This is a genomic window from Vibrio sp. B1FIG11 (assembly GCF_905175335.1).
GTDB classification, from domain to species: Bacteria; Pseudomonadota; Gammaproteobacteria; order Enterobacterales; family Vibrionaceae; genus Vibrio; species Vibrio campbellii.
In genome coordinates this window covers 1-230,686 of sequence record NZ_HG992752.1, presented here as the reverse complement: position 1 = coordinate 230,686, position 230,686 = coordinate 1, and the positions used below count along the sequence as shown (strand labels likewise).

The 230,686-nt window shown below is 45.3% G+C and carries 210 protein-coding genes, 5 tRNA genes, 3 rRNA genes, 4 pseudogenes and 1 riboswitch (1 of these 223 cut by a window edge); of the genes and pseudogenes, 84 read left to right on the top strand and 138 right to left on the bottom strand.

Going from position 1 to position 230,686, the window contains the following annotated elements:
* The 8 genes from KHO06_RS17915 to KHO06_RS17880 form a co-directional block, all read right to left on the bottom strand.
* A protein-coding gene (locus KHO06_RS17915; protein ID WP_045375080.1) for an energy transducer TonB crosses the window boundary here: on the bottom strand, positions 1 to 77 show its beginning. 544 nt of this gene lie to the left of the window's left edge; 77 of the gene's 621 nt are visible here — the first part of the coding sequence; the start codon lies at positions 75 to 77; its stop codon lies beyond the left edge, outside the window.
* Positions 77 to 481: a biopolymer transporter ExbD gene (locus tag KHO06_RS17910; RefSeq protein WP_005432634.1), complete on the bottom strand. Its 405-nt coding sequence runs from the start codon at positions 479 to 481 to the stop codon at positions 77 to 79. The genes KHO06_RS17915 and KHO06_RS17910 overlap by 1 nt, the downstream gene beginning before the upstream one ends.
* Complete coding sequence (locus KHO06_RS17905) at positions 478 to 1,032, bottom strand: MotA/TolQ/ExbB proton channel family protein (RefSeq protein ID WP_005432635.1); 555 nt, start codon at positions 1,030 to 1,032, stop codon at positions 478 to 480. The genes KHO06_RS17910 and KHO06_RS17905 overlap by 4 nt, the downstream gene beginning before the upstream one ends.
* Positions 1,032 to 2,399: a MotA/TolQ/ExbB proton channel family protein gene (locus KHO06_RS17900; protein ID WP_212583043.1), complete on the bottom strand. Its 1,368-nt coding sequence runs from the start codon at positions 2,397 to 2,399 to the stop codon at positions 1,032 to 1,034. Before KHO06_RS17900 ends, KHO06_RS17905 begins: the two co-directional genes overlap by 1 nt.
* Positions 2,400 to 3,167 (bottom strand): DUF3450 domain-containing protein, encoded by a 768-nt coding sequence (locus tag KHO06_RS17895; RefSeq protein ID WP_029388703.1) that lies wholly within the window; start codon positions 3,165 to 3,167, stop codon positions 2,400 to 2,402. It abuts the gene before it with no gap.
* Between the two features lie 74 nt (positions 3,168 to 3,241).
* Entirely contained in the window at positions 3,242 to 5,332 is a 2,091-nt protein-coding gene (locus tag KHO06_RS17890; protein ID WP_005432640.1) for a TonB-dependent siderophore receptor, read from the bottom strand.
* A gap of 196 nt (positions 5,333 to 5,528) precedes the next feature.
* Positions 5,529 to 6,902 carry a sensor histidine kinase gene (locus tag KHO06_RS17885; protein ID WP_212583042.1) on the bottom strand — a complete coding sequence of 458 codons (1,374 nt, stop codon included), beginning with the start codon at positions 6,900 to 6,902 and terminating at the stop codon, positions 5,529 to 5,531.
* Positions 6,902 to 7,567, bottom strand: coding sequence for a response regulator transcription factor (locus KHO06_RS17880; RefSeq protein ID WP_012130146.1), 666 nt, complete (start codon positions 7,565 to 7,567; stop codon positions 6,902 to 6,904). Before KHO06_RS17880 ends, KHO06_RS17885 begins: the two co-directional genes overlap by 1 nt.
* A 408-nt stretch (positions 7,568 to 7,975) precedes the next feature.
* Between KHO06_RS17880 and KHO06_RS17875 the strand changes: the two are divergent.
* Positions 7,976 to 8,687, top strand: a pseudogene (locus KHO06_RS17875) (glycerophosphodiester phosphodiesterase family protein).
* Between the two features lie 25 nt (positions 8,688 to 8,712).
* Here KHO06_RS17875 and KHO06_RS17870 read toward each other — a convergent pair.
* Positions 8,713 to 9,195, bottom strand: coding sequence for a L,D-transpeptidase family protein (locus tag KHO06_RS17870; RefSeq protein ID WP_005432644.1), 483 nt, complete (start codon positions 9,193 to 9,195; stop codon positions 8,713 to 8,715).
* Between the two features lie 176 nt (positions 9,196 to 9,371).
* Here KHO06_RS17870 and KHO06_RS17865 point away from each other — a divergent pair, with 176 nt between their 5' ends.
* A complete protein-coding gene (locus KHO06_RS17865) occupies positions 9,372 to 10,367 on the top strand; it encodes a 2-hydroxyacid dehydrogenase (protein WP_212583041.1) in 996 nt (331 codons plus the stop codon).
* Between the two features lie 84 nt (positions 10,368 to 10,451).
* Positions 10,452 to 10,808: a YibL family ribosome-associated protein gene (locus KHO06_RS17860; RefSeq protein WP_005530256.1), complete on the top strand. Its 357-nt coding sequence runs from the start codon at positions 10,452 to 10,454 to the stop codon at positions 10,806 to 10,808.
* Positions 10,809 to 11,154: 346 nt separating this feature from the next.
* Here KHO06_RS17860 and KHO06_RS17855 read toward each other — a convergent pair.
* The 9 genes from KHO06_RS17855 to KHO06_RS17815 form a co-directional block, all read right to left on the bottom strand.
* Positions 11,155 to 11,245 (bottom strand) — tRNA-Ser (locus tag KHO06_RS17855).
* A gap of 84 nt (positions 11,246 to 11,329) precedes the next feature.
* A 5S ribosomal RNA gene (gene rrf, locus KHO06_RS17850) occupies positions 11,330 to 11,446 on the bottom strand.
* A gap of 87 nt (positions 11,447 to 11,533) precedes the next feature.
* Positions 11,534 to 14,415: ribosomal RNA gene (locus KHO06_RS17845) — 23S ribosomal RNA — on the bottom strand.
* 282 nt (positions 14,416 to 14,697) lie between these two features.
* Positions 14,698 to 14,773: transfer RNA gene (locus tag KHO06_RS17840), tRNA-Val, on the bottom strand.
* A gap of 71 nt (positions 14,774 to 14,844) precedes the next feature.
* Positions 14,845 to 14,920, bottom strand: a tRNA-Ala gene (locus KHO06_RS17835).
* A 9-nt stretch (positions 14,921 to 14,929) separates the two neighbouring features.
* Positions 14,930 to 15,005, bottom strand: a tRNA-Lys gene (locus KHO06_RS17830).
* Between the two features lie 2 nt (positions 15,006 to 15,007).
* Positions 15,008 to 15,083, bottom strand: a tRNA-Glu gene (locus KHO06_RS17825).
* Between the two features lie 128 nt (positions 15,084 to 15,211).
* Positions 15,212 to 16,761 (bottom strand): 16S ribosomal RNA (locus KHO06_RS17820).
* The 16S, 23S and 5S rRNA genes sit together here with 5 tRNA genes alongside, the layout of an rRNA operon.
* A 486-nt stretch (positions 16,762 to 17,247) precedes the next feature.
* Positions 17,248 to 17,772: a DUF3087 domain-containing protein gene (locus KHO06_RS17815; protein ID WP_203507427.1), complete on the bottom strand. Its 525-nt coding sequence runs from the start codon at positions 17,770 to 17,772 to the stop codon at positions 17,248 to 17,250.
* Between the two features lie 158 nt (positions 17,773 to 17,930).
* On the opposite strand from KHO06_RS17815, the gene trmY reads away from it, so the two are divergent.
* Positions 17,931 to 18,530: a tRNA (pseudouridine(54)-N(1))-methyltransferase TrmY gene (trmY, locus tag KHO06_RS17810; protein WP_038890998.1), complete on the top strand. Its 600-nt coding sequence runs from the start codon at positions 17,931 to 17,933 to the stop codon at positions 18,528 to 18,530.
* 78 nt (positions 18,531 to 18,608) lie between these two features.
* Here trmY and KHO06_RS17805 read toward each other — a convergent pair whose 3' ends face one another.
* Both KHO06_RS17805 and KHO06_RS17800 read right to left on the bottom strand, forming a co-directional pair.
* Entirely contained in the window at positions 18,609 to 19,952 is a 1,344-nt protein-coding gene (locus KHO06_RS17805; RefSeq protein ID WP_212583040.1) for a TldD/PmbA family protein, read from the bottom strand.
* Entirely contained in the window at positions 19,952 to 21,337 is a 1,386-nt protein-coding gene (locus KHO06_RS17800; RefSeq protein WP_045416658.1) for a TldD/PmbA family protein, read from the bottom strand. Before KHO06_RS17800 ends, KHO06_RS17805 begins: the two co-directional genes overlap by 1 nt.
* Before the next feature lie 482 nt (positions 21,338 to 21,819).
* Positions 21,820 to 21,930: riboswitch (TPP riboswitch) on the top strand.
* Positions 21,931 to 22,034: 104 nt separating this feature from the next.
* On the opposite strand from KHO06_RS17800, the gene thiD reads away from it, so the two are divergent.
* From thiD to KHO06_RS17760, 8 genes are all read left to right on the top strand, one after another.
* A complete protein-coding gene (gene thiD / locus KHO06_RS17795; protein ID WP_212583039.1) occupies positions 22,035 to 22,922 on the top strand; it encodes a bifunctional hydroxymethylpyrimidine kinase/phosphomethylpyrimidine kinase in 888 nt (295 codons plus the stop codon).
* A complete protein-coding gene (locus KHO06_RS17790) occupies positions 22,912 to 23,667 on the top strand; it encodes an ABC transporter ATP-binding protein (protein ID WP_212583038.1) in 756 nt (251 codons plus the stop codon). The genes thiD and KHO06_RS17790 overlap by 11 nt, the downstream gene beginning before the upstream one ends.
* Positions 23,660 to 24,460, top strand: coding sequence for an ABC transporter permease (locus tag KHO06_RS17785; protein WP_212583037.1), 801 nt, complete (start codon positions 23,660 to 23,662; stop codon positions 24,458 to 24,460). The genes KHO06_RS17790 and KHO06_RS17785 overlap by 8 nt, the downstream gene beginning before the upstream one ends.
* A gap of 47 nt (positions 24,461 to 24,507) precedes the next feature.
* A complete protein-coding gene (locus KHO06_RS17780; protein ID WP_212583036.1) occupies positions 24,508 to 25,458 on the top strand; it encodes an ABC transporter substrate-binding protein in 951 nt (316 codons plus the stop codon).
* Positions 25,459 to 25,512: 54 nt separating this feature from the next.
* Entirely contained in the window at positions 25,513 to 26,181 is a 669-nt protein-coding gene (gene tenA / locus KHO06_RS17775) for a thiaminase II (RefSeq protein ID WP_045383249.1), read from the top strand.
* Positions 26,182 to 26,193: 12 nt separating this feature from the next.
* Positions 26,194 to 26,985, top strand: a complete 792-nt coding sequence (gene thiM / locus KHO06_RS17770) for a hydroxyethylthiazole kinase (protein WP_212583035.1) — start codon at positions 26,194 to 26,196, stop codon at positions 26,983 to 26,985.
* 61 nt (positions 26,986 to 27,046) lie between these two features.
* Positions 27,047 to 27,661 (top strand): thiamine phosphate synthase, encoded by a 615-nt coding sequence (gene thiE, locus KHO06_RS17765; protein WP_212583034.1) that lies wholly within the window; start codon positions 27,047 to 27,049, stop codon positions 27,659 to 27,661.
* Between the two features lie 188 nt (positions 27,662 to 27,849).
* A complete protein-coding gene (locus KHO06_RS17760; protein ID WP_212583033.1) occupies positions 27,850 to 28,575 on the top strand; it encodes a phosphatase PAP2 family protein in 726 nt (241 codons plus the stop codon).
* Between the two features lie 79 nt (positions 28,576 to 28,654).
* Here the strand turns inward: KHO06_RS17760 and KHO06_RS17755 are convergent, their stop codons facing one another.
* Entirely contained in the window at positions 28,655 to 31,102 is a 2,448-nt protein-coding gene (locus tag KHO06_RS17755) for a molybdopterin guanine dinucleotide-containing S/N-oxide reductase (RefSeq protein WP_005435330.1), read from the bottom strand.
* 23 nt (positions 31,103 to 31,125) lie between these two features.
* On the bottom strand, positions 31,126 to 32,220 hold the full coding sequence (locus KHO06_RS17750; RefSeq protein ID WP_047476988.1) for a NapC/NirT family cytochrome c: 1,095 nt from the start codon (positions 32,218 to 32,220) through the stop codon (positions 31,126 to 31,128).
* A 230-nt stretch (positions 32,221 to 32,450) separates the two neighbouring features.
* Here KHO06_RS17750 and KHO06_RS17745 point away from each other — a divergent pair, with 230 nt between their 5' ends.
* The 6 genes from KHO06_RS17745 (at position 32,451) to KHO06_RS17720 (ending at position 36,174) form a co-directional block, all read left to right on the top strand.
* Positions 32,451 to 33,002, top strand: a complete 552-nt coding sequence (locus KHO06_RS17745; RefSeq protein WP_212583032.1) for a GNAT family N-acetyltransferase — start codon at positions 32,451 to 32,453, stop codon at positions 33,000 to 33,002.
* A gap of 27 nt (positions 33,003 to 33,029) precedes the next feature.
* On the top strand, positions 33,030 to 33,761 hold the full coding sequence (locus KHO06_RS17740; RefSeq protein ID WP_045399286.1) for an SDR family oxidoreductase: 732 nt from the start codon (positions 33,030 to 33,032) through the stop codon (positions 33,759 to 33,761).
* Positions 33,762 to 33,770: 9 nt separating this feature from the next.
* Positions 33,771 to 34,235: a GNAT family N-acetyltransferase gene (locus KHO06_RS17735; protein ID WP_038891019.1), complete on the top strand. Its 465-nt coding sequence runs from the start codon at positions 33,771 to 33,773 to the stop codon at positions 34,233 to 34,235.
* 383 nt (positions 34,236 to 34,618) lie between these two features.
* The gene (locus KHO06_RS17730; RefSeq protein WP_212583031.1) at positions 34,619 to 35,089 is read left to right on the top strand and encodes an HAD family hydrolase; all 471 of its coding nucleotides are present in this window, start codon (positions 34,619 to 34,621) and stop codon (positions 35,087 to 35,089) included.
* A 60-nt stretch (positions 35,090 to 35,149) separates the two neighbouring features.
* Positions 35,150 to 35,650 (top strand): GNAT family N-acetyltransferase, encoded by a 501-nt coding sequence (locus KHO06_RS17725; protein ID WP_010453363.1) that lies wholly within the window; start codon positions 35,150 to 35,152, stop codon positions 35,648 to 35,650.
* A 74-nt stretch (positions 35,651 to 35,724) separates the two neighbouring features.
* A complete protein-coding gene (locus tag KHO06_RS17720; protein WP_212583030.1) occupies positions 35,725 to 36,174 on the top strand; it encodes a GNAT family N-acetyltransferase in 450 nt (149 codons plus the stop codon).
* Between the two features lie 14 nt (positions 36,175 to 36,188).
* On the opposite strand, the pseudogene KHO06_RS17715 reads toward KHO06_RS17720, so the two are convergent.
* Both KHO06_RS17715 and KHO06_RS17710 read right to left on the bottom strand, forming a co-directional pair.
* Positions 36,189 to 36,847 (bottom strand): annotated as a pseudogene (locus KHO06_RS17715) (hypothetical protein).
* A gap of 68 nt (positions 36,848 to 36,915) precedes the next feature.
* Positions 36,916 to 37,359, bottom strand: coding sequence for a cytochrome c (locus tag KHO06_RS17710; RefSeq protein WP_212583029.1), 444 nt, complete (start codon positions 37,357 to 37,359; stop codon positions 36,916 to 36,918).
* A gap of 132 nt (positions 37,360 to 37,491) precedes the next feature.
* Between KHO06_RS17710 and KHO06_RS17705 the strand changes: the two genes are divergently transcribed.
* Both KHO06_RS17705 and KHO06_RS17700 read left to right on the top strand, forming a co-directional pair.
* Positions 37,492 to 38,133: a cytochrome b/b6 domain-containing protein gene (locus KHO06_RS17705; RefSeq protein WP_005428408.1), complete on the top strand. Its 642-nt coding sequence runs from the start codon at positions 37,492 to 37,494 to the stop codon at positions 38,131 to 38,133.
* Positions 38,134 to 38,143: 10 nt separating this feature from the next.
* Positions 38,144 to 38,572 carry a MarR family transcriptional regulator gene (locus tag KHO06_RS17700; protein WP_212583028.1) on the top strand — a complete coding sequence of 143 codons (429 nt, stop codon included), beginning with the start codon at positions 38,144 to 38,146 and terminating at the stop codon, positions 38,570 to 38,572.
* A gap of 96 nt (positions 38,573 to 38,668) precedes the next feature.
* Here the strand turns inward: KHO06_RS17700 and KHO06_RS17695 are convergent, their stop codons facing one another.
* The 3 genes from KHO06_RS17695 to KHO06_RS17685 form a co-directional block, all read right to left on the bottom strand.
* A complete protein-coding gene (locus KHO06_RS17695; RefSeq protein ID WP_162093634.1) occupies positions 38,669 to 39,196 on the bottom strand; it encodes a hypothetical protein in 528 nt (175 codons plus the stop codon).
* A 339-nt stretch (positions 39,197 to 39,535) separates the two neighbouring features.
* A complete protein-coding gene (locus KHO06_RS17690; protein WP_005428383.1) occupies positions 39,536 to 39,823 on the bottom strand; it encodes a hypothetical protein in 288 nt (95 codons plus the stop codon).
* A 62-nt stretch (positions 39,824 to 39,885) separates the two neighbouring features.
* Positions 39,886 to 40,803 (bottom strand): DMT family transporter, encoded by a 918-nt coding sequence (locus tag KHO06_RS17685; RefSeq protein ID WP_212583027.1) that lies wholly within the window; start codon positions 40,801 to 40,803, stop codon positions 39,886 to 39,888.
* A gap of 109 nt (positions 40,804 to 40,912) precedes the next feature.
* Between KHO06_RS17685 and KHO06_RS17680 the strand changes: the two genes are divergently transcribed.
* Positions 40,913 to 42,349, top strand: coding sequence for a PLP-dependent aminotransferase family protein (locus KHO06_RS17680; RefSeq protein ID WP_212583026.1), 1,437 nt, complete (start codon positions 40,913 to 40,915; stop codon positions 42,347 to 42,349).
* A 126-nt stretch (positions 42,350 to 42,475) separates the two neighbouring features.
* On the opposite strand, the gene KHO06_RS17675 is transcribed toward KHO06_RS17680, so the two are convergent.
* Both KHO06_RS17675 and KHO06_RS17670 read right to left on the bottom strand, forming a co-directional pair.
* Entirely contained in the window at positions 42,476 to 43,609 is a 1,134-nt protein-coding gene (locus KHO06_RS17675) for a glycerate kinase (protein WP_212583025.1), read from the bottom strand.
* Positions 43,610 to 43,757: 148 nt separating this feature from the next.
* Complete coding sequence (locus tag KHO06_RS17670) at positions 43,758 to 44,888, bottom strand: sugar diacid recognition domain-containing protein (protein ID WP_212583024.1); 1,131 nt, start codon at positions 44,886 to 44,888, stop codon at positions 43,758 to 43,760.
* 236 nt (positions 44,889 to 45,124) lie between these two features.
* Here KHO06_RS17670 and KHO06_RS17665 point away from each other — a divergent pair, with 236 nt between their 5' ends.
* Both KHO06_RS17665 and KHO06_RS17660 read left to right on the top strand, forming a co-directional pair.
* Positions 45,125 to 45,298, top strand: coding sequence for a hypothetical protein (locus KHO06_RS17665; RefSeq protein ID WP_005428284.1), 174 nt, complete (start codon positions 45,125 to 45,127; stop codon positions 45,296 to 45,298).
* A gap of 189 nt (positions 45,299 to 45,487) precedes the next feature.
* Positions 45,488 to 46,012, top strand: coding sequence for a hypothetical protein (locus KHO06_RS17660; protein WP_212583023.1), 525 nt, complete (start codon positions 45,488 to 45,490; stop codon positions 46,010 to 46,012).
* 152 nt (positions 46,013 to 46,164) lie between these two features.
* On the opposite strand, the pseudogene KHO06_RS17655 reads toward KHO06_RS17660, so the two are convergent.
* Positions 46,165 to 46,531: pseudogene (locus tag KHO06_RS17655) on the bottom strand (hypothetical protein).
* Between the two features lie 242 nt (positions 46,532 to 46,773).
* Here KHO06_RS17655 and KHO06_RS17650 point away from each other — a divergent pair.
* The 6 genes from KHO06_RS17650 to KHO06_RS17625 all read left to right on the top strand — a co-directional run bounded on the left by KHO06_RS17650 (position 46,774) and on the right by KHO06_RS17625 (position 53,018).
* Positions 46,774 to 48,621 (top strand): M3 family metallopeptidase, encoded by a 1,848-nt coding sequence (locus tag KHO06_RS17650; protein WP_212583022.1) that lies wholly within the window; start codon positions 46,774 to 46,776, stop codon positions 48,619 to 48,621.
* Between the two features lie 321 nt (positions 48,622 to 48,942).
* The gene (locus KHO06_RS17645; protein WP_212583021.1) at positions 48,943 to 49,479 is read left to right on the top strand and encodes a DUF924 family protein; all 537 of its coding nucleotides are present in this window, start codon (positions 48,943 to 48,945) and stop codon (positions 49,477 to 49,479) included.
* Positions 49,480 to 49,629: 150 nt separating this feature from the next.
* Positions 49,630 to 49,947 carry a DUF4144 domain-containing protein gene (locus KHO06_RS17640; RefSeq protein ID WP_212583020.1) on the top strand — a complete coding sequence of 106 codons (318 nt, stop codon included), beginning with the start codon at positions 49,630 to 49,632 and terminating at the stop codon, positions 49,945 to 49,947.
* Between the two features lie 140 nt (positions 49,948 to 50,087).
* Entirely contained in the window at positions 50,088 to 51,338 is a 1,251-nt protein-coding gene (locus KHO06_RS17635; protein WP_212583019.1) for a hypothetical protein, read from the top strand.
* A 99-nt stretch (positions 51,339 to 51,437) separates the two neighbouring features.
* Entirely contained in the window at positions 51,438 to 52,376 is a 939-nt protein-coding gene (locus tag KHO06_RS17630; protein WP_212583018.1) for a LysR family transcriptional regulator, read from the top strand.
* Positions 52,377 to 52,526: 150 nt separating this feature from the next.
* Positions 52,527 to 53,018, top strand: coding sequence for a VOC family protein (locus KHO06_RS17625; RefSeq protein ID WP_005428296.1), 492 nt, complete (start codon positions 52,527 to 52,529; stop codon positions 53,016 to 53,018).
* 143 nt (positions 53,019 to 53,161) lie between these two features.
* Here KHO06_RS17625 and KHO06_RS17620 read toward each other — a convergent pair whose 3' ends face one another.
* From KHO06_RS17620 to KHO06_RS17600, 5 genes are all read right to left on the bottom strand, one after another.
* Positions 53,162 to 53,953 carry a hypothetical protein gene (locus KHO06_RS17620; protein WP_038891041.1) on the bottom strand — a complete coding sequence of 264 codons (792 nt, stop codon included), beginning with the start codon at positions 53,951 to 53,953 and terminating at the stop codon, positions 53,162 to 53,164.
* The gene (locus KHO06_RS17615; RefSeq protein WP_045371042.1) at positions 53,950 to 55,512 is read right to left on the bottom strand and encodes an NAD(P)-binding protein; all 1,563 of its coding nucleotides are present in this window, start codon (positions 55,510 to 55,512) and stop codon (positions 53,950 to 53,952) included. The genes KHO06_RS17620 and KHO06_RS17615 overlap by 4 nt, the downstream gene beginning before the upstream one ends.
* Before the next feature lie 14 nt (positions 55,513 to 55,526).
* Positions 55,527 to 55,931, bottom strand: coding sequence for a hypothetical protein (locus tag KHO06_RS17610; RefSeq protein WP_038891043.1), 405 nt, complete (start codon positions 55,929 to 55,931; stop codon positions 55,527 to 55,529).
* 572 nt (positions 55,932 to 56,503) lie between these two features.
* A complete protein-coding gene (locus KHO06_RS17605) occupies positions 56,504 to 56,812 on the bottom strand; it encodes an MliC family protein (protein ID WP_043883155.1) in 309 nt (102 codons plus the stop codon).
* Complete coding sequence (locus KHO06_RS17600; protein WP_038891045.1) at positions 56,809 to 57,270, bottom strand: ecotin family protein; 462 nt, start codon at positions 57,268 to 57,270, stop codon at positions 56,809 to 56,811. The genes KHO06_RS17605 and KHO06_RS17600 overlap by 4 nt, the downstream gene beginning before the upstream one ends.
* Before the next feature lie 200 nt (positions 57,271 to 57,470).
* Here KHO06_RS17600 and KHO06_RS17595 point away from each other — a divergent pair, with 200 nt between their 5' ends.
* A complete protein-coding gene (locus tag KHO06_RS17595) occupies positions 57,471 to 57,890 on the top strand; it encodes a VOC family protein (RefSeq protein WP_005428272.1) in 420 nt (139 codons plus the stop codon).
* 129 nt (positions 57,891 to 58,019) lie between these two features.
* Positions 58,020 to 58,271: a TIGR03643 family protein gene (locus tag KHO06_RS17590; protein WP_005428362.1), complete on the top strand. Its 252-nt coding sequence runs from the start codon at positions 58,020 to 58,022 to the stop codon at positions 58,269 to 58,271.
* Positions 58,272 to 58,308: 37 nt separating this feature from the next.
* Here KHO06_RS17590 and KHO06_RS17585 read toward each other — a convergent pair whose 3' ends face one another.
* From KHO06_RS17585 to KHO06_RS17570, 4 genes are all read right to left on the bottom strand, one after another.
* Positions 58,309 to 59,028, bottom strand: a complete 720-nt coding sequence (locus KHO06_RS17585; protein WP_212583017.1) for a GTPase — start codon at positions 59,026 to 59,028, stop codon at positions 58,309 to 58,311.
* A 524-nt stretch (positions 59,029 to 59,552) separates the two neighbouring features.
* Complete coding sequence (gene ygjK / locus KHO06_RS17580; RefSeq protein WP_212583016.1) at positions 59,553 to 62,243, bottom strand: alpha-glucosidase; 2,691 nt, start codon at positions 62,241 to 62,243, stop codon at positions 59,553 to 59,555.
* Between the two features lie 260 nt (positions 62,244 to 62,503).
* Positions 62,504 to 63,271 carry a transcriptional regulator gene (locus tag KHO06_RS17575; protein ID WP_032802841.1) on the bottom strand — a complete coding sequence of 256 codons (768 nt, stop codon included), beginning with the start codon at positions 63,269 to 63,271 and terminating at the stop codon, positions 62,504 to 62,506.
* Positions 63,272 to 63,727: 456 nt separating this feature from the next.
* Positions 63,728 to 64,861, bottom strand: a complete 1,134-nt coding sequence (locus KHO06_RS17570) for an MBL fold metallo-hydrolase (RefSeq protein WP_212583015.1) — start codon at positions 64,859 to 64,861, stop codon at positions 63,728 to 63,730.
* Positions 64,862 to 65,016: 155 nt separating this feature from the next.
* Between KHO06_RS17570 and KHO06_RS17565 the strand changes: the two genes are divergently transcribed.
* Positions 65,017 to 65,262, top strand: a complete 246-nt coding sequence (locus KHO06_RS17565) for a Rho-binding antiterminator (protein WP_005434844.1) — start codon at positions 65,017 to 65,019, stop codon at positions 65,260 to 65,262.
* 86 nt (positions 65,263 to 65,348) lie between these two features.
* On the opposite strand, the gene KHO06_RS17560 is transcribed toward KHO06_RS17565, so the two are convergent.
* The 3 genes from KHO06_RS17560 to ompW all read right to left on the bottom strand — a co-directional run bounded on the left by KHO06_RS17560 (position 65,349) and on the right by ompW (position 68,794).
* Complete coding sequence (locus KHO06_RS17560; protein ID WP_005434843.1) at positions 65,349 to 66,836, bottom strand: MDR family MFS transporter; 1,488 nt, start codon at positions 66,834 to 66,836, stop codon at positions 65,349 to 65,351.
* A complete protein-coding gene (locus KHO06_RS17555) occupies positions 66,833 to 67,858 on the bottom strand; it encodes an HlyD family secretion protein (RefSeq protein WP_045371054.1) in 1,026 nt (341 codons plus the stop codon). Before KHO06_RS17555 ends, KHO06_RS17560 begins: the two co-directional genes overlap by 4 nt.
* A gap of 294 nt (positions 67,859 to 68,152) precedes the next feature.
* Positions 68,153 to 68,794, bottom strand: coding sequence for an outer membrane protein OmpW (ompW, locus tag KHO06_RS17550; protein ID WP_212583014.1), 642 nt, complete (start codon positions 68,792 to 68,794; stop codon positions 68,153 to 68,155).
* Between the two features lie 432 nt (positions 68,795 to 69,226).
* On the opposite strand from ompW, the gene KHO06_RS17545 reads away from it, so the two are divergent.
* Together KHO06_RS17545 and KHO06_RS17540 are read left to right on the top strand one after the other, a co-directional pair.
* The gene (locus tag KHO06_RS17545; RefSeq protein WP_212583013.1) at positions 69,227 to 69,877 is read left to right on the top strand and encodes a Qnr family pentapeptide repeat protein; all 651 of its coding nucleotides are present in this window, start codon (positions 69,227 to 69,229) and stop codon (positions 69,875 to 69,877) included.
* A gap of 8 nt (positions 69,878 to 69,885) precedes the next feature.
* A complete protein-coding gene (locus KHO06_RS17540; protein WP_047476941.1) occupies positions 69,886 to 70,197 on the top strand; it encodes a cupin domain-containing protein in 312 nt (103 codons plus the stop codon).
* 206 nt (positions 70,198 to 70,403) lie between these two features.
* On the opposite strand, the gene KHO06_RS17535 is transcribed toward KHO06_RS17540, so the two are convergent.
* Complete coding sequence (locus tag KHO06_RS17535; RefSeq protein WP_045455831.1) at positions 70,404 to 71,150, bottom strand: hypothetical protein; 747 nt, start codon at positions 71,148 to 71,150, stop codon at positions 70,404 to 70,406.
* A 193-nt stretch (positions 71,151 to 71,343) separates the two neighbouring features.
* On the opposite strand from KHO06_RS17535, the gene KHO06_RS17530 reads away from it, so the two are divergent.
* Both KHO06_RS17530 and KHO06_RS17525 read left to right on the top strand, forming a co-directional pair.
* Positions 71,344 to 71,673 (top strand): multidrug efflux SMR transporter, encoded by a 330-nt coding sequence (locus KHO06_RS17530; RefSeq protein ID WP_005428450.1) that lies wholly within the window; start codon positions 71,344 to 71,346, stop codon positions 71,671 to 71,673.
* A gap of 16 nt (positions 71,674 to 71,689) precedes the next feature.
* A complete protein-coding gene (locus KHO06_RS17525) occupies positions 71,690 to 72,304 on the top strand; it encodes an HAD family hydrolase (RefSeq protein WP_212583012.1) in 615 nt (204 codons plus the stop codon).
* A gap of 78 nt (positions 72,305 to 72,382) precedes the next feature.
* Here the strand turns inward: KHO06_RS17525 and KHO06_RS17520 are convergent, their stop codons facing one another.
* Positions 72,383 to 73,561: a lytic polysaccharide monooxygenase gene (locus KHO06_RS17520; protein WP_045416553.1), complete on the bottom strand. Its 1,179-nt coding sequence runs from the start codon at positions 73,559 to 73,561 to the stop codon at positions 72,383 to 72,385.
* A gap of 211 nt (positions 73,562 to 73,772) precedes the next feature.
* Entirely contained in the window at positions 73,773 to 74,213 is a 441-nt protein-coding gene (locus tag KHO06_RS17515) for an Lrp/AsnC family transcriptional regulator (RefSeq protein ID WP_010645422.1), read from the bottom strand.
* 148 nt (positions 74,214 to 74,361) lie between these two features.
* Between KHO06_RS17515 and KHO06_RS17510 the strand changes: the two genes are divergently transcribed.
* Complete coding sequence (locus KHO06_RS17510; RefSeq protein WP_021018071.1) at positions 74,362 to 74,946, top strand: LysE family translocator; 585 nt, start codon at positions 74,362 to 74,364, stop codon at positions 74,944 to 74,946.
* A gap of 271 nt (positions 74,947 to 75,217) precedes the next feature.
* A complete protein-coding gene (locus KHO06_RS17505) occupies positions 75,218 to 77,149 on the top strand; it encodes a S9 family peptidase (protein WP_212583011.1) in 1,932 nt (643 codons plus the stop codon).
* A gap of 77 nt (positions 77,150 to 77,226) precedes the next feature.
* On the opposite strand, the gene KHO06_RS17500 is transcribed toward KHO06_RS17505, so the two are convergent.
* Together KHO06_RS17500 and KHO06_RS17495 are read right to left on the bottom strand one after the other, a co-directional pair.
* Positions 77,227 to 78,396, bottom strand: coding sequence for an ATP-grasp domain-containing protein (locus KHO06_RS17500; protein WP_212583010.1), 1,170 nt, complete (start codon positions 78,394 to 78,396; stop codon positions 77,227 to 77,229).
* Positions 78,377 to 79,516: an MFS transporter gene (locus KHO06_RS17495; RefSeq protein ID WP_244858443.1), complete on the bottom strand. Its 1,140-nt coding sequence runs from the start codon at positions 79,514 to 79,516 to the stop codon at positions 78,377 to 78,379. Before KHO06_RS17495 ends, KHO06_RS17500 begins: the two co-directional genes overlap by 20 nt.
* 740 nt (positions 79,517 to 80,256) lie before the next feature.
* On the opposite strand from KHO06_RS17495, the gene KHO06_RS17490 reads away from it, so the two are divergent.
* A complete protein-coding gene (locus tag KHO06_RS17490) occupies positions 80,257 to 81,030 on the top strand; it encodes a siderophore-interacting protein (RefSeq protein WP_212583008.1) in 774 nt (257 codons plus the stop codon).
* A gap of 74 nt (positions 81,031 to 81,104) precedes the next feature.
* Here KHO06_RS17490 and KHO06_RS17485 read toward each other — a convergent pair whose 3' ends face one another.
* The 4 genes from KHO06_RS17485 to KHO06_RS17470 all read right to left on the bottom strand — a co-directional run bounded on the left by KHO06_RS17485 (position 81,105) and on the right by KHO06_RS17470 (position 85,885).
* Positions 81,105 to 81,974 carry a LysR family transcriptional regulator gene (locus KHO06_RS17485; protein ID WP_005428403.1) on the bottom strand — a complete coding sequence of 290 codons (870 nt, stop codon included), beginning with the start codon at positions 81,972 to 81,974 and terminating at the stop codon, positions 81,105 to 81,107.
* A 68-nt stretch (positions 81,975 to 82,042) separates the two neighbouring features.
* Entirely contained in the window at positions 82,043 to 82,555 is a 513-nt protein-coding gene (locus KHO06_RS17480) for a GNAT family N-acetyltransferase (protein ID WP_045371077.1), read from the bottom strand.
* 118 nt (positions 82,556 to 82,673) lie between these two features.
* Positions 82,674 to 84,833 carry a metallophosphoesterase gene (locus KHO06_RS17475; RefSeq protein ID WP_212583007.1) on the bottom strand — a complete coding sequence of 720 codons (2,160 nt, stop codon included), beginning with the start codon at positions 84,831 to 84,833 and terminating at the stop codon, positions 82,674 to 82,676.
* Positions 84,834 to 85,066: 233 nt separating this feature from the next.
* Positions 85,067 to 85,885, bottom strand: coding sequence for an arylamine N-acetyltransferase (locus KHO06_RS17470; protein WP_212583006.1), 819 nt, complete (start codon positions 85,883 to 85,885; stop codon positions 85,067 to 85,069).
* Positions 85,886 to 86,179: 294 nt separating this feature from the next.
* Here KHO06_RS17470 and KHO06_RS17465 point away from each other — a divergent pair, with 294 nt between their 5' ends.
* The 3 genes from KHO06_RS17465 to KHO06_RS17455 all read left to right on the top strand — a co-directional run bounded on the left by KHO06_RS17465 (position 86,180) and on the right by KHO06_RS17455 (position 89,753).
* The gene (locus tag KHO06_RS17465) at positions 86,180 to 87,328 is read left to right on the top strand and encodes an S-(hydroxymethyl)glutathione dehydrogenase/class III alcohol dehydrogenase (protein WP_045371086.1); all 1,149 of its coding nucleotides are present in this window, start codon (positions 86,180 to 86,182) and stop codon (positions 87,326 to 87,328) included.
* Positions 87,329 to 87,531: 203 nt separating this feature from the next.
* The gene (gene fghA / locus KHO06_RS17460; RefSeq protein ID WP_212583005.1) at positions 87,532 to 88,371 is read left to right on the top strand and encodes an S-formylglutathione hydrolase; all 840 of its coding nucleotides are present in this window, start codon (positions 87,532 to 87,534) and stop codon (positions 88,369 to 88,371) included.
* Between the two features lie 302 nt (positions 88,372 to 88,673).
* Positions 88,674 to 89,753: a BamA/TamA family outer membrane protein gene (locus KHO06_RS17455; RefSeq protein ID WP_244858442.1), complete on the top strand. Its 1,080-nt coding sequence runs from the start codon at positions 88,674 to 88,676 to the stop codon at positions 89,751 to 89,753.
* Between the two features lie 49 nt (positions 89,754 to 89,802).
* On the opposite strand, the gene KHO06_RS17450 is transcribed toward KHO06_RS17455, so the two are convergent.
* Complete coding sequence (locus tag KHO06_RS17450) at positions 89,803 to 90,174, bottom strand: DUF805 domain-containing protein (protein ID WP_005428270.1); 372 nt, start codon at positions 90,172 to 90,174, stop codon at positions 89,803 to 89,805.
* Between the two features lie 281 nt (positions 90,175 to 90,455).
* Here KHO06_RS17450 and KHO06_RS17445 point away from each other — a divergent pair, with 281 nt between their 5' ends.
* The 3 genes from KHO06_RS17445 to KHO06_RS17435 are packed head-to-tail and all read left to right on the top strand — an operon-like array spanning position 90,456 to position 92,423.
* Positions 90,456 to 90,920, top strand: coding sequence for an oxidoreductase (locus KHO06_RS17445; protein WP_212583004.1), 465 nt, complete (start codon positions 90,456 to 90,458; stop codon positions 90,918 to 90,920).
* On the top strand, positions 90,917 to 92,008 hold the full coding sequence (locus KHO06_RS17440) for a GGDEF domain-containing protein (protein WP_077262554.1): 1,092 nt from the start codon (positions 90,917 to 90,919) through the stop codon (positions 92,006 to 92,008). The genes KHO06_RS17445 and KHO06_RS17440 overlap by 4 nt, the downstream gene beginning before the upstream one ends.
* A 10-nt stretch (positions 92,009 to 92,018) precedes the next feature.
* Entirely contained in the window at positions 92,019 to 92,423 is a 405-nt protein-coding gene (locus KHO06_RS17435; protein ID WP_182052980.1) for a hypothetical protein, read from the top strand.
* 87 nt (positions 92,424 to 92,510) lie between these two features.
* On the opposite strand, the gene KHO06_RS17430 is transcribed toward KHO06_RS17435, so the two are convergent.
* Positions 92,511 to 93,308 (bottom strand): Cof-type HAD-IIB family hydrolase, encoded by a 798-nt coding sequence (locus tag KHO06_RS17430; RefSeq protein ID WP_212583003.1) that lies wholly within the window; start codon positions 93,306 to 93,308, stop codon positions 92,511 to 92,513.
* Positions 93,309 to 93,502: 194 nt separating this feature from the next.
* Between KHO06_RS17430 and KHO06_RS17425 the strand changes: the two genes are divergently transcribed.
* Positions 93,503 to 95,182 carry an RluA family pseudouridine synthase gene (locus tag KHO06_RS17425; RefSeq protein WP_212583002.1) on the top strand — a complete coding sequence of 560 codons (1,680 nt, stop codon included), beginning with the start codon at positions 93,503 to 93,505 and terminating at the stop codon, positions 95,180 to 95,182.
* Positions 95,183 to 95,396: 214 nt separating this feature from the next.
* On the opposite strand, the gene KHO06_RS17420 is transcribed toward KHO06_RS17425, so the two are convergent.
* Positions 95,397 to 96,737 carry an MATE family efflux transporter gene (locus tag KHO06_RS17420; RefSeq protein WP_212583001.1) on the bottom strand — a complete coding sequence of 447 codons (1,341 nt, stop codon included), beginning with the start codon at positions 96,735 to 96,737 and terminating at the stop codon, positions 95,397 to 95,399.
* Positions 96,738 to 96,934: 197 nt separating this feature from the next.
* A complete protein-coding gene (locus KHO06_RS17415) occupies positions 96,935 to 99,709 on the bottom strand; it encodes a glycoside hydrolase family 3 protein (protein ID WP_212583000.1) in 2,775 nt (924 codons plus the stop codon).
* Between the two features lie 260 nt (positions 99,710 to 99,969).
* Between KHO06_RS17415 and KHO06_RS17410 the strand changes: the two genes are divergently transcribed.
* Entirely contained in the window at positions 99,970 to 100,848 is an 879-nt protein-coding gene (locus KHO06_RS17410) for an AraC family transcriptional regulator (RefSeq protein ID WP_081233072.1), read from the top strand.
* Positions 100,849 to 101,047: 199 nt separating this feature from the next.
* On the opposite strand, the gene KHO06_RS17405 is transcribed toward KHO06_RS17410, so the two are convergent.
* Complete coding sequence (locus tag KHO06_RS17405; protein WP_045399415.1) at positions 101,048 to 102,346, bottom strand: carbohydrate porin; 1,299 nt, start codon at positions 102,344 to 102,346, stop codon at positions 101,048 to 101,050.
* Positions 102,347 to 103,298: 952 nt separating this feature from the next.
* On the opposite strand from KHO06_RS17405, the gene KHO06_RS17400 reads away from it, so the two are divergent.
* Positions 103,299 to 104,303 carry a LacI family DNA-binding transcriptional regulator gene (locus KHO06_RS17400; protein WP_162092157.1) on the top strand — a complete coding sequence of 335 codons (1,005 nt, stop codon included), beginning with the start codon at positions 103,299 to 103,301 and terminating at the stop codon, positions 104,301 to 104,303.
* 89 nt (positions 104,304 to 104,392) lie between these two features.
* Here KHO06_RS17400 and KHO06_RS17395 read toward each other — a convergent pair whose 3' ends face one another.
* The 6 genes from KHO06_RS17395 to KHO06_RS17370 form a co-directional block, all read right to left on the bottom strand.
* Positions 104,393 to 107,842 carry a hypothetical protein gene (locus tag KHO06_RS17395; protein WP_212582999.1) on the bottom strand — a complete coding sequence of 1,150 codons (3,450 nt, stop codon included), beginning with the start codon at positions 107,840 to 107,842 and terminating at the stop codon, positions 104,393 to 104,395.
* Between the two features lie 65 nt (positions 107,843 to 107,907).
* The gene (locus KHO06_RS17390; RefSeq protein WP_212582998.1) at positions 107,908 to 108,891 is read right to left on the bottom strand and encodes an ABC transporter ATP-binding protein; all 984 of its coding nucleotides are present in this window, start codon (positions 108,889 to 108,891) and stop codon (positions 107,908 to 107,910) included.
* 13 nt (positions 108,892 to 108,904) lie between these two features.
* Positions 108,905 to 109,858, bottom strand: a complete 954-nt coding sequence (locus KHO06_RS17385) for an ABC transporter ATP-binding protein (RefSeq protein WP_038887923.1) — start codon at positions 109,856 to 109,858, stop codon at positions 108,905 to 108,907.
* Complete coding sequence (locus KHO06_RS17380; protein ID WP_009706761.1) at positions 109,855 to 110,847, bottom strand: ABC transporter permease; 993 nt, start codon at positions 110,845 to 110,847, stop codon at positions 109,855 to 109,857. The genes KHO06_RS17385 and KHO06_RS17380 overlap by 4 nt, the downstream gene beginning before the upstream one ends.
* An 8-nt stretch (positions 110,848 to 110,855) precedes the next feature.
* Entirely contained in the window at positions 110,856 to 111,830 is a 975-nt protein-coding gene (locus KHO06_RS17375; RefSeq protein WP_005428401.1) for an ABC transporter permease, read from the bottom strand.
* 103 nt (positions 111,831 to 111,933) lie between these two features.
* Positions 111,934 to 113,568, bottom strand: coding sequence for an ABC transporter substrate-binding protein (locus KHO06_RS17370; RefSeq protein WP_212582997.1), 1,635 nt, complete (start codon positions 113,566 to 113,568; stop codon positions 111,934 to 111,936).
* A gap of 525 nt (positions 113,569 to 114,093) precedes the next feature.
* Here KHO06_RS17370 and KHO06_RS17365 point away from each other — a divergent pair.
* A complete protein-coding gene (locus KHO06_RS17365; protein ID WP_081233069.1) occupies positions 114,094 to 114,873 on the top strand; it encodes a transporter substrate-binding domain-containing protein in 780 nt (259 codons plus the stop codon).
* Between the two features lie 55 nt (positions 114,874 to 114,928).
* On the opposite strand, the gene KHO06_RS17360 is transcribed toward KHO06_RS17365, so the two are convergent.
* The 7 genes from KHO06_RS17360 to KHO06_RS17330 all read right to left on the bottom strand — a co-directional run bounded on the left by KHO06_RS17360 (position 114,929) and on the right by KHO06_RS17330 (position 122,760).
* Positions 114,929 to 115,948, bottom strand: a complete 1,020-nt coding sequence (locus KHO06_RS17360; RefSeq protein ID WP_212582996.1) for a substrate-binding domain-containing protein — start codon at positions 115,946 to 115,948, stop codon at positions 114,929 to 114,931.
* A gap of 130 nt (positions 115,949 to 116,078) precedes the next feature.
* Complete coding sequence (ugpC, locus tag KHO06_RS17355) at positions 116,079 to 117,173, bottom strand: sn-glycerol-3-phosphate ABC transporter ATP-binding protein UgpC (RefSeq protein ID WP_010453536.1); 1,095 nt, start codon at positions 117,171 to 117,173, stop codon at positions 116,079 to 116,081.
* On the bottom strand, positions 117,173 to 118,522 hold the full coding sequence (locus tag KHO06_RS17350) for a GH1 family beta-glucosidase (protein ID WP_212582995.1): 1,350 nt from the start codon (positions 118,520 to 118,522) through the stop codon (positions 117,173 to 117,175). The genes ugpC and KHO06_RS17350 overlap by 1 nt, the downstream gene beginning before the upstream one ends.
* 25 nt (positions 118,523 to 118,547) lie before the next feature.
* Positions 118,548 to 119,432, bottom strand: coding sequence for a carbohydrate ABC transporter permease (locus KHO06_RS17345; RefSeq protein WP_212582994.1), 885 nt, complete (start codon positions 119,430 to 119,432; stop codon positions 118,548 to 118,550).
* Between the two features lies 1 nt (position 119,433).
* Positions 119,434 to 120,423, bottom strand: a complete 990-nt coding sequence (locus tag KHO06_RS17340) for a sugar ABC transporter permease (protein ID WP_010453544.1) — start codon at positions 120,421 to 120,423, stop codon at positions 119,434 to 119,436.
* A gap of 62 nt (positions 120,424 to 120,485) precedes the next feature.
* The gene (locus KHO06_RS17335; protein WP_212582993.1) at positions 120,486 to 121,733 is read right to left on the bottom strand and encodes an extracellular solute-binding protein; all 1,248 of its coding nucleotides are present in this window, start codon (positions 121,731 to 121,733) and stop codon (positions 120,486 to 120,488) included.
* Positions 121,734 to 121,755: 22 nt separating this feature from the next.
* The gene (locus tag KHO06_RS17330; RefSeq protein ID WP_012130281.1) at positions 121,756 to 122,760 is read right to left on the bottom strand and encodes a LacI family DNA-binding transcriptional regulator; all 1,005 of its coding nucleotides are present in this window, start codon (positions 122,758 to 122,760) and stop codon (positions 121,756 to 121,758) included.
* Positions 122,761 to 123,207: 447 nt separating this feature from the next.
* On the opposite strand from KHO06_RS17330, the gene KHO06_RS26760 reads away from it, so the two are divergent.
* Positions 123,208 to 123,744, top strand: a complete 537-nt coding sequence (locus KHO06_RS26760; protein WP_077262564.1) for a type II secretion system protein — start codon at positions 123,208 to 123,210, stop codon at positions 123,742 to 123,744.
* Positions 123,745 to 123,885: 141 nt separating this feature from the next.
* On the opposite strand, the gene KHO06_RS17320 is transcribed toward KHO06_RS26760, so the two are convergent.
* Positions 123,886 to 125,184 carry a carbohydrate porin gene (locus tag KHO06_RS17320; RefSeq protein WP_038888546.1) on the bottom strand — a complete coding sequence of 433 codons (1,299 nt, stop codon included), beginning with the start codon at positions 125,182 to 125,184 and terminating at the stop codon, positions 123,886 to 123,888.
* A gap of 444 nt (positions 125,185 to 125,628) precedes the next feature.
* Between KHO06_RS17320 and KHO06_RS17315 the strand changes: the two genes are divergently transcribed.
* Positions 125,629 to 126,813 carry a GGDEF domain-containing protein gene (locus tag KHO06_RS17315; protein WP_005428331.1) on the top strand — a complete coding sequence of 395 codons (1,185 nt, stop codon included), beginning with the start codon at positions 125,629 to 125,631 and terminating at the stop codon, positions 126,811 to 126,813.
* 22 nt (positions 126,814 to 126,835) lie between these two features.
* Here KHO06_RS17315 and KHO06_RS17310 read toward each other — a convergent pair whose 3' ends face one another.
* The 8 genes from KHO06_RS17310 to KHO06_RS17275 form a co-directional block, all read right to left on the bottom strand.
* On the bottom strand, positions 126,836 to 127,117 hold the full coding sequence (locus tag KHO06_RS17310; protein WP_005428352.1) for a hypothetical protein: 282 nt from the start codon (positions 127,115 to 127,117) through the stop codon (positions 126,836 to 126,838).
* A gap of 112 nt (positions 127,118 to 127,229) precedes the next feature.
* The gene (locus KHO06_RS17305) at positions 127,230 to 127,703 is read right to left on the bottom strand and encodes a prepilin-type N-terminal cleavage/methylation domain-containing protein (RefSeq protein ID WP_212582992.1); all 474 of its coding nucleotides are present in this window, start codon (positions 127,701 to 127,703) and stop codon (positions 127,230 to 127,232) included.
* 223 nt (positions 127,704 to 127,926) lie between these two features.
* A complete protein-coding gene (locus KHO06_RS17300) occupies positions 127,927 to 128,229 on the bottom strand; it encodes a hypothetical protein (protein WP_212582991.1) in 303 nt (100 codons plus the stop codon).
* 128 nt (positions 128,230 to 128,357) lie between these two features.
* Entirely contained in the window at positions 128,358 to 129,629 is a 1,272-nt protein-coding gene (locus tag KHO06_RS17295) for a HAMP domain-containing sensor histidine kinase (RefSeq protein ID WP_212582990.1), read from the bottom strand.
* 215 nt (positions 129,630 to 129,844) lie between these two features.
* Positions 129,845 to 130,747: a hypothetical protein gene (locus KHO06_RS17290; RefSeq protein WP_212582989.1), complete on the bottom strand. Its 903-nt coding sequence runs from the start codon at positions 130,745 to 130,747 to the stop codon at positions 129,845 to 129,847.
* A gap of 193 nt (positions 130,748 to 130,940) precedes the next feature.
* Complete coding sequence (locus tag KHO06_RS17285) at positions 130,941 to 133,493, bottom strand: putative Ig domain-containing protein (protein WP_212582988.1); 2,553 nt, start codon at positions 133,491 to 133,493, stop codon at positions 130,941 to 130,943.
* A 147-nt stretch (positions 133,494 to 133,640) separates the two neighbouring features.
* A complete protein-coding gene (locus KHO06_RS17280) occupies positions 133,641 to 134,165 on the bottom strand; it encodes a hypothetical protein (protein WP_212582987.1) in 525 nt (174 codons plus the stop codon).
* Positions 134,166 to 134,499: 334 nt separating this feature from the next.
* Entirely contained in the window at positions 134,500 to 135,186 is a 687-nt protein-coding gene (locus KHO06_RS17275; RefSeq protein WP_212582986.1) for a response regulator transcription factor, read from the bottom strand.
* A gap of 520 nt (positions 135,187 to 135,706) precedes the next feature.
* Here KHO06_RS17275 and KHO06_RS17270 point away from each other — a divergent pair.
* Positions 135,707 to 136,555: a cytochrome c peroxidase gene (locus KHO06_RS17270; RefSeq protein ID WP_212582985.1), complete on the top strand. Its 849-nt coding sequence runs from the start codon at positions 135,707 to 135,709 to the stop codon at positions 136,553 to 136,555.
* Complete coding sequence (locus tag KHO06_RS17265) at positions 136,524 to 137,075, top strand: c-type cytochrome (RefSeq protein ID WP_212582984.1); 552 nt, start codon at positions 136,524 to 136,526, stop codon at positions 137,073 to 137,075. The genes KHO06_RS17270 and KHO06_RS17265 overlap by 32 nt, the downstream gene beginning before the upstream one ends.
* A 106-nt stretch (positions 137,076 to 137,181) precedes the next feature.
* Here the strand turns inward: KHO06_RS17265 and KHO06_RS17260 are convergent, their stop codons facing one another.
* The 9 genes from KHO06_RS17260 to KHO06_RS17220 all read right to left on the bottom strand — a co-directional run bounded on the left by KHO06_RS17260 (position 137,182) and on the right by KHO06_RS17220 (position 145,801).
* The gene (locus tag KHO06_RS17260; RefSeq protein WP_212582983.1) at positions 137,182 to 138,258 is read right to left on the bottom strand and encodes an OmpA family protein; all 1,077 of its coding nucleotides are present in this window, start codon (positions 138,256 to 138,258) and stop codon (positions 137,182 to 137,184) included.
* Complete coding sequence (locus KHO06_RS17255) at positions 138,212 to 139,237, bottom strand: hypothetical protein (protein ID WP_212582982.1); 1,026 nt, start codon at positions 139,235 to 139,237, stop codon at positions 138,212 to 138,214. The genes KHO06_RS17260 and KHO06_RS17255 overlap by 47 nt, the downstream gene beginning before the upstream one ends.
* A 7-nt stretch (positions 139,238 to 139,244) precedes the next feature.
* Positions 139,245 to 139,985 carry a hypothetical protein gene (locus tag KHO06_RS17250; protein WP_005428488.1) on the bottom strand — a complete coding sequence of 247 codons (741 nt, stop codon included), beginning with the start codon at positions 139,983 to 139,985 and terminating at the stop codon, positions 139,245 to 139,247.
* A 2-nt stretch (positions 139,986 to 139,987) separates the two neighbouring features.
* Positions 139,988 to 142,681, bottom strand: a complete 2,694-nt coding sequence (locus KHO06_RS17245) for a TcfC E-set like domain-containing protein (protein WP_244858468.1) — start codon at positions 142,679 to 142,681, stop codon at positions 139,988 to 139,990.
* Positions 142,681 to 143,175, bottom strand: coding sequence for a hypothetical protein (locus KHO06_RS17240; protein WP_005428493.1), 495 nt, complete (start codon positions 143,173 to 143,175; stop codon positions 142,681 to 142,683). The genes KHO06_RS17245 and KHO06_RS17240 overlap by 1 nt, the downstream gene beginning before the upstream one ends.
* A gap of 72 nt (positions 143,176 to 143,247) precedes the next feature.
* On the bottom strand, positions 143,248 to 143,778 hold the full coding sequence (locus KHO06_RS17235) for a hypothetical protein (protein WP_212582980.1): 531 nt from the start codon (positions 143,776 to 143,778) through the stop codon (positions 143,248 to 143,250).
* Positions 143,779 to 143,851: 73 nt separating this feature from the next.
* Positions 143,852 to 144,328 (bottom strand): hypothetical protein, encoded by a 477-nt coding sequence (locus KHO06_RS17230; protein WP_212582979.1) that lies wholly within the window; start codon positions 144,326 to 144,328, stop codon positions 143,852 to 143,854.
* Between the two features lie 301 nt (positions 144,329 to 144,629).
* A complete protein-coding gene (locus tag KHO06_RS17225; RefSeq protein WP_212582978.1) occupies positions 144,630 to 145,313 on the bottom strand; it encodes an EAL domain-containing protein in 684 nt (227 codons plus the stop codon).
* 203 nt (positions 145,314 to 145,516) lie between these two features.
* Positions 145,517 to 145,801 carry a pyrimidine/purine nucleoside phosphorylase gene (locus KHO06_RS17220; protein ID WP_005428471.1) on the bottom strand — a complete coding sequence of 95 codons (285 nt, stop codon included), beginning with the start codon at positions 145,799 to 145,801 and terminating at the stop codon, positions 145,517 to 145,519.
* Positions 145,802 to 146,021: 220 nt separating this feature from the next.
* Between KHO06_RS17220 and KHO06_RS17215 the strand changes: the two genes are divergently transcribed.
* Both KHO06_RS17215 and KHO06_RS17210 read left to right on the top strand, forming a co-directional pair.
* The gene (locus KHO06_RS17215) at positions 146,022 to 146,525 is read left to right on the top strand and encodes a DUF2850 domain-containing protein (protein ID WP_045399441.1); all 504 of its coding nucleotides are present in this window, start codon (positions 146,022 to 146,024) and stop codon (positions 146,523 to 146,525) included.
* A 370-nt stretch (positions 146,526 to 146,895) separates the two neighbouring features.
* A complete protein-coding gene (locus tag KHO06_RS17210) occupies positions 146,896 to 149,430 on the top strand; it encodes a glycosyl hydrolase family 18 protein (protein WP_212582977.1) in 2,535 nt (844 codons plus the stop codon).
* A 117-nt stretch (positions 149,431 to 149,547) separates the two neighbouring features.
* On the opposite strand, the gene KHO06_RS17205 is transcribed toward KHO06_RS17210, so the two are convergent.
* Positions 149,548 to 150,402, bottom strand: a complete 855-nt coding sequence (locus tag KHO06_RS17205) for an alpha/beta hydrolase (RefSeq protein WP_212582976.1) — start codon at positions 150,400 to 150,402, stop codon at positions 149,548 to 149,550.
* Between the two features lie 122 nt (positions 150,403 to 150,524).
* A complete protein-coding gene (locus tag KHO06_RS17200; protein ID WP_212582975.1) occupies positions 150,525 to 151,115 on the bottom strand; it encodes a TetR/AcrR family transcriptional regulator in 591 nt (196 codons plus the stop codon).
* Positions 151,116 to 151,368: 253 nt separating this feature from the next.
* Between KHO06_RS17200 and KHO06_RS17195 the strand changes: the two genes are divergently transcribed.
* Both KHO06_RS17195 and nhaD read left to right on the top strand, forming a co-directional pair.
* Positions 151,369 to 152,394, top strand: coding sequence for an acyltransferase family protein (locus tag KHO06_RS17195; RefSeq protein WP_212582974.1), 1,026 nt, complete (start codon positions 151,369 to 151,371; stop codon positions 152,392 to 152,394).
* 420 nt (positions 152,395 to 152,814) lie between these two features.
* Entirely contained in the window at positions 152,815 to 154,245 is a 1,431-nt protein-coding gene (gene nhaD / locus KHO06_RS17190; protein WP_212582973.1) for a sodium:proton antiporter NhaD, read from the top strand.
* 26 nt (positions 154,246 to 154,271) lie between these two features.
* On the opposite strand, the gene KHO06_RS17185 is transcribed toward nhaD, so the two are convergent.
* Positions 154,272 to 154,667 (bottom strand): GFA family protein, encoded by a 396-nt coding sequence (locus KHO06_RS17185; protein WP_038888560.1) that lies wholly within the window; start codon positions 154,665 to 154,667, stop codon positions 154,272 to 154,274.
* A gap of 218 nt (positions 154,668 to 154,885) precedes the next feature.
* On the opposite strand from KHO06_RS17185, the gene KHO06_RS17180 reads away from it, so the two are divergent.
* Positions 154,886 to 155,494, top strand: coding sequence for a YitT family protein (locus KHO06_RS17180; protein ID WP_212582972.1), 609 nt, complete (start codon positions 154,886 to 154,888; stop codon positions 155,492 to 155,494).
* Between the two features lie 84 nt (positions 155,495 to 155,578).
* On the opposite strand, the gene KHO06_RS17175 is transcribed toward KHO06_RS17180, so the two are convergent.
* From KHO06_RS17175 to KHO06_RS17165, 3 genes are all read right to left on the bottom strand, one after another.
* Positions 155,579 to 156,400 (bottom strand): hypothetical protein, encoded by an 822-nt coding sequence (locus tag KHO06_RS17175; protein WP_212582971.1) that lies wholly within the window; start codon positions 156,398 to 156,400, stop codon positions 155,579 to 155,581.
* Positions 156,401 to 156,498: 98 nt separating this feature from the next.
* Positions 156,499 to 156,981, bottom strand: coding sequence for a methylated-DNA--[protein]-cysteine S-methyltransferase (locus KHO06_RS17170; RefSeq protein WP_212582970.1), 483 nt, complete (start codon positions 156,979 to 156,981; stop codon positions 156,499 to 156,501).
* On the bottom strand, positions 156,978 to 158,345 hold the full coding sequence (locus KHO06_RS17165; protein WP_212582969.1) for an Ada metal-binding domain-containing protein: 1,368 nt from the start codon (positions 158,343 to 158,345) through the stop codon (positions 156,978 to 156,980). The genes KHO06_RS17170 and KHO06_RS17165 overlap by 4 nt, the downstream gene beginning before the upstream one ends.
* Before the next feature lie 204 nt (positions 158,346 to 158,549).
* Between KHO06_RS17165 and KHO06_RS17160 the strand changes: the two genes are divergently transcribed.
* The gene (locus KHO06_RS17160) at positions 158,550 to 158,753 is read left to right on the top strand and encodes a hypothetical protein (protein ID WP_005428499.1); all 204 of its coding nucleotides are present in this window, start codon (positions 158,550 to 158,552) and stop codon (positions 158,751 to 158,753) included.
* 347 nt (positions 158,754 to 159,100) lie between these two features.
* Positions 159,101 to 159,544, top strand: a complete 444-nt coding sequence (locus tag KHO06_RS17155) for a DoxX family protein (RefSeq protein ID WP_212582968.1) — start codon at positions 159,101 to 159,103, stop codon at positions 159,542 to 159,544.
* Positions 159,545 to 159,703: 159 nt separating this feature from the next.
* Here KHO06_RS17155 and KHO06_RS17150 read toward each other — a convergent pair whose 3' ends face one another.
* On the bottom strand, positions 159,704 to 160,597 hold the full coding sequence (locus tag KHO06_RS17150) for a LysR family transcriptional regulator (RefSeq protein WP_038888568.1): 894 nt from the start codon (positions 160,595 to 160,597) through the stop codon (positions 159,704 to 159,706).
* A 148-nt stretch (positions 160,598 to 160,745) separates the two neighbouring features.
* On the opposite strand from KHO06_RS17150, the gene KHO06_RS17145 reads away from it, so the two are divergent.
* Positions 160,746 to 161,099: a DUF413 domain-containing protein gene (locus tag KHO06_RS17145; protein WP_010453583.1), complete on the top strand. Its 354-nt coding sequence runs from the start codon at positions 160,746 to 160,748 to the stop codon at positions 161,097 to 161,099.
* Positions 161,100 to 161,246: 147 nt separating this feature from the next.
* On the opposite strand, the gene KHO06_RS17140 is transcribed toward KHO06_RS17145, so the two are convergent.
* Positions 161,247 to 161,498, bottom strand: a complete 252-nt coding sequence (locus tag KHO06_RS17140; RefSeq protein ID WP_005428828.1) for a DUF3081 domain-containing protein — start codon at positions 161,496 to 161,498, stop codon at positions 161,247 to 161,249.
* A gap of 375 nt (positions 161,499 to 161,873) precedes the next feature.
* On the opposite strand from KHO06_RS17140, the gene nagB reads away from it, so the two are divergent.
* Entirely contained in the window at positions 161,874 to 162,674 is an 801-nt protein-coding gene (nagB, locus tag KHO06_RS17135; RefSeq protein ID WP_212582967.1) for a glucosamine-6-phosphate deaminase, read from the top strand.
* A 126-nt stretch (positions 162,675 to 162,800) separates the two neighbouring features.
* Here nagB and KHO06_RS17130 read toward each other — a convergent pair whose 3' ends face one another.
* The 3 genes from KHO06_RS17130 to ureG (KHO06_RS17120) all read right to left on the bottom strand — a co-directional run bounded on the left by KHO06_RS17130 (position 162,801) and on the right by ureG (KHO06_RS17120) (position 166,662).
* Positions 162,801 to 163,667, bottom strand: coding sequence for a glycerol kinase (locus KHO06_RS17130; protein ID WP_105065514.1), 867 nt, complete (start codon positions 163,665 to 163,667; stop codon positions 162,801 to 162,803).
* 786 nt (positions 163,668 to 164,453) lie between these two features.
* The gene (locus tag KHO06_RS17125; protein WP_045371162.1) at positions 164,454 to 165,158 is read right to left on the bottom strand and encodes a carbonic anhydrase family protein; all 705 of its coding nucleotides are present in this window, start codon (positions 165,156 to 165,158) and stop codon (positions 164,454 to 164,456) included.
* An 880-nt stretch (positions 165,159 to 166,038) separates the two neighbouring features.
* Positions 166,039 to 166,662, bottom strand: coding sequence for an urease accessory protein UreG (ureG, locus tag KHO06_RS17120; protein WP_167425813.1), 624 nt, complete (start codon positions 166,660 to 166,662; stop codon positions 166,039 to 166,041).
* Between the two features lie 798 nt (positions 166,663 to 167,460).
* Between ureG (KHO06_RS17120) and KHO06_RS17115 the strand changes: the two genes are divergently transcribed.
* Together KHO06_RS17115 and rnk are read left to right on the top strand one after the other, a co-directional pair.
* Complete coding sequence (locus tag KHO06_RS17115) at positions 167,461 to 168,285, top strand: helix-turn-helix domain-containing protein (protein ID WP_052127615.1); 825 nt, start codon at positions 167,461 to 167,463, stop codon at positions 168,283 to 168,285.
* Positions 168,286 to 168,509: 224 nt separating this feature from the next.
* On the top strand, positions 168,510 to 168,902 hold the full coding sequence (gene rnk, locus KHO06_RS17110; RefSeq protein WP_038888578.1) for a nucleoside diphosphate kinase regulator: 393 nt from the start codon (positions 168,510 to 168,512) through the stop codon (positions 168,900 to 168,902).
* Between the two features lie 68 nt (positions 168,903 to 168,970).
* Here rnk and KHO06_RS17105 read toward each other — a convergent pair whose 3' ends face one another.
* Together KHO06_RS17105 and KHO06_RS17100 are read right to left on the bottom strand one after the other, a co-directional pair.
* Positions 168,971 to 170,236 carry a Rid family hydrolase gene (locus KHO06_RS17105; protein ID WP_212582966.1) on the bottom strand — a complete coding sequence of 422 codons (1,266 nt, stop codon included), beginning with the start codon at positions 170,234 to 170,236 and terminating at the stop codon, positions 168,971 to 168,973.
* A gap of 85 nt (positions 170,237 to 170,321) precedes the next feature.
* Positions 170,322 to 170,504: a hypothetical protein gene (locus tag KHO06_RS17100; protein ID WP_038888581.1), complete on the bottom strand. Its 183-nt coding sequence runs from the start codon at positions 170,502 to 170,504 to the stop codon at positions 170,322 to 170,324.
* A 997-nt stretch (positions 170,505 to 171,501) separates the two neighbouring features.
* On the opposite strand from KHO06_RS17100, the gene KHO06_RS17095 reads away from it, so the two are divergent.
* Entirely contained in the window at positions 171,502 to 173,034 is a 1,533-nt protein-coding gene (locus KHO06_RS17095; RefSeq protein ID WP_212582965.1) for a SulP family inorganic anion transporter, read from the top strand.
* 105 nt (positions 173,035 to 173,139) lie between these two features.
* Positions 173,140 to 173,367, top strand: a complete 228-nt coding sequence (locus KHO06_RS17090; protein ID WP_038882818.1) for a PAS factor family protein — start codon at positions 173,140 to 173,142, stop codon at positions 173,365 to 173,367.
* A gap of 121 nt (positions 173,368 to 173,488) precedes the next feature.
* On the opposite strand, the gene KHO06_RS17085 is transcribed toward KHO06_RS17090, so the two are convergent.
* Genes KHO06_RS17085 through KHO06_RS17075 form a run of 3 tightly spaced genes read right to left on the bottom strand, consistent with a single transcriptional unit; the run spans position 173,489 to position 176,246 of the window.
* Complete coding sequence (locus KHO06_RS17085; RefSeq protein WP_244858441.1) at positions 173,489 to 174,493, bottom strand: iron ABC transporter permease; 1,005 nt, start codon at positions 174,491 to 174,493, stop codon at positions 173,489 to 173,491.
* A complete protein-coding gene (locus tag KHO06_RS17080; RefSeq protein WP_212582964.1) occupies positions 174,486 to 175,475 on the bottom strand; it encodes an ABC transporter substrate-binding protein in 990 nt (329 codons plus the stop codon). Before KHO06_RS17080 ends, KHO06_RS17085 begins: the two co-directional genes overlap by 8 nt.
* Before the next feature lie 9 nt (positions 175,476 to 175,484).
* Positions 175,485 to 176,246 carry an ABC transporter ATP-binding protein gene (locus KHO06_RS17075; protein ID WP_079401603.1) on the bottom strand — a complete coding sequence of 254 codons (762 nt, stop codon included), beginning with the start codon at positions 176,244 to 176,246 and terminating at the stop codon, positions 175,485 to 175,487.
* Positions 176,247 to 176,519: 273 nt separating this feature from the next.
* Here KHO06_RS17075 and KHO06_RS17070 point away from each other — a divergent pair, with 273 nt between their 5' ends.
* Complete coding sequence (locus KHO06_RS17070) at positions 176,520 to 177,296, top strand: helix-turn-helix domain-containing protein (RefSeq protein ID WP_228286518.1); 777 nt, start codon at positions 176,520 to 176,522, stop codon at positions 177,294 to 177,296.
* A 113-nt stretch (positions 177,297 to 177,409) separates the two neighbouring features.
* Here the strand turns inward: KHO06_RS17070 and KHO06_RS17065 are convergent, their stop codons facing one another.
* The 13 genes from KHO06_RS17065 to KHO06_RS17010 form a co-directional block, all read right to left on the bottom strand.
* Complete coding sequence (locus KHO06_RS17065; protein WP_038888589.1) at positions 177,410 to 178,462, bottom strand: DMT family transporter; 1,053 nt, start codon at positions 178,460 to 178,462, stop codon at positions 177,410 to 177,412.
* A gap of 199 nt (positions 178,463 to 178,661) precedes the next feature.
* Positions 178,662 to 179,276, bottom strand: coding sequence for an urease accessory protein UreG (gene ureG / locus KHO06_RS17060; RefSeq protein WP_009696564.1), 615 nt, complete (start codon positions 179,274 to 179,276; stop codon positions 178,662 to 178,664).
* A gap of 30 nt (positions 179,277 to 179,306) precedes the next feature.
* A complete protein-coding gene (locus KHO06_RS17055) occupies positions 179,307 to 180,053 on the bottom strand; it encodes an urease accessory UreF family protein (RefSeq protein WP_244858440.1) in 747 nt (248 codons plus the stop codon).
* A complete protein-coding gene (gene ureE / locus KHO06_RS17050; protein WP_212582963.1) occupies positions 180,004 to 180,513 on the bottom strand; it encodes an urease accessory protein UreE in 510 nt (169 codons plus the stop codon). The genes KHO06_RS17055 and ureE overlap by 50 nt, the downstream gene beginning before the upstream one ends.
* A gap of 19 nt (positions 180,514 to 180,532) precedes the next feature.
* Positions 180,533 to 182,236, bottom strand: a complete 1,704-nt coding sequence (gene ureC / locus KHO06_RS17045) for an urease subunit alpha (protein WP_045383082.1) — start codon at positions 182,234 to 182,236, stop codon at positions 180,533 to 180,535.
* A 24-nt stretch (positions 182,237 to 182,260) separates the two neighbouring features.
* The gene (locus tag KHO06_RS17040) at positions 182,261 to 182,572 is read right to left on the bottom strand and encodes an urease subunit beta (protein ID WP_212582962.1); all 312 of its coding nucleotides are present in this window, start codon (positions 182,570 to 182,572) and stop codon (positions 182,261 to 182,263) included.
* A 10-nt stretch (positions 182,573 to 182,582) separates the two neighbouring features.
* Positions 182,583 to 182,885: an urease subunit gamma gene (gene ureA / locus KHO06_RS17035; protein WP_009696559.1), complete on the bottom strand. Its 303-nt coding sequence runs from the start codon at positions 182,883 to 182,885 to the stop codon at positions 182,583 to 182,585.
* Between the two features lie 77 nt (positions 182,886 to 182,962).
* Positions 182,963 to 183,871 carry an urease accessory protein UreD gene (locus tag KHO06_RS17030; RefSeq protein WP_212582961.1) on the bottom strand — a complete coding sequence of 303 codons (909 nt, stop codon included), beginning with the start codon at positions 183,869 to 183,871 and terminating at the stop codon, positions 182,963 to 182,965.
* A 460-nt stretch (positions 183,872 to 184,331) separates the two neighbouring features.
* The gene (locus KHO06_RS26590; RefSeq protein ID WP_244858439.1) at positions 184,332 to 184,757 is read right to left on the bottom strand and encodes an AraC family transcriptional regulator; all 426 of its coding nucleotides are present in this window, start codon (positions 184,755 to 184,757) and stop codon (positions 184,332 to 184,334) included.
* Positions 184,758 to 184,779: 22 nt separating this feature from the next.
* A complete protein-coding gene (locus tag KHO06_RS26585) occupies positions 184,780 to 185,175 on the bottom strand; it encodes a hypothetical protein (protein WP_244858438.1) in 396 nt (131 codons plus the stop codon).
* Positions 185,176 to 185,311: 136 nt separating this feature from the next.
* Positions 185,312 to 186,412, bottom strand: a complete 1,101-nt coding sequence (locus KHO06_RS17020) for a hypothetical protein (protein WP_244858437.1) — start codon at positions 186,410 to 186,412, stop codon at positions 185,312 to 185,314.
* A 72-nt stretch (positions 186,413 to 186,484) separates the two neighbouring features.
* Positions 186,485 to 187,930: a TrkH family potassium uptake protein gene (locus KHO06_RS17015; protein WP_212582960.1), complete on the bottom strand. Its 1,446-nt coding sequence runs from the start codon at positions 187,928 to 187,930 to the stop codon at positions 186,485 to 186,487.
* Positions 187,931 to 188,535: 605 nt separating this feature from the next.
* Positions 188,536 to 189,309 carry a helix-turn-helix domain-containing protein gene (locus KHO06_RS17010; protein ID WP_235284000.1) on the bottom strand — a complete coding sequence of 258 codons (774 nt, stop codon included), beginning with the start codon at positions 189,307 to 189,309 and terminating at the stop codon, positions 188,536 to 188,538.
* A 578-nt stretch (positions 189,310 to 189,887) separates the two neighbouring features.
* On the opposite strand from KHO06_RS17010, the gene KHO06_RS17005 reads away from it, so the two are divergent.
* Positions 189,888 to 190,664 carry a hypothetical protein gene (locus KHO06_RS17005; protein ID WP_047476847.1) on the top strand — a complete coding sequence of 259 codons (777 nt, stop codon included), beginning with the start codon at positions 189,888 to 189,890 and terminating at the stop codon, positions 190,662 to 190,664.
* Positions 190,665 to 190,715: 51 nt separating this feature from the next.
* On the opposite strand, the gene KHO06_RS17000 is transcribed toward KHO06_RS17005, so the two are convergent.
* Together KHO06_RS17000 and gltS (KHO06_RS16995) are read right to left on the bottom strand one after the other, a co-directional pair.
* Complete coding sequence (locus KHO06_RS17000; protein WP_212582959.1) at positions 190,716 to 191,471, bottom strand: hypothetical protein; 756 nt, start codon at positions 191,469 to 191,471, stop codon at positions 190,716 to 190,718.
* 244 nt (positions 191,472 to 191,715) lie between these two features.
* Positions 191,716 to 192,942: a sodium/glutamate symporter gene (gltS, locus tag KHO06_RS16995; protein WP_005428834.1), complete on the bottom strand. Its 1,227-nt coding sequence runs from the start codon at positions 192,940 to 192,942 to the stop codon at positions 191,716 to 191,718.
* A gap of 472 nt (positions 192,943 to 193,414) precedes the next feature.
* Between gltS (KHO06_RS16995) and KHO06_RS16990 the strand changes: the two genes are divergently transcribed.
* From KHO06_RS16990 to KHO06_RS16980, 3 genes are read left to right on the top strand one after another with little or no spacing between them, the layout of a single operon-like run.
* Positions 193,415 to 193,786 (top strand): GntR family transcriptional regulator, encoded by a 372-nt coding sequence (locus tag KHO06_RS16990; RefSeq protein ID WP_005428840.1) that lies wholly within the window; start codon positions 193,415 to 193,417, stop codon positions 193,784 to 193,786.
* Positions 193,783 to 194,640 (top strand): ABC transporter ATP-binding protein, encoded by an 858-nt coding sequence (locus KHO06_RS16985; protein ID WP_105065515.1) that lies wholly within the window; start codon positions 193,783 to 193,785, stop codon positions 194,638 to 194,640. The genes KHO06_RS16990 and KHO06_RS16985 overlap by 4 nt, the downstream gene beginning before the upstream one ends.
* The gene (locus KHO06_RS16980) at positions 194,640 to 195,470 is read left to right on the top strand and encodes a hypothetical protein (protein WP_212582958.1); all 831 of its coding nucleotides are present in this window, start codon (positions 194,640 to 194,642) and stop codon (positions 195,468 to 195,470) included. Before KHO06_RS16985 ends, KHO06_RS16980 begins: the two co-directional genes overlap by 1 nt.
* A 113-nt stretch (positions 195,471 to 195,583) precedes the next feature.
* Here the strand turns inward: KHO06_RS16980 and KHO06_RS16975 are convergent, their stop codons facing one another.
* Together KHO06_RS16975 and KHO06_RS16970 are read right to left on the bottom strand one after the other, a co-directional pair.
* Complete coding sequence (locus tag KHO06_RS16975; RefSeq protein ID WP_134977219.1) at positions 195,584 to 196,945, bottom strand: tetratricopeptide repeat protein; 1,362 nt, start codon at positions 196,943 to 196,945, stop codon at positions 195,584 to 195,586.
* Positions 196,946 to 197,019: 74 nt separating this feature from the next.
* Complete coding sequence (locus KHO06_RS16970) at positions 197,020 to 197,589, bottom strand: TetR/AcrR family transcriptional regulator (protein WP_012130325.1); 570 nt, start codon at positions 197,587 to 197,589, stop codon at positions 197,020 to 197,022.
* Between the two features lie 135 nt (positions 197,590 to 197,724).
* On the opposite strand from KHO06_RS16970, the gene KHO06_RS16965 reads away from it, so the two are divergent.
* Complete coding sequence (locus KHO06_RS16965) at positions 197,725 to 198,822, top strand: FAD-dependent oxidoreductase (RefSeq protein ID WP_212582957.1); 1,098 nt, start codon at positions 197,725 to 197,727, stop codon at positions 198,820 to 198,822.
* 232 nt (positions 198,823 to 199,054) lie between these two features.
* Positions 199,055 to 199,582: an RNA methyltransferase gene (locus KHO06_RS16960; protein ID WP_012130328.1), complete on the top strand. Its 528-nt coding sequence runs from the start codon at positions 199,055 to 199,057 to the stop codon at positions 199,580 to 199,582.
* Between the two features lie 96 nt (positions 199,583 to 199,678).
* Here the strand turns inward: KHO06_RS16960 and KHO06_RS16955 are convergent, their stop codons facing one another.
* The 4 genes from KHO06_RS16955 to KHO06_RS16940 all read right to left on the bottom strand — a co-directional run bounded on the left by KHO06_RS16955 (position 199,679) and on the right by KHO06_RS16940 (position 203,808).
* Positions 199,679 to 200,224, bottom strand: coding sequence for an OsmC family protein (locus KHO06_RS16955; protein WP_038869862.1), 546 nt, complete (start codon positions 200,222 to 200,224; stop codon positions 199,679 to 199,681).
* A 101-nt stretch (positions 200,225 to 200,325) separates the two neighbouring features.
* A complete protein-coding gene (locus tag KHO06_RS16950; protein ID WP_005531275.1) occupies positions 200,326 to 201,096 on the bottom strand; it encodes an SDR family oxidoreductase in 771 nt (256 codons plus the stop codon).
* Positions 201,097 to 201,380: 284 nt separating this feature from the next.
* Positions 201,381 to 202,616, bottom strand: coding sequence for a sodium/glutamate symporter (gene gltS / locus KHO06_RS16945; protein WP_005428854.1), 1,236 nt, complete (start codon positions 202,614 to 202,616; stop codon positions 201,381 to 201,383).
* Positions 202,617 to 203,175: 559 nt separating this feature from the next.
* Positions 203,176 to 203,808, bottom strand: a complete 633-nt coding sequence (locus tag KHO06_RS16940; protein WP_212582956.1) for a CatB-related O-acetyltransferase — start codon at positions 203,806 to 203,808, stop codon at positions 203,176 to 203,178.
* A gap of 198 nt (positions 203,809 to 204,006) precedes the next feature.
* Between KHO06_RS16940 and KHO06_RS16935 the strand changes: the two genes are divergently transcribed.
* The 4 genes from KHO06_RS16935 to KHO06_RS16920 all read left to right on the top strand — a co-directional run bounded on the left by KHO06_RS16935 (position 204,007) and on the right by KHO06_RS16920 (position 207,662).
* Complete coding sequence (locus KHO06_RS16935) at positions 204,007 to 204,780, top strand: DUF4344 domain-containing metallopeptidase (RefSeq protein ID WP_212582955.1); 774 nt, start codon at positions 204,007 to 204,009, stop codon at positions 204,778 to 204,780.
* A gap of 41 nt (positions 204,781 to 204,821) precedes the next feature.
* Positions 204,822 to 205,208 (top strand): DUF393 domain-containing protein, encoded by a 387-nt coding sequence (locus KHO06_RS16930; RefSeq protein ID WP_212582954.1) that lies wholly within the window; start codon positions 204,822 to 204,824, stop codon positions 205,206 to 205,208.
* Positions 205,209 to 205,383: 175 nt separating this feature from the next.
* Positions 205,384 to 207,045 (top strand): methyl-accepting chemotaxis protein, encoded by a 1,662-nt coding sequence (locus tag KHO06_RS16925; RefSeq protein WP_212582953.1) that lies wholly within the window; start codon positions 205,384 to 205,386, stop codon positions 207,043 to 207,045.
* Positions 207,046 to 207,167: 122 nt separating this feature from the next.
* On the top strand, positions 207,168 to 207,662 hold the full coding sequence (locus KHO06_RS16920) for a peptidylprolyl isomerase (protein WP_045371231.1): 495 nt from the start codon (positions 207,168 to 207,170) through the stop codon (positions 207,660 to 207,662).
* A 139-nt stretch (positions 207,663 to 207,801) separates the two neighbouring features.
* Here the strand turns inward: KHO06_RS16920 and KHO06_RS16915 are convergent, their stop codons facing one another.
* The 8 genes from KHO06_RS16915 to KHO06_RS16880 all read right to left on the bottom strand — a co-directional run bounded on the left by KHO06_RS16915 (position 207,802) and on the right by KHO06_RS16880 (position 215,421).
* Complete coding sequence (locus tag KHO06_RS16915) at positions 207,802 to 208,593, bottom strand: LytTR family DNA-binding domain-containing protein (protein ID WP_212582952.1); 792 nt, start codon at positions 208,591 to 208,593, stop codon at positions 207,802 to 207,804.
* A 15-nt stretch (positions 208,594 to 208,608) separates the two neighbouring features.
* Positions 208,609 to 209,631 carry a sensor histidine kinase gene (locus tag KHO06_RS16910; RefSeq protein ID WP_212582951.1) on the bottom strand — a complete coding sequence of 341 codons (1,023 nt, stop codon included), beginning with the start codon at positions 209,629 to 209,631 and terminating at the stop codon, positions 208,609 to 208,611.
* A complete protein-coding gene (locus KHO06_RS16905) occupies positions 209,632 to 210,960 on the bottom strand; it encodes a hypothetical protein (RefSeq protein WP_212582950.1) in 1,329 nt (442 codons plus the stop codon).
* A 45-nt stretch (positions 210,961 to 211,005) separates the two neighbouring features.
* Positions 211,006 to 211,791, bottom strand: coding sequence for an outer membrane lipoprotein-sorting protein (locus KHO06_RS16900; protein ID WP_212582949.1), 786 nt, complete (start codon positions 211,789 to 211,791; stop codon positions 211,006 to 211,008).
* On the bottom strand, positions 211,784 to 213,052 hold the full coding sequence (locus KHO06_RS16895) for an ABC transporter permease (protein WP_212582948.1): 1,269 nt from the start codon (positions 213,050 to 213,052) through the stop codon (positions 211,784 to 211,786). The genes KHO06_RS16900 and KHO06_RS16895 overlap by 8 nt, the downstream gene beginning before the upstream one ends.
* Positions 213,040 to 213,738: an ABC transporter ATP-binding protein gene (locus KHO06_RS16890; RefSeq protein WP_212582947.1), complete on the bottom strand. Its 699-nt coding sequence runs from the start codon at positions 213,736 to 213,738 to the stop codon at positions 213,040 to 213,042. Before KHO06_RS16890 ends, KHO06_RS16895 begins: the two co-directional genes overlap by 13 nt.
* 9 nt (positions 213,739 to 213,747) lie before the next feature.
* On the bottom strand, positions 213,748 to 214,416 hold the full coding sequence (locus KHO06_RS16885) for a hypothetical protein (protein WP_005428879.1): 669 nt from the start codon (positions 214,414 to 214,416) through the stop codon (positions 213,748 to 213,750).
* A gap of 84 nt (positions 214,417 to 214,500) precedes the next feature.
* Positions 214,501 to 215,421, bottom strand: coding sequence for a LysR family transcriptional regulator (locus KHO06_RS16880; protein WP_081233029.1), 921 nt, complete (start codon positions 215,419 to 215,421; stop codon positions 214,501 to 214,503).
* Positions 215,422 to 215,540: 119 nt separating this feature from the next.
* On the opposite strand from KHO06_RS16880, the gene KHO06_RS16875 reads away from it, so the two are divergent.
* The 3 genes from KHO06_RS16875 to rodA all read left to right on the top strand — a co-directional run bounded on the left by KHO06_RS16875 (position 215,541) and on the right by rodA (position 219,277).
* Complete coding sequence (locus tag KHO06_RS16875; RefSeq protein WP_212582946.1) at positions 215,541 to 216,596, top strand: HlyD family secretion protein; 1,056 nt, start codon at positions 215,541 to 215,543, stop codon at positions 216,594 to 216,596.
* A gap of 10 nt (positions 216,597 to 216,606) precedes the next feature.
* Positions 216,607 to 217,617, top strand: a complete 1,011-nt coding sequence (locus KHO06_RS16870; RefSeq protein ID WP_191116725.1) for a DUF2955 domain-containing protein — start codon at positions 216,607 to 216,609, stop codon at positions 217,615 to 217,617.
* Between the two features lie 577 nt (positions 217,618 to 218,194).
* Positions 218,195 to 219,277: a rod shape-determining protein RodA gene (rodA, locus tag KHO06_RS16865; protein WP_005428884.1), complete on the top strand. Its 1,083-nt coding sequence runs from the start codon at positions 218,195 to 218,197 to the stop codon at positions 219,275 to 219,277.
* Between the two features lie 83 nt (positions 219,278 to 219,360).
* Here rodA and KHO06_RS16860 read toward each other — a convergent pair whose 3' ends face one another.
* The 3 genes from KHO06_RS16860 to KHO06_RS16850 all read right to left on the bottom strand — a co-directional run bounded on the left by KHO06_RS16860 (position 219,361) and on the right by KHO06_RS16850 (position 222,442).
* Entirely contained in the window at positions 219,361 to 220,077 is a 717-nt protein-coding gene (locus KHO06_RS16860) for a YebC/PmpR family DNA-binding transcriptional regulator (RefSeq protein WP_005428886.1), read from the bottom strand.
* 135 nt (positions 220,078 to 220,212) lie between these two features.
* Complete coding sequence (locus KHO06_RS16855; protein WP_005428896.1) at positions 220,213 to 220,422, bottom strand: DUF3283 family protein; 210 nt, start codon at positions 220,420 to 220,422, stop codon at positions 220,213 to 220,215.
* A 94-nt stretch (positions 220,423 to 220,516) separates the two neighbouring features.
* Positions 220,517 to 222,442 (bottom strand): ATP-binding protein, encoded by a 1,926-nt coding sequence (locus KHO06_RS16850; RefSeq protein ID WP_212582945.1) that lies wholly within the window; start codon positions 222,440 to 222,442, stop codon positions 220,517 to 220,519.
* A 68-nt stretch (positions 222,443 to 222,510) separates the two neighbouring features.
* On the opposite strand from KHO06_RS16850, the gene KHO06_RS16845 reads away from it, so the two are divergent.
* Positions 222,511 to 223,266 carry a transporter substrate-binding domain-containing protein gene (locus KHO06_RS16845; protein WP_212582944.1) on the top strand — a complete coding sequence of 252 codons (756 nt, stop codon included), beginning with the start codon at positions 222,511 to 222,513 and terminating at the stop codon, positions 223,264 to 223,266.
* 80 nt (positions 223,267 to 223,346) lie between these two features.
* Here the strand turns inward: KHO06_RS16845 and ribA are convergent, their stop codons facing one another.
* Positions 223,347 to 224,405 carry a GTP cyclohydrolase II gene (ribA, locus tag KHO06_RS16840; RefSeq protein WP_080768327.1) on the bottom strand — a complete coding sequence of 353 codons (1,059 nt, stop codon included), beginning with the start codon at positions 224,403 to 224,405 and terminating at the stop codon, positions 223,347 to 223,349.
* Between the two features lie 164 nt (positions 224,406 to 224,569).
* The gene (locus tag KHO06_RS16835) at positions 224,570 to 224,767 is read right to left on the bottom strand and encodes a hypothetical protein (RefSeq protein WP_005428900.1); all 198 of its coding nucleotides are present in this window, start codon (positions 224,765 to 224,767) and stop codon (positions 224,570 to 224,572) included.
* Between the two features lie 361 nt (positions 224,768 to 225,128).
* Between KHO06_RS16835 and KHO06_RS16830 the strand changes: the two are divergent.
* From KHO06_RS16830 to KHO06_RS16820, 3 genes and pseudogenes are all read left to right on the top strand, one after another.
* A pseudogene (locus KHO06_RS16830) lies at positions 225,129 to 225,983 on the top strand (ABC transporter ATP-binding protein).
* Entirely contained in the window at positions 225,980 to 226,876 is an 897-nt protein-coding gene (locus KHO06_RS16825) for an ABC transporter ATP-binding protein (RefSeq protein WP_212582943.1), read from the top strand. The pseudogene KHO06_RS16830 and the gene KHO06_RS16825 overlap by 4 nt, the downstream one beginning before the upstream one ends.
* A complete protein-coding gene (locus KHO06_RS16820; RefSeq protein ID WP_212582942.1) occupies positions 226,876 to 227,343 on the top strand; it encodes a transcriptional regulator in 468 nt (155 codons plus the stop codon). Before KHO06_RS16825 ends, KHO06_RS16820 begins: the two co-directional genes overlap by 1 nt.
* A 324-nt stretch (positions 227,344 to 227,667) precedes the next feature.
* Here the strand turns inward: KHO06_RS16820 and KHO06_RS16815 are convergent, their stop codons facing one another.
* On the bottom strand, positions 227,668 to 229,638 hold the full coding sequence (locus KHO06_RS16815; protein WP_005428910.1) for a replication initiator protein RctB domain-containing protein: 1,971 nt from the start codon (positions 229,636 to 229,638) through the stop codon (positions 227,668 to 227,670).
* Between the last annotated feature and the right edge of the window lie 1,048 nt (positions 229,639 to 230,686).

Sequence of the window (230,686 nt, the reverse complement as noted above, 5' to 3'; positions counted from 1 at the left end):
ACCATCCAAGCCATAAAGCTAAACAGGCTCACCGCAATCATTATTGATGCTGGTAGTGCGAGTAACAGCCTGCCCATTAAGGTTTCTCCGCCGCCAAAGCAATGTTCTTCACGCCAGCACCCTTCGCCGCATCCATCACTTTAACCACCGTACCGTTGTAGGCATGCTCATCAGCTTGAATCACAAGCGATGCGTCTGGCTGCTCAAGCAATAGGTGCTCAATGGTGGCTTCGACACGCTCGATGTCCACCAAACGTTTATCGATGTAAACGTCATTTGCTGCGGTTACCGCAATAAAAATACCCGCATCTTTTTGACTAACGACATTCGATGCTTGAGGGCGATTCACTTCCACACCAGACTCACGCACAAATGAGCTAGTCACAATGAAGAAGATCAACATGATGAAGACAATATCCAGCATCGAGGTTAAGTCGATCTGTGCTTCATCCTGTCGATTGGTTCTACGTCCGAGTCTCACTTCTGACTCCTTAAAGATTGTTCTAACTGGAGGGCTTTGCGTTCACACACTTTGCTTAAGCGCGCATGCACAAACATGCCAGCAAGTGCTGCAACCATTCCTGCCATGGTTGGCAACGTCGCAAGTGAAATACCAGAAGCCATCAATTTTGGATTGCTGCTGCCTTGTGTCGCCATCACATCAAAAACCGTAATCATACCTGTTACCGTTCCTAATAGACCTAGCATTGGACAAATGGCCACAAGAACTTTAATCGTTGATAGGTTTTGACGCAGTTCAATGTGCGCTTTGGCAATCCATCCTTCACGGATTTGATGCGCGTACCAAGAGTGATGATCGGCTCTTGCTGACCACTGCGCACAAAGCTGTTTCTTCACCTTTGGAAATTCCGTTGTTAGGTAAAGTACACGCTCCATAACCAGTAACCAGCACACCGCAACAACGGCTGCCAACCACCATAGGATTTGGCCACCTTGCTGCATAAAACGCATCAAGGTTGAGGCCCAATCCTCACTGATCAAACCCAATGTGTTGAGTAGGATCTGCTCCATTACGCTGCGTTCTCCGCTACAGTATTCGGTGCTTTTTGACCTTTTGGCATATCACGCTCAGCTTGCTCTGCCACAAGGCCAATACCTTGCTTCTCAAGGATATTGCGAATGTTCTCTGCTTGAGAGCTCAATACGTTGTGAGCAAGAAGCAATGGCATTGCCGCAACGAGACCAAGTACAGTGGTAACAAGTGCCATTGAGATACCGCCAGCCATCACTTTCGGGTCACCGTTACCAAACTGAGTGATCACTTGGAAAGTTTCGATCATGCCTGTTACTGTGCCCAGCAGACCTAGCATCGGTGCCAGCGCCGCAAGCAGTTTCAGCATTGATAGACCCTTCTCAAGGTGAGTCTGCTCATCCACGACCGCTTCTAGTAGACGAAGCTCAAGCGCTTCTACACTGCGGTGCTTGTCTTTTTGGTAAACCGCTAAGATACGACCTAGTGGGTTATCTTCTGGTTGAGCTGGGTTCTTAAGCTGTTTGGCGATTTTCTGACGAGCAATCATTAGTGACACACCACGAACCAACGCGATGATCAAACCAATCGCTAGCAAGCCAAGAATGATCTTACCAACCACACCACCTGCGTTCAGGCGGTCTGCCATCGTTGGTGAGTTTGCTAGTTGCTCAAGTAGAATGCCACGAGATGGGTCAATCACTACGGCATCAATTTCACCAGCCTTTACGCTGCTTGCCGTTGGGCCATTTTCTGGTTGGCGCAGGTAATTAATCGCATCACCGCGCTGCCCATTCCACTTCACGTAGCCTGCGTCGTCCAACAGTGCCATTGAGCCAAGGCGGACACCATCAACCGTTTGCTCACGACCTTCACCATCGAGCAATGAGAATGACACGTTCGCCAGCTCACCACTTGCTTTAACTTGCTCTTCCATGCTGCGCCACATCGCTTCAAGCTGCGGCAATGTTGGTAGTGATTTAGCGGCAACGATATCATCGATATTTTGCTGGTATGAGTTTGCGTCTACACCAGTAACAGAATGCTTAAGTTCTGCTTCCAGCTCTTTTGCGTTTTGACGAACAACGCCAAACAACTCACCTAAACTGCCAGTTTCAAGGCGTAGCTTTTCTTCTAGCTGTGCAAGCTCTGCTTCATTTTCACTGAATGTCACACCGAGGGTGTCAGCTTCTGCTTGCAGCGCTGCTCGCTCTGCCACAAGCTTGTTTTTCATTGCTTGCAGCTCTTGTTGGTTTTGCTTAAAGCCAGACTCACGAGCCACATTGTGTGACTGCTGTTGGCGATTTTCTTGTTGTGCTTTTTGCAGTAATGTGTCGCTTGCAAATGTGGTGTGCGATAGAAGCGCAGTACTCGAAATCAATGCGACTGATAGCCATTTCTTCATCATTTATTTGCCCTCCGCAACGTTTAGAGACACAGGCAAAGTAAGCATGCTCGGTGCTATCTGTTTGTTCGCCATAGCAAATGCGTTATCGAGTTCTGCTTTCTGTTCCGTTCCAACGGCTTGCCATGCTTTTTGTTGCTGAGACCAACTCCAGAAATGCTCACCAGACAGGCTACGCGCAATAAGTGACACTCGGCCTAAGTAGAGAATATCGGCTTCCACTTGGTCGTCGCTGTCCAAAGCGATCTTACCTTGGTAAACGCCAATCTTAGTGCCGTAGTCCATTTCAATTTGGTACGCTTCTAGAATTCGACGGAATTTTTCAGCATCCGCGACGTCAGCTCGGGTCATCATGGCATCAAGTTTTTCAATTCGCTCTTCACGCTGTGCTTTGCGGATAGGTTTATCATTCGCCACAATCGTTTTAAGGCCATCAAGCATGTGATACATCAAAGGCACTACGCCTTGACGAGTCTGAGCGATCTGCTCAATCTGCTCGTTCAAACTGGCGACTTCATCATTCTGGCTATCGACAAGATTTGACAGGTGATCGCGATAAATCTTCAAGTTGCTGACTTCTTCTTGCAGCTGCTCAATTTCAGCTTCTAGAGACAAAGATTTCTCTGCACTTGCATCAATGCGCTTTTGGCTCACTGCCGACGCTTGGTTGGTCTTACCCTGCACTGCTTGTGCATCGTTAAGATTTTCCGCTTGAACGGGAATCAAAACCGATGAGATCAACAGAGCGATACTTGATTTCATTAGATTCATACGAGTTATATTTCTGTTTTCCAAAAACGACTAAAGGGGAAGATCACTCTTCCCCTTTAAAAATCAGATTGTTATCAGTACTTGAACTGGATAGTCGCCATGTAGTTTCGGCCTTCGCCAATCACTACGCCACTCGCTCCATCTTGCTTACTGTTGGTGCTACCGCCACCTGCTAGGTAATCAGTATCAAACAGGTTTTCAACATTGAATCGAGTTACGATATCCAAGTTCTCATCATACTTGTGTGTGTACGACACGCCCATATCAATACGTGCATACCCATCTTTCTTAAATGTGTTCGCCGCGTCACCGTAGCGCTCACCTTCATAAATCAAACCTAGGTTAACGTTGGTGTTGTTCTGAACTTTGTAGCTAGACCAAACACTTGCTGAAAACTCAGGAACGTCTGCCGGACGGTTGCCTTTGTAATCTGCACTTTCAGTGATTTCAGCATCTAGGTACATTGCAGAAGCCGTTAGTGAAAGCTCCTCAGTTACAAAGCCCTGCGCTAGGATTTCTGCACCACGGTGCACTTGTTCACCATCTTGCGTCTTCTTGTACATCACATCGCCGCCAGCATTAACACCGTCTTCCACATCTAGCGCGATGTTTTCAAGGGTGATATCGAATAGCGCACCCGTAACGTATAGACGCTCATCAAATAGCTCCCACTTGGTACCCACTTCGTACGAGATACCACGTTCTGCATCTAGCTCTTCACCATCGTTAGTGTAGTCCGTGCTATTTACTGTACCTTGAGGCATAAAGCTCTCAGAGTATTGAACGTAAATCGAGCCGTTACTTGCTGGGTGGAAAATTACACCTAGCTTCGGTGAGACCTGACTTTCTGTCAGTTCATCACTGCGTTTCTCATCATAACGAACACCAGCAAGTACCTGCCAGTAATCGTTAATTGTCATCATGTTTTGCGCGTAAATACCCCAAGTGTCGTATTCACTAGTCGGCCATTTTTTAGAGCTCGTTGGCTGAGGCTTCGCGACCGTTTCACCCGCAGGAACATACTCACCGTCATGGAAAGCCATAAAACGGTCGTAACTGTAATCTAGGTAGTTTGCGCCGACTAAGAAGGTGTTGTCTGTACCAAACAAAGAGAAATCTGTCGTCACATCTACGTAAGCAGTATCAAATACCCAGTGGTCTGAACGCTCGTTACCCTTGTGCTTGATCGTTCCGTCTTCTTCGTACATATCAAATTTCGGGTAAGATTCCACATCAAAGCGCTTAAAGTCTTGACGGTTATAGCCAGCTTTCACATTTACGCTATCTGTCACTTGTGCATTGATATCGATGCCGTAGTTTTCTACATCGTTGTCAATGTTTGACCATTGTGCATCCCAGATGTACTTGTCACCACGGACTGGTTTACCGTCCACAATGTAAGCACCTGAATCAACACTACCGTCATCTTTAGTACGGTCATAATGAGCCGACACCATAATATCTTCCGTGATGTCATATTCCACAACCAGACCACCTACTACGCGGTCAGTCTGTGGCTCAGTGCCATCACCGTATTCACGCCATGAGCCGTAGCTCTCTTTGGCAAGAATCGCACGCGCACGCAGCGTTTCTTCTTCATTCAGGGCACCACTCACATCTAATACTGTGCGTGAGTGATCATTTGAACCAATATCTTGGCTCAAGCTTGCTTGCGTTTCTGTTGTTGGCTTCTTCGAAACCATGTTCACAAGGCCACCCGGCTCAGACTTACCGTAAAGTAGGCCTGAAGGACCTTTAAGAACTTCAACTCGCTCTAAAAGCTCAATTGGTTGACGGTAGTGAGACCAGTGCTGACGGCCATCACGTAGGAAGCCATCCGAGCTGCTTAGTTCAAAACCACGTAGTGAGAAGCGCTCACGGTTACGGCTTGTACCGCCCGCACTAACACTCGCGTCATTTTGTAGAACTTCACCTAGTGTGCTTGCACGTTGCTCATCGATGACTGCTTCATCAATAACAGCAACTTGCCCTGGAGTCTCCAGTTGCGTCATTTCCATACGCATTGCTGTGCTGTTGGTATCCGCTTTGTAACCAAACTCACGGCCTTCTACTACTAGGTGTTCATCTGTTGTTTGAACTTCTGCCACTGCAGGCGCTGCTAGCACCGCACCGATCACTAATGCCAATTGGCTCTTAGTAAACATATCCTTTCACTCCGACTATTTTCGGGTCGCACACTCTATGATGTGATTCCCTTGTATTTATTTCGGCAGTGAATATAAATGACAACTATTACCATTTGCATTAAATTTACATTCTTTGCATTTGTAAAGAGGTCATGTTCAATTTGATTCATGAACTAGATGCGAGTCACATTATTACTCGTGAGCGTGATTTCGCTTACTGCCGAAACAGCAAAGTAACGGCAAGTCCACCTTCAGGTCGATTTGATGCGACAGCCTTGCCCCCCATCATTCTCATCGACTCTTTGACTATCGCTAGCCCTAGACCATAGCCCCCTAACTTCTTGTCACGAGAGGCATCTAAGCGAGTGAATGGGTCGAATATATCTGACAACTTATTTTGTGGAATACCCGGACCGTTGTCAGAAATCGTTACCGCCAAGTAACTCTGTGTATCAGAAACTTTATTCGATAAGCGAACATCTATTTGAGCAGAGTCCCCTGCATACTTAATCGCATTACCAATCAGATTGTTTAAGCATCGCACCACTAGAGTATCATCACATTGAGCCTTAGCCCTTGTCGCGTCTGAAACAAATGAAAGGCTCTGCTGAGCTTTTAAATCTATCTTGCATCGTTCCACTTGAGGAGCAAGCAAGACCTCGAGATCAATGCGCTTTAGCTCTGTGTCGTAACGAGCATTCTCTAATCGGCTGAATTCCAGAATCTCACCAATCAAGTGGTTAAGTTCATTGGCTTCTTCTTCCATTCGATTCACTAAGCTCTGTTCACTGTCACCGACTCGCTTTCGCAATAGATGCAGCACGAGATTTTGTCGAGCAAGAGGCGTACGCAATTCATGGGAAACATCACGAATTAACCGGCGCTGCTTCTCCGCCAATGAATGGATCTCTCTGGTCATGTGGTCAAAATCTCGCGCGAGTTCATTAAATTCTCGCGTATTCGATTTCAACTCGTCTACCACACTGACATTGAAGTCACCATTAGAAAGCTTCTTGCTCGCCTCTCTCAAGCGATCCAAAGGCTGCTGTAGATTACGCGCCATCAGCAATGAGAACAGTGCCAATATCACTCCAGCAATCACAACCTTTAGAATAGAAAAATAAAGAATGAAATCATGTGCCGGGTGTAATTGGTGTGGCAATTGGATCATCAAGCTATTATTGCCAACCAAAGGGATGCTAAATATTGGGCGACTTACTCGGCCTTCCAGTTGCTCGTCCAAGCTTCTTTTGAATTTTAATTTGAACTCAAAGTGAGGGTGCATCATGCGGTGCGTCAACGGATGTTGGTTTTCGTCGAGCACGAATAGATAGAAGTGTTGTGCATTTGCCCAGTCCGCCAGTTCATCCATGTCGCCTTCCTCAATGAGGATATTTGCCTGATGAGCGAGCTCTAGCATTTCAACTTTTACACTTGCTGGCACTTTAAGCATGGCTTTCACCAAAGCTTGTTCTGCAACCGCTTGAACAGCCAAAATGCTAATGACAATAGCCGTCATATAACTAAAGAGCTGAAAGGCAAGACTGTCTCTGCGCTTAGCGATGTAGGATGGGCAAACGAACTTCATTAACTCGTTACCGCTTCAAGGTAGCTGTAGCCTTTCCCACGAAACGTTTTTATATGCTGTTTGGACAAGCCAGCTTCCACTAATTTTCGACGAATATTGCTGATGTGCATATCTAGATTGCGATCAAAAGGACTGAGCTCTTTCTTCAAAACTTGGGTCTGTAGTTCAGCTTTAGAGATGACAACACCTTGGTTTTTCACCAAGTAGCAAAGTAGTTCCGCTTCCGTGCCAGTCAGAGGCAAACTGTTCAACTGGCCGCTGATACTTTGAACCGTATTACACATCGCTTGCCTCTGGCGCTCTAACCCTACGCGGCGAAGAATTGCTTTTATACGCATCAACAGTTCTGCAACGTTAAATGGCTTACCGATGTACTGGTCAGCTCCCGCTTGATAACCATCTAGCATTGAGTTCTCATCATTGAGCGCAGTCAGCATCAAAATCGGCGTGGCAAAACGTTGGCAAATACGACGAGCAACTTGCATCCCGTTTAAGTTTGGTAGCATTACATCAAGGAGAACGAGATCAACTGGTGTTTTTTCCATGTACTGCAGTGCACTCTCACCGCAGTGTACCGATGAGACCGTGTAGCCTTCCTCTTGCAGCACAGTTTCTAACAGTTCGCACAACGGAACGTCATCATCAACGATCAAAACTCGAGACATTACCAACCACCATTAAATAAAAATGGTTCGCATTCTATTACTCATTTGCAAATTAAACAACCATAGTTTTTGTGGTTTTTATTTCGGTAAATGGCTCAAAAAAAGCCCGCCTTTCAGCAAGTTTCTCCGTATCCGATTCGTCCTACATAACGCCTTAAAAAATCAGTACGTCAAACCCGTTACTTTGACAAATCTTTCAACGACTTGAATAACACATAATACGTTTGCAGCAATCTTATAAACGGCATTTTGCCTTCAGCGAACAACCCGTATCTTGCTTGTATGATCGCCTTGATGAATTTATCGGTATCAATACGAACCAATAAAAATCCTCATACATTTGAACGCTTTGATCAGCCGTAAAAAAGAGTACAATTCTCTGCAGTTTCTTATTGAGAATAGACGTATATGAAAACGCTACTGATAGGTCACCGAGGTGTGGCAGGTAAATACCCGGAAAACACAAAAGTCAGCGTTCAAGCTGCTATTGATATGGGACTGACTTGGGTTGAAGTTGACGTGCAGCCAACCAAAGACAACGTACTAGTAGTTTGCCACGATCATACCGTGAATCGTTGCAGTAATGGCAAAGGTCGTATTGATCAAATGACACTTGCTGAGCTCAAGGCGTTAGATTTTGGTCGTTGGTTTAGCAATGAATTTGCCAACGAATCCATCATGACTCTAACAGAGCTACTAGAACTCGCTGCGGCAAATGGCCTAAACCTGAATATCGAAGTGAAAGTCGATCATCATTCAGCGGAAGATGTTGCCAAGATGGTCACTCATACTCTACTAGAAGGCCCACTAGCTAAAGACCACATCCTTTTATCAAGCTTTAGTCACGAGGTTATCAGGGCACTACACAAGCACTGTGAAGGCTATAGGCTAGGTGTTTTGAGCGAGTTTTTTTTCTCGTAAAGACCGATTATTATTAGAGGAAGTTAATGCTTACAGCTGTAATCTCAATATTAACTGGGTGCGTTCTCGTCAAATCAAGAAGCTGCAACAAGCGGGTTATAAGGTGATGTGTTATACCGTGAACAACCCCAACAAGCTAAAACACCTACCTGCATTGGATGGTATCTTTAGTGATCACCCAAGCCGTTTTATGCCTTAAAAATAAACTCGGAAATGGAGCTCCACTACCACTCGATAGTAATCGGAGTTCCCATTTTGACGAGCCTGATAAATTCATCCATCTCTTCATTGGTAATGGCGATACAACCATTGGTCCAGTCAAAGCTCTGAATAAACTGTGGAGCTTGAGTCTCTCCATTTTTTAGGCCGTGAATTTTAATCGCACCACCAGGAGAAACTCCTCTTCGATGCGCCTCCAAACGATCAATTGCATCTGGGTAACTGATATGAACGGAGCGATAGAAAGCGGAGTCGTTAATCACGTAATCTAGCGTGTAATCCCCTTCCGGCGTTCTATTGTCACCCTCTTCTTGCTTGTGTCCTTTCGGATTAGCCCCTAACGCAATCCGATATTCTTTAACCACTTCGCCATTGTCCATCAGATACATTCTGCGTTTTGACTTATCAACTTTGACCAAGTCAACCGCAGCCTGAGCACCGGACACAAACGTACAACACAAGATTAAAGACAACCATTTTACTGACATCGCCAGAACGCCTAACTCACCCACTCATAGGGAAAACAAAAAAGAGAACCCATGCTAGTCAGATGGTGATTCTAAAGCAAACTGAATGTGTGCAAATTTCGCTACTCTTTGTAACGAACTTGGATTACTTTATAAGGATATTACTTTATAAATCCAGCACAAATAGAGAGGGTATTATGCTCAACATCGCTTTTTTCAGTGCAAAATCCTATGACGAAGCGTCTTTTAACAAAATCAAAAATCATCGTGATTTCGAATTCCATTTCCATGATTTTCGATTGACCTCTAAGACTGCCAAAATGGCACAAGGCTGCGAAGTGGTGTGCGCATTTGTAAATGACGATTTGTCAGCTCCAGTACTTAAACATCTTTCTCTCGGTGGCACTAAGTTGATCGCCATGCGTTGTGCAGGCTTTGATAAGGTAGATTTAAAAGCAGCAAAAGAGTTCGGGCTGCAAGTGGTGCGCGTCCCTGCTTATTCGCCAGAGGCGGTCGCAGAGCACACCGTCGGTATGATGATGTGTTTAAACAGACGCCTACATAAAGCATACCAACGTACTCGTGATGCTAACTTCAACTTGGAAGGCTTAGTGGGTTTTAACTTCCATGGCAAAACCGTAGGTGTCGTCGGTACGGGCAAAATTGGTATCGCAACCATGCGCATCTTTAAAGGTTTGGGCATGGAAATACTATGCTACGATCCATATGAAAACCCACTTGCGTTGGAAATGGGCGCACGCTACTGCTCTCTTGAAGAAATCTATGCGCAGGCCGATGTTATTTCTTTGCACTGCCCAATGAGCAAAGAAAACTATCACCTCCTCAACGAGAATTCCTTCTCGCAAATGAAAGATGGCGTAATGATCATCAATACCAGCCGTGGCGAGTTACTAGACTCCGTGGCGGCCATCGAAGCATTGAAACAAGGCAAGATTGGTGCACTTGGTTTGGACGTCTATGACAATGAGAAAGACTTATTCTTCCAAGACAAATCAAATGACGTAATTGTTGATGATGTATTCCGCCGCTTATCTGCATGCCACAACGTATTGTTCACTGGCCACCAAGCATTCTTGACTCATGAAGCTCTGAATAACATCGCGTCCGTGACTCTAAGCAACGTGGATGCTTTCTTTACCGGCAACCCGTCAGGTAATGAACTGATCAACTAAATCAATAGATCGAGCAGTATAGTAGAGCGTTGAATTTCAGCTATGCTATACTCCTCGACCATTAAAAATTTGAGTCCAATTACCATGAGCATAAAAACCGATATTCAAAAGCTGCACAACCGTTTAGATACTTGCCAACGCAAACTGGATGCGGCACGTTCTCGTGGTGATCATGAAATGATTACTAAGTTCACGAATGAAGTTGACGATCTAACCAAGAAACTAAATCAACTTAAGCACAAGCAAACATACGAACTGAACAAAGAGCGTAAGAGCCTGCTTGATATGCCATTCTCTCGTGAAATCACTAAAGCAGAGCAAGCAGATATCGGCAAGCTTAAAAAGCGCGTACGCGGCCTAGTTATCGTTCACCCATTGACTAAAGTGGGTAAAGAACTGCGCCTAGACGTAATGACAGGTTTTGCTCCAAAAGAGTTCTAATAACTCTATTAAGCAACGGATATTGAAAAGCCCAAGCAGCTAGCTTGGGCTTTTTTGTATTTTAAATTCAGTAAGTTGTGTTTTGGTTGAAATCTATTTAAACGGCGAGTGACAGTGCAACCTGTTCCGTTTTAAACCTCCCGTAGTGGTCAAACCTCACTTCACTTCCAGACGCTAAAACGACAAAAGCCCGTAGATTTCTCAACGGGCCTTCTATGTAGTGACTGAGTCCGGGGACGACTAATCCTAAGTCGTGACTGACTTGAGACTTGATGAAAATCTCGTCTAATTCACAAACGTCAGAAATGAAAAAAGCCTCGCTATTTCTAGCGAGGCTTCTTAATAGTGGCGGAGAGATAGGGATTTGAACCCTAGATACGCTATTAACGTATGCCGGTTTTCAAGACCGGTGCTTTCAACCACTCAGCCATCTCTCCACAAATTGTTACTAAAATTTAGTCTTACACTAATGATGCTAATTCTTAGTTTTGCCTTTAGATTTATCTAAAAGCGATATTAAAGCCTGGCGATGTCCTACTCTCACATGGGGAAGCCCCACACTACCATCGGCGCTAATTCGTTTCACTTCTGAGTTCGGAATGGAAGTCAGGTGGGTCCAAATCGCTATGGTCGCCAAGCAAATTCTTTAATTCAGAAAGCTGTTTCAGTTCTTACACATTCAATTCGTTCTTGCTTTGAGTCCATCAAAACCCCTTGGGTGTTGTATGGTTAAGCCTCACGGGCAATTAGTACAGGTTAGCTCAACGCCTCACAACGCTTACACACCCTGCCTATCAACGTTCTAGTCTCGAACAACCCTTTAGGATACTTAAAGTATCAGGGAAGACTCATCTCAGGGCTCGCTTCCCGCTTAGATGCTTTCAGCGGTTATCGATTCCGAACTTAGCTACCGGGCAATGCGTCTGGCGACACAACCCGAACACCAGAGGTTCGTCCACTCCGGTCCTCTCGTACTAGGAGCAGCCCCTTCAATCTTCCAACGCCCACGGCAGATAGGGACCGAACTGTCTCACGACGTTCTAAACCCAGCTCGCGTACCACTTTAAATGGCGAACAGCCATACCCTTGGGACCGACTTCAGCCCCAGGATGTGATGAGCCGACATCGAGGTGCCAAACACCGCCGTCGATATGAACTCTTGGGCGGTATCAGCCTGTTATCCCCGGAGTACCTTTTATCCGTTGAGCGATGGCCCTTCCATTCAGAACCACCGGATCACTATGACCTGCTTTCGCACCTGCTCGAATTGTCATTCTCGCAGTCAAGCGGGCTTATGCCATTGCACTAACCTCACGATGTCCAACCGTGATTAGCCCACCTTCGTGCTCCTCCGTTACGCTTTGGGAGGAGACCGCCCCAGTCAAACTACCCACCAGGCACTGTCCGCAACCCCGATAAGGGGTCAACGTTAGAACATCAACACTACAAGGGTGGTATTTCAAGGACGGCTCCACTAATACTGGCGTACTAGTTTCAAAGCCTCCCACCTATCCTACACATGTAGGGTCAATGTTCAGTGCCAAGCTGTAGTAAAGGTTCACGGGGTCTTTCCGTCTAGCCGCGGGTACACTGCATCTTCACAGCGATTTCAATTTCACTGAGTCTCGGGTGGAGACAGCGTGGCCATCATTACGCCATTCGTGCAGGTCGGAACTTACCCGACAAGGAATTTCGCTACCTTAGGACCGTTATAGTTACGGCCGCCGTTTACCGGGGCTTCGATCAAGAGCTTCGACCGAAGTCTAACCCCATCAATTAACCTTCCGGCACCGGGCAGGCGTCACACCGTATACGTCATCTTACGATTTTGCACAGTGCTGTGTTTTAATAAACAGTTGCAGCCACCTGGTATCTGCGACTCTCAATAGCTCCATCCGCAAGGGACTTCACCGTCGAGAGCGTACCTTCTCCCGAAGTTACGGTACCATTTTGCCTAGTTCCTTCACCCGAGTTCTCTCAAGCGCCTTGGTATTCTCTACCCGACCACCTGTGTCGGTTTGGGGTACGATTCCTTACAATCTGAAGCTTAGAGGCTTTTCCTGGAAGCATGGCATCAATGACTTCACTACCGTAGTAGCTCGACGTCGTGTCTCAGCCTTAAGAAGAGCCGGATTTACCTAACTCTTCAGCCTACGCACTTGAACCTGGACAACCGTCGCCAGGCCCACCTAGCCTTCTCCGTCCCCCATCGCAATTGTAAGAAGTACGGGAATATTAACCCGTTTCCCATCGACTACGCCTTTCGGCCTCGCCTTAGGGGTCGACTTACCCTGCCCCGATTAACGTTGGACAGGAACCCTTGGTCTTCCGGCGAGGAGGTTTTTCACCCCTTTATCGTTACTCATGTCAGCATTCGCACTTCTGATACGTCCAGCATGCGTTACCACACACCTTCAACCGCTTACAGAACGCTCCCCTACCCAATGCACTAAAGTGCATTGCCGCAGCTTCGGTTTACTACTTAGCCCCGTTACATCTTCCGCGCAGGCCGACTCGACCAGTGAGCTATTACGCTTTCTTTAAATGATGGCTGCTTCTAAGCCAACATCCTGGCTGTCTGAGCCTTCCCACATCGTTTCCCACTTAGTAGTAATTTGGGACCTTAGCTGGCGGTCTGGGTTGTTTCCCTCTCCACGACGGACGTTAGCACCCGCCGTGTGTCTCCCGGATAGTACTTACTGGTATTCGGAGTTTGCAAGGGTTGGTAAGTCAGGATGACCCCTAGCCTTAACAGTGCTCTACCCCCAGTAGTATTCGTCCGAGGCGCTACCTAAATAGCTTTCGGGGAGAACCAGCTATCTCCAGGTTTGATTGGCCTTTCACCCTAGCCACAAGTCATCCGCTAATTTTTCAACATTAGTCGGTTCGGTCCTCCAGTTGATGTTACTCAACCTTCAACCTGCCCATGGCTAGATCACCTGGTTTCGGGTCTATATCCAGAGACTGAACGCCCAGTTAAGACTCGGTTTCCCTACGGCTCCCCTAGATGGTTAACCTTGCCACTGAATATAAGTCGCTGACCCATTATACAAAAGGTACGCAGTCACACCACGAAGGTGCTCCTACTGCTTGTACGTACACGGTTTCAGGTTCTATTTCACTCCCCTCACAGGGGTTCTTTTCGCCTTTCCCTCACGGTACTGGTTCACTATCGGTCAGTCAGTAGTATTTAGCCTTGGAGGATGGTCCCCCCATATTCAGACAGGATATCACGTGTCCCGCCCTACTCGATTTTACTTTAAATGCGTTGCCGGTTACGGGGCTATCACCCTGTATCGCACAACTTTCCAGAAGTTTCACCTGACGCATAAAAAGCTTAAGGGCTAATCCAATTTCGCTCGCCGCTACTTTCGGAATCTCGGTTGATTTCTTTTCCTCGGGGTACTTAGATGTTTCAGTTCCCCGGTTCGCCTCGCTGCGCTATGTATTCACGCAGCGATACTAGCTTATGCTAGTGGGTTTCCCCATTCGGAAATCCCAGACTCAAATGGTTTTTACTACCTAATCTGGGCTTATCGCAAGTTAATACGTCCTTCATCGCCTCTGACTGCCAAGGCATCCACCGTGTACGCTTAGTCACTTAACCATACAACCCGAAGGAGTTTCGAATTGAAGTTAAACAACCAAAGTTGCTATCTCATTATTTGAATGAGCGAGATAGCTTTCGATTTTGCCGGACTCAAATATGTTTTGCTTTCGCAAAACCCAAGAACACTTGAATGTGTTGTTTGGAGTATTCAATTAAGAATACTTTGAGAACTTTACAAACAAACTTAAAAGTTTGTTTTGTCAGCTTTCCAAATTGTTAAAGAGCTAGATTTTCTAATGAAAACCATTTTTAAAAGCACTCATCGAATGCGCTTAAAGATGGTGGGCGATACCGGGCTCGAACCAGTGACCCCCTGCTTGTAAGGCAGGTGCTCTCCCAACTGAGCTAATCGCCCACATTAGTTTCTTTTGTCTTCACTTTTTAAAAGTGAAAATAAAAGGCGTCTTGTGGAAGACGTTTCTCGAATGGTGGAGCTATGCGGGATCGAACCGCAGACCTCCTGCGTGCAAGGCAGGCGCTCTCCCAGCTGAGCTATAGCCCCATCGAGAAATGGTGGGTCGTGCAGGATTCGAACCTGCGACCAATTGATTAAAAGTCAACTGCTCTACCAACTGAGCTAACGACCCAATGGTATCCCGTAGGGGAGTCGAACCCCTGTTACCGCCGTGAAAGGGCGGTGTCCTAGGCCTCTAGACGAACGGGACACTAAGTTGAACATCTTGGGAGATGTTCTATCTCTTTTACTTTATAAACCGTATCAATCTGTGTGGACACTCATCGTGACTCATTTGTCTTCACTTTTTAAAAGTGAAAGCAAACTATCCGTATCGTATAAGGAGGTGATCCAGCGCCAGGTTCCCCTAGCGCTACCTTGTTACGACTTCACCCCAGTCATGAACCACAAAGTGGTAAGCGTCCTCCCGAAGGTTAAACTACCTACTTCTTTTGCAGCCCACTCCCATGGTGTGACGGGCGGTGTGTACAGGCCCGGGAACGTATTCACCGTGGCATTCTGATCCACGATTACTAGCGATTCCGACTTCATGGAGTCGAGTTGCAGACTCCAATCCGGACTACGACGCACTTTTTGGGATTCGCTCACTCTCGCAAGTTGGCCGCCCTCTGTATGCGCCATTGTAGCACGTGTGTAGCCCTACTCGTAAGGGCCATGATGACTTGACGTCGTCCCCACCTTCCTCCGGTTTATCACCGGCAGTCTCCCTGGAGTTCCCGACATTACTCGCTGGCAAACAAGGATAAGGGTTGCGCTCGTTGCGGGACTTAACCCAACATTTCACAACACGAGCTGACGACAGCCATGCAGCACCTGTCTCAGAGTTCCCGAAGGCACCAATCCATCTCTGGAAAGTTCTCTGGATGTCAAGAGTAGGTAAGGTTCTTCGCGTTGCATCGAATTAAACCACATGCTCCACCGCTTGTGCGGGCCCCCGTCAATTCATTTGAGTTTTAATCTTGCGACCGTACTCCCCAGGCGGTCTACTTAACGCGTTAGCTCCGAAAGCCACGGCTCAAGGCCACAACCTCCAAGTAGACATCGTTTACGGCGTGGACTACCAGGGTATCTAATCCTGTTTGCTCCCCACGCTTTCGCATCTGAGTGTCAGTATCTGTCCAGGGGCCGCCTTCGCCACCGGTATTCCTTCAGATCTCTACGCATTTCACCGCTACACCTGAAATTCCTACCCCCTCTACAGTACTCTAGTCTGCCAGTTTCAAATGCAATTCCGAGGTTGAGCCCCGGGCTTTCACATCTGACTTAACAAACCACCTGCATGCGCTTTACGCCCAGTAATTCCGATTAACGCTCGCACCCTCCGTATTACCGCGGCTGCTGGCACGGAGTTAGCCGGTGCTTCTTCTGTCGCTAACGTCAAATAATGCAGCTATTAACTACACTACCTTCCTCACGACTGAAAGTGCTTTACAACCCGAAGGCCTTCTTCACACACGCGGCATGGCTGCATCAGGCTTGCGCCCATTGTGCAATATTCCCCACTGCTGCCTCCCGTAGGAGTCTGGACCGTGTCTCAGTTCCAGTGTGGCTGATCATCCTCTCAGACCAGCTAGGGATCGTCGCCTTGGTGAGCCCTTACCTCACCAACTAGCTAATCCCACCTAGGCATATCCTGACGCGAGAGGCCCGAAGGTCCCCCTCTTTGGCCCGTAGGCATTATGCGGTATTAGCCATCGTTTCCAATGGTTATCCCCACATCAGGGCAATTTCCTAGGCATTACTCACCCGTCCGCCGCTCGACGCCGTTATCGTTCCCCGAAGGTTCAGATAACTCGTTTCCGCTCGACTTGCATGTGTTAGGCCTGCCGCCAGCGTTCAATCTGAGCCATGATCAAACTCTTCAATTTAAGATTTTGTCGGCTCAATGAATACTGAACATTCCTTTCGCTAATAAATAGCAGAAGTAATGTTTGAATTGACTGTGCTGAATCTTTCGATTCAATGGTCACTTCGTTTCATTGAAACCTAATTTGATACCGAGGTATCTAATCGGATTATCATCAACGAGTGCCCACACAGATTGATAGGTCTATATTTTTAAAGAGCTTGCTTCGTAAGCTTTGCTATCGAAGCGGAGGCGTATTCTAAGGAATTAATTCTTAGTGTCAAACACTTTTTTAAATTAATTTTTAGAAGCTTTTCTTTCGCCTCATTGCCAACCGCTTTTACGTTTCCGCTTAGCCCTGACAACGGAGGCGCATTATAGGGACATGATTTTTCTTGGCAACCCTTTTTTAGAAAAAAAACTTAAAAAAAAAGCGTCGAGTGATGAAATCTCACTCAAACGCTTATTTTTAGCACTTAGTTGTTAACTTCAAGTAGCAAATAGGCAATCAATATGTGTCTATCCAAGACTCTTCAAAGCACGTGATATCCAGATCCAGTGAATGCGCCGCTTCTATTTGTTCAATTGCCTCTAATTCTTTATTTACACTGCTCATCGTCAATGTGTTGTTGTCTAACTCAAACACCTGACTTTGAGTCGTATAGTAGAACTTAAGTATCGTCAGCGCTTTTACATCGTGCTCAGCTGAAGCGGCTTTAATGCTTTTCAGTTTGCGAAAGATCTTGTTGTGAAGCTGCTTGAGTTTCCAGACATACAACACTTCTTCCATATAAGGGCGTGTTTTGAATTGGTTCAACAAAGACAGTGAAGTGGCCAAGGCGAGCACAACACCAATTAAGTTCCAATGAAAGTTCCCCGTCGATTGTTCAGGTACTACATCTGTATTACCGAACAAGACAATTAATAAAGTACTAAAAGCAAGAGAAGAGATAGCAAGCAAGGCAACAAAGCCACCAATCACTAGGTTGACCTTCTTTCTATAGACTTGTTTGTTTATTTTTTTGATTTCCATATACCGCTCCTAACAGGTTGCCTCTATTCTAACCAGCACACTCCGTACGACAATCGAAGCTTTGTAAGCAAGTTCACATTTGCTATTAAACTCGCATCCATTCCCTGCTTGGGTATATACTTCCGCGCATTCACTCTTCCTATATAGAGGCTAAATTCATGCGCTCTTTTGTTTTACGAGCTCGCGCGGCACCAACCACCAGCAAAGCACTGTTAGAAGGTGTTGGTAATGAAGCGCATACAGAGATTCTTGCTCATACCATGATGAACACTATGTTCGTTGCTCAATCGCACCGCGAAGATGTGGTTGTGCACTTGGTTTTAGAAAGCACAAAAGATTTCTCACGCACCATTACCATTCGCTCCAACGACATCACCAACATTGGCGGCTTCCATGAGTCAACCTTGATTGCAGCAGTGGCTCGCGCTTTAGACGCTTCGGTTGGTATGGGTAAAGAGCAGCTTCGTGAAGTCGAACCTGGTATCACCGTTCGTACCGTCAGCTTTGAACGCCTAGTGCAAGAACTGGCAGAAGATCACCAACTATATATGTTGGATAAAAAAGGCGAATTTGTTCGTGATGCAGAAATCGGTGGAAATCCATGTTTCTTGCTAACTGACCATATTCCGATGCCGAAGAAGTCTTACAACAGCTTGAAGCGCCTTGGCACAGAGAAGATCAGCTTAGGTCCTAAGATGCTTTTCGCTTCTCAGTGTGTGGTATTGATCCACAATGAGTTGGACATCCGCGAATTTTAATTCTCGCGAGTTAATCATTCGATAAAAGAAAGAGGACTCCATTGAGTCCTCTTTTTTGTTTCTATAGGAATGCTAGGGTTATTTACCACCAATGCTCAAACGAGCAAAGCGTACGTCTGGAGCAAAGAAGGTGCGACTATCGCTAATAAGCTGAGTATCACCCACAGCCTCAACTTCTTGCAGCATCTTGTAGAAGTTACCCGCAACCGTAATACCACGAACAGGTTGAACGCGCTCTCCATCACGGCACAAGAAGCCACTCGCACCAAACGAGAAATCACCACTTACTGAATCCGCGCCAGAGTGAACACCCTGCAGTTCAACTAACTCTAGGTACTCACCCGCTTTCACTTCTGACGCACTGCTGTTGCCTGTCGCAATCACTTTGTGATTCGCTGATACGTCTAAGCTCGATTTTGCACCGCGAGCGGCACTTGCTGTCGAGACTGCGCCCAAGTAACTCGCAGTCTGGCTGTTGTGTAGCAAGGTTTTCAATTCACCATTAGCAATCATGACATTGTCTTGAGTAGCAAAACCCTCGCTATCAAAGCCCGAAATTGCCATACCATTTGGCATGTAAGCCGCGTCGGTAAAGGTAATCAAATCACTCGCAACACGTTGGCCAAGCTTGTCACCCAATGGCGTAATGCCTTTCATCGCGCTTACGCCAGAGAAAGCACTGCCAAAAGCACCGAACAAGCTTGCTAACGCATTGATATGGAAGATTGCTGGGTAGTTCCCCGTAGCCACTGGTGCGCCTTCAAGAAGATCGCGTGCAAGGTTGTAACCACCTTCGATACAGTAAGCCGGGTTCAACTCATCAAAACGACGACCAAGTGACATTTGCCCTGCCATCGACTGTTTACCGTCTTTTTCAAACAAGGTGTACGCGTAACAAGTAAACGAGCGTTCGAAGTGTTGACACAATGTGCCTTGAGTATTGGCAATGATTAATTGCGTTTCGCCATCACTATAACCATTGTAAGGTGCGCTAGAAGCGTGAGGCAGAGCGACTACGCCTTGCTCAAGAGCGAGAGACATTTCAATCTTTTCATCAACCGAAGTTGTGTCTTCTTGAGCAATCTCAGCTACGTCAGTCGTAATTTGGCTGTTCACGCAACTAATGGTCTGGTGTTCGTCTTGCTTGGAAAAACGAGCGCTTTGCAGTGCATTAGTCAGCATCAAATCTAAGCTCGGTTGTTCTAATGATTCAGAGTAGCTCGTTGCGACACGCGCATCTTTCACAACACGAACACCCAGAACTTGGCTTGAGCTTACTTTGTACTCATCCAACTGCCCTTGGTTCGCTTTTAGAGAAAAGCTGCTGTTGCGGTTTACAATAACGTCCGCTTCTGCGCCTTGACGCTTTGCTTCTGATAGGACGTAATCAACCGCATTAAGAAGTTGTTTTTCTTGGCTCATTAGTTACCGCCTCCTACCAGAATGTTATCTACTTTCAGCGTTGGCTGACCGACTGTTGTTGGTACTGAACCACTCACGGAACCACACATGCCAGGCGCAAGCGCCATGTCTTTGCCGACCATACTAATTTCTTTCAGTACTTTTGGACCCGTGCTGATCAGCGTTGCTGTTTTCAGAGGCTTGGTGATTTTGCCATTTTCAATGAGGTAAGCTTCACGAACGGCAAAGTTGAACTCGCCCGTTCCCGGTTGAACCGAGCCGCCGCCCATCTTCTTCGCATAGATGCCGCGTTCAATACCTGCCAGCATGTCATCAAGTGAATGCTCGCCTTCTTCGATAAAGGTGTTACGCATACGCGAGGTTGGTGCGAACTTGTAGTTTTGACGACGACCAGAACCCGTAGGTTCGTAACCTGTCTTCATGCCACCCATTTTATCGACCATAAAGCTGGTTAGCTTACCGTCTTTGATCAATTGAGTGCGCTGAGTCTTCATGCCTTCGTCATCAACGTGAATCGAGCCCCATTCGTTGGTCATGGTGCCATCATCGACAGCATTCACTGCGGTGTGAGCAATCATCTCACCCATCTTGTCGTGGAATACGGACGCTTTCTTCGCAACCGAAGTGGTTTCTAGTAAGTGACCACAAGCTTCGTGGAAGATTACGCCGCCAAAACCATTACCAATCACTACTGGCATTTCACCCGAAGGGCACGCATCCGCACCAAGTTTTACTAACGCTTGCTGCGCGATAGTTTGACCTAGCTCTTTGGCATCAAGCTGTTCACTGAACTCCCAACCAGCAAGAGCGCCAGGACCTTCCATACCAGAAGACTGCTCATTACCTTTTTGAGCGACGGTATTACCAGCAACTCGGATGTAATGACGAGTATCGTCAACGTGTAGACCTTCTGAGTTGAAGATAGACACTTGTTGTTCGCGCTGAAGCACGCTGCCGATGAACTGGCTGATATGTTCACTCTCTGCGCGTGCGGCTTGGTCAACTTGCAATAAGAAAGCAATTTTAGAATCTAGGTTAGCGTCTTTGCCAAGTGGCATACGACAACCATGTTGAATTGGGTAGCGGTTCAGATTGAGAGAACCTGCTGACACGATTTGCTCACGCTTGTCTTTTGCTGCAAGCAGTGAGGTTACGCGTTTAAGCTCGGCTTCATCGGTGCTGTTGGTGTAACCGTAAAGCACTTTATGACCGAAGAAGAGACGAATACCGATACCAAAATCGATACCCGAGTTCACCTTGTCCACCTCACCAGATGCGATCTGGACAGTGTTGGTTTGATGGTGTTCAACGAATAGCTCAGCGAAATCAGCCCCTAAAAAGAGGGCATGATCGATCACCGCTTTCGCTGTTACAGAATTAAGCATGAAATCTCCTTGCTCGTTGATCGTCCTAGCCTTCCCCACCTTTGAGTTAGACTCTGTTTATAACAGTCATAACCTAAATTGGATGACTCAAAAGGATATTGGCAACGCGTTAAATATTAACACTTTTTTAACCTTGTTTTATGCTAATCCTTGCTAAATCAAAGAACGAATCGTTACGTATTATGTCGACATCTCACTATTAGATAGTGTCTTGAACTGCCAGTTTCAATGCAGCACGTTATTTACACTAAATTCTGCCACCACATTGCTGTTGGATTCACAAAATAATTAGGGTTCCAGCTAGGCAACAAGCGAAAGAGTCCCATGAGCATAGTTAGCCTATGTGATTGGGCGAGTGAGCGCAGTTAACAACGCTGGGGCTCTAATTACGAAGAGAATCCAGTTCTCATATTTAAATGATGACTCTCTCTAGCCATAAAAAAAACACGTGCACCGTAACTGAGTGAACTGCTATTATCTTGACGAAATAGTCGGGGGGCCCATGCAGTGAATGCATCGGCTGAGATCGAAATTCGAGACCCGTTGAACCTGATTCAGTTAGCACTGACGTAGGGAACTATCATCACTTTGCCACTAGCCTGCTTCAAGTCTGTATCGACGCAGCTAGCCTCAACGGATCCATACACCGATCGTCAATGGCCAAGTCAGTTCCTTTACGTCTGTAATAGGAGCGACCATGGCGCAGCAGTCAAGCCAAGAAAAACCATCAACACAGCCACAAGCAGCAACTTCAACGGACACACCGATTGTGTTAACGATTGCAGGTTCTGATAGCGGTGGCGGCGCAGGCATTCAAGCCGACATAAAAGCGATGTCCGCAACCGGCAGTTTTGCTTGCTCGGTAATCACGGCGATTACTTCGCAAAATACCCAAGGCGTTTCTGCGATTTTCCCAATCCCTCTCGACCATGTAGAGAGCCAACTTGATGCGGTATTTACCGACCTCAACATCGTTGCAGTCAAAGTGGGCATGTTGGCCGATTCCAACATCATTAAGGTCGTTGCCAACAAAATTAAAAAATACCAGCCAAAACACCTCGTGATTGACCCTGTAATGGTGGCCACCAGCGGTGATCTTTTACTGGAACAGTCGGCAATCAGCACTTTAAAAGAAGAATTGATTCCGCTCGCAGACATCATTACCCCTAACCTACCCGAAGGCGCAGCATTAACGGGTAAGCCAGTGCCTCTGTCAGAATCTGAAATGAACGATATGATTGCTGACTTGCGCGCATTAGGGGCAAAAGCGGTGCTGTTAAAAGGCGGTCACCTGGAAAAAGACGAAAACAGTAACGATCTGCTGATCATGCAAGACAATGCCGAGTTAATTAGCGCTAAACGCTTTCCAACCAAAAACACCCATGGCACAGGCTGCACGCTGTCTTCTGCTATCGCGTCTTACCTTGGTCAAGGCAACAATCTGCACAAAGCGGTGCACCTAGGTAAGCAGTACATCAGCCAAGCTATCGCACACGCTGACGAATTGGATGTCGGTAAAGGTCATGGTCCTGTGAACCATTTTTTTGCAGGTCCTAATTTTGGGAAAAGTAAAGATGTGCGCTAATGCACTCGGCATTCAGCTTACCGAAGCAAGTCTGCAATACAAAGACAGCCAAACACCAACATTAGCTGGGTTGGGTATGGCCATCCCTGCCAATCAATGGACGGTGTTACTTGGTCGCAGTGGTTGCGGAAAAACGACGATCCTTCGTTATCTAGCGGGTTTGTTAGACGACAAAGTTGAATGGCATGGCGAGTTAACGACCACGGATGGCATCACCTTACACAAGCGTATTGCCTACATGGCGCAGCAAGACTTGTTGCTGCCGTGGTTAAATGTGTTAGACAACATCTGCCTAAGTTCTCGATTTTCTCAAGACCAAGCACCAGAACAAAATAAACAACGTGCACTGACTTTACTCAGCCAAGTGGGACTCGCCGATTACGCGGATGCTAAGCCAGCTCAGCTCTCTGGCGGCATGAGACAACGTGTTGCTCTTGCTCGCACTCTGATGCAAGACAAGCCTCTGGTTCTGATGGATGAGCCTTTCTCTGCGTTGGACGCGGTTACTCGCCATAAGTTGCAAACCTTGTCTGCCGAATTATTGAAAGATAAGACGGTTGTTCTTATTACCCACGACCCACAAGAAGCGGTGCGATTAGCTCATCAACTCTATGTATTGCAAGGCACGCCTGCACAAGCTCAGCACTTGGTTGTTCCGGGTTCCAAGCCGCCACGAGTTCTCGATGGAGAGTGCGCAGCGCTACAACAAGCGATTTTGGATCAATTGGAAAAAGACTATGAGTGATATGACTCAGTACAACTCCGTTTCGGCACGTATTAATAAAAAAGAACGCGTGACTCATCCGGCTCTGCGCTTGGTCATCAGCACTGCGGTGATCTTGGGATTGTGGCAGTTGGTCGTGGTGGTATTCGACATGCCAAGTTTCATCTTACCTTCACCGATTGAAGTGCTGGATAGATTGGTCACTCGTTACGATGTCTTGCTCAAACATACTTGGGTTACCGCGCAAGAGATTTTACTTGGCTTAGGGCTTGGATTGTCGATGGGTTTGCTGTTCGCATTGCAAATGCTGATGTTTAAGCCGCTGAAGCGTTGGTTACTGCCTATTCTAATTGCTAGCCAAGCGATCCCTGTGTTCGCCATCGCGCCAGTACTCATGCTTTGGCTCGGTTACGGCATAGCTTCAAAAGTTGTTATGGCGGCGATCATCATCTTTTTCCCCGTCACGACATGTTGCTATGACGGCTTGCGCAATACACCAACAGGTTACCTCGATCTTGCCAAGACCATGGGCGCGTCTAAATGGCAGCTACTTCGTCATATTCAATTGCCAGCCGCCCTACCAACTCTAGCCTCAGGTATTCGTGTTGCCGTCGTCATTGCGCCAATTGGAGCAGTGGTCGGTGAGTGGGTAGGTTCAAGTGAAGGCTTGGGTTATCTGATGCTCCAAGCTAACGCTCGCATGATCATTGATGAGATGTTTGCGGCGCTGTTTATCCTCGCCGTGCTGTCTATCTCACTCTACTTCATCACCGATAAATTATTGAAAAAAGCCATCCCTTGGGAAAGCAAGTAATTGCAGAAAATAACCAAAGGAAATTGGGAAAGAAAAGGAAGAACCCCGTGAATAAAAACAAACTTATGAGCGCCGCTGCTCTACTCGCTTCAGTGGTATCAACCAACGTGCTTGCTGCTGAAAAAGAAATGACACTGATGTTGGATTGGTTCGTCAATCCAAACCATGGTCCTATCGTGATTGCCAAAGAGCGTGGTTACTTCAAAGAACAAGGTTTGAAGGTCAACGTTCAAGAGCCGGCAGATCCAAGCACACCACCTAAGTTGGTCGCGGCGGGTAAAGTCGACATGGCGATTTCTTACCAACCAAGCCTAACCATCGATGTCGCGGCGGGTTTGCCATTAATCCGCTCTGCGACTTTGATTGCTACGCCGCTCAATACGCTGATGGTGTTGGACAACGGTAAAAATGAAAACCTTGGCGACTTGAAAGGCAAGAAGATTGGTATTGCGATCGCAGGCAACGAGGAAGCGACAATCGGCACCATGCTAGCTCAAGAGAACGTGAAGTTTTCTGACGTACAAATCATCAACGTAGGTTGGGCGCTGTCTTCGTCTCTTGCGTCTGGCAAGGTGGATGCGATTTGGGGTGGTCTACGTAACTTCGAAACCAACCAACTGGCACTAGAAGGTTATAAAGCTAAAGCCTTCTTCCCTGAAGAACACGGCGTGCCAGCGTATGACGAGTTAGTCTTCGTAGCCAATGCAAAAAGCTACGACAAAGAAGCCATCAAGGCATTCAACAAAGCGCTAGAGCAAGCGACCACTTACATCGTTAACCATCCAAAAGAGTCGTGGAAAGAGTTTGTGGCTTATTCACCAGACACACTCAACAACGAGCTTAACCAACGCGCTTGGAACGACACGCTAACTCGTTTCGCGCTTCGTCCATCCGCAGTAGATCTGAAACGCTACGATGATTATGCCGAATTCATGTATTCACAAAAAATCATCGAAACACTGCCAAAAGCGAAAGATTACGTACCGAGCTTTGACTAATTCTACTGACCTTAGGATCTAAGCCTAGGGTCTTTTGATAACGAGATACTCATAATGAAATACCAAGATTTGATCGACGCTTGCCGCCAAGATTGGCAAGAATACACTGAGCATGCTTTCGTGCAGCAATTGGCGCAAGGCACTCTGGCTCAGCCTTGTTTTCTGCATTACCTAAAACAGGATTTTCTTTTCCTAAAACAGTACGCACGAGCTTACGCATTAGCGATCTACAAAGCGCGTACTTTGGATGACATGCGCCGAGCGCTCCCAAGCGTACATGCATTGCTCGATTCTGAAATCGCCCACCACGTGACTTACTGTGAGCAATGGGGACTGACAGAATCCGACCTAGAAAACGAGCCAGAAGATTTCGGCACTGTGGCTTACACCCGCTACGTATTGGATGCTGGCATGACGGGCGATCTTGTTGATCTTTACGCAGCACTTGCTCCTTGCTCTATCGGTTATGCCGTTATCGGTAAGATGCTGATTGAAGATGAAAAGACAGTACTCGAAGGCAATCCATACGCAAGTTGGATCAACCTCTACGGTGGTGAAGAGTTCCAATCTGGTGTCGCAAAAGGGGCAGAACACTTTAACCAGTTATTGGCGGAAATCGATATCAACAGCCAACGCGGTCAAAACCTGATTCAGGTATTCAAAACCGCAACGCGTATGGAAGTGGCATTCTGGCAACAAGGTCTGAACGCTCAGCAAGATTAATCGGAGAGTCTCATGTTAATTGAACAAATCACCCAAGCATTAACCGCAGTGCGCCAGCAAAAGCCGTTAGTCGTCAACATCACTAACTACGTGGTGATGAACAATACGGCAAACGCGCTATTGGCTATCGGCGCTTCTCCAATCATGGCGCACTCCAAACAAGAGATGGCAGAGATGATGTCGTTCGCTGGCGCCCTGGTTATCAACATCGGTACCTTAGACAGCGTTTGGACACCGCGTATGAGCCATGCCGTAGAGCAAGCCAATGCCAATGATAAAATCGTTGTACTCGACCCTGTTGGTTGCGGAGCAAGCTCACTCCGAACCGAGACATCACGTGAAATCGCAAGCCTTGCAAACAAGCTGATCATCCGTGGTAACGCCTCAGAAATCATTGCACTCGCTGGTGAGCAAGCACAAAGCAAAGGCGTCGATGCGTTAGACAGCAGCGACGCAGCACTTGGCGCAGCCAACTTCTTAGTCGCAGAATATGGTGCAAGTGTGGTGATTTCTGGCGAGACTGATTACATCGTCACGAAAGAGCAAACTGTGCAGCTAAACAACGGTCACGAGATGATGCCATACGTTACCGGAATGGGCTGTACACTATCGGCTCTGACAGGCGCTTTTGCGGCTGTTGGTGATGATACCGGCCTTGCTGCAGCGGCGGTACTGGGCGTTGTTGGCGAGATTGCAGCGGAACAAGCTCGCGGCCCAGGTAGCCTGCAAATGAACCTGTTGGATGAGCTTTACCAGTTGGATGAAGAAACGCTGGCCAAACGCCTAAAACTGCAAGTGAGCTAAGCTTTTCTCTAACAATACCGGCCTCTCATTCCATCTAGATGAGAGGCCCAAAGGAAACAAAATGAACGCCTATCGTTTATATTTGGTCACCGATGACCAACAAGATTTAGCCACACTAAAGCGTGTTGTGAGAAAAGCCGTGGAAGGTGGCGTGACCATGGTACAAGTCCGCGAAAAACACGGTGATGTGCGTGCGTTTATCGAACGAGCTCAAGCAGTGAAAGACATCCTTAAAGATACCGATGTGCCTTTGATCGTCAATGACCGCGTAGATGTCGCACTGGCTGTCGATGCTGATGGGGTCCACCTTGGGCAATCAGACATGCCAACAATCATTGCTCGTGAGTTGATTGGACCAAACAAAATTCTCGGTTTATCTATCGAAAATGAAGAGCAGCTTGCAGAAGCCGACTCTCTGCCGATTGATTACATCGGTTTGAGCGCGATATTCGCGACGCCAACCAAAACCAACACAAAAAAACACTGGGGTATTGATGGTTTGAAGATGGCGTTAGAGACGACTTCACTGCCGATTGTTGCTATTGGCGGCATCAACGAAAGTAACATTCCTCAACTGAGCGCAACTGGTGTTCATGGCTTGGCTTTGGTTTCTGCAATTTGCCACGCGGAAGATCCCAAAGCAGCATCGGAGTATCTATTGGGTTTGATGAGCTAACCTTGCTCACTCCTGAACAAAGCGCTTATGGATGAGCGCGTTTGCCTTTCAGTACTTTCAACAGCCCCTCCTTTCACAACGGAGACCTGCAATGTCACTTTCAAGACCGAATTGACAGAGCGTTGATAAGTTTTTCACATCGATTGTCGTAAGATAGCCGCCTATTTTCGACTGCTGTATGACTTTTCATGAAAACTAAAAAATACGGTTTGATGATGCTCGCCTTGTTCATTCTTGGCATCATCCCACTTTCGCTGTTTGCCTCGTATCACGATCTTACTTCTCACGTTTCTGACGGCACAGGCATTCTCTTTACTCTGCTAACCGATTCTGCGGGCAGTAAAGGCTTTTTGATCACTCTAACGCTGTTGGTGTTATCACTTTACCGCTTCAAGCCAAGCCAGTCTGACTGGATGCAAAAACTCTCCATGCTGGGATTGTTACTGGTGATTGGTTTTGCCAGCAAAACAGGCTTAAAGCTGATGACAGAAAGCCCGCGTCCCTACACCGAATTGCTTGCCGCAGAGCAATTGATTGAGTATCCAGAAGCGTTTTATCAACTAGAAACCGCTCAGCAAGCGAATGTTATTGGGCAAATTTCTGAGAAAGTCAGCGAATGGCGTACTCGCCACTGGCAAGGTGAAAAAGACTATTCCTTCCCATCTGGTCATACGATTTTCGTTTCTATCTGTTTAGCCTTCTTTGGTGGGTTATTTTTGCAGAACAAGTGCTATTTCTCTGCCGCTACCTTATGGGTGTGGGCAATGGGCGTGGCGTACAGTCGCTTGTGGCTCGGCATGCACCGGATTGAGGACTTGATTGGTTCAGTGGTGTTTGTCGCTGTGGTATTTACCTTACTGCCTAGATTTCAAATAACTAAAAGAGCGCCTTTCGTTGCCTTAGCAACCAAGTAAACGCCTTAAAAAATAGAGAAAAAAAGAAGCCAGCAACTTGCTGGCTTCTTTAGTTTTGTATCTTAGGTTCTGACTGTGCTTAACCGTTCTTAGGCGGTGTAAATGCCGTTAGCTCTAACACTGGGCCTTCGTACTTCTCGATACGAACCAATGCAGAGTTCGCCGCACAACCGTTCGCAAGGCGAGAGGTTGGAATATCGAGCGTTAGAACGTTACAACCACCGTTTTTACAGATGCCTGTTTTCGGATCTAGATCTGGCCAGCCACCTTCGTGGATACATACTGAGCCTTGTTTGATGCCATCAGTCACCAATGCACCAACCAGAACTTGACCACGGCCGTTGAAGGCACGAACAAGATCGCCAGTCTTAATACCACGCGCTTTCGCGTCTTCTGGGTGGATAGAAATCGGCTCACGGTCAGCAATCGCGTACTCTTCACGAATCTTCGCGTAGTTAAACTGGCTGTGCAGACGATGCGCCGCGTGCGCTGTCATTAGCTGAAGCTCGCCATCTGTTGCATTACCTGTGTACTCTGTTGGCTCCATCCATGTTGGGTGTGGAGGACAGTCTTCTAGCTGGTAGCCTTCAATCGTCTTAGAGAAGATCTCGAACTTACCACTTGGCGTACCTAGTGGGCTCATGATTGGGTTTTCACGGAATTCAGCGTAACGAACGAACTGCGCGTTCTTCTCGTTCCACTTCATTTCGATCAACTGGTTATCTTCCCAGAACTTGCTGAAGTTTGGCATTGCGATGCGTTGGCCACGACCGCCTTGCTGAGCCGCTTTGTAGAAGCCGTACAACCATTCCATTTCAGTCTTGCCTTCGGTGTAAACGTCACGTCCACCCGGAGCAAGTAGTTCTGCCATGTCCGCGAATACATCGAAGTCGTTACGAGCTTCACCTTGAGGCTCAACCACTTGCTTCATCGGCACTAGGTGTTGGTTACTGTAGTCACCTGTCATGGTCATATCGTTACGCTCGAACGATGTGGTGATAGGTAGAACAATATCCGCGTGCTTCGCTGCCGCTGTCCAGTATGGTTCAGAGATAACGATAAGCTCTGGCTTTTGCCACGCTTTGATCAGACGGTTAGTGTCTTGGTGGTGAGTAAAGTTCGCACCGCCTGCCCACCAAATCATTTTGATCTCAGGGAACGTTAACTCATGACCATTGTGGTGGTAGCTCATGCCTGGGTTTTCTAGTGCTTCAACAATACGTGCCACTGGGAACGCGTTAACCGAACCAGAAACCGCCCAATCGTTACCTGCAGAAGAACCGCCGCCTAGAGACGCAGAAATAGCAGGAAGTACACCCGCATCACGTGAAGGGTTACCGCCGTTTGAGTAGTGGTAAGAGAAACCAAAACCACCACCCGGTAGACCAACTTGGCCCAGCATGGTAGCGAGCGTTACCAGCATCCAGTGACGTTGCTCACCGTATTGCTGACGCTGCATACCCCAGCCCGCCATAAGCATTGTGCGGTTTTTGCTGAAGATGTCTGCAAGCAGCTCAAGTTGCTTAACTGGCACGCCACAAATCTTAGATGCCCATTCTGCAGATTTCTCAACGCCGTCTTCTTTACCCATTAGGTAAGCTTCGAATACGTCGTAACCTGTGGTGTATTTCGCTAGGAATTCTTTATCGTGCTTACCTTGTTTCACAAGCGTATGCGCGATACCCATCATCATCGCCACGTCCGTCATTGGGTGCGGAGCAATCCACTGTGCGTTGTCACCGAAGAACTCGATGGTTTCTGAACGCATTGGGTCGATAGCGATAACCGTCTTACCTGACTTCTTAAGCTGATGGAAGAACTCAAGGCCTGCACAGTCTGTTGAGCTCCAAGCGATTTTTAGTGTGTTGATTGGATTAAGACCCCAAAGCACCACAACGTCACTGTGCTCAAGAACCACTGGGTAAGTCGTTTGCTGTTCGTAAACTTCGATAGAACCTACCACGTGAGGCATGATCACCTGCGCAGCACCCGTAGAGTAGTCACCAAGGTGACCTGAGTAACCGCCCGCCATGCTCATGTAACGTTGTAGAAGCGTTTGTGCTTTGTGCAACACACCACTTGAACGCCAACCGTAAGAACCAGCAAACACAGATTCAGCACCGTGCTCTTTACGAATGCGCATGTGTTGTTCGTGAATCAGTTTGTAAACTTCATCCCAAGACACGCGAACGAATTCATCGCTACCACGCACGCCTTCTGGCGCAGATGGGTTTGCCAAGTAGCCTTTACGTACCATTGGGTACTTAACACGAGCTTTAGTATGAACTTGGTCAGGGCCCGTAGTTTGAAGACTGTTTGGTACCGTTTGTGGCAATGCGTTTGTGGTTGAAACCAGCTTACCGTCTTTTACTTCACATAGCATTGGGCCCATGCGACCCGCTGTAAGCACACCTGAACCACGCTTATCAGACGCTAGCGCGCTCATTGGCGTCAATGAAGTGAAAGCCAGAGCACCAGCAGTTAGACCAGTGCCTTTTAGAAATCCGCGACGAGTTAAATTAGTCATAATCTTATCCTTCTATTTCTCTATTAGTGACCAACCACATCTTTCGCGTGGTGCTGGAAGAACTTAGTCAAAATTTCTAGGTTTTCTGCTGAAATATCAGTGCGATCACCCATACTCTTCGCTACAGGACCCCATGCGTTCACAGTAAAGTGATTTGAAGGAATTTTCGCGTGACAAGTTGCACAGTAAACGTTGTCCAACTCTTCTGCGTATGACCAAACCGGCTCTAGCGTATCAACCACTGGAGAATCGATCGTTGCCGTTAGAGCAACAGGACGCCACTCATTGCCGTATACGTCTGCTTTGAACTCGCCAGCTTCAACTGCTTGTTGGCCTTGTTCGGATAGTGTTGCAACAATCGCGCGTTGACCTTCACCCATGTAAAGCACTTGCTCTGCGCCTTTCATTTGGAATGCATTGATCTTCACAGTGCGGTTGTCACCTTCCGCTTTCACAACGTTCAGTTTGGTTGTTGGGTTCACTGTACCAAAGTCACCCATGCTGATAGACGTCACTGGGTAAACCACTTTCGCGTCGGCTGCTGTCTTGGTAGTAAAGCTCATCAGCGTTTCAAACGCTTTGCTATCAAGTTCCGCTTCTGGAGCGAAGTGCGCTACGCCTTTGTGACAGTCGATACACGTTTGGTCATTCGCTTTGCCGTATGCGTGCATCTTCGCCGCATCACGTGATTGCTCGAACTCTTCCATTGCATCGAAGTCATGACAAGAACGACAGGTTGCGGAATCGTTTTCACGGAACTGCTCCCAAACCATCTCTGCAAGTTCAGTACGGTGTGCTTCGTACTTCTCTGGCGTGTCGATCTTACCTGTTACAAACTCATGGTAGATGTCTTTTGAAGCGCGGATTTTAGTGACCAAGTAATCCATTGGCTCTTTCGGAATGTGACAGTCGGAACATTCTGCGCGAATACCTTTGGCGTTACTGAAGTGCACTGAGCCTTGGTACTCTTTGTAAGGGATTTCCATAGAGTGACAAGAAAGACAGAACTCAGTGTCAGATGTGTAATGCATCACTGCTGCGGTGCCACCTAAAGTTAGCCAGCCCACACCAATACCCACTGCCACCATTGCGGCGATATAACGTTTTTTAATTGACATAATTAGAAATAAATACTCACAAATTCACATGCTTTGTCGCATATCTACCTCTTTAGTAGTATCTGGTAATTGATCTGAGTCATACGTACACCCTAGGTGGTGACTTATTTTTCGTTATTGAGAGACTCCTTGGCATATTCCATTTTTCTGAAAATCCTTCTTGACCGAACCTATTCGCCATAACGATAGATGTTGTTTATCAAAGCACTTTTGATATGTTTGTGTGAGATATGAAAACTCGATCACATGGAGGCGATTCAAACGTGTTATCTCTACCCATTTCTACCCCAAGAACTGAGCTTAAACCGCTAACAAAAAGTGATTGGGATCTGTATCGCCGCTTGAGTAGCGAACCACAAATCATCGCGCTTTGTTTTGACCCACCGACCGATGAGGAAATGCGCCAAAAGTTCGAATCGCGGTTACCTGCATGGACACCGCAAAGCGAGCATTGGTTATGTTTGGTGATTTATGAAAAACAAAGCGCACGACCAATCGGCATCACAGGCTTTGTATTGCAAGATAGCATTGCTGAAGTCGGGTATTTATTGCTGCCAGAATTTTATGGCCAACAGTTTGGTACGGAATCCCTTACCGGTGTGATTGAGTGGGCGTTTGAGCAGCACAAGATTTCTCAGTTTTCCGCCACGGTCACAGAGGGCAATATTGGCTCTGAGCGAGTGCTGGAAAAATGTGCCTTCAAACTCACCGAGACCATCCCCGAAGCCTATGAAATAGGTGGGAGAAAGTACGCAGATAAGCTCTATTCATTACAAAAATAATATTCACGACAAAAATAAGGACGTGTTTTGCAGAAAGTAGTCATCATCACAGGCGCAAGCCGAGGCATCGGAGCCGCAACCGCCAAATTACTCGCCAAACAAGGCTATGCCGTATGCGTTAACTATCGCGCGCAAGCCGAGGCTGCCGCGCAAGTTGTTCGTGAGATTGAGGAGGTTGGCGGTAAAGCCATCGCTATCAAAGCGGATGTTTCCGATGAGCAGCAGGTGCTCGCATTGTTTGAACAAACCGAACAAGCACTCGGAAAAGTCACTCACCTCGTCAACAACGTGGGCATCTTGTTCACCCAATCTCGTCTTGCAGACATGAGCCTTGAGCGATTCCAAACTGTTATGAACGCTAATGTGACGAGCTGTTTTCTTTGTTGTCGAGAAGCAGCAAAACGATTTGAATCTGGCAATGCGATTGTTAATGTTTCTTCTGCCGCATCCCGCTCTGGTGCGCCATTTGAATACGTTGATTACGCCGCCTCTAAAGGCGCAATGGACTCGCTCACCAAGGGATTATCGTTAGAGTTGGCGGAGCAAAACATCCGCGTAAACGGGGTTCGCCCCGGCTGCATTTATACCGACATCCATGCTGATGGCGGCGAGCCGAATCGAGTCAACAGGCTCAGCGAAAAAATCCCTCTCAAACGAGGTGGCACTGTGGACGAAGTTGCCAATGCCATTTCTTGGTTACTGAGTGACGAAGCCTCATATGTCACCGGCTCCTTCATCGATCTTGCTGGCGGAAATTAAGGGACACTAATGAAAATCAGACCAGCGACATCCGACGATCTCAACGCACTTTTTGATTTAAACAAACAGATCAATGAGCTTCACCACCTTCATGCACCACAGGCATTTGTTGCTCCATCAGAAGAAGACCGAACTTTTTTGAGGAATATGTTAGCTGATGAAGAGCGATTGTTTCTCGTCGCAGAGGAAGGCCAACAAGTACTTGGTTTTATAACCGCAACCATCACACAAAATGAAACCATCAGCTTTTTAATCAAAGACCCAATTTGCCGCATTGGCACCATCGTCGTCGATGAAAATCAGAAGTCAAAAGGCGTTGGCCGAGCCTTAATGGCCTCCGTTGAGCAGTGGGCACGCGAGTCAGGTGCAACTCAAGTCCGCTTGGAAGTCATGGAGTTTAACCACAATGCGCAGCAGTTTTACGACAAACTGGGCTTTGTTCCCAACTCCCGCCTTATGATGAAATGTTTGTAACGATCACGACATTTAAGCGAATTTCAGCATTAAAGCTAACGTGAATCGCATTTATCTTTCTTGCTTTTCTTCCCTTTTCGAAAAGACGATATGATGTACGGATATACCCAAGTGACTTCAAGATGCAGGATTCAGAGCGTTGTCATTGATTCGAGGTCAAGGAAAACAACGCAGTGTAATAGCCAGCTCTTTCCAAGTTGTTTGACGCAGCAATCGGGTCAATGACACGCTCCCAAAGGGCGAGTTGCCTTGGCTTGTATACTTTGTTGTCGATTCTTGATTTGGGCCCACCAAACCTTTAAATCGCCGCCGCGTCTACAAACCAAGTCATTCTCGCTGAACCAAGCATCTCGAGGTTACTTGGGTATAAAGGAGATTCGAACATGATTTATCTTTTCGATTGGGGAAACACCTTGATGGTCGATTTTCCTCACGCACAAGGAAAAATGTGCGATTGGGAACACGTTGAAACCGTTCCTCAAGCCAAAGAGACTTTGGCGCAACTCACACAAGATCACCAAGTGTTTATCGCGACCAGCGCATCAGATTCCGCGATGGAAGATGTGCAAAAAGCCTTTCAACGAGTCGGGCTCGACCAATACCTTTCTGGCTACTTTTGCTTTGCAAACCTTGGTATTGCCAAAAATCAGCCTGATTTTTATCTTACGGTCGCAAAACAATTGTGCGTTGAGCCGAGCCAACTCACCATGGTTGGCGACTTGCCTGAAAAAGACATTTACCCAGCAATGGACGCAGGCTTAAACGTCATTTGGTTCAACCCTAAAAACCTCCCTGCGCCAAGCAAACCAATCCCAAATCAAATACGTTGTTTGTCCGAGTTACTACGTACCTGACCGACATACACACAAATACACTTAAGCCGCTAAACTTTATGCACCAATCAAGGAAGATAAATGCAGATAAGACCGATTACACTCAACGATATCGAACACTTTATTGCGCTTTGGAATAGCGTTTATGAGGAAGGCGAATACTTACGTTCTCCAGCGCCAAAAAAAGCGATGTTAAGCAAGGTAATTACTCGTGTAGAAAAAGAATCCATTCCCCAGTTTGTGGCCTTTGATGAAAAACGCTTAGTCGGCAGTATTGAAATTTTCCCAGCTGAAATGTGTGGCTACGAAGGTGGTGAATTTGCCAAAACTGGCTTCCTCGGCATTCATATAGACCAACAATATCGAAACCAAGGGCTAGGAAAGCAGCTACTTGAGACTGCTATTCAAAGCGGCTGGGGATATGGCTATGACACCATCGCGCTTCACGTTTATAAGAGCAATCGGCGAGCGATTACCTTGTATGAAAAATTTGGCTTCGAGCATTGCGGCGAGCTGGGTGAAGTGCTGCTGCCCAACGGCAAATATCTGATGAGTCAGAAAATGGTCTTAAAGCATCCGTAAGTTGATTCTAGTAGCAAGACCACATTGCCTTTGCGATATACTGATCGGAACTCAATATTTACCGCGTACTTGTGATGATTGAATATAAACCCTTATCGCCAAATCAAATCCCGATGGCTTTGCTATTAGAAGCCGATCCAGACCAAGACAATGTTAATCGCTATCTTGCCAATTCATTGGGCTTTGTTGCGGTAGAAGAGAACCAGATCGTTGGAACATGCGTGGTGCTGCCGCTTTCAGAAATGCAGGCTGAAATCATGAACGTCTCAGTCGCACCTACGCATCAACAACGTGGTATTGGTTCAGATCTATTGCGATTTGCCATTGAACAGTTAAAAGGCCAATCTTTTCAAAAGTTGATATTAGGAACGGGGACGTTTGGTTACCAACTGACTTACTATCAACGCTTGGGTTTCAGGGTAGAGAGCGTGGATAAAGATCACTTCTTACTCCACTACCCAGAACCAATTTGGGAGAACGGTATCCAACACAAAGACATGCTGCGTCTGTATCTAGACCTTTAAACATAAAGGCTTAGTTAGCTTTTCATATCTAGCTTCTTACCCAAGTATTCAATTTCAAAAATCGCATACCCAAGCTGTACCGCTTCAAAAGAGTACATCAGGTTTTGCGCCTGTTGGGCATCTTTCGCCAATACGGCGACGGAGTAAATCGGACGCTCAACACCATTCTCCAACACTTGGGTATTGATGTAAGACGACGTGACTAAGCCGGAGTTGTTCAAGCTGATCACTCGCTGCAGATCGACACCCAATACACGGTCCATTTCTAACGCTTCAATGCCCTCTTTCCAACGTAACGTCACACTGTAGTTATCACTTTCTGGCGTGTTGTCTAACCATTTGGCGCCTAGTGGTTGAATGCTCGCGATCTTCACCAAATCTTGCTGGTACATGGGTAAGTCCTGCAATTTAGTGGCGACTTCTGCTTCGTTATCTGCCGACAACACGAAACGCAAAATCTGTACTGGTTTACCATCAATACTGCTTGGTAAAACAAACATGTCTTTCACGTCACCTTGTTCGATCAGTTGGCTAAAGGCGGCTTTCTGCTCTGGCAGTGTTTTGAGAACCTGCTCCGAATCATTGGTGTTCCAAGCCAGCTCCACACGTAATCAGCAGCAAAGCTAGAGAAAGAAGCCACAGTCAGCGTGCTTAATAGAATGAGTTTTTTCATAAGGTTACCTTTCACTTAACGATTTTCTTTTTTGCTTCAATATAAATTCAATGTTGTGGATCGCTTGATTACCAACGACTGCGGTATGCACGATGACAGCTTCGGCAAGTGCTCTGAGCCTGCTTAAGTCCTGCCTCAGCCGATGAAACTTGTTGGTTCTGCGCAGCTTGATACAACTGTGCAAACCCTTCATCCATTTGCAGCATCAAGCGATTGAAGTTATCTGGTTTGCTCCACGCTTCTTTCTTCGCTTTGCTCTCAGCTTGGCTTCCCTCTGGAAACGCTTGTTGCAGTTGTGCGCTGTGGCGAGTGAGCTCAACACCAATCTGCTCTAGCGCGTGCCAATCGGTATTGCTGCCTTTCAATGTTTTATCGGCTTGTTTCGATAGCGACTCTATTTGCTCAAATGCATTCTGACGCGTTTCGATTTGAGCGCTGAAGTCTTGGGCAAACACTGTTGTTGATACAAAGATGGTCGGTAAAAGTGCAATCAGTGCCAATGTCTTTTTCATTTCATTCTCCTGGTTTTTCGTTATTGCTGTGTGGTTGCAAATAAATTTACACAACAACAATTGCGCACACAACTATTGTTGCGTAAATTAACGTAAAGAAGATCATCACACCGAGAAAAGATCGAGGTAATTATGAAAATTTGGGATTTAGCAACGCGACTTTATCACTGGGCTCAAGCCCTACTGTTTATAGCCTTGATGGCATCTGGATTGTCTGGCAATGGCCCCCATGTTCAATTGGGGTTAGCGTTATTCACTTTGTTGTTATGGCGATTGACTTGGGGAGTTATCGGCAGCGAAACCAGTTTGTTTCGACAGTTTCTCCGCTCACCTAAAGGTGTCATTACTTACTTAAAAGGTAAATCGGCGGCGACTGTGGGTCATAATCCTGCAGGCGGCTGGATGGTAGCGGCACTGCTGACGACATTGCTGCTTCAATGTATCTCGGGAATGGCGCTTGGCGGCTTATTCGATACGTGGCCGTATTCCGATGTTTGGCTTAACGACAACGTATTTGTAGGGATTGAGTGGTTACACCTGACCTTGGCCGATCTTTTGCCTTTACTGATCGCCTTACATGTTGGTGCGATCCTTTTCTATAAACTAAGAGGTAAACCCTTGTTGAAAGCGATGATCACAGGTAAACAACCCCAAATGAACAAGCAGGCGCTCATCACGGAACAGAAAATTGTCTATCTCGCGCCGCAAAGCCGTGCTTTAGGGGTGCTAGTTGCTGCAACATTGGTTACCATGGCAATCGTTGCTTTATCATAAGAGTAAGAAAATGAGCGAACAGTTTGACAGACAAGACAGCTTTGGCTGGATGATCAATGTCGTTGCACACGATGCAGCGAAGCGATTTGAAGCCGAGCTCAAAAAGCACGGACTTACCGTGGCACTTTGGCCGACCATGATGTGTTTGTGGGAAGAAGAAGGCGTGACGCAGCGCGATATCGCAGCAAAATCTAAGGTAGAAAACTCGACCACGACTCGTACCTTAGACAAGTTGGAGAAATTAGGTTTGGTAGAGCGCCATCCCGATCCAAACAGCCGCCGCTCGTTCCGTATTTATCTAACGGAAAAGGGACGAAGCCTCAAAGAAACCTTGGTGCCAATCCCACTGGCTGTTAATAAAGAGCTGATGAGTCCGTTAGAGCCAGCAGAGCAAAAAGAGATGCTTCGCTTGCTAAAAAAGTTGGTCGCAGAGATTTAGCACTTCGCTAAGTTTTTCCAGCCCAAGAATAGACAAAGCCCTGAGTTCTGCACTCGGGGCTTTTTACTTTTCTACGCGTATCAGTTTGCTTAATACCTAGCAGCCTTCCGTGACATGGCCTCGTACCACCGAGCGCGTCGACGCTTGATTAACGTAATAGAAATAGCACGCTTCACGTTCCAAGGTGTACCCTTGCGGCCAAATATACACCACACGATCTAAGCCAGAACGATCAGCGAACTGATACTCAGGAATCGCAACAAAATAGGCACTGTTTGGGAATTGATTCCCCATGATGCAAAAGTCGCTGCCTTTACACGGCTTATCAATGGGTGAATTGCCTTTGGCAGGCAGACCAATCTCTAACAATGCTCGTATGCTATTTGCACTGGCTTCTGGCATCCCACTGAGCATGTTCACTTGATGATCTATGTACGTCATTTGTCGGCGTTCCTGCGCATCATCAATCATCACTTTGGCATGGAAGAACTTAAGAGACGTCCCCAGAGAAGACTGCGAACTGTGCAACATTGAAACGTAAGCTTGACGGTGAATATCGAGCAGAATTGGCAAGGCGGCGAGAGCAATGGAACCCAAGGTTGCTAAGACGATGGTGATTTCCATCAACGTAAATCCTTTTGTTTTCAATTTCAGCTCTCAGCGTATAGGCAAATGATAGGATTATCGCTCCCACATCCGTGTGAGAACCGAGCCAATATATCGCTGAAATTACTCAGAGAAACGCGCAAATGATAAGAAAAAACGAGGGAATCAAGAACTTGAGAGTGACCGCCAAATTACATTGAAACAAGCAGTAGAAGCGGCGTAAAAATTCGACTGAATTCAAAGCCTTGACGCAGGCCAAAGCCCTGTAAGCGACTGTTTCTAAAATAAGAATTGATATTAGTTAGTACTTTCGATGTATTTAAAAATATCGTTTACTTCACTTTTATTCCGATTGGATTAGGCGTTGAGCAGCGGCACGTTATTGCGGATTAAGCCTCGGCGTACGCTAGTGCACATTTTGCCGAATCGACGGATTTCATCAAACTGAGGCGTGATACCACGATCCATTGCAGATTCCCAATAGCTCAGTTCAGAATCTACCATTTCCAACAATTTTTTGGGGCAACCAATGCATTGTCCCTCTGGCCCGCAAACAAAGGTCTCGGGTTCATAAATCGGTAATTCTGCTTTGACTTGTTCAATGATATTGCGCATCGCGCTCATTCGATCTGGCTTGACGGTCATCATCCGACTCCACAAACATGTAAGGAGCCGGATTGTACTCTCTGGCACGCAAATGTCCCTACCTAATTTAGGTATATTTTACGTTTCTGCTTTGCAAACTTTGATTTAAACATTGGCAGTTCAGGCTTTTTCACCACTAAGTAGACCGCTGTCGCCGCCAAGACAAAACCAACAATGCCCATCCAATCAAACGACTCACCGAAGGCAAACCAAGCTTGAAGCGCCGTAGTCGGAGGCACAAGGTAGAATACAGAAGCAACACTCGATGCCGCACCATTTTTCACCATGTACAGCAACAACAGAATCGCCACACAGGACAGCACGACCACAAGCCAGACTAGGGTTAGAATGAATTCCGTCGTCCATTGCACCTGCATGGTTTCAAACTGCATCGCGATTGGCAGGAACATGGCCAATGCCGCTAAATACTGCACGGTCGCGCCGCCTACCATATCCACTTGTTGGCAATATTTCTTTTGATACAAAGTGCCAAGCGTAATACCAAACAACGACGACAAGCACACACCAATCGCTAAGGTTTTGTGCAAATCGGATTGCCACTCCATCTTACCCATTAGCACCATAGCAATACCGACAAAACCTAGCGATAAACCAATCCACTGTGATGGTTTGAACTGCTCAGAAGCGAAAGCCACCAGCAAGACGGCCGTTAAAATAGGTTGTATCCCGACGAGTAGCGAACTTAAGCCCGCCGGCATCCCCAAACTGATGGCAAAGTACGTCCCGCCTAGGTAAAAGCCGTGAATCAATATCCCGACAACGCAGCTGTGCCAAAAGTCTTTTCCCGTTGGAATGCGACGGCGCAGAAAAGCCACAATCACCAAAAACAACAGGACATTAAACGCCATGCGAATCGACAACAAGGTCGCAGGTTCGGCATACTGCAAACCAAATCGCGCACCAACAAATCCAGAAGCCCAAAGGATCACGAACACAAAAGGAATGGCTCTGACTAACATGATTTGCCCTCACTCTACTTACTTTTAAATCTTGAATGTTTTTAATCTCGAATGTTGCTAATGTAGTTAGGTACAGTGTTTTCAAAAAGTGACAGATGGAAGTGTTTTTATGGGTACAGATTTAGCAAGTACACTTGATACCAATAAGTATTTGATCGTCGAGAAGCATCTCAAACAAGCGATCAGCAATGGGGTTTATCAGCCAGACGACAAGTTGCCTTCCATCCGTCAATTGAGCACTGAACTCAAGGTAAGCAAGAACACAGTGATCCGCGCTTATCAGGAACTAGAAGCACAAAGCATGGTTTATTCGGTGCCAAAATCCGGTTATCGAGTAAAACCAACTGAGCGACATGAAGCCAAGATCGCTAAGCCTACACGCGTGGATTTGCTCTCGGTGTGCAAACAAATCCTCACCTACCCTGAGTATCAAGAGCAGCTTCCGACTGGCTCAGCACACCCAAACATTGACGCGCCAGCCATCAAAAGCCTGTATGCCGAAATTGGCCGCCAGAGTCGCCAACAAAGCCATATTTCCAGCCATTATCAACTGCCACCGGGTGATGACTTATTGGTCAAACAGCTGGCGAAGATCACCCAAGATCTAGGAACGCCTGCAAACGTGGATGATCTTTTGGTCACCCATGGTGCACAGCAAGCGATCAGTCTTGCCCTCAGAGCAACAACACAGACAGGGGACATTGTGGCAGTGGAATCCCCCTGCTATTTCGGTAACTTGTTGATGCTCGAATCTCTCGGTTTACAAGTGGTCGAGATCCCTAGTTGTCCTCGTGATGGTATGGATCCAGACGCGTTAGAAAAAGCCATGGCAACGTGGGAGATCAAAGTCATTGTTGTCACGCCAAACTTCACCAACCCAACAGGCTCAATGATGCCCCTTGAAAGGCGAGAGCGACTGCTTAAGGTTTCTGGAGATATTCCAATCATTGAAGATGACGTGTTTGGTGCGTTGAGTTACGACCAGCCGTTGCCAAGCTTGCGCAAATTGGACGAGAAACAACGGGTAATTTACGTCAACTCGTTATCGAAAACGCTCGATTCACGCCTTCGTATTGGTTGGATGTTGGCGGGGCGTTATCGCGCTCAAGTCGAGCAATACCTGTTATGTGAAAACATGGGCAGTTTGAACTTGATGCAATCGGCGGTGGGCACTTTCCTAACCTCAGGTAAGTACCGAACTCACACTGCGCGTATGTGCCGTGTTTACCAATCCAACGTGAGACGATATTTGCAGATGCTCAATCAATGTTTGGATGCACACTTTGAGCTAAAGAACCGTTACCAAATCAATGCAGTACAAGGTTCATTCTTGCTTTGGTTACGCTTGCCACCTATGACTGACAGCTATGCACTTTATCAAGCCTGTAACGAACACAAAATCAGTATTCTGCCCGGCTCGGTATTTGGCACTCAGGGACAGTATCAAAACTGCATTCGTCTCAGCGTAGCGAACTTTGGAGCGGAGAAAAACTGGCTCCCTGCGATGGAAACGCTAGCAACGCTGATTGCTCAACACGCTAAATAGTCGCTCCAGATATTTCGTTCCAAACATTCCGTTCCAAACATTCAGCCCCAGAAACAACAAAGCCTCCGCAATTGGGAGGCATTGATATGATTTTTCTGAGCTATCTGCTCAACCAAACACGGAGTGTTAGCGAGGTAATTGCCACAATCTGGCTACATTTTCGGCCAAGTTCGTAAGGTTCACCTCCGCCTCTTCCAAAGCTTCTGGCAAGCTCATTGCGCGTGGTACACATACAAATACTGCGTCAATGCCACACTCGTAGACGGCTTGGAAGTTATCACCTGTGCAACCTGCTAAGGCAATGACAGGCAAACCATATTCTTTCGCCACTTTAGCCACACCCATCGGTGTTTTGCCATGCACGGTTTGATGATCAATACGGCCTTCGCCAGTAAAGACAATATCAGCGTCTGCTACATGCTCTGCGAGTTTTACGGTGTCTAATACAATCTCAATACCCGGCTTCAGTCGTGCTGGTAAGTAACCAAGCAACGCTGCGCCCATACCACCGGCTGCGCCTGCACCTTTTTGAGTCAGCACATGCTTGCCTGTCACTTGCTCCGTCAGTTCGCCGTATTTGCTTAGAGCAGAATCTAGCAGCTCTACATCCGCCGGCGTCGCCCCTTTCTGTGGGCCAAAAATCGCTGATGCACCTTTCTCGCCACATAATGGGTTGTCCACATCGCATGCCACCAGCACTTCGCAGTCCGCTAAGCGAGCGTCGAGACCAGACACATCAATGCTTGCTAGCTCAACTAAGCCGCCACCATTGGGTGTGATTGGCTGACCAGCGCTGTCCAGAAGCTTAACACCTAAAGCCGCTAGCATACCCGTGCCGCCGTCATTGGTTGCGCTGCCACCCAAGCCGATGATCAAGCGTTTAATACCGCGATCAAGGGCGTTTAGAATTAACTGGCCAGTACCAAAGCTGCTGGTGTTTTTCGGGTCACGTTGCTCACTTGGCACGAGGTGCAAACCACTTGCCTCTGCCATCTCGATCACTGCGGTTTCACCGTCACCTAGAATGCCGTAAAACGCCTCAACATCATTGCCAAGTGGGCCTTTTACGGTCACGAAAACCTGCTCGCCCTCAGTCGCATCAATCAAAGATTGAACGGTCCCTTCACCACCATCAGCAACAGGCACCGTAACGAATTCTGCATCGTGCCAAACACGAGACAAACCCGTCTTGATCGCGTCACTCACTTGTTTGGCGGTCAAGCTCTCTTTAAACGAATCTGGGGCTATCACAACTTTCATTTCATTCTCCTGAAAACAACACGCTGCGAGCGACAAGTCGCAGGTCATCAATGTGGCTATTCTCACTTAAAAACTTGGCATATTCTTTAGTCAAAAATCCAAACAATACTGACTATGCTTGAATTATTTTGTGCACTTGCATAATCAACTAATTTAACTTTCTTAACTGGCTTGCGATATACAGCTCGGTCAATCCAGTAAAGTCTTGCGTCGAGATGCCCGTCACTTCACTGATTTTATCCAGACGATATCTCAAGGTATTTCTATGAATATACAAAGCGTTAGCGCAGTCATTGGCGTTACCATTGGCTTGAAAATACGCTTCTAAAGTTTTTACTAACTGTCCAGATTTGTCTGCCGAAACCAAAGTCGCCATCGCTTGAGCGAGTTGTTCACCTTGCCAAGAATCAGCTAAAGGGGCGAGTAACACAGGTAAGCGGTATTCAGAAAAGCTCAGCATGGTTTGTTCTGGATTAGAACGACGACCTACAGTAAGCACCTGCTTGGCACTTAGGTAGGAAAGAGGAAGCTGCTGTGCGCCATCAAAACGTTGTCCAATCGCGAAGCGGACATCATCAATTTGATTGGCCGTTAAGCGGCGCTGAATACTCTCCAGCACACTTTGGTCGCTATTCGAAGAGGAACGTAAAGGCTTTAGAACGACAATTTCATTCATCGACATGATCGCCACCAACGGCTTATCTTCAGATCGATACAGCACGTCAACTAGGTTGCGTACGCTGTTCAAACTAACGGGAGCACTCTCTGCCTTAAGCTCAATTACGACAGCAACTCGTGGTGTTGCTAAATCGATGGAAAGGCGCTGCGCCCAATCGTGCAACTCAGAATCGCCAAGCTGTTGGTTCAACCATGCTGAAACAAACTCTTCTTGATGGCGGCGATCCCATTGCAATTGCTCCACCAGCGAGGCTTGTTCAATCGTCAGTTCTGCTGTCATCTTCACTAACTGAGCGAACGCTCGGATGTGTTCAGGGTTGCCAGTGACACCCACCACGCCCACCACTTCACCTTTAAAGTGCAGCAACATATTGATGCCCGGTTTCACGCCTTGCAATGATTGGCAACTTTGCTCATCCAACTCTAGCGAGTCACCATGATTCAGCGCCAGCACTGCACCATCATGCTTTTGACCAATACGCTCAGCATCGCCGCTACCAATAATGGTGCCTGCAGCGTTCATCACATTGATGTTGTGACCAATGATCGACATGGTGCGATCGACGATTTGCTGCGCGAGTGTGTGGTCGAGAATCACCATTTCCGTTCCTAAAATTCCACGATTGAGGCGTCAATAAATCACACTTTGTCTTCTATCGCCATGATATTGAACTGAAATCAACGCCAAAGTGAAACATAACGCGATTAACCTTAAATTATTTATGGCTATCTGCCCGTAAAGTCGAGCATCACTGCTTATACTTATAGCCGAGCCACCCAAGTTTTTGTACTTGGCGCGACTTGAACCGACAACCAAACAGTGACCGGAGGGAGACTATGGAACTGCGGAACAAGGCGGGCGACATTGCCAAAATTGCTGACAACCTCACCCTGAAAGAAATTACCGAGATGGGCTACACCGTCGATCTATGCGATGAAGCCTTTGACCCAGGCGAGCATTGGAAAGCAGAAGGGCAAACGCAAGGTATGGGCGAATACCCTGAGGAATAATCTCTAGGATACGCGTCAACAAGACCACAACCTTTTAGCCGAGTGAGGCATCGCTCGGCTTTATCGTCACCTGATTACTAGTGCAAAACTTCAAGGGCATCTCTAAAAATTTGATTCAGTTGATTCAACTTTGACCTTCTCAAAAACAATATATAGAATGACATTCCATAAATTAATGAGAGGTGAAAAATGAGTATCGAAAAAACGCTAGATATCGTCCGTAATACCAATGATGACAATAAACTTCGACGAATGCTTTCCAATGCTAAAAAGAGTCTTAACAAAGACGCAAACTTAGTCGTTAATGCAATCGATGCAAAACTCAAGGCCAAAGAACCTCAAACTAAAGAGTTCATTCCACCTAACAGCCCTTATGCCATTGAACTTCAAGCTATTGCTGAAGAAATGCAAAAGAAGTACGTATTAAAATTCAATACATTAGAACACAACAACGTGAAAACGGGTGGTGCCAGATTAAACGGAAATAGAAAACTCGACTTCTATTTACGATACAAGATGGATCATGACCACGCAGTTGGACTTTGTATTGTTCAAGAGCACAACGAAAGCGTCCCCCACATTCGAGTTTATCTCGGTACCGGAGCAAAAAATTCTCCGATATTCGAACGCGAATATAGCGAAAATGCATTGGTTTATGCTGCTCAACGTTATGAACAAGAGCTGCAAAAAGTCTTAGCCAAACAAGGAATTTAGTGATGAGAAAATACGACCAAGGCGATTTATGTCCTCATTGTGGTTTGATCATCATGATGCCAACCGACCTCTCGAACCATGTTTAGGTTGTGGTAAAGAGATCAATCAGCATCAAAAGTTGGATGAAGAAGAGTAAGATGTAGATCTTACTCTTATCTACTCACTTGTGTTTCCTTCACAAATAAGTCCACCTCTTCTAGATAATTGCCATTCGCACAGCCCCAGTCACTTACTTCGATAAATTCTCGGGTTAACTGACCATTCCCATCATGAATGACGTTTTGGCGAAACAAGTCCCAGCTTGTCGACTGTTTTCGATTGTTGGCATCCACATAACGCTCGCCATAGCTTTCGATTAACTGGTTGTAAGCATTCTGACGCTGTTCTGCGTTTGCAGATTCACTCAGTATCACAGCGCAGTTTTTTTTCTATGATCTGCACTTGGTCATTGGTTGGCGGCGTCGTTGAGCATCCTGCTAATGTTAACCCCATTAAGCCCACTGTTATTCTTGTTTTCATTACTATTTTCCTTACTTTCAGCACCACTGCGAAAGACCGAATTTTATAAACTGCACTCCACGATTTCTAATCAAAAACGGAAAGATTTTGTGACTGACGCCTGCACATGTAAAAAGTGCGGTAAATTCCTGTTTACAAGCCATAAACATAACAAATGGATTTCGCATTCCTTTCTGCTGCTTAGGCGTGTAATAATCGACGACGATAAAAACCTCAATAAAGCAAACATTTGAAGGATCAAAATGACTGCAACGGAATACCTAAACGACCTCAACCAACGTTACCTCGCTATCCATCGCACCAAAGAAGATTTCTTTTGGGGGACGTACATGGGCATCAGCGACGACCACGATGGTTCGACAAAAGCACAAACCGCTTGGACCAATTTCTTAAGCAACGCCGAGCAAATCTCTGCTATCAAAGCACAACTTGAAGCGGCTGAAACAATCGCTGATCCACAAGAGAAACAGCAAACGCAAATTGGTCTGCAAGGCTGGTTGGCAACGTTTGAATCGCATGCAATTGAAGGCGAACAAGCTCAAGCGCAAAAGAATGATCTGATTGCATTTGAAGCCGAGTTGTTCGAGAAAAAGCAAAATCACGTTCTGACGTTTACCAATGAAAACGGTGAACAAACCGAGGGCTCGTTGCCAGTATTGTCTTCGACCATTCGCGCTAATAATCACGAAGAAGTGCGTCAATCTGCGCACCAAACGCTGCTCGACCTTGAGCAATGGTTGCTACAAAACGGCTTTATTGAGCTGATCAAACTGCGTAACCAGTTCGCACGCTCTTTGGGCTACGAGACCTTCTTTGACTACTCAGTGAAGAAGACGGAAAAGATGAGCTCAGAGCAACTGTTCAGCATCTTAGATGACTTTGAACAGCGCACGCGCGATGCTCACCTAAGCAGCTTGGCAAACCTTGCTGAGCAAAAAGGTCAAAGCGCACTGACTGGCTACAACTTTATTTACTCGTTCGCGGGTGACGTCATGCGTGACCTAGACCCGTACGTACCGTTCTCAAAATCACTACGTCGCTGGGTAGAATCGTTCGGCCGTCTTAACATCGAATACTCAGGCGCAGAACTGACACTAGACCTGCTTGATCGCAAAGGCAAATACCCGAACGGTTTCTGCCATGGCCCTATCCCATCGTTCTACAACCAAGGTGAATGGGTTGCCGCGCAGGTGAACTTCACCAGTAACGCGAAGCCAGACCAAGTTGGCAGCGGCTACGATGGCATCAATACTCTGTTCCACGAAGGGGGTCACGCTGCACACTTCGCTAACGTGAAGATGAACGCGCCATGTTTCTCTCAAGAGTTCGCACCAACTTCCATGGCATACGCAGAAACACAATCCATGTTCTGTGACAGCCTGTTGACCGATGCCGATTGGCTAAAACAATACGCGTTGGATGCAGAAGGTAACCCAGTACCGGATGAGATCATCCAAGCGATGATCAACAGCCGTCAGCCATTCAAAGCGTACGAAGAGCGCAGCATTTTGGTTGTGCCGTATTTTGAACGTGCGCTTTACCAATTAAGCGATGAAGAGCTGACGCCAGAGCGCATCACTAAGCTGGCACGCGATTGTGAAAAGCAAATTCTTGGTTTGGAATGCAGCCCACGCCCATTGATGGCGATTCCACATCTTCTGTCTGATGAAGCAGCGTGTGCCTACCACGGTTACTTGCTAGCACACATGGCGGTTTACCAGACTCGCGCTTACTTCCTCGACAAGTTTGGCTACCTGACTGACAACCCAGAAATTGGCCCGCTACTGGCGAAACATTACTGGCATGCGGGTAATCACCTATCGCACAACGAGACTATCGTTAGCCTAACGGGTGAAGGCTTTAACGCTAAGTATCTCGCGGACGTATGTAACCTATCGCCAGAACAAGCATGGGAAGTGCAGCAGAAAAAAATTGCCTCGCTGCAAACTCGTGAACGTGCCCCTGTGGCGTCTTTAAATGCCAGCATCAAAGTGGTGGATGGCAGCAAAGAGCTTGCAAGCAACTCAGTCTCAGACGAGCAGATGTGTGAGCAGTTTGAGCACTACATCCAAGAGACTTACGGTCGATAAGCCAAACCAAGAGCTAGGGGGTATACCCAAGTAACCTCGAGATGCTAGGTTCAGCGAGAATGACTTGGTTTGTAGACGCGGCGGCGATTTAAAGGTTTAGTGGGCCTAAATCAAGAATCGGCAACAAAGTATACAAGTCAAGACAACTCGCCCTTTGGGAGCGTGTCATTGACCCGATTACTGCGTCAAACAACTTGGAAAGAGGTGGCTATTACACTGCGTTGTTTTCCTTGTTCTCGAATCAATGACAACGCTCTGAATCCTGCATCTTGAAGTCACTTGGGTATATACTCCTAGCTCTTTTCTATCAGGGAAGCAACCATGTACCAAGATATCCTGACTTTCTGGTTTGAAGAACTGGAACCAAAAGACTGGTTTGTGAGCAACGCCGACATCGATAAACAAATCGAAACGCGCTTTCTCACCACCTTAGAGCAAGCCGCTCAATCTGAATTGTTTGACTGGCGAGAGACAGCGCAAGGTCGACTCGCAGAGATCATTGTGCTCGACCAATTCTCTCGCAATGTTTACCGCAATACACCCAAAGCATTCGCTCAAGATGCCCTCGCGCTTGCCTTGGCACAAGAGGCAATTCGTCTAGGCTTAGACCAAGAATTGACGGACGTTGAACGCAGCTTTTTGTACATGCCATTTATGCACAGTGAATCTAAGCGAATTCATGAAGAGGCAGAGAAGCTGTTCAAAGCTCTTGGGCGAGAATCTAATTACGAGTTCGAGCTAAAGCATAAAGTGATCATCGATCGCTTTGGTCGCTACCCACACCGCAATACGATTTTAGGCCGTGATAGCACCGCAGAAGAAGTGGAATTCTTACAACAGCCGGGGTCCAGTTTTTAAGCAAGCACACCTGCCAACTGAAAACGAACTATTACACCAAGCATAAAGCCTTTTGCTCTCTTAAGGCTTTGTGTATCGTACTTGCCTTACGTAGCTTGTTTAGCTCGAGCTCAACTTCAAATGACTCAATCCAAATATTAAGGTAACGCAATGATCACATGGCCTTGTTTGCTCAAACTCGATGGCGACGACGAACTGGTGTACTTAGCTTCATCAGAGCAGTTAAACGCCGAGTGCCAAGCATTGATTTGGGGTCAGGATGACATTGTGATTGATACGCAAGGCCATTGCTTTGCATTGAGAAATGGTGCTAATAACACAGTGGAATTGGACCTGTTGCCACAAACATTGAGCGTACAGCAAGTGACAGAACTGATTCAAAAACACGAGTTTGCCCAAGCACAGCGCTGCATCATCAAAATCAATTTTACTTCCGTCCAACAAGCGATTGAGGCCTTAGCTGATTAACAATCGCGCACTTTCCTCTGCACATCGAAGTTGCATTTACGAAAACAAAATGTGGGGCTATTGATTGGTAAAAAGTAGCTAGTCTGCCAATAAAATTTGCTAGTCTGTCATGGTGAATTGTGTGGATGGTGAAGTCGCTTATGAACAAGGTCGTATTAGTATTTGGTGGACTAGGGAACGCTAAATCGTCTGTGGTGGGTTTGTATGAAAGCCTTCTGCACACCTTAAGCTCTCGCTTTGATATCGTCGCTATTGACCCTGCAGTTCAACATCCCAAGTCCTTTGTATCGCAGTTCCAATTCCCTTACTCCGCTTGCTACGCCAATCTTAATACGTTTTTACAGGCTCACTCAGACACTGATGTTGCTGCGACGTTCGTTCTCACGCCAGTTGGCACACATCTCTCCATCATTGAACAAGTGAGAAATGCACTCGACACTCAAGGCCTTCTGTTTGTGGTTGAGAAACCGTCTTTCTCATTGGCTGAAATTGACAGAGGCTTTAACCAAGTCATCACTGAGCTTAAACGTCGCGGGGCACTATTTTACTTTATCGATACGGCTTTGGTTGCTCCTTCGCTTGAAGCGCTTTTTGCTGACTCACCTATCACACTGCCTGACGGAGTGCCCAATAAGATCATTGCGATTGCTGCCGATAACCCCATCGACAGTCATGAAGCAATCCAAGGCTTCCGTTTTGAAAACCGAATTGAATTACTCAACGCGAGAAAACTACTTAACTTAACCACCAGCGGCGGCGGAGGTTACGGCTTTGATATGGGCATCCACGCAATTGCAGGGCTGGTGCGTTACCTGCATAAATCCAGCATAGGTGACTCGCTGGTTGAACTAAAACAAATCTGTGCCGAACGGATTAGTGAATCGCAATTGGAGTACACACAAGGCGCTGAAACTCATCTCTATGTCGAAGGCGAACTTGCTTCACTGGAGGGCAACATTGAAGTAGTGATTGAGGCAGGAAAAGCGGGGGATATCTGGGACAGACGGTTAGAGCTGCACTATCCGAAGCGCGTCATCGCCATTGGTTTTGGCACACTCAAACATCCCCTGTATCTGTGGGAGAAAAGCCCAAATGGAATCAAGAGCACCACATTTGATGTCTCAGGCTCAGGTTATGCAATGCACTTTAACGACATCCTCTGCGCGCTTGGTTTTGATGCTAAACCGCGACTCTCACAGCAAGAGAGCGAAGCCTTGATGTCACAATCGATGAACTTGCTAAGCAGCGTCTTTGACGCCATCGGCGATACCCACCAAGCTCGTGAACAAAACATTGTCGTAGTGGATGCACACACGCCTAAATACTTATCACCAGCAGAGTTAGAGATCAGGAAAGAGCTTAGCCAATACCTCGACCTTTTGATTCTTTGATTAAAGACCTTCCCTGTATTTCTGACTTAACTCATTTCAATTAAGTGATATAGTTTCTATTCATAAGCCTCAACTCATAAGTTGACTGATAGGAATATCATGATAAATCTATCCCACTTAATAAAAAATGATATGAACCTGCTGATTTGCTTGTACGTTTTACTGCAAGAGCGCAGCGTGAGCAGAACTGCAGAGAAACTATTCTTATCTCAATCGGCCGTCAGTAAACAGCTGACTAAATTGCGCCAAGAGTTTGATGACCCGTTGTTCGAACGTGAATCCAAAGGTCTACTACCAACACCAAAAGCGCTAGCACTAGAGAGCAAGTTGCAACAGATTCTGATGCAAATTGATCAGCTCCGAGAGCCAGAAGAGTTTGACCCAGAACGCTCGACACGTGTTTTTAGCATCGACCTTATTGAAACCGCCTACTCCACAATTTACCCACGTTTTCTGCCTCAAGCCTTATCCAGTGCGCCAAGGATCACGATAAAAAGTGAGGATTGGAGTAACGGCAGCATTACTCGACTACAGAGAAGAGAGATCGATTTTGGTGTGGGTATCTTTGAGTTTGATGCCCGTTCTAAAACCCATGTCGATACTATCCCCGACACACTGAATTATGCCGAACTCATGCGTGACACTTCTGCTTGTATCATGCGAAAAGGACACCCTGCGTTAGAGGAAAAGTGGAACCTCAATACCTTCTTGAAGTACCGCCATATTCAAGTCATCACTGGTGGTGTATCTAGTTGGCTATTACATGAAGTTTTGGATACGAAACGACTGGGCATTGATAACGCCGTCAACATGTCCGACATTTCCAGCGCAGTGAAACTGTGTGAGAAGAGCGACTTATTACTCACCTATCCTTACAAAAGCATCCGCGAGTTCGAAGGCAAATCGGATATTGTGATTAAGCCGCTCCCAATCGAGATGGAACCAGGCGGGTTCTTTCTACTTTGGAACAAGCAACTAGACAATGACCCAAGCCATAAATGGCTAAGAGAGCTCATCGTCAGTCAGTCCTATGCCTAAATAAAGATGAAATGCTGCCCGACGACACCATAACAAAAAATTATTATCTTAAAAATTATTGATAATTTCATGTAATCAAAATTTCTCCATATACTCACCTCCATCGAAACGAAACACGAATTAAACATCACAGTTTTTTGGAGCAGAATTATGAAAATGAATCACGTAGGCATCATGGTTGGCGATATGGACAAAGCAGTAGAGTTCTACACTAAAGCGCTTGGTCTTCGCATAGTAATGAACAACACAAAAGTTATCGAAGAGCGCGAATCAGCAATCGGTCGTATGTGTATCGCCGTATTCGGTGAAGGCTTCAAAGGCTTCAATATCGCTCACCTAGTGACGTCTGACGGCATCGGTGTTGAACTGTTTGAAATGAAGGAGCGCCAAGAGCGTCACGAAGTCGATTTCTCTCGTCTAGGCATCTTCCACTTCTGTCTACAAGTAGCGAAAGAGCAGTTCCCACAAACGATCAAACGTATTGAAGAGTTTGGTGGTAAAGCTCGCATGGACATCATGCGCTACCACCCAGAAGACGACAGCAAACAAGCTCAAATGATCTACATGGAAGACCCGTTTGGTAACTTATTCGAGCTTTACTCACACACTTACGAAGAAACTTACGCGTCTGATTACGAATAACTCGAAAAGTTGGAGATAAATTCCCTCATCGCGCCAAAGAAAAGCCCTCCCCCTTGGACACTAAATGCAAATGCTGAGCAAACAATGTCAATACAAGGGGGAGTAGGAGGGGGTTGCGAGTGAGAAACACAACCCTAAGCTCGCTATATCAAAAAGATCCCGAGATACGTCATCACAACAATACCAAGCAAGAACTCAGACAACGGCTCTCTAACCATCTTTAATTGAATAAAACGACTGAACCGAGTAGATACGACAAAATCGCCACCTCCCCAATCCAAACTCTTGAGGTTAAAACACAGACTGAGGAATAAAAGATGACTGGCTGTCACGATGCGGGCATGGAAGAAATCCTCCGCGCCAATTGCAATAACAAAGGATGCAATATGGCAAATCGCAAGCGTCAGTTTTGGTAAAACAGAACGATACTCCACCAACAGCAATTGCATTAACCAAAAGCCATAAATCAGTTTTAATTGCCAAGGCACCGCCTCGCCAAACAACAGAATGCTCCCTTCACCTAGCAGAGTGGTTTGCGCACCAATGTGTATCCAATATGCAATCGCCGCCGCCAACACCATCGATATCAGTGCCGATAAGTAAGCCTGCTTTTTGATTTGCACCATGATAAATCCAGCGGACTGCAAGACAAAAAACACGATCAAGCCTTTGTCGACGTATTCCACGCTTACCCATTGGCTCACAGCGAGGAAACATAAAAGATTAAAGCCTGTTTCTAGACAAAGGATACGCTTTATCTCATTGGCATTTTCTACTGGCTTCGTCAGCGGCCAAAACAACACAGGCAACATGAGTGTCAGCACAAATGTCAGCCACACTGAGCTTTGCACAAGCAGATAAAAACCACTGCCATAAACTAAGCAAAGTATCAGAAACAGCCCACATGATAATGGGGAATAGACCAGTGACTTCATTGACTCTCCTCACTCTCAGAGAGGGCTCGCGCAGCCACATCCATCGCACATAGATTGGCGGTTTCAATGCAGCGTTCCAGCGTAACAGGGACTCGCCAAGTTTGCCTTGGATCAGACAAGTACTCGCCGCTTAAGAAGACATTAGAGAAGTTTTTCACGGTAGTCGAGAGCGTACTCTGAGCCGTTGGTTGCGTTAATGCATGTTGTAAGACCCAGCAACGAGGCTGGCCACTTTCATTGATAACGACATCACCATGAAAGTGATCGGCATACAGAGCATCCAGCTCTTGCGGCGTGACCATTTTAGCCCCTAGCCCCACTCTGAAACCTTTGTAGGCCGAGTGATCCAGTAAATCTAGTTGTCCGAAGAGTTGAAACAATAGCTCATCTTTAACTTGCTGCTCTGTACAAGACAGCATCGGTTTTTGATAAAGAAGGCCAAGCGCATTATCAAGGTCGGTTGCCGTCACCGACAAACAGGTCATTTCGCCTCGGGGCGTATTTCGCGTGGTCACGTGATAACTCAACCCCCAAGGAGAATCGAGGACCAAACCAACCGTCCTACTCTTCAATACCGCAGGTACCCGTGAAAAATAGAACTGGAATCCGTGACTCAACACATAGTCATAACTCAGAGCAGGACTTGTCTCAGCGAGAAGAGATTGTGTCACGTGAGCCGGTAGTGCAAACACATAATAATCGGCCAAAACGGTATTATCGGTATGAAGTCGAACGCCTTCAATTCGTGTTCGGGCCTTATTGGGGTATATGGCTTGTGCTTTGTAGCCTAAATGAAATTGAACGCCCTGTTTTTGTAGATGGTGAGTCAGCGGGTTAATCAGCGCATCACTAATTGGTTTGTCCATTCCCAAGCTGTAGGCGTCTGGAGCAAATGGATGCAACTCTCCTTCTTTATTGTTGAGTAAATCCAAAATAGCCAGTGCGGGCGTATCATCGGTTGCACCGATCCATCCAAGCAATACAGATCTCAAGAAGATAGCAAGCTTGGGACGGGTATCGTAGGAGAAGAAATCACGAACAGAAACGCCGAGTAAATCTTCTATCGAGTAAGGAGCTTGTAGCCGTTGCTTAAACCAAAGCGTGTCCTTCACGGGCACTTGAGAATAGAGCATCGAATAAGCTGATTTTGCATCATCCCACAACTTTTCTAGGCGAGTGAAATAGCTACGCTGAAACGGTATCGTCTTATTACTTTGAGCCCAAGAGAATTGAACAACATTCTGAGGATAGAGTGAATCTAAACAACTCCCTGAATCTGAGGGGATTTCTTTAAGAAAATTAATCAGGTTGTAGTTTTTAGCGAAGAACTGTCGATGCGTGAGCTCATGCACCACGCCGCCATCATCTACCGTACCAATGCACTTGCCTCCGGTGTAGAGCTCCTTGTCGTAAACGGCAACATCAAAGCCTTGCTTTATACAATTATGCGCGACGGCTAAGCCTGAAATTCCCGCGCCAAAAATTGCGACTTTCGGGCGAGAACGGCCTGCGCTAGCGCAAGCCTCAACCTCCCCTTCACTAATAGAATGGCAAATCATCTTCTCACCTCGAACTATCGGTGAAAGTTCACATGATTCGCGATTTCTACACGATATAGGTCGTGATTCGGAAGTTGCTCAAGCACGCCACTGATGTCCAGTTCAAACGGGCTATTTGCCAGTGAGCGACACATAATCAGATCATCACCTAAAATCATCACTTTTGGTGTCGCCCCTTCCCACACCAGTTGTGCTGATAAGTTTAAATCACTGATGTTAATGCCACAGTCATAAGTGCGAGAGCGTAAAACACCATTTTCTACTTCGTAACCACCAACCAACACAATGGGATGCTGAACAGTAGGAAAGACGATTGGATCGTTTACCTCTGCAGCGGATTGAGTCGGAAAAGTAATCGCATCTTCAGCGTGAACCAGAGAAGCAGCAAGAAGGGTCACGAAGCCAAGAACGTTTTTCATTATAGTTTTCTCCATTTTTATATTTATTGCGGGAATGTTCCCAAACGAGAATGTATATCAATTGCGAGCTTATCACTATTGGCTTAACTCGTTTAATTCTGTAAGAGATATGCCATTGAACAAACCTTCACCAAAAAAGAGGACAACTATAAATATCAACAACTTAAAAAAACAAAAGAAACAATAAGGAAAGGAGTTATGGGAAAAGTGAAGGAGTAAACATTTACGGGAATAAGAGATTTTTCAAAAAAGAGAGAAAAAAGTGATAAACGCAGCCAATTACATCAACTTTAAGTGATAGAAGACCTAAATAGTTATTACTACTTTGTTACTAGTAACACATTGAACATTAAGATTTTATAAAATAGGCAGATATCTCACCTCAGCTTACGATAAGTCTGCTTGACTTGCCTGTAAACATAGAGCGGAAAACAGGTACAAAATAGAACTGGTGAAGCTCTTTGTAGAGACACAAGTCCTCAATATTCACTAGAATCTCTCACCGAATACAATTCGTTTAGCTTTTGAGTATAAAAAAGGCTCGGTATCAACCAAGCCTTTGAGCGATCGGATTACTTCGTAATGCGACATGTACTCTGCGATATTTCATTGACGATCAAAATCGCTTCGTCACCTTTGGTGTGGAGCACTAACATTTGGTCATCAGATAGATACCTTACACCAGAAGCCGAGCGGACCTGTTTGAGCTCAAGCTCTCTTCCGCCATCAACGGTAATCCGCGCTTTTTCCTGCTCAAAACGGGCAGCAAACTGATGGCCGTCATCACACTGATATTGGTACTCCGGCACATTGGAAGTACAGCCTCCAAGTACAAGCAAACTACCTAGGGTCAAAGTGATTTTAGCCGGAAGAGAAATCATTCTTCAGGCGCCCAAACGCGAATGTTCACGTCCAAATCCGCTGGTGCGTAAACCACAACAGGTAGCTTGCTGTTGTAACGGTAAAGGTCGCGTGTTGGCATTTGAACGAAAGTCTCTACCTTTTCCATGTCTTCAGGACAAGCCATAAGCGTAGAGATGCCGCCTGCTGGTGAAGCGTCAACTTGGTAGTAAGTGTAGCCCCAGCCTTCTAGCGAATGCTCGCTCACACTGCCGCCCAGAGAAACGCGGTTACAGTCTGTTTCCATCATTTTGCCGACCACAAGCTCAACGCGCTTATCTGCTTCGTTGCTTGCTGGGTCTACATAGAAAACGTGCTTCGTCATGTTCTCCATCTCAGGGAACATCTCTGCTGATGGGCGAGATACATCATTTGCCGAGTTCATTGCCGAACATCCGCTCAGTGCCAATGCACCTGCGGCCAACCAAACTGCTTTCATCGTTTTTTCCTTTTTCATATGGATGGGCATATTGTAATGGGGAATTCTGATTTAATGTGAGAGCACGGTAGGATTTGAGGCTGGCTCTCACAATTACGACGCTCTTAGCAAAATAAACGTGCGTAGTTATGCTGGCTCTGGCGATCAGCTTGCTGGTTTAGTGCGTATACTTTTCTCAATGCTCGAAAAAGGAACACGTCATGGCAAACCAGCGAAACCCCATTGAAATCAAAGCCCTCGACCACGTGGTATTGAGAACGGATAATCTCGATGCGATGCTCCGTTTCTATCGAGACCTATTGGGGTGTCCTATCGAGCGGGAGTTGCCCGACTTAGGCCTGACACAGTTACGTGCTGGCACGGCCATCATTGATTTGGTGACGGTTGAGAGTGAACTCGGCAAGTTAGGCGGTAAATCGCCAAGCCAAGATGGCCGCAACCTCGACCATTTCTGCCTACAAATTGCGCCTTTTGAAGAGTCTGAGTTGCTTGAGTATCTTCATCAACATAATGTCCATGTAGAAGAGTTTGCTGAACGATATGGTGCACAGGGCTTTGGTCGCTCTGTGTATTTAGAAGATCCAGAAGGCAATGTAGTCGAGCTTAAACCACAGAAATAACTCTTTGCTATTCCTAACTTTATGTCCTCATTTTATCGACTAGAAACGGCTTCCAATTAAACCGTTTCGCCGTACATTACGTATGTGTGTTCCTAAGTTTAAATAGGCAACCTTGATTAGGAACACACCATGACACTCAGCGACGACGCGCTATCCCGAATCATAGAAATGGCATGGGAGGACAGAACCCCGTTTGAAGCCATTGAGCATCAATTCGGCCTGAACGAAAATGGCGTTATCAGCTTGATGCGTCGCCACCTCAAACCCCGCAGTTTCAAACTTTGGCGACAACGTGTATCTGGGCGTAACACCAAACACTTAAAACTGCGCTCACCAGACGTGAACAGAGGCTATTGCCCAACGCAGTACAAACAACGTTGAGCCTCTCGCCAAGCCTTTAGACTCAAGCACTCTACGCCTAGACCATAAAGTAAGGTGTACTGTCTCGCATGAATTCCGCCATAGAAGCGAGGTAATCCCACGTTTCTCGATAGGTGTGGTTCATGCATTGTGTGAAGGCTTGGCACAGTGACGGATCTTCTGCCAACCACTGGCTGACGTGTTGCGCCGTGTAAGAGACCTGCCTCACCTCATCGTCCAAGATCTGCTGAATGGTCGGTCGCATCTCTTTCAGATACGGAATATCTGATTGGTCGATAAAACTCAGTTGAGAAACCAATAAACACCAAGAGCGAAGCTCGACGGAATGAGCTCGGAAAAGGTGGATTTTAATGTCGTCGTAAAAGTGGCTCACATTGCTGAAATCACTCGACTTCTCTTCTTGATATACCTCGGTTTGGTAACCCGTTAATGGGATCAAACTGGCGTACATGGCCGAGTGGTTTCTGTCATTTTGGCAATGATGCATGATTTGCTGCTTCATTTCCCCTTGCGCATAACGATTGGCAATCATTTTGAGTCGATCTGCGCCCTCTTCTTCGTTGATGGCATTGTGCAGCAAGTAATACGCCATGGTTTGTTTGCTCTGGAATATTTCGCCAGTGAGCTTACCCATCGCTTGAGGTGTGAGTGAGGAATCGGAATGTAGGTAGCTGGCAATAGAGGCTTTGTACTCTTTAGAGGGCACGAAGTCATTGTCTTCTAACAAGTTATAAAGGCTGGTCTGTAAACAGTTCATGTCACCTTCCTTGATGGTGCTGCATCGCAACACGTCATGCTGACGACTAAGAAAGTGAGGTATTTATCAATACGCTCCTTTGAATGAGGAAAACTCAGGCGGCAAAGTAGAGTTTGGAGTTAATTTCGGCTCGGAGCGGCTGAACAGCGGCGAGGTTAGGGCAACTCTGAATGCTTTCGCATGAATATCTAACGACCTCATTGATTTATGAAGCATATAATTTGTTACAAAACAGTTAAACGATCATTTTATAAATGTTATGTATTGAAAATGGGCAGAACGAAATGCGGGACAGTTACTGATTGTTTTTTAACGGGAAGTGGCTTTGTAGCTCAGTTTTTCCAGCATACAGATTTTAGGAATTTGCAGAAAAGTAGTGTGATAACTCTATAAAAACCGGACAATTTTCACCGTCCGGTTTGATCTTACTGAGCCTAATTTGAAGAGGGTTAAGCGATTGCAGATGCTAGGGGGGTCATCTGCAACGCTTAATATTTGACGTGTTAGTGACTCACTAACAGGTGTTATTTGCCCACGAAGCCGTTGTACAACATGTATAGGTGCGCAGCACTCCAAGAGAAGTTGTTTGCGCCCTGCACTGCACCCGTTTCAGGGTTGTAGTTTTCCTGAATTGGCGTCGTTTCAGTTAAGCCTTGTGCGTTCTTGAATAGCTTATCCACCATCTGACGCGCTTCCACACCGTAACCGTAGTTGTCCATACCACGTACACCGAAGTAGAACTGATCCAGCCACACACGACCACGCCAGTAAATGTCAGGGCCGTAAGCCGGGTTATCCATCGACGCCGTGCCAAGTGGGATCATTGGTGAGTTAAACTTGCTGGTATCAAGCATGTTCTTCACTACTTTATCCGCGTGCTCTTGCGTTGCCGCGTTGTTGAATAGTGGAGACCAACCTTCTGGACCCATGCCGCGTTTCACCAACATTGGACCAGCACATTGGTTGCTCAAGCCACCAGGTACCACTTCGATGTCGTAGTAGAATCCAGTTGATTCATCGAACATACATCGGTTGATGTACTCTTTGGTGTCTTCCGCTTTCTCTTTAAACTCAGCCGCTTTATCTGCTTTGCCCAGTACTTCTGCAATTTGAGATAGGAACAGGTTATCCGAGTACCAGTAAGAGGCTTGGTCTACCGACTCTTGCATCAGCGAATAGCCAGACAACTTGTTCGCTTCGTCAGTGTTCTCGTTGAACTTCACTTCCCAGTCTTTCTTCGCTAGAGCCAGTTTGTCCATGTTCTCTGGCGAATCATCACGGTAAGTCACCACCGAGCCATCTTCACCCATGACTATATCGTAGGTGTTGTCGAATCCGTTGGTATCGTGTGCGTAGCGACCCATTTGGTCGATCACTTTAGCTTCATCTTGTGTCGGCAGTTCAGACATACCTTGTAGGTTGTCGATGGTGTCAATAAAGCCAAATACACCCGCGTTGTCACGGCCAGATTCCCAACCCGCAGCGACTTTTGCAGGGATGCTCATTGCCGTGTAGTCACCGGACGTTAGCAACTGGTTGTATTTCTCGATGCCAGTCTCTTTGATCCACTTGTCGCCATTCGCTTCGTCTTTGTACTGGAACTTCATGTCGTCTACTGACGCATCCGATCCCCAAGAACCATCATTCACATCATCTTCAAATACAGTATGAATTGGGTCTTTTGCTGCACCGTATTCAGGGATGCCGTTTTTGTTTGTATCGCGAGCACGTAGCCACCAATCGTGGAATGCCACCAGCTTCGGATACATCTCTTCTAGCCACTGCTTCGCTTCTTCCGGACGGTTATGCTCGTCTTTCAGTGCGGTGTACACTTCCCATACTGCCCATGCAGCTAGAGATGGTTTGGTGTTTCGTTCGTTCCAGTTCAAACCGTCTGTCGCCAGTGGGAACACTTTTTTGTATTCCGCAGACATGCCTTCCCAACGTTCTGCTGGCAAGTTGTAAGTCACCACGTCAAGCAAGTAACCTTCGTCCCATGGGCGCACAGGATCGTCAGACTGAACTTGGTATTGGAATACAGTACGAATGTTTTCCATCGCCACATCTGGGTTGAAGTGAGCCATTGCGTACGCTTGTTTCCATGTATCCCACGGCCAAGTCATGTTGCCAGAGAAGTAAGGCGCAGTTACCGATGGCGTTACTGTGTCGTGGTCAATGGCACCTGCTGCACCACGCCAGTTTGCGCTCAGTGTTTCCATCGCTTTTACTGCAACGAATTCATGTTCTTTTGAAGCAGCATCGTTGGTTAGGCCGTTTTCTAGGTACTCTTCCCAACGCATTGCTGAATCATGCATGTAGCCTTTTGGATCGGCCATCACATCGTCTAACTTGGCAAACTCAGACGCTTGCTCTTCGGTGTTTTGCACGTGTGTGTAAGCCGTGTATAGCGTGATTTCTTCGCCATTACCTAGCTCTGCCGTTTGGACAAAGCCTTTCTTGTCATCGTCGATTGTCGACGTTTCTGGCTTGATAGAGCGTGTTACTTCAAACTTAGAATCGCCTGAAGTCAGCAGAGACCAAGAGTCGCGAACCGCGCCAAAAGACACTTCTACGCCGTTTTCTGTCGCCGCGATTTCACGTGAGTAAGTAGGGTATGCATCTTCAACACTGCGCACTGTGCTGTCGCTGTTTTTGTATAGTTCACCATCGTCAGCGCGGTAATCTTGCATCAACTCGCCGTCCCATTCGCCTTTAATAGCCAGCTTGTTCGGGTTCTTGATGGTGGTTTTAACAAGAGACGTACGGTCGGTCACAAAGCGCATTTCAAGTTCGGCAGTGATGCCGTTATCGCCTGTGTACTCTTGAATCAGCGCGCCTGGTTGCGAGTAAGCGTCTGTTAGCTTAAGCGGCATCGCTTCACCGTCAACCATCAGTGTTAAACGGTCGAAACGTGCAGCCATGAATGACACGTATTCTTCCGTTAGCAACGCCGTACCGCCTAGGGTGATTTCGCCACCTTGAGTATCTAGCGTATGACCATGCCAAGAACCGTTATCGAACATAGGAATGTAGCGAAGGTGACCACCATGAAGATCACGCAGTGCCACTGGCACACCTGCACGGTCAATGGTGTTGTGGAATTCAGCCGCTTTCAGAGGCGCTTCCACATTCGAGTCATTATCACTACTGTTGCATCCACTAAGTGTTAGAGCAACCCCGACAGCAATCGCACATAAAGAAGTCTTAAAGTGCATGTTATATCCCTCATTTATTGGCTTTTGGTCCTGATCAGGCGAAAAAAGGTCGAGACGTTCCCTGCCGATTTTCGATGATGAAGATTCAGCCTTATTTATTTCACTTTTGGATTTGAGAAGAGATCGGTTAATTTGTCTCTTCTTCGTTTGACCTATTTAAATAACAGGTCATTAATTTTGGATAATAGTGGGTCTTTGATGCATTCATGATCAAACACACCCACTTAATATAAATTCTTTATTTTGTGGTTAAATAGTCACTATTTTTCATTCGCCATCGAGATGGCCTTTAATAATTCACCGTCAATATTCGGAATCGTATCCGAAAGGAATATCTGATTGCCCGGCGTGTAGGTCATCAAGACGTTTCTCAGTCGCTTACTGCCCTCTCCGCTCTTGTTTTGCACATCAAACTCTATCAGTTTGTTGTACACCTCATTCGCCAGTTTCTCTTCCTGCTCTTCAGTGATAGCAATGCGTCCCATACAAATCGGTGGTCGCACATCATGGCTAAACACTTCATCTCGAAAGCGCTTAGCAAACAAAGTATCGAGCTTCGAGCCTTCTTCGAAGATAAAGCGACCTTGATCTTTAAAGCGGTATTGGTCATCACCTTTTAGCTCGATGTAATCCATCATTTCCAATGCACGGAAATAAAGGGTGATCGAGGTATGGGTCAATTGGTATTTACTCGCAATATCTTGCGGAGACCATTCCTTCCGACGTAATAAATACAAGAAATCAAACAGGTACGGATACTGGTGAAATATTTCACTGTTAATGTCGGTGATAAATTGCTCGTTTTCTTGTTGCAGCTGTTTACCACGCATGGACAATTCAACTAAGTCAGTATCTAAATGAGTGGCATACGAGAGTATTTTGTCCAACCCTAAAGACGTATTGTGTAACTGTCTCTTAATGGTTGATAGAGGAATCCCCATTCCAGCAGAGAGATCGGAATAACAAATCCCTTTCTCTTTAATTTTTTCTCGTAAAGCAGCAAGTAAATACGTTGCAGAATTATTCATCTAACAATGCCTGTTTTAATTTCTTCAGCATCCCTGATGATATATTCAAGAGAATCCTACTCTTGTGATACTGGTTCCAATTATTTCCAGCACTCTTTGTCAATTAAATCGGTTTCAATGATGAGACTTTTACTCGTTGTTAACTGATCAAGTTTTACTCATTGCGTTCACACTTTGACCAGCTATTTTAAGCCTTATCAGTATGGCGACGAGTATAATTGTTTTGATGCGTAAAATTAAGTTCACAAAGATTTTTAGTAAAAGTTTTCTCTCAGAAGGCTATTTTATTAGGTGAGAAGTATCAAAAAGTTGTACTCGGAGATTTATTATCGCGAGGGATCACAGAAAAATAGTGACTCACTGGTAATTTATTGAATCGATGACCAGTAAAAATCTTGTTATAAGGAGCAAGAAAGTTGGTTAAATTAACCAAGGTATTATTGAAGCGCCGTCATATTATACCCGTATTTTTCTAGCTTGCTCACATAATTTATTGGCTTGCCACCAAGGCTTATTTTTATATTCTTTTGCCACGTAAAAACTTTCTCCTGCCATCGGGGTTATCAGCTCAATGTGATCAGCTTGGCAATGTTCAATCAAGTCCTCAATGGGCTCATCCCATTTGTGCGTAAACAACTCATACGTTGCCCAGTGCACAGGTAGCAACTTCTTCGCTTGCAGATCTTTGAATGCGCGTACGGTGTGATGCGCTTGCATGTGTCCCCAGTTCTCAACCGGATATCCTTGGTTGCCTTTCACATCTGCCGCGACTTCCAAGCAGGCGATATCAATCGGGCCACAGCGTTGAGCGATTTGTGTAAAGTGACTATCGTACGCACTGTCGCCGCTGAAATAGAGGGTCTCTTGCTGCCCTTTTACCACCCAAGATGCCCATAAGGTCGAATTCTTATCAAGATAAGTGCGCCCAGAGTTGTGATTGGCTGGCGTACATATCAACTCAACGTTGGCGTAATGAACACTCTCCCACCAATCAAATTCCACCACGTTATCAGGTCTCACACCCCAACGAATCAGATGCTTACCGACACCGAGTGGCACGTAAAATGTTACGGATTTATCAGAATAGTAACGTATGGTCGAAGCTTCGAGGTGATCGTAATGATCATGAGAGATCACGATAACATCAGGAATCGGCAAGCTATCACGTACGGCTGTATTGGGGATATTGCGCTCAAACCATGCTTTAGCAATCAAAGGCGACGCATAGTCAAATACAGGGTCAGTCAGAATGCGTACGCCATCGGTCTCAATCATCAAAGTGGAATGCCCGAGCCAAGTGACTCGCATCGCTTGCTGTCGCTGTTCAAATCGCGTGGGCTCTATCGATGAATAAGGCAGTTGGTTATCAGGACTGAGCGGCGAACGTCCGCCCATGTAGGCCCAACACACCTGCCAAAAAGACTGAGGGCTTGGCACATTTGGCATCTTGTCTTTGACGCGCCCATGTTCAAATTGAGGTGAGTGGTTAATGCGATGCGCCAACTGCGCGTAGTAAGTGTGACGAGTAATCAGTGATTGCGTTGCGCGCTCACTAGCCAAGTACGTGTTTTTAAGTGTCGTTTCAGACATGTCCTATCTACGTCTTGTTCACTAAACTATGGTTTTAGTTAAGCCTGCTTGTATGTCTTTTTCATGACCAAAATAGGGCGTAAGATGAAGATTAGGTTTCAGAGAAGTATTTCTGTCCTTTATCGGTCTTGATAAGGAAGAGAAGGAGAAAAGTTATGGTGACCTGCAGCCAATACGATTTTATTGAAATCGCTTGTATGTTTAATCTGCCCGTGGAGATCACCCTCAAAAACGGTGAGAAACATCAAGGCAGCGCATTTGATACAGGCTACGATATCGAACGACAAGAGTGCTTATTTTTGGATATCGATGGCGAGCACATTTCGTTCCCAACCGAACAATTGATTGCGATGAGAGCACTCAAAGACAATCCGCATTTCAGTGAAGTGACCTTCGGTTAATTACTCGAAAACCGATATAAGAGTCAGACATAAAAAAGCGCCCTTAACTGGCTGAGTTAAGGGCGCTTTTGTTTGGCTTTAAAGGTTTACCTTGAGCGGATAAATATCAGCATCGGCATCATGATAACGAACATCACCCCGACCAACTGGAAGGTGTGCACAAAGGCCACCATTTGCGATTGTTGATGGAGCATGTTCTGGTATTGCTCCAATGCCGCAGGATCGGTAATCGATAACCCCTGTTTCGCAGCCCAGTCATGCAGCACTGGGTTATAAGGGTTGAAGCCTTCTCCCAAAGCATGCCATTGCTGTTGGCTGTCACGGTATTGGTATGTAGTCGCAATCGAAATACCAAACGAACTACCAATGGTGCGGAATAGGTTAAAAATACTCGCCCCTGCCACCGACTGCTCTTTTGGCAATGTCATGTACGCCAGCGTCGATAGGGTCGAGAAGGTCAAACCTAAGCCCATGCCCTGAATCATACTCGGCATCACGATCCAGAAGGTATCGATCTCCATGGAGTACAAGGTCATGAGGTAACTACCAATACCGATACAGGTTAGGCCAAAGACAATCTTCAACCTTGGATCGAACTGTGGGTTAATCACAATCACCAATATCAGCATACAGGCAGACGCCAAGCCCCTTGGTGCCATTAACATACCCGTGGTGGACACTGGGTAGTTCAATAAGCTTTCGAGCAACATCGGTTGCTGAGTGGTCAAGCCGAACATGGCCATCGACACCACCGCCATCATTAAGGACGAGACCATGAGGTTTTTGTCCTTGAGGAGCCACAGAGGCGCAATGGGGCTCTTGGTCTTCCAGCTGCGGTAGATCCACATGATTAAGCCCATGATCGCCAGCAGCACTGCAGTTTGGATAATGCGGGAGTTAAACCAGTCTTCGTCGTTACCTTTGTCGAGCACAAACTGCAACGCACCGACCCCGAGAGCCATATAACCAATGATCCACCAGTCGAAGTTCGGTTTGGATTTGTTACTGATGTGGATGTAGCGATAAATCAGAGCAGTACACACCAAGCCAAATGGCAAGTTGACGTAGAAGATCCAACGCCAGTTGATGTTGTCAGTAATCACACCGCCCACTACCGGGCCTAAAATCGGACCAAGCAAAATACCGATGGAGAAGATCGCCATCGCCTTGCCTTTTTGCTCGGAAGGGTAAATCTGAACCAATGTAGATTGCGCCAGTGGAATAACCGAAGCACCAAACGCACCTTGGATAATACGGAACACCACCATCTCTTCGAGTGAACCCGCTTGCCCACAGAAAGCACTGGCAATCACAAAGCCGATTACCGCCACCAGCATGACTTTGCGCTCACCAAATCGCGATACCCAGAAACTGGTCATCGGAATGAAGATCGCCTCAGCCATGCTGTAGCCAGTTAGCACCCAAGTGATTTGATCTGCCGTTGCGCCCAACGCGCCCATCATGTGTGAAAGCGACACGTTAGCAACGGTCATGTCTATCAGCACCATGATGGCCGAAAGCATCACGGCGACGGTGGCGATTCCCCGTTTGTCGGCCGTAATCTCGTTACTCATTGTGCGTTACTTTTCAGATCAACTGTCACTTCAGAACTTGCACCCACACGTAATTGTGGCGCGCCTTCAGGCACTTCAAGTGTCAAACGCACAGGGAAACGTTGTTTAATTTTTACCCAGTTCCCGGTTGCGTTTTCTGGTGGCATCAAAGAGAAAGAAGTACCACTTGCAGGCGACAACTCTTCTACTTTCGCATCCCAAACCACATCTGGGTACATGTCGATCACGACTTCAGCGTGCATGCCTGCTTTGATATGTGTTAGGTCTGTTTCTTTGAAGTTTGCGCGTACCCAGTAGCTGTCTTTCACAATCACAGGGAACAGAGTTTGGCCAATGCCGACAACAGAACCAGTATGTGTGTTGATTTCACCCGCGATACCATCGACAGGAGAAGTGATGTCGGTGTAGCTCAGGTTCAATTCAGCTTGTGCAAGTTGCGCCGCCGCTTGTTGAACAACCGCTGCTTCTGCGCCTTCTTCACCGCGGTTTGCGATTGCTTTTTCAACCGTTGCACGCGCTTGTTCTAAGCTTGCTTGAGCGTTAGCGAGTTTGTTCTTCGCAGTATCCAAATCTTGGTCAGACGCTAATTTGCGTTTCACTAGCGAGTTAGTACGTTTGTACTCCAACTGTGCTTCGGTCAGGTTAGAACGCGCCGCATCCAATCCCGCCACCGCTTCGGTTACTTGCTTGTCGGCTACATCATGCTGTTGAACCGCCAATTGGTAAGCCGCTTTCGCTTGTTTAACCGCAAGAAGATAAGGGCGAGAATCAATCTTTAATAGCAGATCACCTTTGTTCACCACTTGGAAGTCTTTAGCTTCTACTGAGATCACTTGGCCTTGAACCTGAGGAGCGACAGACAGGATTTTAGCTCTTACATAGGCGTCTTCCGTGCTCGGGTGACTGTCGGAATATTGCCAAGACCAGTACATCGCACCGAAGGCGATAGCACAAACGAGAAGGAAAAGGATTTTGGTCAGTTTGGATTTCGAAGAGGATTTCTTCGCGATATCGTCGCTCATTTATATTGTCCAAGTGTTCAATTATGTGATCAGTGTAGGATTTTTCAGCTTCTGAACAACAAGATGATCTGAAAGGTTAAGTTCCGATTTTGAGCGTTGATCATTTGTTCAAATGATGCGCAAAGACATTCACTCTCCAATCGTGCATAAAGTATAGAAGAGGGAAATCCAATGGGGTGTGATAGACAGAGTAGGAATGGTTCAGCAATAACAGACAAAAAAGAGGGGCAATCCCCGCAACTGCCCCTAAAAGTCATGCCAATAATCTTATTGTTCTTTTACTACTGCTTTTACTTAGAACTTGTAACCGCCGCTGATCATGAATACCCAAGGGTTGATTTCAACGTCAGTTTTTTGTTTCGCGCCAGCCGCTTTGTAGGTCGCTTCTGTTTCAATGTTTGCGTACCATGCCGATGCGTTTAGGAACCATTTATCGTTGATCATGTAGTCCACACCAACGTTTGCAGCTAGACCGAATGAATCATCCAATTTCAGATCAGAAAGACCTGCACCTTTACCTGTACTGTTAAAGCCTTGATCGAAGAAGATGGTGTAGTTTAGACCGGCACCCACGTACGGGCGGAATTTGCTCTGCGCATCTCCAAAGTAGTATTGAACCATCACTGTTGGCGGCAGGTGTTTGGTGCTACCGATATCCTTGCCAACCAAATCAGTAGAGATATCGTGGCTAAATGGTGTCGCAGCCAGTACTTCTAGGCTGATGTTGTCGGTAAACATGTAACCAAACGTCAAACCCAGCTGGGTGTCTGAATTAACTTCTAACTCATATTGAGAACCCAAGATCTTGTCACTGCTGTCGTTTGGTACAACCGATGCCGCACCAACACGTAGAATAAAGTCACCTTCACTGTGAGCGAAAACACTTGGAGACACTAACGCGGCAACCACTGCTAAACTGCTGATTGTTTTTTTCATTGTTATTTCCTTTGTAGGGCTTAATAGTTCTTATATTCTTGAGCTGCGCGCAATCTAGCACATAGAAACCCTACTATTTTGATGGAAATCAATTTGTGAAAAATATAGCTTTTTCGTATATAAAAACGCCATTTTGATCAACAAATTATGCAAATAGGACACAATTCTGTAATGCAAACTGTGCGTGTGAGAGGAGTGCGTCGCAGTTCTCATTCCGCCTCCTCTGTACGCCTCTGAATTCAACAAAACTTTTTTCTGGATACGCTCGGGTTATTTTCAAAAAATACCCAGTTTAAATCGCCAATTTGAACGCTTAAATTGGCGATTTTCGGCCTTTGCAAGCCACTGAAATACAACAAGTTATATTTCTGGAAAATCAGTCACTTAGGGTGTTAGTCTGCTTTCAACCGAACAAAGAAAAGATAAAAAGCCATGATTAAGACCGATCTCACTTTCGAACAGGAAGAATTTTCTCACCAAGATTTGCAAAACACCACCTTTGAAAACTGCCGCTTTTATCAGTGCAATTTCGACCATGCCGATCTGAGTGATGCAAAGTTTATTGATTGTCGCTTTATCCAATCGAGCGACATAGAAGGCTGCAGTTTCCGCTATGCCAAACTCAAAGACGCCAGCTTTAACAACTGCATGTTGGCCATGTCTCAATTCAATGGTGCGGATTGCGTCGGCATCGAGCTGCGCAAATGCGATTTGAAAGGCTCAAACTTTCAAAGTGCCAACTTCGCTAATCGTGTCAGCAATACGGTGTTCTTTTGTATTGCCTACATCACCGGCTGTAACTTGACTTACACCAACTTTGAGCGTGCATTAATCGAGAAATGCGACCTGTTTGAGAACCGATGGAGCGGCGCCAATCTGATGGGCGCAAGCTTTAAAGGCTCAGACTTATCCAGAGGTGAATTCAGCAAAGAACAATGGGGCAGCTTTAATATAGAAGAGAGCGACCTTACCCACGTCGACTTAGAAGGCTTGGACATTCGCCGCGTCTCTTTATACGGTGTTAAGATCTGCGACTGGCAGCAAGAACAACTGCTCGCACCATTTGGATTGATCGTTATTTAGGAAGCATTATGAATCTGTTTAAAGACCTACCCAGTGATCTGAGTGAAGAAGTGTTCGAAGATTTACTCACGCATAAACAGCTGCGTATCGAGCGCATCGTCTCGAAGGGGCAAACCACGCCAGAGGGTGAATGGTACGATCAAGAAGAACATGAATGGGTATTGGTTCTACAAGGCACAGGCGAACTGACTTATGAAGATGGTTCTGTAAAACGTTTAGAGACGGGCGATCACCTCAACATTCCTGCACATACCAAGCATCGCGTTAGCTGGACTGATCCCGAGCAAGAAACCATTTGGCTGGCGGTTTTCTACAGTTAGATTTTCGACTTTCGAGTTATTCCGACGAGCAGGTAAAGAAAAACGGGGGAAAGAAACCCTAACTTTCCCCATGTGCGCAATAAAGGATCTAGGTGAAGCGCAAAGTAATTGAAGTCATGACCTCTGAGCCAGTCTCCCAACCGTTACTCAGAAATGAAGTGAGCCATTACTTCAATGTTCGATAAGAAAAAATGTTCGCTGAAGTGTTATTGGATAGAAAGTGTGTTTTGTTTACGGTTGTATTCAAATCGATGGCTCTGCTCCACGCTGTCTTTCACTTCAAGATCTTTGAGCGTGGTTGAGCCTTTTTCATAGCGGACTTGGTCACCATTAAGCTCAAGAGTTAGCTTTTCATACCGACTTTTGTCACCGCTGTCTGCGTATTGCCAGCGCACCGTATAAGTACCTTTGTCCACATCATATTCCGCTTGATAGCCCTCGTTAAAAGCTTCAATCGCAAAGCCTTCTGGGTAAACCACCATCTTGATGTAGGTCGGTTTTTCACTGAACTGATAGGTCGAGATACCAAAACGAGTTTCGATGATCTCCTGCTCTTCGTAGAAGTGGGCAATCTCATCAGGCGTACTCACCATCACCATATCTGGTGTAAGTCGCATAAGATGGTAGCCCCAGAAGGAAGAAGTTTTACTGTCAGCGACATTCGGCACTAGCGCTTGCAACTCATCTAAAGTACTCACGTTAAACTCCCACAGCAGCCCCCGAGAAAGCTGATCAAGGGTATAGGTCACTTTGCGTGATAAGTTTTCTGCCTCAAAGCCAATAAGATCATCACTTATGGCATCCGTGATGGAGTGATGAAGCAAGGCAACGCCTTCGACGTCGTAAGTCGCTCTTGGGTCTTTAAACTCCGAAACGGAGTCTGTCGTCATTCCTTCTCCGCCACATCCATTTAGCGTGAACAACACAACCGCACCCAGCAAAGTTTTACGCATCCCGACACTCTCTTTTCCAAAGACGGCGGCAGTGTAACGGTTGTCACAAACAGTTAATGTAAGGGTATGTAAGGTGCTGCAATTTTTATTATTACAATTACGTAAAGGTCATTTGATTTTTCATGGGATTATCATTTTATTCGATATCAATATACTGACGGCATTCCAAAACAACCGAAGACGAATGATAACAATGAGCTGGTTTTTCTTACTTTTAGGCGTGGGCGCCGAAGCCCTTTCACACGTTGCACTTAAAGCAACCGATGGCTTTAGCAAACCGCTGCCGGCGACCCTAGTGTTGCTTGGCCATTTGGCCGCATTTGTCTGTTTAGCGCAGGCGATGAAAGGTGGCATGCCAGTGGGCATTGTTCATGCGCTTTGGGCGGGTTTAGCAATTGTGTCAGTGACCTTAATCTCGCAACTGGTTTACCGTCAGCACATGGATACGAGCCTTTGGATTGGGATGGCGCTTATCGCAGCAGGTGTGATGGTGATAAACTTCTCTCACGGACACGCACACTAAACCATAAGGCAGCGACTTGTCAGATACTCAAAAGCCCTCTCTTGCCCTGTTTGATTTTGATGGCACCATAACGGATGAAGACATGTTCAGTGCCTTCCTCCACTACGCTGTTTCTGGTCCAAGAAAATGGCTAGGGAAAGTAGTGATTCTGCCATTTTACGTGCTGTACAAAACTGGTGCTCTTCCTGCAAAGAGGATGCGCCCTATCGCCAGCTTTATTGCTTTTGCTGGGAGAAGGACTCAAGAAGTTGAAGCGTTAGGAGCACAATTTGCACAAGAGGTGATTGTTAAACACATTCGCCCAGAAGCCCAAGCAAAACTCGATTGGCACCAAGCGCAAGGCGACACCATCGTAGTGGTCTCTGCATCACTTAACGCTTATTTAAGCCCTTGGTGTCGCAACCAAGATTACCACCTACTCTGTAGCGAGCTACTCAGCGAGAGTAAACGTATCAGTGGCTTCTACCAGAGCGATGATTGCAGTTTAGAAAGAAAAGTAGAGCGAATTAAAACGGCGTATAACGTTAGCCAATATGAGACTATTTATGCTTATGGCGATACCCACGAAGATATCCCAATGCTCAAATTGGCGGATCATGCCACGATGAATTGGCAGCCTTGGCAACACTGAGACGCTCAAGATCTATCGATGAAAACAAGAAACCCTTCTCAAGCGAGAAGGGTTTTGTCTATGTAGAGCAGTTCAAGCTTAACGCCAAACGCCCCATTCTCCTGTGGTCCCTGGCTCTTCACCACGAGTCCACCATTGCGCTGTCCACTCACGACCATTGTGTGTCACAACATCACCTTGGTTGTAAACCGCGTCTTTGCTCCACAGGTTAGTTGGATCAACTGGTGGCTGGGTATCACCTTTAATCAATGATAACGCGTAGCTAAAGTTGGCATTCGGCGCCAATACTTGGTTTGCGTAGATATTATTGGTATCGAACATGTAGTGCTTCATCGCTTCGTGCCAAATACCCACATACCAATCCCCCGTTTGTTGTGAGTTAAACTGATCGGCCAGCTCGGCTGCCCACGTCGTGGTGTTGTTAGCACTGATTGGTAGTGAAAGATCCACGATCTCGCTGCCTGTTGCACTAAAGGTACGGAAACGCACGGTATCGCCCGATTCAACTGGACCAAAACCTTGTGTCACAAAGTAGCCAAGAGAAGTCAGGTTATTTGCGGGATCGGTAGGGTCAACTGGGTCAGTCGGTGGTGTGGTGCCATTGCCGTTTAGCGTAATGTCACTACAGTTGTAGAAGCCTTCACCAGCCACATCGATGCGTTGCCAACGAGTGTAAAGAATCGCATCACCCGAACGGTCTGCCGGGAAAGTCACCTGCATGCGATAGCGTTTTTCTGCATCTACATACACATCACCGGCAGTATCGATCAGTTCTAAATCGTCCCAAGTAAGGGGTTGCGTATCATCATAAGTTGGCTTGGAAAGGTAGAACTCCCAGTAAGAAGGGTTGTGTGGCGCTTTACCAAAGAACACCAATTCGATTTGGTTGTTCGCATCTGGCGTCACGTTAGTACGTTGCCAATTTGGCGATGGGATATTCAAACCTTTCTTTGCAGCATCGCCCGCTGAACAAAGCTCACCGTCACGAACAATCGCTTTCACATGCGCCATATCGCGGTAGTTCGGTACGTTGGCAGCGATCTCACTACGTTGTACGAAAGGGTAAGCGCCAGACTCATCATAAGCCGCCTGACACGCTTGGTTTGGAATTTCATTAGTCCAAAAGCCGCCATCTAAATAACAGGTGTTTTGACGCGCACTTGGAAACTCGACCCAGCCATGGGCACTGACATTAAACGAGCTTAACGCAGCCATTGCGCCCAAGCTCACTAGAGGAAGGGTTACGTATGATTTCATCATTCATCCTTAAATTTTTTACCCCGCTGCTCGCGAACCGGGCAGCGACGTAGAAAAACTAGCAGGATGCGATTATTTAGAAGGTGAGAATAAATACTGGAATTGTCAGATTGCAGACTGCTTTCCAGCATTTTATGTGGACTTTGCTCATACTCGACTGACTCTTTCGAGTCACTTCAAATTGATGTGCTACAAAATCGAAGGAAAAGGATTAACGCTCGTCTTTGGGCGTATCCATCACCACCATGGTCGTGATCGCCTTGACGTGCTCGCACTCTCCCAATACATCAGCATGGAAGGCTTTGTATGCTGCAAGATCTTGGGTTTCCACTCGTAACAAATATTCGTTCGCTCCAGTGATATTGTGGCATTCCACTACCTCGTCAACAAAGCGCACGTGATCTTCAAAACCAAGCTGGGCCTGCTTGGAGTGAGAAGCCAGACCAATCGAGACATAAGCAACAAAACCAACACCCATTTGCTGATTATCTAACACGGCTCGATAGCCTTTGATGATCCCTTTACGCTCCAAATCTTGCACACGCCGTAAGGTCGCCGATGGTGACAATCCAACACGTTCAGACAACTCCACATTGGAGATTCTTCCGTCTGATTTCAGCACTTGCAATATTCTTTCGTCAAATCTATCCATGGTGACCTTTTGTTGTTTATCTGGCGTATTTTCATCAAATAAAAGCACAAAATTGATGTCACTTCTACCTATCATTGTTCACGACTAGTCAAGACAACTCTCTTTCGCCTGGGTGCACGCAGGCAAAACAAAAATGCAGGAAAACACTATGGAATACCATCAACTTGGTGCGCTGGCACTGTTTGCGTTTGTCTCGACTTTCACCCCGGGACCAAACAACATCATGCTCATGACTTCAGGCGCCAACGTCGGCTTTAAACGTACCATCCCTCATATGCTTGGCATCACGCTCGGTTTTGGTGCGATGCTGATCCTCGTCGGTATTGGTTTGATGAGTTTGTTCCATGCATACCCGCTAACACATGACATTCTCAAGGGCTTGAGTCTCACTTACTTGCTGTACCTAACGTACAAAATTGCAACGAGCAACAAAACGGAAGTCAAAGACGATTTCCGCCCAATGAGCTTTTTGGGTGCAGTGGCATTCCAGTGGGTGAACCCCAAAGGGTGGTCAATGGCACTCACCGCCATCACCGTGTATAGCAGCGGTGGGTCTTGGCTAGAACTGGCTTTGATTGCTGGCATCTTCTGCTTGGCAAACCTGCCGTCCGTGACTTTTTGGACAGCGGCAGGCATGCAGCTTCAACGTTGGCTGACGACCTCCAAACGAGTAAAAGGCTTCAACTATGGCATGGCAGCGCTTCTGCTTTTATCGACTATCCCAATGATATAAATAACAAAACAATCAGCGATAAGTGTGACTTAAAGCAAATTTCGATTAGTCCCTTGTTCGGTAAGTACAAATAATCGCCACTTCCAAGGATGGATTGGTTCATAGTAGCAACAGCAGTGATAAGAATATTAAAAGCTTAAATGATAAGTTAAACCAATATCGGTTGCCCTTTCACTGCTTTGCCGCTGTCCTGTATTTGGCCGCGACAATCGACTCACTCTGACCGACAAGCACGATGCTGACCGGTCTGTCACACAAGGAGCGTTATACAATGCGTACTCGCAAGCTCATTCTTGCTACCGCTTTTGGCCTACTCATCTCGGGTTGCAGCCAAACCTCTACCACCAATACGGCAGAAGTCATTCCGCCAGAGTATCCGGTGGATTACTTCTTCCGAAATGCTGAAGTCTCTAGCTACCAAATTTCTCCCGCTGGTGATTACATTTCAATGATGAAACCATGGCAAGACCGTAAAAACGTCTTTGTACATCCTGTTGGCAAGCCAGAGGATGTAAAACGCATTACGTCGATCACCGGACGAGACATTGCGTACTACTACTGGGTAGGCGATGACACCATCATTTACTCTCGCGATACAGGTGGTGATGAGAACTTTTACCTCGTCACGGTGAACGTTAAAACCGGTGAAGAAAAAACCATTACGCCAACGTCTGGTGTTGTGGCTTATGTAATTGACACGTTAGAAAGCCAGCCTGACGACATTCTTATCACGACCAATGAACGCAACCCACAAGTGTTTGATGTTTATCGCCATAACTTGAAAACTGGCGAAAACACACTGGTGGCACAAAACCCAGGTAATGTTCGCGATTGGGGTACCGACCACGATGGCAACATTCGATACATTTCCACCTCTGATGGCGTAAACACCGCCGTACTTTATCGTGATACGGTGGATGAAGAATTCCGCCCATTGAAGAATCTGACTTTTAAAGAAAGCTTCTCACCGATTTCGTTTACGCCAGATAACAAGAACTTATACGTTGCTTCTCGTATCACACGTGATAAATCGGCGATCATCGAATACGATGTGAAAGCGAATAAAGAAGTACGCGAAATCTTCTCTCACCCGGAAGTCGACGTGACCAGCGCCAGTTACTCGAATGCGCTCAATAAGCTAACGACCATCTCTTATGTCACCGATAAACGTCAGTATCATTTCCTTGATAAAGGTTATGAAGAGACTTTTGAGAGGCTGCAAGAGAAGCTTCCGGGCGTTGAAATTTCTGTCAATAACGCCACGCGCGACGAACGAAAAATGATTGTCGTCACCTACAGCGATACTGACCGCCCAAATTACTACTATTACGATCGTGATACCGACCAGTTAGAGAAGTTAGCGGCGAATGCACCGTGGCATAAACCTGAAGACATGGCGAAAATGAAGCCAATCACCTACACCGCTCGTGATGGTGAGACCATTCATGGTTACTTGACGCTACCAAAAGGTCGTGAAGCCAAAGATTTACCGCTATTGGTGCTGCCACACGGTGGTCCTTGGGCGCGTGATTACTGGGGCTTCCAACCTGAAGTTCAGCTGTTTGCTAACCGTGGCATAGCAGTGCTGCAAATGAACTTCCGTGGTTCGACGGGTTATGGCCGTGAGTTTTGGGAAAAATCGTTCAAGCAGTGGGGTCAGTCAATGCAAGACGACATCACCGATGGCGTAAAGTGGGCGATTGACCAAGGTTATGCTCAAGATGGCGAAATATGTATATACGGCGCATCTTACGGTGGTTACGCGACATTGGCCGGTGTAACGTTCACCCCAGACCTTTACAAATGTGGCATCGACTACGTTGGTGTGTCTAACCTATTTACCTTCATGGATTCCATTCCACCTTACTGGGCACCATTCCTCGCCATGCTGCATGAGCAAGTAGGCGATCCGAATAACCCAGAAGACGCGAAGATGATGAAAGCTTACTCACCAGTATTCCACGTGGACCAAATCAAAGCGCCATTGTTGGTTCTACAAGGCGCGAAAGACCCACGAGTGGTGAAGAGTGAATCAGATCAGATCGTCGACGCTCTGCGTGACCGCGGGGTTGAAGTTGAGTACATCGTTAAAGAGAACGAAGGTCACGGCTTCCGCTCTTTAGAGAATCGTCTCGATGGTTACCAAGCGATGGACCGATTCCTGAAAACACATTTGTTAGAGCAAACTCAACAAGCTCAATAAAATTAATACTCTCAATAAAAACAAAAAGGGCACCACGGTGCCCTTTCTTAATAAGATTTCAAACAAGAAAAGCTTGGCTATTCAACAAGAGAAAGAGCTTTCAATACTTCAAAATCAGCGAGCACCTCTGCGTAGCTCTTGCCTTTTACTACAATCGATCCCGACAAGTTTTTTACGCTATCCACACCATCATAGTAGTCTCCCACCTGACAACCGAGGTTAAGCTCAAACTCAGACTGTAAATTGACCTTATTGATCTTATTTACTCGACCTTGTTTCGCAGGAAAAATGCCTCCCATACAGTAAGAGTCATTTTTCACTATCTCTGCAATATCCAACCCACACTCAATATCCAGCGCCATCTCAATCATATTCATATCAAATTGCGCCTGATAGATAGGAACCATAATCGCCCCTGGTGTACGACAAGCAGCTTCAAGGAAAACCAACTCACCGCTCTCTTTCACAAAGATTTCGACGTGTGAAGGGCCATTTTTTAAGCCTAGAGATTTCACAGCAAACGCAGCAAAATTCGTCAATTGCGCATACAATTCATGGTTTTCTTCCAGAACCAAAGACAGGCAAGGCTTACCGAATTGAAAATCAAGGTTTGGGAACGAGTATTCACAAGCCGCTTGGAAGCAAACTTCGCCATTTTTAATCAATAGGTCGACATGGTAGAGCTTACCTTCAACAAACGTCTCGTACTCATAGCCCAAGCCAATATTGGATGTATTGATGACATCATCATAATCGTGCTGACTTCTAATCACATGCACACCAAATGCCCCTGCCGAATCCTTCGGTTTTAGAACAAAAGGCAGCCCAACGTGCTGGGTAATCTCTGAGAACGTAAGGTTTGATTGATACGCGCCATATCGAGGCACATTTACGCCAGCGGCCAAGGCTTTTTCTTTCATTAAACACTTGTCCCTAAAGTAGGCTGTTTCAATCACAGTCATGCCCTTAAGACCAAAGCGCTCTCTTATTTGCGCAGCTAAGTACATAAAATCTTCAGATGCCGAGAAAACACGATCATCAGCATGCAAAAACTCGAGAGTCACCAGCGTACTCATCAATCCTTCTGCGGAACTAAAGGTAATCACCTTATAGGCATGATCCAGTACCTCATCACTTAACTCGGCAAACTCAGCATCTTTAACACAAACTACAATTTTTCGTTCTTTTAAAAATGCTACCGATAATGCGTTGTGTCGTTTCGCCGTGTTAATACTGATAACTTTCATTTTTTACTCCACACTTTTGTTTTATTATTAATATGATCACTGATGACGTGATACCTAGCGCTAAAGAGATATCCCATATATACGAGAAACTAAAGGCAATAACAGCACCACCTAAAATTGGTGCGATAAAATCGGATACAGAAAATAAAGATTGATAAACGGAAATCGTTTTCCCTTTCTTGCTCGTTGTATATTCCAATATAAATTGAACAGCAGGGACAAATAACAACATCTCTCCTAATGTCCATGCACTTACAGATAAAGCTAAACCAGAATAATCACTGATATATTTCACACTGAATGTGCCTAAAGAAAGGAGCAGAACGCCACTTATTACTCGGTAGTGGATGTCTATATTCTTTGTCAGAGCACTAAGCTTAACCTGAAATAGGACAATAATGACGCCGCTAAAGGTGAAGATGTAACCGGCAATATCGGTCGGAAACTGCTTTTCACTCACAATATAAATCGTGTAGTAAACGGGAATAAAGCTGAAGCAAATAAGCGACAATGTAATAGAAATGATGGAAAGTAAGTATAGTGATTGGCTTCTAGACTTCCTGCTCTCAATAACATCCAGAACATACAACTTATTCATGTCAACCTTATAAATTGCGATTGAAGCAAACGTTGCTAAGCCAAAAAAGAGCAAATACATGACATAGAAATCGTTGGATTGGCTAATGATAAAACCCATCATGCCGCTTCCTATGGCAACACATAAGTTAATGATGATTCGTCGGATCGACAAAGAGTGATTGATGTGGTCTTTATTCCTCTGAGAAGTGATGATGTACAAGATCACAGAGCGGCACCCCGCCAACGACATGCCAATCAAAAAGATCGCACACACTTGGACAAACATATTGTTTTGAGAGATAAGCGCAGGGATAAAAAGCCAGGGTATGGCCATTATTATGAGTATTTTTTTAGGGTTCGAACGGTCACTAGAAACGCCACCAAAAATCCCCCCAAGTAACCCGCCAATACCCATAAAAGGCAGCATCATCGAAATGCTTTCTTGATCAATGCCTGATTGATATAGATACAGCGAGAGAAGTGAAAACCCGCCTTGTAAAAAAGCGAGAAAAGTAATGGGTAAGTAAATGATTTTATTCATCGATATTAAACTGCCAGCCAATGAAGTTTGGCTAGCATCTTCCTTTAGTTAGTGGTTAAGGTTCTTGTTTCAATATCGCCTTTGAATAAGATACTGCTCTTTATTAGCTCACCATCTTCTTTATATACATCTAAGTGGAATCGAGTTGGGCCTTTATATTTTAAGTGCTCTCTTGGAATTTCTCGGTTTAACGCTCGTTTCTTATCATATTTAGATTCCGAACATACAAATAATTCACAAGCAATACAGCTAAAACCTGACTGATATTTATCACTTGGTGCTGAGATATCATTGTCGATTTTATTTTTTACAGTACTAATAAATTCTTGGAAAAAACATCTTTTAGAAGAAGAAATCCATCTTGCTGGAACTTTTTGATATCTGACTCAGTTATTTGGAAATTTTTATTTATTAAGCTCATTATTATATTCATCATTTAATTAAACAGCATGATATGCACAAAAACACATACCAACGACGCCCGCACAGGCTATATTCAACTTTATTCATGTCAAAAAATACGCGCTAAAAAATGACCGGAATCACATTGAATTTAACAAATGCAACCAATATTTAACCTTGTTAGAGGTTGTGAAAACTCGTGATGTTTTTTGAAATGCTGACTTTTGCGAACCGACGAAGGTGTAAAGGTAGGTAAAAATGCTGTTTGGCCGTACAATTAGTTGCTACGCTTAATGCGAAAGAGAATAGTTATCAAAAATCGCAAGGTGAAAACTAAAATGAAAAAGAAGCCACAACCTAAAAGTCTCGTGATCATCAAAACACAAACCATTACGCCTAACATGCAGCGCATTACTCTGCAGGGCGAGGCGTTAGGCAATTTTCCGCCGGATTGCGAAGGCAGCTATGTTAAGTTGCTGTTCAACGAAGTTGGGGGCACAGATATCCAAGGTTTTTCTGAGGAAAATCGCCCAGTAATGCGTACTTACACCATTCGCCGCTTCGATCCACAGGCATGCACGATTGAAGTCGACTTCGTACGTCACATCACCAAAGACCTACAATGTGGTTTTGCGGCGCGCTGGGCAATGGCGGCGAAAGAAGGCGACACTATCAGCATCGTAGGCCCTGGTAGCATTTCGAACCTTAACACAGAAGCAGATTGGTTCTTTATGGCAGCGGATATGACGGCGCTGCCTGCTCTATCTGCAAAAATTCGTACTCTGCCAGCCGACGCAAAAGGCTATGCGGTGATCAGCGTAATTTCTGAGGCGGATATTCAACCTATCGAAGCGCCAGCAGGAATGGAGCTCCATTGGGTTACTGAGCAACCTCTCGCAGACAAAGTTCGTGAACTTGAATGGCAACAAGGTGAAGCCGCAGTGTGGTGTGCTTGTGAATTCGATTCAATGCGCGCACTGCGTCAGTACTTCCGCAACGAAATGGATGTAGACCGCGAAAACATCTACATCAGTAGCTACTGGAAACAGGGAGTGTCGGAAGACGGCCACAAGGTCATCAAGCGCGAAGATGCGGAGTTAAACGAGCAGTAATTCCCACTGACAAAAAATAAAAGCCAAGTCGCTTTCATAGCAACTTGGCTTATTTTTCTCATTTAGCCTGTCTCTCAGCTCATGTTTTCAGCTAAGAAATCAATCAGTAAACGCACTTTTGGCGACAGGTTTCGGTTTTGTGGGTACAGCGCCCAAATACCTTCACGATCGTCTCGGTAATCGGTTAACACTTCCACCAGCTCGCCATTGTCTAACGCTTCTTGTACGTAGTAGTCCGGCAACTGTACCAAGCCTAAGCCACGTTTTGCCGCATCGACCAAAGCAAAACCACTGTTGCATTTGATTCGGCCAGAAACACGCAAAGACTTCTCACGCTTTTGCTCTTTAAAGTGCCAGTAATCAGCGGTACCGACCAAGCATTGGTGATGGCTCAGCTCAGACAAGGTATGCGGTTCACCCGAGCGATCTAAGTACGCAGGGCTAGCACACACGTAAAGCTGTCGAGATGACAAGCGCTTGGCAATCAAACTAGAGTCTTGCAAACGTCCAAGACGAATCGCCACATCGACGCCTTGCTCAATCAAATCTAACTTTTGGTTAGTCAGATTCAACTCCAGATTCACCTGCGGGTATTTCTCAATAAACCGGTGCAATAACGGCGCGAGGTTCATTTCGCCGTAAGTCACAGGTGCAGTCACTTTGAGCAAACCTTTCGGCTCGGCTTGCATCTGCGTTACCGCTAACTCTGCGAGCTCTAGACCTTCGACAAGGTGTTTACATTGCTGATAATAAAGTTGCCCTGCTTCGGTCAGAGATACTTTGCGCGTAGTTCGGTGCAGCAATTTAACCGCTAAACGCTCTTCCAACGCTGACACGCGGCGGCTGATTTGAGCCACCGACGTTTTAAGTTTGTTTGCTGCGCCTGTAAAGCTGTTGGTTTCTGCGACCGCGACAAATTCGCTCACGCCTTCCCAATTCGCCATGAATGTGGTTCCTGTGGAATTCTATATATGCGTATTCTCACACAAAGTTAAATGCAGAGAAAACCTGTTTAAAAAGGATAGCCGACTAAATGTACAACTTGCTGCGGCCAAGTGATATTCAGAGAACGTACCATAGCATCACTGATACTAGCCCATTGATTAGGTTGAACTTCCATGTGCAAGTTATCTGTCGGTTGATAACCGCTGGACTGATAGACGTGCGTTCGCCCAAATAATATGGAAAAGGCATCTCCTCGCTCTATAGCATCCTGATGCACCGAATTGAGCAATGTTTTCACCAGTCCTTTCCCGCGAAAGTTAGGCTGCACACAGACTTCCGCAATACCGCTAATGGGAAAGGATTGATCATCTATCATCACTTGCTTCTCGTGCACAGCAATATGCGCTGCAAGGATTTCGCCATCCCAAATAAGGTAGCGATGTCGTGGCATTTCACGGAAGTATCGTTGAGTCTGAAAGATTTTATCTTGCTCTTTGGTGAAGCAAGTAGAAAGCAAATGTCTTAGCTTTGCATCGAGAGCTGGGGTGACTGCATCATCAAGTATGTATTCAAAGCGCATGATTTACCTCATTGATTTCCCATGATTAAAAGTAAACCTTTGAAAAACCACTTACTGGGATACAGCGCAAATAAAAAAGCGCAGACTGAGCTGCGCTTTCCATTTTTCTCTCTGAGTGTTACTCAGTCTTCAGAATATCGCGCTTCACTTCACCCTTAAGATCAGTCAGCGTTTGCTGCTCAGTATCAATCAAGAAGTGATCACTGGCTTCGCCCGTTGCGAATTTCTCAAGAATCACAAACAAGCTGCCAAAGCGTGAGCGGAAGACCTCACCAACTGAGTACTCACCTAAGTTCCCAAGTTCAGAATCTACCGTTCCGGCGAACTCAGAGAGCTCTCGGCTTAGCAGCTCGTATTGCAGTAACTGTGCTTCCTCGATGTCGCGGAATGCGAGCTCATCAGCATTACGCAGACGATAAAAGTCCGTGGCTAGCTCTTCACCATTCCACATCGCAAAATCAGATAAAGTAAAACCGCCTTCTTGAGCGATGGCTTCCGCCTGCTGTGATGCGGCTTGCCAATCCTTTTGGAACTGCTCGTAATCGACCACGGCATTCTCGTTGCAGCTCACGATCTCATAACCAAGCTCTTTCGCGAGCTGGCACACAGTAAACTCAGTCGAAAGTTGAGACATAATCAACATGTCGTCGCCGTCCATATGCATGATCATTTCACGCATTTCCAGCGGCCAATCACTTGGTAAGAAACGCAAACGTGTTAGCTCTCGAATATGCCAATCCGTCAATGCGTAGTAGCTGTCGGCTTCTAGAATCTCTTTATTCCATATGCTCGCTTTGGCTGTTTCATCATCGCCTGCTTGCTCAGTCAGGTACTCATGCTCTCTCGCATAATGTTCAAACAGCTCGTTGTAACCAGCCACTTTGTCGATCACAACCGTTTCCACTTCAATTTGTTGGTCAGGGCGAATATTCAGTAGCTTGTAAGCCGGAATGTAGCCCGCCAAAGAAGGGGCTTGAATGTTGAATAGCGTGTGCTGCACACCATCAATCATATAACTCTTCTTACCGGTATCATTGAAGTGCATGTGACCACCTACGTGAATGCTCAAGCCGGTGGCTGCCAATGCTTTGCTGGTGTCGTCGTTTGGTTCACGAGAAAGCTGATGACTGCCCTCACCAAACAAGTCTTCGATGTCTTCTGACGCGCCATTGTAGAAGTCTGTCATTGGGAAGTGGCTGAATGAAACCAAGGTTTTGTTTTGCTCTTTTGCTGCTTTCACCACATCGCTGATCCACTCAATAACGTGCTGTTTGTGGGTCAACATCATGTTGTAGCCTGCGCTGCTCGAACCATCAAAGTCATCACCGCTCACCGAGCCATCTGGTAAGGTATCTTTTGGCTTGTAGACGTTCGCATCTATCGCCAATAACCACAGACCTTTCACGGGCTCAACAAGGTAACTGGTATCAGGAACCATCGCACAGTTGGTGTAGCCATCTTGTTTGTACTCGCCCCCTGTCCCTTGGTGACAAATCTCAAACATACGTTTGTCATAAGCGGCTTCTTCCGAAGCAAGCTCGTAAGAGTAGTGGTTGCGAGCTTCGTCACTGCTGTATGGCGTTTCGAAATAGAAGTATTCTTCTTGAGGGTAAAAGCCGTGTGTACCAAGGATATCCATGATCTCCTTGTAACCCCACTCTTTCACTTCCTCGGTACATATTGTGTCTAGGTTATCACCTTCACCGGGAATGGTGCCCCACTCACCTTCATAGCCAACACACTCATCTTTACCACGGCTGAAAATACGTTGCTTCTTGCCACCTTCCCCTAGGTAGTCAGACTTGCCCGCTGCCACGGTAAATGGTTTGCCCGGGTCGTGGTTGCCTGGCGCAGCAAAGAACTCAAGGCCATACGTTTCACGGTAGTGGTCGAAGATCTTCACTAGACCACGCATGTGCACGGGTTGGCCGTCGTCACTGAAGTCTCCAGGTAGCGCTACATACTTGATACCACGCTCTACCACGTCATCCAGCGCTGCGATCATTGCAAAATAGTTTTCGTTGAAAAGGCGTGTCGATTCCATCTGCGATTGCATGGTACGAATCGTCGCGTATTTGCCGCTGGCACTGGTATAAAGGCCTTGGTAAGAGCCGTCTTGAAAATCACCATACACATCGTGAAAGTGAATGTCTGGCATAAACGCCACTTGGACTGGTGCTTCAAGTTCTGGCGTGTCACTGCTTGAAGAGTCTGAATTACAACCAACTAAGGTCGCTGCAATCAGACCAGAGAGTACGGTCAATGTACTGCGTTTCATTTTTCTCATCCCGATAAAAGAGTCATATTTTTGAAATCGGGCGAGGAGCTTAGGCAGGAAAGATGACAATTAAGTTGCGACTTTCTTACAACTTATCGTACACAGTTCAGTTTTGAGACTCTCGTTCACGCTATTTATAATCAAAAACTTAAAGTAATAAAAAACACAATATAGACCTATCCCAACCATTAAAATTCACTATATATTTAAGTAAAGTTTAATGGCTGGGCCATTTAGACACGCGATGCGATCGGTAGCGGTTTCAGATCTTGATATTCCGCATCCAGCTCAATACCAAAGTGTTGTTTGAGTGCAGATAGGTAAGCCGGGCCTGCTTCAAGCTCAATCTCCGTCGCCTCACCGTTAGCACGATGCTTTAAGGTGTAATTCGCCAGTGTGATGATCCCCGACTCTGTCGACAAGGTGGCGACTCGACTTGAGGTAAAGCGTGAAGCGGGTGAGGTAGAGGCAAAGTGATTGCCACAGACAATGTCGCCATCAAACACGTGTTCAAAGTCCATGCTGTACATATCAAGCCACTGACTTTCATCATCATCATAAGATTGAACTTGAAGCATATAGCCAACGCGCTGGTCTTCAATAAAACGAAACGTTTGGATGTCGGTATGAATGGCTTGATTAAGAATAAATGGTAATGGTGCTCTCGGTGTATTAGCGCCAAAGCCAGCATCGACGATCCACTTTTCATCGCCCATGGTGACCAAAGTAAACTGATGCGTCCTGCCTAACGGTGTACCCGATAAATGCACCCGTCCCAATAATGGTCGCGCATCAAACCCAAGAGTTTGCAGTACCCTTAAAAGCAAGCCATTCAACTCAAAGCAATATCCCCCACGGTTGTGATAAACCAATTTGTCGATAATGTCTCGTTCAGAGATGGATACACCCTTTCCTAACGCAATATCAAAATTCTCAAACGGTAATTTTCTCTGTTGATTGATATGCAACTTGAACAATAATTCAATGTTGATGTCTAAGGCTTGTGCAACACCTATTTTATCCAAGTAAGCCTGTAAATCCGTGTTGTTCATTTTGATCCTAACTCGCTGTTTCTTCGTCGTGGCGACACAATAAAACCTCAACCACAGTTAAGGTCAAACGGCAATGCGATTTTTCTGGTACTTATTTATTTGCTTGCTTGCACAGATAACAGTTCCAACTACCCATTATTACAGATGCGTAAAAATCATTTTCAATTTAACCGGATTATCATTTTTCGTGAAACACCTAAAATGGGCACCAACAAAACGACGCAGCGCAGAGAGAAACACTCAACTACGCTTATGACGTCACTCTATATACTGAGAATATAAAGGAAACATCCAATGGCACTTGAAATCAAACCAGGTCAAACTCACATTAAATCAAAAGCAATGGTTGCATGGGCTGCAGGTGAGCCGCTAAAAATGGAAGAAGTTGATGTACAACTTCCAAAAGCTGGCGAAGTTCTTGTTCGCATCGTTGCTACTGGTGTTTGTCACACTGACGCATTCACTCTATCAGGTGACGATCCAGAAGGTATCTTCCCTTCAATCCTTGGCCACGAAGGCGGCGGTATCGTTGAAATGGTTGGCGAAGGCGTAACAAGCGTTGAAGTTGGCGACCACGTAATTCCGCTTTACACAGCAGAATGTGGTGAGTGTAAGTTCTGTAAATCTGGCAAAACAAACCTATGTCAGGCAGTTCGTGAAACTCAAGGTAAAGGCCTAATGCCAGACGGCACAAGCCGCTTCTCTGTAAACGGTGAGACAATCTTCCACTACATGGGTTGTTCTACTTTCTCTGAGTACACTGTACTTCCAGAAATCTCACTAGCAAAAGTAAACAAAGAAGCACCACTTGAAGAAGTTTGTCTTCTAGGTTGTGGCGTAACCACTGGTATGGGTGCGGTACTAAACACAGCTAAAGTTGAAAAAGGCGACACTGTTGCTGTATTCGGTCTAGGCGGTATCGGTCTTTCTGCAATCATCGGTGCTCGTATGGCTGGTGCAAGCAAGATCATCGGTGTAGACATCAACGAGAGCAAGTTCGAACTAGCAAAACAACTTGGCGCAACTGATTGCATCAACCCACAAAAATTCGACAAACCAATCCAAGACGTTATCGTTGAGATGACAGACGGTGGTGTTGACTACTCATTCGAATGTATCGGTAACGTAAACGTGATGCGTCAAGCACTTGAATGTTGTCACAAAGGTTGGGGTGAGTCAGTAATCATTGGTGTTGCTGGTGCAGGTCAAGAGATCTCAACTCGTCCATTCCAACTAGTAACTGGTCGCGTATGGCGTGGTTCTGCTTTCGGTGGCGTTAAAGGCCGCTCAGAGCTTCCAGAAATCGTAAACCGCTACATGGCTGGTGAGTTCGGTCTACAAGAATTCATCACGCATACAATGGGTCTACAAGACGTGAACGAAGCATTCGAATTGATGCACAAAGGTGAATCGATCCGTACTGTTCTTCACATGGATAAGTAATCCAAGATAACGGCTCACGTAATGTGACTGATATTTGAAAATTTGAAATAGGCTCTCTTCTTTCTTGAACACGTTTTCTTTTGGGAAGAGAGCCATCCGCTGTCTTTAACGGTCTTGTCCGCCGTTAAAATCATTGTTTTAAATATTCACTGTTTTAATTAAAGATTACTTTAACTAAACATTGTTTTATCGAGAGATTATACATGACCATTGAAAGCCTAAGCCAAGCCAAAGTATTCGGTGGTTGGCATAAACAGTACACTCACGAATCTCGCTCTTTGAACTGCAACATGCGCTTCGCGATCTTCTTGCCACCAAATGCAACCAAATCAAACCCAGTGCCTGTGGTTTACTGGTTGTCTGGCTTGACGTGTACCGATGAGAACTTCATGCAGAAAGCCGGTGCGTTTCGCATGGCGGCTGAGTTAGGTATCGCCATTGTGGCACCGGATACCAGCCCACGTGGTGACAACGTTGCAGGCGACGAAAACTACGATCTGGGTAAAGGCGCAGGTTTCTACCTAAACGCCACTCAAGAGCCATGGTCACGCCACTACCATATGTACGATTACATCACCAAAGAATTGCCTGCGATCATTGAAAACAACTTCCCTGTTTCAGATGTTAAGTCGATTTCGGGTCACAGCATGGGTGGTCACGGTGCAATCACCATTGGTCTGAAAAATTCAGATCAGTACCGTTCAATTTCAGCGTTCAGCCCAATCAGTAACCCAATGCAATGTCCTTGGGGCCAAAAAGCGTTTACCGCTTACCTAGGCACTGATATCGAAAGCTGGAAGCAGTACGACGCAAGCGAGTTGCTAAAGCAAGCAAAATCACCATTGCCAATCTTGGTAGACCAAGGTGATGCAGATAACTTCCTTGCTGAGCAATTAAAACCTGATGTGTTACTGGCGGCAGCAAAAGCCCATGATTCTGAAGTCGAACTGCGTATGCAGCCGGGTTACGACCACAGCTACTTCTTTATCTCGAGCTTTATCGCTGATCACTTGAACTTCCACGCTAAGTACTTATTTGCTTAACGCCGCAAGCAAATAGAAGAGCGCGGAAAACCAAACGGTTTAATAATCTTCTCTATACAAAGCCATCCAATTATTGGGTGGCTTTTTGTGTTCTAAAAACACTCACTTTACCTTTACATAACTCCATTGAAATTTAGCGAAATGACGTCTAACTTGTAATTGAACATCATTCAATTACTGCTAGCACTCTATGAAAAAAAACAACGTCAGTCCTGTTAACCTCGACTTGCTTCGGGTTGTTAGCGACCTCTCCTATTGCCGAGGCGATAAGCTTTTTCGATCCTATTGATGGGCAATTAGATATGGGCGAATACCTTGCTGAAAACGCCTACGGCTTTTTGCCAGTACCTATTGTGATTACCGAACCTGCTGTCGGCTACGGCTTGGGTTTTACTGGTGTGTTTTTGCATGAATCCGATGAGCAGCGAGAAAAAAGGCGCAAACTTGCGGAAACCTCACTCGATGGCGGTGCTCAACTTTTGACTCCTGCTATTACCGCTGTGGGTGGCTTCGCAACCGAAAACGGTACTTGGATGGGGTTTGCTGGCCATCGCCGCACTTGGGCACAAGACACGGTTCGTTACCTTGGTGGCGTCGGTTATGGCGACTTCAATATGACTTTCTACCCGCAATCTACGCTGCCGGGTTTAGACAGCGTATTCAATGGTCAGGGATTAGATTTCGAGATTACTGGCGGCGGCATGCTCAATCATCTTCAATACCGCATTATTGATGCGCCGCTGTTTGTTGGTGTGAAGCAGCTCTATTTCGTTACCGATCAGAAAATCGCCAACTCTCCTATTGCAGACAAACTACTGCAAACACTGACCAATACTTCCCCCACTACCTCCGGATTAGGGTTGACGCTAGAGTGGGACAACCGAAACAACTTCTTTAGTCCCACTCAAGGCTACAACTACAAAGCGGAGTTCCTATGGTACAACGATGCCATTGGCAGTGATTACGAATACGAACAATTGGATGTGGAAGGGATTAACTATTGGGAGTTGGCAGACGATTGGTCGTTGGCACTGCGAGGACAATACAAGTCTCTTTACACCGATGAACGCTTTCTACCGCCAGCGTCTTACCCTGATATCGAACTGCGTGGCGTAGCGAGAAATCGCTATCAAGGTGACGAAACCTTATCAGTGGAGTCTCAACTGACTTATCAGTGGAATACTCGTTGGTCGACCAATATCTTTGGTGGCTTTGGTTATGCGTCAACAAATGAGTCGCTATTCGAACATGATGCAGAATACGCTTATGGTGTCGGCTTTCGTTACCTCATCGCCCGCCGTTACGGCTTACAAGCAGGCATGGACTTCGCCTTTAGCGATGAAGACAGCGCCGTCTATTTCCAAGTGGGCTCAGGCATCTAAGCCCACTCTAATCAAACCATCAAAGCAGCCGCCATCACGTCTGTCATTATCACGACTGATATTTAGGGTTCGCGCCGTATTGGTTCGAGCCTTCTTCACTGTCTTGAATCAAGAAGTACAACAGCACCAAAATACCGATGATTGGCACAAAAGCGATTAACGCCCACCAACCTACTCTTCCTGAATCGTGTAGACGACGTACAGTCACCGCGATCGACGGGATCATAATAAACAGCGCATAAATCACACCGAAGAAGCCAAAATTGTCCATTTGCATCACGCTGCCAATGACCCGATCGATGATCCCCATCACCAAATTGACCAACACATTGACTAACGTAAAGTACCAATACTCTTGGCGTCTTGCCCTACCACTAAAGTTGGTATAGTTGAGGATAACTTTGTAGTACCAATCAAACATATCGTCTCTCCTAATGAGATGAAAGTGTCGCGAAAGTTAGACAACGCGATGCAAAATGCGCACAAAATGAGCGAAATAACATATTCATTCAATAGTTGTATTTTTAACTCTGCTATTAACCTTGACGTATATTCCACCAACGGTTACTTTTCACCCATAACGTATTATATAAATTCATCAAGTTGGCTCTATTATTAATAACTATATAACCGAGATTTCAGCAGATCGATCCTATGACGCGATCCTGCCGAAACAAGGGCAATAATTTGAAAGGGCACAAGATGAGAAAAACCGTAGTACTCGCTTTACTTTTGTTTGCACCCACACTTTTTGCAAACACGATACAGTTTAGCAGTATAGAAAAATCCAATATCGTTGTGGCACTGTCAGACCTTGAGTCGATGCCTCAAACCACTTATACCACCGCTCTGCCTTGGCTTGAAAAACCCGCCGAGTTTAATGGCGTAAAACTCAGTACACTTTTACAGCACACATTCGGTGAAGTCCCTCAGCACGTCGAAGTACGGGCAATGAATGACTACCATTCCTATATTTCACGTGAAGACATCCTTCGTTACCAACCTATCATTGCTTATAAACAAGACCATAAGTACATCAAGGTTCGCAATAAGGGACCATATTGGCTGATCTACCCAGTCACAAAATACCCAGAGCTTGATGTCAGTTACTACCACTCCCAAATGGTTTGGCAAATCAATAGGATCAGTACGAAAGAAGAAGAATGAAAGTACAGCCCAACGTTCCCAAGCAGGGACCTTTTTCATCCCGAAGCAAAACCTTACTTCTGATTTTTGCTTCCACACTGCTGGTAGCCAACATCGTGCTACTGCAGGAAACGCGCGCACTGACCAAAACCTATTCGGATCAACAAAACCAAGCGACTTGGTTTTTATTTCATTTATCCAAAGAGTTATCGGAACTGGTTGGCGAAGCTAGGCGCCTAAACGAAAGCATCAATAATTTTGATAGCGCCGAATTACAATACGAACTCGCCTGGAGCCGCTTTGACCTTTTGATTCATAACAAAGAAGTCGATTCTTTCCTCTCCCGAGAAGAGGTTCGTGTGTACTTTATTTCCTTGTTTGACCGCTTTCAGCAGCTTGAGCCCATTTTAGTCGAAGCCAAAACTGGTAACAGCGTTGCGGCCAGTCAGTTTTATCGCGCGACACAACACCTCTATATGGAGATGATCGATTACGTTACCCAGCACTTCCGTGTCGCGAGCCCACTTTATAAGCAGCAACAAAAACAGGCCTATGACCTACTCCAAGCGCAATACCTGTTGCTAGGCATCTTCGTTATCACGGTAGCTTTACTGACTTATTTCTATAAACAAGAATCGAAGTTCCACAAAGAGCTTGCATTAAGCGACTCACTGACCGATTTGGCCAACCGGAGCGCTTTGTTTATTGACCTACAAAATAAGCAGGAGTCAGGAACGACCTTTTCCCTGCTTTTGCTTGATTTAAATGGTTTTAAAAACATTAACGATACGCTAGGACACCAAGCGGGTGATATCGCATTGACCGAAGTCGCTGAGCGCTTGAAGCATATGGCCCTGGATAACTTTAAAGTCTATCGAATGGGTGGAGATGAATTTGCTGTCGTGATTAATTCAACGGTTAAACAAGATATCGAAGAAGCGAAGCGTCACATTCATGTGGTGTTTGAGAAGCCTATTTTTGCGTCCGACCAAGCAAGCTCTCTATCAACCAGCCTCGGCGCGGCATGCTACCCGCAAGACACCGACAACATTGACTTCCTGATCAATTTAGCGGATAAGCGCATGTACAAAATGAAATTCCAACGTTAAACGGATAACCATGATGAAAAACTTCATGCGAGCAGTGCTATTACTGCTAGTAATCGCGATAGGTGTGCTGGCTTGGGTGTTTATCCCATCTCACGAAACTGTAGGTGCGCAAACTCTCGAAGAAGCACTCAACGACAACTACACGCTGGTTGGACACCGCATTCATTCTACAGACCCTGACGCGGGTAACATGTTTGGTTACTTTGTCGTGTACAAAGACGCAAACACGGATGATTTGGAACCGTTTTTGGTGACTTCTGATCAGTTTATTCGCATGGAGCAAACCGGTGACAACACGCTAGCCCTCACAGTAAATGGTCGCATCTACCGCTACCATAACGACCTGTGGGTAGAGAACCCAGATGGCAAGTTGCAACATTGGTTTGTCAGTGCGACGGCGAAATACGTCCGCTAAGTAGGCGCATACTTAGCGTCAGATAAACAAAAGCCCCGCTCACTAAGTAGCGGGGCTTTTTTATGTTCGAAACTGGCGAGGCAGAAATTACAGCACTTTCTCTTTGATCACTTTCATTACGCCAGAGTCACGATTGCTTGGTGCTGAGAAGCGTGCGATTTTCTTCACCGCTTCGTGCGCGTTTTCCATCGCGTAGGAATGCTCGCTCACTTGCAGCATCTCTAGGTCATTCAGATAATCACCGAACGTCATGGTCTCTTCAGGACCAAAACCCATGGTTTCTTGAAGATGTTTGATTGCCGCACCTTTTGATGCTTCAGCATTCATGACATCCAGCCAAATCTTCGCACTCACCACCACTTGATGCGTGTCATCAAACTTCGCTTTGATGGTTGGGTACACTAACTCTTCCGAGCCACCAAAATGACAAATCGCGACCTTGATGAATTCATCATCTACGGCCAATAAATCTGGCACGTATTCACAACGGTGGTAGTATTTCTGGAACTCCTCCAACGCTTTCGGGTCTTGAGTTTCGATGTATGCAGAGCGCTTACCACACAGCACTAGGTGCGTACCTTCAATTTCGCGAGCCGCTTGAATGATCGCATCGATTTCTGATTTTGGAATGGTGCAGCTGTATAACTCTTTGTCCTGGTACATCACCAAGGTGCCATTTTCCGCCACGTAAATCATACGGTCTTGAATTGGCGCAAACGTATCACGCAAACTGTAGTACTGACGACCCGATGCCGCCGAAAACAAAATGCCCTTCTCTTCTAGCTGCAAAAACAGATCAAAGAACTCGGGGTCTAAACGACCATATTGGTCAAGCAAGGTGCCATCCATATCGGTGGCAATAAATTTGATGCTAGCTTGTGACATGACTTCAACTCAAAAATAAGCAGCACAGGTCACTCTGCGAATGAAAACGGCTGCAAAAAACAATCACGCTAAGGTACAGGATATTGGGTGAATCTCAAGCTGAATTGAACAAGGTAAGCTAGGCTCAAGATAGTAATCACAGCCAAAACAGGTACAATCCGTGCTCGATTTTTATTTCGCGCGGACTCACTCTCATGCACTCGCCTGAACAATGCTTTACTCGATTTACTGCGGACATTTCTGGCTACGAATTGCCAGCGCAGTTTACGTTTCCGTTCTACTACACGCCCCACCCATTGTGTGTGTTGGCTGCAGAGCAATTACAGCAGCACCTAATGACACAAACTGACTTCGAACACGAATTCGGTCTTGAGGGTGAGCAAAACGGTCGCGGCAAAATGTTCGGTGTTTTGTTAGTGCGTAATCCGCAAGGTGAACTTGGCTATTTCAGCGCTTTCTCTGGCAAGATTGCCGATCAAAACTTGCTTCCTGGTTTTGTTCCACCCGTATTCGACATGCTGACAGAAGAAGGCTTCTTCCGAGGTGAGACAGATGCCATCAATGCTGCGAACGCGAAATACAAAGCCTTTGCTGCCAACCCCGAATTGGCACAACTGAAAGCAGAAATCAAAGCCGACCGTGAAGCGTATCAGCAAGAAGAGAATGCCCATCGCCAAGTGATGATTGCCGGTCGTGCAGAACGCAAACAACAGCGCAAACAAGGCGAACAAACACTGAATCCAGAAGAATTGAAAGTGCTACTGGATGATTTGGGTAAACAGAGTGTGGCTGAGAAGAATGTCCTCAAGTACCTCAAACAAGCTTGGGACGAAAAGCTGGCAATCAAAGAAGCGCGCTTAACCGAGTTAGAGCAAAAACTGGCGGAACTTAAAGAGCAACGCAAAGATTTGTCTAATGCGCTGCAGCACAAACTGCATAAGCAATACCGCTTCTTGGACAACCTCAGCGCAGAGCGCGATTTGGTAGATATTTTTACTCCTACCACCAATCCAGTACCACCAGCAGGTGCAGGTGAATGTGCAGCGCCAAAACTGCTTCAGTTCGCATACAAACATGGTTATCAGCCACTTGCCTTGGCGGAGTTTTGGTGGGGCGTATCGCCGAAATCTGAAGTACGTCAGCACAAGAAGTTCTACCCATCTTGCAACAGCAAATGTCAGCCGATTTTGGGGCACATGCTGCAAGGCTTGGATGTGGAACCAAACCCATTAGCAGAGAACTGGGCGGAAGATAAAGAGTTGGAAATTCTGTTCCAAGACGAAGCCATGGTGATCGTCAACAAGCCTTCGGGCCTGCTTTCCGTTCCGGGGAAAACCATCAAGGATTCGGCGTACACACGCCTACAAACAATGTTCCCAGATGTCGAAGGGCCGTTCGTGATTCACCGTTTAGATATGGCGACGTCGGGAATTCTCGTATTTGCCTTAACCAAACGAGCAAACAAGAGCCTGCAAAAACAGTTCATCACTCGCGACGTACAGAAGCGCTACATGGCACTGCTAGAAGGTGCCTTGACCGAGCCTGAAGGTGTAATCTCGCTACCGATGCGTGGCGATCCGGATGACCGTCCACGTCAGCTAGTATGCTTTGAACACGGTAAGCCTGCTGAAACTTACTGGCAGCTAATTGAAGTGAAAGATGGACGCAGCAAGGTGTACATGTACCCAAAAACAGGACGAACTCACCAGCTGCGTGTACACAGTGCTCACCACATGGGATTGAACATGGCGATGGTTGGCGACGGCTTGTATGGCGAAAAAGCCAACCGTCTGCATTTGCACGCAGAGATGCTGGAGTTGGACCATCCATACAGCAAAGAGCGCATGTGTTTCCAAGCAGAGTGTGAGTTTTAAAACAACTTATCCATGCAGAATAGATAGCGAAAAGGCACTGAATTTCAGTGCCTTTTTTACGTGTAGAGCGAGCAAGAGATTCCCGACTGCGCTCCTCCGTCGCTATCGGGAATGACGCGTTATAGAACAAGATTTCCAATCACCATAGCTGAACATCGTCATTCTAGAATCGAGGAACGAGATGTCTGGAATCTCGGTTTTTTGTGAGCAGAAGCTAGCTCACCTTAAACTTGGTCCATACTTGTGAGCGCCAGCGTCTTGCCATGATGATGCCGCGTACCCATTCATCCAGAGCAATCGCCATCCACGCACCAATCACGCCGTAGCCCAAATGAATACCCAAGATGTAAGAGAACACCACGCCCAAGCCCCACATGCTGAGAATACCCATCTGCACTGGGAACTTGATGTCACCAGCGCCTTTCAGTGCCGAGATGAAGATCAGGTTAAACACGCGGCCAGCTTCTAACACGATAGAACCCATCACCAAGGCACCCGCCAATGCCAAGATTTCTGGCTGATCAGTAAACACGCTCAGAATCTCTTCGTGGAACAGGTAGATCAAACACGTTGCCGCCGTAGACGCTGCAAAGCCGACCAAGAAGTAGATCTGCACGCGTTTCAAAATGCTGCTTACCCAACCTTTACCGATGTAGTAACCCGTCTGGATTTGAGCCGCCTGACCTATCGCTAGAGCAAACGCGAAAGAGAAACGCGCGATGTTTTGCGCATAAGTAAATGCGGCTAGTGACGATGTACCCATTTGCACCACAAAGTAGACGATACAGATCTGCGCCATATTGTAAGACAGCACTTCACCCGCGTTCATGCCACCAATTTTTAGGATCTTCTTGAACACATCTTTCGGCACTTGTTTAAGCTTAGACATTGGCAGTTCGATGCAGCTGCGTTTCAAAATTACACCCAACAATAACGTACCAATGACTTGGCTCACGACTGTCGCTACTGCAACACCTTCCACGCCATACACTGGCAAACCAAACGGCTGATACAGCGCTATGTAGTTACCGATGATGTTGAACACGCCAGAGATTAAGTTAACCACCATTGGCGAGCGTGAATAACCGTGACTACGCAGAATCGTGGTAAACACGATACCGATAGTAACATTGAACGTCATCGCACCGCTGATCAGCAAGTATTCACGCGCGTACTGCTCAACTTGAGCTTCTAGCCCGTAATACGGCAAAAAGAACACCGCGCCAATCACAGCCAGCACACTCAAGAAAGCACCTACAATCACCGACAAAGCGATACTGGCAACACCGACATCAACGAAGTCTTTTTCACGCCCTGCGCCATTGTATTGCGCGATCAAGATACCCGTGCCGCTGCTGACAAAGGTAGAAACGATGATCAGGAAAAATGTTAATTGTGTGATTACCCCAACCGCAGACACGGCTTTGTCTGAATAACCACTCAACATGAATACGTCACTGGTTCCTAAAGCCGTCCGTAGCAAAATTTCGACAAGTATCGGCCAAGCCAATGCCACGATGGACATACGTTGGTTGATATTCTGGCTTTTAGGCATGTGTTTTGGACCTTTCCTACAACTAAAACTGCCCCACAGAAAACTGTGAGGCAGCTAACATTATTGATTTATTTAGTGGCGCGGATTGTATATCTTTTGCACAAAATGTCACGTGGCTTTTTGAGGAATTTTGAAGAAATTTATCCAGTAAATCACACTATTATTTATACTTATAAATCCACGCCAATCATTCACCATTACTCTTTGATAATCGTGATTTTTTCCAGCTCTAAACCCGGCTTAACAAAGTTAATATCCAAGGTGTAGAACCCAGGATTCAACTTCACCTTCAAACCTTCTACCGTAATCAGTTCACCGTCCGTGCCATGCATTGGTAACGTCATACTGAAGTCTCCATTGAGGAATAGACTGCAAGAAGATTGAGCCAGAGAATCACGCTCGTACTTCATCATGCCATTGAACTGGTATACACCTTCCTCGTCCACCTTAAGCACAACCGAAGCGTTCACTTTCGTATTCAAGGTAATTTCCTGTTCAACGGAATGCGTTTCTTCACTTGGTTGCTCAGTTTGTGCAATAAAGGTTTTAATTGGCTCGTAAGCTTTCAGCGGTCGTTCCATGACTGGAGCAGCCATGATGAAGCGACAGATATTCATCGCAGAGCGTTGCAGCTCACCAATGGTTAATGTGCCGTTTTCTAGCGCTTGTAGCGTGTCATCGCCCATCGCGTTGCTCTCTGCACCATCGTTCTCGACCACCATGTAAAGATCGTTTTGTGCACGCACCATAAATGAAGTAAAGGTTTTACTCTCTTCACCCGCTTCGATTGGGTCATTCATCTTCGCCCACCAATCCGTCATCACAATGCCGGTATAGCCCCACTCATTACGCAGAATAGTGGTGTTTAAGTCGTAGTTGGATGCCGCCCAATGTCCATTCACTGGGTTGTAAGACGTCATGATGGTGGTCGCATTACCTTGCTTCACTGCCATCTCAAACGGCTTGATATGGATTTCACGCAGTGCACGCTCAGACATGATGCTGTCCACATCCACACGAGCGGTTTCCTGATCGTTCGCCGCATAGTGTTTGATGGTGCCCGACACACCCGCTTTGCTTAAACCACGAGTCTGCGCTGCGGCCATTACGCCTGTCATAAACGGATCTTCAGAGAAGTACTCGAAGTTACGTCCATTCAAAGGGTGGCGGTGAATATTGATGCCAGGGCCAAGCAAGGTATCGATGTGGTTGGCGCGCAACTCTTCACCAATCAGGAAGAAAAGCTCTTCGTTTAGGGAGGAGTTCCAAGTACAACCAAGCAAAGTGCCAATTGGTACTTGCGTTGCCTTATGTCCACTGTCCATACGAATACCTGACGGGCCATCTGCTGCCGCTGCCGTTGGAATACCAAGTTCAAACAGGCTGTCCGACACACCACCAAACGCGGCTGCCGTTCCCGGCGTCACTTTCGGGCTGCACATACCTTCACCACGAACGATAGTGGCAAGTTGTTCCGGTGACATCTGCGCGACAAAGTCCTCTAGACTCGCTTTGCCTTGTTTCACGTCCATCAACTTGATGCCTTGGTTGCCGGTCAGTTCGAACGTGCGAGGCATATTAGCTTGGATACGCTCAGCTAAGGAAACGCTGCGTTGTGGCGTCATTTCGTGGCTCAACGCATACGTGCCACTGTCGCTCTTTTGTGCAGGCTTCATGCGTTCAAATTCATGAATTGGCGCGCAAGCCTCACTCAATACTTCAACGACTAATGTGTCATCCAATTGGTACGTCGCCGCAACTGGCTTAGCGTGACGTACACTTTCACCAATACAGAACTGGTAGCAACCTGCTTCCAGCACATAACAGCTGCGATGACTGGTCGCGCCACTGTCATCATAAGAAGCGAGCGAAGCAACAGGTACTGAGATACGAACCAACTCACTCGCGCCAGGCTTAAGTGTTTGTGTTTTAGCAAAGCCCGCCAACACGCGAGCAGGTTTACCTAGCTTGCCTTGGGGCGCTTCAACATAAAGCTGCACCACTTCTTTGGCGGCAAATTCAGAGCCAACGTTGCTCACTTCAACATCAAAGTGCAGCACAGCATCTGCACCTTGACCTTCAGTTGTGAACTCGACCAAATCACGGCTGAAATCGGTGTACGATAGGCCAGCGCCAAACTCAAACTGCACCACTTCAGGGTTGAAGGTTTCAAAGTAACGGTAGCCCACGTAGATATCTTCAACGTAGATGTTGTGGTCTTTACGCCCGAAGTTCGCCGATGATGGGTAGTCGGCAAGATCATAAGCAATCGAGTCGGTCAAACGTCCGCTTGGTGATTGATCGCCAGACACGATATCCGCCAAACCATGACCGCCTTCCATACCCGCAGCCCAGCTGTAGAGCACACCTTTGATGGATTGATTGCCTTCGATGGTGTTTAGCCACGCCATATCCATGATGTTGGTGACGTTCATCACTACGATCACGTCGTTGAAGTGGCGATTGACCTTAGCGATCATGTCCGCTTCTTCTGCAGTTAAACGGTAGCTGCCCGGCTCGTCGGCGTTGTCTTGGTCTTCACCAGCGGTACGACCAATAAACACCATGGCTTTGTTGGAACTCGATGCCGCTTTGGCCACAAGTTCATCAGTCAGTGGCATTTCCTGTTGGAACCAAGGTTCCGCCGCCCAACCACCGCCGCCATCGTCAAATGGGTGCTCAGCAATCCAATCTTGATAGACCGCAACCAACTCTTCATTCAAACGAACCTTTGCATTAGCGCGCAAACCGTCTAGCGCACTGATCGCATAAGGCACATTCACTGCCCCGCCCGAACCTGTGCCGCTGCGGTGCGTATCAATTTGGCAGCGACCAAACAGAGAAAGAGTATCTTGCGCGGTCAGAGGTAAAACCGCGTCATTGTTTCTGAGAAGTACAATCCCTTCGGCTGCCGCTTGTCGGCTTACAGGGACGAGGTTCTTTTGCGCTTGGCTAATTTGTTTATTGTTCATACACAACCCACAACCGTTCATTTTTATTTCGTATTTCAGCGCGCTGAATGACAAAGGATCACTAAAGTCGCGCAAGTCGTTATTGGCATCGTGCTTTTCACCAGCTAAACAGGCATTGAAGGCAAGTTAAAAAAACGTCGCCAGCCCAGCAAAAACGGGCAAAAAACGTCGATGAGAATTCGTTTTTCTATGGGGAAATAGTATGCTGACCGGATGCGCCATTCTACCAAAATGGCGACAGTAAAAAGGAATATCGCGACATGAGCATCATCTACCAACTTAAAGCACATCAGAAGCACAGTCATCTCAAGTTTGCCTACGTCGACGGACATCACCATTGTGATTTTGCCGCCCACAAACATGACTTTTCTGAACTGTTTTTAGTGGTCAGTGGCAGCGGTAAGCACACGGTAGCGGAATACGAATATCCACTACGCAAAGGTGATGTATTTGTGATTAATGGCGACATCGAGCACGGCTTTCGAGACGTAAACAAACTCAAGATCATTAACTTGATGTTTGACTCCAGCACGCCGTTTTTTGAAATCCCTTCCATGCGCCAGTTGTCCGGCTACCAAGCCATGTTCAAGGTCGAACCAATCGCGAGACAAACCACCGAATACAAAGCCAAACTGACCCTCGACCGTCAGCAATTGCCAGAAATCGAGCGCCTGTTATCGGTTTTAAAAACGGAATATGAAGCCTCGCAGCCTGGGTTTGAAGTCATGCTAACCAGCTTAATGCAGCAGTTGGTGATTGCCCTCTCCCGAATGTATCAAGACCAAAGCCAAGAGTTGCCCCAAACCACCCTTGCACTCAGCCGAGCCTTGGTATTTATCGAGCAGCACTTCAGTGATGTCGGCGTAAACAGCGATGCAATTGCGAAAGCAGCCTTCATCAGTAAACGTCAGTTAGAAAGGCTGTTTCGCCAGTTTTTAGACACATCACCGAACCAGTATTTGCGTGATGTACAGCTGAACTACGCGACAAAGTTATTGTGTGAAGAGAACGAGCGCTCGGTACAGCACATCGCCGAACAGTGTGGATTTTCGGACAGCAACTATTTCTCGAAATGCTTTAAACAGAAGTTTCAGCACAGTCCGAGAAGTTACCGCAAAGAACATTTCTTACTGGCATAAAAAAAGCCGCTATGCCAGCGGCTATGAATGGGTAACCATTCACTGCAATATAATCGAGCTCCCCCGTAAGATCCCCAAGTCGATTCAAGATAGTATGTTGCAAATCGTTTCTCGGCTCGGGCATTACCTCTCGCAAATTGCCAATGGAGTGAGCGCGGCCCCCAAGAGCCGCACTTGAGTTAAGAATCCACGTATTGGCTTACCACCACGCTTCAAACATGGCACCTACTGTCACGGTATCCACGTCTGATGAAATCTTCTCACCTGTTACTGAATCAAAACCTGTGTACTCGTTGTCTGCATTACCCACTGTCGCGTAGAAACGCAGCATTGGGCGAGACCAAGTTTCAGGACCGATCGCCATGTTTTGCGATAGCGTCATTTTCCAAGAGCTGTTGGTTGCGTCGATGTCATCGTAATCAACCACGCTGTAACCCGCTTCTAGCCACGTAGAGTGGATATCATTCCATTGGTAAGTTGGACGAACAATCGCGTTGTAGTTGACGCGGCTATCATCACCTTCCACTTCAAGCGCTTGGTAAGCAGCTAGGTATTGAATGCCCGCTTTGTCAGTCAATGAAGTGCTACCATCAAAGCTCACTAGTGTTGCTGTTTGACCGTCAGCTAGGTCAAACACACTGTCTTTTGCGTTGTCAGAGTAACGAACAATTACACGTTGACCCGACATCGATAGCTCACCCGCGACTTGGTATGCCGTTACATCGCTAACATCTTCGCCATCCAATTTTTCAGAAGCAAAACCATAGTTGGCGTATAGGCTTAAATTCGCAGACTCGCCCAGTTTGATGCTGTGAAGTTTACTTGTGATTGCGTAGCGACCGTTGTCACCTACCATGTCGCCTTCAACTTGAGCTACCGCGCCGAAATCCAACATCGCACCACCAAGGTTTAGGTTATAGAAGCCTGCGCCTTGACCATCGTGCATCATCCAAAAGTAGTCGTTCAAATCGGTTTGTGGACGTTGATGGAAGTCACGACCAGCCCAAACATAAAGATCTGGCTGAGATTCGAATAGGTTTGTCGCACCAGCGTACATCTTCTTCACGTTTACGCCGCCATCGTCAGCCCATGAAGCATCTGCCCAGTGATCCAACATAAACACGAGATCCCAGATTGCACCACCATCACTCTTGAAGGCACGAGCTAACTGGAATTCGCCGCCGTTTTGTTCATTACCTAAACGGCCTGTTGCGTTTGAGTTCAATGCGCCAGCCGTGCCCACTGTCAGTGCATCACTGCCTTGGTAGCCCGCGCCGTAACGTGCGTAACCAGAGAATACGATGCCTAATGGTACTTCCGTTTCTGGTGTTAATACAGCAGGTTGTTGATCGTAGACATAGCCAGTTTCAATTCTTGTTTCCAATTCTTGAATGCGTTTTTCAAGCGCTTCAATCTCAGAATCAGCAGCAAAAGAAGGTAAAGAAGCAAACGAAGCAGCCACTGCTAGGGTAAGAGGTAAAACCTTAAAGTTTTTCATGATAACTCCATCATTATTATATTTTGCATTTCCAAGAAAGCGCTTTCTTAATGAAGCAAAATTTTTTGCCAGAAATGAGCAAATTGAGTTGATGTTCGAGGAAAAAAGACAGAAATCCCCCAAACATCAGCAAAACGGCTATTCCCTAGCGCTTTTGACGGCATTATATGGACAAAAAGCGAGCTAAAAAGTGATCACACTCACCAAGAAAGCGTTTTCTTAGTGTGTAGATCACATCATTGATACATTTGATCATTAGTTTGAGTGATTGATCATATAAGCAGCTCAAAAAGCTCACTAACGGATAATGAGCCTGCATTCATAGCACCAGCTCGATGCCGATTTTCTGGATGCAACAACGTGAATATCACACCGCTCTAAAGCTCTATCGATGCTCTAGAACCCATGTAAAAAAGGGCCTTCCACTATTTCAGTGCTAAAATCTATCAAAGCTAAGTCGCCCTTAAAGAACGCGCCTAAAACAATCACATTCCTCAAAGCAAAGCCCCTGTAACACATTCTAAAAAGCTCACTACAATACGTCTAAAAGCATAGGCCTTGGTGTTGAAATGCTGCTTTGACATGAGATTTAGGAAAGCGCTTTCTTGAGGTTACCAGAGAAAAGGGAGATAATTCAGTAAACAGAATTTGTAAAATCTCGTTATTGCTTCATAAGCTGATGAAAATTAGAGAATTAGATCACATTCGCTTATACTTCTGTCCTTTACTCTCTTTGTTTATGGGCTGACGAGTCTTAATGTTTTTGAAAGCACTTTCGAACTTTCAGATGCGAGTGATTTCACGTGCGCATTTTCGTTGAATTTATACACCAATGGGTCTCGCTTGGTAGACCAGAGCGCGACCAAGTCGACAAATGTGATGCCTTCTCTATGACGAATAGAAAACGGCGAGTAACATAGTTCGATAATTAGAATGGATAAGGTACTTCCCATTGATCACGATTAAAGAAGTCTCTGAGCTGGCGAAAGTTTCTCAATCTACTGTCTCACGAGCGCTAAACGGCCATCCGACAGTCAAAGAAGCCAACCGTAAAAAGGTATTTGATGCGATTGAAAAGCTGGGCTACAAGCCGAATGCGTTTGCTCAAGCCTTGGCGTCTAGCCGTTCAAACAGTATCGGTATGTTGGTTGGTTCTTTAGATGGTCCTTTCTACGGCCCTTTGATGCACAACGCAGAAAACACCGTACGCGAAAACAATAACCATCTGATCGTGACCAGCGGCTTAGAGTCCCATTCACGTGAAATCGATTCGATTAACTTCCTACGCTCTAAGCAAGTCGACGGTTTGATCATTCACTCAGACATGCTGTCAGACGATGAATTGATTGAAGTTATTGAGAAGACACCATCAACCATAGTGCTCAACCGTTACATTCCTGAGGTTGCAGATAAGTGCATCTTTATCGATAACGAATTGGGCGGCTATCTCGCAACCAAGCACATGTTAGAAAACGGCCATACTAAAGTGGCTTGTATTACTGGCCAGTTGAGCAAGATCGACAGTCGAGATCGTCTACAAGGCTACCGTAACGCACTCACTGAACATGGTATTGATTACGACACTAACCTGATTGTAGAAGGTCGCTTTGACCATGAAGATCGCGGGTTAAATCATACCTGTGCTCGTCGATTGCTTGACCGCGATCCTGAAATTACCGCCATCTTCTGCCATAACGACAATATCGCACTCGCGGTATATGACGTCGCGTACGAACGTGGTTTAGAGATTGGGAAGGACATTTCTGTTGTCGGCTTCGATAACGACAGCCACAGCCAACATATTCGTCCAAAACTGACCACGGTAAACTTCCCAGTACGAGAAATGGGTCGTGAGGCCGCTCAAGGGGTAATTGCTTTAGTACATAAACAAGAGCGCCCACTTAAGCATAAACTGACACCAGAGTTAATCGTGCGAGAGTCCGTCGGAAAACGATGATCTCCACACTCCAGTCGTACCAACTGGTTTGGCTGAATACAGATACAAAAAGGCCCCGATATCGATCGGGGCCTTTGCTATTCAGCGACTTATGCTCTTAATAGCGATGTTGGAATCGACACAACGACTTTCTCAACCTCTCCAGAGCGCGCAAAGATTTGCTGACTCAACGCGCTCGATAGCGCCAAGCCTTCTACAACAAGCTGCTTACCATTTGATTTGGTTAATACCATACCAGCTTGAATCTCCGACTCCACAAGTTGATACACAAACGGCACTTGGCACAGAGTAAACGCCAACTGATCTTTCTCAACTACATAGCTTTGCGTTTGCCCCGCCACACTTTGGCAAGAGAACGGTGCCGATTCGGTCAAGAACTCATGACGATGAAGCAAACGTGGGTCGATACGAATCTCGCCCTCTTCAACCAAAATGCCCAGTTCAACAAAACGCGTAATCACTTCTTCTTTCACCTGCCCCGTCATACCTGGTTGCTGCGCACCAGCATGCTTTGGTGTGTGAGAGTATGGGTCTGTTGGGAATGCGCCGTAGTTTTCTGGCGTTTTGTTGAAACCAATACCAGCGCGAACTCGGTAGTAATATTCGGCTAACTTTTGCGTCTCTTCGCTATCAGCATCCTGTTCACGCGCTACCAAGTAGTTTTCTTGTACCGCGAGCAACAGCTTAGAAACCATGTGCCAGTAGATACAACCCAAACCTTCGTAACCAAACATGGTACCAGAGCGGCCAGTAAACGCTTTGTGGTTGAACACATCTTCGTATAGAGCTTCAATCGCTTCCCATTCTTCTTCAGCCACATCAGCATACTCGTCACGGAGTTGCTGGATCTGCACTTTAAGATAACCGCTGTTCTCTAGGCTAGCATGGAAGTGGAATTGACCTTGCTCATCTGCATTTACTAAACGTTGATCGCCCTTCTTCAACATCGAACTTAACACCGGCACCGCATTGATTTGCGCGTCCGTTAAGCTGTTCTTGTTCATGAATGCACTCAAGTCACGATCTGGATACAGCATGAAGCTGTGTTGATCTTCGCGGTACATCTCGCTGGCAAACAGATTATCCAGCAAGTTCACCGCTTGCGCTGGTGTTAGCACGCCGGCGCTCAGGGCTGCTACTTGGCCTTCCAACATTGGGTACAACTCTTCCACCTGCAGACTTTCCGCTGAGTACGTCAGGATGTTGTAGGCGTTAAACAGGCCATCTTCACGCAAGTTGCTAGCAATGCTCGAATCCAGCACAGTCAAGCTCACCTCAAGTAGTTGCTTGATCGCCGATGCTTCAACGGTGGTTTTGCCCGAGAAACCATTCACACGGTATACGCGCTGACGGAAATCTTCGGCGGCTTTCTCCAACTGAGTCAGGATCGCTTTGCGAGTTTGGCGAGTTACGGTTTCTTGGCGAATCTCTTTTGCCGCTTCCGACAAGATACGAGTGGTTGAAAGTAGCCATTCGAACACTTCTTTCGACATGCTGACCGACGCAGGCGCATCTGCCAACAATTGCTGCAAGAACGCGACATAGCGACGCATGTAGTACAACGTGACCATCGACAAGCCATTGCCCACAATCGCGTTGTTCGCATCATTCCACTCTGGTCGCTGAGTATTGAGCCAAATGCCGCCATCAAGTACCAAGTTGCTCAGTTTCGCCAACAGTGGTACTAGCACTTTCTCAGTCAGGTTGACCATGTACACGTCGTTGTCGCTACCAAGCACCAATCGACCATCGCTGCCCATCGCTGATACGCGTTGTTCGATGTTGTGTTGCAACTCATCATTGAACGTCACGGTGTCTTTTGGATTGACGAACAACTTTTCTACATCACACAACTCGTAAGGTACGTTCGCGTAGCTGAACACATCCGTTTGCATCATTGCTAACAGATCATCGCGCTGATACTTGTCTGCCAGCTCTAGGAACTTGAGTAAGTAGATGATTTGATGGTCGCCCCAGTAACCAATGTTGCTCCATGGGTCATCTGGCTCCAGCATTTCCCAGTCAATACCATCTTTGGTGATGCGGTATGGGTTGTAGCCATCCATTGTGGATGCATTCACAAACTTGGCTAGGAACGATTGAATAAAGCCAGGATAGCTCAGCGCAATCGCCTCCCAGTTTTGGAAGATGTCACGCCAGTTACCTTGGTAAGAAAGCAAACGCTCGCCATTGTCATCTTTCAGCTTGATTTCGTAGTGGTTCCAAGGACGGCTTGGATCACCGTGGCGACGACCAAACGTCAGTGGTAGATATTCGTAACTTAAGCGGATTAACTGAGCGTCTTCACTCTGCTTAGCAAGGCTCACAAGCTCAGCATGGGTAAACTGCTCCGGCAGGTCATTAAACAGCGCAACATGACGTTCAAACACAAGGCGGTTGGCATTACGAATCGTAGCCAACACATCTTTTTTATCTAGGGTATAATTGTTCTCAAATACCCCACCACGCATGTTATTGAACAGCACGTTCGCGTAGTGGTGCACACTGGTCTCTTCTTCCGCGGTGATTTGCCACGCATCCGCACCAGACATCAAACTGATCAGCTCTTGTTGGTTGGCAGCGATGCTCTGTTCAACTTGTTGTGTCATGTTCACTGGCTGCGCAAGGCGATTACGCATCGACGTCACATCGCTATGGCTCTTATCGATATCCGCAATGATCAACCAAGACTTGTTTTGGTTTGCTTCTAGCTTGATAGACTTGTGAATCAAGTAGCTGCCACGTACGCCTTTAGTCAGAGTTTCATTCTTTATTTCACGACCTTGACGGAACGCGCTCACTTGGCTGCTGCTCAATAAGCGCTGACCATAATCGTTATCGACACTGAACACGGTCGTTGCGAGCAAAGATTCCGCTGGCTCAGCACGATCACTGAGTTTTGCGTACATGGTAAACAGTGCTAGTGAACTGCCATCAAGCAACTCATTCCATTTGTAGGCATCGACCAAAGCGCTACGAGTTTGCAACGCAGACAGCGGCGCGCCCGATGGCAATAGGTTTTGCAGGCCATCAATCAACTCAATCTCTCGAGTGGTGCCTGACAGATCGGTGATTTGCGAGCGACGAACAAAGCCAAACTCTTCACTGGTGTTCCAGCTGTATTGGAATTTAAGCTTCAACGTGTGGTTAAGCTCTTCAAAAACAATCTTGTCGCCAATGGTGTTTTTGTACAGATGGCGCTCAACTTGGTACAAGCCATCATGATGGCGGTTGAACGGTTCCCACATTGCCACGCCTTGTCCACTAGCGACTTTAATGATGGTTTTTGAACCCGTGTTTTCTGCGTTCTCGTGGATATGATCGACAGATTTGTAAGGGAACAGCGCGTTCTCGGGACGAATACGCCCCGCCGACAAGCTGCCCGTGGATGAAATAAACAGCCAATGGTCACTGGCCGACACGACACTAATGAAAAACGGGTTCATTTGGTCAACATGTGAAATCTTGTAGTATCGCTCGCCGTCCAAATCGACGAAGCTTCCCTCTACGGTTGGGCAAGAATAATGTTCAAAAGTCATAATGTTCTTCCAATAATTATGAAAGCGCTTTCTTTTTACGCTTTTTTTAATAAGCTAATTTGTTTTTATCCTAAGTGGTGACAGCGTGCGTAATGGTCTTCGCCGACTTTCGTCGCGTCAGGCACTGATTGAGTACACACCTCTGTCGCCTTTAAACAACGAGTCGCAAATGGGCATCCCACGCAGCTTGGCTTCCATAACGGGATTTCACCCTTCTTCGCCATCAAATCACGTTTACCGGAGTTGCCCACTTCAGGCACCGCTGAGAGCAATAACTGGGAATATGGGTGTTGCGGATTTTGTGTCACGTTGTCGCTGTTGCCCCACTCGACCATGTGGCCCACGTACATGACGGCGGTTTTTTCCGCGAAGTAACGCGCGGTCGCGATGTCGTGGGTGATGTACATGAAAGAGATGCCGTGCTTGTCTTTCAGATCCGACATCAAGTTCAAAATGCCTAAGCGAACTGACACGTCGAGCATTGAGATAGGTTCATCCGCCAGAATCACTTCAGGGTCGACGGCAATCGCGCGAGCAATCGCAACACGTTGGCGCTGACCGCCACTTAGCTCATGTGGGTATTTTTCTGCGGTTTCTTTCACCGGAGACAAACCAACCAGCTCAAGCAGTTCGTAAACCAGCTTTGGAATCGCGTCTTTTTCCGCACGTTTGTGGATCAGAAGCGGACGTGCAATATGGTGGTAAATGGTATGGACTGGGTTCAGCGAGCCAAATGGGTCTTGGAAAATCATCTGCACTTGGCGCGCGTATTCCAGCTCGCCGTGCTCTTGAATGTATTCACCCAACTCTTGGCCTTTGAACGTTACCTCGCCATCGGTTTTGTCGTAGATGCGCGTCAGAACTCGTGCGCCCGTGCTTTTGCCTGAGCCAGATTCACCCACAATAGCCAGCGCTTCCCCTTTGCGCAGTTCAAACGTGACGTCATTCACCGCTCGCATCAAGTTGCTTTTTGCTGACTGACCAATGGGAAAGTCTTTCACTAGATTCTTAACTGAGAGAATCACTTCAGGGTTTGTTACGTTATCCATTATTCTCTCCCGTTTACATCAAATGACATGACACTAGGTTGCCATTCGTAACTGGCACCAAGGTTGGATCGCTCTTCTGACACTCTGCAAAACATGCATTGCAACGCGCTTGGAAGTTACACCCTTGCGGGATTTTCAGTAGGTTCACAGGGTTACCCGGGATGCCGTATAAACGCTCTTTCGGCCCGTGAATGGTTGGGAATGAAGAAATCAAACCTTTGGTGTACGGGTGTTGAGGATCACCAAATACGTTCTTCGCATCCCCAAGCTCAATCAGGTTGCCTGCATACATCACACCAATGCGGTCTGCGATTTCGCCCATCAAGCTCAAGTCATGGCTGATGAACAGAATCGAGAAGCCAAATTTGCTCTTCAGCTCGTAAAGTTCATTAAGGATTTCACGCTCTACCACCACATCGAGCGCGGTGGTTGGTTCGTCCATGATGATAAGTTTTGGTTCCAGCGCGAGCGCAACAGCAATCACCACACGTTGGCGCATGCCGCCACTCAATTGGTGTGGAAAGCTCGCCATGCGGTCGCCGTGAATGCCCACCACGCCAAGCAGCTCAACCGCACGGTCATACGCTTCTTGGTAAGTCACTTTTCGGTGCGCAAGAATCACGTCGGTTAACTGCTCACCAATGGTGATCACTGGGTTTAAAGAGTTCATTGCACTTTGGAACACCACAGACACGTCATTCCAACGGAAGTTGCGCAGCTGTTTATCATTCATCTTCAGCACGTCCTGACCTTTGTAGAGAATTTCCCCTTCAGAGATCAGAGCCGGTGCTTTATGCAAACGTGAGATAGCAAATGCCAAGGTACTTTTGCCGCAACCAGACTCACCAGCGATACCGAGCGTTTCACCCGGAGCGATGCTAATGCTGACGTTGTTCACCGCACGCGCTACACCGTTTGGTGACACATAATCGACGCATAGGTTATTAATTTCTAATAAGTTGCTCATCTTAGACCTCGGCGCTTATCTGCTTCTTTTTTCAGTTTGTGCCACAGCTTAATGTGTGGACCAGTACGAAGTTTCGGGTTACTCACTTGGTCAATCGACATGTTGATCAGTGCCAGTGCACCACCTGTGATTGCGAGAGCCATCGCAGGGACTAACATCTCCCACCAAGCGCCGGTGTATAGAGACGACGACGTTTGTGCCCAGTACAACATCGAGCCCCAGCTCACTTCTGTTGCGTCACCCAAACCTAGGATGCCAAGACCCGCCTCTGAGCCCATTGCGTAAATCACTGTGCCTAAGAAACCACCAAATACAATCGAGACAAGGTTCGGTAGGATTTCGACTAAGATGATGCGGATTTTTGATTCGCCCATTACTTCTGCCGAGATAATGAATTCTTTATTTCGAATCGCCATGGTTTGCGAACGAATGACACGAGCCCCCCAAGGCCAGGAGGTTATCCCGAGCAATATGGTGATGACGAGGGACCCCACCTGCCCTAAGAAAGCGGCGAGCACAATAAGCAACGGGAGCTGAGGAAACACCAAGAAAACGTTAGTTAGGAAGTTAAGACGCTCATCGATTTTGCCGCCGAAGTAGCCTGCAGAGACACCGATAATGACGGCTAGGCTCATTGCAATCACACCAGCTGAAATCGCAACCGTGAGTGACTTTCTCGCGCCGTGCAACACTTGGCTGTAAACATCGCGGCCACTACGAGTAGTGCCAAGTACGTGCTCTGCATTTGGCGCTACGTGTGGTCTTGCAACACGACGGTCAGGATCATGCGTTGCCAGCACAGGAGCGAAAATTGCACCAGCTAGAACAATCGACAGCAGCAAACCACCGATAATGGCAGGTGGGTTGCCATAGAAAAAAGCGTACACTTTGCCGAAGCTTTTTTTGATTCGCTTCCAAGAGAATTTCGACTCACGAGTCATCAGTTCATCGTGCTCAGAAGGCGTTGGGGTATTGATTAGTTTTTCCATGATGCACCTTAGTTCGAAATTCGTGGGTCAAGCCACACGTACAGCAGATCAGCAATGAAGTTGGCAGTCAGAACCGCCGTCACTAAGATAAGTAAGATGGCTTGGATAAGTGGGTAATCACGCGCCACAATGCCCTTCAGCAGAATGTTGCCTAAACCTTGGTAGTTGAACACCACCTCTGTCATGATTGAGCCAGCGAATGAAAAACCAATCGCCATCGCAATCGCTGTTGCAACAGGCAAAATCGCATTACGACCTGCGTAGCGGCTCATTACTTTGTAGCTGCTTAAGCCTTTCGCTTCTGCCATGGTGACGTAGTCTTCACCCAGCACGTTTATCATCGCGTTACGCATGTTGAACACCCATGTCGAGATACCGACTACGACCATTGAGCCCATTGGCAATATTGCGTGTTTCGCGACACTGCTGATGAATTCCCAGTTAAAACCAGGCTCCAACGATGGGTCATAGGTGTAAGCCAACGGCAGCAATTCCATCTTCAAACCGAAGAAGTAGAACAGCAATAAAGCAGTAACGATGTAAGGGAAGTTACTGATGAAGGCCAGTACTGGCGGCACGATTTGACCAAACAGTCCTTCACGACGGTAAGAGGCATAAGTACCAATACTCACACCAATAATCAGCGCCACGATCAGAGAACCTAGCGCTAGGAACATGGTCCATGGTAGTGCCATCGCAATCACTTCAGATACGCTGACTGGGAACATCAAAACCGATGGACCAAGATCAAGCGTGAAAACACTTTTCATGTAAGCGATGTATTGAACAAAGATGTTGCCATCAACAAAGCCGTACATCTCACGTACAGCATCCATCTGAGCAGGATCCATTCGACCTTGCGCCGCAGCAAACAAGGCATCAACAGGGTCACCAGGCATAAGGCGTGGCAACATGAAGTTGAAAGAGATCGCAATCAGAAAGGCAGTAAAATAAAAGCCAAATCGGCGAGCTAGAAACGACATATCAAACCTTTAACTTACGAGCCACAACACGCACTTACTTTTGCAATTACGGTTGCGGCTCCGATGTTAATTAAAAAACCTACCTACAAATTGAAATCGCTAGTTATTTCAGGTGTAGGTTGTTCAGGATGATCACGCGCTTGCCGCCGTCATACCAAACCGGTTGGATGTAAGGGTCTTTTTCACTTGGCCAACCAACGATATTTTTCGTGCTGTATTGGAACCAAGTTGGGTTTGAGAACAGCGGGATAAATGGCATGTTCTCTGCCGTGAACTCTTGAAGTTCAGAGATGATTGCTTCTTGTTTCTCTGCATCACCAATCTTACCGAAGCTGTCGATCAGCTTATCGATTTCAGGAGAATGCACACCGTGACCTGCGTGGAAACCTTTACCAACGCGTGATGTGTGGTAGTACTCTTGGAATGCTAGGATTGGGTTATCCGACACCATTGACCAGTTGATTGACATGGTGAACGCACTGTCTTTCAGGTTTTTGTCGTATACGGCCCAGTCAACAGTTTTCACGTTCGCTTTGATGCCAACATCCGCGAAGTATTCCGTCACCATTTGCACGACCTGAATCCAATCCGTCCAGCCGTTTACGACTTCGATATCGAACTCAACAGTAGAACCATCAGCGTTATCACGGAAGCCGTCGCCATTGCGGTCAACAATGCCAGCTTCATCGAGCAAGTTCTGCGCTTTCTTCACATCGTATTGCGTTAGATGGCCGTACTTTTTGTTCACATTTTCGTCAATGTGATTTTTGTACAGCTCGGCAATACCGCCGACGTTGTAGTTCACGGTTGGGTAACCATAAGCCGCAATATCAACAATTGCTTCACGGTCTAACGACATAGACAGCGCCTGGCGTACACGCAAATCATCAAACGGGGCTTTCTTGGTGTTCACGTACAAGTGAATCGCATCGTTCGCTGGGTACCAGAAGTGGTTGTTTTCTTTGTCTTGACCAACAAAAGTGGACTCAACGTCAGCAATAAAGTTTGAACCCCAGTCGATTTCGCCTTTGATCAGAGCCGGTTGGATCTGCGAGTTGTCGTTGTAAGAACGGAAGTTTACACAGTCTAGGTAAGGGCGGTTTTCTAGGTAGTAGTGCGGGTTACGGCACAGTTCCATCTGCTGCGGTTTTACGTACTTCACCGTCGTCATCGGGCCGCTGCCTACAGGATTAGGGTTAGTGAAGGTTGTGTAATCTGTTACTTTCGACCAAGTGTGTTTAGGGACAATGTGGTAAGCACCAATGCTCCAAAGGAAAGTTGAATCTGGTTCTGCTAGGTTGAATACCACCGTTTGTTTATCTGTCGCTTCAATGCTCGTTAGGTTACCCGTTGGCCAAATCGCTTTGACATCAAATGCTGGCGCTTTCTTTGTCAGCTCAAAGCTGAACACCACGTCTTCTGCAGTAAGTGGTGCACCATCAGACCATTCCAAGCCGTTACGTAACTTTAGCGTAATGGTTTTTAGGTCATCAGAATATTCAACCGATTCCGCCAAACGATAGTGTGTTTCCCCCGTCATGTTGTTCAACACAAACAGTGGCTCGAACATAATGCCGTGTAAGGTGTCCTTAGTCGTGTAAGGGTTAAAGTTTTCAACAAACCCGGTGTTGATGATTGGCACCGTAAGCGTACCACCTTGTTTGATGGTGTCCGCTTGAGCGGTAGTAGCAAGCATCATGCTGGCAGCAAATGTAGCGAGCAGAGTTTTCTTATGCATCACATTGTCCTTTTATAATGTTGGATACGAAAAGAAAGCGCTTTCTTTTTATTTCAAAAAAATGAAGCGAACTTTGATGTAGGGTGTAATCAATTCATCATTGCTGATGACACTGACAGGCTCGAATCCACAACAAAGAAAGCGCTTTCTTAATGCGATAGATACTCGTAAAAATGCTTAGGTTCTTCAATAAAAGTGAGCAAAAACAAAGCTCTGATCACAATCAAACAAGATCAATACATTCAATAACTTAAACTAGCGCCAGATCTCACTTCGATATTAAGTCTAATAATTTCAATGAGTTAAAAATAACACCAAAACCTTGTATTTTGTGAGCTCATGCAAGTTTGATCATGCGTGATGTCACAACCGTTTTACGTAAGAGTCAGCCTCAATAAAGCGCGCTCATTAATACAGCCTCCGTGCGCTTGCACACAAAACATCAAGAAACCATAAGAAAGCGCTTTCAATATTAAATAAGCAGTGAAATCATAATCTAATATGGTCCACATAGAGGAGAGCGCCATGGTGCAATTTTGGAATGGCAATAAATCAACGATTCGTCAGCAATATGAATGGGAGGCCTTGCAACTTGCGCTTCAAAACTCTCAACAGGAATTGTTTTTAAACAATGACTTAACTGACTATCCAGATGCAAAGGATGAAGGGCAAGTCTTCTCCCACGGAACTGATCTGCTCGTCACCGTTGCTGGCAATAAGAAGTTTGCTCAAGGCAGTTATCTGATGCTTCCACAGCCTTTATGTAAAGGATTATTGGGCTGCCGAGTTTTGATTGTCCGTAAAGACCGATTGGCAGAGTTTCGAGGATTGAGTGAAGCGAAGCTAAAACAAATGAGTATTGGTATTCCAGCAACTTGGGCGGATGCCGATCTGTTTCGCGTTAATCAATATCAAGTCGAAGAGCATGGCAGCCTAGAGGAGCGCTTATTAGCCGTACAGAGTGGCGAATGTGATTACATGGCACTCGGTGCAAATGAAGCCGAAGCGATCGTGACACAATACGCGTACCTTGTTCCCGATTTGGTCGTGGAACCAACCATTATGCTCTATTACCCTTTCCCACTGGTGTTTTACTGCCATCCAGAAAAGGCCGAATTGTTTACAGAGCTCAAGTTGGGACTGGAACGCAGCCTGAACAATGGTGAACTGGATGAGTTATTTGAACAAACCTACGGCACAGATGTGCGTGCAATGAAGCTCCACCAGCGCCGTGTGTTTCATTTGACCAACCCTATTCTGCCCAGTGAACTGGCTTACTATCAATCGGACTTGTTACCCGCTTAGAGCAGTGATACCCAAGTAACCCTAGCTTTTGAGTATTGGCTACTTGGGTATTGGCTTATTGAGGACGGAATTTCGATACCGTTGAATCACGCACAATCAGATCAATCGGTGGAAGTCGAGTATTGCACTGCTCGCCAGTCAATAAGCCAAGAATCGACTCGGCACAGGCTACCCCAATTTCTTCAACAGGCTGACGTAGTGTGGTCAACCCCGGCGTGAAATACTTCGAAGTAGGCAGATCGTCAAAACCAATCACAGAGACGTCTTCCGGCACTTTAAAACCGTGGTCGTGCAGCGCTTTGCTCGCCCCATAAGCGGTCTGATCATTGGCGGCAAACAACGCCGAGAAATGCACTTTAGATTCAATCAACTCAACGGTGCGTTCATAGCCGACTTCGCTACTGAAATCGCCCTGCTTAATTAGGTTATTCCGCACTTTGATCCCCGCTTCAGTGAGTGCCTTCTTATAACCAACAAAGCGTGCAACCGCGTCTGGTTGGTTAAGTAACCCTTTGATGTGGGCGATGTTAACATGGCCTTGTTGCAACAAATGCAGTGTCGCCATATGGCCGCCAAGAACGTTATCGATATTGACTGAATGCAGCTTCTCACCGGTGTAGTTGTAACCGACTGCAACCACAGGAATCTTTCTCGCATACTCAACCAACTCATGCTCGGTTAAGCTGCCAGCGACCACAATCACGCCATCAACATTGCTCTTTTCAAGATAATCCAACGCCTGTAACTGCATACTGTGTTGCCAGTACCCCGAAGCAATCACAAGCGAGTAGCCCTTTGGCCCAAGGAACCGCTCCATATCGTTAAAGATACGGCTGGTAAAAGGACTTTCTGGATTTTGAACTAACACACCAATCGTCATCGAGCGCGTATTGCTGCCCTGATTCATCTGGTAGTTCGGTTTGTAATCGAGCGCTTTGATCGCATCTTCTATCGCAATGGTTTTCTCTTTAGAAATAAAGGTGGTGCGATTGAGAAAACGAGAGACGGTACTCGGTGAAACCCCGGCGAGTTTGGCGACATCGTAAATGGATGGAGCGCGTTTTTTCTTTTTCATAGTTACCAACATGCAAGCTAATGATAGAAATATATTTAACCGAAAGGAGTACGGCAACGCTTAACGATAAGAAATGAGAGCTTGGTAATTAGCCAGCACGCCTTAAGCGCACTGGCTTTCATATGTCAGATTAGAACGTTGCCAGAGAATTTTCACTCAGCGCGTCGAATAGATGAATCGCATCCAAATCCAAGTATAGAGTTAGCGTATCCACATCCACTTCAGCCGCTTGCGTCTCCACCATTAAAGGCTGGCCAGCGATTTCTGTCTTCAGCAGAATACTCGCACCCAATAGCTCTTTATCTTTGATTTTCACCGGGAACGGCAGTACGCGGTCGTGATCCACTTGCTCTGAACGCAAATGAATGTCCGTCGGACGAACGCCAAAGTGCAGGGCTAGGTTCTTCGATGCGTGGGCTTTAAAACGCTCTGGTAAAGGAATACGAACATCACCCAGTTCGACTTCCCAATTGCCTTCTTCACCCACTAACTTCGCATCCAACATGTTCATTGACGGGTTACCGATGAACTGTGCCACGAACTTGTTTGCAGGGCGTTGGAACACTTCAGTTGGCGTGCCAACCTGAGCCACATAACCATCTTTCAGAATCACGATACGATCTGCCAATGTCATCGCTTCAATCTGGTCGTGGGTTACGTAAATCGTCGTCGTTTTCAGTTCGCGATGAAGGTGTTTGATCTCTTCACGCATCACACCACGGAGCTTGGCATCAAGGTTAGACAATGGCTCATCAAACAAGAATACTTTTGGTGTACGCACCATCGCACGTCCCATCGCCACACGTTGACGCTGGCCACCAGACAGCTCTTTCGGCTTACGATCCAACAGCGCATCCAGCTCTAGCATTTTCGCCGCTTTACGCACTTCAACGTCAATTTGATCTTTCGGCATGCCCTTTAGCTTAAGCGCAAAGGCGATGTTCTCGTAAACCGTCATGTGTGGGTAAAGCGCGTAGCTTTGGAATACCATCGCAAGGTCACGGTCTTTGGCATCGATTTTGTTCATCAGCTTATCGCCAACGTAAATCTCACCAGCTGTGATGCTTTCTAAACCCGCCAACATACGGAGTGTGGTCGATTTACCACAACCCGATGGACCAAGGAAAACCACGAATTCGCCATCTTGAACGGTAAAGTCGAAGTGCTTGACGACTTCCACATCATCGTAAGATTTTTTGATGTTTTTGAATTCTACTTTAGCCATTATTTGTTCTCCTCAGCTCGCTCTAGCAGCATATTTCGGTACGCAATCGCACTCTGCTTTAAGGTGCGCTCTTGAGTTTGGTAGTCAACGTGTACGATGCCAAAACGTTGTTTGTAGCCATACGCCCACTCGAAGTTATCCATTAGGCTCCAAGCGAAGTAACCATTCACATTGACGCCTGCTTTGATCGCTTCATCCAGCGCTTCTAAATGCGATTGGAAGTAGCTTACACGCTGCTCATCATTCACTTGACCAGCAACATGGTGATCATCACCCGCCGCGCCGTTTTCAGTGATGTACAGTGGCGGTAGATTTGAGTAACGCGCTTTTAGACGCAGCAATAGATCAGTTAGCGCTTGTGGGTAGATTTCCCAACCAATAAACGTATGCTCTGCTTCTGGTTGAGGAATGCTCTCTAGCATGCCGTTCGCATCAAATCGCACCACACAACGGGTATAGAAGTTGATGCCAATGAAGTCTAGGTCAGTACGGATGATATCGAGGTCACCCTCTAGAATCATCGGCATGTTGTGCGCTTGACGCTTAAGTACGGTTTCTGGGTATGTCCCTTTCAACACTGGGTCCATAAACCAGTGGTAACCTTCTGCATCGCTGTACTCTGCCGCTTCTGCGTCTGCCTCTGTGTATGGGTATGCTGGCGTCGCATTGAACACACAACCGTGCATTGCGTTTGGTGCGTTCTTACGCATGTGTGGAATCGCCAAGCCATGACCTAACATCAGATGGTGTGCTGACAAGAAGCCTTCACGCTCACCTTTAATACCTGGCGCATGCTCACCCCAACGGTAACCTAGGTAAGCAGAACAGAAAGGTTCGTTCAGTGTTGCGTAAGAATCAATCTTGTCACCGAAGTAAGCACTAACTACATCCGCGTACTCTGCAAACTTGTAAGCCGTTTCGCGATTAAGCCAGCCACCTTTATCTTCAAGGTATTGAGGCAAGTCCCAGTGGTAAAGGGTGACAAACACTTTCAAACCGCGAGCATGACATTCATCGATGATTTGCTCGTAGAACTTCAGCCCTTCTTCATTCACTTTGCCATCTTCTGGCAGAATGCGAGGCCATGCCATCGAAAGACGGTAAGCATCCACGCCAAGACCTTGAATCATCTCAATGTCTTGTTTCCATAAATGAAAGTGATCGCACGCCACATCACCGTTATCAGCATTGTCGACGGCGCCTGGTTTGTTGCAGAACGTATCCCAAATCGATGGGGTGCGTCCGCCAAGTTGTGCACCTCCTTCAATTTGGTAAGAAGACGTCGCGACACCAAATAGAAAACCTGGGCGGCGCATTTTAGAATCTTGGGGTAATTGGAATTTATTCATTATATTTTTATGCCTTAAATTTCTCTTAACCTTTAACAGCGCCTGATGTCAGACCGCTAATCATCTGTTTCGAAGCAAATAAGTAAGTAGTTACTAACGGGAGAATAGAGATAGTAGTACCTAGCATCACCGCCCCCCATGGCGTATTTGGAATGCCCTGCACGCTTCGCAGTGCCTGAGTAATCACGTAGTTCTCTGGCGTCGTCAGTACTACCAATGGTTGCATGAACATGTTCCAGAAGAAGACGAACTGCACGATAGCAAGCGTCGCGAGCGCCGGTTTCATCAGTGGCAATACCACGCTCCAGTAAGTTCGGAATTCACCTGCGCCATCTAGCTTCGCCGCTTCTAACAGCTCTTTCGGAATCGATGCCACCACGTGCTGACGCATCAAGAAAATACCAAATGGCGTGGTGGTGAATGGTAGCCAAACCGCTAAGTGGTTATCGAGCAAACCAAGGAACTTCACGATCATAAAGTAAGGGATCAGGCTCAATACTGGTGGAATCATCATCGAGCCAACCAACATACCAAACAGCACGTTTTTGCCTTTGAACTTGTACACCGCAAACGCGTAACCACCCATGCTGCAAAACAGTAATGAAATCGTGGAGCCTAGGAACGCGATGTAGATGGAGTTAAACATCGCCTGCCAGAACGGCATGATTTCCAGTAGCTTGGCGTAGTTAACCGCTAAGCTATCACCAATGGCAAAGCTGATGCCTGTGCCAAAAATTTCGGTACGGTCACGGGTTGAAAGTAACGCCGACCAAATGAACGGGAATACCGTCATGATGGCAGAAACAATCAATACGGAGCCGAGCATCACCATCAATACTTTGGTGAAGATCTCGATGCTGCGGTCGCTTGGACGCCAACGCTGCGCCGCAGGTAAAGTGTTAGTACTCATCTTATTGCTCCCCTAGACCTTTCTTACCGAAGAAGAAGAATTGAACCGCTGTACAGCCTGCAATCAAGGTAAAGAGCAGCCATGAAATTGCTGACGCTGTACCCATTTCTAACCATTCCCAACCCACTTTGTAGAGGTACATAGAGATGGTTAAGCCAGACTGACCCGTACCACCAGTACCGCGCGTCAGAACAAATGGTTCTTCGAACAACTGCAAGTTACCGATGATGGTCATGGTGACCGCAAAGAAGATGAATGGACGAATCATTGGTAGTGAAATGCTCCAGAATCGACGCCATGCGTTTGCACCGTCCATACGTGCCGCTTCTAGAATGTCCTTAGGAATCGTCATTAAGCCGGTGGTGTACAACACGATGTTGAAACCTGTGTATTTCCAGAACACCATGATGGCGATGGAAGGCTTAACCATGGTCGCGTCATCTAACCAACGGATTGGCTGGAAGTCATTCACCCAAGAGAATGCCCAACCAAACAAGGTGCTGTCTGCCAGTGCCATCAAGCTTTGGTTGATGATGCCCGAGTTTGGCGAGTACATGTTGAAGAAGATAAGCGACGCTGCCACCGTAGATGTGATGAACGGTAGGAAGTACGCCGATGTCAGCCAATGACGGAAACGGTCACCCAGCGACACCAAGATGTACGCCACAGGTAAAGCAACTAAGTGCTGAGCCACGCCTGATGTGATCGCTAGCCAAAGCGTGTTTTTCAGTGAGCGCCACAGCCACGGGTCTGTCAGTGCAATGTGGTAGTTTTCGAACCCCACATAGTCCATTGCCCCCAAACCCTCGACTGGGTTCCACTCATGAAAAGAAAGAAAAATAGAAAACAGCAACGGAAAAATTCCGAATACTGAAAAGATAATCAAAAACGGCAATAGGAATCCATACGGTGTAAGCGCTTTCAAATTTAGACGAGAAAAAATGCTCTCACGCTGTGATGTTTCCATAACCTTGCTCGCTGCCTGATTCATAGTAACGACCTCTTACCTAGAAGGGGGACATGCCCCCTCCTTGCCTTAAGTATTGGCAAAAATTACAGATTACGCGTACGACGTTTAATCATGCGCTCTGCTTCTTTAAGCGCAGTCTTAATGTCTTTACCTTCATCCAGCACTTCCATCAGTGCATTCTCTAGGATGATAGAACGAGCAACGTGATCGCCTTTCGCTGGTGCCACTGGCTTGATGTTCTGCGCCACTTCAGCAAACAATAGACGCGCTTGCTGACCACCTAGGAATTCGATTTTCTCTTCGAACATTGGGTCGTCGTAAGTCGTGGTGTTCGCAGGGAATGCTGCAATGGTTTCGAAGTGTTTAAGCTGAATTTCACGCTTGGTTGTCATGTATTCAATTAGCTTCCACGCTTCATCTTGGTGCTTAGATTGGGTTGGAATCGATAGGAATGAGCCGCCCCAGCTTCCGTAAATACCATCAGGAAGGCTAGACACGCCCCAGCTGCCTGCTGTTTCTGGAGCAATCCAGTTGTTTAGGTGACCAAGTAGCCAAGCACCAGAAAGCTGAGTCGCAAATGTGCCGTTACGGAAGCCTTCGTACCATTCGTTTGACCACGCTAGAATGCGACCGTCCAAGCCTTTGTCACGGATCTCTTTTGCCACTTCGAACGCGTGCACAAATCGCTCAGAAGTCACGACTGGGTTGCCGTCTTTGTCGAAGTACAGACCTTCACCTTCAGGAACTGTGGTGAAGATGATCGCTTGTGCCACATCCGCTGCCGAAGCAATCAGTTGAACATTTTGCTGCTTAAGTTTTTCACCTGCTGCAATGTAAGAATCCCAATCCTTGATCGCTTCGTTAACATCAATGCCCGCTTTTTCGAAAATGTCTGTGCGGTAGTACATAACGCCAGGACCTAGATCGACAGGCATGCCGTACACATCACCGTCGGCACCTTTGCCTTGCGCCCATGCGTAAGGAGCAAAGCTTTCTGCGTACTTATCAGCGCCATAATTTTCAGACAGATTTACCAGACCGCCCGACGCCACGAATGGGCCAATCTTTTCTACATCAACAACAATCACATCACCTGCACCAGAGCCCGTCGCCAAGTTGGTTGTCAGCTTCGTATGGTGGTCACCGTGGTTGTTCATTAGGTAATCAACCTTAATGCCGGTCTCTTTCTCGAAATCTGGCAACAGCACTTTTAAGCTGCTATCGAAGTCAGGAAAACCATCGAAGCGGATTTTAGTTTCATCGGCAGCGTTTACCGTTGCAGCAACGCCAAGTGCAGCCGTCATGGCAAGCGTCAAAGTTTTGAGTTTCATGTTGTTGTCCTTAATTATTGTTCTAGAGAGTATTGAGTTCCTTGACCGAACTTCTTGGCACTAGGGTAGGAGTGAGTTTGAAGTTCACATCACGTTTGTTCTTGTTCAGCGCTTGGATGACAAGTTGTACCGCCTCTGCGCTCATCTGTTCTATCGGGAAGTTAACCGTGGTAAGGGCTGGCGTGAGATAGCGAGCAAACAAGATGTCATCAAATCCTACGAGAGAGATTTGCTCTGGCACCTGCATACCTTCTGCTTTCAAGACTTCATAAGCACCAAACGCCATGTGATCATTACAAGCAAACACTGCAGTGAAACCGCTTTCACGCTTAAGCAATTTGCGCATCGCACTGATACCAGATTCTTCTGTAAAACCGGCCTCGGACACTAACGCTTCGTCATACGCAATTTCCGCTTCTTCAAGAGCCTTGCGGTAACCTTGTAGACGCCCCCGTGCGTCAGATCTGTCCAGAGGTCCGGTAATACATGCAATGTTACGATGCCCCATTCGCAACAAGTATTCAGTCGCCATTCGGCCACCAAATTCGTTATCGATCTCGATACAGCTATGAGCCATTTCAGGGATGTATCGGTTAACCAGCACTACTGGAATCCCTTTGTTATCGAGGTCGATCAGATAATCATCAGAAAGGCTTTGTGTGTGCAGAATCATCGCATCAACACGGCGACCAAGCAGAAACTCAACCGATTCTCGCTGGCTTTGTTCGGTATTCGAGCCCGCCGTCACTATCACGTGATAACCCATGCGGCGTAAGCGCTCTTCAATGCTATGTAAGATGCCCGAATAAAATGGGCCACCTAATTCAGGAACGATAATGCCAATACTGCCCGTACGGCTGGAGGCTAATGCCTGTGCAATAGAGTTTGGACGATATCCTAACTCTTTGATCGCTTTTTCGACTTTAAGCTTTTTGTCGTGACTAACGCGGCAAGTGCCGTTAATGACTCTAGAAACGGTCGCTTGAGAAACGCCAGCGTATTCAGACACATCTTTAATCGTCGCCACATCAACCTCTTTAATGACTCCACATCGCAAGTTTCAAATACTCCGAAACCGCTTTCATGGACGCATTATTCAATATCCAGTAGATGGTTAGCGTGAGTGAGTTCACAACAAGTTTGGGGCTAAATTGAGTAATTTGGTAAAGAATGAGGCTACTTGCAGTTTTCTTTTCATCCATGAAACTGTTTCATGAATAAAGTAGGACGGTTTTCAGCCTCCTTGTACTCATGCGGTTCAAGCCGATCTCAAGCCTCTCAAAACAAAAAAATAACCATATCAATATTGAGACTATGGTGTGTTTGCATCTTGCTTTTATAAAAAACACTTGAACGAAGTGCATATTTGTATCAAATTTCGACACCTAACATTTTCGCTTTGCTAGACTGGTATGCGGCTTAATGCAAACCAAAACAAAAACTTAAAAATCAATAACATAGTGGATTTCAAAAAATGAAAAATAAAGGTTTTACTCTTATTGAACTGGTTGTAGTGATAGTCATACTAGGGATCCTAGCCGTTGTTGCCGCACCAAGGTTTTTAGGATTACAAAGTGATGCCCGCGCAGCAGTTTTAGAGGGGGTTGAAGGGACTCTTCGCCCTGCATTTGAGACGTTTGCAGCGAAAACCGAGATGCCAAGTGCTGAAATTGTTATCGAGAGAGATATTCGTTACCTAGTATTAGGCGATGAAAAAGTGCGAATCAACGCAGGTAATAATTGGCCAGCATTTATCGAATTGAACCCTCAAGAAGCACTCGATCAGTTCAAAGCGGTCATTAATATCGACGCAACATTACCTGAGGACGAAAACGGAGAGTTTTCATTTATGCAGGATTTTGATGGCGGTTTCTTTTTGTATCCAAAAAACGCCGAGTTATCAGATGAAACCTTTACGACCTTTAACAAGTGCTACGTAAGGTACGTCTCTATGTCAACATCCGGCTCTGGTCGACCTGCCCAAATCTTCGTTGAAACAGACGATTGTTAAACACGCGCTGTTAGCATTAAAAAAGCCTCCGCGAGGGAGGCAAAAATATAAGGGTTAAGAGATGAATGGATGGTAAACACCTGATACTTCTGCCTTAAGTGTTTACCATCTTTACATGGACAGTAGTTAACTAGGTGTGGCTTACCACCACGCTTCGAACATTGCACCGACCGTTACTGTGTCAACATCAGTTGCAATCTTCTCACCAGTCACAGAATCAAAACCTGTGTACTCGTTATCTGCATTACCCACTGTTGCGTAGAAACGCAGCATTGGACGGGACCAAGTTTCAGGACCGATAGCCATGTTTTGCGATAGCGTCATTTTCCAAGAGCTATTCGTTGCATCGATGTCATCGTAATCAACCACGCTATAGCCTGCTTCTAGCCACGTAGAGTGGATATCGTTCCATTGGTAAGTCGGGCGCACAATCGCGTTGTAGTTTACGCGACTTTCATCCCCTTCCACTTCCAAAGATTGGTACGCCGCTAAATATTGAATGCCCGCTTTGTCAGTGATTGACGTGCTACCATCAAAGCTCACTAATAGTGCGGTTTGATCTTCTGCTAAATCAAACACACTGTCTTTCGCGTTGTCAGAGTAACGAACAATCAAACGCTGGCCCGCAGCAGATAGTTCACCTGCCACTTGGTAAGCGGTCACATCACCAACGTCTTCGTCTTTCAGCTTATCAGAGGCAAAACCGTAGTTGGCGTAAATGCTCAAGTCAGCAGATTCGCCAAGCTTGATACCGTGTAATTTGCTGGTCAGCGCATAGCGGCCGTTATCGCCAACCATATCGCCTTCCACTTGGCCGACTGCACTAAAATCAAACTTCACACCGCCTAGATCTAGGTTATAGAAACCACCACCTTGACCATCGTGCATCATCCAAAAGTAGTCATTTAGGTCTGTTTGAGGACGTTGGTGGAAATCACGACCAGCCCACACATACAAATCAGGCTGGGATTCAAACAAGTTCGCAGCACCGGCGTACATCTTCTTCACGTTTACGCCGCCATCGTCAGCCCATGAAGCGTCTGCCCAATGATCTAACATGAATACCAAATCCCAAATCGCACCACCGTCGCTCTTGAACGCTTTTGCTAACTGGAATTCGCCGCCGTTTTGTTCGTTACCTAAACGACCTGTAGCATTTGAGTTCAACGCACCTGCCGTTCCAACTGTTAATGCATCGCTACCTTGATAACCCGCACCATAACGAGCGTAACCAGAGAATACGATACCCAACGGTACTTCCGTTTCTGCAGATAACACTGCTGGTTGCTGGTCGTATACATAGCCAGTTTCCAGCTTCGTTTCCAGTTCTTGGAGACGTTTTTCTAATGCCTCAACATCGGCATCAGCAGCAAAAGAAGGTAAAGAAGCAAGCGAAGCGGCCACCGCAATAGAGAGAGGTAAAACTTTAAAGCTTTTCATGTGATATCCCTAAAATTTGTATGTATTGTTATCTCGAAGGGAATATTAAGGAATGAAAGCATTGAAAAGCCGCTACGGCTTCACACCGCAATGGTGAAGAAAATGACATGAAACAACGCATGAAACAAAAAGAGAGTTTTACTCATTAAAAACATAAAGATAGAAAATCATGATTTTCTAGCATGATTTGAAATCGCTTTCATTTCACAGAATTGTTTAATTGCTATCACGTTAATTTGTCCTAAGAACGTGCTGTTCAATCACAAATAAATGAAACATTTCATGATTCTGAAAGATTTCATAACTCGTAAATTTCTTACAAATTCAATCACTCACATAAATAACAAACATGCTTCATATCACAAATAAGGACTTTGCTATTCCATCTAATACTTAATTACGACCTAGAATAAGCATCAGATAAGTCTAAAGTAGGGATACACAATGTCGAAATTGGCCGGAGCACGCCTAGAGGAAATGGCGGATATCCGATCGACAAGAAAGAAAAAGATCGTTTTTCTCTGTTCTAGCATCGCCACTGCATTTCTAACCTATGGCTCTGTGCTGCACTATCTTGAAGGCAACTGGGGGCTCAGCTTACTCATCGGAGTATGTGCGTTGGCATGTTTAACCATCAGCTACCTGATCAAAGTACGTGGTCACCACCAATACGCTGATTTGTTGCTCACAGGCGTATTGATGTTCGATGGGCTGTTGCTGCTCCTATATAGCGATGCGCCCTCCGGTCGATTACTTTGGCTCTATCCGATTGTGGCTGCCATCATCTTGATTAACGAGTTCAAGGTCGGTCTGCTGTTTAGCGTGACATATTCTCTCATCATCTTTTTCGATTTGACCTTTTTAGAGAGTGTACCCACCGCCAGTGAAATGACCGAACGCCGCTTTATGTTCACCCTTGTGGCCATTTGTTTTGTCTGCCATACCTTCTCTTACTACTACTCCAAGGTCGTGAACTACATCCAAACGCTTTATCGTGAAGGCATTGAGGAACTGGCATACCTAGACCAATTAACGGGGCTCGCTAACCGTTGGAGCTTTGAGACTTGGGCGCGCGCGAAACTGGAAGAGTTAGATCAAACTCAGAATAATACGGTCACTGCACTGGTTTTCCTCGATATTGATAACTTTAAGCACATCAATGACAACTACGGCCATGATGTGGGCGATCGCGTTTTAAAACACTTTGCGACTCGCTTGAAAAACAATATTCGCAACAAAGACCGAAAGACGGACAAACACGATTATTCGATCGCTCGCTTTGCGGGAGATGAGTTTGTGTTGATGCTTTATGATGTGCGCTGCAAGAAGGACTTAGATAATATCCTTGATCGTATTGTAAACCTGTTTCAGAAAGGCTATCAGACGGAAGACAATATCAATGAGTTGACCATGAGTGTGGGAGCTGCAATTTATGGCCAAGATGCTAAGGATTTATCTGAGCTCACTCGCTGTGCAGACAAAGCCATGTACGCCGCAAAGCATACTGGCAAAAACCAGTATGCTTATTACGAACATTGCTCAAATGCAGAAGAGTTACGCCATCAAAGGCATTCGTTGGTTGGCGGAATGGGCAATGTGACTTCATTACAACGAGATGCCAGCTTGTAAGAGTGAATCACTCGAACATGGCTCAGGAATACATATACATCGCCCATAAACCGACAAGCAAAAACGTGATAAGCCAGATCACTTGGCCAATTTTTCTTGGTTTATCATCTCGTGGGACAAGAACAGGCTTAAGTGCGCGCTCTTTCATCTTTCCAACTAAGCTGCTTTCAATGGCTCGCTTATAAAAAGCACGGCGCTTTTGAGCCGCATTAGCCACTTTAGTAAAGCGATGTCTTTGCTCTGTTGTAAACTCCGTCGCCTCATAGCGAGGAGGGAGATCTGAATGTTTACGTTGTACTGCCATCACTTCCTCCTTGAACGATGGGTGTCTCTGTACTAAGTATATACAAACTTCAGGCTTGCGTCCTAAAAACCGTTAAAACTTAATAACATATAAACAAAGAGTTCCCTTAGGTTTACTGGCTTAAACCACCACACTCGGTTTTATTGTCGATTACTTGAACGATTGCCGCTCGAGACTCCGTAGCCTGAGTGTATTTAACACACAGCTCAGCATAGTTAGCATAACCAAAGTAAATGGTTAGCTCTGTATTCGACGTTTTATGTGCCCAATCAGAAGCTAAGCCACTGACGACAAAGTTAAGGTCTTCTATTGTTGCTTTTGGAAAGCCGTAAGCGACATTGATAAAACGAGTATTATTTGAGTCAAAATCGATGCGAGCCTCCGGAAGAGATTCCAAACCTTCGATAGAAGCTTTTCCGTAAACAATATCAGCACCACTTTTAAGACTAGCGTTTAGCCCAATAATAGATGCTGATTTCGCATCTTCTTGCAGGCCTAAAAAACGCGGAGCGGCAATAGCACCAATGACGCCAAGTATTACTATAACAATGATGAGCTCAATGAGAGTAAAACCCTTATTTCTCATACTACAATTCTCACACCGAACATAAGCACCAAAGCGCATTCAAAAATAAATGCACCAACACCATAATTTTATCAGATCTATTGATGATTGTAGAAGTTTAATACTTGTATAAATTTGAAATTACAATAACTTTCATTTTAGCTAGCAACATTTACAACATAAATAATATCGATGGTTTACAGGAGCAACATTAATTCTTATGCCAACCATTTCTAACTACCCACTAAATATTATTTACGACAAAGATTTTGACCTGTCGATGATTGGAGATAGTCATGCTTTCCAACTTGTAATGTCTGCTTTCGTTAGTGTGGTCAACGTGCAAGCCCTCACTTAGCTTGCCAGAGAGAAATGGAATAACACCTCCCCAAGTAAATGTTTGCTCACTAGCAGACACAGAACTTGAAAACGCCAATACGCATACTAACGCGCTCTTTTTAGCAAAATTGCTCATAACAAAGCCCCCACTTTGAAAAGCGGCGATATTACTCTTGTAATGCAATTTATTTAATAAGACTGCACTCATCGTTTTTCATCTGATGAGAATGCGCTGCTTTTTTCATCTGAGATCAGGCTGGTGAATTCACAGAGCATAGAAATAAAAAAACTACCCATCGAGGGTAGCTCTTGTAAACACGTGTTATGTAAGAGCGACTAACCGAAACGAACCGTAACGTGCCTTCCTTGCTCAATTACGATTTCATCATATTGCCAATGATGCTTGTGACAGATTTTTTCCACCAAAATAAGCCCTAACCCAAAACCAGTGTGCTCGCTGACTTCGCCACAGTTGTAGCAAACGTTGATGATGCTTATCTGCTCTCCGGTTTGCTTAATGATCACCCGACCACTGTCTGTATGCTGAAAAGCGTTTCGTACAAGGTTGCTAATGACCAACTTACACATACCTTCAAAGTTTAAGTGGGTTGTGCCCTCAACGTTAATTTCGACGACAATGTCTTTACCTTCCAATAAATAGCGTAATTCATTCACAACCGTTTCAGCTAAAAACCCTAATGATACTTCTGTCTTCACTAGGTCATTAGATTTCTCTCGATTTAACCATAATAAGGTTTCGCAGAGATCGGACATACTCAAACTGTTATTTTCAATTCTCTCAATATTCTTATATAAGCGCTCTTTCGGTAAGTCCTTTTCCATCATTTTGCGCATGAGCTCTGAATTAGACCGGATTACGGCAATAGGCGTTCTAAGCTCATGACTCGCGTAACGAATAAAATCGCGCTCTTTGCGCACGCTTTTGTACACAGCAGCCAAAGAAGAAGACAGTACTTTTGCTAGCAGGTTAAGCTCTTGAAATTTAAAGTCAGGAATATTGTTCTTATTCGACCGATCTCTGCCATGCAGCACCCAGTCTTTGAGCTCCTCTATTGGTTTAGCCACTTTGCGAATGATATAGAGTAAGCCAAATGAAAAAATCAACATTAAGACGAATATTAGCGCTAGCGTATACTTGATGTATTGCTCCAAGTTGAGATCCAAGCTATCAGCAAAATCATCCAGTGCAGCGTCGTTAATTTTAATCCCAACTAATCGCTCCGAATCACCGGCTTGGAACTTACCAAGGAAAAGCTTAATCTCCGTATAATTCCCCTTTTTGCTTTTCACATTGATGCTTTTTTGCTTAACCTCGCCATGAACAAGTTCTTCAATATCGAAGTTAAGCTGGAAAACGAGTGGTAAATCATACCATTTAGAGGCGATGTAAAACGGTCGGTCAACCACGAGCATGCCGTCTTGAGGCGCTTCCGTTTCCGCCTTAATTTGCATGATCCCCTTGGTAACAATTTCCATACCTGTATACAAGTTATAAGTACTGTAGGAACCAATAAGGATTGAAAATAAGATACCGACAATAATAGCGATAGCAATAACGTAATGTTTAATACTCTCTCTTACTTTCACTTTACACACCTAAATAGAATTGAAGCGCCCAAACACACAAGGCAAGAATTATGTTTATTGTCGGAAATTGTCCCTACTATTTCAATGCTGAAATATTTCACAAATAGCAATAGAGCGAAGTGAAGCGCTCCTACAATCAAGTCAATTCTACTACTCTTACTCAAAGGTCCATCAAGTTGACATAAAAAAGCCCTACAAAAGTAGGGCTTAGTAAGCTATACACCGAATTGGGCACAAATAACGCCTCGGTTTTCTCCTAGTTTCTCATACATACTGAAATGAGAGTTGGTCAATTCTTCCTCACCAAAGTACATTTCGTAAATATGGTATTTTTTAGGTGAATCTTTAGTCAGGTAGCTTTTAAATGGTAGTTCGCTCAACCGATTGTTCGCGTACAAATAGTCATAAACAGCACCATAATCCAGACGGATACCAAGAACCGTATTTGGTCCTTGGTTAGCGCAAAGATTACGAACGCCCCAACCATCCGCATTTTTGTCCAAAGAGTCAGGTGATAAAACTAAATAACGAGTCCCACGAATGTTATAAACCAATGGTGGAGCTAGCGTCAGATAATCAAATCTTAGCGTCGTCAAATACGTCGAATCTTGATCCCAGACCTGCAGGTGAACCGGTGTTTTCGGCGTGCCGTTAAACTGCACATCGATGGTATTTTTGCCTTCTACATTCAAATGCTTCACCGTGACATCCAGCTCACTACTACTCGAAAACCTGAACTTCATATTAGAAACATCAGTTCGTTCCGTTTTGGACTGCAAAGTAAGACGAATTAACCCTTTGCCAATAATGTCATAATCAACAAGCATGTCAGCACTCGTGAGACTAGGAATCTGGTGAACATCAAAACCTAACGTAGGTACATATTGCCTCTTGAGAATTTCTGATAAACCATAAGTCCAACCACTTGCATGACTAAAACCATGTGCGTGCATCGTCTCGTGGAACAAAGTATTCATTGGTAACGCACGATAAGCCCCATGGTTAACATCCACATACTCTTCCCAAATCGACGCCCACCCATCTCCTGGCGAATTCATAAGAGATAGATCAGGGCTCGATCCCTTAGCGGTACCCTCAGCAATATAAATATTACGCATAGATTCCAGCTTTAATCTATGGCCAGGCTGACCTGCTAGCAAATAAGTACGTCGCGCATAAGGCAGCCCATTAGGGTTGGCCTCTGTGTACCCCTTACATTCTGAGTAGGTATCACATTCTCTCTCAAAGAAGTCTTCCGTAAGATCTAAGAATGACACCCTATTAAAGATTTCGTACGTATAGCCTAGGAATCTATCGAACGTATCTCGCTCCGGCCCTAATCGAGGTGAGCCAAAACATTTTTTTTGTTTTATCCGTACAAGGATTCGGGTTTGCACCCAAAATGGCTTTAAGATCAAACATGTTTTTCAAGTTAACATATTTTAAGCCCGTCAATGACTCATCCGTCAGTGTCAACTTTGCTTTGCTGTATGGCTGAACCTCCTTATCCAACTGGAATAGGGCTAAATGTTCCGCACCGTCATAGCTCACACTAAGCTCTGCAACAGGCATTGGCGTATTATTCACTAAATACCATGCCCCTTCTTGATAAGCGAAAGTGACATCATGAAATCTGTACGCAACAGGGACTTCAAGTTTAGTTTCGCTCTCAACATTGCCATAAACGACACCCGCTTGAGGCAATGTCATCGGAGTTTCAAATGTCGCGTCAAACGTACCAAAAATGTCAGTTTGAAGTAACTTACCTTCCGTACTCAGAACAACTGATTGAAGTGTACTTAGGCCATCGTCACTCGCGCTGACTTCAAGTTCAACATCGCCAAGACTCTCTTCCGTTACCACACCGTCAATCCAACCCGTCTTACTATCAATCGATAGCCAACTCGGCGCATTTTGGATCGAGTAATTGATCTCATCACCATCTTGGTCTGTCGCTTTGATTTGGAAATGATACTCATCGCCCACTACTGCGGTTGGTAGTTTCACCACTTCCCATACTGGCGCATGGTTGATCAGGTCTGGGTCGACAGGCGTCATTGCCAACGCGACATTCAGGTTCACTTCACTCTTTGCGGTTAAACTGCCGTCAGAAACCAACACGTTGAAGGTATATTTGCCTTCGTCTTCTGTTTGGGGTGAAAATGACATTAATCCTGCTGCATCCATCGCCACCCAACTTGGTTGGCCTTCTAACGCATACGTCAGCGCATCACCATTTTTATCCGTCGCAACCACTTGGTATTCGCCAGTTTTACCTGTCACTAACTGAACAACAGGAATAGATGCAATCTCAGGGATATTGTTGATCAGGTCTGGGTCAACGGGTGTCATCGCCAACGCCACATCTACAGTCACATTGCGAATCGTCGTCAAACTGCCATCTGATACCAACACTTTGAAAGTGTGTACACCTTCATGCTCCGTCGCAGGCTTGAATGACAACAAACCTGATTTATCGATCGAGATCCAATCCGGATGACCTTCCAATGTAAACGTCAGCGCATCGCCATCTTTGTCAAAAGCAACCACCTGCTGTTGAGACGCTTTACCTGTCACGAGTTTCAGCTCAGGTAAGACTTCCACTTCTGGTGCGTTATTAATCAAACCAGGCTCTACCGGCGTCATGGCAAGTGCCACTTTTGTCGTCACAACGCGAGTAGTGGTTAAGCTACCATCAGAAACTAAGACGTTAAACGTGTAAGTGCCTTCGTCCGTCGTTTTCGGTGAGAACGAGAGGCTTCCTGATTGACTAATGGTTGCCCATTCAGGTTGCCCTTCTAACATATACGTTAACGCGTCTCCGTTCTTATCCGACGCGATCACTTGGTGTTGACCGGGTTTACCCGTTACCAAATTGATCTGAGGGATCTCACTTACCGTTGGCGCATGATTCACTAAACCCGGCTCAACTGGCGTCATCGCGAGTGCCACTTTAGTGCGAACCACTTGTTTCGCCGTCAGACTGCCATCTGAAACTAATACGGTGAATTGATGCTGCCCTTCATGTTGTGTTTGGGGTTTGAAGTTCAACTGGCCGGTTGGACTGATTGATACCCAACTTGGTTGGCCGCTCAATGAGTATGTCAATACATCGCCATTTTTATCGCTGGCTTTCACCTTGTAGAAGCCGTTGCGTCCAGTCACCAAGCTGATTTCTGGTACCGCTTCAATCACTGGAGCATTATTAATTAAGTCAGGGTCAACAGGTGTCATACCCAAAGCAACATCAACAGCCATTGGTTTTTGCGTAATGTTCACACCATCCGATACCAAAACAAGGTAGGTATGGCTACCAACATTGTCAGTTTTGGGTTTAAATGTGATCACCCCTTTCTGGTCAATAGAAATCCATTCAGGGTGCCCACTGAGTGAGAACTGAAGTTCGTCGCTTTCTTTGTCAAAAGCTTCAACTTGAACACTTTCAACTTGGTTAGTGATTAGCTCAAGTTCTGGTAGATCTTCAACCACTGGAGCTTCGTTATCTGACTCTGGAATCGAAGGCAGCTCAACGCTAATAGAAACTACAGCTTCTTTTGCTACAAAACCATCAGATACGATCACTTTAAATTGATAGTCACCAATATCTTTTTCGGATGGAGAAACCGTCAACAAACCATCAATACTGACGCTAGCCCAAGCTGGCTGACCACTTAATGAAAATGCCAGTTTGTCGCCGTCATTATCATTCGCGTGAATTTTTGAAGTTGTTGATGTACCTATAATGGCCGTAATTTTTTCCAATCCTTGAAAATTAGGCTCTTCATTATTCTGAACAGTAGTGTTTTCTGAGTTACACCCCATTAATGAGAGACTAATACATGCTCCTATAAAGAACTTATTCATATGGTGACTATTTATTATGCTGGTTGACAGGAATGACTGACGTAAAAAAAAGGATAACGACTGAGCTGTTCGTTATCCTATAAACAACAATTTTTAAATCTAATAACCTATTTACGTGTTATTTTTGTCTTCTAATTCTTCAACTAACTAGATTGTCGCATTAACGTAAATAGAAGCTTGAACCATCACGTTTTGACCGGCTTCTAAACCTAGTGAAGCAGGTGCAGGCTCACCCATAGTTAGATCCATAATTGACACATCAATTGGAAGTCCATCTGTCACAGGAGTATTCCAACCTGAGTAGTGTGGAAGTCCATTAAATGTAACACCGAAGTAAGTTGTGTCGTGATCTTTGCTGATACCACCGTTAGAAACCACAACATTACCTAAGCTGTAAGTGTAGTTTTTAACTACCGACTTATCCGCTGTTTTCACTACATCAAATGTAATTACTGACGCATCTTTCAAAATGATACCTGCCGGAGTGTTCGAGAACTCTAAAATACCATCTGTAAATGCTGTTGAACCTACTTGGCGAATTTCAATGCCGTTAGATACTTCTTGAGCTGGGATTGCACCTGCCCATTGAAAGTTTGCAGTCGCGTCAGCAGCCATCGCAGAAGCTGAGCTCAATGCACCCATAACCGCTAGAGTAGCAATTGTTTTTTTCATAACTTTACCTATTTATACTCTTTTTCAAATCTTAAAGTGGGGGATGCTATTAAAGCGACTTTAGATATGAAAAATTTATTTAAAAGGGATTGAATAACGAAAGTTCGTTATTCATCCGGTTTTATCTGATAACAAGGTAATAATAGCTACTCAAGGGTTAACGCGAGGTTAATGTCAAATAAATGACGACACAACATTTTTGTCGACACGACAAATCAAAGCTAAAGCTTGATTGCTAAACGCCCAATTAGATGTGTTTATCTCTATTTTTTGTACGAATAATAAAAAAGGGTGCCATAAACTTGGCACCCTTTTAGAAAATCATCGATAACTTTTATGGTTCTTCATTGAGAGAGAACCCAACACCCTTAATAGTATGAATTAGCTTTTTCTCATAGTTTCCATCCAAAGCACTACGTAGCTTAAACATATGCACCTTAAGGCTATTCGTCTCCGGCTGGGCATCTCCCCAAACCGTTTGAATAATATACTCTCGACTTACTGGTTTTGGGCTAGAGCGTAATAATACTTCTAAGATTGAAAATCCTGTCGGTGAAACTTTAATAACATCATCATTACGACAAACGGTTTTCTCAGTTAAATTAACCGTTAATTCTCCAAGCTTGAATATTGAAACCTCTCCGCTTCTTCTTCTTGAGAGAACCTTGACTCGCATTAGAAGCTCCTCAAAGGCGAAAGGTTTCGTCATATAATCGTCAGCTCCTGACTCGAAGCCAACCAGCTTATCCTCTAGTTTATCTTTGGCAGTCAACATGATTATCGGGACATCATTGCCCTGCTCTCGAAGAACTCGGCTAAACTCGAGACCACTCATTTTAGGTAAGTTAAGGTCCAACACGATCACGTGGTATTGAGTCTGCTTCACCAACTCCAATGCCGCAAGACCATTTAAGGCATGATCACAACATATCCCTTCTAATTCAAAGTGTTCTACTGTCGTTTGGGCTAGTTCAATGTTGTCCTCAACAAATAAAATTTGAAGTGAATATGAAGTTTTCACGTTTTATCCTCAGTTAGTTTGGAGGGGAGTAGTGTCAACATCCCCCAATATCAAGCGGAAAATGTTACTCTTGTACATATGCAATCAGACTTATTAGACAAAAGTCAAATGATGATTAAAATTATGCTTACTCGCCTCAAAGTTTACTCAATATTAAGAGAAGAATATATAGCAAAATCTTATGGTTTAAACTTAATAAAAATAACTTAAAGTAAGGCTATACACTCTATCAAGCATGGTAGAGTTCATAATCAAAGGGAGCAGAAGAATGTAATTACATTCTTCTCAAAAAGTACCATACTAAAAAGAAACACTATCTAAGTAACTAATTTTACTTTCATGGATTACTAATTCAAAATGGAATTATTTTTTAACTTAACAAAGCTCCTCTGAAAAAGTCTTAGTATCTATTTATTCGATTAATTTATTTACTTTTTTTCTCTTTATTAAGTTTGTGGATTATAATACTTTTAAAGTATAAAAACTTAAACATAGAGAAAAAACAGTGAAGGCGAAGTGCTTGCTCATTTCATCAACCGCTCTCGTGAGTTTGTACATCATATCTAATCATATTCTAGAATCAAACTCTCAATGGTCAGAGTTAAACGAAAGTATCAATTTTAAGAATATAAAAAGTATTGATGATCTTAGTACAGTAAAAACAATTATCAGTAAAGGTTGTAAAAAGTGCCACTCACCAATAACTAGAAAGGCTATTAATAATAATTATCCTTTACTCCATGACGTTGTAGGAAGAGAAATAACAACTGGTATCAAGTCATTTCAAATTGATCCATTGATAGTATCAGTAACAAATAACAGCCCCTTACCAAATAGCTATTTAAATAGATTGGAAAGTGTGATCATAGATGGTTCAATGCCACCGCTGACTTTTGAGGTGCTTCATCCAAGTTCAATTATCACTGCGAAAGAAAAGACGCAGCTACTGAATTGGATAAATAGCAAGAAGCAGCAAAATAGAAATGGCTACTTTTTAAGGCAAGATGTCAAAAATGATGGTCTATTACCTAACCTAGAAAACAAACCTCTTTCTAGTGATAAAGTAAAACTTGGGTCTCTGCTTTTTAATGATAAACAGCTATCGAAAAACAGTACTTTTGCTTGCTCATCTTGTCATGACACACAATATGGAAATATTACTCTAAAAACAGATTACCTTGGTCAAGATGTAGACAGGTCGACTATCAATAGTCCCACCGTTTTTAACTCTGTTTTTAAGCACTATTCTTTTTGGAACACAACAGAACGAAAGGCGAGACATGCTTTAGAAGCATATGCATTTAGTCCTTATAGCAGAGGAAACAGCTCGATTAAAAATGTGGAAAAAAAAGATCTCCAAAAACTCTAGATTATCGGGCCTATTTAGAATGGTATATGGAGGAAATATAACAACCGATAACATTTATAACTCGATTCTCCAGTTTGATTGTTCGGTCCGAAAAAAAGTCAGCCGCTTCGATCGATTTCTTACCAGTGACAAAACTGCGTTAACTCCAGAAGAAAAAGAAGGGTATCAGCTTTTTAAAAAGTACAAGTGCCATACTTGTCACGCCGGAAGCAGGATTGGAGAAGAAACGGCCGAAGTCATGGGGTTGAAGAAGGAATATTTTCACAATAGAGATAAGGAAATAAGTCAAGTAGATTTAGGTTTATATACTGTTACAGGTAGAGAGTATGATAAATATCGATTTAAAGTACCTTCGTTGCGAAACATCGAACTTACTGCTCCTTATTTTCATGATGGCAATGTAAAAACACTCGAACAGGCAGTTTACGATATGGCGGAGTATCAAGTTGGTGTTAGTCTTTCTCATAAAGAGGTTCAAGCGATTACTTATTACCTTAAGTCACTGACAAACATCAACTAATCAAATAAAGGTGTCGTTAAGAGTGATGTTAGCGATACCTTTCCATTAGCACAAAAAAAAGCCAGCTATTAAGCTGGCTTTTTATTTATTTGCTTGCTGATCGGATTTATTGAGCAATAATTTGAAACTCAGGGATAGAGACTTCGACCCTACGGTTTTTAACTCTTCCATCTTCGGAGTGGTTACTGGCTACCGGATCAAGTTCACCTTTAGAAGTCAACGAAATCTGGTCAGCTTTCACTCCCTTGCTTTCAAGATATTTGGCAATGGATTGGGCTCGTCTTTTTGCTAACTTCTCATTGTATTGGCTCGCGCCTCGATCATCGGTAAAACCAACAATCTCAACTTGTGACTGAGGGAAATTTTCGAGTAACTTTTGAATCTCAAGTAACTTGTGTTCCGACTCTTGAGATACCTTGGTCGAATCAAAACCGAAGTAAATAACTTGTGTTAAGCCTTCATGTTTTAGCTCTACTTTTGTTGCTGCCACTTCTTCTTTTGGCTCTACGATATCTTGGTGGCTTTCAACATTTTCTACCACTGCTTGATTTTGCTCACCAAATTGGTAAGAAATACCGAAAGAGAAGTTGTTAAAGCTCATGTCTTCGATGTAGATATCCGACATTTTCTCAAACCGTTGATATTCAGCCCTAAGCTTGAGGTTTTGCGTGAGCGCATACTCTGCACCTGCGCTTGCCGTAGCTACTACATCATTTTCCTCTTCAGCAATCATGTAAGCCGCACCGATTTTTGTAAATAGTGCCAAGTTATCCGTTAATGAGTAACTAAACTTTGGCGCTAAGCTTATTGCTAGTACGTCGGTGGTTAAGACATCAGTAAAATGAAGGGAGCGTTTCTTACTCGTTGTATGATGGCCCAAATAATCAACACCATACTCAACTGCCACATTGTCATTGTACTGATACCCTAGGTAAGCACCTAAAGAAGCTGAATCTTTATCACATTGAAATTCTGAAGCACAATCGCTATCAACTTGGGAGTAACCTAATTTGCTTCCGATATAAAAATCGGATACCGAAGCTGCATTCACCATCGAAGTGCCAAGAGTGAACGCAACTACCACTGCTAATTTTTTCATTATTGTCTCAATATCTACTGCTATTCCGGCTTCAAACTTATAGTCCGGCTTCAAAAACCAAAACAAATGCGCCTTGGTACACATCACTTTCTAGCTCACTCAACTTTTTATCTTTGTATGAGACATTTAGGTGCATGGTTTGCTCTTGCTTAGTCCCATTGTTGAGCTTGGCTACGTTGGATATATTGTCGATTTTGGCTACGCCATTTTGGATGAACTGATTATTGTTCTGACACTCTATACAAGTGACATCGTACAAAATTTCAGTGGACCCACCTTTCTGGGGCTTTAATCGATAAATACCATCAGTATCTGAACTACGTTTTAGGCCAACAGATACACCATTTGGAAACACACCTCTCGCTCTAATGGTGTACTCCGTTTTACCGGAGACATATTCACCCGAGTAGTTCGGCTCTAGGATGTCAGAGCCCGTGACATCAATTGAAGCGAGCGTCGCCGCGGTATATTCAATACGAACAGTTAATGGCACCGTAAGCATCGCTTTTTGCCAACGACCATTCACCTCTTGCTGGTATGGAACGTTGATATTCATCGTTCCTGTGTATATACCACTTGGCTTGTCTTTAAATGCATCATTGATATCAAAATCAACAATCGGGCTATAACTCACAAATGGCTTAGTTGAGTCATAAAACCAAAATGACTTGGTTCCATAACCATAACCTAAAGTGGTCACACGGTTGCCACTAAGGAAACGAGTTGTAGCCGTTGAACCAGAGCGATCTGAAAAGCCATCCAAGCGCGTCAACTGATACCACATCCCTTGAACAGTAACCAAAATTTCTGCACTGCTCTCTCCACTTTTCAGTTTCAAAAGGCGAGGTTTTTGGTAGCTCGAATCAGGGCTACTTGGTACTACAGAAGTAACGACTTGAGACACTGTGGATGGCTCAGGATTATTTGGTAGCCAATAATCTAATATTGGGTCGGCATCCCACTGAATTTGCTCACCAACAACCAACTTACCACTAATTTCAGCTGCCGTAGCACTCCACGGTAACGCCAGAGCAATGATTAAACCAATAGAACGAAAGAACATATTTCACCTACTTTGAAAGTTTTGCTCCGACGGGAAGAGAAATCGTATCTTTGTACTTATATTCATGAGTCGAGAATGTAACCTTCATCGGTTTGTTCTGCATCACATCTGCTAAAGGTACATTGAGATCACGTCCTGACAATACGTAAACCACATCCGTACATTGCTTTCTTTCTACCCCAGTAGCAGTGGCAGAACATGTGTCCAAATGCGCTCTTAAATATGTCTTACCATTATTTTTGATTTGTAACTTGTCGCCATTACTTTTGATATCAAATGCAATTGGTTGGTCTTCTTCTGCAGGCACAATAACTACTGGGGCAAAACCAATCGCGACTTGCATTGTGCTTTGCTCCTTTTCGCCATTAGGGAAGTAAGGTGTCGGAACAAATGTAAACTGGTAAATATGATCTTGATCTGTTTTACTTTTTACTTTTGGTTCGTAACTAAATTGAAAGTCTTTTTTCAATCCAGGCTCTATAACCGCTCTCGCAGGACGAGCATTCATCGACCACTGATTAATATTTTCACGTGTGTATGGCGTTTTAACCAATTGACCATTCTTAATTTCAATATCGCTGATTGCAATTTGAATAAACTGACGGTATTCCGCTGTATTGGTTACTGTGAATTTACCAACACCGTTTTTTGTAAACCCAATCATTGAGTCAATTGCAATACCACTAGCGCTAGCAGCACTAGGTGCGAGACACGCTGCCATCAATGCATAAGAAATTAATTTTTTCATTACTACCTCACACTAAATAATTCATTAACGTTAATCGTATCTAGAATTGCATATGCTTCTAGACTTTCTAAGAGCGAACGTTGGGCAGTCGTGTACCTGTCTGTATAGTTCACATATAAATATCGAGCGCTACCAACCTCAATAGATTTCGTTTTTAAACCTACTTTTGAAATTTGGCCTACTATTGTTTCGACTTCTTCAACAGATTCGTATTTTCCGATATAAACTAAGTTTTCAGTTGAGTTTGAAGAACCATGGTTATTAACCAAGCTTCCTGTCTCTTCTAAACCACCCAGGCAATACGCTTGAATATAACTTTGTCCAATAAGTGATTCATCGTAAACACAAAGTGTTTTCTCTGAAACTAATTTAAATGGTTGATTATTTCTGTAGTTCACACGAAATACGCCATCTTCGGATAAAGTTTCAACATCTTTACAACCATCACCAATGCAGTTTACAAACTTCACTGGTTGACCGTTCATATCGTTAAGAACAAATATTTGGCTTTGTAATTGAATCACCTTACTATTTAGAGGAAAGAAGGTACCAGGTCTTACAAAGTGTTTTTCTCTGTTATTTTCAATTTCCAAATTATAAGAGTCAGCATCTAACTCAAGTTCCATATCGCTGTATGGTGTCAACTCGATGAGATCATTCTGCCCTACTGAAACATTATCTCTATAAGAGAATGACCCATCTTTACTTAGGTTTACCGACATAACGGTATCGTCTTTTAATTGCCCTTCGACTTGCGGTTCCAAAGCAATAAATGACTTACCTCTTTTGTAAGTACTATGAACACCCTGTGCAGAAATAACCTGCGTTGTTGTCAAATTACCAGATAAGTTTCTTTCACCAGTATCGCTTGCATAACCATGCGTGCTGTAACCTAGATAACGACTATGACCATTCACACTCGCGGAAACTTCTGATTCAACGTTATTCTGACCAATCTTTGCGCCTGCCGTCGCCGAAACATTTACATCATCGTATGATTTGCTATACGTCACGCTGCTTTGGCTGTACTCCAATCCTTCTTCGTCAAAATACATACCCGTGCGGCCCGTAGTATCTTCACCAAGCGGCATCGACCAAGTAATATTAGTGCTCCAAGAGTCCTGATGATCGCCATAAACCATGTAAGAGCTATTGATACTCAAAGTACCTTTGAAAATATCTCGTGACCAGTTGGCATTGATACTGTCATTCTCAAACTCACCCGTTTCATTTTTCTCATTGGCAGCGTAATAACTTAAGTAAGCTGTGCCACCAAAAAGGTCACCGGTTACGCCAACGTTCCACTCCGTAGACTCTTTTTTGTCTAATAGTAGCGCTGCAAAATCACCTTCCGCATCGAGCGTATTCGTATATGTCCCAGAAACGAAAAATGGACTGTAAGATACTGATGCAAAGTGATTCATTGCTCCTGAAGAAAAGAACGAACTGTTCACTTGGGTCGTTAAGCGTTCATCAAACGCCCAGTTAGCACCAATTTGGAACTGAGTATCATCTTGGCTCACAGAGACGCCACCGCCAAGTAGTAAGCTTTCATTAAGGCGAGTAGTGCCACTCAGGCGCCCGTAATACCGACTATCATCATTAATTTCATCATCAAATCGAGCAGACTTATTATTGATATCTTCTAGATAGCCCACTTGAGCACGATAATCGTAATCACCAACAGCCAGATCGAAGTCTTTGGTATTAACAACATTTCGCTCTTCTGTTAATACATCTTCGTTTCCGCGCTTAACTTTAATGACAATGTTGTATATTCCGTAGGGCAACTCATCGTATGTAATAACGTTTTGTCCCTGTGCGACAAAACGGCTCACTAGAACTCGGTCACCACGATACACTTCTAATTGACCAGATTCTGGCGAATAAAAGTTAATTTTCTGATGAGTACTATTACTTCCCTTGAGAAGGTTTTTGCTCGTACCCAGCGTCGCAGCATAGCCAGAAAGATCCAGACCATAATCGAGGAAGTCTGTCGAGTTAAGCGCTTTTTGATTTTGATCTTGATAGCCCACGATTGCACGATGATTTTTCACGTTAACATCGTAGACTGCTTCATAAACATCAAGATCATCATTGTCTTGACTGTACTGTGTTTCAGCAGATATATGGCCAGCGGGTAAACCCCAAACTAAATTGTTATTTAGGTTAAAATAATCTTGCCCTTGACCATTTACACTAAAGTATAAATCTGAAGATACAATCAGTGCTTTGTTTTCTTTTATTGTCTCGTGGTATTCATTTTTTTCATTTTTAACCATGAGCATATCTGATGATACAAACAGCTTTAATAATTTCTTATCAAAATCGAATGTATATTCAGCGGTACCCGCTTTATCTTCCGGGATACAGACTGAGATAAGAGACTGACAACCTGGATTAGCAGCAACCCCTTGTGTCAATGTCGAGAAAATATTATCAATCGACTTTTCAGTTAATCCGCGCTCTATTAAGTAGCTTCTGAGCTTTCGCTGATTATCTTTATTTTCAATTAGCTTAAAACTGTCATAGGTTACGAGCCCTTTAATTTTGCTTGTTTTTTGTTCACCAGCGATAGCAACTTCAACGGTTTCTTTCTTTTCGGTAAAAAAGTCTGCAAATTCTAATGGGTAGCGATCATTCGCATATGAGGCGAAACTCATGGTAATGAGTAACGAACATAAATTCTTTTTCATCACAATATAATCTCCGCTTCAATAGTCACTGTTCCAGAGCATGTTTGCTCTTGATCCATTTGCTCTATTTCCTCAGGAAATGAAATATTTAATCGATGTTCACGCTCGTGGACTGCCGGGAATACTTTTACTGACTTACCGGAAGAAAATCCTTCTCCATCAAGTTGCAAATCAACAGTAAAGGTCTCGTTATTCTCTTTTTTAAGAGAACACATATGGTTCGATTTAATAAGCTTTAAGTTGTAGCTAATGTTTTCATCCGTTGAGGATTTAACAGTAAATGGGATATTAATATCCTCAAGTACTTTTTTATCTTTCAAATAACTGGTTGTGAAATTCAGGTTTCTGGTACTAATTTCAACGCCACCAGAGTTTTTTGAAATATCAATCGTAGTTGTTGGGTTAAATTTATGATAAATCTGATTAGCGTTTACATCATGAGCAGAAGAAAAAGCTAATAATAAAACTGTTAATTTTGATAGATATTTATACATAGCGAGATAACCCAAATAGAATATTGCACCCATGTTTATGGGTGCAAAAGTAATTACTATTTAATTAGATGATTAAATAGTTGCGTTTACAGAAACAAGTGCTTGAACAAGTACGTTTTGACCTGCTTTTAGACCTTCATCTGCTGGTGCAACGCCATCTTTTTGAGTCATTACGTTTAGGTTTGTTGGTGCGCCAGTACTAGTCACGTTACCAGTGAAACCAACTTTCTGTGCAACACCGTTTACACCAATCGCAAAGTACGATTTGTTGTAATCGTTTGTAATACCACCATTAGAAACACGCATGCTTTCTAGTGTGTATGAGTAGCTACCAACTTTAGTTTTGTCTTCCGACTTAACAACATCAAATGCAATAACAGAAGAGTCTACTAGGCGAATACCTTCAGCTTTGTTAGAGAACTCAAGGATACCATCGTTGAATGCTGTAGAACCCGCTTGGCGGATCTCGATGCCATTTGAAACTTCAAGAGCAGGGATAACACCAGCCCATTGGAAGTTTGCTGTTGCAGATGACTCAGCAGCCATTGCAGCGCCAGAAGCTAGAGCAGAAAATACAGCTAGAGTTGCGATTGTTTTTTTCATCGTATTTTACCTTGTAAATTATATGTTGAGCTTTTGATTAATAAATAATCACGTTAAAATTTTATTTAAGTACTTAATATTGATATTTAGCTAAGAAACGCATCGAATAAATATCATCATGATAATTATTAACACCAAATAAACCTTGATAACCTGCATCAATAGTCCATTTTTCATTTAGCCTATATTCAATGCCTAAGTTAATTAGAGGTCTTATTCCAGTATCGATATAGGCAATACCAGAACCCCAATATAAATTTGAACTCTGACCTAATGAATAATAATTCTTAAATCGAGAAAATATAGGTACTACACTTTCAGCGGATGTTGCTAAAGTATAATCTCCAATCCCAGCTTCTATCGAATATTCATCATTAATATGAATACCGACCAATAGCTCGAGCCCGAAGTAGTCCTTGCTGCCTTCACTACGTTTATCTGCTGAGTACGTTATTCCTAAACCGGAATAAGGTATCGCCTCATTATTCGCTAGTACCGAAAATGAATTAGCTAAAAGCAAACCGGAGAGGATTATCTTCTTTTTGAGCATAGCTATTTCTATCTGTTAATGATTAAACATTAATTAGGTATGTAATCTACACACCCTCGGAAAGTGCGCAAATATTAGACTTACCCCTGGTTAACGTAGGGTTAACGAGGCCATTCATGTTGATAAAACTATTTAATCGACACGACAAAACGATATGAAAAATATTATTTTACTTTAAATTTCAAAAACTTATACCGCGTCAATTTTACGACTCTGCGTCAAGAAAGTAGATAAAATGATATTTGTGATGGTATTTAGCTATGGGTTATCACCATTTCTCAGTTTACGAATATAGGACAAGTCACTTTGTGAGAGACAATACTCTGCCAACTTCGGATAAGTGCATCGGCTTGTAAAAGTAGTAGCCTTGAATGATAGGAGACGTCGCAAACTCATTAATGGCCTCTAACTGAAGAACATTCTCGACGCCTTCAAACACGATATTAGGAGTGCATAGCTTTGCGATTTTTCTATAGATACGCCTCAGTACTTCCAACTTCGAACGATCGGTTTCAATACCTTCGATTAACGCTTTGTCAAACTTAACTTCATCAACCTTCATCCTCAGAGCAAGTTCTTCACTCATTAGGTTTGTACCAAAATCATCTATAGACACTTTGATTCCATTCTCTTTTAGTGATTCTAGATTGAGAACCATTTCTCGTGTGACTTGGAATTCCTGATATTCAATAACTTCTATATTGATTTGCCTGCCGTTGATCATTTCTATTGCTGTAGATACAAACGTTTCATCGGATAAACTGGAGGGATGTATATTGACAGAGACTGGGATAGTAAGTTGATATAGGTCCATATCCTCAACGCACTTAGCGAGTACTTGAAGATCGAGAAGCTTTGTATCTGCTTTTAGAGATAAGTATTCCATTATAGAAAGGTCACTGTCTTTGGGGCGCAACAACGCTTCTAGCGAGGTTATCTTATAATCTCTGACTTTAGGCTGATAAATTAGGTAAAAATCCGACATTTATTGTTCTTTTCGTTATCCACTAAAATAGTTTCTTCAAGTTTTAAATATTGAAGATATATGGATAGAACGTATCACTGATTTGGTTAACGGTTAGTTAACGCCTATTAAATTTATTTTTTCGAACCAATTTATTTATAAAGAAAGATACACGCATAAAAAAACCACCCGAAGGTGGCTTTCATTTCAATTCGATTTATTGCTTATAGGTACTCACACAAGTACGCGGTTGCATCTTTTACTTGCAGCTCGAACGATGAATTTCCTTCTACTTCGAAGAACTCACCGGTGTTGTAAGTGACCCAATCAACCTCGCCAGCTTTCTTAACGATCAATGCACCTTTGACCACACTCATACGCTCTGGCGCTTGAGTGCCAAACGTGTATTCACCTGGCAACATTACCCCAACACTGACATCCTGCCCTTGTTGGTTAAAACCTAGCGACTTAACGCCACCAGCAAAATAACTGTTTTCCTTAATACTCATTATTGGTTTCCTTATCAAAAATCAGCTCTTTTTTACCCTGTTTCGGTTTGCGACTCAAGCATCTAAATTGACCTTTACTGAAAAGCTAACTTATCAATAACTGTGTTTCGGAATGTAAAAGTGGACATCAGATCATAGTTTCACCGTCTTAAAGGCGAGATTGTTTGTTTTTGCAGCTCAAGCTTCTCACCATAATGGAAAAGGAAAGTAAGCAGGGATCATGACTAACACCACAGGACGTAATCGCAAGCAGAAACCGGAACCGCAACCCTCACTTTGGGCTCGTCATCAGCTCAAAATCATCAAAGGAGGTTTTGCTCTGTTTGGATGCACGTTGTTTGGCGTGATCAGTTATCTACTTTATGCCTCTTATTTGGATTACATCGATCGCGATAAAATCTATGGCGAATGGATTGAAATTGGTGCCCCACCTTATCAAACCGAGCACCTTTCCTTTACTTCCAACGGGGTCTTTCGCAATCACCGTTTGATCGCCACTCAATTTGAGTTTGATGGCAAAGTCATCACTCTGAACACAGGCTTGGGTAAAACCGAGTATCAGTTGTCAGGTTCTCACCTCTCCCCACAAATACGCCGTATTGAACCTCGCTTTCCCGATCAGAGATTTATTCTCAAAGGCTTCGAGCACACAGTTCAAGGCTCAGAAACTGGGGCGGCTTCCAAACGTCGTGCCGCTCTAAGTGAACACTTCGGCCGCAAGTAGCCTTTTATCCATCACTCCTCTTCTGTATGCAAAACAAACACTTTTTGTCGTAACCAACTCTATTACAAAGTAAAAAGTTTAATTTCACTCGCAAAATAACGAGTACGAACTGAGTAAGCAATTAATTAAGTGCATGCAAAATATTTATAAAATATTGGCTCAATATTGAATTTTCACTGCAAATTTATGTTTCTTGTAGTGAGATTTAGGTAACACGGTCGAAAGTTGATTTATTTTTTTTTGAAAAAAATAAGCCTCTGAAATGCTCAAGGGGATGCTTTTGCACAGTGTGTGAATTGGTTGTCTTTTCTGTCGCAGGAGCAGCTTATGTTCGTTAATGAACATGAATTCAAGGATTGAGAGAGAAGTTATGATTCGATTTAACCTATGTGCAGCTGGGGTTGCCCTAGCACTATCTGGCGCTGCAAATGCGGCTCCAACCGCACCAAGTATCGATATGTACGGTTCCAACAACCTGCAGTTTTCTAAAATTGAGTTGGCAATGGAAACCACATCTGGCTACAACGACATGGTTAAGTACCATGAGCTAGCTAAGATCAACGTGAAATTTAATCAGTGGAGTGGTACTTCTGGCGACACTTACAACATCTACTTTGATGGCGTAAAAGTGGCAACAGGCCCTATCACTGGTAGCCAAACAACGGCATCATTTGAATACGGCCAAGGTGGCTTGTACCAAATGGAAATCGAAGCATGTGACGCAACTGGTTGTGCTAAGAGCGCACCAGCAGAGATCACTATCGCGGATACTGACGGTTCTCATTTACCGCCTCTAACCATGAATGTTGACCCAAACAACAAAACCTACAACACAGACCCAAGCGTAGTGATGGGTACTTACTTTGTTGAATGGGGTATCTACGGCCGTAATTACACGGTTGATAACATGCCTGTCGACAACTTGACTCACATTCTTTACGGCTTTATCCCAATCTGTGGTCCAAACGAGTCGGTGAAATCAGTTGGTGGTAACAGCTTCAACGCTCTACAAACTGCCTGTCGCGGTGTGAATGACTACGAAGTGGTTATCCATGACCCATGGGCAGCGTACCAGAAGAGCTTTGCTCAAGCTGGTCACGAATACAGCACACCGATCAAGGGTAACTACGCAATGCTGATGGCATTGAAGCAACGTAATCCAGATCTAAAAATCATTCCATCTATCGGCGGTTGGACACTTTCTGACCCATTCTACGACTTCGTTGATAAGAAAAACCGTGACACATTTGTCGCGTCAGTTAAGAAATTCCTGAAAACGTGGAAGTTCTACGACGGTGTAGATATTGACTGGGAATTCCCTGGTGGCGGCGGTGCTGCAGCAGATAAAGGCGACCCAGTGAACGATGGCCCAGCTTACATCGCGTTGATGCGTGAACTGCGTGCAATGCTGGATGACCTAGAAGCGGAAACAGGCCGTACCTACGAGCTAACTTCAGCAATTGGCGTTGGTTACGACAAAATTGAAGACGTTGATTACGCAGATGCTGTGCAGTACATGGACTACATCTTCGCGATGACTTACGACTTCTATGGCGGTTGGAACAATGTTCCTGGTCACCAAACAGCACTCTACTGTGGCTCATTCATGCGTCCTGGTCAGTGTGATGGTAGCGGCGTTGATGAAAACGGCGAACCGTACAAAGGCCCAGCTTACACGGCTGACAACGGCATCCAACTTCTACTCGCGCAAGGTGTTCCTGCGAACAAACTGGTTCTTGGTACTGCAATGTACGGTCGTGGTTGGGAAGGCGTAACACCGGATACGCTGACGGATCCAAACGACCCAATGACAGGTACTGCGACAGGTAAACTGAAAGGCAGCACGACTCAAGGCGTTTGGGAAGATGGCGTGATTGACTACAAAGGTATTAAGTCATTCATGCTAGGTGCGAACAACGCTGGCATCAACGGCTTCGAATACGGTTACGACGAGCTAGCAGAAGCACCTTGGGTGTGGAACCGTTCAACGGGTGAACTGATTACATTTGACGATCACCGCTCTGTATTGGCAAAAGGTAACTACGCGAAATCTCTGGGTCTAGCTGGTCTATTCTCTTGGGAAATTGATGCGGATAACGGCGACATCCTTAACGCAATGCACGAAGGCATGGCCGGTGGTGTGGTTGTTCCACCAAACCGTAAACCAACGGCAGCAGCTGGTGCAGACCAAGCAGTAACAGGTCCTGCAAGTGTTGTTCTTGATGGCAGCAACTCAACTGATTCTGATGGCACAATCGCAAGCTACGCTTGGGAGCAAGTATCAGGTACTGCAGTAGCTCTATCTGGCGCGAACACTGCGACAGCAGGCTTTGATGTAGCGGAAGTGACTGCAGAAGAGCAGCTAACGTTCAAACTAACAGTAACCGATGACAAAGGCGCAACCGCTTCTGATCTTGTTGTGGTAACGGTTAAACCAACAGGTACCGTGGATAACACAGCGCCAATTGCAAAAGTTTCAGCTCCAGCAACAGCGAAAGCTGGTGACGTAGTTGTGATTGATGCTTCTGCTTCTAGCGACGCTGACAACGACACGCTAACGTTTGATTGGACGCTACCTCAAGGTCTAAACGCAACGGTTAACGGTGCGAAAGTGACGTTCACAGCAGCAGAATACCCACAAGACACAAGCCTAAGCTTCACTGTCAGCGTAAGCGATGGTCAGGCAGCGTCTTCAGCAAGTGCAACCGTTGTTGTATCTAAGCACAGCACAGGTGGTGGCACTTGTACTAACGCATGGGATGCAACGGCTATTTACACAGGCGGCGACCAAGTAACGCACGCAGGTAAAACTTGGGAAGCGAAGTGGTGGACACAAGGTCAAGATCCTAGCAAGTCTGGCGAATGGGGTGTTTGGAAAGAAGTTGGCCCAGCTAACTGTAACTAAGCACTGCTAAGGTGTTGTGATTCATCATCACTCGCTTTGAATATTGTTAAAAAAGAAAAGGACAGCTTCGGCTGTCCTTTGTTGTTCTAACAGAATTTATTCAACACTCTTTAATGATCAGCTCGCTTCAATTAAACGGTCGAAACTCTGGAATACCTCATCACACTTCATCACACGACCATGGCCTTGGCCTTGCGTGGTAACCAGTTCCACTCGTTCAATCTCGGCCGCCGCTTTAGCAGACACACTGTGTTTGGTGAACTTATCCTGCTCATCATGAACAATAATAGTTTTTGCTTCTCGCTCAGCTAAGCGCCTCTCCGGGTCAATAGATTGCAATGGGTAGCCAAACTGGTCTTCCACTTCCGAAACCACCGCTTTGAATAACTTCATTGAGTAACCCGAACGCGCAATGCTGCCAAATAGGTTTTCAACGTAGTTAAGCACTGGCGCGATCAACAGCAAAGGCTTGTTTTCTAATTTACTGTGGCGGCACTCTAGCGCTGAAGCGGTACCCATGCTGTGCCCCACCAAACCTGCAACCTCATCGACAGAATCTAATACATCTTCAAGACCGCACACAAACGCTGGAATATGTCCGTATTGTCCCTCACTCTCACCATGAGCAGGATGATCGTACGCTAATGCGGTGTAACCCGATGCCGCAATATGCTCCATCAACGGGTAGAACTGACTCGCAGTTCCTGACCAGCCGTGAGTCAAAACCCATACCGGACCGCTACCAAGCTGATAGGTTTTAATTGCACCGGCATGACCTTGCACTTCGCTTTTGATAAGCCCCTGTGGCTCGACATTTTTTGGCTGAGTACGAGCGGGAGTAAGCAGCAGTTTACGCGCGGTCTTTTTTGCATGTGACGGCGCCAACGTGTGATGCAGGCGGGTACTGATGTTGACCAAGCTGCGTTTAACACTGAATTTCTGCGAAGTATTGAAGTAAATTTTCTCACTCATGATCATTTCCTTAACTATCAGCTTTGCACAAAATAGAACGGTCGTGCTTTTTATACTGATAAGAAAGAGCGCTCGTTGTCGCTCTTCATTTTGAATCTTTTACTATACCCGTTACCGCGGGGTTAGCGCTTCCATCGAGTAAACAAGTTATCGATGCCCTGCCAGAACAGTCTCTGGCTCTCTTCTTGCCCTTTGATCGAGTAAAATATGTGTGCACTTAAGTACTGCCCGTACAAATCAAAGGTCGCTTGCCGCGTGTCTAAATCGGCGACAAACTCTTGGTTTTCTTTGCCTTTCTTGATCTGAATTTCTAAGTAATTCAACCAAGTATCAATCGATTTTCGCAATGCTGCTTGCAACGCACAGCCTTCTTCAGCGGTGTCATTCCAAGCATCAAGGAACATACAGCTGCCTTGAAAAGAGTGATTCCACGTCATCCAAGTATCCAACAAGCCACGTACTTTACGCTCAATGTTGCTATCGCCTAGCTCGCGCGCAGGCGCAATTACGCGCTCAGCGAATACTTGATTGGCAAATTCCAACACCGACAGTTGAAGGTTCAACTTGGAATTGAAGTGAGCAAACAAGCCACTTTTGGACATACCACACTGCTTAGCGAGCTCACCAATAGTGAGACTCTCCAACCCGTTTTCACTCGCGAGTTGGAATGCACGATGCAGTATCAGCTCTTTGGTTACTTTTCCTTTTTTCATAAACACACTTTTAGCACGATCGTACTTTTTTACAAGTCCTCAATTTACTGGTCAAACCAATGTATACCCACTTACACACTCACGATCGCAATACATTGAGTAACCTAATGAATATGAATTTTCGAAATTTGAGGTGAGTCAGAATTTAAGAAACTGGTTACCACCAAATGCACATCCGTTGACTTTTTAGCGCGAGAACTGAGTCATTAACTGCTAATTTCGCAGCGATTTTTCACTTTTTAGGTAAGTACTTATGGCAACCACAAAGAAAATTGCCAGTTTAGAATTTGCTCGTATCATCGCGATGTTTGCGATCGTAGGGCTTCACTGTCAGATGGCTCTCACCTATTGGCAATGGGATGAGGTGCCTTGGGTTGGGTATATCCTCAACCAGCTAGCTCGTTTTGCTGTGCCACTGTTTTTCCTCATCTCCGGCTATCTCATCCAACCAAAACTCAGCACGAATCCCGTTGAGACACTGAAAGACTATGCCAAGCCTTTGCTTAAGATATGGCTGGTTTGGAGTGCGATTTGTCTGTTGGTGCCGTTCCGTTGGCAAGTGGTTGCAGAAGCAGGCTATCTCGCCGAGCGACAAGGCTATTGGGGCTACTTAATGTCGAACCCAATCAATTCGTTACTGGAAGGGGGCTTGGTACATCTATGGTTCATCCCAGCACTCATCATCGCTGTAGCCATCATTGCGTTTCTGGTTCGAATCGGCATGATGCAACTGCTACTTCCAACAGCGGTATTGCTCTATATCTATGGTGTGTTCGCAGGCAGCTACGTCACACTCACTGATCTGCCAGCGCCATTCTTTACTCGTAATGGTCCGTTCTTCAGTACCTTACTGGTGGTGCTTGGTTACCTAGCCAGACAGCACCAGTGGCAATGGTCTCGCAACAACACGATTCGATTAATTCTTATTGGTATGGCAATTCATTTCGCCGAAGCCTATTACTTGATGGATTATGATATCGCCTTTAACTCGCACGACTTTTTGTTCGGTACTGTTGTCTGGTCTTTGGGCGTATTCATGTGGCTTCTTGCCCATCCAAACTTTGGTAACATGCCATGGGTGTTTAAGTGGTCCCCGAGCATTTTAGGTATCTACGTGAGCCACTTATTAGTGATCATCATCATGATGAACGTAGCGGGTATGTTAGGGCTAGAAAACTTTGCCAAAGACGCCTTCATTTACCCAGCAACCATTGTGGTGACCTTGTTGCTTGTGAAAGGCATTGAAGCAACACCACTGAAAAAGCTATTACTGCGCTAAATCCATTCAGCACTATGTATGGTCTGCACTACCACTTTTTGGCTAGTGCAGACTTTATAAAAATGAGAGCTCTCTCTCACTCATCAAAATTATCATTTCTAATACTTTGTAATTTGCTTTCACTCACAAAAAACATTGTTCATTTAATTTAGATTTGTCTGACATCAACAAAATGCTCATTAAACGGAGGCGGTATGTGGGCAGGTCAAGGACTCGTTCCTTTTTTAGAAATTAGCCATTGGCTAACTTATGGTTTATACGCTGCAGTAATCCTATTTGGCGCGGCGAGCATTGCGTCACTCAGAAAGTAGTGGCGCAAGCTACATCAATTCAAAACTCCTACCGTTAATTCGAGCTTACTCACACTTAACCCCTTAATATGTGGCTAAAATTTCTCCAGTCAAACAAGGAGAAATGTCTATGCCAATCTATCCAATTGTCGCGTTTTGCTGTTTGATATTTTCTAGTTCCACCTTTGCAGCTGCGACCAGTGATCTTAATCTCGTCAATTCGACCGTCGGTTATGCCGCGTTGATTTTCTTCACCATTGCCTACATTCTGGTGATGCTGGAAGAATACCTCCAAATGCGAAAGTCTAAGCCCGTATTGCTCGCAGCCGGGTTAATCTGGATTTTGATTGGCTACACCTTTGCCCAGCACAACCAAGCTGACGTGGCTAAAGCCGCACTGGAACACAACCTTCTGGAATACGCCGAACTTTTATTGTTCCTACTGGTGGCGATGACTTACATCAATGCGATGGAAGAGCGAAGGCTGTTTGACGCACTGCAAGCATGGATGGTTGGCAAAGGTTTTGATTTTAAGAAGCTATTTTGGCTTACAGGTAGCCTAGCGTTTGTGATTTCTCCCATTGCCGATAACTTGACCACGGCATTATTGATGTGTGCTGTGGTGATGAAAGTCTCGGGCGATAACCCAAGATTTGTAAACTTAGCTTGTATCAACATTGTCATAGCGGCCAACGCGGGCGGCGCATTCAGCCCATTCGGCGATATTACCACTCTGATGGTTTGGCAAGCAGGGCACGTCAGCTTTGCTGAGTTTATGCCGCTGTTTGTGCCTTCGCTGATAAACTACGTCATCCCTGCATTCATCATGTCGTTATTTGTACCAAACACTAAGCCAGATACGGTACACGAACACATTGAGCTCAAACGCGGCGCAAGACGTATTGTTGGTTTATTTATCCTGACCATTGCGACTGCAGTTTCCTTCCACGCCGTTTTACACTTCCCGCCAGTGGTGGGGATGATGATGGGCCTCGCTTATCTGCAATTTTTCGGTTATTTCTTGCGTAGAACGCTCAAACACTCCCTTGCCAAAAAAGCGGCGATGGCGATTGCCAATGGGGACGATTACGCGCTCAAGCGCTTAGGTTCTGTCGTGCCATTTGATGTCTTCCACCGTGTGTCTCGCGCCGAGTGGGACACCCTTTTGTTCTTCTACGGCGTGGTCATGTGTGTTGGCGGCTTGAGCTTGCTGGGCTATCTTGGGCTGGTTTCGAACGTGATGTACACCGAGTGGAATCCAATTTGGGCAAACATCATGGTGGGAATACTGTCCGCCATCGTCGATAACATCCCAGTGATGTTTGCGGTATTGACCATGGAGCCAAGTATGTCGATGGGTAACTGGTTATTGGTGACCCTTACGGCAGGCGTCGGTGGTAGTTTACTATCGATTGGCTCTGCTGCTGGCGTTGCTCTCATGGGCGCAGCAAGAGGACAATATACCTTCTTTGGGCACCTTAAATGGGCACCGGTGATTGCGGTAGGTTACATTGCAAGTATTGCCGCGCATCTATGGATGAATGGCAGTTTATTTACTTAAACGGCCTTCATCCACTCTAAATACACTTATCTGTCTGATGGGTGGTTCACGCCATCCATCACCTCTATCTCTCCTAGATCATAAGGATTTACGCCTTCTAAGCAGCCAACGTTATAGCCATATTCGCTCGGGTTTGAGCGGCGCTGATGGTGGGTATAGATGCCGCATTCACCACAGAAGAAGTGCTTAGCTGTGTTGGTATTAAACTGATACAGCTTGAGTGCTTTCTCACCTTGGATGATGCGAATCCCATTCAAAGGCACCGATGCCACAATCGCCCCACGACGTCGGCACATGGAACAATCACAGCGTCTAGGCTTCTCGATTCCATTCGGTAATGACAGTTCGATTTGCACTTTTCCGCAATGGCAAGAAAGCTGATGTAGAGGCTGAATTATCGTACTACCTACTTGTTTAATCATGACATTTCCTCAATCTTTCTGTGTTTGCTTAGCTTAATGTGTAAAGTCTGTTAAACAGTTAACATCCGCGCAATCTAGGTCAAAAACTCGACATCCATCACTTTTCACGACATTTTATTTAGCTATTTATCACTATTTGGTTGGCGTTTTGCCGACCGCATCCGTTTTGGCTGTGTGCTTGCAGTTAATACGGTTTTAAAACCAAGGAAAATACTTTTATGGATAAAGATCATAGCCTTAGAGAGAACCTCTTGGCTCTGACGCTCGGTAGTGCGTTGGTGTCACTTGGGGTTATCTTCTTCAACAAAGTGGGATTGCTCACTGGCGGAACAGCGGGTTTAGCAATCTTCCTCACTAAGATCAGTGACTTCAGTTTTGGTCAGGTGTTCTTTGCATTGAACCTGCCTTTCTACATTTTGTCTGTGATGGGCATGGGTTGGCGTTTTACCATCAACACTTTTATTGCGGTTTCGATCGTTTCTTTTGCGGTAGACCACCTGCACCATGTGATTGAAATTTCTCGTATTGAACCCGTTTATGCCGCACTGCTCGGTGGTGGTTTGATTGGTATGGGGATGCTGGTGATTTTCCGCCACAAGATGAGTTTAGGTGGCTTTAACATCTTGGCGCTTTACCTTCAGGAACGCTTTGGCATTCGTGCAGGTAAAGTACAAATGGCGCTCGACTGCACTATTGTTGTGATGTCGCTGTTTATCGTCGATGTTTACTTGATTGGCCTTTCTGTACTTGGCGCTGTGGTGACCAACTTAATCTTAGCCATGAACCACAAACCAGGGCGTTATCAACCCAAGCCACAAGCTGCGTAATAACACAGGCTCACGATTAAAAAACAAAGCCCCGAGCCTTTAACTCTGGGGCTTTTTGTTTGTTCTAGCTCACTAATGAAAACATTACGCCAATGGCGAATTCTCACAGTATTTCTGGTCATCTGCCGTCAGTTTTTGCTTGCTCGCTTGGCTTAAGTGATAGTGCACCAGCATCAGCAAATCGTGAGCGTAGAAAAGCTCGAAAGCATCCTCACCATTTTTTCGACAGATTGCCTCACAGCGTTCAGCATGCACTTTGGCTTGCTGCGGACTACCCGCTTTAAGAAGACTCATGGCTAAGCGATACTCTGCGCGCTCTTCTTGTATCCAGCCACCAGCAACCTTCCAATATTCAAGGGCCAGTGTCGCAGCCTCTAGCATGTGTTCTACTTGCGCTTCAGAGCGTCTTTCAAGCTCTTCATATTGGCAGGCAAGGTTGTTACCCGTAATGGCAATTGAGCGCGCTAAAGGCTCGGCAGCTTGGCCTGAATCTATACCGTTGGCTGCTTTTGCTAACCATGTGCTGGCTTGCTCTAGTTCATTCATTGCCGACAGCTCGTTAGCAATTTGAGCAAACACGCGACGCTGATCGACATCTTCTAACTCAGTAATTTGGTCCGTATTTTGGTCAACGAAGTACTGCGCGACAGCTTTGGCTCTCTGACGCGCCAGACATTGAGCTGCTACGCCATTTTCAATCTTATCTAAGCTGGTGAGAAACTGACTTGGATCGTGCAGGTGACCGATAGATGTGTGCAACATCAAGGGTAAGATGCGCTCAGCATGGTTGGTGTCTTCTACCTGGCTAAGCGCTTGCTCTAGTTGGTTGTATGTTGGTTGCGGCTCGGCTTCATGTTGCTGCCAACTTTGGTTTATAAATGCATCAAAATCCGTTTTGAACGACATATCCTTATTATCCTTTTCATTGCTCTGGACTGCTTACAACCCTACACAAAATTTAAGCAAATAAGGTAAACCTTGCCAGATTCTGAGAATGGTCTCACTTAAAGTAGCGTACCTCTCTCCAACGCCAATAATCGCTGCTTGCGCTCTACCCCGCCGGCATAGCCAGTGAGTTTGCCACTTTTGCCAATCACACGATGGCATGGCACCACAATAGAGATTGGATTTTTACCATTTGCCAGCCCCACCGCGCGCACCGCTTTCGGATTGCCGATGGCGTTCGCCAGATCTTGGTAGCTCCATGTTTCACCATAAGGAATGGTCGTTAGTGCATGCCACACTTGAGTTTGGAAATCCGTACCTGTCGCTGCAAGAGGCAAATCGAATTCGTTACGCAGCCCAGCAAAGTATTCTTCCAATTGAGTCACAGTCTGACTGAGCACGGCATGTTGATCATCACGCTCTCCCAAATCGTCTGGTTTGGTGGTACACGTTTCAAACCAAATTCCTAGCAAACCTTGATCGTTAGCTTGAATGGTCACTGCGCCTAGCGGACTTGGCATTACCGTATAAAGTGATTTCATGATTGATTCCATAAGTGAAAAGTCGCGTAACTGCCCCAAGGCGACGCAGTATGAGCATTCAATGACGGATAGTTTGGCATAGCTTTCTTCACCACCAAGTCTTTGTCTAAAAAGCAATCGGGCTGAGATTGGCCACGCAATTGCGCATAGCTCACCGTCCACGGACCAATACCTTTTAATTCCAGCCATTGCTGCGGATCGGCTTCTGGGTTTTGCTGCATGTACTGAGCAAATCGCACGAGTGTGTCTTTACGACTTTGCGGCATACGCAAAAAGCTGACATCGGCATTGGCAATCGTTTCTGGGGTTGGAAAGTGGCGCGCTTGCTGATCGCTGCTGAGTGTTGCTACCAATAAGTTAAGTTGCCCGATAGCCGCTTTGACCGACACTTGCTGCCCTAGCACAGCACGTACACCGGCTTCCCACGCACTCCAGACGCCCGGAATACGAATCCCCTGGGTTTTCACCAACCCCGGCGCAATGTATTCAAGGTGCTGCTCCACCGTGCAAATATCCGCATCGAGGTCGAACATACGACGTACACCAGACACCAAATTCTGCAATTTAGTGACATCTTCAACATCGAACTCCATCTCAAGATAACCTTCTCCTTGAGTGACCTTGAATCGTGCATGGCAATCACCCAACAAAACGTTGCGCTGATAAGCCTCTTGTGTGACTTGTTCTACTCTTTCAATCGCACGCAGACGATAAAAATCGAGCATGTGTTGCCAGTTCAGAGCACCACGATAAGGTAATACAATTCGATTCGTCCCCACGCCATCAAATTCCTTTCTACGCACTTGAGAAGGCGTTAGCTGAAGGATCTTTTGAAACGCATCATTGAAACGTCGAGTACTGTTAAAACCCGCGGCAAAGCCGACCTCAGTGACCGACATCGAACTCGAATGCAGAAGCTGCTTGGCAAACATCAACTGTTGATACTGCGCATATTGCTTAGGTGACATCCCCAAATATTGCTCGAACAGCATACGCAAGTAACGATCCGAGATCCCAAGACGCTCAGAGAGTTCCACAAGAGACTGATGATGCAACTCACCTTGATCGATCATTTTGATCGCACGTTGGAATGTGGTCTCGACGCCCTTCCAAGCCCATGACCCTGGCGCACTGTCTGGACGACAACGCAAACAAGGGCGATATCCAGCCTTCAAAGCCTGAGTCTTGTCGGTGAAGTACTCGACGTTTTCCTCTTTGGGCAAATTAGCTGGGCAGATTGGGCGACAGAAGATCCCTGTTGTTTTCACCGCAATGTAAAAGCGCCCATCAAAACGGCTATCACGAGCCATGCGTGCTTTTTGGCATTGTTCGAAGGTCAACGATGTATGTGGGTGGATGAGCATAGTGCTGTCCCTGCTTACGCATTTGGTGTTCAACGAGTGGTTAACTTATTCACCACTCGACAGGCATAACTTCATTGTAGAACGGGGAGTTACTGTAAATTAGCCATTTTCGGAACTCAATATTAAGAAACTTTGGCAATAGCAAATTTGTGCACTAAGGTTATAGTCAGAACAACACAACAACGTCGGCTAAAGGGAATTGGCATGGACTTACATACGTGCGTGATTGTACTTAGAAATCACAAGGTTATTACCAGCAAATCGGTCGAGCACTCTATAGGGATTATTGAGCGCGACTCTGATAACGAGATTTCAGAAATTCAAATCAATGCGACTGATGGTGTGAATATTCGCACTTATCACTACAACAGTGTGGAAGACTCGCTTGAAAGTTTAATGAATCTATAAAAACTCCTTTCTCCCTTGTTAATCGTGAAAGTAAAAGAGCGCAGTCACCTGTGCTCTTTTTTTTGCTCACCATGCACAGGCGCCATACCAGAAGACAAACCCACGTAGAGAAAGTCATTCAAATTTTTGCGACTTTCATAATCAAAATCGTCCTGTAAAAGCACTAAACCAGGTATTTTATCCGTTCTAACGTTCTGTATTTAAAAATGAAAAAACGTTCCATCGAATTTGTCGAACGAGAACATCAAATTGCCCCAATTTTTTCTTTCTCTCCTCCTACCTACACTGATTTCAACAACAAGGGGGGCAGTCCTCCTCATCATAAAAATTCGAGAAAGGATAAAGTCATGAAAGCACTACTACAAAAAATCACTACTTCAAATGCAGGCTACGGCGCACTCGCACTTCGCATTCCAGTCGGTCTCATCTTTATGGCACACGGCGCGCAAAAACTTTTTGGCTGGTTTGGCGGTTATGGGCTTGAAGGTACAGGTCAATGGATGGCATCAATTGGCTTAGGCCCAGGCATGCTGATGGCATTTTTAGCAGGCAGTGCTGAGTTCTTTGGTGGGGTGTTCATCTTGCTTGGTCTGCTTACCCGCCCTGCGGCAGTGGCTTTAGCATTCACCATGGTGATCGCCATTTTCTCGGTTCACTTTGAAAATGGCTTGTTTATGTCAAACAACGGCTACGAGTTTGGTTTAGCACCACTGGCAGCAAGCGTTTCTCTTGCTTTCTCTGGCGCAGGCAAAGCCGCTTTAGATGAAACGCTGCGTCAAAAATTGGCCTAAACGAGAGTAGAAGCGGCCTTCGAAGTGCCACAACTCTCGCTTCAATCGGACGTTTAATTTATAAACACGCTGCCATTTGCGTAAACTGACACAAAAACCCCCTTGGCATCACACCAAGGGGGTTTCGTCTAATTTTGCGCTGGATCGCAAAAGCAGAAATTACTCGCCTGCTGGAATGTCCGCAATTTGCTGCAAACTGTACGCCGTTAACGGGTCAATCTCTTTTACGATTTCTTCAACCTGCTTAATCGCGTCTACAGACGTGCTGGCTTTACGATAGCTCAAATAGATAGGACGGTACCAATCTTCTACACCAGACACCTTGTGGAGCTGCCCGCTTGCAATAAACGGCTCTACCAGAGAGGCTGGTAGGTATGCGCTGCCGCCTTTCTCTAAAACGAAGTCTAACGCGATACGAGCGGTAGAAGTGCGAAGGTAAGGCGCTGGGATTTTTGGATGACGTTCTGCGTGCTCAGAAGCGAAGCGCGTACCCCAATCCACATACACGTATTTCTTATCAAAGACCGTATCAAGAGAATCTTGCTCGGTAGACACCAACACCAACACAACGTCAGCGACTTTCTTGCAATTGAGCTCATCAGCTTTGATTTGATCGAAGGCGAATGCCATATCGAGAGTGCGCTCAAGCAGGCTGCGGCTTAGCATCTCACGCCCCATGACTTCTGCCATAAAGCCGTAACCACCAAATGAATCTGTTACCACACTCAAACAGTTTTGCAGATAAGCATCCCAAATGTTCGGCGTACCACCCATGGTGAGCTGCAACGCCTTGCCATCTTCAAGGGATAATTCGAGTTTGGCTTGCTGCAAGGTAGTCACCATCACCTCGGCATAGCTTATTAAACGCTCACCTGCGGAGGTCAACTTTATGTTATTTCGATCACGAATAAACAACTGCGTATCGAAATAACTTTCGAGTTGTTTGATGCGTGCGCTCACAGCGGCTTGAGTAATGTACAAGTTCTCAGCAGCTCGTCCGAAGTGACGAACCTTTGCCAGCTCTAAAAATGTTCTAAAAACCTTTACATCCATAAACCATCTCCTGGTTAATATAAAACCAGATTAACAATTAATTAAAATCTTGACGACAAAAAAGTTTTGTTTTTCTTTTGTTAGCTTTGCGCCTAATTTTCGCCGTAATTCATCACATTCATCAATAACGGTTACAGAGGCTGTTGATATGTCTGACACTGAATTTCGTCATGGCAAAAAACGTTTTTACGACAACGTAAAATTCCCACGCGGCTTTGCAAAGTCTGGCGATTTTACTCTTTCAGAAGAGGAAATCCTAACAATTTATGGGGATACTATGCTTGGCCTAGAGTCAGGCGAGTTGACACCTGAGAACAGCGAAGAAAAACACTTCGTAAAAGTTCTAGAAAACCCAGGCAAAGCGAAAACTAAGATCGAGCGCACTTGGCTTAAATACGTACAGCTAGCCCGTGGTCGCAAACGCTTCCACACGCTAAACGGTCGTAACAAACCAGAAGCGTCAGATGACTACGCAGAAGAGAGCCTAGCAGAAGACGATTAATCGACACTGCCAAGTTTTAATGCTTGGCTAAACTGCGGAACGATTCGTTCTGTGGTGTTGCAAAAAACTTTTTCTTTTCCAAAAAGCCCGAAGGTGGAATCCCTTAGGGCTTTTTCATTTGTAATAAACCCATTATTTGGCGAGTGCTCACTTCGCCAGCATGGCGACCTTCTTCAAGAAACTGTCTTTGAGATGCTCTTGGTCGTACTCCAAATGATAGGTATTGTGGAAGCCCACCTTTAACTCCACGCCATTGCCTCTAAGAAACACGTTATAGCCATCGTAATCAGAAAAGGCTTCTACCCCTTCATACATCTTGCCAAACTCAGTAGGCGTGCCGTTGTTCATCACACATTCGTATGCTTGCAGCACTTTGGTTGCGTCTAATTCGTTTTTCATTGCGATTCCCTCAGCAATAAACATACTTTAATTATGGTTAAGGAAAAAACGCCGTGCCACACCATAGATTGCGTGAGATCATAAGTTCGGCATTTTTCTTCCCTTTCTGCTACGCAACTTGGTTCAATTTAGCTCGCCCTATCAGCCAAAAAACTTAATTTCAGTCATAAATTTTAAACGCTAATCAACTAACCTAACCTTCTCTATATAAGAGGGTAACGGCGAGAAGCAAACGTGAAAACTGTTGATAAAAGCAACATTGGTTAAAGAAAAAGCAAATTTTTGACCTAAAACAATAGCAGATTGCCATTACTTATTTTATAATGCGAATTAATGTTTCAGGACATCTTAAATTCCAATAACTAGGGGCACAAAATGAGACTTATCCCGTTAGCTCAAGCAGCACAAGTAGGCAAGTGGGCAGCAGCACACATCGCTAAGCGCATCAACGACTTCAAACCAACTGCTGAGCGTCCGTTCGTTCTGGGTCTACCTACTGGTGGCACTCCTCTAGCAACTTACAAAGCATTGATCGAACTTTACCAAGCTGGTGAAGTGAGCTTCGAACACGTTGTGACTTTCAACATGGACGAGTACATCGGTATCCCTGCGGATCACCCAGAATCATACCGTTCATTCATGTACAACAACTTCTTCAACCACGTGAACATCCAAGAAGCGAACATCAACCTTCTTAACGGTAACGCGGAAGATCACGAAGCGGAATGCCAACGCTACGAAGACAAAATCAAGTCTTACGGCAAGATCAACCTATTCATGGGCGGCGTAGGTAACGACGGTCACATCGCATTCAACGAGCCTGCATCTTCTCTGTCTTCTCGCACTCGCATCAAAACACTAACTGAAGACACTCGTATCGCGAACTCTCGTTTCTTCGATGGCGACATCAACCAAGTTCCTAAGTACGCACTAACTATCGGTGTTGGCACGCTACTAGACGCTGAAGAAGTGATGATCCTAGTAACTGGTCACAACAAAGCACTTGCTCTAGAAGCAGCTGTAGAAGGCAGCGTAAACCACCTATGGACGGTTTCTGCACTTCAACTTCACCCTAAAGCAGTGATCGTTTGTGATGAGCCTTCACAACAAGAGCTTAAAGTGAAGACAGTTAAGTACTTCTCTGAGCTAGAAGCGGAAAACATCAAAGGTTTCTAAGCCTTCGGGTAACAACCAAAGATAAACGCTGAATACACAAAACCCGTGAGTCATCACGGGTTTTTTCGTTTTTAAAGACTGGCAGGTTTGAAGGTTTAGGAATTTAAACAACCGCTAGCGAGGTGTTTAATAAGCTTGAATACCAAACTGACGCAGACGTTTCGGCAATACCTCATCGAGCTTATCTAACTCGCTCGGTTCGACCTCAATGAGGTTGAAGTTATGCTGCTCGTACACCGCACGAATCTTCTCTCGCTCCGCTTCTAACATCTCACCAGAATCGCTGCCCCAAAACTGCAAGTAGACCTTGCCACCTGGTAGGTAGAAATCGCTTGTCACGTCTTGGTCGATCGGCAGTTGGCGCTCGTAAGCATGCACCACACCAGCCAAATACAGCCAGTTATCGATCAACAGTTCTCCTTTAGAACGAACATAATGCCCGTCCAAAGTGCGGTGCTTGGCTTCAAACTTCTGGCGAAAACTGGAAAGCGACTTATCTGTCGAATGGGACTCAGCATCTTGCCCTAAGAACTCAATCACAGACTGCTTGAGCCGCTTGTTACGCAGCACTACGTCGTGCCACACCACAAAGGTATTCTGCGACTCTTTATCGGTTCTCTGCTGCCCACCAGCGCGGATTCCGGCTTCGGTCAAACTCCACCCTTCTTCGGATTTGCTGATCCAGCCTAATTCACTTAACAGCTGGTTCATGCGCTTGGCATTGAGCTTAAGCTTCTCACCTAACTGGGTTGCGCTATAAGTTTTTCCAGACGTTGCGGCAAGCTCGATGTGCAAGTTGGTCGGCCAAACAATGAACTGCCCAAATTTAGGATGATCGACATACTCACCGCCGAACTTGGCACCCTCTTCGGTCAAAATCCATTTCTCGTCTTGGCGAACAATATAGCCAGCGCGTTTCAGATCAGCAAACAGGAGCTTGGCTTCTATCTGACGCATTTTTGCCAGCGCCGATGTAGATATTTTTTCAGACACGATTCATGCCTCCCGCAACTGTTTGAAATAAGGTAAGAACTTGGATATTAACGCATTGATTTGATTGCTTGAAGTAAGAATAGATCGAATATGCTGATAAAAAAAAATCCCGTCACGATGATGGAAGCGACGGGCAAATAGCTAGAGTTTTTTTAATAAGGAGAAAAGGAGTCTACAAATGATAAATATCCGACGTTTAAGCATCCGCAGCATCCTCAACCACATGCATCTTAGTCATTGATAACCTTATATAACAAGGCGTATTGAAGTAATCGAACCTAATGATGCCTAGTGCTCTAGCCAGATCAAAAATGTTGGCATCCACAACGATTAACGTTCGTTATCTAGAAAATAGACCGCGCATTAGACAAACAAATGGGCTCACAGACCATAGCCAAAGAACATATCTACAAGCATTTTAATAAATGCTAACTTCGCTCCAATTTATGCTCAACATTGGCAGTAGCAACCTCAACCATCGAAATAAAACCACATTTTATTCAGTTACTTATAAAAATGAGATGATAAAAATCATTTGATGTACTGCTTACAAGTCCAATGTTAAATTGGTTTTGGTTAGTACATCCGAGTGTAATGTATGACTGCGCTCGATGTCGCTTAAGTGTCAAATCTCCAAGGATGGAGTACCCATCAGGCACTTGAGTTCCACTTGATGTATGCTCTTATTTTTAATATCAAAAAGGACTCGCCAAGAGTCCTTTTTTCGTTAAAGCAACCATGTATCGTTGCTAGAACGCCAAATGCGTCAGACGACTAGTCATTGGATTAGCTGATAATAATTCGAGCATTAATCGGCTGAATAGGGCGATTGTTCTTGCCCATGATGTCCATAAACGCTTTCACTTGCGCTGCAGATACCGTTTGAACCTCTTTTAGTACCAACCAACGAACGCCTTCAGAACATGGTGGTGTCGTTAACGAGCCATTGAATCGGTAGTAGCTGTGCTTAGAAGGAATGAGAGACTTGATGCTCACTGGCGCAAAGCTGGTTGTTTTGCCTTTTTCAAAGTCATGCTTTAGCAACTGCTCCAATGCTGGGTTTTCATCTCCTAGCTTATAGAAGACTGCCACAACCGCTAGATTGCCATCCTTATCGGCATGAACAAAGTGCGCCTCTAGCGGGTACTCTTTTCCGTTGATGTGATTTTCAGATGGCGTATGGAAGTGAAACTGAGAAAGCGTGAACTTTTTATCGTCAACCAATAGCGTGTTATTACCTTCAACATTGGCTTGCAGAGTATGACCATTATCAATAGCAGAAACGGCATCACCTAAATAGTTGATGTTGATTTCATCCATAATACTCAACACGGATGATTGAATATTAACAGGGCTTTGGTTCTTACCTTGCTGGCAATCTTCAGAGAATTTACCCCAAAACTCAGGTCCGTTCTCGCCTTCGTATCCCCAATGCGCAGCATGTGCTGCAGAGCTTAATAAAAGGCTAAACGCTAACAGTGACTTCTTCATCTTATCCTCATTTAATAAATTAATAAAAATCAGATAATTAGTAAAACCTCAAAGTCATCATAGTGTCAGATAAATATAAACACATCCATAATCAACATTTATCAAAATTAATTAAGCAAATATTTAAACAACTTTGGAACAGAACTAATAGTAAGGTTTGTATTTCACCATCAGACTAGATTATTTCAACATAAAGGAATCACAGCAAAACTGCTTGAAGCCTTATTCTTATGCCTTAATAATCCAAACGCAAAACGAACATCGTCTAAAACGACATTAATTTACCTTGTCATAAAAAACCAAACTCTTAATTCAGGGTTTACTACCAACTAAAACTATCATTTTAAAGACATACGATTATGAGTGAATATATCTACGTTTATGATGACAAAATCTTGGATGAATACTTAGAAAAATTGAATGCCCGTAAGGATATAGTTAATCGTTCGACATTAAGACTGCTTGCCAATGAACTTAAGATTGAGCTTTCAGTAGGTAGACTTAAAACAAAAGAGTTCTATGACTATATAAGAAGACCTAAGAACATTATTCGATTATTGAAGTAGTTAGGGTTTAACAATCCGCTCCAGATATTTAGATTCAACGTCAATTACAGCCAGGCATATTGAAACAGAATATAAGTCCTATATTATAGATTTCATCAAACGTTACTACGCTATTGTTTGATTTCACTTTGATTCCGTAGATTTAATCATCTACTTTTCCTGCTATTGATTCTTTGCAGCTTTTGTCATGTAAAGCTGCTTTTTTTTGTTTTCAGTACCTATCCAATGTGGATATCAGGTATAGAAACAACTGCAACCAAACGCAATGCTTCGTGCGTAATGATGCGCAGAAGTTTCTATGGCGTACCTCGATGCTATCTCTTTTCAAGCATGCCTTTATCGACAATGAAGTCTATGATTTCCTGCAACCCCTTCCCTTCTTTCAAGTTGGTAAACACATAAGGTTTTTCTGGACGCATTCGAGCGGTATCCGCTTCCATGACCTCTAATGATGCTCCAACGTAAGGCGCAAGGTCTATTTTGTTGATAACAAGCAAATCAGAGCGTGTAATGCCCGGTCCGCCTTTGCGTGGAATTTTCTCCCCTTCCGACACATCAATCACATAGATCATCAAGTCAGCAAGTTCAGGGCTAAACGTGGCACTGAGATTGTCACCACCACTTTCGATAAATACCACGTCTAGGTTTTTGTGCCGCGTAGAGAGTTCCTCCACCGCAGCAAGGTTCATCGAGGCGTCTTCCCTGATCGCGGTATGCGGGCAACCACCAGTCTCAACCCCGATAATACGGTCCGCATCTAAGGCTTCTGCCTGAGTGAGTATCTTTGCATCTTCTTGCGTGTAGATATCGTTAGTGACGACAGCGATCTGGTACTGATCTCGGATGGTTTTGCACAGAACCTCTAGCAATGCCGTTTTACCAGACCCAACAGGTCCACCAACGCCAATTCGCAAAGGTTGTTTGTAGTCTTCTTGCATAAGAGTTGTCCAAATTAAGGATGGAGGTACAAATTCGGTGTGTATTTATTTAATGGCTAATAATGAAAAAGCCGAACGTTATTTAAAGTCACCAATCACTAGGATGATTTTGAATGGCGGTCATCAAGGAACAGGTTATGTTTTTTTAGTGAGTATTGGAGTATCGAATAAGGCACTGAGTTGTGAATGGTTTGAGAGTGATTAGGTAAACTCATTGGCGAAGTTTTTGACTAACTAACCCGTAAATATTGATAACGAAGATTTGCAATTTTTATCATCAACAATAGCTACATGATTCGACTAGTAGGTTATGTCTCCTAACCACTCTCGAAGCAAAATATACAATAAAAGCCTCACCATTCCATTCTGATATCAGCCCATAAAATTTAGAATTAGAATTCAGGCTAAATTATCTGAACATTGTGACTTCATATCTACATCCTAAGATGTTCAAAATACTTCAAGCACCATCTCTGCATAAAGAACACTATTATCAGGTGGGCTATTGATGCTCAATTCAGCTACCTGACTCGTAATCTTAATTTTCATGATTGATAAAAACAAAAACATTATTGATTACTTTCAATAAGTTAAATAAAAAATCAATAGCGCCTATTTAGATTTAAGCTCAAATTACTAAGATAAGACACTTTCTTTGATGAATTTATGAAAAGAACAAAGGAGTAGCGTTATACTGTGCGTTGTACTGTCGCATGGATGCTTTTCTTTTAGCCCAACTTACTGCCCGTAGTAAGCCCAATTATGAGATAAGCAATAGTGGAATATAGATATATTGAAATGTTCAAACCCGTAAAACTTGAGGAGTTTTACGTAGAGTATCACTACATTGTCAACATCGCCTTTGCCAAGGGGACGGTTTACATCAATGAACAACAAATCACCATCGATGGTCCATCAACCTTAATCATTCCTCAATTTACCTGCTTGTCGTGTAATTTGACTCAAAAGTCGTCATTCTCACCATTGCAGATTCAGTTGTTAATCGTGACCGATGAGATGCTCGAAGGCTCACTGCTTCAACTGCCCCAAAAACGTAGCTTCATTAAAAACACTGTCGCCCATCAGCTGCCAACACCAGTGGATGTGGACAATAACTTTCAGCTACTCAAAGAAGTGTATGACTCCTTAAGTAGAGATGCGTTAAAGATCATGTTCTTAGAGCAAACGCTGTACTTCATACTACTCTCTCTTTGCGAATCGGGTATCGATGTTTTCAATGTCTTTCAGTTCAATTACGAAGAAAGCAAGCGGGAGGTCATCGCACGAATGATCACGAAAGAACCACAAAGAAAGTGGCAAATTCAAGATGTTGCCAAGCAACTGTTTACCTCTACCTCAACATTAAGAAGGCATTTACAGAAAGAGAATCTGTCGTTTAGCCAGCTGTTGGTAGACGTAAGAATGGGGCTTGCATTGAACATGCTAACGTTCACTTCCTACAACGTTTCACAGATCAGCAACCGCTGTGGATTTGGTAGCGCCGCTTATTTTTGTGATGCTTTCAAGAGAAAGTATCACTTAACGCCATCACAGTTCCGAGCTCAATCTAAGAAGACCAGTGATGCGTCTCTGGTGTCAACAAGAAGTGGCGAAGTGAGCTAACGACGCTCTAACATAGGCGGTGGATGACGGTTCGGGCGTGAAGCCTTGCGCTTTCTGCTCAGTCTATTTTGCTTTTCATTTAAATCACCAATCATTGCGTCCAAGTAACGTTTTCTCTCCTCCTTCAGGAGTATGGTGTTTCTCTTTATGCACTAGAAAATTTCACGATATACCCAAGCTACCTCGGGTGGCTGGGCCATAGAAATTAGATTTAGGGAAATATTATGTCTAATTCGATCACCGTTACAGCTGATGACTACAACAACATCTGCCGATTGCTTGATAACATTCCGAATTTCACTGACGAACTGCTTAAATTAGAGGACGAAATTGACCGCGCTTTGATTGTTGATGCGCACGAGATCGACAATGATATTGTCACGATGAACTCTAAAGTGACATTTAAATTCCTGGGCGAGGAAGAGCAGATTCAAAAAGTACTCGTGTATCCAAACCAAGTGAAAGATAACTCACATATATCCATACTAGCCCCGATTGGCATGGCACTTATCGGACTGTCTGTCGGTCAATGCATCGATTGGACACTGCCAAACGGCAACAAGAAAACCATCGAGATCTTGGATGTCGTTTTTCAACCAGAAAGAAATATAGAGTAGAAATAATCCAACGAGTAATTTCAATCATTAGCCATCACTCCTTACCAGAGTGATGGCTTTGTGTTTGATTACACTTGTGGTTTTGTGCCTTCCGCATTAGAAAGCACACAATCCATTTGAACTTTGGCACCTAGCGCGATGTTAGACACAGCAATCACAGTTCTTGCTGGCAAATCGCCATCAAAGAAAGTGGTGTACACCTCGTTGATTGCATCAATATCAGCGATGTCAGTCACTTGAATATTCACCTTCACCGCGTCATTCATCACGTGACCAATACTCTCAACGATCGCTTTAATATTTTTCAAACATTGCTCAGCTTGCTCTTTAGCCCCACCTTGAACCAGCTCATGGTTCAGCGCATCTATCGGTAGTTGCGCAGAAATGTGGTTATAGTGAGAAAACGCCACAGTTTGCGTCGCCAGCGCATCAAGAGGAGCGTTCAGCGTGTTGTTTGCCTTAATCACAATGCCATGGCGATCTTCAACTTCTTGAGGAGGCGTACCATCACCATGAGAAATCACGGCATCAATTTGTACTGCTGCACCCATTGGCAGCGCTGAAGCTTGAATAACTGAGCGGGCAGGCATGTAAGCCACCGCTCTTGCGATCGCCGAATCTGGGAAGAAAGTACGATACACTTCGTTCACTGAATCAATATCCGCCAGATCTTGCAGGTAAACGGTCGTTTTTACGATGTCATCCAGCGGAACATCAATGCTTTCTAGGATATTCTTGATGTTTTGCAGACATTGATGAGTTTGTTCTTTTACACCACCTTCGACCAAGTTTCCTGTCACTGCATCTACCGGTAACTGTGCGGAGATATTGTTGTAGTGCGAAAATGCGACCGTTTGTGTAGAAATCGCATTGGTCGGCGCTAGATCAGTATCACGTGACACCTTGATTAAGTCACATGGCTTTTGGGGTGTTGTCCCCTCTCCATTAGAAATAAGCGCATCCATTTGTAGTAACGCTCCTTCAAAAGGCACTGCCTCAATCGCCAGAACTGTGCGTGTTGGTAGAAGGTTAGTAAAGAAAGTCGCATATACCTTGTTTACTTCTTCAACATCATGAATGTTGGTCAAGTAGACATTTACCTTAACGACATCATCCATTACATGGTCAATGCTCTCTACAATTCTTTTAATATTCAAAAGACATTGTTTGGCTTGCTCCTGAATGCCACCTTCAACAAGCTGGTTGGTTTGAGGATCAATCGGAAGTTGAGCGGAGATATTGTTGTAGTGAGAAAACGCAACACTTTGCGTTGAATGGATGTTAAGCGGTGCAGTTTCTGTATTTCTAGAGCATTTAATAATGGTGCCAGTCATTTTAATGTTACCTTTAATTAATGATAAAAGCATTTAACTTACGTGAACATCATTCCGACCGAGAGAAGAAGAGTGAGTTATATAATTATCCAGCTCTGTTATATCCATCTTTTAGGCCATAGATAAATAGAGCAAGGATCAACAAAGAAGCGGTGATAATCAGAATAGCCCCTAATATATCGATTTTATTTAAAGAGAATGCAATCATCCCGGATAGAACTCCAACAAGAATGATTAAATCAATTAATATACCTCTAAATATTTTCATACCTCTCCTTTCACAAACAATCCACATCGTAAGTAAAACTATAAGATTATGCTGATTATTTAGACGCACTTCATTACAACATGCGCGCATTATGTTTAATTTTTACGCGTAGAACACTCCAATGTTTCCATTTTAGTAGGGGATTTACCCCCTACTAATAACTCCCCTCTAATATCACGGATAACATAAATCAAAATAGAACAAGAAAATACCTGCACTTGTTTTTTATAAATTAAAAAATTAAGCCATAATATTTTGAAATAATGAGAAATGTTTCATGCCCACTTGTCGATATAAACCCCACTTTGATAGAGTCCACTCGCTCATATGAATTGAGTAACCTACTCACAAATAAATTTATTCCGCTCTTGCACAACTTAGCCCTATCCAATTTTGGTTAGGGCTTTTTTTTGAGGTAGAAAATGAACTTAGAAAGGATTGACTATTCATTGATTGAGGACTTTGAGATCAGGTTAAAGCCCTTCAATGCCACATACTGGAACAAGATATTAAGTTTTCTAAATTCTATTGATGATGTCACCTCCTTTTCTTTCGATTCAGAAGACAACGTCTTTGTCGAATTAGACTCAAGCTTACTCTTCTACAACTGTGAAAATTCAAATAAATACAAGTTTAATTTCGATAGCGTCTTTATTTGTCAGTTTAAGTCTATCGCCAGTGATGGGTATAACATCCGCTTATATTCCAATGGCATTCATTTTTTCTCTATTTAACTAACAAAAAGCCAAAGAAATATGTACGAAAAAACAGACAAATTATGTCCAAATTGCTTTCGTTGGCTACTAAGAAATACAGCCAAAGCCGAGATATATTGCCCCGATACGATGTCGTGCAGAGTAAAAGGCCCTTTGAGTATGCCTCCTCTAACCGTCACTAAAGCACAACTAAGAAGAACCTTAGTTAACGAAATTAGAAAAGACAAAAGCTATCAAAATCTAACGGTCATCAAGCGAATAAATAAACTATTGGGTTTAACATGAAAAAAGACATTCTCTCTGGGCTAACCGTTGCATTGGCGTTAATCCCTGAAGCCGTCGCCTTTGCTTTTGTAGCTGGCGTGGATCCGATGGCTGGCCTGTATGCAGCCTTCATTGTAGGGCTTGTCACCTCTATCATTGGTGGGCGTCCTGGTATGATTTCTGGTGCAACCGGAGCGATGGCAGTCGTCATGGTATCCCTTGTGGCGATTCACGGCGTCCAATATCTCTTTGCTGCGATTATGCTGGCAGGCATCATTCAGCTCACTGCGGGGTTATTCAAACGAGGGAAATTCATCCGAATTGTACCTCACCCGGTGATGATTGGTTTCGTAAACGGTCTGGCGATTGTTATCTTCCTAGCGCAGTTAGGTCAGTTTAAAGCGCCGGATATCAATGGCATACTGACTTGGCTACCACAAGATCAAATGCTGCTAATGATAAGCCTAGTTGCATTAACCATGGCAATCATTCACTTTCTACCAACGCTCACTACTGCTGTACCATCTTCTTTGGTCGCAATCGTCACCGTTACAGCACTTGTTGTAGGATTGGATCTCGAAACACGCACAGTCATCGATTTCCTGCGCACCATGTCTGTTGACGAAACCGCTACACTAGCAGGCTCACTGCCTAGCTTCTCCATTCCAGCGGTACCATTTACGGTAGAAACACTGCAAATCATTTTGCCTTACGCTGTCATCCTTGCCGCAATTGGTCTGATCGAATCACTACTCACACTGACAATACTGGATGAAATAACAAGCACACGTGGTCAACCTAATCGCGAGTGTATCGGACAAGGCATCGCTAACTTAACCTGTTCAGTGTTTGGAGCGATGGGTGGTTGCGCAATGATTGGTCAGTCCATGATCAACGTAAATTCAGGTGGACGCGGGCGTCTATCGGGCATCGTTGCCGCTATCTCGCTCTTGCTGTTCATCCTATTCGCTTCTTCACTGATTGAGATGATTCCTCTCGCAGCCCTTGTTGGTGTGATGTTCATGGTGGTGATTAGTACATTTGAATGGGCGACATTCAAGCTGGCACGTCGAGTACCTAAACAAGATTTCTTCGTTATTGTGTTAGTTACCTTGGTAACCGTGTTGACGGACCTTGCTGTTGCTGTAGCGGTAGGCGTGATTGCCTCGACATTAATGTTCGCATGGGAACACGCGAAATATATTTACGCAGAGACAAGTATCAATGAAGAAGGCATAAAAGAGTACAAAGTCTATGGGCCGATCTTCTTCGGTTCTACGGCAAACTTCCTAGAGCTATTCAACGTACATGACGATCCGCGAGACGTAGTTGTCGACTTTGCCAACACTCGAGTGACTGACCATTCCGCCATTGCAGCCATCGTGACTTTGACAGAGCGCTATCAGGCTCAAAACAAGCAGATTCACTTAAAGCATTTAAGCCCTAGTTGCCGCCAACGCTTGGATAAAGCGAGTAATCTAAACCAAACCAATATAAATGAGTCACCAAACTATACACTTGTGGTTGAAACGCTGAATCGCCAAGCCTAACACTTCCAATACTGATGAACACAACCACCACCGAGTATGCACATGCTCGGTGGTGCTACTTTATTTAAGCCCTAACAACGTAGAAAACAAAAGGACAAACAACAGATGAAAACTGTTATTCATGAAACCCTACTACGCTTATCTTCAGCCCCACAAGAGTCTCATGTTCAAATTAGGCAGGAGCTCTACAACACTCTAAAACTGCCATTCGAGAAGCAGTTAGCGTTATATACCCATGTTCTTGGCCCGGTAAGTTCCGGTCAGTTGTCTAGCAGCAATAGCTTAACCAGAGCGGTGGGTGATGCGGAAAGAATCATCCTAAACAACAAGTAATCGATAACGAGGAATAAGCTTTCTCACGCCCTTAACCAAAAAAGTCGGCCTCACCACTTTAAACGGTGAGGCGACTGTTATATACCGAGTTAACACCAAGACAATTGGGGTCTATCTCGCCTTATTTCTTTCTAAGTACGAAAAACAGAATAAACATAGAGCCAATTGCAGAAGTCATCAGACCGATGGGTAACTCCTGACCAGGGATCAGCACTCGGCTCATTAAGTCACTGGCTGAGAGCAGCATCGCGCCAATAAAAGCACATAAAGGCAATAGATAACGATGACTTGGTCCGGAAAATGGTTTCGCGAGATGCGGCACGATAAGTCCAACAAAGCCAATCACGCCACTTAAAGAGACAAAGATGGCTGTGGAGAGAGCCGATAAGATAAACACGGTCACACGGAGGAATTTGACGCTTACACCCAGTGAGTTACTGGTGTCCTCGTCCACCAACATGGCATCGAGCGAACGCCAGCGCAACATGGTAAACAGTGCGAGCACAATAACCCCAATAGAGGCAAACGGTAGATTCTCCCATTTTGCCAGCCCTAATCCCCCCATCGACCAAAAGAGAATATTGCTCGCCGAACGTTGATCGCCGGTATAAATCAAGTACCCAGTAATGGCACTGAACAGGAACGAAACCGCCAATCCAGATAAGATCAGGCGCTCAACTCCTTGAGACTTTTGCAGAAAAAACACCAAGATGACCGAAGCCGCCGATAAGGTTGCCCCAGCAAATGCAGCCACCGGTAAAGACCATTGACCTAAGGCTAAATCGAAATGGCTGATAACCGCAACAACGCCAGCCGATGCACCCGCGGAAAGCCCGAACAAAAATGGATCAGCCAAGTCGTTCTTGGTAACGGTCTGCAATAGCGCCCCAACCATGGCAAGCCCAGCACCAACTAAAATCGCGAGAAGAAATCTAGGAATTCGAATCTCACTCAAAATAACGTTGGTCATTGCAGGTAGCGAGGCGTGCTCAAAGGTAAAAAACTGATAAACCGAGGAAAAGGGGATGTTTATTGTTCCGTAAGAGAGCGAAAGGAACAGTATGACCGATAGCAGCATCAGGCTTGCCACGATAGCAAGCCAAAACTTTACATTCGAATTACTCATTAATCACGATACCAGCCTCGGGATGGAGCTTGGCTGCAATCTTCTTGATAGCAACCACATTGTTGGGACCTGGCGTCAGCTCACTGTACTTCAACCGCAAAAATTGACCATTTTTCACCGCATTCGTTTGGCGCATTAGAGGGTTGTCACTCAGGGCTTTTATCGAACTGTTGATCGCTGCATCATCTGAGCTGCCATAATCCACCAAAATGACCATATCGGGATTATGAATGGCGACTTTTTCCCATGGTGCGGTGCCCCAACTAAAACTCTCACTGCCCATCACGTTGACGCCACCCGCCGCTTTGATCAGCGCATGAGGCATGGCAAAGCGCCCACTGGTAAAGGGCTGATCAATACCTGAATCGTAAAGGAACACCTTCTTGGTTGGATAAGCTGCTACCTTTGCCTCTATTTCGTTGAGGTCTTTTTTCCAGCTCTCGACTAAGCTCTGTGCTTTATCACTCTTATCAAAGACTTTGCCCAGCTTAAGGACGTCGCCGTAAAGTAGCTCCATGGAGGCTTCTTGCTTCTTCTTGGTAATGTGAGCGCAGCTTTCGCTGAGTACCAGCGTCTTTACTCCAAAGTGCGCTAAGTTTTGTGGCGTCAGATCCGAGCCAAATTTAAGACCGTAGTTCCAACCAGCAAACAGGAAGTCCGGATTCTTTTCTAGTAAAGGTTCTAGCGTTAAGTAACGCCCAGAGATTTCGGGAATATCGCCTAAGTCTGCCTTGAACTGATCGGATACTTGATACCAACCTGTAACACCATTTACTGCCACCATGTTAGGTTGTAGCCCCAATGCGAACGCCATTTCCGTCATATTGAGATCTTGGAATACCGCTCGTTTTGGTGCTTGTTCAAACGTCAATACTTCCCCGCAGCTTTCAACACTGACTGGGTAATGTGGTTCCGTCGCTGCATTGGTATTTGCGTAAACAGAGACAGATAAAAACAACGGCATCAAGCATATTTTTTTCACGGTAACTCCTTAATCTATTTCAAAAAAACGGATCGCTTTTCCTGTTGTAGGATGTAAGAAATGAAGGGTATTCAAATCAAAAGTATCTTTTATCCAGTGAGCGTTGAGCGTGTTTTCGACCGTATCGCACACCTGCATTTTGCCTCGATTAATGATCATCACTTGGTCGGCAAAGTATTCGGCAAGGTTTAAATCATGTAACACAGCAATCGTTGTAATCTGCTTATCCTTAACGATTTTGAGGAGCTCTATTCTCGCTTTAGGGTCTAAGTGATTCGTCGGCTCATCTAAAAGCAGCAACTTGGGCTCTTGCACCAACACTCGTGCTAAGTTGACGCGCTGAAACTCTCCACCAGAAAGCTGCCCAACTTTTTGCTCTCTTAACGCCTCCAGTCCAAGCTCGGCGATCACGCGGGTAATGCATTCGTTGTCGTATTGGCGTGTGGAATAGTGAAAATGAGGAAATCGCCCCAGTGAAATATAATCAAGCACTCTCATTTGCGGGTCGACAGTATTATTCTGCCCCATAAATGCAATATATCTTGAACGCATTTTATGGTTATAACTCGAAAGTGGTTTACCCAGAAAACTCAATTCACCAGAGAATATATTCACCGTTCCCATAATGGTGCGAATAAAGGTCGATTTTCCGCACCCATTAGGACCAACAATCGCTAAGAACTCTTTCTCTTTGAGACTAAAGCTAATATCCCTAACTAACTCCGTTTTAATGCCCAGTGACAATCCCTTAATGGTTAACACTTCTTTCACATTAATAAGCCTTGCTAGTTAATATTTAGCCATTATCAAATAAAAAAAGCCGTAGTCAATAAAAACAGAAAATAAAAAATATGTTTTTAATTATGATTTAGAAATATATTCATTTTACTTAGAAATAGAGCCCTATCCTTTATTCATGTGAAACGAATAGCAAAGTTAATTGAAAAACTACTATATCAAATAGCTAAATTTCCAATCGTGATAATAGATATGAAGTATCGAAAAGTAATTGACTGTAAAACGATAACGCTCAGAGAGTTTTATGTGGAACATCATTACATAATATATCTCTCTGAAGCCAAAGGACTGGTGTCCATCAATGACAGTAAAATCGCTATTACTTCCCCAACTATCTTGATGATTCCTCAATACAGTCGAGTTTGGTGTGACTTACGCAGCGAGAGCCCGACACAGTGCATTGAGGTTCAAATACTGACCGTATCCAACCATACGATCGACTCTCTGATTGCTAAAGTTCCGCAGCGGGCATTTGGTGCCAATAATATCTCTTACGCTATCAGTGACAACTTCGAGATAAAGGACAGATTCAAAATATTAAAAGAGGGGCATGACACCTTAAGTAACCACGCATTAAAGACATTACTGGTTGAAGAGTCCCTATTTTTTATATTCTTAACAATGAGTTACTACGAAATGGATATTGTTCGAATGTTCAAGTCCGATCATTACCAATCAAAGCGAGAAGTCATCACTCGGATGATAAGCCAAGATCCGACTCATAAGTGGCAAATTGAGGAAGTCGCCAGCAAGTTGTTCATCTCCTCTTCCACGCTAAGAAGACACTTGAATAAAGAAGACGTCTCTTTCAGCCAATTGCTGTTAGACGTAAGAATGGGCATTGCACTCAATATGCTGACGTTCACTTCCTACAATGTCAGTGAGATCAGCCATCGTTGTGGCTTTGGTAGTTCAGCTTACTTCTGTGATGCATTCAAACGAAAGTACAACCTTACGCCCTCAAAGTTCAGGCAGTATTCTAGAGAAAACAACGGTTCATCACTGCTGACACTCAAGTACTAATCACTCCCTCATAGTTAAACAAACGCAATCAAAACGCAGAGTCCACAAAACCTAAAAAAGCCCAATATTGGCGTTAATATTGGGCTTTATATTTTGTTTATAAGAACGGAAGCTTAGCCTTCCACTTTCGCTGGCTCGCCTTTGAACTTGTTTAGCACGGCAGTATGCAGACCATTCTGATACGCCACCGCAACGAGTACAATCACCACACCGATTGACTGCAATAGCGTCACCGACTCACCACTTGTAAATGGTGCAACAAGAACGGTAGTAATTGGGCTTAATAGCAATAGACCTGCGACAACGGTTGGGTCCAAGTTTACCGAACCAATTTGTACAAATACCCAAGCAACCGCATGACCAACAACACCTAAGATCACAATCCAGATCCAGTTGCTCATATTAATCGCATCACCTGCAATCGAACCATCGGCTGCAGTTAGTGGCAGTTTACCGTCGACGAGAACACCCGTGGTGATATTGAAGCCATGCGTGCTCGCCATAACAATCGCAGCAGGAATAAGCTGAGCAAGGAATACCCACATTAGCGGCTGGAAGTAGCGACCTGCGTTCAGTGTGCCCGACTTACGGCTAGTGTAGAGGTATAGCGCGTAACAAATACCGGATTTAATACCCAGAATCGTACCCACTAGTGCAATTGGGTAGCCCCACATGGTGCTTGGACCTTCAGATGGGCCACCTTCTAGCACACCACCCGCTAGTACAATACCGAACAACATAATCGGAACAAGGAACCAGAAGCTTTTCTCTGGCTTAAACTTATCAAACGTCATGGCAAGCAATGGCATGATGATAATCTGTAGGTTAAGCAAGATAGATGAGATGCCCGCACCAATAAAGAAGATCGCAAAGTTCCAAGAGGTCATATCAAGACCAAGGAAAATACCGGCAACAATAGCGAGAGCAAAACCAGATTTATTAATTAAGCCTTTCTTTTTAATTTCGGCAACGGCAAATGGAATTAACACCAAGAAGCCGACAAGACAACGTAAGAAGGCGTTGGTTGCAGGTTCAAAGTTTGCTTCTTTTACCATGATTGCAGAAAACGCCAAGGCGAAAATACCAATCATAATAAACATATAAGCAAGTGGTTTGCTCATTTTCTTCTCTGGTCCAGATGCGGACGCAGTTCTAACTTCAGACATAAATAGCCCCAGAATGTAAATAAAAGTAATATTGGATTTTTTAATCAACGCACATTGTTATTTAGCAAAATAAAAATATGCGTTAATAAGCCATACCAGTACTCAATGACTGGTATGACTTAATTAATACAGAGTTAAAAAAATTTGCGTAGGGAGACGCTAGGGTAAATATCGTTTTTATATTAAAAGAAGATTGAAGCTATCTACGGTCAGGCAGCATGCCTTCTTTCAAAATAAAGCTAATAATTTCTTCTAAACCAACACCGTCATGTAAGTTCGCGAAAATAAATGGACGATCGCCACGCATCTTCTTCGCATCACGGTCCATAATATCGAGAGACGCGTGTACATATTCAGCAATGTCGATTTTATTAATGATCAATAGATCTGACTTAGTGATGCCCGGACCACCTTTACGTGGGATCTTGTCACCTGCAGACACATCAATAACGTAAATCGTTAGGTCAGACAGCTCTGGGCTGAATGTCGCAGCCAAGTTATCACCACCAGATTCGATCATCACTAGCTCAAGGTCTGGATGACGCGATTGTAAGTCGTTCACCGCCGCTAGGTTCATTGAAGCGTCTTCACGAATAGCAGTATGTGGACAGCCGCCTGTTTCTACGCCAAGAATACGATCCGATGGCAGCGCGTCATGTTTGAGCAAGAAGTCCGCATCTTCACGGGTGTAAATATCGTTCGTTACAACCGCGATGTTGTAATGATCTTTAAGTGCTTTACACAATTTACGTAGCAGCGCTGTTTTACCAGAACCAACAGGACCGCCTACACCAACACGTAAACACTGTGTCATATTAATTTTCCTTTTGTTCTTTAAAGCAAATTAGCTTCGAAATAGTCTTGAATATTGCGTTTCATGTTTTGCACTTCCTAGCGCTAAGCCAGGAAGCGTTGGACCTAGCTCCCAATCCTCTAAACTGAGAGCTGATTCGACCGCTTCAACAAGCTTAGGTTGCAGTCGAATACACAAGCGCTGTGCTGCGGTATGCCCCAGCGGCAGCGCTTTACATGCCACCGCTAATTGGTTTTCTAACCATCCCCATGCAAAGCCCAGCAAGCTCTGTCGAACAGGAATATGGTTAAGCTGTGCCACCCAAGCAAACATGGTTACGTATCCAGGTTCTTGAAGCTGTTTTGCTCCCTCAACATGGCGCTGAGGGTGCATTTCTAGATTGGTCAGTAAGTCTATTAATGCTTGACCAAGACGAATGTCTTCTTCGCATAACTCAGACGTTTCGCGATTCGCTAACAGCCAATCGTTCCAAAACGTCACTTCTTGGCAATCGCTATTCGCCCAAGAGCGATACAAGCGTGCTAACACAGGTAATTCGCAACGCGATAAACCGTCATCAAGTACGCCTTCCAGCCATGCACCAAGCTCTTCTTCGTTTTTCACCCAACCAAGCTCAAAAGCGCTTTCTAGCCCTTGTGACCAAGCAAACGCACCAATAGGAAGTGCTGGGCTAATAAATTGCATCAAGCCAAGTAGTGCTAGATCACCGACTTCACGATCAGAAGTATTAGTGTTCATGCTGATGTCCATGATGATGGTGGTCGTGAGAGTGATCATGAGATTGCTCACGACCAACATGTGCGTATGCACCGGATTCTGGGTCAAAAGGCGCTTGATGATGCGTCAATGTTGCACCAAGCAGCAGTGCCAGCTCTTCAAGAACATGGTCCGGCGTCATTCGAACCCAACAACGTCCGTCTTCATCCTGACCAACCGCAAGCAATGTGTGGCGGTTGCCTAAGTGATAACAAAGGCGAGCGAGAGGAAGCGTACCGTTGATGTATGCCGTCGTGACGGGTTCGTTCGCTGCATGGACACGAATCACTTCACCAGTTTTCGCTTCTAGCAGGTCGCCATCACGTAATACTGGTCCACGATCAAGAAACAAACCGACATCATGTCCCTTTTCCGTCACTCCTTTAAGGCGTCCTCGGATACGCAGCTCATAAGGAAGAATAAGACTATCGAATACCTCACATTCCGTATTGGCATCTAATCGTTTTGTTAGTTCAAGCATTGCAAGCCCTTACTGTTAATTAGAACAAATGGTAGCGTTGAGCCAACGGAACTTCTGTTGCTGGTTCACACGTCAATAGAACGCCATCCGCACTTACTTCATAAGTTTGTGGATCAACGGTCAGTTCTGGACACACATCGTTGTGCTTCATGTCTTGTTTGGTCTTGTTACGAACGTCTTTACACGCAACAAGCGGGCTGTTCAGACCCAGTTTTTCTTCTAGACCTGTGTTCATCGCAGCTTGACTAACAAACGTCATGCGCGTCGCTGATACTGCACGACCTAATGAGCCGAACATGTTGCGGTAGTGAACTGGCTGAGGCGTTGAGATCGCCGCGTTTGGATCGCCCATCGCAGCGCCTGCGATCATGCCACCTTTCAAGATGATGGATGGCTTAACGCCGAAGAATGCTGGTTTCCAAAGCACCAAGTCAGCGAATTTACCCACTTCAATCGAGCCCACTTCGTGTGCGATACCGTGAGTGATTGCTGGGTTAATGGTGTATTTCGCGATGTAGCGCTTCGCACGGAAGTTATCTGCGCCAAGATCTTGGTCTTCAGGAAGTAAACCGCGCTGTACTCGCATCTTGTTTGCTGTCTGCCAAGTACGACATACCACTTCACCCACACGCCCCATTGCTTGTGAATCTGATGACATCATCGAGATCACGCCCATATCGTGAAGAATATCTTCTGCGGCAATACTTTCGCGACGAATACGAGAGTCTGCAAACGCAACGTCTTCAGGGATGTTTGGATCGAGGTGGTGACACTCCATCAACATATCCAAGTGCTCATCAACGGTATTGATGGTGTAAGGACGCGTTGGGTTTGTTGAAGAAGGCAGTACATTTGGTAGTGCACAAGCCGCAATGATGTCTGGAGCGTGACCACCACCCGCACCTTCAGTGTGGTAGGTGTGGATACAACGATCTTTAAACGCAGCCAGCGTATCTTGTAGGAAGCCAGATTCGTTCAAGCTATCTGAGTGAAGCGCAACCTGAACATCGTAGCGATCTGCTACGTTTAAGGCGTTGTTGATACATGCCGCTGTTGCACCAAAGTCTTCGTGGATCTTCAGGCTCATCGCGCCAGCTTTTACTTGCAGCTCAAGTGCTTCAGGCGTACTTGCACTGCCTTTACCTAGTAGACCAATGTTCATTGGTAGATCATCGACCGCTTGCATCATCTTGCCGATGTGCCAAGGACCCGATGTGCTGGTTGTCGCTAGACTGCCTGTTGCAGGACCAGTACCGCCACCAATCATGGTCGTTACACCACTCATCAGCGCTTCATCAATCTGTTGCGGACAGATAAAGTGGATGTGTGTATCGATGCCACCTGCGGTTAGGATTTGGTTCTCACCTGCGATGATTTCAGTACCAGGGCCAATGATGATATCAACATTAGGCTGTACATCTGGGTTACCCGCTTTACCGATGGCTGCGATACGACCTTGCTTAAGACCAACGTCAGCTTTAACGATGCCCCAGTAATCCATGATGATAACGTTAGTAATAACCGTATCCATCACTGCGTCATCACAACGCTGGCTCTGGCCCATACCGTCACGGATAACTTTACCACCGCCAAATACGACTTCTTCACCGTAGTGCGTGTGGTCTTTTTCAATCTCAATCCATAGCTCTGTATCACCCAGACGGACTTTGTCGCCCGTTGTAGGACCGTACATGTCTACATACGCTTGTCTAGAAATCTTCATTACTGTTACCTTTACTTAGAATTGTTATCTAGTTAGTGAGCCCATCACGTCACCACGGAAGCCGTAGACTTGACGTAAGCCAGCGAACGGAATTAGCTCCACTTCACGGGTTTGACCTGGTTCGAATCGGATTGACATGCCAGCAGCGATCGCTAGGCGGTGACCGTAAGCAAGCTCTCGGTCAAAAGATAAAGCGCGGTTCGCTTCAGCAAAGTGGTAGTGCGAGCCAACCTGAACAGGGCGGTCACCCGTATTAGAAACTTTCACTGGGATGGTTGTGCGGTCAGTACACAGCTCAATGTCATCCGCCTTTAGTTGGTATTCACCTGCAAACATGGAGGTCTCCTTAAATAATCGGGTTATGCACAGTCACTAGCTTTGTGCCGTCAGGGAAAGTTGCTTCTACTTGTACTGTTTCAATCATTTCAGCAATGCCAGGCTGAACATCAGCACGAGTTAAGATTTCACGACCTGCACTCATCATTTCTGCAACGGTGCGCCCTTCACGTGCACCTTCCATGATTGCGCAGCTGATCAGCGCAACAGATTCGGGGTAATTCAGCTTGATGCCTTTTTCTTTGCGTCTTTCAGCAAGCAGACCTGCAGTGAACAAAAGTAATTTGTCTTTATCTCTAGGTGTTAATTCCATCGTTTACTCCGTTTCATGATTTTCAATATAAAATCGCGCTATTAGATGTTTAATAAGGCGTTATAATTCGAGTTTGATTAAGTCAGCCAGATTCTTGGTATCACCGGTTCCATGCCAATGAGCATCGGGCGCAATACCTCTCTCGCTTGTTGGAATAAGTCCCAAACTTCGTTTCTTTCGGTGCCGAGATAGCGGATGACCAACACGTCACGTCGCTCGCTCACCGCCCAACGGTCGGATGCTGGCATGTGCTCTCGAAGTGCTAAAATGGCTTGTTTTGGATCGTCTAGACCCACCGCCCACATATTGGCGTGAACCGTTGAACCACCTTGTCCCCACTTACCGGTAAAACGCGGATGAATCGGGTCGACCATTTGTCTTTCAAGCCACAGCGGTTTGCCATTTTGGTAGAGGTTAAATTGTTGAGTGATGCATCCACTGTTGAATGGCAACTCACTAGCAGGTCGCCCTAGAACGGTAATTTCCCAGCCAAGACACTTGGCATTTTTACCCAAGTTGATCGTGCAAGTTTGGTCACCAATAGAACCATCAAAAGCAATCGACTCTTGAGGAAGCCACTCTAAAATGGCGTTATCCTCAACATCCAAGTTGGTGTGTTGTTTCCACGGCACCAAGTTGCGGTCGGCTTTGTACAGCTTGTTTGCAGCGGGGGTTGTCACTAAAGCGTGAGCGTCACTTTGTACACCAATATTGAAGTTCAGCTCGTCACCACTCACCAAGCCACCAGGCGGGTGCAGAATGTAGACATGGCAACAGCCATCTTTGCCCTCAGGATAGAAAGGTCTTTGGACAATCAGGGGTCCAAAGTGTCGTAGGGTATTTAATCGTGTGACACTAGAATTGCCTTCAGCATGCGCACCAAATTTTAATGTCAAAGACGCTAACCACTGACGATTGAGACCAAAACCTTGTTCAACACGAGGTGTATTGGTTTTGTCAGTCGTTGTCGTTTGGAAATCTGTCATATGAACATACCTTTCTACCTACCTTTAAATAAAAAATTATGATTAAAATGCTTATTACTGTTTCACTGGTAACGAGTGAAATAGGTCAAACTTCAACGAATAACGCTGAATAGGAATAGAAATCACGAGTAATAAATAGCGCCTAGTGAAAAAAGAGATACTTAATAATCCTTATCTTTAATTTCACCCATAGCGTCACTATTAATAAACTTATACAATTACATGGATTTCTATATCGATGCTGTAACGAATGGACACAATATACAGGAATCAAGCGGAGTCTAAATTAGACATTTTGCCCAAAAGATTACAATATAAATGTCAGCACCACTTCGTTATTAATGGAATGTTTAAAACTATTTCCGCATTACTAAATAAAAAATATAAACAGTGAATTTACTCACAATTTCTATCATTGCTAAACGATGAGATAAGAGTGAATTACCGGAAACCGACAAACTTAAACAATAGATTTTCTGAAGCGGCTTCTGAACTGCTGAGGTGTGGTGAGTTTATTTTTTTTAAACACTGTGCAGAAATAGGCAGAGCTCTTAAATCCACTCAGGTTACTTATCTTCAATATGCTGAAGTTGCTAAACTTCAGATACCGAATCGCGACATTGAGCCTCACCTCATTGAGGATGCAAGAGAAAGACTTCTGCTCTGCCGATAATCCTCTTCTCAAGGTAGAGATGCTGGTCGCCATAGACAAAGCCGCCGCCTCAAGCGTCCAATGCTTCCTCGGTTCACGCATAAGCAGATTGGACAATCTCTCAGAAACCGACAGATCAGTTTTCATGTTTAAGACGATATTGATGTCTTTGTTTTCCAGATGTAGGTGAATCAGAAGTTCAACCACACTCTGTCTAAGCAGTGCTTTGTTCAACCGCCCCATACAACGGTGCCCATCAACGACCCGATTCATTAAAAAAAACATCACAAAAATCTTTGTTATGAGCTTTTAAGAAATTTCTGCCATCACTTGAACGACACAATTTTCGATTTCTCTTATCAAAGATAAACTTGTTTAACTCATAAAGGTCTTGCTTAATAAATCCAATATCAAAATCATTTAAGCTGATTAAGTCTAATTCAGACTGTTCAGTTAATTTTGATATATTAACGTGAACAAACGAGTTTTTTGGAATGATAATTAAGCTATTGTTAAACTCTTGAACGGGAGAGCCATTAATACTAATGTCTCCTTGATAACCTGAGACTCTGGCAAATATCGTCTTTTTAGTTCTGTAATTGTGTAGCCTAACATTGCTGGCATTAATATTATGAAAAAACATTGCTATCAAATAATTAACATCTATATACTGTCAAGCATACTAGCAAGATAGTCGATTCTTTGTGCGACATGTATAGATAATCAATCCATAAATGAAGTTATATGACTTCAAATCTAAATCGCTCCGCTAAAAGCAAGAAACTCAACTAGCATAACAAGTACTTCTTGGTATTAGCCTCAGTTAGGCTTTTGACTACCCCTTCTTCTTCAAGCAGAGTGAGCGCTTTTTCAATAGGCAGTCTTAACAACCCTAGCTTTATCATTAATGTATCGACCGATACCGAAATGTCGCCGATGGACGACAAGCACTGAACAATGCAATCTCTGGTCTTACGCTTTGACTCGTAGTTGCTGATAAACCGCCTTTTGACGGCGACCTTCTCTTGCTTGCTCTTACATTGATTACCCAAATCCATACGAAACCAATTTAAGTCTTCTAATAACACGTTATATGGGTCACCCAAGTTATCAATGACAACGAACTGATCATCCGTTGAGTTGATCACGGTGTAATCCACACCTTCCGATATTCTTGTCTCGCTCAGTGTTTTAATACTCGAGTAAAAGCGAATGGTGTCACCAAGCAAGCTATCACTCTCTTTCTCCAACTTACCCGTAGCGACACCCAAACCAACATCAATCAACTTATAGAACTCACGCACGATTTTGTGTTTTGGCTGATAGGCACAGTCCAAGTTCAGCTCGCAGGTTGCACAGTGGTAATGACACTTACATTGGACGTAGGATTGGTTGCCACCATCATAGACCCAGTTATTGCGATAATTAATGTAATACATACTGCCCAGCCCCGTGTGGGTCACATTCACCTTGTTACTTTTTACCAACCGACTCATGGTGGTAACGAGCGTCTCTTGGTCGTAAGCACCCTTGATATAGAGGTTTTGAGAAAGCTCTTTTAGGCTCACCTTCTGCTCAGAGTTAAATAAATAACCGATGATTTGGTTCTCTAAAGCATCAAGGGTGTCGTTTTCTTTTTCCTCAAATTCTTTCTTGAATTTTCGGACTAAGATTTTCAGTTTATCTTTAGCCAGACGTATCACTTGAGCCTTAGAGATATCATGTGTTGGTTCTAGCAAGGAATAGAGCTCAAACCCCGCGCCTTCAAACTGTAGGGTGCGACATAAACCTTGCCTTAACGTTCTAATTTCTTTCTTTTTTCTCCCATCCACAGCATGAACACGCAAGATAAAGTGATGAATCTCTTTCGCAAAAAATACCAATTTCATAATCGTAATTTAAAAATAGAAACCTGAGGGACTCACTAGTATTTCAAGTGAGCGTTAGAAAAATCGGCGAGGTTAAATACGCCAGAAACAAGGAGACAAAACGACCACAATGGTGAGGATCTCTAAGCGTCCCATCAGCATTCCGAGGCTCAAAATCCACTTTGCTGCGTCTGGCAGTGTTGAGAAATTACCAGTAGGGCCAATAATGGAACCGAGACCAGGACCGACATTCGCCACCGAAGTAATGGCACCGGACAAGCTAGTGACAGGGTCTAAGCCTATGATTGCCAATAGCATTGCGATAAAAATAATCGTTAATGCATAAACAAAAGCGAATGCCGTTACACCTTGCACAATACTGTCTGACAAACGTGCTTTGTTGTAACGCAAGGTAAAGACGCCAGAAGGGTGTACCAACTGAAAAACCTGTTTTTTAAGCAGTGAGGTCGCTATCTGAATTCGGAAGATTTTGAAGCCCCCTGACGTTGAGCCAGAGCACGCGCCCATCAACAGAACGAAGCAAAACAAAATGGTTGGCAAACTCCCCCAACTGGAGAAATCGTCTAATGCAAAACCCGTGGTGGTCATCACTGTAACGATATTAAAGGTCGCAATACGAATCGCGTCGATAAACGGATAATCGAGCTTCAATGCCAACCAGCAAGCGACAACCAAACTCAAAGCAACGACCAACTTAAAATAGGCTCTGATTTGGGCGTCTTTCACTAAGCAAGAGAGACTCTTTTGGTTGATTGCTCCCACAAATTGAATGAATGGCATGCCACCCGCAAACATAAAGATGATCGCAACCCAATGAGCCATTGGCGAGAAGCCGTTAATGGAGGCATCAGTCGTTGAATATCCTCCCGTAGAGACGGTGGTCAGTGCGTGGTTGATTGCATCAAATACAGTCATGCCACATAGCAAGTAGCTCATCACACAAAGAAAAGTCAGTAGCAGATAAACAGACAAGATACTCTTGGCAACACTCTTCATTCGAGGCGCACTTTTTGTTGACCAATCAGAGGATTCGGTTTGGAAGAGTCGCATTCCACCAACATTGATCATGGGTAGAATAGCGATAGCCATCACGATGAACCCTACACCACCAAACCACTGTAGCAGCGAACGCCAAAGCAAGATGCTGGGTGCCATGTTATCAAGACCAGCAAGAACCGTAGACCCAGTTGTGGTGATACCAGACATGGTTTCAAAATAAGCGTTGGTGAAGCTAATTTCATTAATGAATACAAAGGGAAGTGACGCAAACGCGCTGCCTAGAACCCAGACTAGCGTGGTGATCAAAAACGCATCTTTTACTTTGAGAGCGATTGATGTTTTCCCGCCAATCGCCACGCACACTAATCCCCCGACATGGGTAATGATTGCTGATAAACCAAAATCTAACGCCCCTTGAGTCCCTGTCACTACAGCCATCAAAAATGGGATATACATAAATAATGCGAGTTTAGATAACAGGAATCCCAAAACGAGAAACACTGGTTTATAGCTAATCATTAAAAATCAGTTCATTTATTCTTACCAACAACTTTATTATTTATTCAATTTTCCGAATCAAATTCAATTGATATATAAGATTTAATCAATGACAGATACAATATGAGCAAAAATATAAATCATGCTATTTATTAGCAAGACACATCAAAACACAATAGGCAGATAGCGCAATGACTTATTCTTATCGTTTCGTTACATTGATATAAACAACTAATTAAGAACAATCTGAATTAATAGTTATAACTTTATGTTTCTGCCTAAAAAGATCCCTCTATTACCTAGTTACTCGATGTCGAGTAACTGCTACATAAACACAGGTTTTTCATCGCCCTTGAGCGATCGCAGTGAAAAGATTCAGATTACATCTTGTTTAACAACGGTTTATGTCAAGATATATAAGACCACCACTCATTTATACCTCTCGAAGTTTTGTTTGCCATTAAGACCCATCATGGAGAATGGACTCATCAATTCACTCGACATTCTGCTTAAGAAAAATGACGATACTCTGTCCTCCACGGACAAAGACCTACTAACCCATGCCATCCACTTTTTTAGGTCTCAGTTTGCAAGCTAACACTGAATCAACCATATAAATAGTGACATTAGATATTGTTTTCTTTGGAGTTTTTCCTGAACTCCTGAGGCGTCACACCATACTTCTTCTTAAAGATCGTACAAAAGTACGCCGAGCTATTGAAACCACTGAGCTCACTGATTTTTAAAACATTGTATGACGTGAACGTTAAGTAGTTGATGGAGATACCTAACCTTACATCATTGAGAATGTGCGAGAAGGCTCCCCCTTCCTTAGAGAGGTTTCTCCGTAACGTAGAAGGGCTGGTAAACATACAACTCGCCGCCAAGTCTAACGTCCATTTCTTCGTTGGTTCAGACATAAACAGCTTAGCTAAACGAGAAGACAGCGATATGTGATAGTCACTGTTAAACAATATGCTGACATCCACTCCTTTTTTATACAGCAGTAATACCAAGTGAAAGATACTCTGCTTCAGTGCGATATTTTTAATGCTTTTCAGCTTTTGGCAATTATTAAGTTGTCTATTTGAGTAAAAAATTTCGCACAGTTCTTTACTCTTATACAGAATAAATGACTCATTCTTGTTTTTGTTTAAGATGAGATCATTCAGCTTTTCGAGCTTCACCTTCATCTTTTTGATGTCAGTCTTGTTGAGAGTCACGACCTCAAATGAGCTCTCATCCCCCAGCCTAAGCAGATCGCACTCCACCATCGCCCCTTCCGGGATAACCAGTAAGCTATTGTTAAACAATGACACTTCGTTTCCGTTGATGGCGATGAACCCTTGGTAATTGGAGATCCGAACGAGTAAGCTCCTTTTCGAACGGTAGGGCTTCAATGTGACTTTCTTTGATTGAACTTGATGGAAAAACATATACGAATAACCTGATGCTTTTTTCTGAGAGTATCACTCCCCTCACTGAAAACAGCATGTGCCATAATCAATGAGATATTTTCAAAATAATATGATGGTATTTCTACATTTCGTATTTACTGGTGTATTTTCTGGTAAAAAAGCGAAGTTAACATGATAAGCGGCTGTTTATTATAGAAAACAGACAGAAAATCCTGACCTTTTTATTTAACACCTCATAATAACAACCATTTAATTATTCGCTCATTCGATATAACGCAGCTAGGTTGGTACACTATCCGGGTTTCTGTTTGTATTTTTTAAATCACCTGAGATATACCACTATTTTCGAAGGAATTATGGAGCGAATTATTCGATTTTTTACTTTCGGTCTTTGGGGAACGAAAGAAGAGCGACACCTTTCAAGAAAGATCAATCATTCTTACACATCATTAAAAGTCGTTGGCAGGGGAACCGTGTTTATATCTGCCAAAGAGGTTCATCAAGACCTAATGACGAACAATATTTATGAAAGAGCTCGGTTACTCGTTGAGGAGAAATAGTTGTTTTTGTTGCTAATCTTACCAATCTTGGTAAGTGGTTTTTTGGTTTGTCATATCCATCCGTTCTATCGATACAAGGTGCACCGTTATGAAGGACAGTACCTGTACTTAAAAAGCGCAAACTTAGGCATGATATGTTTGTTTATCGCCTTAGGCTTAGTCTTGATCATTAATCGCTACGCGTATTTTTTCGCAGCCATCACACATGTCGCTCCAATAAAATGGTTGCCTGATGCATTGTTGGCACAGACGCCTTATGAGTTTACATCGAACCTACTCTATGAACTTGATGCCTTTACCAATCAAGAGGTTATCAATCTCACCTGGGTGACCATGATTACGTTTTCGATGTTGCTCGTGCCTGTATTTTGGTCTCTGCTCGCCTACATCAAATATTGCATTCGCTACATGACGTTTAGCCCAAAAGAGCGACTGAATGCGAGAGTCTTTTCCGACAGCTCGCTGGATGACTTTCTCTTTAAATCAGCGTTAGAAAAAGGGGACAAAATGGTCATGCTGACCCTGTCGGATAGAAGGTTATATGTGGGGAAAGTACTCAGCCTAGGCGAGCCCAACGAAGCAGAAGGACTCAACCAGGAGATATCGATAAAACCAGTAATGAGTGGGTATCGAGACAAGGGTACGCTAGAAGTCCGTTTTACCAAACACTACGCCAATACTGATGCCAATGCTGTCACCATCATCAAACAAGATCTGATTTCCTCAGCTTGCGCTTTTAGCTTTGCAACCTATGAAAAATTGCATCGAAAAGGCTAGAAAGTGGGAAAGCGTATCATCCTACAGACGGTTGATACGCTAATCATACTTCTACGCCGGCTTAACGTTTAAAAGAAACTGCTCTAGAGAACCGATTCCCGCTAGCTCAAAAATCTGACTGAGCACGTTCTGATGGTAATTGTGCATATCATGGATTTCCTCAATCACCTCTTGCTCCATGCTACCCAGAAAAATGCCCGCTAATATCGCGTCAAACCAGCGGAAAGTGCACCGAGCAACGACGTTTTTTACGTTAAGTTCATTTGCCCTAATCGTGATATCCAGCAGCAGTTGGTACTTATAAAAATACAGCTCACTGCCATATTCCTCCGTAATAGGGAACGCCTCCGCTTCCTCGCCAAATATCAACAAGCGATCTTCTATCATTTCTTGATGCTTGGTTTGCACATTGCGTCTGAAATTACTGACTTCCACACCCAACCATGAACCGACCAGCAAGATGTAGCTGTCCATGCCTTGAAGGCTCTCTAGTACTTCCTGCTGCTTTTCATAGATGACCTTTCTCACCGCTGGCACTTTAGCCTTCGGGCATAAACCACGCCAAGCAAGGTCCAACAAGGTCACAAGTTCATTGGGATCTTCGTTATCCGAGTAATAAAAGGTCGAGCGGTTGATGAAGCGATCTGCCAAACGTTGATGTTTATCCCTGTAGAGATGAATCAGACAGGCATCCGTCGTTTTACAATAAGCTTCACAAGGTATAGAAACATAGTGTGATTGGACGCGGTTGACTTGATAGTGCGTGTTCTCGCACGAGTGTCCCAGAATGCGTTTTAAGAGGCCCATAAATCTCCTAAAGACCTACAAGAGGTTGATATCCTTAACAAACAAACTTAATGGTGACTCTGCACCCTAGCACGCTCATTTTTTATTTGGGTCTCATACCGGAAGTTGACGGTTTTTCACTGTAACTTGCTTGAGAATCTAAAGGAGAGGAGCCCTACGCCGTAACTCATTCAAGAGAAGAAGTACGTCAGATCAAAAAAGCCAGTCTCTCGGGACTGGCTTTTGTTTCGTGGAGCAAGGCTGGTTACTTAATAAAAGAAATACAGCCTTGCAGAATCACTAGGTTGACGATGTCGATAAAGAACGCGCCAACAATAGGCACCACCATAAAGGCTTGTGGTGATGGACCAAAGCGGTTAACGATAGAGCCCATGTTCATCACTGCGGTTGGCGTTGCGCCCAGACCAAAGCCACAGTGACCACTTGCGATGACTGCGGCATCGTAGTTGCTGCCCATCACACGGAACGTCACGTAGTAAGCGAAAACCGCCAGAATCACCGATTGCACCGCCAAAATGATGAGGAACGGGATTGCTAAGTCGAAGATGTTCCACAGTTTTAGGCTCATTAGCGCCATCGCTAGAAACAAAGACAGAGAAACCGTACCAAGAATATCGACCGTCTCAACATCCACTTTGCGTACCTTGGTCACTTCCATGATGTTGGTGATCACCACACCGATAAACAGCGCGTAAACGAAATCTGGAATCATCAACCATTTGATGCCGAAACTGCTCACCCAGCCTTCTAAGTAATCGGCACCAGTAACACACAATAGAATGATCGATAAACTCTCGACCACTTTCTTCGCGGTTACGCGGTCTTCTTCGTGCTCGTTGTAGGTCACCAATTCAGGGAAACGCTCGTGAGTCTGGTTGGTGCGTCCGTATTCAGATTCAAGGTTACGTTTATCGATCAAGCGCTGCGCTACTGGGCTGCCGATGATGCCACCAATCACCAATCCGAAGGTAGCGGATGCCATTGCCACTTCTAGTACGTTGTGTAAGCCATACATGTCCTGGAAGGTTTGCGACCATGCTGCGCCCGTACCATGACCGCCCGACAACGTAATCGAGCCTGCAATCAAGCCCATAAGCGGGTCTAAGCCAAGAGCGGTTGCCAGAGAGACACCGACCGCGTTTTGGATAAGAATGTACACCGATGCCACGGCTAAGAAGATAAACACCTTAGCGCCGCCTTTAATCAACTGGGTGTAGTTCGCTGCTAAGCCAACGGTAGCGAAGAACATCAACATGAAAGTGTTTTGCAGCGGTAAATCGAAAACTAAGTCCACGCCATTGAAGTGCATCGCGGTGATCGCACATGCGACAATCAAACCACCAACGATTGGCTCGGGAATATTGAATTTCTTTAAGATCGGTAATTTAGCGTTAACGAATTGTCCCAAGAACAACACACAAATAGCGACGAGAAACGACTCTTGTGGACCAACAGAAATGACCTGATTCATAAAACCTCTTTGCCTCCTTTTTTCTCATCCTTTGAGTAACAACTCGCCGACTGAGCGGTATTTAGGCAGGTCAGAGTGCCTCCTGAACGTGTGGTTTTCTAGGGTCCAAACCCTCTCAATTCTCATTAAATAAGAAAACAATAACTCGGATATTCACCCAATTCTCACTTAGTGAAAAAATACACTTTTTCACCAAGTTTTGTGGCGCAATTTTCTCGTTTTTTTCGCACTTCTCAACTTATGAGAAGTGAACAATTTTTTTGCCATTTTTTAAGGGCAAAAACGTATGCGATTGCGTGCAAATTTTGCGTGAAACTCTGATGCAAAAACCAGCTCGAAAGGTCAACAGGCCCTAATGAAAATTCATCGGAAAAAGTGATTAAGAAAACAGCGCTAGAAGATTGGTGCTTTCTATCCCATCGACTAGGTGTTATACATATATATAACACCAACTCAGCCAAGGAAACCAATCATGACGCATTGGCATGATCGCCAACCGATTTTCCGTCAGTTGGCTGACCAGATCACCCAGCAAATATTGCAAGGTATCTGGCAAGAGGGCGAAGCTTTGCCTTCGGTACGCAGTGTCTCTGCGGATATGAAGATCAATCACCTGACGGTCATGAAAGGCTATCAGCTATTGGTTGATGAAGGATTGGTTGAGAAGAAACGTGGGCAAGGCATGTTTGTCGCCCAAGGTGCAAAAAAGCAGCTGCTTGCTGATGAAAAAGCACGTTTCCTTGAGCAGCAAATTCCGCAGATCGCCGACACACTACAACGTCTGGATATGTCACTTGATGAATTTATCCAACAAATCCAAACACATATTGAAGGTGACCAATGAGCGCATTAGTCAGTGTAAAACACGTCTCCAAGCAATATCGTCAGCAGGGTGAAGCGCTGCATGACGTGAGCTTTGATCTACAAGCGGGTCAAGTGCTTGGCTTGCTAGGTCATAACGGTGCGGGTAAATCGACTCTCATTAACGCCCTACTCGGTGCACACGAATATCAGGGCACTATTCGCATTAACGGCTTTGAGCCAATTATGCAACGCGACAAAATCATGCAGAGCTTATCTTACATTTCGGATGTGAACGTTCTGCCAAACTGGATGACGGTTGCTCAGCTGCTCGATTACACCGAGGGCGTACACCCAGGTTTTAATCGCAGCCAAGCCGATGCCATGCTTCGTCAAACCGACATCAAGCCGCGTGCGCGCATCAAATCTCTATCGAAAGGCATGAAAGTGCAATTGCACTTGGCTGTCGTCATCGCGACCAATACACAAATTCTGATTCTGGACGAGCCAACGCTTGGCTTGGATTTGGTTTATCGCGATACCTTCTACCGTCATTTGCTGGAATGGTTCCACGATGGCGAGCGTGTGCTGATCATTGCGAGCCATGAAGTATCGGAAATCGAACACCTACTGACGGACGTGCTGATCCTTAAACACGGTCGACCTGTCCTACAAACCTCAATGGACAGCATCAGCGAAGATTACTTCATTCTTGATGCCAGTGATGAGCATCGCGCACAAATCGAAGCGCTGAAACCACTGTCATCGCAAAAGGGCTTAGGCACGACTAAATGGTTGCTGTCGTCCCAATACGCAGAGCAAGTAGCTGGGCTGGGTGATGTGTATGGCGTCAAGCTTGCGGATCTGTTCTTGGCATTGCAGAAGGAGACAGCGTAATGAAATCGATTGTCGCGATGTTGCGTAAAGAATGGCTAGAGAACCCATTGGTTACACGCGTGCCGTTGTTTATGTTTGCCTGTGGCGTGCTGCTGTTCGTCAGCTTAATGAGCAGCTCGACACTGCAACACAATATGTTATTCCAAATGAGCTTTGGTGGTGATGTCAGTGATATCCACAAAGAGCTAGGCGATGACGTCAACATGCTGATCACAGGTGGCATTGGTTTGTTGTCTATCCTGCTTGGCACTCAATACTTCCCAAGAACGCTACGTAAAGAGCGCTCAGAGGGCAGTATCATGTTTTGGCGCAGTATGCCTGTCAGTGACGTAAAAACCCATCTGGTGAAGCTGACGTTTGGTTTATTGGTGATTCCATTGGTGTGTTCGGTATTGGTTTTCGCTGCCGACTTTATGCTGTGGATGTTGAATGTTTCAACGGACCACCAGCTGGCGTTATTGTATCGCCAAGCATCATTGGGCTTCGTGCTGCTGAACTGGATTGAATTCTTGCTTCGAATGGTGGTAGCTGGGGTGTTGTTATTGCCGCTCGCACTAACCGCAATGGCGATCTCACAGAAAGTGAACTCACCACTGTTGGTGATCTTGATTGGTATTTACGCGCTACGCTGGATGCCGATTGCAATGTTCAACTTCTATGGTCTGGATGAGTTCTTCTCAGCGATTTTCTACCTACCACTGCACGCGATTCTTGCGCCAAACCCGTTCAGCGCGATTCCAGATGCAGGTTGGATGAACGTTGGGATTTACACTTTCATCGGTGTGCTTGCTTGGACAGCTAGCATCAAATTTAGCCGCACCGTGAGCTAACAAGCACAAGCAAAACAAATCCATCAAAAGCGAGGTATTGTCCTCGCTTTTTTATTTCCGAACCCATTTTATTTCCGCGCCCATTTTATTTCCGCACCCAGGCAGCATTTGCGCTAAACCACTTTGACTAAGCTAGGCAACAGAGCATCGATGTTTTTCACTTCATCGAACTGAGCCAACTTTCGCTTTATCTGCTCTGCTGGCAGCGGTTGTGCTCTTGCGATGTAGCGATTTTTCAACAGACACGCCACTTGATCCCATTGTTGTAAATGGGCATGAGCCATCAGTAGGTATTGTGAGATAACGTCTTGCTGCGCGTGGCTTCCCCCAAGCTTGCTGTGCACATCTCTGACTTGATTGATCAACTCAATGCAATGACGGTAGTTCGAGCTGTGGTACGCCTTGATGGCCTGCATCAACTTGCTGCCGGTCATAAACTCCACTTCCTGAGTTTGTAATGGCGAGCTGATAATTTGCGTTATATTGGCATCTAACTGGTCATGATGATCGGTTTTCGCTAACACCATGGCATTGTGAATTTCAGTAAACATGATAGTGCTGTCGGCCGAAATCTCTAGCGCTCCGGCACTCAATCGATTCCAACGTTCTCCAACATCAGCTCCCATGAACTCCAAGCGAGCCAGCAACGAAGCTGCGTTTTGAATATCAAGGTATATCGAAGACTCTGCAGGATAGATGTGCTGATCAAACAAAGCCAAGGCATCATCAATATTACCTTCCTCAAGATGGAACAACGCAAGGTGCCACCAAAGGTGACCTCGAAAGGCATTGTGATTCGCAAATGTACTCGCATGACCTTGCAAGAACTCGATGCCCTCTTTCGCCTCGCCTTGCATCTCAAAAATATGAGCCATCGTATGCTTGGCGATTAGATCTTGATGGTTCAACCCTAACGTCTGGCGCGCAAATGCTTCGGCCAATTCATATTCCCCCGCCTCTTCGAGTGCAAAGGCATGAGCGGCGGCAAACATCCAATATCCTGGTGTCTGCTCATCCCAGTAGGGTAAAACTTGCAAAGAAACTTGCAGTGCCCGTTGCTTTTGGCCAAACCAAAATGTTTGCCCCGTAAATTGGCGATAGGCAATGATATCCAAAGGCCAAAGACTCAGAATATGTTGCCATGTATCCAGAGCCCCCTTCAGATTGCTTTGGCTCCATTGTTTCAACGCATGCATGTGCAGCGCTTCACGTTTGGTTGCCGATTGCGCGAGCTTATCCAACTGTGTAGCCATTTTAGCCACGATGGGTAAAGTAGAACGACGCCCATCACTCGCATGGCTGTACGCCTTAAAAATCCATCCCATCATAAAGTCCGGATAGCGCAGTAGCAGCTGATCGAGATCGCTCATTGCACTGGGAAGAAAGGTCAACGTATCTTCGAGAATCCGTTCAAATTGTTCTGCGCCTGCGGCATCAATGCCGTTCATCTCTAGCGCTCTTTTGTCTTTAATCATTACATACCTACCAGTAGATAGTTATTAGATTTAAAATAATACCCGCACTTATCGCGGGTAATATTATGAAAATATTAGCGTTTAAGGAGTGCGAGACAACTCGCCTTCACGCTACGAATGTAATCAGCATCTTTAAACTGAGAAAGTAACATACTGCCTTCCAGCGCAACAAAGATTAGCCTTGCAACTTGGGCGGATTCCACTCGTAAGTCGAACTCTCCATTTTCTGCACCCTGATCAATGATTTTTTGTAGCCATTGCTCATTCGTTTGTACAAAGCGCGACAGCAGCCCTTCTAGACCATCTGCCAAAGAGTAAAAGTCAGAAGCGTACATGCCACACAAACACAGCTTATCTTGCTCGCGTACACCAATAAAAATATCAGCCAACGCTTCAATTTTTTCCTCAGCACTGCTTGGTTGGCTCTCGATCTGAATTAACGCCGCTTCGTAGTTTGCGAGATAGCGTTCAAACACCGCTTCCGCCAAGTCTTGCTTGGTTTTGAAATGGTAGTGAATACTCGCGGTCTTGATACCCAGTTCATTTTGGATATCGCGAAAGCTAAAACCATTAAAACCTCGGCTTTGTATGTAGCTTTCAGCAAGGTCGGCAATCTTTGCAGCCGTTGGGCTAAGTTCTTTCATGTGGCTTCCACCTTAAACATTTTCGCAAAAGATAGCATGCCCTCACAAATCTGTCTACCTACCGATAGGTATTGTTTATTTTTCAAAAAAGACTTAACCTACCTATCAGTAGATAATTAACATCAAGGGCAAACAATGAAATACGATTTTATTATTATCGGAGGCGGTTTAAGCGGTCTCTACACTGCAGCGTATCTAGAGAAAACAGGGTATAGCTACTTGCTACTTGAGGCGAGAAGCAGACTCGGTGGTCGAATTATTTCTTCTGCGAGCTTGGCTGCACACAGTCAAAGTGACCAATTTGACCTCGGTCCATCGTGGTTTTGGCCCAACATGAACCATCGCGTCATGAGGCTTGTCGACAACTTATCGCTGCCCATCTTAGAGCAGTACGAAACTGGCGATATGTTAATCGAACAAGCCGGGCAGGCTGGTATTCGTCAAGTTTCGAATCAGTTCTTTTCTTCTCCTCAATCCATGAGAGTATCGGGTGGCATGGCGCAATTGGTGGCGGGAGTGACAAAGTTACTCAACCCAGAAAACATCAAATATGAACATCAAGTACACGCAGTAAGCCATAATGAAGCTCAAGGTTATAGCGTCGATGTCATCCACCAAGCAGAGCAGTTGACTTTAGAGAGTGAGAACATCATCTTTGCGCTCCCTCATCGTTTGATTGCTAATAACATCCGCTTTACGCCAGCCCTTCCAGAAACGGCGTTGAACGCGCTGGACAAAACGCCCACATGGATGGCCGCTCACGCGAAATTCTTCGCCATTTATGACCGACCTTTCTGGCGTGAAAACGGATTGTCCGGTTACGCAAACAGCCAAGTTGGTCCATTGGTGGAAATTCATGACGCCAGTGCTGAAAATGGTCATGCCGCCCTGTTCGGTTTTATCGGTTACGATGCTCAAACTCGCGCGAAACTAGGCGCTACCGAATTGAAAACCATGGCCGTTGAGCAACTAGCGCGACTCTTTGGCCCTGAGGCCTATAACGTCACAGAAGTAAAACTGTTGGACTGGTCGAAAGAGGCATACACAGCGGTTGAAAAAGATCACGCTATGCCAACTCATCACCCGCGTTATGGGCTCAACGCATCACTGGAGCAATTAAGCCAACAGGGCATGTACTTTGCGGGAACGGAATCGGCAAAAGAGTTCGGCGGATTTATTGAGGGCGCATTAGAAGCAGCAGAGAGTGTGATCGAACAGCTCGCCGCTCCTTAAATTGCATTATTCATTCATTTATGGGGAGATTACTGCTCCCCGTAACCCACTCGTCCCTCACCTCTACCTCTACTTCTACTTCTACTTCTACTTCTACTTCTACTTCTACTTCTACTTCTACTTCTAAAAAATATTGTGATAGTACTTCTGGCGGGTTAAGTCCATAATCCCACGCTCAAGGAGCATCGAGCATCGAGCTCTTATCCTAAAACCATTAAATAGAACAACAGCAATGACAGCACAGTCAACGGTCATTCTTGGACTGTATAACCCTAAAGATCCAACCAATGTGGGAGCGGTGATGCGCGCAGCAGGGTGTTATGACGCCACGCAAGTTCGTTATAACGGCACTCGCTATAATCGTGCGGCAAAATTCCGAACCGACACCAAGAACATGCACGAACGTATCGATTTGGTCGAAATGGACGATCTCACTGCTCACCTTGCTGAAGACGTGAAAGTGGTGTGTGTTGAGTTGGCCGTCGGCGCTACAGCGTTGCCTCTTTTTGCACATCCAGAAAACGCGGTGTATATCTTTGGCCCTGAAGATGGCTCACTTCCGCAAGAGGTTGTCGATAAGGCCGATCACGTGGTGTATGTACCCACCAATGGCTGCATGAACTTGGCGGCAACAGTCAATGTTGTCTTGTATGATCGTTTGGCGAAAAACCTTGGCACGATTGACGACCATCAACAAGTGATGGCTAACCGAGACAACAAGAATCGATTGAAGGTCAAAGACTGCGTAACAGCGCAATAATTTAGATTCGGTACTGCTGAATAAAAAAAGAGCCTATATCGAAATATAGGCTCAAAGCAGTGAAAAAGTGTGCGTGATTTTTGATTAACGTTTTGGTTATGCAACGATGGCGGAAACTTTCACCGCATCGCTAATGGTGCGGTAGTTTGGGGAGAACTGCTGTACGCTCGCTATGACTTCGTCATAATCAGCCTGAGTCCCCTCACCTTTTACTTCAAATTGAAATTGGATTTCATCAAAGCCAACCGGCGCTTCTTCGCTCACATTTAGGAAGCCACGTAAATCCAGGGCACCTTTGATGGTTAGTTTCACAGCGTCTAGCTTGATACCACGAGCACTCGCACCCGCAACAAACCCCACCATCATGCAACCAGCCATGCCGCCCAATAGGTAATCTTGAGGTGTTGGGTATGCATTGTTGCCCAATAGCTCTTCTGGTTCACCAACTTCGAAACTGAAGTCTTTGACGATTTCTTTTCCGCCAACCTTTTGATTCAAAGTACGGATTTCACTGTGAACGCCGCCTTTCCATTCGGCAACAATGCCGTATTCAGAGATCGCCTGCGTTGCGTCTTCAGTGATCACTTGAGTGTAAGCTGCTAGGTCATCGAGTTTAATGCCGTTTAGTGGTGAGTTATCCATGATATGTCCTTGTTATTATTTGATGTCGTGTTTACTACTGAATTTTTAATTGGGGCCTTTAGGGATGGAGTGAAAGGCCCCAATTTGCACATTTAGTGAGGTTAGTTACGGCCAGCCATTACGCCGCCGTCGACGTTAAGTACTGTGCCAGTTACCCAAGATGATTTGTCTGACAGTAAGTACTCAATCGCGTCCGCCACATCTTCTGTTGAACCGATACGGCCGATTGGGTGGAAGTCATTGAAGCCTTGTAGTGCTGATTCGATTTCTTCTTCCGCGATAAATGACTTGTAAATCGTCGACATCACAACAGCTGGTGCTACAGCATTTACGCGTACACCGTGATCACCAAGTTCGATTGCTAGGTTTTTCGTCAGAGCATGAAGACCTGCTTTTTGCATTGAGTACGCTGATGATGGCGTTGCTTTAATTGCTTGGTGAGCCCACATAGAACCGATATTTACGATCGCACCGCCACCGTGCGCTTTCATGTTTTTCGCCACGGCCTGAGTGATGAAGAAAAACGCGCGGTTCATGTCTAGTTGTAGGTCGTAATCACGCTCTGAGTGGTCAAGGAAATCAACTGGTTTGAAGAAGCCAGCAGCATTAACCAAGTAACCAATATGACGTTTTTCAGCATTCAATTGTTCGATGAAGCTTTTCACTGCACTTGGGTCATACAGGTCAACTTGAGCGGTCTCTACCTGACCTTTGGTCACACTTTCTAAATCCTGTTTTGCTTCAGCGAGGTTGTTTTTATCGTGTGAAAGAATCATGACAGGTACACCAGCTTTAAGAAGTCGTTCTGCTGTCGCTTTACCCATACCTGATGAGCCGCCTACGATAAGTGCAATTGAAGATGTGTTGAACATAATACGTTTCCTTTCTCTTATTTGCCTACCTACTAGTAAGTAGGTGGTGTTTTTATTAAAAAAGGAGGTGGTTTGGGGCCCAGCTCCTCGTCAGTGGTTGCTACTTTAAGATCATATTATTTTTACGTCAACAACTTTATCTACCTACTGATAGGTATATTTTATCATTTCTTTATTATTCAATACGTTAATACTAAATATTTTTTATTTAATCCGCTCAAATCATCAATAAATACAAAAAAGGCCACAGATAAACTGTGGCCTCTATAAGCATTTTTATCAATCTAACCAAGGAACGAGATGTAGCCCTGTAGAATGATCAAGTTAACGATGTCGATAAAGAATGCACCAACAATCGGCACAACCATGAACGCTTGGGGTGATGGACCAAAGCGGTTAACGATTGAGCCCATGTTCATTACCGCGGTTGGGGTTGCACCCAAACCAAAACCACAGTGACCGCCTGCAATAACTGCAGCGTCGTAGTTGCTACCCATCACCTTGAACGTTACGTAGTAGGTGAAGATAGCCAGAATCACTGACTGCACGCCTAGAATCACCAAGAATGGGATCGCTAGATCGAAGATGTTCCATAGTTTCAAGCTCATCAAAGCCATCGCTAAGAACAGGGACAGCGATACCGTACCTAACATGTCGACCGTTTCGGCATCGAGCTTACGAATCTTGGTCACTTCCAAGAAGTTAGTGATGATCACACCGATGAACAACGCGTAAACGAAGTCTGGAATCATCAACCATTGGATGTCGTAAGTGCTCACCCATTGTTCTACGTACTTAGCACCGGTTACACAGATCAATAGGAAGAACAGTTTCTCAACCACTTTTTTCGCGGTTACTTTGTCTTCTTCGTACTCGTTGTACGTCACCAACTCTGGGAATTTCTCGTGGGTTTTCGCATCTCGACCACCACGACCATACTCAGATTCGATGTTGTTCTTTTCGACCAGACGCTGCGCAACCGGACTACCGATGATACCACCGATGATCAAACCGAATGTTGCTGACGCCATCGCGATTTCCAATACGTTATTCAAACCGTAAACGTCTTGGAAAGTTTGTGACCACGCCGCACCTGTGCCGTGACCACCTGACAGAGTAATCGAACCAGCGATAAGCCCCATCAGCGGATCTAAACCCAATGCCGCTGCCAGTGAGACACCGACACCGTTTTGAATGATGATGTAGAACGACGCGACGGCTAAGAAAATGAAAACCTTCGCGCCCCCTTTCATCAACTGAGTGTAGTTTGCTGCCAAACCAACAGTAGCAAAGAACATCAGCATAAATGTGTTCTGCAACGGTAAGTCGAACTCCAAGTCGACGCCGTTAAAATGAAGAGCAGTAATGATGCAGGCGACAATTAAGCCCCCGACAATCGGCTCAGGTATGTTGAATTTCTTTAAGATCGGTAGCTTAGCATTAATGAAATGCCCCAGGAAAAGCACACTGATCGCAACCAAAAAGGACTCCAGTGCACCTACAGATATTAAATGATTCATATCGCCTCTTATTATTGTTCTCTTCATCCTCCGTAATGATTGAGTGTTAGTTTAACCTTCGCTCAATAGCAAATTTTCTCGCTATATTTTTTCGAAAATACTCAAAAGGTTGTGTTAAATGCGCCTTAGGCTAGTTTAAGGGACGGTCGTTAAGCGATGTTCTGATTTACGCGCTATTCGCAAGCCCTAAAATGTAAAAGGAGCCTGTTAAGCTCCTTCTTATCCTCTTCATATACAAACAGAAATGACTGATTGCAGAAGGTGGATATCGTGTTGTGAGTATTGTCGAGTGACACTTTCTGAACCGCTATCGGGCTCCCTTACTTAAACAGAAAGTGATCATCACTATCGAGCAAAGTTCCTCCCGTCATAACGAATAGAGCGCCGAAGTGGCGCTCTAACATCTGGGTTTGCTTGTATCCCATCGTAGTTCAAAAACTCTGACTCATGGTGTTTGAAACGAGCCGAATCCCGGGAAATTCTCAAGCTTGCAACAAGTGTTCTCGTTACAACGGAGCGAGATTATAACATATCGCTGAAAATTTTCCTCATTTCAGTGCTATTCGCCACTTTCATAGTTTGCTTCAGCAATGATCAACTGTTCAATATCATTACTGCAGATGAAAGCACGAAGCGCCTCGAACTTAGCCTCGTTCCACGAATAAATTTGCAGATCAAGCAACTTATCAATGGTGTCTTGCTCAAAACGAAGCTTAACAGGCTTTGCCGGAGATCCTGCCACCACGGTGTAAGGCGGGACATCTTTGGTCACAACGCTGTTTGCGGCAATCACTGCGCCTTCCCCAATGGTGACACCGGGCATGATCATCGCACGCATGCCAATCCAAGCTGCGTCACCAATCACGGTATCACCTTTGCCTTGGTAAGATTGCTCAACGTCATCAAGGAACGGATACAGACAGAACCAGTCCGTCCTGTGATTATGGTTACCGCCCATCAAAATGACCGCTTCAGCCGCGATACAAACGTAGTCACCAATGTAAAGCTGATCGATTTCCCACCTTGGCTGCCACGCTTTACTGACTTCATCGCCATGCAGATACCGCACGACCGAATCTTCAAAGCCGTTATCCCAACAATCGCTGTAGTAACTGTGGGTGCCTTTGATGTGGATATTTTGGTTTTGCACCACTTGGTGCAGGTACTGAAATTTGGACCAGTGTTTTTTCATGGCAGTTACCTCAATAGAGTAAATGTATACCACGGAACGATTTCTCGTGGCGTTGTTGCTGCGTTCTCAGTCAACGACGCCTATTGGATGCGGGGTTGCAGTAGTAATGGATTATTCATGAATGTGTCCTCCAGCGCGCACACTATAAAAAGCATGTATAATTTTCAAGCAAACCAAACAAATAACAAGATTCCGAAAATGAAAAGTCACTCAGCCTTTGCCTTTCTGCTGCTGTTTGCTGCCACAGCGTCTGCGAGCGAAAACATTAAAATCGAATACCGCCCTACGGAAACTGCCGACGATCGCTTTGCTGCGCAAGTGATTGAAAGCAGTGAAGTGAACGACATCTTTTTCCAACTTTCTGATGATTACTTCCCGTTTGATAACCCACTAACACTGACCTACGGTGGCGAAGACGGTCCACTTTACGATCCAGAAACTCACAGCATCCATATTCCCTACACCTTCTATCTGGAATCATTCAACTACTTCACCAACAACAAATACCAAGAACGTTACGGTAAATCACCGAAAACGGGCGCGATCGATACTTTGCTGCACACGCTATTGCACGAAGCCGGACACGCGTACATTGCCGATCAAAACATTCCGGTACTAGGCAAGGAAGAAGATGCGGTCGACAACTTCGCGACCATTTTGTTGATTGATTACGTCGATGACGGTGCCGATGTGGCGATCAGTGCTGCGGACATGTTCGCATTCGAATCCGACGACAGGCCGGACTACTACGATTTTGGAGAGTACATTGACGAGCACAGTTTCGACCTACAGCGTTACTTCTCGACCCTGTGTCTGGTCTACGGCAGCGATCCAGAACAATACAAAGCCTTGCTCGATGAAGTAGAAAAAGATTACTTACGCGATCGTAAAGAGTTCTGCCAATTCAATTACGGCAACATCCGAGATAACTGGCTGCATTACTTGCAAGACAATGAACTAAAAGAAAAATAATCGCGTAAAAGGGATAAGAACAGCCAACGATGAGCTCAACCATGACCAAACTGACCGTATTTTATGATGGCACTTGCCCCTTGTGCGCCAAAGAGATGAAAGCGCTAAAACAACGTGATGCCAAGCAGCAAATCAAAACCGTAGACATCTACAGCGAGGCGTTCGCCGACTATCCGCAAATCGATCCTGAGCAAGCCAATACCATTTTGCACGCCCTCAACGAGAAAGGTGAGTTGCTGCTTGGGTTGGATGTCACTCATCGAGCATGGCAACTGGTTGGTCGCGGTTGGATGTACGCACCGCTGCGTTGGCGCATGGTCAACCCCCTTGCAGATTGGCTATACCTCAAGTTTGCCAAAAATCGCTACCGCGTCTCTTATTGGTTAACGGGCACTTCTCGCTGCAATAATGATTCGTGTTCACGTTAATTGTGATCCTGCTTTAAAATGCTACGACCTTAGTCTAGATTTATAAATTTCCAGTACTTCTGATTGATTAACTCGGTTAATCTCTAAGCATTACAACAATAAGTATTAATGATTTTATCAGGCAAGCTTGTTCAGCTTGTTACTTGTAACGCTGCGCCGAGAGAAGGACGTCTCTATGAATCTGACGATCAGAAAACGACTATATATCCTTTCAATAATTCCAATTCTAACTATGGCAATAGGCATGATGTGGTTTACCTATCTGCAAACTACGGCCTATAACGAACAAGAAATTGAGCAGACTCGAAGTCAAATGATGGAGATGAAAAAAGCTGAGCTCAAAAACTACGTTCAACTCGCTCGCTCTGCTGTTGAGCCACTGCTCGCTCAAAACGCCCCACTAGATGAAGCATTGCCTATCTTGCAGCAGTTGGAGTTTGGCCAATCCGGCTACATCTTTGGCTACGATTCAAAAGGCGTTCGCGTTGTGACGGGTCAAAACACCAAAGGCATCGGGGAAAACTTCTATAACTTGCAAGACAAGAAAGGCAATTACCTGATTCAGGATTTGCTCAACAATTCCAAAACCGGTGAGTTCACGACTTATTACTTCCCGAAACTCGGTCAGAGCGAAGCACTACCGAAACTGAGCTACTCGGTGTTTATTCCTGAATGGGATTTGATGCTGGGTACAGGCTTCTACACTGACGATATCGACGCCATTATCGCGAGCATGGAAGACTCAGCGCATCAAGCCTTGAATACCACACTGACAGCAATCGCCCTGTTCTGTGTCTCGATTGCCACCATCGTTGCGATCTTCGCGGTGTTCGTTAACCGCAGCATAATGAAGCCGATTGAACAGTTTGATGCTTCGATTCACTCTTTCGCACAAGGCGATGCAGACTTAACCGCACGCATGGAAGAATCAAGCGTACCGGAGTTCACCCAGCTTAGCCGCAACTTCAATACCTTTGTTGAGAGCCTACAAAGCATCATCAAGAGCGTTAGCCACGTAGGGCAAGAAGTGGTTTCAGAAACCAATCACATGTCACAGCGAGCTTCTCAGGTGGATGAGCTGGCGTCTGGCCAACGAGAAGAGACGGAACAAGTCGCTGCGGCAATGACTGAAATGACGGCAACAGCGCACGAGATTTCAAGCAACGCTAATCAGGCTGCGCAATCAGCAAAAGATGCCGATGAAAACTCACAGCAAGCGAAGCACATTGTTGATTCAGCAGCGAACTCCGTCGAAGCGCTTGCTTTAGAAGTTTCAGAAGCCAGCACGGTGATTTCTCGTTTAGAGAGCGATGTACAAAACATTTCTTCTTCGCTAGAAGTGATTCAAGATATTGCCGAGCAAACCAACCTATTGGCACTAAACGCCGCAATTGAAGCAGCCCGTGCAGGCGAACAAGGTCGCGGCTTCGCAGTCGTTGCCGATGAGGTTCGTAAACTGGCGAGTCGCACTCAAGACAGCACAGGCGAAATTCACCAAATGATTGAGCAGTTGAAGTCTGGCTCGGATGCGGCAGTGAAAGCGATGGGCTCAAGCCAAGCGCGTGGTGAAGCTACGGTTGAAGAGGCAAGAGCTGCCTCTGCCGCACTGCAAGAAATCCAAGCCGCAATTGCTAACATCATGGATATGAACACACTGATCGCAACGGCAACCGAAGAGCAAAGCCAAGTTGGGCAAGAGATTTCACAGCGCATCGAAGTGATCTCTCAACAAAGCAGTCAGTCGGCAAGCCTTGCGAATCAAAACCGTGCAGGCAGTGGCAACCTTAACCACAAAGCCAACGAGCTGTACGACTTAGTCGGTCGCTTTACGGTCTAGAGCTTTACTCAAGCACTCAACATGCAAACAGCGACGCCAAAACGTCGCTGTTTTTATTTCTGCTATCATAATGCGACTTAGCTATAATGCCGCCAACTTAGCACCCACAAGGGCAAAACCAGATGATTATTATGACCACCAATTTCGGTGACATCGAGATTGAACTGAACCTAGAACGAGCACCAGTTAGCTCAAAGAACTTCAAAAAATACTGTGAAGATGGCTTCTACAACGGCACCATTTTCCACCGCGTTATCGATGGCTTTATGATTCAAGGTGGCGGTCATACCGAAGACATGACAGAAAAGCCAACGCGCGCTCCGATCGCGAACGAAGCAAACCGTGGTCTAAAGAACCTTGTTGGCACTATCGCAATGGCGCGTACCGATGCACCACACTCTGCAACAGCTCAGTTCTTCATTAACTTGGAAGACAATGATTTTCTAGACCACACTGCAACCACCAACCTAGGCTGGGGTTACGCGGTGTTTGGTAAAGTGACCGCGGGTATGGATGTCGTAAACCGTATCGCGAAAGTGAAAACGACCTCTAAACTTGGTCACGATGATGTGCCATGCGATCCAATCATTATTGAGAAAGTGACAGTCAGCGAATAAGCACATTCGCCTCTTCGGAGAAATCGTCGCTCCAAAACGAAGAAAGCGCCTAACGTCTTATGACTTGGGCGCTTTTTGTTTTCATTGCTGAAAAAATGAGCAGCGAGTTTACAGTGTAAAGAGTGAGCAGTTCTAGCGATTACATCCCTTTGAACAAACTTTGAGATGCACGGCTCACAGCGAGCTTGTTTTCTCCAACGTGAACAAACATTCTGCCTGCAAAGTCTTTGTTTACTTTGCTAATTTTGCACACTTGCACCACGCTTGAACGGTGCACTTGCCAGAACTGTTCTGGGTTAAGCTGCCCTATCAACTCTTTCAACGAGGTGCGAATCAAATACTCCTGCACTTTGCCTTGTCCTTGCTGCGCATATACAGAAACGTATTTTTCTTCCGCTTTGAAATACAGCACATCAGACGTGGCAATTAGATGAATATCTTCCCCTTGCGTCGCTTTGATCCACTGAAGATATTGCGGAGTTTGTGGGGCGGATAATTGCTGCAACTGTTCTAACAGGCTGCTCATCTGCACATTACTGCTTTCTTGCTCTCGCTTAGCAAGGCGTGCTTTCACTCTTTCACAAGTCGTCAGCAGGCGCTCATCCGAGATAGGCTTGAGTAAATAATCGGCGGCATTTTGCTCAAAAGCTTTGATGGCGTAATCATCGTACGCGGTAACAAACACAATCAAAGGTGGATTGGCGAGTTGATTGAGTTTTTGCGATAGTGTCATGCCATCCAACACTGGCATACGAATATCAAGAAACGCAATGTCAGGTTGGTTTTGCTCAATGGCTTGCAACGCTTGTTCACCATCCGCGACTTTGGCTATTACCTCTAGCTCAGGCCACACTTCAGCTAGGCTTTTATCAAGATGACGCCTCAATAGCGGTTCATCATCAGCAATAATCGCAGTAAACCCTGTATTCATTCCTTTCTTCCTTGATTACGATTCCATTGGCCAGCGCAAGCGAACACAAACGCCACCCTGAGCAGACTCACTGATAGAAACCTCTCCTTGCCCTGCGAACAAAGCTTCAACTCGCTGCTTGAGATTACTTAGACCCACACCAGAGCCCATGTGCCCACTAACGTGATTCAAGCCAACACCTGTGTCTCTGACTTCAATCTTCAAGTTCTGTTGTTCGCACTTGATGAGCAAACTGACTTCTCCACCTTCTCGCTTTGGCTCAATGCCATGGATGATGGCGTTTTCGATTAAAGGTTGGAGCATCATCGGCGGTAATTCGGTTCTGCCTAACCCCTCTTCCACCTCAATCTTGTAACTCAGTCGATCACCCAAACGGGTTTGCTGGATGCTTAAGTAAGCCTCAAGTAACGCCGTTTCATTGTCTATGGTGGTGTGTTCTTCGCGTGAGCTTTTTAGCGTTGCTCGCAGCAGCGCGGTCAACTGTTCTAGCATCAGCTTGGCTTTATCGACATCTTGCGACATGAGCGCGCTGATATTCGCCAAGGTATTGAATAGAAAATGCGGTTCAATCTGGCTTTGCATCTGTTTAAGCTGACTCAGCAACAGCGCACGATCTTGCTCTGCTTTCTCGCGTTTGATGGTTTCCAACTCTCGCTGAGCGATCGCATGTTGCTCGCGTGAATAGAAATAGAAAAAGCACATGGCACTGAATAACAATCCCATTAGACCAACCGACAGCATACTTGAGATACCGAAGTATTCCCCAAGCCAAAGCTGGGCGTTCACCACACCAAACAGTAGGCATTCCGTCAGCGAGATAGCCACTTCCGCCAAACGAGGAATGGTAGGAAACAGGCGGTCGACAAGCCATGAGAAGAAGATAGCCGAATAGCCAAATCCAAAGCTAACCGCCACATGAATGTAGAATGGACCGCCCCAAACCGAGAGCGTCATTGCTGCGATAAAGAGACAAAATGCCGTGGTCACTAATAAGCTACGCGGCCATCCACTTTTCACCACTGATTTTGCTGAACACATTTAGAACTTCCCTTTGATGTTAAATACAATCATATGCTTATCATTGATTTGTGCGTAAGCAGATTGGTCGTCTCCGGTTAAAAAGCGTGCGGCAACTTCCACTTCTACACTTTGATCGCCAGTATCAATCCATTGGTAGTTAAGCCACTGTGTGACAATCACACCACCATCTTGTGGCGACAGCATCACATCCAACGTAGGGGTTACATCACTAAGCCAGCCCATATCCGCTTCGCCGTTCCATGCAGCCCATGCTTCTACATCCCAACTCCAGTGCAGCATTACGTTATGCTGAACGATATTGGCATGCTGAAACCCTTGGGCGTAGCTTGTTGCAAGCAGAGACGTTTGGGGATTAAGGGTTTGAGAGAGTAATTCGCCACGTTCTATTACTTGTTGCCATTCGCTTTTCGACCATGCTCGGCTGTCGTACCAATATTCAGCAATCACGTTGTGTCCGGCTTGGTTTGCCCAGTTCACCCCAACTAAAGCTTGGAATGCACTGCCCTGCTCTTCAACCGAAACAGGTTGGTAAAGATCATCCTGCTGAAACTGATAGCCGACACTTTGTTTTTGCCACAGCATGGAACCGTGCATAGCGATGGATTCATCCCACACGGCAATGGCACTGGCGCCAAGTAAACCTCGGCGCACATCATCGTAATAACTAATAAGTTGATACTCGGTGTCACCCACCAGCGCATAACGACGGATACCAATACCTCGTTGCTCTGCGGCTTGATCAAGTGCACTTTGGTCTTGTTGCCCCCAGCTTGAATCCGTCGCAATGACCGTCCACTCGCCTGCCATATCATAGTGTGAAAGTGAAAACACACCCGCACCCTCTTCTGCGACTAAGCCAACAGGGTTTTGTCGATACGGCTTAAACAGATCCAATGGTCGGTAGCCATAACCCACGCCCCAATCCACGCGCAACTTACCTAAGCTCACATCAAGTGTGGTATCACCGACTTGCCACTCCCCTAGCCAAGCAAGCTCTCGAATCAGCAATTGGTTATCAGCTTCACTCCACCAACCACTCACTCCTTGTTGGTTGAGGTACAACCCTTGGCTATACAGAGCGAACAAACCACTGAAGTTCTGATAATTCACCTGCACATCCAACAGTGCATTAAGTGAATCACGAGAACTGCCCTGCGCCTGCATAAATGCGCTGTCACGCTGCTTGGCAGTTTCGTAACTGACAGCCCAATCCCACTCAAAACTCAGTTCATCATTGGCAAAAACTGGGGCTGCAGCGCCCACACACAATGACGCAGCAATCAACAGACTGATGCTTTTGTTAAGGTTAAGCTGGTGCGGTTTCATGTGACTTCCTTGCTCGTTTTCATCAATCTATTTACAGAGTTCAGGCTAAAGCTGAGTCGTATTGGCTTTAGGCAAATAGCTTGGGTTGTAGAACTTATTGTCCAGTTGCCAAGGCACGATTTCTTGATACTCGATAACGGTTTTTTTGCTCGGCTGAATGCTATCAAGCAAGGTCATCTCACTGACGTAGTCTTCACCGTTGTCGGTTGCACGTCCGTATTGCGCTTGCTTGGCGAGTTTGCCAGAGCGCAAGTAAAGATCGGCTTTGATTGGAAACGCATCTTGCTCAGACAACCACAAGTCGATCTTCTGATAGCTCGCCCCTTTGGTTTTCGCGGTTAAGGCAAGATGATAAGCCGCGACACTCTCTCCGTTCACCGAAACGGTTTCTGTCGCTTTCCATTCACCTTGATAATCTTGGCTCCACGTCAGGGTTGAGATGTCGCCGATAGACGCTTCACCAAGCAGCTTTTGCATCGGCGTAATGCGAATTGGACGGCGGCTCTTTGGCATTTGCAGCCAGTAGTTATCGCCCATCATCAGCATCTTTTGCCCAGCTTCGACTGCTGATTTGAACACCACCAGCGATTCACGATTTGGACGCGTGTACACGTGGTAAAGGCGGGTTTTGTCTAACTCTTGGTCTTGATATAAGCGCACCATTGACACCACTTTAGAGGAATCATCTTGCAAGCGGTAGCTGTCGGCTTTTTCAATCAATTGCGCGACTTGTTGTGCATCTAGCGGTGTTTCATTCGCACTGGCATTCATGCTTGCCATGCCGCTTACAGTCAGCAATGCAATTGGTAATAGTGATTTGAAATTAAACATAAATCAGTGCCTCCGTAATTGGCTTGTTCACCCCTTTGCGCGCAGAGAAAAACGCCGCAACCAAACAAATCATCAATACTGCGAATCCTGCAACAGCCACCAGCTCCCAAGAAAAGTAAATCGTCAATGGATAACCTTCGGTGCGTCCTGGCGGTGGCGGCATTTGCACATCCACTACCATCAGTAAGAAGGTAACTAACCCAGTAAACAAAGCGCCGATTAAGCTGCCAATCACCGCAAGTAACCCTGCTTCGCGCAAGAACCCAGCTATGATTTCACGAGGGTAGCTACCAAGTGCTGACAATGTGCCGATTTCACGTGTACGCTCGGTGACCGACATGGTCATGGTGTTGAACAGCGCAACAAAGACCACTAACGCCATTACTGCGCCCATGATGCCGAAGATACGGTCGTACAAACCTTTCACTTTGAGATAGAAGAACGCACGTTCTTGCCAAGGCGTGATCTCAATATCTTGATCACCAAAGTTCTGTTTATTCTTACTCAGAACCGAAGCCACTTGTTGCTCGACTTGGCTAGTTAAGCTGGTGTCGAACAGAAAGACAGATAGCGCACTGATTTTGTCTGAACCGAGCAGCGATTGCGCGCTGTTGATATGCACGTACAGTTGGCGTTTATCAAGCTCAGGTACGCCGGTTGAATAGATGCCACGAACTTTGAAGTCATACGCGTTCAATGCTCCGTCGGTTGTGGTCGCCAGCAAGGTAATCCAATCCCCAACGTGCACGCTTAGGTTGTTCGCCAAATCAACACCGAGCATCACTTCTGGTTCTGCTGGGTCATAACGCGATGCATGAATATTGGACAGCGTCTGCCCTTCGCGCACATCCAAAAACGGTCCTTTCATATCGAATTCGCGTTCGTTCACGCCAATTCCGATAAAGATCGAGGACTTGTTGCCGTTGGAAATCAAACCGCTGAACTCAACTCGTGGCTGCACGCCTCGCACTTCGTTTAAGCCAATCAATTGCTTGGTGATGTCGTCTGCATGAGTTAAACCGTTACTCAGCGGCATCTCTTCTTCTTTAGCAAAGTAACCCGGCGTGGTTAACGTCAGATGCCCCGTGTCACGCGCCGTCGACTCTTTCAAACTGTCGTAGGTGTACAGACCAAAACCACCCGCACTGGTTAAGGCAAACACGGCAATGGCGATGATCAGCATCGACAACAAACTACGGCGGCGATTGCGTTGCAGGTTCAACCAAGCAAGGCGAACCGAAACAGGAATTAGCTTGCCCATGAAACCTCCTCCACACTTGCGTGCGTTTGGGTGATTTTGCCATCCACCAATTCAATGGTGCGATCGCAGCGAGATGCCATACGATGATCGTGTGTGGCGACGATGAAAGTAGTACCAAGCTCATGTCCGAGCCATTTCATAATGTCGATGACCTTGTTGGCAGTTTGGCTATCAAGACTTGCGGTTGGCTCATCAGCAATCACCAATGCTGGTTTGTGTACTAACGCACGAGCAATTGCCACACGTTGTTGCTGACCACCCGACAAGTTATCGGGCATATGATGAATAAATTCGCCCAAGCCAACGTGTTCTAGCATTTGCGTAGCGAGCTCAGTTTGTTCTGCTTTTGAGAAGCCGTTGAGGTGTAGCGGATAAGCCACGTTCTCCAACGCTGTCATCACAGGGACAAGATTGAATTTCTGGAACACAAAGCCAAGCTTTTCACGGCGCATTTTCGCAGCTTGCATTTGTCCGGTTGGATATGGGCTGCCTGCAAATGTCACCTGACCTTGGTATTGAGTATCCAGCATGCCAAGCACATTAAGTAAGGTGCTTTTTCCTGAACCAGACGGCCCACACAATGCCACCATTTCGCCGGCAAATACTTCACCAGACACGTCTCGCAAGGCACGCACCGTTTGGCTGCCAAGGGCGTAATCGCGACTAAGTTGATTAAAAACGATCATGACGCCTCCCTAATACTTGGCTAGTAGCGCTTTCGCGGTTTGCGTTTCTAGATTGCTGTCACCCAATTGCTCCATTTGCGCTAACCATGTTTTGGCTTGTTGAACATCTTCAGCTCGTAGTGCTGCTTCAATGGCATAACGGTAAATCCATGAAGTAGCCGCAAAAGGTTGTTGGCTAAAACTCGGTTCATCAAGCAGAGAAAGGTACAGCTCGTAGCCACGCTCAAAATGATTGAACATGTCTGGCAGAGAGGTAAACGTAGTAGCTGCCATGGCGGTAGCTAGCTGGTATTCCGGCAAGCCTTGTAAGCGTTGCTGCTCTTGCAGTGGTACTGGCTGATTCGCCATTAGGTCCAAACCTTTTTGGATAGTGGCAAGACCGCGCTCGGTGAACTTCATCTTGTTCCAAGGCATAAACGCCTCACGACCTTGCAACGTCTCCGCACTGCCCAAGTAAACCAAGGTCACCGGCGTTGCGCCCTGCTCTTCGAGTTGTTTGGATAGTTCGCCATAAACAGTATCAACTAAGCCAGAGTCACCCTGTGCTGCTTGGTTGAATTGACTGAGTGTGCGCTCGCTTGGATTAGCCAGAGCCAGATTGCTGCAGAGTGCAAATGCGGCGATAAACGTACTTGCCAGTTTAAGAGCTTTAATTGAGCGAGATTGAGAAACCATCATGTACTGTCCTTAGTTGAACGTGATTTGATGGTTTCAGATTAAGGGAGAAGATCGCACGCTGCTTTTACATGCGACCAATGGCAGTTATGCGGAGTGAATGGTATTGAGAGAGGATGAATGGTTTCGCTCCTCTGAAGCCTGCAAAATCGCTTCGACCATTAAGGTCAGCGCTTTAGGCTGATAGTTACGCTGACGATAAACCAAATAGGCTTCGCGATCCCCGCGGCTATAGGATGGTGCGACGCGCACGAGATTCAATTCAGGCTTAACGTGGCGTAATGGGATTGACGCAATTCCCAAACCGTTTTCCACCGCTTTGATCACCGCGGTTATGTCATTGACCACTAAGCGCGGCTTGCAGTTGAGCATGTCCACCAGCTTGTCTTTCTGATAGATAGGCACTTGCGTGGTGTGCGTACTGGCTACCCAATCCTGCTTGGCTAAATCTTGTAAGGTTTCAATATTGCCGCCCGCTTGCGCTAGATATTCAGGGCTAACGAAGAAAGCGTGCTCTACTTTAAACAATGGGCGCGCGATCATGTCGTCCAAACCATCCAAATCGAACGTCACCACTAGATCACGATCGGTTTCTGGAATCGAATTCACTTGGCTAAGCAACAGATCAATGGTCACTTTTGGATAGGTTTTGATGTAATCCTCAACCACCTTATCGACTAAGTCATTGTAAAAGCGGCTTGGCATCACCAATCGGATTCGCCCCTCCACTTCTTGGCTTTGCTGATTGAGCTGCAAGATACCGGATTCAATCTGCGACATCGCACTGCTGAGCTGATCAAACGCCTGTAAGCCTGTCTCGGTTGCCACCAACTCACGTCCTTTCTTCTCCAGCAATCTCAATCCTAGACGCGCTTCCAGCGCCGATAAACGACGAGACATAGTAGAGACCGGCAGTTCGAGCTTTTTCGCCGCCGCGAGCAGAGAGCCTTGCTCAACTACTGAGCAAAACAGGTACAGATCATCAACGTTTCCAAATATTGAATTCATACTTCTTCCATTGGTTATTTTTTCCAATTTTAGATGAGTATAACCTAGCCCACGTAGAAAAGAGACCCGAATATGCCGTGAACGCGGCGCGTAATAACGAATGAATACTAGGTACAGACGTGAAAGAAAATTTTTATAAATACGCGATATACACTGTTTTTTCAGCGGCAGCTTTGTTCTCCGCTTTTTTAGTCACCTCAGACAATGTTTCCCCTTTCACCACCCAAGCGACACTGCATCGTAATGTCGCAACCATTGCGCCGGAGGTATCTGGCGTGATTACGGATGTAATGGTGAATAACGGTGAATTGGTTGAAAAAGGTCAGCCACTGTTTGCTATCGATGCCAGCAGCTACCAATTGAAAGTGGCACAAGCGAAAGCCGAACTGCGCCAAGCACGTGAATCAGATTCCGCGAAATGGCAACAATTGGCAGCAGCAAAACAAACCCAAAGCCAAAGCCAACGCGAGTTTGAATACCACAACGCGAAGCAAAAACTGACGCGTAACCAAAAACTGCGCAACAAAGGGCTGGCAACCGAGCAAGAGCTTGATGACGCGATCACCAATACACAAGTCGCCAGTAGTGCGGTGGAAGCAGCAAACGCGGAAGTGAAACGCATTGAGGCAGAGCTTTCTACTCAAGACCGTACGGCAGCGATTGAGCTAGCAGAAGCAAAACTCGCCAGTGCGGAGCTGGATTTAAGCCACACCCAAATCGTGGCGCAAACCGAAGGCGTGGTAACGAACTTGCAACTGCAGTCAGGCAGCTACATCACACAAGGCACAGCGTCATTGATGCTGGTGGACGAAGCTCATGCGTGGATCAGTGCAGACTTCAACGAAAAAGGCATTGATAAGCTAACGAATGGTCGCGAAGTGTTGGTGTCCTTCGATGCGCTACCGGGCGAAGTATTTACTGGAGAAGTCAGCAGCCAAGAGCGTGCGATTTACGATACCAACAATGCTAATGGACAGCTTTCTAGCGTGACCAATGATACTCGTTGGATCCGTGAGCAACAGAAAGTGCGTACTCGCATTACAGTTAACGAGTTGGATCCTTCTATGATTTCTGGTTCACGAGCGAGTGTGATCGTTGAAAGCGGCAATCCAATCATGGATGTCATTGGCTCAGCTTGGATTCACTTGGTAGCGATGTTCCGCTACATCTATTAGGGGGTGAACCATGTGGACCTTCGAGAGCCTGTTTCAAAGTCGTTCTGAGCGCAATGAAGCACTGCGTGTCGCCCTTACTGTGACAATTTGTATGGTGCTAGGCAAACTACTGAACCTTGATTCTCCAGTTTATCTGGCGCTGTATCCAACCATCATCATGACCAAGAACAAAGACTACTCTTGGCTTGGTTTGCTTCGCACCTTACTACCTACGTTATTAGCAGCAAGCGCAGCATTGGTGGTGACTGAAGTGTTTTCACAACATCCGTTTGTGGTGTGGACCATTAGCTTGTTCTTCTTCGACTTTATGCGCCGCAGAGCGACCACGCCGCCGAAGAAAGGTCAGATGCTAATGCCAACCTTTAACTGGATTTTGATTGTGGTGTTTGCTCAGCACACCACCATGGACATGCCGATGCGCATTCATGAGATCTTGCTGTCGATGCTGATTACCATGGTCGTCGCAAAAACCATGGTCACTCTGTTCCCTGTTGAACGTGGCGGCAAACCACCAGCATTTGAAGAAGAGCCAGTCACGTTTGAAAACCGAGCAATTTCACTCGCGTTGATTGGGCTTGGCGTGGCGTTCTTGATGATTGTCGACATCATCTCAGCAACGTTTTGTTTGGTGCCAGTGATTGCCGCTGCAACTCAAACCACACACAAAAGCTTTATCGACGTGGTTGATCGCCGTTTTCAAACTCAAGTGGGCGGCTGTGCATTAGCTGTAGTGTTCACCTTACTAATGGCTGGGCATCAGTCCACGTTCGGTTACTACACCATCGTATTAGGTCTGCTTGCCTTTATGATCACCGCATCAATGGCAAAAGCGAAAGGTTCAGCCAAAGACGTTCATGCTGATGCATTGTTGGCGACCATGCTGCCGATTCAGCTGTACATGACCAGCAGCGAACTGGGCTTGGAAAGCACCTTCCTTCGAGCTTGGGAGCTTACCGTGACTTTGTTTGTGCTTTGGGCGCTGTACCATTTCACGCACAAACCGGAAAAAGCCCAAGTCTAATCGTGCCATCGCCTTAAGTGTTCAATACTTAAGGCGACTCCTTTTATACCCAAGTAACCTCAAGGTGCTAGGTTCAGCGAGAATGACTTGGTTTGAAGGCGAGGCAACAATTTGAAGATCTAGTGGTTCTAAATCAAAAATTGTTAACGAAGCATACGAACCAAGGCAACTCGCCCTTTGGGAGCGTGTCACTGACGCAATTTCATCGTCAAACAACTTGGAAAGAAATGGTTATTACGCTGCGTTGTTTTCCTTGAACTTGAATCAGTGACAACGCTCTGAATCCTGCATCTTGAAGTCACTTGGGTATATCTGCTCATTTCATTGCGCTGTCTGTACCAATTTCCATTTCAACCTTATAAAAAGTGTGGCGTAAAACCTCAGCCTGGTGTATTTATCCATCCCACGGCTTTTCAGGTCAGCTTACCCATAACAGGCGGCGTCGCACACTCCTCTCTTGCACACCTTTGCGTGGTGTCTGTTATCTCCAAATTGGATTCTTAGCATCGGAATAGTTTGAGCTCGCAGAGTTCTGGTTGTTTTCGCCCCGCGTTGGGGCGTTTTTAGGTTGTAGAAGATGAACAAGCGTTTCTTCCCTAGGATTGATTTGCCACTGCTGATGGCGATCATTCCGATCATGCTATTGAGTTCACTCACTCTCTGGAGTGCCAGTGGATTCAATGAAGCTATGCTCTTTAAGCACCTCGCTCGATGCGGTTTGACGCTGGTGTGTATTTTGGTCATGTCGTCGATTCCTGCGTCCAGTTATCAACGTTCAGCGCCTTATTTGTATCTGGTTGCGGTTTCGCTCTTGGCGGCCGTTGCGCTGTTTGGTGATAGCACCAATGGCTCACAGCGCTGGCTTGATATTGGCTTCTTCCGCTTTCAACCCTCTGAGCTGATCAAGCTCTCCATTCCCATTATGATCGCGTGGATGCTGCATCTAGAAGGTGGGCGACCAGACATTCGCAAAATTGCTTTCTGTTTGCTGATCACCTTTGTGCCTGCGGGCTTGATTGCCTTACAACCAGACTTGGACGGCGCTATCTTCACCGTGATTTACGCGTTGTTTGTACTGTTCTTTGCAGGCATGAGCTGGAAGATAATTGGCGGCTTTTTAGTGAGCATTCTAACGCTGGCACCAATACTTTGGTTCTTTGTGATGGAAGCGTATCAAAAGAGCCGTGTAACGCAGTTCTTGCATCCTGAATCGGATCCACTGGGTTCGGGCTACCAAATCATCCAATCGTTGATTGCAATTGGTTCTGGCGGCATGAAAGGCAAAGGCTGGATGAATGCCACTCAAGGTACGTTAGGGTTTATTCCAGAGAGCCATACTGACTTTATCTTTTCGACCTACGCAGAAGAATGGGGCTTTATTGGTTGTGTGGTGTTGTTAGCGTTGTATTTATTCATTACGGCGCGTGTGATGCTGCTAGCGTGCCAATCTGAGCACTTCTTCAGTCGCTTAGTGAGCGGCGCATTGGCGATGAGCTTCTTCCTTTACGCCTTCATCAACACAGGCATGGTAAGTGGCTTGTTGCCAGTAATGGGCAGCCCACTGCCGTTCTTTAGCTACGGTGGTACTGCGATGCTAACCCAAGGCATCTGTTTTGGCGTGATCATGTCTCTGTGTTACTCCAAGTATCGAAACACCTAAACGCTAGTCCCAATAAAAAAAGACAAACAACACGATCAAAAAAGGCTTCCCTCGGGAAGCCTTTTTACAACTGGAGAACCGAATTACAGTTCGCCGTTGTGGTATACCTGTTGAACGTCGTCACAGTCATCTAGAAGGTCTAGGAACTTCTGGAATTTCTCTGCGTCTTCACCCGCTACTGGCGTGTGAGTTTGCGGAACGAATGTGATTTCTTCAACGTCGATCGTTAGATCTGGGAATGCACCGTTAAGCGCAGTTTTTGTTTTGAAGAACTCTGTGTGAGGTGCGAATACAGTGATAACACCGTCTTCTAGCTCAACGTCAGTAACGTCCACGTCTTCCATCATTAGCGTTTCTAGGATGATTTCATCATCTTCGCCTTTGAACTGGAATACCGCTTGGTGATCGAACATGTGAGAAACAGAGCCTTCAACACCAATTTTCGCACCCACTTTAACAAAGCATTGGCGAACGTCTTGGAATGTACGGTTACCGTTGTCTGTTAGACAGTCTACGATCACGCTTGTGCCGCCAGGGCCAAAGCCTTCGTAACGTGCTGGTGTGTAGTCTTCACCACCGCCGCCGTTCGCTTTGTCGATCGCTTTATCGATAACGTGTGCAGGAACTTGGTCTTTTTTCGCTTTTGCGATCAGGTGCTTCAGAGACAAGTTCATGTCTGGATCACCACCACCGTTTTTCGCGCACATGTAAATTTCTTTACCGTATTTGGAATAAACTTTAATTTTTGCGCCTGCAGTTTTCGCCATAGAGGCTTTGCGCACTTCAAAACTTCTTCCCATCGGGATGTCTCTCTAAATTCAAATTTAATGCGAAGGATTTTAGCAAAGAGTGAACAGTTTTACCTTTCACCTTGCAAAGGAATGGGGAGGAAACCTCATTCGCCGCTGTGGTTTACACCAGAGCCACGGTTCGCTTTATGCGACACCCATTACTCGTTTGTACTTATCGACCGCCTGTTGAAAAAAGACTTTTTCGTCAGCGTCGTTAATCTTAGACAGCTGTTCTTCTATTACCTCTGGACCAGATTTCGCTTCTTTAAGCTTCCAAACCAAAAAAGACGCTTGTTTATCAAGTTCGATTTTGTTTTTCTCGTCAGGCGGTAACAGGGATAGATTGAACGACATTCACAGCCTCAAGGTACTTTAATAAATACTAGCCGCGCACTATAGCACACAGATTTGACTTTTAAGAAGTGAAACGCACTTTACTTGATCAATTTCAAGTTGCTTGTTTCGGATTCGATCGCGTTTGCAATGACTCTGGTAGGTATCGCTCAAAGATTTGCTGCAAGCGCTCTTTTGTCACCGGTTTAGCAACAAATTCGTTCATCCCTGCATCAAAGCAGCGTTGTTGATCTTCTTTAATTACATTGGCACTTAAAGCAATGATCGGCACTTGCTGTCCCCACTCGCCCATCTTACGAATGTTTTCAGTGGCAATGAATCCATCCATGACTGGCATTTGGCAGTCCATCAGAATTAAATCGAACTGATGAGTTTGGCATTGTCGAAGTGCATCTTCACCGTGTTCGGCGACATTCACCTGCATGCCAAGTTTCTCTAACATCATTCGCACGACTTTCTGATTCACCGCGGTGTCTTCAACGACCAGAATCCAAGGCTTGCCCTCATCTTTGGTCGTTTGGATATGTTCAGCAGCAATCGCATTGCTCATCCCATTCGGAAAATCAAACACGTTAGGCGTCTGAGGAGAGATAGACTTATCACAGACGATATTGAGTGGAATGGTGAATTCAAAGTAGCTGCCTAGACCAGGTTCACTGGTCAGACGGATTTCCCCGCCCATAACTTCAACTAAACTGTTGCAGATAGCTAAGCCCAAACCAGTGCCGCCGTATTTACGCGTGGTACTGCCATCGGCTTGCTGAAACTTCTCAAATACCGTTTGCTGGTTTTCTTTAGCAATGCCAATGCCTGAGTCCACCACTCGAAAATGCACGCTGGCAACATCTGTTTTCCGACTCACCTGTGACACCATCAACTTGACGTGTCCACGCTCAGTGAACTTCACTGCGTTACTGAGCAAATTGCTCAACACTTGTTTGAGTCTGCCCATATCCCCTTTCACCTCTAACGGTAACTGAGGGTCGATATCACAAACCAGTTGTAGACCTTTCTGCTGGGCTTTGACGGTATGAAGACGCCCTACCTCGTGAAGTAAATCGAGTAGATTGTAGGTCGTGGCTTCCAGTTCAATCTTACCCGCTTCTATTTTCGAAAAGTCGAGGATGTCGTCGATGATCACCATTAGCGAGTTGGAAGAGCTATTGATTATGGATACGAAGTCTTTTTGTTGCTCATCGAGTTTGGTATCTCCGAGCAACGAAGCAATACCAATAATGCCGTTCATTGGTGTGCGAATCTCATGACTCATAGTGGCAAGGAATTCGCTTTTCTTTCGGTTTGCGACTTCAGCTTTATCGCGCGCTTGTTCAATTTCTAATTGGTGTTCACTGACACGATCAACGCTTCGGTTGTATTTGCACTCCAACAAACTGACTTCATCAAAGAACCAACGTTTGGGCAATGTCACTTTGCTTGGTACATGGCCCCCGCTGAAATCGCTTACGGCCCCTGAGAGCAGCTCTAGAGGCTTAACCATCAAGCGAAACGTAACCCACAAAACACCAAGAATCAGCAAGAAGATCTTGATCGCTTCCGCGATCACCAGAAAAAAGAAGGTTTGCCATAACCCTTGATAGATCGGGGTAAGATCCGATTGAACAGTGACTTCAGCAAGATCATAAGTTTTTACCCCCATATCGTATTGCAAGGGCCACTGCCGCTCGATCCGATCTTCCGTTAATGCGCTGCCTAGTTCGAAGATCACTTCATCTGGCGTCGCAATTCTTAAATAATCCACCGAGGGTAAACGCATTGCTCCTTCTGCCTGAGTAAGTAATAGCTCTCGATCTTCAACCCACAAACTGGCAGAAAAACTGGATAAGTAACTGGTTTTAACCTGCTCAAGTTCACTATCTAGACGAGCAAGATCATCGTTGAAATCACGATATAAACTGATGGAAGAGCTGATTATGGTAAAGATTAAACTCAACACAAAAATCGCCAGCATCAATTGATTTCCGATACTAAATCGGCGCTGAGCTCGCTCTTTTATCTCCATATGAAATCGCTCCCTTAAACTTGCGCTAATATAAATATAGTCAGGTCGCGACAATAATCGAGGTTAGGATGAAAGGACTGTTACGAACATTAGGCTGTAGTTTTATAGCCTTAAGCTCTTACGCTATAGCAAGTGAAGTGAATTATTACGTGATAGCTGATCAAGCCAGACCATTTCAAATTGAGCAGCAAGGTGAACAACATTCAGGAATTGTGACAGACATTGTGAGTGCTATCTTTGCCGAATCCGATTATGAAGTGAAATACCACACCTACCCATTCAAGCGCATGATTTCGGTACTCGAAGCGGGGGGAGAAGAAAATTGGGTCACTTACGGCAGCCCAAAGTGGGGGAAGGTTCAATCGGAAAACCTCTCAGAACAACCTATTTACACTGTAAAACACGTATTGGTATCGAGCAGTAAAGCACCATTCAAATTCAGCGATATGCAGCACATGCAAGGTCGTTCAATTGTGCTTCTGCTTGGCTTTGATTACCCGAATCTCAGCCCTTTCTTTGAAAACGGTACCGTCAATGAAATGCGCGTCAAAGATTACGAGGCCGCCTATCGCGTTTTACAACGAACCCCTAGCGATACCGCGTTTGTCGAAATGGAATCACGCGTCGTGTACAACATCCATCGTTTAGAACTGCCGATGAGCGACTTCCAGATTCAATCTTTCAGCGCAGTGATACCAGACTACGCCATCTATCTCGCTTTCTCCCCTAAGATGAACCCCAAAGTGCAGAGCTTTATCAATAAACGCCTAGCAGAACTAAAAAGTTCCGGAAAACTCGACGACATCATCAAAAAATATATCTAGCTAGCCGCTCACGCCCAATCTGTAACAAAAACCGCCAGCTTCGATTAGCTGGCGGTTTGATTTTTATATCGTCTCTAAGATTAATCTTGTTCGACAAATTTGGGGTCGAACATGTGGCCGAGCTTATTGGCTTTGGTTTGAAGGTAGTGTTGATTATGGGGATTATTGCCTTCTTGCAGTGGTACCCGCTCAACCACATTGATGTTCACCTTCTTCAGCGCTGCAAGCTTACGTGGATTGTTGGTCATCAAACGTACTTTATCGATTCCAAGATGCTCCAGCATCCCCTTACAAAACGCGTAATCACGCATATCGGCAGCAAAGCCAAGACGCTCATTGGCTTCAACAGTGTCGGCACCTTCATCTTGAAGATGATACGCACGAATCTTGTTGATTAAGCCGATTCCCCTTCCCTCTTGGCGTAAATAGAGCAGCACGCCACAGCCTTCTTCGACAATATTTTGCAACGCACGGTTAAGCTGGAAACCACAATCACAACGAGTACTAAACAAGGCATCACCGGTTAAACATTCTGAATGCAGACGAATCAGTGGCGCTTTACTGTTTGCAGGGTCACCATACACCAAAGCCAGATGCTCTTTTCCCGTCGCGTTCTCGATAAAACCATGCATGATAAACGTGCCCCATTGGGTAGGCAGTTTGGCTTTATCGACAAAGCGCACCAAGTTATATGGCTTTACATGCTTTAGCTCTGCACGTACGTTCATCAAAATCTCTCCTAAATGGTTTTCTCCAGAACCGTCACCCCCATCGCCCCAGAATGCATCTTTGTGCGAATGTTCGGTGAGACACGCGTTGCCAGTCTGCATCAACTGTTTCGCAAGCTGAGGGTTTTGCAGAAACTTCTCACGGACGATAAACGCCATCACTGAGAGTTTGTCCTCATCCCAATCTTCTCTTACTAGGTGCTGATATTTGCGGCTTAAAGCAAAGGCTTCGTCGGGGCTTTTGGCTAAGAAGATTTTGTTTTGCAGTTTGAGGTCACTGAATTTTTGAGCTTGGTAATAGTGTTCGCTAGTGGGCCAAGATTGGGTAGAGACTTTGATGGGAGCTTGGCAAAAATTGGAGAGGAAACCGTGGGATTCATCGGGTTCGTAGAAAAGGATCTGATCAACCATAATCGTACTCCTGACGTTGCTACTGAATAGTCAACAAAAAGCATATCGCTATTGATATAATGTTTAGTAACGCAGGATAAGAAAGTCAAACAATGGGTTATAAAACAAAAAATGAAAAGGGCAGCCTTATGACTACCCCGTGGTTTTATTCCGCAGTGCGAGAATTAGTGAATTAAGCCAAGTTCCCTTGCCTCTTCGATGCTCAAGCCGCTTTCACGGATCTCACGAAGTGCTTCAATACGACGTCTTGCTTCGGCTGATTTCACGATTTTCTCAGGTCTCACAACGGTTTCTTCTTCTGGGAGTTCCCATTTGTGAGCGATGTTGCTCATCTCTTCATGGTCGATAGAATTAATGGACATATTTCCTCCGAACACACCATGTTTTCGATGGGTAATCTATAGCAAACCACCAATGCAGAGGTAAGAAAAACTGTAGGGAAATGTGACCCCTTTCGACCTTTCATCAACTCGTTAATAGATTCATCATTTAGTTTTTGCAAACCCGCTTTTTAGCGTTTAGATTTGAAGAATTCCCCCTATGAAAAGTGAGCTGATCCAGCTCTCATTTTTCCCCCACAAATTCACACTTCTATAACGGAAAAAATTCTTTTTATTACACTCAACTTTCGAGTCACTTCACTGATCAGACGGTTTTATCTTTCGCAAACCTTACACACCTGATAATGATAATAATTATCTTTTGTATTGGTAAGGTGTAATTATGAGTGAACTAAACCTGAATCAGGCATTCCACTCTGATCCCGTCATTCAGATCAGAAACTTATGCGTGGCCTACATCACCGACAACGGTGATTTTAATGCCGTGAAATCGGTAAGCTTCGATATTGGCAAGGGCGAAATATTTGGTCTGGCGGGTGAATCAGGCTGTGGCAAAAGTACCATAGCTTTCTCTATCAACCGTCTACACAAGCCGCCTGCATTTATCTCTGGGGGACAGATTCTATTTGAAGGCAAGGATATCCTTCGTCTGCCTGACAATGAGCTAAATACGCTGCGCTGGAGCGAGATTGCCATGGTGTTTCAAAGTGCCATGAACTCGCTAAACCCCGTTCTCACCGTTCAAGAACAGTTTGCCGACGTATTACGCCACCACAAAGGATTAACCAACGAGCAAGCCAAAGACCGTGCAGAGAAGCTTCTCGACTTAGTCAACATTCCGAGAAATCGTCTGGGAGAATACCCACACCAGTTCTCCGGAGGCATGCGTCAACGTTTAGTGATTGCGATTGCCCTATCCCTCAATCCCAAATTAATCATCATGGACTAGCCTACCACGGCGCTCGATGTGGTGGTTCAACGTGAAATCTTGCAGCAAATCTATCAGTTACGTGATGAGTTTGGCTTCTCAGTACTCTTTATTACCCACGATTTAGCGCTCATGAGCCAATTGTGCGACCGCATTGCCATCATGCGCCACGGCAAGATTGTTGAAGTGAATAGCTCATACGAAATCCGCAATCATCCTCAACACGAATATACCCAAAAGCTTTGGGCTTCGTTCCCGAATATTCACGATGTACATAAACAGCCACAAATGGAAGGAGCACCAGCATGAGTGAACCGATCATCCAAATGAAAAACGTGATCAAGGAATTCAAAGTCGGTGGTGGCTTCGCCAAAGAAGAAACCTTTCGCGCACTTCAAGGTGTGAGCTTTGATCTTTATGCAGGCAAAACCCTAGCGCTGGTGGGCGAATCCGGCTGCGGCAAAAGTACTTGTGCACGATTGATTACCAAGGTGTATCCAGCCAGCGATGGTGAAATTCTTTTCAACGGCAAAAACATTAACGACATTACTGCCCGCAGCGAGATTCAGGACTACCGCAGCAAGGTTCAGATGGTGTTTCAAGATCCTTTTGGCTCATTACCGCTTAAGATCCATAAGCAGGTGAAGAGTGACAAAGAAATCCCAGCCAAACTGCTAGAGCTGCTGGATTTGGTCGAACTGCCAGAGGAAACGCTCAACAAATTCCCTCACGAACTCAGTGGCGGTCAGCGTCAGCGTGTCAATCTCGCCCGTGCTCTGGCGGTAGGTTCACAGCTCATTCTTGCTGATGAACCGACGTCGATGCTGGATGTATCGATTCGTTTAGGTGTACTTAACCTGATGCAGCGTATGAAGCAAGAGTTAGGAATTGGCTTTCTGTACATTACTCATGACCTTGCGACTGCGCATTACATCGCAGAAGAAACCGCGGTGATGTATAAAGGACAAATTGTGGAATGGGGAGACACTCAAGCGATCTTGAAGAATCCACAGCATCCATACACTAAGTTATTGATCTCTGCAGTGCCAGATCCTGATCTGCCATTTGGTAACCTTGTAGAAAGTGAACCAAACTATTCAGTAGATGCCGATGAGATCCGCAGTCGCAGCAGCGTTGTGGTCGAAGACTATGATCAAATCGGACCAAATCACTTTGTAAAACAATGGACTGAGGCAGCCTAATGGATTTGATGACCTGGCAAGATCAACTATCAGATTGGTACGACAATCGGAAGCATGATCAAGTAGAAAGCTTAGAAGCGATCTTATACCAAGCGCCTGTTGCTGTGTTTGGTCCAGAGTTGACGGACGAACAGAGTAAAGCGATCGCTTGTTGGTTAGATGGCTGCCTAAGAGTCTTTCAACATGCTAGGCATCATGACCATCAAAAAGCCTTTCAAACCCTCCAATACACCGGTGCGAAACTCGAACAAGCGGCTTGCCAGCCGATGACCGATATTCTTATCAAGGATTGGTGTCTCAAACGTTTGCAGCATTTGACCGTTCTGGCGCTAGAGTTCTGCAATCAGCAACACGATCAAAATGAGTGGCAGCAGCAGGCGAGCGACTTGATCGAGTCACACATTGCATTGATGCGATCGTTAAATTGGAATGAAACTAGGAAGCATGATCAAGGATTACGTCATTAATCTGGAAAGATGATCAAGGTTGCTTGATGGTTACGAATGAATTTACCGAATGCACAAGACAGGAATTTTAGATAAAAAAAAAGCGAGTTTCTTGAGGAGAAACTCGCGAAGTCTATTCAGAATGAATGTAACAATATGAGCCAATCTATTAATCATCAGAAAGGACAAAAGGTTGTCTATTCGGGATAAATCTTAGTCTGCCCTCGGAACCGCAATGTCAGTGATTTGTAAGAGTTAGGTCTGATTTCCATCAGTGCAATTCATTGTTACATTCTGAACCAATTAGTCATGCTTATTACTCAAAAAGCATCCGCTTGATTCATATTAAATCGCCATTTCATCAAGTGCTCTGAATACCATCTCATCCATGTGTCCCTCAAAAATCTGGCGACACACTTTTCGGCGAACGGCTAAGCCTGCGATTAGACGCTCAATGGTGAGATGTTTGACATCGTTTTGGCTGTTAAACAGCTCGACTGTTTTGCTTAATGTCTCGTAAGGCAGAGGTGCATCCCCTACTCGCAAGAAATCGAGCTTGTCTATGAAGTCAGAACACTCTTCTTTGATTGAGGCATAGGAATGCCCTGTCATCGCCGATAAAGCCGTTATACTGCGTTCTAGAGCCTCTGGAGAGGTATATTTGGATAGAGTAATGGTTATCTCGTCCGCATTGATCTCAACTAGGTGCTTTTTCTGCTTCACTCGGCGGCCCAAATTACCACGTGGAGAGGGAGCTTTACGCTGAATAGGCTCAAATTCGCCGTCTATGATGCCTGAGAGCTCGTCTAGCTGCTGCCTCGTAACCATTTCATTACGAAGTGGGTTTGGCAGCGTAGGGGCCATATTACGCTTTCCTGCGTTGGTCGTACGAGCACGCGAGTAACGCAATACTTCTTCCACATCGCATTTGATGTCGATTTGGTAGTCCATCACTTTGCCGTTTTCGATCATGGTCTCGATCGTTAAGTGATAGCCCCATAAGTTCACAACAAAAAGATCTTCTGTCCCTTTGCCATCAGACAAACGCTTTAACTCACGGATCAGATCCATTGAGAAACGTCGCCACTCGATGTTACGGGCCAGTTTTTGGTTCAGCTCACTCAATAACATGCAATCGGTGTGTTTACGCACCATGCGACTACGGAAGAACGAGTACAACTGGAACACCAAGGTGTGTTGTTTCAGAATTTCTGGCGGGAACAAGAAGAAATAATCACGCGTAAGCAGTTCTTCATAGAACGACGGTTCCCACACGAGAATGTAAAGGTTTGGCTTAATGCGAATTTCACCGTCAGCGCCTTCTGTTGGTGCTTCTTCCGATGCAGTGATGGTTCGAGCAAGAAAACGGAAACGATCACTCTTGAAGCCTTCTGGCATGTTTTCACTCAGCCAGCGGCCAGTGAGCTCGTGCAATTGGAAATCAGTAAACTCGATACGATCAATACTGTCACGGATTGAATCTCGTGCAGGGCCACTGTCTTTCTTGCCACGTAATGACAAGATATCCGTGATGTACAACGGTGTTTTGTTGGGCACATGCGCCGCGTCCATGTGGTACTGATCTTTGTGATGATCATGGTATTGCACAGTCAGCGTAAACAGAGCAAACAAGGTCATCAGATCGTCCACTGTCATGATGTTTTTCGACGATCGTGTTTCAATCACGGCTTTGGTGCCAGAGATCGAAACCATGGATTTCTGGTAACTCTTGCGAGTGCGTGGAGGCGCTAAGGCTTGGTCGATGATCCCTGCCCAATTAGTTGGAGAAACGACAAATTGATCCGCTTCATCCTTCATCATCGGTGGGGTATTCAAACCATGTTCATTCAACAGGCGCTTGTTCACTTGGGTTTGCGCTAAGGCCTTAGAACGCTTTTGCTTTTCGCTCTGACGAACTTTTTCTGTAACTAAGCTGGTGGCACCTAACGCTGAGATGAGCTGGTTCGGGTTGACGAACTTGTGCAGCATGGTTTTGCCAGCAAGGCCTTCTTCAAAACGTACTGGTGTTTGATGAAACAAACCAATGTTCACAGCAGCACGTAAGCGTTGTTGCAAGGCGGCTCTGGTCAGTTGACCGTCGGTTGCTTCAACAATTTCTGTTGTCGATACCAAACCGTCTTTGCTGCTGAATCCTCGTAAAGAGATCAGATTAAGCAACTCTAAGATGCTCTTGGTTACCCCTTTGAAGTGTTGGTATTGTTCTACCCAATCTGCAGAAGATTCGTGTACCTCAAAAAGGTGCCCATCCTTATGGCTTCTTGGCGCTTTAATCAGAATTTTTTCATCAGCGGTCATTTTAGATCCAGATCACACTAGCCGTAGTTTTGCTATGGTTCCGAAGAATAAAGAAAAACAGATCATAAATAAAGAAAAAATCTTTGTTTTTTAAATAACTGATCTTTTTGATTAATCTGATCTTATTGTTTATATGATCTAATGATCTGAAGATTTTTGGTTGCGTAAGTCTATGTTTTAAATGGTTATTTCAAAGTGGCGCTCTGGAACTATGATCATGAACATTCCGAAACAATGATCAACAAATCCCTGAAAGCATGATCACAAAGTCTCGTAAGCATGATCATTAAGTTTCTGAAAAGATGATCAAAAAGGTCCTGAAACGATGATCATGATGTTTGTACAACTTATCCACAGAAATACCGTGAAGGCTTGGAAAAGTTTGTTCTGATTTGCTGTAAAGCAAGGGCATTTTACCTTCGGATCAATGATCAAGAGCGTCGCTTTCCATCGTTCTGCAATGAACTGTGAATACAATTTACGCAAATGCTGAAATATTCCTCAGTTTTAAGCTAGCCGCCTTGTTCCTTGTTGCTATCTAGAAATTGGCGGAAGCATGATCATGATATCGCGTTCTACATTTTGTTTTCGATTTATTTTCATCTTTCCACGTTTTTATCTCTGATTTTGCCTCTATCCCCCAGTCTATCTGCATTCAGCCGTAAATTGACCGTGAAAAATCATGCTTCCGAGGACAAAACACACTTGATCATTTTTCCAGTAAATTGATCGCATTGAAAAATCGATGTGCGGCGTACAAGGACGCATAACTTCCTTGATCATGCTTTCGTATTTTCTGTTCTTACCGGAAGTATGATCATGAAGACTCCTTGATCATACTTCCGTTTAATATCGCTGTTTTCATGCTTAAACATACTGGACGCATGATCAAGGCTGGTTTTCCTTGTATTTTTAAATTAAAACGCTGAGGCACCATCAAACACTAGATTCATCTCACACTATCCGTAATTTAGTGCCTTTTTATAATCGTTCCGGAAAAACGTTAGATTTACATTGTAAATACGTGACAGTGTGACATTTTTATTCT

What these genes read in the sequence shown, in the direction of transcription:
- KHO06_RS17905 (WP_005432635.1), bottom strand. Translation starts at nt 1,032, where the DNA reads ATGGAGCAGATCCTACTCAACACATTGGGTTTGATCAGTGAGGATTGG.
- KHO06_RS17900 (WP_212583043.1), bottom strand. Translation starts at nt 2,399, where the DNA reads ATGATGAAGAAATGGCTATCAGTCGCATTGATTTCGAGTACTGCGCTT.
- KHO06_RS17895 (WP_029388703.1), bottom strand. Translation starts at nt 3,167, where the DNA reads ATGAATCTAATGAAATCAAGTATCGCTCTGTTGATCTCATCGGTTTTG.
- KHO06_RS17890 (WP_005432640.1), bottom strand. Translation starts at nt 5,332, where the DNA reads ATGTTTACTAAGAGCCAATTGGCATTAGTGATCGGTGCGGTGCTAGCA.
- KHO06_RS17885 (WP_212583042.1), bottom strand. Translation starts at nt 6,902, where the DNA reads ATGAAGTTCGTTTGCCCATCCTACATCGCTAAGCGCAGAGACAGTCTT.
- KHO06_RS17880 (WP_012130146.1), bottom strand. Translation starts at nt 7,567, where the DNA reads ATGTCTCGAGTTTTGATCGTTGATGATGACGTTCCGTTGTGCGAACTG.
- KHO06_RS17870 (WP_005432644.1), bottom strand. Translation starts at nt 9,195, where the DNA reads ATGTCAGTAAAATGGTTGTCTTTAATCTTGTGTTGTACGTTTGTGTCC.
- KHO06_RS17865 (WP_212583041.1), top strand. Translation starts at nt 9,372, where the DNA reads ATGCTCAACATCGCTTTTTTCAGTGCAAAATCCTATGACGAAGCGTCT.
- KHO06_RS17860 (WP_005530256.1), top strand. Translation starts at nt 10,452, where the DNA reads ATGAGCATAAAAACCGATATTCAAAAGCTGCACAACCGTTTAGATACT.
- KHO06_RS17815 (WP_203507427.1), bottom strand. Translation starts at nt 17,772, where the DNA reads ATGGAAATCAAAAAAATAAACAAACAAGTCTATAGAAAGAAGGTCAAC.
- trmY (WP_038890998.1), top strand. Translation starts at nt 17,931, where the DNA reads ATGCGCTCTTTTGTTTTACGAGCTCGCGCGGCACCAACCACCAGCAAA.
- KHO06_RS17805 (WP_212583040.1), bottom strand. Translation starts at nt 19,952, where the DNA reads ATGAGCCAAGAAAAACAACTTCTTAATGCGGTTGATTACGTCCTATCA.
- KHO06_RS17800 (WP_045416658.1), bottom strand. Translation starts at nt 21,337, where the DNA reads ATGCTTAATTCTGTAACAGCGAAAGCGGTGATCGATCATGCCCTCTTT.
- thiD (WP_212583039.1), top strand. Translation starts at nt 22,035, where the DNA reads ATGGCGCAGCAGTCAAGCCAAGAAAAACCATCAACACAGCCACAAGCA.
- KHO06_RS17790 (WP_212583038.1), top strand. Translation starts at nt 22,912, where the DNA reads ATGTGCGCTAATGCACTCGGCATTCAGCTTACCGAAGCAAGTCTGCAA.
- KHO06_RS17785 (WP_212583037.1), top strand. Translation starts at nt 23,660, where the DNA reads ATGAGTGATATGACTCAGTACAACTCCGTTTCGGCACGTATTAATAAA.
- tenA (WP_045383249.1), top strand. Translation starts at nt 25,513, where the DNA reads ATGAAATACCAAGATTTGATCGACGCTTGCCGCCAAGATTGGCAAGAA.
- thiM (WP_212583035.1), top strand. Translation starts at nt 26,194, where the DNA reads ATGTTAATTGAACAAATCACCCAAGCATTAACCGCAGTGCGCCAGCAA.
- thiE (WP_212583034.1), top strand. Translation starts at nt 27,047, where the DNA reads ATGAACGCCTATCGTTTATATTTGGTCACCGATGACCAACAAGATTTA.
- KHO06_RS17760 (WP_212583033.1), top strand. Translation starts at nt 27,850, where the DNA reads ATGAAAACTAAAAAATACGGTTTGATGATGCTCGCCTTGTTCATTCTT.
- KHO06_RS17755 (WP_005435330.1), bottom strand. Translation starts at nt 31,102, where the DNA reads ATGACTAATTTAACTCGTCGCGGATTTCTAAAAGGCACTGGTCTAACT.
- KHO06_RS17750 (WP_047476988.1), bottom strand. Translation starts at nt 32,220, where the DNA reads ATGTCAATTAAAAAACGTTATATCGCCGCAATGGTGGCAGTGGGTATT.
- KHO06_RS17745 (WP_212583032.1), top strand. Translation starts at nt 32,451, where the DNA reads ATGAAAACTCGATCACATGGAGGCGATTCAAACGTGTTATCTCTACCC.
- KHO06_RS17735 (WP_038891019.1), top strand. Translation starts at nt 33,771, where the DNA reads ATGAAAATCAGACCAGCGACATCCGACGATCTCAACGCACTTTTTGAT.
- KHO06_RS17730 (WP_212583031.1), top strand. Translation starts at nt 34,619, where the DNA reads ATGATTTATCTTTTCGATTGGGGAAACACCTTGATGGTCGATTTTCCT.
- KHO06_RS17725 (WP_010453363.1), top strand. Translation starts at nt 35,150, where the DNA reads ATGCAGATAAGACCGATTACACTCAACGATATCGAACACTTTATTGCG.
- KHO06_RS17720 (WP_212583030.1), top strand. Translation starts at nt 35,725, where the DNA reads ATGATTGAATATAAACCCTTATCGCCAAATCAAATCCCGATGGCTTTG.
- KHO06_RS17710 (WP_212583029.1), bottom strand. Translation starts at nt 37,359, where the DNA reads ATGAAAAAGACATTGGCACTGATTGCACTTTTACCGACCATCTTTGTA.
- KHO06_RS17705 (WP_005428408.1), top strand. Translation starts at nt 37,492, where the DNA reads ATGAAAATTTGGGATTTAGCAACGCGACTTTATCACTGGGCTCAAGCC.
- KHO06_RS17700 (WP_212583028.1), top strand. Translation starts at nt 38,144, where the DNA reads ATGAGCGAACAGTTTGACAGACAAGACAGCTTTGGCTGGATGATCAAT.
- KHO06_RS17695 (WP_162093634.1), bottom strand. Translation starts at nt 39,196, where the DNA reads ATGGAAATCACCATCGTCTTAGCAACCTTGGGTTCCATTGCTCTCGCC.
- KHO06_RS17690 (WP_005428383.1), bottom strand. Translation starts at nt 39,823, where the DNA reads ATGACCGTCAAGCCAGATCGAATGAGCGCGATGCGCAATATCATTGAA.
- KHO06_RS17685 (WP_212583027.1), bottom strand. Translation starts at nt 40,803, where the DNA reads ATGTTAGTCAGAGCCATTCCTTTTGTGTTCGTGATCCTTTGGGCTTCT.
- KHO06_RS17680 (WP_212583026.1), top strand. Translation starts at nt 40,913, where the DNA reads ATGGGTACAGATTTAGCAAGTACACTTGATACCAATAAGTATTTGATC.
- KHO06_RS17675 (WP_212583025.1), bottom strand. Translation starts at nt 43,609, where the DNA reads ATGAAAGTTGTGATAGCCCCAGATTCGTTTAAAGAGAGCTTGACCGCC.
- KHO06_RS17670 (WP_212583024.1), bottom strand. Translation starts at nt 44,888, where the DNA reads ATGGTGATTCTCGACCACACACTCGCGCAGCAAATCGTCGATCGCACC.
- KHO06_RS17665 (WP_005428284.1), top strand. Translation starts at nt 45,125, where the DNA reads ATGGAACTGCGGAACAAGGCGGGCGACATTGCCAAAATTGCTGACAAC.
- KHO06_RS17660 (WP_212583023.1), top strand. Translation starts at nt 45,488, where the DNA reads ATGAGTATCGAAAAAACGCTAGATATCGTCCGTAATACCAATGATGAC.
- KHO06_RS17650 (WP_212583022.1), top strand. Translation starts at nt 46,774, where the DNA reads ATGACTGCAACGGAATACCTAAACGACCTCAACCAACGTTACCTCGCT.
- KHO06_RS17645 (WP_212583021.1), top strand. Translation starts at nt 48,943, where the DNA reads ATGTACCAAGATATCCTGACTTTCTGGTTTGAAGAACTGGAACCAAAA.
- KHO06_RS17640 (WP_212583020.1), top strand. Translation starts at nt 49,630, where the DNA reads ATGATCACATGGCCTTGTTTGCTCAAACTCGATGGCGACGACGAACTG.
- KHO06_RS17635 (WP_212583019.1), top strand. Translation starts at nt 50,088, where the DNA reads ATGAACAAGGTCGTATTAGTATTTGGTGGACTAGGGAACGCTAAATCG.
- KHO06_RS17630 (WP_212583018.1), top strand. Translation starts at nt 51,438, where the DNA reads ATGATAAATCTATCCCACTTAATAAAAAATGATATGAACCTGCTGATT.
- KHO06_RS17625 (WP_005428296.1), top strand. Translation starts at nt 52,527, where the DNA reads ATGAAAATGAATCACGTAGGCATCATGGTTGGCGATATGGACAAAGCA.
- KHO06_RS17620 (WP_038891041.1), bottom strand. Translation starts at nt 53,953, where the DNA reads ATGAAGTCACTGGTCTATTCCCCATTATCATGTGGGCTGTTTCTGATA.
- KHO06_RS17615 (WP_045371042.1), bottom strand. Translation starts at nt 55,512, where the DNA reads ATGATTTGCCATTCTATTAGTGAAGGGGAGGTTGAGGCTTGCGCTAGC.
- KHO06_RS17610 (WP_038891043.1), bottom strand. Translation starts at nt 55,931, where the DNA reads ATGAAAAACGTTCTTGGCTTCGTGACCCTTCTTGCTGCTTCTCTGGTT.
- KHO06_RS17605 (WP_043883155.1), bottom strand. Translation starts at nt 56,812, where the DNA reads ATGATTTCTCTTCCGGCTAAAATCACTTTGACCCTAGGTAGTTTGCTT.
- KHO06_RS17600 (WP_038891045.1), bottom strand. Translation starts at nt 57,270, where the DNA reads ATGAAAGCAGTTTGGTTGGCCGCAGGTGCATTGGCACTGAGCGGATGT.
- KHO06_RS17595 (WP_005428272.1), top strand. Translation starts at nt 57,471, where the DNA reads ATGGCAAACCAGCGAAACCCCATTGAAATCAAAGCCCTCGACCACGTG.
- KHO06_RS17590 (WP_005428362.1), top strand. Translation starts at nt 58,020, where the DNA reads ATGACACTCAGCGACGACGCGCTATCCCGAATCATAGAAATGGCATGG.
- KHO06_RS17585 (WP_212583017.1), bottom strand. Translation starts at nt 59,028, where the DNA reads ATGAACTGTTTACAGACCAGCCTTTATAACTTGTTAGAAGACAATGAC.
- ygjK (WP_212583016.1), bottom strand. Translation starts at nt 62,243, where the DNA reads ATGCACTTTAAGACTTCTTTATGTGCGATTGCTGTCGGGGTTGCTCTA.
- KHO06_RS17575 (WP_032802841.1), bottom strand. Translation starts at nt 63,271, where the DNA reads ATGAATAATTCTGCAACGTATTTACTTGCTGCTTTACGAGAAAAAATT.
- KHO06_RS17570 (WP_212583015.1), bottom strand. Translation starts at nt 64,861, where the DNA reads ATGTCTGAAACGACACTTAAAAACACGTACTTGGCTAGTGAGCGCGCA.
- KHO06_RS17565 (WP_005434844.1), top strand. Translation starts at nt 65,017, where the DNA reads ATGGTGACCTGCAGCCAATACGATTTTATTGAAATCGCTTGTATGTTT.
- KHO06_RS17560 (WP_005434843.1), bottom strand. Translation starts at nt 66,836, where the DNA reads ATGAGTAACGAGATTACGGCCGACAAACGGGGAATCGCCACCGTCGCC.
- KHO06_RS17555 (WP_045371054.1), bottom strand. Translation starts at nt 67,858, where the DNA reads ATGAGCGACGATATCGCGAAGAAATCCTCTTCGAAATCCAAACTGACC.
- ompW (WP_212583014.1), bottom strand. Translation starts at nt 68,794, where the DNA reads ATGAAAAAAACAATCAGCAGTTTAGCAGTGGTTGCCGCGTTAGTGTCT.
- KHO06_RS17545 (WP_212583013.1), top strand. Translation starts at nt 69,227, where the DNA reads ATGATTAAGACCGATCTCACTTTCGAACAGGAAGAATTTTCTCACCAA.
- KHO06_RS17540 (WP_047476941.1), top strand. Translation starts at nt 69,886, where the DNA reads ATGAATCTGTTTAAAGACCTACCCAGTGATCTGAGTGAAGAAGTGTTC.
- KHO06_RS17535 (WP_045455831.1), bottom strand. Translation starts at nt 71,150, where the DNA reads ATGCGTAAAACTTTGCTGGGTGCGGTTGTGTTGTTCACGCTAAATGGA.
- KHO06_RS17530 (WP_005428450.1), top strand. Translation starts at nt 71,344, where the DNA reads ATGAGCTGGTTTTTCTTACTTTTAGGCGTGGGCGCCGAAGCCCTTTCA.
- KHO06_RS17520 (WP_045416553.1), bottom strand. Translation starts at nt 73,561, where the DNA reads ATGAAATCATACGTAACCCTTCCTCTAGTGAGCTTGGGCGCAATGGCT.
- KHO06_RS17515 (WP_010645422.1), bottom strand. Translation starts at nt 74,213, where the DNA reads ATGGATAGATTTGACGAAAGAATATTGCAAGTGCTGAAATCAGACGGA.
- KHO06_RS17510 (WP_021018071.1), top strand. Translation starts at nt 74,362, where the DNA reads ATGGAATACCATCAACTTGGTGCGCTGGCACTGTTTGCGTTTGTCTCG.
- KHO06_RS17505 (WP_212583011.1), top strand. Translation starts at nt 75,218, where the DNA reads ATGCGTACTCGCAAGCTCATTCTTGCTACCGCTTTTGGCCTACTCATC.
- KHO06_RS17500 (WP_212583010.1), bottom strand. Translation starts at nt 78,396, where the DNA reads ATGAAAGTTATCAGTATTAACACGGCGAAACGACACAACGCATTATCG.
- KHO06_RS17495 (WP_244858443.1), bottom strand. Translation starts at nt 79,516, where the DNA reads ATGAATAAAATCATTTACTTACCCATTACTTTTCTCGCTTTTTTACAA.
- KHO06_RS17490 (WP_212583008.1), top strand. Translation starts at nt 80,257, where the DNA reads ATGAAAAAGAAGCCACAACCTAAAAGTCTCGTGATCATCAAAACACAA.
- KHO06_RS17485 (WP_005428403.1), bottom strand. Translation starts at nt 81,974, where the DNA reads ATGGCGAATTGGGAAGGCGTGAGCGAATTTGTCGCGGTCGCAGAAACC.
- KHO06_RS17480 (WP_045371077.1), bottom strand. Translation starts at nt 82,555, where the DNA reads ATGCGCTTTGAATACATACTTGATGATGCAGTCACCCCAGCTCTCGAT.
- KHO06_RS17475 (WP_212583007.1), bottom strand. Translation starts at nt 84,833, where the DNA reads ATGAAACGCAGTACATTGACCGTACTCTCTGGTCTGATTGCAGCGACC.
- KHO06_RS17470 (WP_212583006.1), bottom strand. Translation starts at nt 85,885, where the DNA reads ATGAACAACACGGATTTACAGGCTTACTTGGATAAAATAGGTGTTGCA.
- KHO06_RS17465 (WP_045371086.1), top strand. Translation starts at nt 86,180, where the DNA reads ATGGCACTTGAAATCAAACCAGGTCAAACTCACATTAAATCAAAAGCA.
- fghA (WP_212583005.1), top strand. Translation starts at nt 87,532, where the DNA reads ATGACCATTGAAAGCCTAAGCCAAGCCAAAGTATTCGGTGGTTGGCAT.
- KHO06_RS17455 (WP_244858442.1), top strand. Translation starts at nt 88,674, where the DNA reads ATGGGCGAATACCTTGCTGAAAACGCCTACGGCTTTTTGCCAGTACCT.
- KHO06_RS17450 (WP_005428270.1), bottom strand. Translation starts at nt 90,174, where the DNA reads ATGTTTGATTGGTACTACAAAGTTATCCTCAACTATACCAACTTTAGT.
- KHO06_RS17445 (WP_212583004.1), top strand. Translation starts at nt 90,456, where the DNA reads ATGAGAAAAACCGTAGTACTCGCTTTACTTTTGTTTGCACCCACACTT.
- KHO06_RS17440 (WP_077262554.1), top strand. Translation starts at nt 90,917, where the DNA reads ATGAAAGTACAGCCCAACGTTCCCAAGCAGGGACCTTTTTCATCCCGA.
- KHO06_RS17435 (WP_182052980.1), top strand. Translation starts at nt 92,019, where the DNA reads ATGATGAAAAACTTCATGCGAGCAGTGCTATTACTGCTAGTAATCGCG.
- KHO06_RS17430 (WP_212583003.1), bottom strand. Translation starts at nt 93,308, where the DNA reads ATGTCACAAGCTAGCATCAAATTTATTGCCACCGATATGGATGGCACC.
- KHO06_RS17425 (WP_212583002.1), top strand. Translation starts at nt 93,503, where the DNA reads ATGCACTCGCCTGAACAATGCTTTACTCGATTTACTGCGGACATTTCT.
- KHO06_RS17420 (WP_212583001.1), bottom strand. Translation starts at nt 96,737, where the DNA reads ATGCCTAAAAGCCAGAATATCAACCAACGTATGTCCATCGTGGCATTG.
- KHO06_RS17415 (WP_212583000.1), bottom strand. Translation starts at nt 99,709, where the DNA reads ATGAACAATAAACAAATTAGCCAAGCGCAAAAGAACCTCGTCCCTGTA.
- KHO06_RS17410 (WP_081233072.1), top strand. Translation starts at nt 99,970, where the DNA reads ATGAGCATCATCTACCAACTTAAAGCACATCAGAAGCACAGTCATCTC.
- KHO06_RS17405 (WP_045399415.1), bottom strand. Translation starts at nt 102,346, where the DNA reads ATGAAAAACTTTAAGGTTTTACCTCTTACCCTAGCAGTGGCTGCTTCG.
- KHO06_RS17395 (WP_212582999.1), bottom strand. Translation starts at nt 107,842, where the DNA reads ATGACTTTTGAACATTATTCTTGCCCAACCGTAGAGGGAAGCTTCGTC.
- KHO06_RS17390 (WP_212582998.1), bottom strand. Translation starts at nt 108,891, where the DNA reads ATGGATAACGTAACAAACCCTGAAGTGATTCTCTCAGTTAAGAATCTA.
- KHO06_RS17385 (WP_038887923.1), bottom strand. Translation starts at nt 109,858, where the DNA reads ATGAGCAACTTATTAGAAATTAATAACCTATGCGTCGATTATGTGTCA.
- KHO06_RS17380 (WP_009706761.1), bottom strand. Translation starts at nt 110,847, where the DNA reads ATGGAAAAACTAATCAATACCCCAACGCCTTCTGAGCACGATGAACTG.
- KHO06_RS17375 (WP_005428401.1), bottom strand. Translation starts at nt 111,830, where the DNA reads ATGTCGTTTCTAGCTCGCCGATTTGGCTTTTATTTTACTGCCTTTCTG.
- KHO06_RS17370 (WP_212582997.1), bottom strand. Translation starts at nt 113,568, where the DNA reads ATGCATAAGAAAACTCTGCTCGCTACATTTGCTGCCAGCATGATGCTT.
- KHO06_RS17365 (WP_081233069.1), top strand. Translation starts at nt 114,094, where the DNA reads ATGGTGCAATTTTGGAATGGCAATAAATCAACGATTCGTCAGCAATAT.
- KHO06_RS17360 (WP_212582996.1), bottom strand. Translation starts at nt 115,948, where the DNA reads ATGAAAAAGAAAAAACGCGCTCCATCCATTTACGATGTCGCCAAACTC.
- ugpC (WP_010453536.1), bottom strand. Translation starts at nt 117,173, where the DNA reads ATGGCTAAAGTAGAATTCAAAAACATCAAAAAATCTTACGATGATGTG.
- KHO06_RS17350 (WP_212582995.1), bottom strand. Translation starts at nt 118,522, where the DNA reads ATGAATAAATTCCAATTACCCCAAGATTCTAAAATGCGCCGCCCAGGT.
- KHO06_RS17345 (WP_212582994.1), bottom strand. Translation starts at nt 119,432, where the DNA reads ATGAGTACTAACACTTTACCTGCGGCGCAGCGTTGGCGTCCAAGCGAC.
- KHO06_RS17340 (WP_010453544.1), bottom strand. Translation starts at nt 120,423, where the DNA reads ATGAATCAGGCAGCGAGCAAGGTTATGGAAACATCACAGCGTGAGAGC.
- KHO06_RS17335 (WP_212582993.1), bottom strand. Translation starts at nt 121,733, where the DNA reads ATGAAACTCAAAACTTTGACGCTTGCCATGACGGCTGCACTTGGCGTT.
- KHO06_RS26760 (WP_077262564.1), top strand. Translation starts at nt 123,208, where the DNA reads ATGAAAAATAAAGGTTTTACTCTTATTGAACTGGTTGTAGTGATAGTC.
- KHO06_RS17320 (WP_038888546.1), bottom strand. Translation starts at nt 125,184, where the DNA reads ATGAAAAGCTTTAAAGTTTTACCTCTCTCTATTGCGGTGGCCGCTTCG.
- KHO06_RS17315 (WP_005428331.1), top strand. Translation starts at nt 125,629, where the DNA reads ATGTCGAAATTGGCCGGAGCACGCCTAGAGGAAATGGCGGATATCCGA.
- KHO06_RS17310 (WP_005428352.1), bottom strand. Translation starts at nt 127,117, where the DNA reads ATGGCAGTACAACGTAAACATTCAGATCTCCCTCCTCGCTATGAGGCG.
- KHO06_RS17305 (WP_212582992.1), bottom strand. Translation starts at nt 127,703, where the DNA reads ATGAGAAATAAGGGTTTTACTCTCATTGAGCTCATCATTGTTATAGTA.
- KHO06_RS17300 (WP_212582991.1), bottom strand. Translation starts at nt 128,229, where the DNA reads ATGAGTGCAGTCTTATTAAATAAATTGCATTACAAGAGTAATATCGCC.
- KHO06_RS17290 (WP_212582989.1), bottom strand. Translation starts at nt 130,747, where the DNA reads ATGCGTAATATTTATATTGCTGAGGGTACCGCTAAGGGATCGAGCCCT.
- KHO06_RS17285 (WP_212582988.1), bottom strand. Translation starts at nt 133,493, where the DNA reads ATGAATAAGTTCTTTATAGGAGCATGTATTAGTCTCTCATTAATGGGG.
- KHO06_RS17280 (WP_212582987.1), bottom strand. Translation starts at nt 134,165, where the DNA reads ATGAAAAAAACAATTGCTACTCTAGCGGTTATGGGTGCATTGAGCTCA.
- KHO06_RS17265 (WP_212582984.1), top strand. Translation starts at nt 136,524, where the DNA reads ATGTGGAAAAAAAAGATCTCCAAAAACTCTAGATTATCGGGCCTATTT.
- KHO06_RS17260 (WP_212582983.1), bottom strand. Translation starts at nt 138,258, where the DNA reads ATGTGTACCAAGGCGCATTTGTTTTGGTTTTTGAAGCCGGACTATAAG.
- KHO06_RS17255 (WP_212582982.1), bottom strand. Translation starts at nt 139,237, where the DNA reads ATGTTCTTTCGTTCTATTGGTTTAATCATTGCTCTGGCGTTACCGTGG.
- KHO06_RS17250 (WP_005428488.1), bottom strand. Translation starts at nt 139,985, where the DNA reads ATGAAAAAATTAATTTCTTATGCATTGATGGCAGCGTGTCTCGCACCT.
- KHO06_RS17245 (WP_244858468.1), bottom strand. Translation starts at nt 142,681, where the DNA reads ATGAAAAAGAATTTATGTTCGTTACTCATTACCATGAGTTTCGCCTCA.
- KHO06_RS17240 (WP_005428493.1), bottom strand. Translation starts at nt 143,175, where the DNA reads ATGTATAAATATCTATCAAAATTAACAGTTTTATTATTAGCTTTTTCT.
- KHO06_RS17235 (WP_212582980.1), bottom strand. Translation starts at nt 143,778, where the DNA reads ATGAAAAAAACAATCGCAACTCTAGCTGTATTTTCTGCTCTAGCTTCT.
- KHO06_RS17230 (WP_212582979.1), bottom strand. Translation starts at nt 144,328, where the DNA reads ATGCTCAAAAAGAAGATAATCCTCTCCGGTTTGCTTTTAGCTAATTCA.
- KHO06_RS17225 (WP_212582978.1), bottom strand. Translation starts at nt 145,313, where the DNA reads ATGTCGGATTTTTACCTAATTTATCAGCCTAAAGTCAGAGATTATAAG.
- KHO06_RS17220 (WP_005428471.1), bottom strand. Translation starts at nt 145,801, where the DNA reads ATGAGTATTAAGGAAAACAGTTATTTTGCTGGTGGCGTTAAGTCGCTA.
- KHO06_RS17215 (WP_045399441.1), top strand. Translation starts at nt 146,022, where the DNA reads ATGACTAACACCACAGGACGTAATCGCAAGCAGAAACCGGAACCGCAA.
- KHO06_RS17210 (WP_212582977.1), top strand. Translation starts at nt 146,896, where the DNA reads ATGATTCGATTTAACCTATGTGCAGCTGGGGTTGCCCTAGCACTATCT.
- KHO06_RS17205 (WP_212582976.1), bottom strand. Translation starts at nt 150,402, where the DNA reads ATGAGTGAGAAAATTTACTTCAATACTTCGCAGAAATTCAGTGTTAAA.
- KHO06_RS17200 (WP_212582975.1), bottom strand. Translation starts at nt 151,115, where the DNA reads ATGAAAAAAGGAAAAGTAACCAAAGAGCTGATACTGCATCGTGCATTC.
- KHO06_RS17195 (WP_212582974.1), top strand. Translation starts at nt 151,369, where the DNA reads ATGGCAACCACAAAGAAAATTGCCAGTTTAGAATTTGCTCGTATCATC.
- nhaD (WP_212582973.1), top strand. Translation starts at nt 152,815, where the DNA reads ATGCCAATCTATCCAATTGTCGCGTTTTGCTGTTTGATATTTTCTAGT.
- KHO06_RS17185 (WP_038888560.1), bottom strand. Translation starts at nt 154,667, where the DNA reads ATGATTAAACAAGTAGGTAGTACGATAATTCAGCCTCTACATCAGCTT.
- KHO06_RS17180 (WP_212582972.1), top strand. Translation starts at nt 154,886, where the DNA reads ATGGATAAAGATCATAGCCTTAGAGAGAACCTCTTGGCTCTGACGCTC.
- KHO06_RS17175 (WP_212582971.1), bottom strand. Translation starts at nt 156,400, where the DNA reads ATGTCGTTCAAAACGGATTTTGATGCATTTATAAACCAAAGTTGGCAG.
- KHO06_RS17170 (WP_212582970.1), bottom strand. Translation starts at nt 156,981, where the DNA reads ATGAAATCACTTTATACGGTAATGCCAAGTCCGCTAGGCGCAGTGACC.
- KHO06_RS17165 (WP_212582969.1), bottom strand. Translation starts at nt 158,345, where the DNA reads ATGCTCATCCACCCACATACATCGTTGACCTTCGAACAATGCCAAAAA.
- KHO06_RS17160 (WP_005428499.1), top strand. Translation starts at nt 158,550, where the DNA reads ATGGACTTACATACGTGCGTGATTGTACTTAGAAATCACAAGGTTATT.
- KHO06_RS17155 (WP_212582968.1), top strand. Translation starts at nt 159,101, where the DNA reads ATGAAAGCACTACTACAAAAAATCACTACTTCAAATGCAGGCTACGGC.
- KHO06_RS17150 (WP_038888568.1), bottom strand. Translation starts at nt 160,597, where the DNA reads ATGGATGTAAAGGTTTTTAGAACATTTTTAGAGCTGGCAAAGGTTCGT.
- KHO06_RS17145 (WP_010453583.1), top strand. Translation starts at nt 160,746, where the DNA reads ATGTCTGACACTGAATTTCGTCATGGCAAAAAACGTTTTTACGACAAC.
- KHO06_RS17140 (WP_005428828.1), bottom strand. Translation starts at nt 161,498, where the DNA reads ATGAAAAACGAATTAGACGCAACCAAAGTGCTGCAAGCATACGAATGT.
- nagB (WP_212582967.1), top strand. Translation starts at nt 161,874, where the DNA reads ATGAGACTTATCCCGTTAGCTCAAGCAGCACAAGTAGGCAAGTGGGCA.
- KHO06_RS17125 (WP_045371162.1), bottom strand. Translation starts at nt 165,158, where the DNA reads ATGAAGAAGTCACTGTTAGCGTTTAGCCTTTTATTAAGCTCTGCAGCA.
- ureG (WP_167425813.1), bottom strand. Translation starts at nt 166,662, where the DNA reads ATGCAAGAAGACTACAAACAACCTTTGCGAATTGGCGTTGGTGGACCT.
- KHO06_RS17115 (WP_052127615.1), top strand. Translation starts at nt 167,461, where the DNA reads ATGTTCAAACCCGTAAAACTTGAGGAGTTTTACGTAGAGTATCACTAC.
- rnk (WP_038888578.1), top strand. Translation starts at nt 168,510, where the DNA reads ATGTCTAATTCGATCACCGTTACAGCTGATGACTACAACAACATCTGC.
- KHO06_RS17105 (WP_212582966.1), bottom strand. Translation starts at nt 170,236, where the DNA reads ATGACTGGCACCATTATTAAATGCTCTAGAAATACAGAAACTGCACCG.
- KHO06_RS17100 (WP_038888581.1), bottom strand. Translation starts at nt 170,504, where the DNA reads ATGAAAATATTTAGAGGTATATTAATTGATTTAATCATTCTTGTTGGA.
- KHO06_RS17095 (WP_212582965.1), top strand. Translation starts at nt 171,502, where the DNA reads ATGAAAAAAGACATTCTCTCTGGGCTAACCGTTGCATTGGCGTTAATC.
- KHO06_RS17090 (WP_038882818.1), top strand. Translation starts at nt 173,140, where the DNA reads ATGAAAACTGTTATTCATGAAACCCTACTACGCTTATCTTCAGCCCCA.
- KHO06_RS17085 (WP_244858441.1), bottom strand. Translation starts at nt 174,493, where the DNA reads ATGAGTAATTCGAATGTAAAGTTTTGGCTTGCTATCGTGGCAAGCCTG.
- KHO06_RS17065 (WP_038888589.1), bottom strand. Translation starts at nt 178,462, where the DNA reads ATGTCTGAAGTTAGAACTGCGTCCGCATCTGGACCAGAGAAGAAAATG.
- ureG (WP_009696564.1), bottom strand. Translation starts at nt 179,276, where the DNA reads ATGACACAGTGTTTACGTGTTGGTGTAGGCGGTCCTGTTGGTTCTGGT.
- KHO06_RS17055 (WP_244858440.1), bottom strand. Translation starts at nt 180,053, where the DNA reads ATGATCACTCTCACGACCACCATCATCATGGACATCAGCATGAACACT.
- ureE (WP_212582963.1), bottom strand. Translation starts at nt 180,513, where the DNA reads ATGCTTGAACTAACAAAACGATTAGATGCCAATACGGAATGTGAGGTA.
- ureC (WP_045383082.1), bottom strand. Translation starts at nt 182,236, where the DNA reads ATGAAGATTTCTAGACAAGCGTATGTAGACATGTACGGTCCTACAACG.
- KHO06_RS17040 (WP_212582962.1), bottom strand. Translation starts at nt 182,572, where the DNA reads ATGTTTGCAGGTGAATACCAACTAAAGGCGGATGACATTGAGCTGTGT.
- ureA (WP_009696559.1), bottom strand. Translation starts at nt 182,885, where the DNA reads ATGGAATTAACACCTAGAGATAAAGACAAATTACTTTTGTTCACTGCA.
- KHO06_RS17030 (WP_212582961.1), bottom strand. Translation starts at nt 183,871, where the DNA reads ATGACAGATTTCCAAACGACAACGACTGACAAAACCAATACACCTCGT.
- KHO06_RS17020 (WP_244858437.1), bottom strand. Translation starts at nt 186,412, where the DNA reads ATGAAATTGGTATTTTTTGCGAAAGAGATTCATCACTTTATCTTGCGT.
- KHO06_RS17015 (WP_212582960.1), bottom strand. Translation starts at nt 187,930, where the DNA reads ATGATTAGCTATAAACCAGTGTTTCTCGTTTTGGGATTCCTGTTATCT.
- KHO06_RS17000 (WP_212582959.1), bottom strand. Translation starts at nt 191,471, where the DNA reads ATGGGCCTCTTAAAACGCATTCTGGGACACTCGTGCGAGAACACGCAC.
- gltS (WP_005428834.1), bottom strand. Translation starts at nt 192,942, where the DNA reads ATGAATCAGGTCATTTCTGTTGGTCCACAAGAGTCGTTTCTCGTCGCT.
- KHO06_RS16990 (WP_005428840.1), top strand. Translation starts at nt 193,415, where the DNA reads ATGACGCATTGGCATGATCGCCAACCGATTTTCCGTCAGTTGGCTGAC.
- KHO06_RS16985 (WP_105065515.1), top strand. Translation starts at nt 193,783, where the DNA reads ATGAGCGCATTAGTCAGTGTAAAACACGTCTCCAAGCAATATCGTCAG.
- KHO06_RS16980 (WP_212582958.1), top strand. Translation starts at nt 194,640, where the DNA reads ATGAAATCGATTGTCGCGATGTTGCGTAAAGAATGGCTAGAGAACCCA.
- KHO06_RS16975 (WP_134977219.1), bottom strand. Translation starts at nt 196,945, where the DNA reads ATGATTAAAGACAAAAGAGCGCTAGAGATGAACGGCATTGATGCCGCA.
- KHO06_RS16970 (WP_012130325.1), bottom strand. Translation starts at nt 197,589, where the DNA reads ATGAAAGAACTTAGCCCAACGGCTGCAAAGATTGCCGACCTTGCTGAA.
- KHO06_RS16965 (WP_212582957.1), top strand. Translation starts at nt 197,725, where the DNA reads ATGAAATACGATTTTATTATTATCGGAGGCGGTTTAAGCGGTCTCTAC.
- KHO06_RS16960 (WP_012130328.1), top strand. Translation starts at nt 199,055, where the DNA reads ATGACAGCACAGTCAACGGTCATTCTTGGACTGTATAACCCTAAAGAT.
- KHO06_RS16955 (WP_038869862.1), bottom strand. Translation starts at nt 200,224, where the DNA reads ATGGATAACTCACCACTAAACGGCATTAAACTCGATGACCTAGCAGCT.
- KHO06_RS16950 (WP_005531275.1), bottom strand. Translation starts at nt 201,096, where the DNA reads ATGTTCAACACATCTTCAATTGCACTTATCGTAGGCGGCTCATCAGGT.
- gltS (WP_005428854.1), bottom strand. Translation starts at nt 202,616, where the DNA reads ATGAATCATTTAATATCTGTAGGTGCACTGGAGTCCTTTTTGGTTGCG.
- KHO06_RS16940 (WP_212582956.1), bottom strand. Translation starts at nt 203,808, where the DNA reads ATGAAAAAACACTGGTCCAAATTTCAGTACCTGCACCAAGTGGTGCAA.
- KHO06_RS16935 (WP_212582955.1), top strand. Translation starts at nt 204,007, where the DNA reads ATGAAAAGTCACTCAGCCTTTGCCTTTCTGCTGCTGTTTGCTGCCACA.
- KHO06_RS16930 (WP_212582954.1), top strand. Translation starts at nt 204,822, where the DNA reads ATGACCAAACTGACCGTATTTTATGATGGCACTTGCCCCTTGTGCGCC.
- KHO06_RS16925 (WP_212582953.1), top strand. Translation starts at nt 205,384, where the DNA reads ATGAATCTGACGATCAGAAAACGACTATATATCCTTTCAATAATTCCA.
- KHO06_RS16920 (WP_045371231.1), top strand. Translation starts at nt 207,168, where the DNA reads ATGATTATTATGACCACCAATTTCGGTGACATCGAGATTGAACTGAAC.
- KHO06_RS16915 (WP_212582952.1), bottom strand. Translation starts at nt 208,593, where the DNA reads ATGAATACAGGGTTTACTGCGATTATTGCTGATGATGAACCGCTATTG.
- KHO06_RS16910 (WP_212582951.1), bottom strand. Translation starts at nt 209,631, where the DNA reads ATGTGTTCAGCAAAATCAGTGGTGAAAAGTGGATGGCCGCGTAGCTTA.
- KHO06_RS16905 (WP_212582950.1), bottom strand. Translation starts at nt 210,960, where the DNA reads ATGAAACCGCACCAGCTTAACCTTAACAAAAGCATCAGTCTGTTGATT.
- KHO06_RS16900 (WP_212582949.1), bottom strand. Translation starts at nt 211,791, where the DNA reads ATGTTTAATTTCAAATCACTATTACCAATTGCATTGCTGACTGTAAGC.
- KHO06_RS16895 (WP_212582948.1), bottom strand. Translation starts at nt 213,052, where the DNA reads ATGGGCAAGCTAATTCCTGTTTCGGTTCGCCTTGCTTGGTTGAACCTG.
- KHO06_RS16890 (WP_212582947.1), bottom strand. Translation starts at nt 213,738, where the DNA reads ATGATCGTTTTTAATCAACTTAGTCGCGATTACGCCCTTGGCAGCCAA.
- KHO06_RS16885 (WP_005428879.1), bottom strand. Translation starts at nt 214,416, where the DNA reads ATGATGGTTTCTCAATCTCGCTCAATTAAAGCTCTTAAACTGGCAAGT.
- KHO06_RS16880 (WP_081233029.1), bottom strand. Translation starts at nt 215,421, where the DNA reads ATGAATTCAATATTTGGAAACGTTGATGATCTGTACCTGTTTTGCTCA.
- KHO06_RS16870 (WP_191116725.1), top strand. Translation starts at nt 216,607, where the DNA reads ATGTGGACCTTCGAGAGCCTGTTTCAAAGTCGTTCTGAGCGCAATGAA.
- rodA (WP_005428884.1), top strand. Translation starts at nt 218,195, where the DNA reads ATGAACAAGCGTTTCTTCCCTAGGATTGATTTGCCACTGCTGATGGCG.
- KHO06_RS16860 (WP_005428886.1), bottom strand. Translation starts at nt 220,077, where the DNA reads ATGGGAAGAAGTTTTGAAGTGCGCAAAGCCTCTATGGCGAAAACTGCA.
- KHO06_RS16855 (WP_005428896.1), bottom strand. Translation starts at nt 220,422, where the DNA reads ATGTCGTTCAATCTATCCCTGTTACCGCCTGACGAGAAAAACAAAATC.
- KHO06_RS16850 (WP_212582945.1), bottom strand. Translation starts at nt 222,442, where the DNA reads ATGGAGATAAAAGAGCGAGCTCAGCGCCGATTTAGTATCGGAAATCAA.
- KHO06_RS16845 (WP_212582944.1), top strand. Translation starts at nt 222,511, where the DNA reads ATGAAAGGACTGTTACGAACATTAGGCTGTAGTTTTATAGCCTTAAGC.
- ribA (WP_080768327.1), bottom strand. Translation starts at nt 224,405, where the DNA reads ATGGTTGATCAGATCCTTTTCTACGAACCCGATGAATCCCACGGTTTC.
- KHO06_RS16835 (WP_005428900.1), bottom strand. Translation starts at nt 224,767, where the DNA reads ATGTCCATTAATTCTATCGACCATGAAGAGATGAGCAACATCGCTCAC.
- KHO06_RS16825 (WP_212582943.1), top strand. Translation starts at nt 225,980, where the DNA reads ATGAGTGAACCGATCATCCAAATGAAAAACGTGATCAAGGAATTCAAA.
- KHO06_RS16820 (WP_212582942.1), top strand. Translation starts at nt 226,876, where the DNA reads ATGGATTTGATGACCTGGCAAGATCAACTATCAGATTGGTACGACAAT.
- KHO06_RS16815 (WP_005428910.1), bottom strand. Translation starts at nt 229,638, where the DNA reads ATGACCGCTGATGAAAAAATTCTGATTAAAGCGCCAAGAAGCCATAAG.